Below are 230,686 nucleotides of genomic sequence, written 5' to 3'. Positions count from 1 at the left end.
GCATTCGCTTTTTCAGGGAGACACATGTCGTCCAAGCAGTCGCCCACGAAGAATGCGGAGACCGAGGAGCAGGATCGCGTGGAGGAGTGCATGGCCTCGTTCGCGCTCGCCAGCGACGGGCACGTCTACATCCACGAGGACGAGTTGCCCGCCGACAAGCGGCGCGGGCGGAAGGAGTGGCGGGGCGTGCGCCTCACGCGGGCCGAGACGGAGTTCTTCGCCGAGGAGGTCGAGCTCATCATGCCGAACGTGGCCGTCGCGCTGCGGAGCGCCATCGAGAAGGGCAAGCTCGGCGGGCAGGAGCTGACCGAGGGCGAGCCGATGAGCACCGGCGGGTCGAAGCAGGAGTCCGGAGACTTCTGATCACCAAGGGTCCGGGGGCATCACGCCTCCGGGCCCTCTTCCTTCCGCTTCAATCACCCAAAAAGGAGACCACTATGGGGACCGATCCCCTGCCGGAGAAACCTCTCCGCAGCGAGGTTTTGTCCATCGCGCTCACGGGTCTCGTCGCCACGCTGGTCAGCATCGTGGTCACGATCGAGGCAGGATCGAGCACCGTCGAGCTGATCGGCCTCGCGGAGGCCAGCGTCCGCGATACCAAGGCCCGCGTGCTGTCCGCGCTTGCGAGGCTTGGGAAGTGGCTCGACGGCTACAAGGTCATGGTCGAGTTCTCCCCGGCCGGCACCCGCAACGACGGAATGCTCGACCTCGCCGTGGCGACGGCGCTGCTCATGGCCCTCGAGCAGAAGCCGCTCCCGCGCACGATCATCTTTGGCGAGCTCGCGCTGACCGGCGCCGTGCGCCCCGTGCGTGGCGTGCTGCCCGCATTGCTCGGGGTGAAGGACATGTCGCGCGCCATCGTGCCCTGGTCCAATGGCCCCGAGGCGTCGAGCGTGCAGCACATGGAGGTTCAGGTCGCGGCGCATCTGCAGGACGTGGCCGAATCGCTGCGGGGCACCGGGCAGCTCCAGTTCGCGCGAGACTTCCTGAAAGCGCCTCCGCTCGCGGAAGTCGACCTCGCAGATATCCAAGGTCTCGTTGCCGGCCGTCGTGCACTGGAGCTCTCGGCCGCCGGCCTCCATCCGCTGCTCTTCATCGGCTCGCCTGGGTCAGGGAAGACGATGCTCTGCCGGCGCCTGCCCACGGTGATGCCCCCGCTCACCCGCGAGGAGGCGCTCGAGGTGACGTCGATTCATTCGGTGGCGGGCCTGCTCCACACCTCCCAGGGCCTCATCACGCAGAGGCCCTTGCAGGCGCCGCATTACACGGTGAGCGAGGTGGGCCTCGTCGGCGGCGGCCTCCCGGTGCGGCCTGGGCAGGTGTCGCTCGCACACCTCGGCGTCTTGTTCTTGGACGAGCTGCTGGAGTTCAAGAAGCGGGCGCTCGCAGTGCTCGATGGCGTGCTCAAGGACGGGCAATCGGTCGTCTGCCAGCGCCAGACCCGCGTGGTCTTCCCGGCCCGACCGCTCACCGTCGCGTCGGTTCTTCCGTGCCCGTGCGGCTTCCACGGCACGAAGGACAGGACGTGCAAGTGCCCTCCAGAACGCATTCGAGCGTACCGCGAGCGGCTGCGCGGTGCCGTGCTCGACCGCATGGACATGAAGGCAATCTTGTCCGGGGACGAGCTGAAGGGCAGTCGCAGCGAGTGCTCCGCGGACATGCGCGCCCGCGTCGTCAAGGCGAGGGAGGAGCAGAAGAACCGCTTCGAGAAGCTCGTGGTCACCGAGGCGGTGAACGGCCGGCTCAGCCTCGCGGACCTCGATCGCGTCGCGAAGCCGGACGACAAGGGGCAGCGCATGCTGGGGCAGGCCGTGGAGCGGGTCGGGCTCTCGGCCGAGCTCCACGCGAAGGTGCTGCGCGTCTCCCGCACGATCGCGGACCTCGACGGCAGTGACGCCGTCCGGGCCCATCACATCGCCGAGGCCCTCAACGCCGCCCCGCTCGTCACATGATGTCAATCGTCGAGTGCCTGCGGGGCGGACGACATCTCGCCACCACGGATGCGCACGGCAACTGCGTCTTGTGCGGTCGGGAGAAACCCACCAGCGGCGAGCGCTTCATCGCAGAGTTCGAGATCGACGCCGTGGGGAAGTACGGCTTCAAGCTCCTGGGCCGTCTGCCCGGCGTCGAGATCGAGCACCGCCTCATCGAGCACGAGGACACGCGGGAGGTCTACTTGGCCTCTACCATCTGCGTGACTTTGGGCGATGAGGAGGAGCGCCGTGACGTTCTTGTCGACGACGCGCCTGTCTTCTTCGACCCAACTTGGGACGAGAACACGCTGGTTTTCTGGGTCGCGGAAGATCTGGACCTCACGAGAAGCGAAGCGCGGGCGCGCCTCGTGAGGTGCGGTCTCGTGCAGAGCACACCTGCTCCCGCGCACGAGCCCGGGACCTGCCAGTGCCCAGGCTGCCGCCCGGACATGTACGTCAAGGGCAGCGCGCGGCAGAACAGGCTCGTGGCCATCGAGACTGGCGTGTGGCCGGACCAGGCGTGCCCGGATTGTAATGCCCCGCCGAACACGCCTTGCACCGAGTCGTGTCCTCTCCGCGCGTACGCCGAGGAGCTCAAGAAAAAGACGGTGCGTCCGGGCGATTCGGACGAGGCCGATACGCTGGCGCCGCCCACCAGCAAGCAGAACGACGTGAGGCCCACGGAGCGCCCGCAGGTCCGCTGGCACGTCGCCTACCGCTGCGCCGACAGGCAGGTCATCCTCGACCAGGACAAGCTCTTCGTCGCGGAAGCCGTCGAGGGGGCTGCGGAGCTCGTCGCCGCGGCGCCGGAGCTGCTCGACCTCGTGGACGATCTCCTGGACGACCGTCAGCGGGATCGGCGCATCCCCGATGCCCTTGCGCTCGTCGAGCGGCTACGCGGGGCGACGTGAGCGACGTCAAGGCCGAATAACAACACCTGCTGCAAGGCAGCCCGAGTCCGGTCGTGCCGCTTGTTCGGCTCCCGGATGCATGAGCGTGCGCACCTGCTCGGGAGGGTGCGCGCTTTCTTTTGTGGACCAAAGACCATGCAGCACCTCAGCAACGCGCTCAAGGGGGCGCTCGCCTCCATCGAGAAGCAGTACGGCAAGGGGGCCATCATGACGCTCGGAGGCGCCGACTCGGACCGCAGCGTGCGCGTCCTGCGCACGGGCTCGCTCGCGCTCGACCAGGCCCTCGGCGTCGGCGGCTACCCGCGGGGGAGGATCGTCGAGATCTTCGGGCCCGAGTCCTCGGGCAAGACGACGCTCACCCTGCATGCCCTCCACGAGGCCCAGAAGCAGGGCGGCATCGCGGCCTTCATCGACGCCGAGCACGCCTTCGATCCGGGCTACGCCCGCAACATCGGCGTGGACACCGATCGGCTCCTCATCTCCCAGCCGGACAACGGGGAGCAGGCCCTCGAGATCGCCGAGACCCTCACGCGCTCCGGCGCGGTGGACCTCGTCGTCATCGACTCGGTCGCGGCTCTCGTGCCCAAGGCTGAGCTCGAGGGCGACATGGGGGAGACGCACATGGGCCTGCACGCGCGGCTCATGAGCCAGGCCATGCGCAAGCTCACGGCCACCGCCTACCGCACGGAGACCCTGCTCATCTTCATCAACCAGCTCCGGCACAAGATCGGGGTGACGTTCGGCAACCCCGAGACGACGACGGGAGGCAACGCCCTCAAGTTCTACTCGAGCGTGCGCCTCGATGTCCGTCGCATCGGAGCGTTGAAGGTCGGCGATGACGTGGTCGGGTCGAAGACGCGCGTGAAGGTCGTGAAGAACAAGTGCGCGCCGCCGTTCCGCGAGGCCGAGTTCGACATCCGCTGGGGGACGGGCATCGACATCTCGGGTGATCTCCTCGACTTCGCCGTGGCGTGCGGCATCGTCGAGAAGAGCGGGGCGTACTTGTCCTTCCGCGGGGAGACGCTCGGCCAGGGCCGGGAGAAGGCGCGCGAGGCGATCAAGGGGCCGATGGGCGCGGCGCTTCGGAGCGCGGTCGAGAGCGCGCTCGCGCAGCGGACGGCGGCGCAGTAGTCGGTGCCCAGGAAGAACGAGCTCTCCGACGACCCGATCGCCGTGACGTCCGACGGGGGCGTCTACGCGAACGTGACTCACCTGGGGATCGACGTGGCGAAGCTACTGCCGCATGTCCCTGAGGTTGGGAGGGTGTTCGTCGGTGTCCGCCTCTCGCGTGGTGAGATGAAGAGGTTCCTCGCGATGGCTGACAACGCTCTCGCCGAAGCGGTCGCCAAGATCGCCTGCAAGCGTTCCCAGCGGAGCAAAAAGAAGTAGACCAACGCGTCGTCGGAGTCGCCGAGGCAACTCGCAGGACTTCTGACGCGCGCCGCCCTCGCCGCTTTTTCCCGTCGCCTACACGCCGAGAACACGCAGATCCCACCTGCAGTACCCCCTTGCCTGAACGATCATCGAGTACTGCAGCACGTTTTCAGGGTTGAGTGACCTCAAGACCATGACCTGCCGGGGCGGCCAAGGAGGGGACAACGGCTCCGGCCTTCGTTCGGGACACCTTAAGCATGGAAGAGCAGGCCATGGCGGTCCTGAAAGAACACGAGGCACGTGGCTCGCATAAAGGGTGGGACGTACGTACCACAGGTCCGGACCGCGTGCGTTCATGGCGGGCAACGGCCGCGGTCCGGGGGCTCCAGCGCTGGGCTCAGAGCTGCTTTGTGCCGGTATATCGGTCCGTGCTTAGTCCCAGGCCGCCGTCGATCAGCCCCCAGGCGGAAGTTGATTGGGGCTCAACCTGGAGGATCGTGATCGGCGGCCCGTTTTTCCCCCGGACCGCATATACCTCGAATGCGGGGAAACGACCGGCTACGACTGAGTAAGTTAACACATTGGCTTGAGTGTCGTAGATGAAATCAAATGAGTAGTCGATCCACGGCGCAGGCAGATGCGGGTTCTTGATGCCTACTTGACCGGCGATCTGGATCTTCCCGTCGGCTACCGCCGGCACCCCGAGTGCTCGCACGCCAAAGGTCCCCGGCTTCGGGTCGCCGACAGTTGTTCCAGTGGTACAACTGACTCTCGTGGAAACCCCTGCCTTGTGGACAAGCCCAGCGTCGGACGGTTGAATCGAAACGCGGCCTTGGTCGATCAATACTTGGAATTCGGTTTCGACCTTGGACGCGCTGCTTGCCTGCGAACTAAAGCCACGGCCATCAGTGAGGAAGCAATCACCTGCGGCGCCGGTCGGCAGCCGTTTAGTCGCATCAACTGCGGGCCCTGGGATCATCGTCTGACCAGGATGTCCCGGCACGGACCGAACGTAGCCAGGGTTCGAAGCTATCGCGCTGGGAATGAACGCTCGAAGCCAAATCGTGATCTGGTCAGAAACCGTCGATGGTAAGGAAGTTGGAGCCTTTGACATCTGAAACACTGCGATGTCCACCTCCGCCCCCTTTACAGGACTAGGCAAAACATCCACCACGCGCGCCGGCAAAGCGTCACCCGTGTGCATCGCTTCCACCCAGTACTCTTGGCTGGTGTCAAGCAGTGTTGCTTTTGCGCACGCGCTCGTGAGCAGAGGCGCCCCCGGCTTGTGGACGTACACCCCCACTGGGACGGCGATGCCGCCAGAATTGCGCACGCGGATGTAGAGAGGCCCCCCAGGCCCGACCGTGATTTGAGCCGACTGATCGCCTGTGGCGGCAGCCATGGCTACAAGCGTGGCCCTTGCTGGTGCCTTGACATCTTCGGTGCAATAGGCTCCAGTTGCCCTGCACCAAAGAAGTATCCAAATGGCAAGCAGAGTCGAAAGGAATGCGTGCATATTTCGATCGCCGAGCCCCTGCTCGGGGCATTGGGAGTCCCCCCGGGTAGGCCACGTGCCCCTACAGTGTTAGTACTATGTGGGCGGGCAATTCACTCGCAAACCCAGGCGTTGCCCTTCTGCCACAATGTCGTACCCTGGGGGCACGTGTAGCAGCCGAGACTGGGGTGGTACAGTGTCCCCGCAATACAGCTATGGCAGGCGTTTCCGACCTGAACACAGGGACCACCCCAGCGACACTTAAGCTTCCCTGGTTCCTTTTGGCATTTCTCTCCGGGAGCGATCTCGACGACGTCTGGCGAATACACGTTCGGCGAAAAGGCCGCCCACGCGAAACCGCTGAACGCAAGTACAGAAGCGGCAGCAAGAACCGGACGATAACGGATCATGCGAACCCTCCAAGGTATCGAGTGCTCAGGTGATACCTTTAGGAGTCCATAAGTTCCCCGAATTACCTGTCAAGGGACCTCACGAGATTTCTGCTGCGGCCCAGCCTCTACGTTCACTCGCGGCCTCATGCGGCGACCTCAGCGCCCCTCGCCAGCCAGCCTTCGGAGGCTCAACCCGATCGTTGGGCGGACGGACAGGCTCGCGCCTGTTCTCATGGATGTTGTCCCCGCCCGCAGCCTTTCCGGGTAGGTCTCCACAGCGACTATCGGGCGCAAATTCTACGTCCTGGATGATCGTTGTCCGCCCTCATTCCCGGGTGCGGTCGGGTGGGAAGAGCGCCGTCGAGTTCTGGACCGAGGTGACGCGCGTCATGCCGCTCTGGCACGAGGTCGGCCTCGGCAAGGTCCGGGCGGCCGAGCTGCGGGAGAAGTACGTGCACGGGCACGCAGTCACGCTCGAGGCCCTCGGCCGGGCCGGTAACGCGCTGCTGCGGGAGCGGCGCGAGGATTGGAAGAGCGTCCTGGCGGGCCTCGGTATGCTTAACTGGTCCCGCGCGAGCTTGCGCTGGGAGGGGCGCGCCGTGGTGAACGGCAGGATCGCGAAGAACGCCGCGAGCGTCATCCTCACGGCCAACCTGATCAAGGTGCACCTCGGACTGGAGCTCTTTATCGAGGACCGGCGGCATGAGTCCGTGCTGGTCTCCGAGGAGGCGCAGGTCGACGAGGACAACATGCAGGGCGACGGCGCGGCGACGGCGGCCTGAACCAGAACAACGGCGCGGTGCAGCGTTGGGGGGCTGCACCGCCCTAACACTAGTGTTAACCAGGCAACTGTACGGTGAAGGAAGTGTGGAAGATGTCCCCGGGGTCAATGTATTTTTTTATCTGCTGCAACCGCTCGTACGCGGTCTTGGAGTCGTAGTAGAAATTTTGGACGTTGTTTCGGCTCATGTCGAGTTCCTTGCCGTTTGTGTCCACGTCCTCGAAAGTGCCCCAGAACATGCGCAGGCTCTCGCCGCCGCTGAACTCCGGCAGCAAGGCCTTCATCGCGGTCTGGAATTCCTCGGCCTCGGCCTGGTGCCCGGGCTCGTAAAACACGTCAAAAACGAGCTGTACGAGGGCATCGCGCCGCTGCATGTGTGTCGTCCTCTGCCCGTTGCTACCGAACTCGCCGCCGCCAACGACGGCCTGGAACACCACCTCCACGCCCTTTTGGCCGTTGACCCTATCGACGAGGTCGACGAAGCGGTCACAAAACGCCTTCGAGAACGGCGTCTTCGTGATGTAGAGCGACTTCTTGTACGGTAGGTCGAACTCGCGGCCGCTCGCTGGCAGGCCGAACGGACCGATACGGCGGACGCCGACGTCGGCAATGACAGAGAGCTTCTCCCGGCCGTTGACTGTGTGGGCCAGAATACCGGCAATATCCGCCGCGACGCCGGAGCCGATGGGCAGGGCTTTCTGGACCGCGCTCACGACAGCACGGATCTCCTGCACGCCAGCCTCGTCCCTGCACATGGTCTCCACGACCAATACGGACGGCCGTAGGAGCGCGTCGGGCCGGAACAGGCTGAGCTCGCCCGAAAGGACCGTGAGAAAGAGGTCCATGCCCGCCGGCAGTTCGTCTGCCGCGGCCCGCGCCGCCCACAGCCGGAGCTGCTCCATGGCGGCGCGGAAGCCAGCCTTGTTGTACAGGTACGTGCGAGAATCACCGTGCGAGGCGGGGAACTTGCTGTCGGGCACCAGGTCGAAGGTGATCTCCGTCACGACACCCCAACTGCCCGGGCCGCCGCCGAGCACGGCCTTGAACACGTCGCCGTCCGTCGGCGCGTCGGCGTCCTCGGCTTGCGGCATCGTGAATTCGCGCTCCTCGTACACGTCGGCTCCTGATTGCGGATTGCGAGTCACCATCTTGAACGAGCGAACCCAGTCCAACGTCGCGCCGAGACTGCGGAGTTGGTGACCGATGCCGCCTGTTTGCACGTGGCCGCCGATGTTCACGAGCGGGCACTCGCCATGCGGCAGGACGACGCCCTTTTCCCGCAGCCTAGTCGACAAGTCGCGCAGCCGTACGCCCGGGCCCACGGTGACCTGGGTTGGGGTGTCTGTGTCCGGTGAGAACGCGATCTTCGTAAACAGCTTCATGTCTAGGACCACGGTGTTGTCGCCGCCCGACGAGAGGCCGCAATACTGGTGTCCGCCGGACCTGGCCACGATTTTGAGGCCGTGCTTCGCGGCGAAAGCGACGGCCCTTACCACGTCCATGGCGTGCTTTGGCTCGGCTACGAGCCGCGGCCTCATGCGGGATTCCACTACCTGTGACGGGTACGAGAAGACAGCGTACTGCTTGACCGCGTCGCGGTAGGCCTTCTTGCCGTCTGACTTATCAAGTACGTCGCCCTCAAAATCAGGGATTTTGCCGCTGCCGACTCGGTTACTCGGCGACAGGTTGAAGTCAGGCGTCGGCGTGAATCCAGGCAAGACCTCGACGCCGCGCAGGGCGGCCCTGGCCGGGGCGTGCCGAAGCAGCGCTCGAGGCGCGACTGCGGCTGTTGGCGAGGCGTTGTCGGCGGGAACGGCCCGAGCCATGCGCCGCTGTGCCTCCAGCGCCACTTTCGACTCGGCCGTTGCGTCGGCAATTTGCGCGCGGGCCATTACCTCGACGCCCAGCGCGAGTTGAAGCTCGGCCCAAGCCTCGATACCGGGGGCACGCTCGCGGCCGGTGGCGGCGTCGACGCCGATGGCGAAGTCGACGGCCTCGAGAAACTCCTGCCGGAACCCGGCAAACGGCCGAGGCGCTGCATTGCTGCCAAACCGCGTTTGGACATCGCCCTGCGCGCGCGCACTGCCCGCGCCCGTCGTCACCCAGGCGGCGATGCTGGAGCCGGGGCCGGCCACCCACTCGGAGGCGAGGACAACGCACTTTCCGCGGTCGAGGGCATCCTGGACGGCAGCCTCGGCCGCTTTCCTGTCGGCGTCACCGTGACCCGTGATGCGGAGGATGACCAGCTTCATTGAGAACGCGGCCGACGTCACGCGGACGGTCAGGTCGACGTGCTTGGGAACCGCGCTGCCGCCAGGGCGGAAAAGAGCGTCGCACAGGGTGGCGAAGGCGCTCGGGTCGTAGGGCGTCATCCAAAACTGCATCCAGCGCTCGGACTCGTCCGTTTTCCAGGCGGCGGCGTCGAAGACGAGCCTTGTAATGACCCCGCGGCGGCTGCCGGCCCAGAGGTCGCGAAGCTCGTCATTGCGGAGTATCTTGGCGATGCCCGCGTCGTCGCCGTCGATCGGTACGACCTCTGCCTCCGCGACGGCGCCGCGGAGCGAGTCGAGCCCGGCTCCGCTGCGAGGAAAGGGCGACCCGTCCATGCTGAGCACAGCCGACACAATGCTCTGCGTCGGGTTGTCATCGAGCGGGAGGAAGAGGCTCTTGTTGGCCAGCTTCTTGGCCACTTCGGCCGTCGTCGCCGCCGCCCCGACCGTGACCAGCTGCGCGCCGACGTCGATATCTCGAAACGCCTCCATGCTCACGATCGCGGCGGCCGATTTGCTCACGTCAGTGGACGAGACGCTGTGGCCGCTCCGGACGAACACGTGCCGATCAGCAGCTCGGGCCAAGCGCAGGGCCCGCTCCACGTCGACGGTCGACTCGGGTATGAGGACCGTGGGCTTGCTGCGGAACTCGTCGTTAGCGTCGTGCGAAGACGTGATGCGACCTTCGAAGGACGATTCAAGGGCACGGGCAGTTTCTATGGTCAGCGTCGGCATGGTGTCGCTCATTCTGGTGAGGGTCCGATGGAAGAGTGGGTGATGCTACCACCCCGGCCCACAAATGGCGACCGAAACAAGCGCCCTCGATCGCAGATTGAGGCGGTATATCAACCGCGCCGGGCTCGTCTTGCGGCGCTTGATATCCGACGGCGTTTCTGCGTCCTATCTGCCCCGGCAAAGCTCGTTGAGTTTGCTGCTCGCGGTTCTCGAGGGATGTACACTCCTCGCCGCTGGCGAGCCTGCGACGGCATCAACGCGACGGTTAGCCCCGCGACGGGTACGAAATCGCGACGAGTTCGTGCGCAGGTGTAGAGCGTCAGTAAAACTGACCCCCCGGCGACAGTAAAACTGACCCCCTCCCAGTTCGTCGGAGGAGGCGACGAGGATGGTGGACAAACTCTGGGAGAAGGCATCTCCGGTAGCAGAGGTGCAGGACATGGTGGAGCCGGAGATCATCCGGCAGATCCGCGATCTGGCCGCTCGTGGCTGGGGCGCCAAGCGGATCGCGCGAGAGCTGGAGGTGGCCCGCAACACGGTAAGACGGTACCTGCGGGGTGGTTCCGAGGCTGAGGTGCAGGTCCGTCCGGGCCGTCGCCGCCTCGACGACGATGGCCGCGCCGAGGCCTGGCAGCTCTACACGAGCCTCGCCGGCGCCAATGCCGTCGTCGTCGCGCGTGAGCTACGGCAGCGCGGCGTCGAGGCCAGCGTGCGCACGGTGCAGCGCGCCGTGGCCGACCAGCGACGCGAGCGCTTCGCCGCGGACGCGGCGAGCGTGCGCTTCGAGACGGACCCCGGTCAACAGATGCAGATCGACTTTGGTCAAAAGGTGGTCCGCATCGGAGGCAAGCCGACACGAGTACACCTGCTCGTGTCGGTCCTCTGCCATTCTCGGCGTCTGTTTGTCAAGGCGTTTCTCAGCGAGCGCCAGGATGATTGGCGCGAGGGGATCGCCGCGGCGTTTCGCCACTTCGGCGGGGTGCCGCGCACGCTGCTCGGCGACAATGCCCGCGCTCTGGTCGTCGGTCGAGATCGCGAGACGAGCACGGTGACGTTCCACCCGGCGTACGCAGCCTTCTGCCGCGACTGGGGCGTCCTTCCGCGGGCCTGCGGACCTTACCGAGCGCGCACCAAAGGCAAGACCGAGTCCGCGGTGAAGTACGTCAAGCGCAATGGCCTCGCCGAGCGCGAGTTCGCCTCGTTCGAGGCGCTCGAGGCGCACCTCGCGGCCTGGATGGTCGAGGCCGACCAGCGTATCCACGGCACGACGCACGAGCCGCCGTTCGTGCGCTTCGAGCGCGACGAGCGGCACGCCTTGCGCCCGCTGCCGGCGCGCCCCGTGCCCGTTCGTGAGCAGCGCCTGCGCAGACGCGTCGCCAATGACGCGCTCGTGGACGTCGATACGGTCCGCTACAGCGTCCCGCATCGGCTCGTGCGCGATACCGTCGAGGTCGCGCTCGGCGAGCGCGAAGTGCGCATCTACTGCGGCGCCGTGCTCGTCGCGCGGCACGAGCGGTCCTTCGAGCTGCACGCGCGCGTCATCGACAAGGCCCACTACGAGGGCCTATGGCGCATGCAGCCCGCGCCCTTGACCTCCACGCCGCCTCCGAGTCCGCTGGAGGCCCTGGGGCGCCGCCTGTCCGATTACGCGGCCGTGCTCGAGGAGGTGGCCTCGTGAGCCCCGACCTCGTGCACGCACGCGTGTTCGAGAGCCTGACACGGCTGCGCCTGGGCTACGTCGCAGAGCGGCTGGACGCGCTCCTGGCGGAGGCCGCGCGCACTGAGCCAACGTATCTCGACTTCCTCGACAATCTGCTGCGCGAGGAGGTGGGGTCGAAGCAACGGAAGCGCATAGCCATGGGGATCCAGATCGCCCACTTCCCCACGGTGAAGACGCTGGACGACTTCGACTTCAAGTTCCAGCCGTCGGTGGATCACAAGCTGGTGCGAGAGCTGGCCATGGGACGCTTCATCGCGCAGGCGGAAAACGTATTGATCTTCGGACCGCCAGGGGTCGGCAAAACGCATTTGGCGATCGCCCTCGGGAGGGCCGTCGTGGAGGCGGGGCACTCGGTGCTGTTCACAAGTGCCACGGCGCTGCTGGCCGCGCTCTCGCGGGCAGAAACCGAGGGACAGCTCGCCGAGCGGTTGTTGTTCTACACGAAGCCGAAGCTGCTCATCGTCGACGAGGTCGGATACCTGCCGTTCGAGCGACGAAGCGCGCATCTGTTCTTTCAGCTCGTCGCAAGGCGGTACGAGAGGAGCAGCACGCTGATCACGACGAACCAGGTGGTGACGCAATGGGGAACGGTCTTCGGCGACGAGGTGCTCGCCGCGGCGATCCTCGACCGACTGCTGCATCACAGCCACACGCTGATGCTCTCGGGAGAGAGTTACCGGTTGAAGCAGAAGAAGAAGGCCGGACTGCTCAGCGGGAGCGTCTCTCCCGCGAAGTGAGACCTGGAGCCGATGCGCAGGGAGGGGTCAGTTTTACTGTCGTGAGGGGGTCAGAAGTTACTGTCGCTTGACAGCAGGCATGCGCAGCGCGAAGAGTCGCCTGGCGCGCGGGAGCTCATCATACCCAGGACCCGGGTCGGAACGGCGACCTCTACCCCCCGGGCGAGAACCCTGCCCGCCGAACGTTGGCTACTGCTGCAAGCGCCAGGGGAGCTCGCCTCGCGGGCTTGGGCTACTTCTTCCTGGCAAGAGCTCGATCGCCGGCATGCGGCGAACTCTCGGTTCATCTCGGCGCGCGAGCTGAGGGATCGGCGCAGCTCACGGCCAGAGCGCGCCCCCCATACCTTGGCGTCGGAGCTCGAGTCCTCCCTGGCGCGAGGCGAAGAAAAGTCGTCGCGCGGCGAAGAAGAGTCGTCGCGCGAGCGGCGGTAGACGAGGACAACTCGTCGCGCGCCCCGAGCCGCATCCACGCCCTGAGCGGCGGTGGAGTCCGCAGCAACCGTGGTGATGGTCCCCATGGTTGCCAGACGGGCTCCCGCTAGGCCCCGCCCCAGGCCCGGCTCACCCGCTTCGCCGCCGTCCCCGCGTCACCGCACGCAAGAGGCGGAGAACGGCATCCTGGACGTCCTCGGACGCGCCTTGGAAGAGCCGTGCTGCCTCGATAGCGGCCGGCTCGAGGTCGTGGATGCCTCCCACGAGCTCCCCCGGCGGCACCCCCAGGCCCTTCGCAAGCCCGAGGATGCTCGACAGCGAGGGGTCACGTCGACCTGCCTCGATGCCCCCGATGTAGTTCGGCGTGAGCCCTGCGCGCTCCGCGAGCTGCTCCAGGGTCAGGCCCAGCGCCTCTCGTCGCCGCCGCACTTCCTTGCCGAAGTCCACGGCGCCGAACGTCGCGGGGATGACGCTTCAGGTGAACACACGATGGTGTTGACAACCAACCCGATCGTGTATCGTGGCGTCGCGATGCATCGGTTTTCCACTCCCACGATCGTGCCCTCTGCGGCGTCAACGATCCTGCCCCTCGCGTTCATGCTGGCGAGCAGCGTGCTCCTGGCTGGATGTTCCCGCGGCGCATCGAGCATCGTGCGCGACTACCTGAACCAGGACAGTTGCCTCGACCGCGCCAAGTTCATCCTCGACCCCGAGGCGAACCGCGCCGCGCTCGCCGAGCACTACACGGACCAGAAGGACTGCAAGAAGCCGTTCGAGTCGATCGAGACGTATCCGTTCGGCCCCCCGCATCATGGCGCGCATCGAGGCAGCTGCGTAACCTTCCGCCGCGATGCCGCAGCGTGACGAGTTCGTCGTGGAAGAACCCCTGGGAGACGCAGCTCGCCCGAAGCTCGCGAGAAAGCATGGTCCTGCGCGGGGCCGAAGCGCGGCAGGCAGCCGCGTTGATGCGTCCGAGGGGCTCGATGCTCGCCGGAAAGACGACGAGAGCTCGCCACGACGCCGCAGCTCGACCATCAAACCGTCCAAGCGCGGCGAGGAAGCCACGTCGACGGTCGACGCGCCTTCCAGACCCGCTCGGAATGTTCGTGTCCGCCGAACCACAGCCGCCGAAGGCGCGGCTCCCAAGGTCCCCACGAGCGCGCCGCGCTCGAAGTCAGGACGAGGGGGACGTGCTCGAAACGCGGCTCCAGATGCTCCTGTCGAGCCGCTGACGAGCGTCGGTCTTCTCGAGGGTTTGCTTCCAGTGCTTGGGCGACAGCTCGAGGACCCGGTCGCGGGGCCATTCGGGAAGCAGGATCAAGACGTCGCGCAGGTATGCCCAGGGCTCGATACCGTGCAGCTCGCAGGAGGCGATGAGCGAGACGGCGATGGTATTCCACTCGGCCCCCTCGTCGCTGCCGACGAAGAGCCAGTTTTTCCGGCCGACTGCCTGGCGGCGGAGCTCGAGCTCCGAGCCGTTGTTGTCGAGACGCAGCCGGCCATCGTCGAGGAATCGCGTGAGGGGCGCCCACTGATTGCGAGCGTAGCCGATGGCCTGGCCGACGGGGCTCTTCGGCAAGGCCACGAGACCCTGCACGTCGAGCCAGATGCGAAAGGCTTCGAGCACGGGCGTGGCGAGCCTCCGGCGCTCCTCCGTCCGGCGAGCCGGCGGAAGGTCCTTGGTCTCGGCGTCGATTGCGTAGAGCTTTCCGATGAACCCGAGCGCCGCCAGCGCCCGCTCCTTGTCGGACGAGAGCGCCTTGAAGAAGCCGCGCCTGCAGTGTGCCCAGCAGCCGACCTCCGTCACTTCCTCGGTGCGATAGAGCAGCTCGTAGACATTGTGCGCGTCGGCGAGGACGTACCCCTTGTAACCGCGCAGGAATTCCCGCGGCCCATCCTGCGTGTGCCGCGGCGTGAAGCGAAACAGGACGTGGTCCCGATCGGCGACGAGCACCCAAAAGTAGCCTCTCCGGCACTTCTCCTTCGCCTGCACGAGCACGCCGGTCGCATCCATGGCGATGCAATGCGCGCTTTTCGCGTCGATGGACATCGCGTCGACGATGTACCGGAGCAGGCCGCAGGAGGCGCTCACCCAGTTGCACAGGGTGGAGCGCGCGAGCGGGACACCTTGTCGCTCGTGGATCTTCTCCTGCCTGTGCAGCGGCAAGGAATCGGCGTACTTGCTCACGAGCACGTGCGCGACCAGCCCGGGGCCTGCCATGCAGCGAGGGATTGGCGCCTCGGGCGCGGGCTCGATACGCACGCCTTGCTCGGGTTTGCCTTTCGTCGCGAACTTCGGACGAACGACCCGGACCCGCACGTAGCCCGCGGGCCGCCATTCCAGCGTTTCGCTCACCTCCTCGCCGATCCGCACGAGGGACGCGGCGCCTTCGCCCTTGGCCTCGAGCGGGAGGAGCTCGATTTCGTGGACGGGCAGATGCTCGGGCAGGCTCTGCCGCCCGTGCGGGGTGGCCTTGCGCCCCTTCTGCTTTGATTTGTTGCGCTCGGGTAGCTTCTCTCCGGCGGGCTGCTCGGAAGGCGGCTGTGCATCCGTCGATGGCTCGGAGAGCCGCTCGAGCCCGCCGAGCGCCTCGACGACGGCGTTGAACGCGAGCTGGGTCTGCGCAGGATCGACCTGCTCGGCCTTGCGGCCGAAGATATGGCGACGAAACCGCTCGAGCTCGATGCTGGCGAGCTCGTAGAGCTTGCGATACTCGTCGCGCTCGTGCCGATACTCGTCGCGCTCATGGCGGAGTTTGTCCCGCTCTCGCGAGGCACCCGCGAGGCGGCTCTCCAGGGCAGCGACCTTCACCTCGAGCTCAGGGTTTGTCACGGGAGCGTGCCATACACGCAACGCGGCCCCGTGTAAAGAGGAAGGTTTTACTTGATGGAACCCGCCGCGAGCGCGCGGATGCGCTGCTTCGCCGGCGGGAGCTCTACGCCTTCGAGGATCCTGGCCATCTCGGAGGCTTCGATCGGAATGCGCGTCGCGCCGGGCTCGAGCGCGAGGGGCACGCGAAACGTGCCGCGCTCGAGGCGCTTGTAGAGGAGGCAATAGCCCGTCCGATCCCACCAGAGGATCTTGACCCTGTCGGCCGCCTTGTTGAAGAACATGAACAGCGCGCCCGAGAGCGGATCCTCACGCAGCACCTCGCGCACGACGCCCGAGAGCCCATCGAACGAGCGTCGCAGATCGAGCCGCTCGGTGGCGACGTAAATGGCCATCCGCGCGGGGATCATTCGAGCGCCCCCCGGAGTGCCGCGACAACACGGCCGAGCTGGGAGAGGTCAGCGCCAGGAGGCACGCGAATTACCTCGCCACGCGGAAGAACGACCTCCAGGGCCGTCGGCCCGGCGGCCGCGGCGGGCAGGACGTCGTCGATGATCTCGACGGGCAAGAACGTCGGTGCTTCCGCCGCACATTCGGAATCCTGCGCGGCATCCTGTCTGCTGAGCCGGCTGCTCCACCCGTACATCGTGACCGCGCTGATTCGATGCCGCTTCGCGAACGCGCGCGCCGATAGGCCGCTACGGCGCCACTTCTCCACGATCCGCCGCCAGCGACGCTCGGCCTTGGTCGTCCTCGTAGCCATGACAAGCCTCCCTTCAACGAGGCATACATGCATGGCCGAGGGGGGAGGCGGAAGGATGGGGGTGGCGGGACGGATACATCGAGACCGACGGCTGCGCGAAGGTGAACGAGGGCGACTACTGCAGCGTCGAGGTCGTCTTCGGCAAGAACAAGCGGGACTACTACCACTTCAAGAAGACCGCAGAGGGCCTCAAGCTCGACTGGCGATCCTCGGTCGGATATAACCCCGTCTCGCTGCCGTTCTTCCGGACGCAACGGCTGAAGGGGACCTACCTCTTCCGCGTCTGGGCGAAGCTCACGGACTACTACAACTTCGACTACAACGACACGGAACAGACCCACCAGTCCATCGAGCTACGCGACCCAGACGGCGCGGCGATCACGGGCTACATCCGCCGCGACGCGTCCACGGCAGCGGCGTTGTTGGACGTGCTCAAGGACGGCAAGGAGCACGGGGTGATGGTCGAGCTCCGGTATCCGCAGGAGTCGAAAGACAGCAGCGTCGTAGGCATCGAGCGGTTCATCGCCGAGCGCTGGCGGCAGAGGCCGGAAGAGTTCGAGGCACGCCCCGCACCAGCGCTGCCCTGATCTGCGCTGGAGTCTCGTCCGGCCGAAAGACAGACACACGTTAGGTCAGGTTTTCAAGTCCCCGTCGCCGTCGCCCTTGCAGGTCGCAATGGCAGCGCTGGTCGCCCCCATGGGATCGGCAACGGCGCCGCCGTACGGCACACGAGGTGCAGCTTCATCCCCTCGTGATCGACCGCGGACAGCTGCATGGCTGGGGTCTTCACACCATCCTTCGCCTGCCAGGCGCGTAGCGTGAGCAGGCCCCTGCGATGCGCACCGCGAAGCCGAGCCTTGAACGCTGAGAGGCCGAGCCCCGTCGCCTCACCGCGTTCATCGAGCTCGTGGAACAGCTCCATGATGAGCGCATCGTGCGAGCCTTCATTGGCCACGGCCTGCATGCGCGTGGCGAAAGCATCGAGGCGCAGCGAGATCAGGCGGGGGCGCCCTTCGCGTCGCTGTTCATCCTCGTGGACCTTGCGCGCGAACTCTTTTGCGGCGGCGTAAGCCTTGGGAGAGAGCGCCTCGAGGACGTCCTCGAGCGCGGCGAACATGTTCCGACGCGACCATCGCTGCACGAGATGAAACATGGTTCGTCGGGAACGAAGTGCTGATGCGGCGACCACCAAGGGGTTCTCGTCCTCGGCGCGCTTGCAGGTGGCGAGTTCGAGGAGCCCGCGGTTGTAGGCTTGGAGCAGCCGCGCCTTGAACGCCGACAGCGTCGGGCAGGACGAGACCTCGTCACGCTCGCGGAGCAGGCGGAAGAGCGGTGCGATGAACACGCCATCGTCATGTACCCCTTCGGTCGCGCTGCGAGCCGCTGACTCCACGCGCGAGGCGAAGGCGCGAAGGGAACCGTTCACGAGCCCCGGTGCACGCCGACGCTCAGCTTCGAGCTTGGCACGGGCGAAGAGCAGAACCGCGGCCGCGCCGTCCCGCGAGAGGACATCGAACGCGCCGGGCCCCGTTCTGAGCCGCCTTCGCGAGGGCGGAGGCGGGGGCTCGAACGACGCGGCAGGCGGACGAGCGGAGGACATCGCGCCCCTGGATCGCATGTTCCGCGGCAAACCGCAAGAGAGGACAAACCCTAGTGCTCATCCTAGTGGAGCACGTGGGAAGGAAAGATCACGGGATGAGCAGCTCGCGCTCCGTGCCGTCGGAACTGCGCAGGATGATCCTCTCCCGGCCGTTTCGGATCGCCGAGAACAGCACGTCGTACAGCGCGACGGCTCTCTTCACCACCTCGGTGATCGTGCCGGCCTCGCTCATCGCGCGCAGCTGATCGAGCCTGCCACGGAGGCGCTCGGGAAGCTCCAAGTTGAGCCTGACCTTGGGTTCTTCGCTTGCATGCCGTGGCACTCGTTCATCCCCATCTGCCGTCGAGGCTCATCTGGTTATCTGCCGAGTCCGACCACTTGGTGTTCTACGTGCGACGAGTTCCACGCGAAGGGCGAGGCTTCTCTGCCCGTGGGCTCGAGGCGGACACCTGTTCGCGGAGCTGCGCGAGCTCCTCCGCGCTCATGCTGCCGATCTGCTCGACGACTGCCTCGAGCTCACTCTCCTCGGGGAATAGAACCAGGAACATCGGCGTCAAGCCGAGCGCGCGTGCGATGCGATCGAGGGTGCCGACGTTGATCGCGACATACCCGCGTTCGATGAGCGACAGGTGGCTTGCGACGATGCCGGTCTTCCTTCTGAGGTGCTCGAGCGACATGCCCTGTGCGAGGCGCAGATCCCTGATCCGATGACCTAATTTGAGGGCAAACGGATCCGGCTCGTGTCGGCGGCCCATGTCAGGGCTCCCGCCGTCCGCGTGCCTCCGGAGCGGTACAGAAGTAGAGCAAGCCCCGCTTCGGGTCGTGGATGCCCGCAGCGTGCTCGACGAAGGGAGCGAGCAGCGAAGCAGCGACCAGCCGGATGCGCCCCTCGCGCTCGGCGTGAAGCAGCGCCGACTCGAAGGCCGCGCGTGGAACGTGAGCAAGAGCCCAGTGGAGGATCGGCAGCGGCACGCCCTGCGTGTTCTTGTAGGCCGGATGAAGCCGGCCCATCGCCGCCAGCATCTCGCTCACGACGGCCGGATCTGGACCTGCGTCACGCGCGGCGAGGGTGCGCTGCGCGTACAGCAGGACGTCGGCGAGCTCGGGGATGCGGAGCTGCCGGAGGATATCGTTCACCTCCTCGATCGGCGTGCGATGACGTCGTCGAGGCTCGACGGGTGGGGGCGCAGGCGGGGAAGGTCGGATCATCGACGGCGGGTTCGTCGAGATGGGCGCGGCCTGCGCGTTGGTGCCGCCCGGCGTACCTGTTGTGGCGCGCTCGCCGCTCAAGACGCTCTCCTCGCTCGTGCAACGAGAGCGACGCGCTCGAGCAGCCCTCGTGTCGGATGTTCGATCCCTGCAGCAAGTTGCCGTGTTCCGGAGAGCGGATTCGCAGGACGAAGTACAACTTGGCCTTGCTCTTCGAGATGTAGGAGCGCTTGGTCCACCGCGGATCGAGCGAGCCCGAGGAGCTTGCCCCGCAGAACGGCGAGGCCGACCGCCCCGTCTTCGTCGGAGCGCATGTACAGGAGCGCGTAGATGATCTGCGCCTCGACGCGGCCCTCCGGACCCGCGAGCCTAGCTGCGGCGATGTGCTCGATGAGCTTCGCCGCCGCCTCGAGCTCGTGCGGCTCAAAGCTCCAGAGCAACGTGTGCACCTCGTCGACAACCGCGCGGCGCCCCGGGGAGAGATGCGAGACCAGCGTGGGGGCGGGCCTGCGTGCCGCCTTGGGCGCGGACACGAGCACATGCAATGTCGACGCAGAGGTCGCGGGACGCGCAGGTGCAGGGGCGGGAGCTGTAGCAGCGAGAACCGCTGCTACAGGGCGGCGACGCCAGAAGCACAAGACGTCGATGAGCACGCGCCACCATGAGGGCCTCACCGGGATCGACGTGGCGGGGACAGGAGGCGCGGGCGCCGCCGGCCGCACGAAGAACGCCGTGGGGGCGTTGTCGTCCTCGTCGTGGCTCGCAGCCGGGCGCGTCAACACGCGCGTGGCGGCTTCGTCTTCTTCCTCGTCGGCCATGTACTCCTCCGGGCGCACGAATGCCGTCTGCGGCCTGAAAAAGCCGCGAAGCTGCTTGTCGTCAGCCGTGCGACGTCGACTCGGGACGCCGCGGACGACAGGAATGACGATCAGAGCGATGATCGCCCGGAGGCAGGCGCGGAACCCGGGCTAGCGAATGCGAGCTGTATCCCGCGACCTCCTTCGAGCGAACATCACCATCCCCAGGCGACCGCGGTGGTATGCCTCGACGAACGTCCTCCAACGCGCGCTCGCCACCGCGGCCGTCTGCGGATGATGATGATTCGCGAGGACAAACGTGCCCGCGTGCCGGCGACCATGGCCGGGCGCTGAAGCCGCATGTCCCTTACTCTCTAAACACGAGCCGACGCTGTCGACCCGTCCAAGAAAAGTGCACGCCTGCGTGCACGAGGCTGGTCAGGGCGTGCTGCCGCTCTTCTGCTCGTTCTGCCGCAGGCCCTCGAGCGCCGTGGCGATGTACTTGTTTCGGACCGCCGCGTGATGGCTGTCCCGGTAGTCCCGTTCATGCTGTCGCAGCGTGGAGAGCGCCTCGGCACACTGCCCGCGCGAAAGCATCTCCCGGGCTTGTTCGAGGTTTGTCGTCTCTGGGTCGTTTAGAGGCACGGGACCGGCAGGGGGACGCGCGGGAGCAACGACAACTATGGTGGGGCTCGGTCCGGGGGTGGCCGGGGGCGCGACGGCTGAGAAGCCCTCACCACGCCCGCGCTCGTCGATCACGACGGAGAGCACCATCGGCACTGCATGTCGCGCGGCAGGCAGCTCGTCGTGGGGCCAGAGCGCGACCGCACCACCCCCGCCCAAGGCGCCGACGCCGACCAGGAAGAGCGGGTGCTTGATGATGCGCTCGAGCACCGCCTTCACGGTGGCCCGAGCGACAGGCCCAGAGCCCTTGGGCGCCATCATCTGGATGAGCCGCTTGCCCGAAGCCGGCGGCTCGGAAGGCGGCGACGAGCTCGGAGGCAGGGCGGGAGGAAGCACCTCGTCGAAGCCAAGCTCGCGGGCGACGCCGCGCCAGACTTCATGCCGCGCCTTCTCGATGAAGTCGGGCGTGAGATCCTCGGGGCGGACGACGGTATCGAGGCCGAAGGGCAGCAGCATGAACGGCGTGAAGTCCCGGCCGAACAGCTTCTTCACGCTGCGCCGGAAGACGTCCTTGGCCTCGACGAGCCTGGCCTGCGCCGTGTTGCGTGAGACCCCGAGCGCCGCGGCGATCTTCGGCAGCGATTCCCCGTTGAACTCGGCCCTGACCAGTACATCGACGAGCTGCGCGTCCATGGTCTGGAGCACGCGTTTGACGACCTGATCGAGCTCATGGTGCTCGAAGCGCTCGTGCGGGTTCTCATCGCTGGGCACGTCGACGCCGACGTCCGCTTCGGGGGTTTCGAAGCGGTGACGGTACAGGCGGTAGTGCTCGGCAGCCTGCTGCTCACAGATCATCTCGAGCCAGTCCTTCACCCCCGTGGATGGGACCTTGTCGAAGCTCTTGTAGACCTTCAGGAAGACGAGCTGCGCGAGGTCACCGACATCCGCCTGGCGCACGCCCATCCGCGCCAGGATCCCGAGAACGGTCAGGAGGTGCGTCGCGTAGAAGCGGAGAAAGGCGTCGCTGGCGTGATGCAGGAAAGGGATGAGGACGCGCACAAATACAAACACGCGCCGAGACCGGCGACCCGTCCAATAAATCGTACATCTTCCTGCTCGAAGACGACTTCACCGGATGTCGAAGGGAACAACCAGGCCGACCCGGACAGCGCCGGTGAGACGGGGAGAGCGCCAGAGCTCCTTGCCGTCGACGATGAACAACCGCGGAAGGGCCACGTAGGCGACGTCCCCGTGTAGCTGGAGGCCCAAGAAGCGAGCGAGCCGGAGCTCTCCGCCGAGCCGCATGCCGAGGTCGATCACAAGGTCCTCATCGCTGATAAGCTTGATTCTCTGAGGGTCGAGCGAAAGCAGTGCCACGTCGCCGAACACACACGCGCGGGCGGAGACGCGGGGAGGGAGGACTACATGACGTCCGCATGCCAGGGCGGCCAGGCCCGCACGTTCAGCCTCCACATCGAGCTTCGTCGGCAAGGCCCAGGCGTGATCGTACTGCCCTTCGACCCCGATGGAGAGCCACTTCCACCGCGCCTCGATGCCCGCCGCGAGGCTCAGGGCGGTCTCCGGGGTACTCCACCAGGCAGCCCCCATGTTCGCGTAGATGGCGAGTTGCGGCAGCCGTGCCGGGCGCGCTAGGACCTTGGGTGCCGAGGGGGACGACTCGACGCGCTCATGAGTCGAGGGAGCTGGGGGCGGATCGGCAGATGAAGGCGCGGGCGTCGCAGACGAGCTCGAAGCCGCCGGGGCCGCGGGCGGGATCGTCAGTGGGTCGATGATGTCGCGCAGGTAGAACACAGTGCGATCAGCGAGCTGGTCGCAGCGCCAAAATTCCGCCTGGGTGACGTGGTTGGCGACAACCTCACCGTTCTCGTCGCGCGCCTCGATGTGAGCCTCGATCCGCTGCGGCGTGAGCACCAGCTTCACGGAGATCGAGCGTGGCGCGTCGTCAGTGAAGGGGTCGTGGCCCTTGAGCTTCGTGGAGAGGGCGGCCTTGATGTAGCTCTTGTCCGGGCAGTTCTTCGGAGCGTCGGGACCAGGGGCGTAGTCGAGGCGCCACGGCAGGACCTCGGACGACTGCGCCGTCGCCTCCGAGGTGCCGCAGAGCAGGGCCGCGACCAGCAAAAAGCGCGCCCTGAAAGGGCGTGAAGAGGCGTCCCGCATGACCTGAGAGAGCAGGTTTGTCCCCCCACCGCAGAGCATGCCCGTGGGGCGCGTGAGGCGCAAGCGTTCGTGGAACGCGACAGCGCTCGGCGTTGGTTTGTCCGTCGGGTCCTAACGTTGACGGTGCCCGGATTCGAGGACTAGCCTTAACGGCGTGCGTGCGTTCAAGACCCTGGCCTCGTACCTCGGCACGTTGATCGCCCTCGGGCTCGCGGCATGCGACGCGGAGAGCTGCGTCTCGATCACCGAGGGTTACACGATCTGCTACAACGATGCCGACGAAGAGGTCCCGTGCTGCGGACCGCCAGGAGAGAAGTACGCGTGCCCGCCAGATGCTGGGGATGATGCCGACGTGGATGCCGGCGACGACGCCGAGGCCGAGGCGGGCGACGATGATGGAGGCCCAGAAGCGGGCTCGTCGTCTGGATGCCCCGGGAACGCGGAGTGCATGGCGCCCGGTGGAGGCGGGTTCGACTACTACCCTTCGTACGTGTGGATGGGAAAGGAGACCGACCCGCTGCCGCCGCCGTTGCCTGCAGAGAAGTTCGAGAGCTGGGTGGACGTCGCCTTCGCCGAACCGGCATGCCCGACGTGCTCATGCTTGGCGCCGTCTGTGGGCTGCATACTGCCGGCCTCGTGGGACATAAACTCGACAGCCTGTCAAGATATCTCTCCACCCTACGTAACTCCGTTCGAGCCTCCAATCGCGTGGGATGGGAGTTGCACTTCGTCCACACAGATTCCAATGGGGACGTTGTGCGATGGAGTTCCCTGCGTCCGTTCGTTGGTGGTTGAACCGCCTATCGTTGCGCCATGCCTTGCAGAGCCGAGCATGCCTCCGGAAGGACAGCCCTTGCCGCCCCCCATGCGCACGAGGGTGATCGAATACGTAGCCGCCGGCATTGGAACGTGCGACTTGCTGCATATTTGCGTTTCTGATCCGCCGCCGGGGTACCGGCTATGTCGTGTCGCCCATGGGCTCGAAGCTGCTGCACCGTGTCCGGACGCATGGCCCGATCGGCATTCAGGTTGGCGAAAAGTGGAGGAGCAGCGGCTTTGCTCGGCCTGCACCTGCAGCGGGTCAATGGGAGGCTCTTGCTCGGTGCGCGTCAGGGTATATGCTGATCAATTCTGTACTAACGAGCAGGGCTCCCTTGTGTTGCCCTCGACCGATGGACCAAAGTGCACCGATTTACCCACCAGCACCGCACTCGGTAGCCAAGACGCCGAGATATTGTCCTACCAGCCTGGTACGTGCGATCCTGATGGGGGAGAAGTCATTGGCGAGGCGTTGACCGAGGGGCCTGTAACGTTCTGTTGCATTCCAGACCTCGCGCCGCCGCAATAAACTGGCGCTCGTCCAGTTAGAATTCGCAGATGCCGTTGAGGCAGCTCCAGGAAGCGCACTCGTCATTCTGCGTGCAAGGTTGCCCGTCCTTCAGGGCGCATCGGCCTTTCCCATCACACATGTGGCTGCCGTTGCAGGTAATGGTGGGATCCACTCCATACGTGTCGGTGTACCCGTAAGTGATGAAGAAGCATTCCCCCATAAGGTCGCAATCGTAGCAGAGAGGGCAAGGTTTCGAGCAGCAGAGCCCTTTTTCGCAGGCGCCGCTCGCGCATGCAGCACCCGACTCGCAGAACGCCCCGAAACAGATCGGGCAGCGCCCACCGGAGTTGCCGCAGTCGATGCCGGTCTCGTCTCCGTTCTTGATCCCGTCGTCGCACCGAACGCACAGCCCCTCCCAGCAGTAGCCAGCGGAGCAGTCGGCGTCCACGTTGCACGTCCCCGGGCACAGCGGGCACGAGCCGCCGCAGTCGACGCCGGTCTCATCCCCGTTCTTCACCCCATCATCGCAGCGCGAGCACACGTTCCCGGCCTCGCAGGTATGCCCCGGTTTGCAGTCCGCGTCCTGCAGGCACCCAATGCACGTACCCGCGCCGTCGCACACGCCAGGGCACTTGTCCGGGCCTGGGCATGAATCCATCATGCAGCGGAAGCCCACGCGCTCGTTGAAACTGTGACAGGTGCCGTCGCAGAGCCAACCCGTGCAGGCGGGCGGCCTGCCGCACTCGACGCCTGTCGTACACGGGCAGCCCTCGCCGCCGCCGTCGCAGGAAGCGCTACTGCACGAAGGCAAGATCCCAAGGCCGGCGAGGAGAAGTGTGAGGGTAATCGCCGCGAGGGAGTAACGAAGGCTCATCCGGACCTCCTTGGCCGCCGCGATGGTAACGCGAGGGCGCCAGCACTGATCAGCCCAGCGTGCATGCGACGTCGGACCCCACGGTCGCCACGTGAATACTCAAAGCGACGTTGGACAACTTGTCGGCGGGGCACTCAGTCCCGCCCAAAGTTCACAGGTTTGCACTGCAGTTCTGGCCCCGCCAAACGCTCAGGTAAAGGCTCGTCGCAGTCAGTCAGCTTTTCGGCATCCGGGTCCTTCGCCTGGTATGCTTTATCGAACAGCGTCATTCGTAACCGATCGCATCGGCTGTCGGCAATGATCCTCATGCCGGCGAGTGGGCCATCTTTGACAGTCCCACAGTGCTCAACACCGGGTTCAGGCCGAGCCGTGGCGATCAAGCCGATTGTTCTGCAGGTGAGACGCTTCTTGGTGTCATCGTCATCGTTCAGTATAAAGTGAAAGAATGCGCCCGGTCCGTTTTGGGGAACGGCGACGGACGTGAGCCCGTCCTCGTCGACGCTTGTCCGTCCGCAGATGTCGGCGGTCGACGAGATATCACAGTAAAGTGGCTTCCCACCGAATGCTCGGTTCGGATTATGCCGCCATCGCGCTACGAACCTCAATTCACGTGCAATGAGTTCACACTGATTGGACTGGCGAGTACCCGACACTCCAGCCTCTTCGCTTTCGTCTCCCCCACTTTCGCTGTTCGCATCCAGAGGCTGCGCGTCCGCCACTGAAATAGTGCTGGCGCGATCGGCTGGCGCGGACGAATCGCTGGCGCAACGCGTGCGAGAGGTCGTGCAAGCGATGGACAGGGGGAGGGCGAGCAGGATGCTGCCCGCACGTGGAACAGATATGGTCATGGAATGAGTCCTTGTTGGCGGGCCAGACCCATAAACCGGCGCTGCAGCTCGGCGAGCTTTGGGCCCTTCTCTGCCCTGGATGCCTTATGGACCTCGTTATTGTACGCTTGCGCGAACTCCCTACTGAGGGCGACCACCGCGGGCGTGCGACGTGATGGGTAGCCCGCATCAAAGAATATCTGGACTTCCTCGAATCGACGTTCCGTCAGTCCTTCGATGGCCCCCTTTCCCCGGTGCTGAGGTTCCTGCGATGTCACCGTATCAAGCATTAGGGCAGCCACCTCATCACTGGTCGCCTTGCGCTTTAGCGCATCAAGCGTCTTCGACTTTCCGTTCTTGTAGAGCGCGCCGTTAAAGCCTTGGCTGACGAGCGCGTCGAATTCACCTTGAGTCAGCGCCACTCCCTTCAGGCGCGTACGGATCTCTTTCGCTTGGCCTTCCAGATCCCGGCTCAGGAGGTCCTTTGCCTCGGCGTCATCTAGCTCTGTTCCGTACCTACTCCTGACTTTGCTGAGTTCTTCTTCATCTCCAATGTCATGACCATATCCGATGCTTAGCCCGATCTCGACCTTCCGCTTCATGGGGGCGCCCGGGGCAAGCTCGCGCTCTGCGACGAACTTTTTCAGCGATTCGCTGGGCTTCAGCTCCGAGACCGGCTTGCGCTCGGACGCGGCGCGACTCTTGTCGAGCTCCTGCTCCTTGGGGACCGGCTTAGGTGCAGGTTGCTCATCCTCTTTTTTCGGCTCCGGAGGCGGTAGGCGCTGCATCTGCTGCGCCCGATGCTCCGCCTGCACATCAGCGGGCGTCCGAGGAGGACGTACCATTGTCTGCTTGACAAGCGCCTGGCGCCCATCCGGATCAACAAAGCGGAGGGGGTTATTTCGGCCATACGCATACAGATTCGGCCCATCCACCATCCCCGCCGGGTCCGTGCTCGTCCACCGCCCGAGCCATGGCGCGTAGTACCTCGCCCCGTGGTAGTAGAGGCCCGTCTCCTCGTCCCGCTCCTTGCCCGTGTATCGATACCGCTTCGCGCTCACCTCCACACCGCTCGCCACCGCGTGGAAGGCCGTCGTCCCGAAGGGGTGGTATTCCTCGTAGGAGATGACCAAGCCGGCGTCGTCGAGCTCCAGCGCGGCCGAGCCGAGGTGGTTGCCGAGCTGGTAGCGCACGCGCGACGACACCACGAAGTTCGCCACCGAGGCATCAACAGTCTTCGTCTCGGCCAGGGCGATGCGCTGGGCCCCATCCATCACATGGAGCGTCTCGCGCTCGAGGACCAGCGAGCCCGCCTCGCTCCTCCGGTAGATCTCGAAGCCCCCGAGGTAGATTCGCTCCTCGACGATCCCGTTGTGCTCCCAGACCTTCCGGACGCGCTGCCCTGCGGCGTCGTACGTGAAGTACACCTTGCCGCCGCCGCCCTTGTCGACCGCGCGCTTCTGGTCCTTGAAGTCCCACCCGATGCTCAGCAGATGCGGCATCGAGGTCATGTTCCCGTGAGCGTCGTGGCCGTACTTCGCCGAGAAGTCCCCGTCCGCGTCACCAGGTAGGCTCGTGCGGAGGAGCCGGTTGTTTTCCGGCGCGACGTCGTAGCGGCGCGTCCAGCTCCCCGAGAGGCCCACGACCTCGTGGATCATCTTCTCGATGTTGCCGACCGCGTCGTACTTGTAGCGCTCGGTGTAGTTCCGGAGGGCCTGCGGGTCGTTCGGGTGCGGCACGTTGAGCAGCGGGAAGCCGCCCTCGTCCTGCTGGATGTCGGCGTTCTGCCCTGCGTGTTCGCGGCCTGTCGCCTCGATCAGCCTGGACAAGGCGTCGTACTCGTATTTCCAGACCGGCTCGACCGGGCCATTGTTGAAGACGGTCTTCTGCGCGAGATCGGCGATATCGACGACATTACCGACGGGGTCGTAGGTGTAGCGAAGGTCTTGTAGAAGCGCCCCGTCCGAGGACCTGGTCGTCTTGATCCTTATCGGCCGGAACGTGAGCGGGTCGTAGCTGTACTCGGTGAAGGCGCCGTTCCCGTAGACGATCTTCTCCCGCTGGCCCTTCGCATCGTAGTCGATATCGTCGACGAACGTCGTCCAGTTGACCGCCCCTCGCAGCCGCACTTCTACCTGCTCGAGTAGGCCCGCTTCGTTGTACTTCGGCCGGATCTCGCTCTGGTCCGGCGTGGTGAGGCTCGTCGGCCTGTTCAGCGCGTCGTATTGTGTCTTCTGGACGAACGTCTCCGCCTCGAGCACCGGCGAGGCCGACCAGTCGATGTCGCCCTTATAGTTCTTGGCGAGCCGCCTGTGCACCTCGAGGGGGTTGCCATTGAAGTCGTAGGCCACGTGCGTGACGAGGCCGGCGCCGTCCCTGACCTGGTACACCTTCCCGCGCAGGTTCGCGGCCTGCGCGTTCGGCTGCCCCTCCCCGTAGACCGTCGTCTCCGCCAGGATCTCCGCGCCCGCGTCCTTCTGCACCCAGAGTTCCGTGCGCCGGTGAAGTGCATCGTAGACCGAGCGGATGACATGCCCGCGGCTGTCCCAGCTCCTGATCGGGTTGCCGAGCACGTCGAAGAAGGTCCACCGCTCGCCCGCGTCGATGCTCTTCTGGCTGAGCGGCCGGCTCAGCATGTCGAAGAATTGCGCCATCGCCGTGTTGCCTCGGGCGTCGATGACGGCGACAGGGTTGCCCTCGATGTCGAGCGTCGTCGCGGTCGTGTACTTCCCCGAGGCCCCGTTATCCTCGACCTTCACCACCGGCCGGCCCAGGACATCCAGGAGAAGCGCCGCGGGGGTGCCGGCGTGCTTGGCGGCGAGCAGGGCGGCGCGCTGCTCCTGGGCCGACGGTGAGGGCAAGGCGCCAGCCTGCCGGGCCGCGTACCACGCGCTCTCCAGAACCGTGTCGTTCTCGTCCCAGCTCGTCTGCCTCCAGGGCGTGAACTCTACGCGGGAGAACGTGCCGTTCGGGTGATCGGTCCTGACGAGTCGCCCGAGGGGGTCGTACCGGAGGATGGGCGTCACGCCCCACTCGACGAGCTCCTTCTCGTCCTCGTACTCGTGCGTCGCGCTGAAGAAGGGCTCGTACTTCTTGACCGGATTGCCCTTGTTGTCGAACACGGTTCGTCCCGTCCCCACCCAGCGGACGGTCGTGTTCTCGAGGACGAGCTGCCCCTGCGCGTCCTTGACCAGGATGCCGTTCTGGTCGCGCTTCGGTGCCGGCCCGGCCTCGGCGCGGGCCTTCTTCATGACCTCGCGCCCGAGCCCGTCGGGGTACGTGTAGCTATGCTGCCAGGGCGTGCCGGGATCCCCATGCCGCTCGCGCGCCGCGGCGTGCACGACGTTCGGCTTCTTGTCCTTCCACCAGCGCTCGAGGTCGTACTCGAACGTAGAGGTCGGCTCCGCGAGCGTGTCTCCTTCGCCTGCGCCGACCTTACCCATGACCGCCGTGGCCACGACCAGCCCGAGCTCGTCGAGCTCTACCGCAGTGCGGTTCTTGTTTGGGTCGGTGACCAGGACTGGGGACATCGTGCGGTAGTTGTTCTCCGCCGTGATCTCGTTGCCCAGGGGATCGACGACCGAGACCACGAGCAGGTTGTGGCTGTCGTAGCCGATCTTCGTGGTTTGTCCCAGGGGGTCTCTGACCTCGATGGGCAAGTAGAACCCGGTCGGCTCGAAGATCTCCCGTCCACTCCGGATCCAGAACAAGCCACCTTGCTCGACGTACCCGCCCTCGGCGAGGAGCTGCGGCGTGACGCGCGAGCCGTACGCCTCGGCAAGCAGCCCCGGCGTGAAGGCGAGCGCGTAGGTCTCGTAGGGCAGCGCGAGCCCGTCCATGGCCCCGAGAGGCAGCGGGCCGGCCAGGGTCGAGCTGTCCCAGTAGAGGTGCCTCACGTGCTCGACGAGGCGCTTCTGGAGGCTGCCATCGGGGGTGGCCTCGTAGGGGATGGTTACCGCGTTGTTCACCGAGGCGAGGACGTCGGCGAACGGCAGGCACGCGCTCTGCGTCTTCGGCAGGCCCGTGAGCTCGTACGTCCGGGTCTCGACGGGCACCCCGAGCCGGTAGAAGTCCGGCGAGCTGGGCTCGTTCGCCACCGCGGCCTCGGTGATCGTGGCGAGCAGCCCCTGCTCGGGCAGCTCCATGCTCCGTCGCGCGTAGGCGACCGTCGCCGAGCGCGTCACGTGCCCGAAGGCATCCGCCTCGAGCGCCAGGGTGTGGACGACGCGCGTATCCTTCGGATTCCGCTCGTAGTGGGCTTCGAGCTTCTCCCGGACGTACGGGAAGAAGACCGCGTGCGTCTTGTCCGTGGCAGATTGCAGCTTGCGGATCTCGTGGCTGGCCGAGGTGACGAGGTACGGGTGTTCTTGCTGCGGCGAGCCGTCGAGCCCGTAGATCTCCTGCCGCAACATCTGGCCCTTGAGGGCCCGCGCCGCCTCCCGTGCCTCCTTCGGGCTCATGCCTTGCGGAAGAACGGCGTCAGGGAGCATAGGCTCCTGCGCGTTGAGCGCGTAGTACTCCCTCGCGAACTGCTTCTCGATCTTGTCCTTCTCGAAGAACGCGCCCGTGTGGAACCAGGTCTTCGTCTGGACCGGCGGGAGGTGGAGCTCGTTCTCGGAGAACGACTCAGCATCCCATTGTTCTACAAGGCCGAACCCCCTGAACTCCTTCTCCGCGCTGTCGTAGTAGCCGTGGTGGTAATTGTATGTGCTGACGAACTTCGTGCCGCTCACGGCGTCGTGGGTCTCGACGCGGGCGAGCACATGCACCGGAAAGGGCAGTCGCGTGACCCAGGGCGTCCCGTTCTTCAAGTCCTCCAGGTAGAACTTCGTCGAGGGTGCGTACTCGAGCTTCGTCTCCGCCCCGAGGTTGTTCTTCACCGCGGTGAGCAAGTACGGCTTCTTCGAGCCCAAGAGGTCGATGTACCGCATCGGCGGCTGCGCCACGCCCTTCCAGGGCGAGGACCAGACGATGCAGGCGGTCCCCTTGCCCAAGAAGTCGAGCACCGAGATCGGCGACCCGAGGTCTGCCGTGGGGAACCCCGGCAGCTTCTCGACCTTGCTCCAGCCATTGCCCGCCTGGTTGAAGGCGATCTGGATCCCGTCGGCGCCGATGTAGAGAATGTCCGTGGTCCCCGAGCCGTCGATGTCCGCGAGCCGGATGCGCCGAGGATCGAAGCGGAGCGGGTCATCGAACCGCGGCGCGTTGCTCATCTCCACCTTGGGCCCCAGCCGCCCGAGCCCACGGTTTGGCCAGTAGCAGATGCTGCCGTTCTTGATCCGCACGATGTCGGGCATGCCGTCGCCGGTCATGTCCGCGACGAAGACGATGCCTCGATTGTCCCGGTACACCTCCGTTGGCGCCAGGTCCTCGTCGAAGACCATCGGCAGATTGCGCGGCGGCCCCCAGCCGTTCTTGCCGAGCGAGGGAAACCAGATGTGCACGTGCCCGCTCGTGAAGATGATGTCCTGCTGGCCGTCGCCGGTGATGTCGATGAAGCGCACGCCCGGATCGTTCCAGGGGATATTCGGATGAGACGCGAAGGGCATGAACGGCCCCCATTCGCCATCCGCGGTGCGCTCGTGGATCCCTGAGCCTGTCCTGTTGAAGAACACGAGGCTCGGGCGGCCTTCGTGCTCGAGATCCAGAAGCTCCGTGCGGCCCATTGTGGGTGCAATGGCATTGGGACGGCGCACGAGCTGCCTGGCCGGCGCGAGCTCGCCCTCGCCGAGGTTCTGCTTGTAGAACAAGCCCTCGCCGTGCTGGACAAGAACGCCGGGCAAGCCCTCGCCTTCGAGATCAACCCACCGCGCCCGCTTGCCGTCGACGTTGCCGAGGTCCGCGGTGTACTCCGGGTCGACCGTCTGTACCTCGGTGTTGAGCTCGGGCAGGGAGTAGCCGAGCTCGAGCGGCGGCAGCGACTTCTTCGAGTAGCCGCCGTTCTTCTGGATGTACCCCGACTGCGTGACCGCGACGAGCTGCGAGAGGGTCGCCGCCTCGGCATAGGTGAAGTCCGTCGAGCGCACCAGAACGGGCTCAGCGCCGAGCTCGGGGATGTGGTGGAAGACCAGAACGCGCCGGCAAATGCGGTAGGTGCGGATCTCGAAGGTGGCCCTGTAGCTCGAGAACGGGTCCTTTCGGCAGGGCCACGGCTTCCCCTCATTCGGCGTCGGGGTCTCGGCGTCGTGCTCACCGTAGTCGAAGACGACCTGGAAGTAGAAGTCGTCGGCCTCGCCGGGCTTCTTGTTCCCATACCGAATGCGCTTCAAGTAGCTGTTCGAGAAGAGCTTGGGATCCTCGTGCCGGTGCTTCTCGTGGAGCGACTTCGGCACGCTCGCCAGGTCTTCGACCTTGTATTCGTACTGGACGACGTTTCCCCGCGTGTCCTCGGTTCGCTCGAGGAGCCAGGTGAAGATCCGGTCGGGGTACAACGCATCGGCAACCCGGGCAGTCTTCGACTTGCCATAGATGTGCCGGATGTTGTCTTTGGTCGTCACCTGCCAGTAATGGGCGCCCGCCTCGGTGATGCGCTCGACGCGGGCGAAGGCCCCCTCGACGCGAGGCTGATAGCGCTGGATCCTCCGGCCCTGCTCGGTGGTGATCAGCTTCTTCCCATCCGGACCGAGCACCGGAACAAGGTCCTCGGCGCCGGACAGGATGATCGTGTCCGTGTCCCATTGGTCTGTGTATTCGGGCAGGCCCTTGTCCGTCTTGCGGGTGATCGACGGAACCGAGAGGTGCCAGCCGACGCCGAAGGGGCCGTTTCCGGTCCCCGAGTCGTAGGTGAGCGCGAGCTCGGGTGTGAGGCCCCTGCAAGGCGTCGTCGCGATCGGGACGTTGAACGTGCCCGTGCCCATGGCGACGTTCGCGTTGAACTTCTCCCCGAGCCCGCGCACCGCACCGCCGCCCTTGGGCAGGGAGGGGTTGGGCGCCTTCACCGTCGGCCTGGGGACGACCGAGGACCGCTTCGGCACGCCCTCCATGATCAGGCCCCCTGCCGGGAGAAGTCGCAGAGGACCCAGATGTTGTCGAGGCCCTCGCCCACGGGGCCTGCAGCCGAGAGTGTCCACGAACCGGCAGCCCAGGATGTTCCGGCGGCCGGCGTCAGCGTCGGGCTCACGGCGAGGGTGTCGAGCGCGCCGGGGCCCTTCCCGAGCGTGGTCTCCACGGATGCAGCCGACGGCGGCGCGACGCTCATCGTGAGAGGCGCACCAGCGAAGTAGGCCTTGGCGTCTTTCCAGGCGGCGAACAGCCGCACGGCGTTGATCTGCGGGGTGCCGCCATTGCGAGACCTCGGGAACACGCTCTTCTCGAGCGGCAGTACAAGCGTCTGCACTGCCCCGGCGTCGGGCGTGAAGAAGTGATGCCACTCCGTCGGGAACTCGTCCTTCAACGAGAACAAGCGCAGGCCCGAGAGGAGCAGCGCGGTGTTCTTCTGCGCTTGGGTTTTCAATGAGTCTCCGCCGTCGATTGCCGTGTAGCGGACGTGGAGAACAACGTCGCTCACGGCGTCGAGGTCGGTGTTGTTCGTCGAGAGCTCCAGTTTCCACGTGCCGATGGCACCCGCGCCCTCGAAGGGCAAGTACCGCTCGTCGCGCAGAGACAGCTCGAAGACGCCCGCGTCGTTCTGCGCGCCGCTGATGGCGAGCGAGATCGGGGCGACGTACGGCGTGGTGAATCGGCCGTCGCCCAACTTCTCGGCGTAGCCCCCGGTGAGATCGGCGCTCTTCCGGACGCGGCTCTTCACGAGCGTGAGCGTGGCATTGAGCGTGCCGTAGGCATCCGTCACGCAGGGGACGGAGAGGCTGACGGTCTTGATCCGGCGCAGGTAGTGCCCCGGGAAGTCGAGGTCGAACTCGAGCTCGGGCACGTCGAACTCGCAGACGCCCTTCTGCTTCAGCTCGAGGAGCTTCTGCGGGGCGAGCTGCGCGAGGGAGATGTGCTTCGTGAGCTCGTACTCGCGCTTGTTCTTGTCGAGGTACGCGGCCTCCATCTGCCGGAGCTGCTGCAACAGCTTCTCCCCTGCGAGCAGGCCGTTTCTCGTATTGTCCCAGTGCGTGAGAGAGACGTCCGGGGAATCCTGCGCGAGTTCGTGCTTGAACGCCTTCGCGGCCCGCCTGGCCATGCCGAGCGCGAGCTTGTACGCGTCGAAGTATACCGTCGAAATCTCGTTGATCGTCCAGGAATAGAGCGCCTCGTTGGTGAACTTGTCGCGCAGCGTGGCCTCGACGACCTTGGCGTTCTCCACGATGAGGTCGTGGTTGTCGAGGTCCTTCTCCACGAGCGCGAGCCTGATCTCGGCAGCCAAGATCTGCTTGTCGAGCTGCTCGATCTCCTTGGCAGCGATCTTCTCCTGGAGCCTCCAGTCCTCGGCGCGGCGGGTGTAGTAGCCCATCGTCGCGCTCATCGCTGCACCGTCGCGCATCAACGACGCCACCACGCCGAGGGCGTTGCCAAACGACTCACCGGACTTCGCCGCGTTCTCGCCCCCGTACACGACCAATGCAGCGGGGCTGGCGATGCCAGCGCCGCCCGTGATTGCCGTGGGAAGAAGGTAGGCCCCCGCTGACTCGGTGTGCGTGACCTGGACGAGGGCCTGGGTGATGGCGGCGGCGCCTGACATCACCATCGCTTGCTCCTCGTAGGAGTTCATGAACGGCAGGCCCTTGTAGTGCTGGTATCGGATCGCGGCGGCCTCCCGAGTCTTCTTCAGGCCCGCGAGCGTCTGCTTCGCCTCGTCAATCTGCCGCTTCTTCACCTCGCGGGTTGCCGTGAGTACTGCCGCCTCGTGCGTCGCACGCAGCAGGGTCAGCTTTTCCGCGTCCTTCTTCTCGAGCGCGGAGAGCAGGGCCGCGCCCAGGGCGATCACGCCGCCGCAGAACTCCATCGCCTTGGCGTGCAGAACCCCGAAGCGGTAGTGGGGCATCGGCACGACCTCGCTGACGTCCTTCCAATCAACGCCCATCGCCGCGGCCTTCACGAGCAGCGCCGGATCGATCGGCGGCGCAAAGAGCGGGAGCGGGCGTGCCTGGCCCTCGATGTTGAGCCCATGCCTGACCTTGAAGAGCCGGTCCGCGACGAGATCCCAGTACCCGAGGAGTTTGTCGTTCGGCGGGATCGCGAAGTGGGCCGCGTCGATGAGCGGAACATCCCCGGGGCCGTTGAGCTCGGGTACGAGGTTCTCGAGGTCGGCGAGCGGGGCGGAGGCAAGAAGCTCTGCGTATGTCTTCGGAGCAGCCTCGGGCTGCTTGTTCAGATCGGGCTTCGGGCCGAGGATGTCCGCGGCGAGGATGTAGAGCCCCGTCGCCTCGTTGATGGCCTCGCGCGTGTCCTGGGAGAACAAGTAGTCGCCCCAGGCGATCAGGTTGTCGATGTACTTCATCACGACGGCCCGCTGGTACGCGATCGATCGCATCCGCGCGATGAGGTGCGGGTTGAACGGCTCCTCGCGCCACGCCTCGATCTGCGCAGCGAGCTCACCAATCGCTTCTTCATCCCCTGCCGCGAGCGCCGCGAGCTCGGATGCGAGCGTTTTCGGGTCGGCCTTCTCCCGGAGCGGCTTCACCTTCCAGAACCGCTCGGGCCCGCTTCCGGCTCCGGGGGTGGGATCGAAGATGCGGTGGAACCAGCGCTGGGCCTCCTCGTGCCTGTGGTTCTTCATGAGCATGCAGGCGATCAAGAAGGGCGCGTGGAAGAAGACCTCCCAGTTGTACTGGCTGTAGGCTCCGCCGAACGAGAAGTCGATATCGTCGGCGGGATATGGCGTGGCCACGACGAGAGGCGTAGGTGCATACTTTGCGTCGAAGAAGCTCTCGCTGCGAAGCTGGACGCTCTTGCCGTTCGCGGGCCACCCGAAGAGACCATCGATCCCGTCGCGCTCGAGCGCCTCCAGCAAGGCGCAGGCGTGCGGGTGATAGAACACCTCGAACCGCACCTGCCGCGGCTCGAGCTCAACCGAGACGACCGGGGCGATGTCGATCTGCGGATTGAACGGTCCCGTAGGCATGCCGGGCAGGCACTGGATCCACGGGTTCTGCTGCACCTCTTGTTCGCCGACGTCGCCTTCAGGACGCTGCGTCATCTGAACGAAGAACGTTCTCTCCTGGTCCTTGTAGAAGAATGGCGGAAAGCCAAGGTTCCACTTCAGCGCCAAGGCCAGATGGGTTCCCCGGTGAGGGACGACCATCGCATATGGCCCCGGTGTCTTTCCCAAAACCTGTACATCCTTGTCCGTCAGCGCGAAGCCCCGGAGCCAGAGCCCCACGGTGTCGTCACTTGGGACGAACTCCATTCCTTGAAGGGACGTTCCGAGGACAGCCGAAGTCTTCCAAGTGGCGGATGACTTCACGACCTCGAGCCGTCCGTCGCACCCGAGCACGAGCTGGTAGACGCGGCTTGAGCGGTCGGGAGGCGCCGCCTCCTTGACCGCGCAGGAGATCGCTAGCTTGCCCGCCTCCAAGGAGGGCCAGAGCGAAAGCGCGACGGGATCCCCGTCGGGCATTGCGATGGCGAGCGGCTCCTCGGGGCCCACCTTGCGCGGCGACCAACGTCCGTTCTGCCGTTCGCTCCACGCGACGCGCAGCCGCATTGGCTTCTTCTTGATCGTCGGAGCCTTCGGTCCCGGCGACTTGTGCGGCTCATCGATGTCGACGTCGATGTCCGGCTGAGGTTTGCCGCCATCGTCGAGATCGTACTCCTTCGGCTTCTTGTAGCCCGTGGGCTTGCCGCCCTTCGGCGCGGGGGAAGCCTCAGTCCCCGTGTCTTCGGCCTCCTCGAGCAGCGCCCAGAAGAAGTAAACCCGGCGGTTGTGTACGACGGCGAGAAAACAGTCGCTCTGGATGTCGAGGTCGAGCTTCTCCCACGAAGTCCAGAACCGACCGTGGAGGCGCTGGCGATAGAAGTAGACGCGGGGCGTCGTATGCGTGCGGGCGATGATGTGCAGGGGCGCAGTCGTGGGTCCCCCAGGGACGCCTGCGTCCCGGTCGTTGCAGATTGCAACGACATTCAGATGGGCAACATCGTGAAGCTTCTGCAGGTACTTACGGAATGCCCCCTCGGCGCGGGCGTCGGTGATGTCCCCCTGGAGTAGCTCGCTCTCGAGCTCCTTGAAAAAGGGCGTCTTGTCGTCGCGCAGCTCGGGCTCGATCCAGTTCTCCGGGTGGAAGAAGATCTTTCGGTTGGCCTCCCAGACCCGGGAGTTCTTCGTCCAGGACCATTGCGCGGCGGCCTCGTCGTCGAAGGACGTGACCGCGGGCTCCAGGCCCATGAAGCAGCGCTGCACGAAGCGTTGCACGGAGCTGATCGCCTGCTGGATGCGCGACGTCGTCGGCTTCGGGCTCATCTCCACGTCGACGAGCAACTCGGCGAAGAGTTCGTTCGTGGAGTCGTACTTGCCCAGCGCGAGCGCGGCGGCGACGAGCGCCTTGCGTTGTAGTTCGCGCAGATCGTTGCGAAGGACGCGCCCGATCTCGGGCCAGGCGTCTTCGGTGTACTTCGCCTTCACGGCCAGGCGGACATCATCTGCAAGAGCCGGGGCGGTGAGCACGGCGGGGTCGGCGCTCTCGATCGGAGCCGTTGTGGTGGCCCAAGAGATGGCCCGCGTCGCGGACACGCCGAGTCCCTTCACGACTTGGATCGCGTTCCAGAGACGGCCGACCGCAGCCTCGTTCTCGCAGCTCGAGGGGAAGACGAGGCCGAGCTTGTTGACGAGGACATCCAGGTCCGCAGCGGGCAGCCCAGCGCGCTCGGCGACGGCCGAGAAGAACGCGGAGGCGTCCGCCTTGGTCTCCTCGAGCAGCGCCGAGAACGCATCGAGCAGGCCGGGGGCCGGCGGCGCGGGCGTGGCCGGGGCCTGGGAGAAGACGTCCACGAGCTCGGCGCGCGAGGTGCCGAAGTGCGCGAGCAGGATGTCCGTCTCCTCGGCCCAGACGTTGAACGGCGGCGCCGGGGGGAACTTCCCCTGCGCGAGCGCCTTGTAGGCCGTGAAGCGCGCCGTGCCGTGGATGGGCTGGGGTGAGAGCGCGAGCTCCTCCGCGGTGCCCACGGTCTTGATGTGCGCGTCGAGGACGACGGACGGGTCAACCGCGTGGGCGAGGCGGAACTCGAGAATCTCGTCGGCGAGGTCCACATACGGCACCTCCGTCAGGGTGTTCTCGCAGGAGAGCTCGATGCGTGAGAGGTCCGGGCGCCGGGCGAGAAGAACATCACGGGCCGTCGTAGGATCACCGGGCTTGTTCTGGGTTGCCGGGTAGCGGCCGAGGAAGTCGAGGACGTCGACGAGGTAGGCAGCCGGGCCGTAGATCGACGCGCAGTGCTCGCAGGCGAGATTCTGCGGGCCGAAGATGTCCATGAGCGCGGCGGCGTCACCCGTGCTTGTGAGGTCCGGAGCGGGGAGGACATAGAGCCCAGGCGGCCGAGCGATGGAGGCAAACTTCCCGAAGAGCGCGAGGGCGCCGCTCGTGATCTGCTGAGCCTTCTGAAAGAGGCTCTCGGCCTTGGACTGGCCCCCGAGCACCTGGCTGTACGACTTGATGAACGCCGGCTTGCCGAGCTTCTGGATGTTCTGCGCGGAGTGGATGCCCGCGGAGAAGAGCAGGTTCATCTCGGTGGGGCTGGGCGTCACCTTGAAGAGGCGCTCGAGGGCCTCGAGGTCTGCCGTCGCGGTCTTCGGGGAGGACAGGCCGTCGAGGGCACCCGGCTTCTCCTGCAAGTAGGAGCGCACCTGGGTCTTGCCGATCTCGAAGTCCGGGTTCTTCGAGAAGAACAGTGCGAGGTCTTGATCCGCCTTGCCCTGGAGCTGCCCCGCGAGCGCGGCCGTGGGGAGGGTGTTCGCCAGCGTGTCGGTCAAGAGCAGCGCGTAGTTCGCGATCTTCTCCTTGTCGTCGGCGCCCTGCAAGTCAGGCGGGGCGCCGATGGGTGCGCCGTCGACGCCCTTCTCGAGGAAACCGAGCCAATCGGGGACGGCAAGTCTCGCGAGGTCAGCGAGCGACGACCACTTTCCGCTGCGACGCCATTCGTCGAGGGCACGAACAAGGGGCAGATGGTGGCGACTGAGCGTGGCGAGCTGCACGGCGAGCTGCACGCGGTCGACGAGCCCTTCTTCTTTGAACAACGGGAGCTCGCGAAGTCCCTGCCAGAAGCTGTCGACCGGCCCTTCGTACTGGAGGTAGGCCGAGACCAGCGCTTCCTGCGCATCCCGGGCGGGAAGAACGATGGCGAGGAGATCGCCCAGAGAGATCCCGGTCTCCACCGGCTCGAAGGCGAGCTGCACGGCGGCCTTGTGGAGCGCTGCGAGGATGGCGTCGACCTGCTCCCGGAGCATCGCCGGAATCAGGTTGTGCTCGAGCGCGAGAAGAAGCGCCCGGAGCTGCTCGGATGGCCTCGTCATGAGCAAGCCATGGCGCTCGCGGGGGAGTCCTTCGTGGAACAACCCGTAGAGGGCCGCGGGGTGAATCCCGAGGGCGCGTGCGAGCTGCGTGGCCGTGACGAGGGCGTCGAGGTCATCCAGATCGAGGCGCAGGCTGCACGCGAGGTGGCGAATGTCCTCCCCGGTGAGGTCCGTCAGAGAGGCGCTGCGGATGGCAGGGGCCAGAAGAAGAACAAGGCGCTCGTAGGCCGAGGGGCCGCGGTAGATCTCGCCGCCCATCACCAGGTTCACGGTGGCCGTGGGTGGCGCGTGGCAGAGCTTCTTCTCGGCCGTGACGGCGCGCTCCGCGTCGTACACGCGCACGACAAGATCAGCAGCCGACTTCCGGTGCCCGCGTCCGGGGCCGGGATCGAAGAGCGCCACGTCGAGCAGCGTGCCGGTGTACTCGAAGTCCTGGGCGAGCTTGTCGGCCGCGTAGGCAATACGGTAGCTGCCGGTGTCGCTGGTCGTGGCCTCACCGAGGAGCTGCTCCTCGCGGAGGTTCCGGTTGTAGGCGCGCACGACGAGGCCCGCGCGTGGCGCCCCCGCGGCCGTGACCACCCGACCACGCACGATGAAGGGGCCCGGGGTGAAGCTGCGTGTACTCGTCGAGCGGTTGAGCTCGATGCGCACCGCGCTCTCCGGGCGATCGACCCGCCAGACGACCGAGCGCTCCGTGCTGGCGATACAAGTGACGCCCTCGAAGACGCGGAAGAACAACACCGGGACGCGGTCGAGGAAGAGCTCGCGCAGGTGCCGGGTCTCAAGAACAATGCGGAAGATGCCGAGCGCGTCGGAGAAGGTGCACGCGACCAAGTCGTTGCAGAGCCGCCCCTTGTCCCACGCCTCGACGCGCACATCGGGCAGTCCTTGCCCGGTCTGGATGTCGACGACTCGCCCCGTGAGGATGTACTCGCCGCCCCCGTGCCCCTGCTGCATCGCGACCTCCCGTTCCGGTGGCGATGATAACGCCGGACGGGCACAGGCTGCTCGGACTCCGTGCAGCACATCGGACCGAAAATGTCACTTCCGCCAGCAGCACGAGAACCGTCGAAGGTGGACGAAGCCCGTGCCCAAGACATCTACAACGGTGGAAGGACGCGCGAAGCGCGTGCAGGTAGGAACATGTGGGTAGAAGCTGAGGGAGAGTCGTTGCTCCCGGGGTTCCGAGCTGGTCGTCTTCCGCCTCGGCGGCCGACGCCTACTACATGCTCGGGGAGGACGACGATGAGTGGGTGTTGCGGGCGAATAACCGCGAGGAGATGGCGCTGAGCCGCGAGCGATGGGGGCTCGCGTTCACGCACGGCGAGGCGTGACGCTGGAAGCCAGCAGGGGGTCTACTTGCCGGGCGGCTTCGGGCCCGAGGGCAGGTTCGACGGGACGGGGAGCCCACGGCTCTTGTAGTAGACCGGGCTCGTCGGGTTGAGCTGGTTGGCTCTGTTGTTGCCGGCGGGGGTGCCAGGAGCCGGCTTGCCGCCGCCCCCTTTGGCTCCCGAGTTCCCGCCTGCTTTCCCACCGCCACCCTTCGCCATGATGCACCTCCGGATGATGTAGCAACGGAGAGGATCTTACTTCTCGCTCGGGATGGCGCTACGTGAGATCCAATGGCAGGCGGCCCGGCAACTTCAACACCGTCGGAGGGATAAGAACGATGGAGGGAATCCTCATGAATATCCTTCGTCGTGTTGCCCATGCCGTTCTCGATCTGGAGAAGGTGCGCTGCGAGAAGACGGTGAACGTCTTCCGCAAACTCGGGCTCTACAGGCGCATCCTCGAATCGACCGGCACCGAGCCGAAGATCGCTGCCGAGATTGAAGCGCAGATGCTCTCCATCATGGACGAGGGCATCGTCGAGCAGCACGCGCTCCTCTCCCGCTTCGTGCGTGGCGAGCTCGCGTTCGCCGAGTTTTTGCAGGAGTGGAAGGTCTGGTACGCGGAGTACGCCGCGTGGTGCGAACGCGTCACCCTCGACGCGTTCCGGCACGCCGCGTGAGCCTACGCGGGGACGGGCTACTTGCCCGTTCTTTTAGCTCTATGGGCCGTTCTTTTTTGAGCGGGTTTCGCCACAACGTAGTGACGCTCCACCGATAAGTTCGTCCTCCGCAAACCTTCGTCACGCTGCGGGATAAGAACAATGAGGAGAACTCCTCATCATCGTTGAAACGTCTCCGCGCCTGCGTGGCGCGCGTTCTGCGCGTCACGGGGCAAGAGCCTCCGTGTGCGCGCTCCATGGAGGACCCCGTGACGACCACGATTCCGAAGAACATTCGCCAGGAGTTCGAGAAGAAGATCCGGCGCGGCATCTTCAACCCCGTCGCGCGCTTCCTGCACGAGAACATCCGTGAGGAGCGAATGCAGGAAGCGCTCGGCTTTACCTGGGCGCTCTACAAGAAGCACGCCGAGGTGGGTGACATCCTCGACGATGCCCTGCTCGTGCATGCCTGCCGTCTACGCGCCATTGATCTGAGCCGCCATCTCGCCTCCGGCGATCGGACCCAGCGGCTGAAGGACGTCTTCGACCAGCGCAACTACAACCGCCGCCGCGTCGAGGTCCTGGGCCTCGGCGAGTACGTGGCGGAGTTCGAGGACAACCCGCAGATCGACAACCAGGAGTCGAGCGCGGATATCGGCAGGGCGCGGCCCCGCAGCCTGAACCCGATGGGTCGGATCATCGGCGCCATCAGCCTGAACGAATGGCTCGAGACGCTGGCCCCGCGGGACCGCCAGCTCATCGAGCTGCGTGCCGCCGGGCACGACCTCGACGAGATCGGCGCCGCGCTCGGCATGGACAGGGTCGCCGTCTGCCGCAGGGTCAAGGCGCTCGGCGAGCTCCTGGCCGAGCATGCCGGTATGCCGGATGCTGTCCATCGCAGGCAGCTCAAGCGCGCAAAGGCGAGCGAGGAGCCGGCGCCGGAGAGCGGCATCCGGGCGAAGGTGACGCGGGGCAGGCCCAAGAAGTCAGTCGCCTCCCCGGCGTGGCACAAGCCGTCCCGGCGGGTACGGCGCGCGGCGTGATGCCGTAGGAGAACGGGTTTCGCCCGTTCTCTTTTTTACTTCCGGGTTTGGTGCAGCCCGCGCATGAGGCTCGGTCGCGAGATAGCTACGGACGCGCGCGCCCCCGCGGCCCCGCGCACGTCCGACGCGACGATTCGAGGAACTACCGGGCGGTGGACCGCTGTGGTCGCGGGATGGACCGGAACTACGGGGCGCGCACGCCCCAGCGTTTATGCTTCAATCCCGCGCTTTTATCTAGTGTATTGCACTGGCTCGTTGTAGATTGGTCGAAACTACCGTGCAGCGACCGTGCGGCCGGTGAGCATCCGCGGAACTACGGCTGACGCTCCGCCTCGGAGGCGAGGTGCCCATGTTCATTCACTGGAAGAAGACCCCCATTTCGGATCGGTCCTATGCCGACCCGTACTGCATTCACGCCGGCCCTGGCCGGTCGACCCTGACGCCGATGCTGAAGCAGTCCTACCGCGATGCCGGCAAGCCTAGGAACCGCACCCTGTGGCGCCCTTCGCGAGGCATCCGCACCTGCTGCATCGCGGACGTTCACGACCCGATCGCCCGCGTCGCTTGGTGGCAGGCTTTCGAGCCGGACTTCTTGGAGGTTGTTGCGCTCCTCGACGACGCTGCCGGGCAGCGCCTCCTCAACGAGTATGAATGGATCCAAGACGAGGTGGCCAAGGTGATCCGGCGGCCGTCCCTCGCCGAGGAAATCTTGTGGTGGTGCGTGCAGAGCCTTCCCAAAGATTTGCGCCCGGGAGAAAGCCTCCAGCAGCGACACGCCCGGCTTGTCGATGAGGCCCGACGGAGTGTGGAGGACAGACTCCGGCCCGCGTGGGAGCGTGAACGTCGACACTGGCAAGAAAAGGCTGAAGCGGCACGACGTGAACCGCCCCGGGAGCGCCCGGAAGGTGGTGCTCCAGCTCCGGGCCCGCAGAAAGCAGCCGATCCGACCCCGTGGTTCATCCGGGAGCTCGGGCTGACATGGCCGTGTACCGAGGGGGAGGTGAAAGCTGCCTGGCGCCGAGGGGCAAAGATTCATCACCCGGATCAGGGCGGATCGAGCGAGAGTTTCATCGCCATCAAGAAGGCCTACGAGCATGCCGTCGAGTTCTTGCGAGGGCAGGCGGCTGCATAGCCTGGCCGGCTCACCCGCGGCGACGCCATCGCGTTACCACAGCGCGTTCGGCCGCAAGAACCAGCCCCGGCTCGTCGACTGCTTCGCCTGCAAGTCCCCGAGCAAGATCAGGAATCAGGCGTCGAGGCGGTCAACCGCTCACCTGGATAGCTTGACCAGGATGCGTCGGTCGAGAGGGGCACGGGCGGCGCTTCATATTGCGGATGCCAATTGTTCTGCGGGAAAAAGGCTCCGTCGGCGATGACCGCGGCCCCAGGCTACCCCGTTCTCAAGACGCGCCAGCGAGGTCCGGTCGCAGCCCGGCCGCTGGACGACAAAGTCGCGACGTCGCGACTTTCTAGATGGCAGACCTACCCGAGACCTTCGTAGATCTGTCGCTGGCTCGGAGACGGGCCTTTCGCCCGGCGCACCACAAGGCCCTTGGCCCAGGGCGAGCCTGCACCCCACCACCTCGAGTGCCAGGAGGACGACGGCGGGTGCTGGCGGGGCTCCAGAGCCAACCTTCGCGAGGAGCCACCACCATACGCGGCCCGCGCCGATCCGGGCCCTCCGGAGAACGAAACCTCGGTTTTGCAGCCAGTTGTCGAGTCTGACCGGGGTCGGCGGTCCGGCGTGAAGGAACATTTTGGTGCCTAATCCCGAGGGAGTCATAGGGACGACGCACAGAAGAACGATCGCGCCACGGGCGGCTTTTACACCTGAAAGACCGTACGAATTCGCGAGGTTCAGTGCACTCTGGCGCGCGTTGCAAGTAGGAGGGGGGGTTGAACGACACCCCCAGCTTTCTCCATCGCGGCGGTGAGGTCCCGGTGCCAGCGGCAAGCGACGGCGTGGCCGAGCACAGCCTCGGCCACGTGTCGCATGGCTACTCATCCAGGGGCTCGAGCGGGCTCACCGTGCGAAGGCGCCTTCCGCGCGCATCTGCCTGAAGTGCCACTCCAGCGCCTCGTCCGTGCGCTCTTCGGCTTGGCGCTGCTGGGCATGCCGCTCGTCGTGCGCGTGGCGGCGGGCGTAGACGGGGCCTGGGGCAGTCTGGACCGGGTGCGGGTGAGGTGGCGGTGAGCCCGTGGTCGGATGGTTCACGGGGTCGTTCGCAGGGAGGGGCGCTGCTGGGTCGGGAGCCCGGATGGGACGAAAGGGAGGATTGGGACCGGGATCGGGGGATGAGCCCTTATGAGAGGTTGTAAAAGCGTCGTTACCGTTTCTTCGTCCCTCATCATCCCTATCCTCCCTGGACCCAAATTTCGTGCCCTGCATCACCATCGGCGACACAGGGGCCCCTGCCAGGCCCACACCGACCCACAACTTCACGCCCGACTTCCGGTCCTTGAACCCCCGCTCTCGCAGCGCCATCCCGAACAACCGATGTCCCATCGGCCGCTCGCCGTTGGTCTCGCACCACTTCGTGTACGCGCCGTAAAGGTCCTGCGCCTTCGCCTCGACCTTGGGACCGACGATGCAGCAGTCGGCGAAGAACTCGCCCAGGGTATCCATCTCCTCGCGGTACGCTTCGGTCGCGGCCTTGACCTCTTCTGGCTCCCCGAGGCCGTCCTTCTGCCACGCGAGGCATCCGCGCACGGCCCAGGCCAGAATGCCTGGCAGCTCGGCCTGGAGCTTCTTGACGAGGTTCTTGTCCCGCGCGTGCTCGGGGATGGTCACGCAGAAGGGGACGAGGCGGATGCGCCTCCAGATCCCATGATCCGTCCCTCGTACCTTGGGCTTGTGGTTCGCGGCGACGAAGAGCTTGTGGGTCGGCTGGAACTCGAAGAAGTCCTTGCGCATGAACCGCGCCTTGATTCGATCGCCGCCCGTGAGCTGCTTGATCTGCACCTCCGACCAACTGCGCCCCGCCTCGACCTCGGTGCTCACCGCGACGCGGCGCCCGAAGAGGTCTGCAACCTCGGTCGGATGAGCGTCTCCCTTCTTCGTCAGCAAGAGCTCCGGCGCGGCCTGCGTAGCGTACTCCCCGAGCAGCGCCTGCAAGATGAGCAAGAACGTCGACTTCCCGTTCGCGCCCGTGCCGTAGAGGAAGACGAGCGCCTGCTCGGAGACCTCGCCGGTGAGCGAGTAGCCGAAGAGGCGCTGCACGAAGTCGATCAAGTTCTTGTTCTTGTCGAAGATGCAGGCGAGGAAAGCCTCCCACAGCGGGCACGTTGCCGCGGGGTCGTACGTGATCGGCGTGAGCTTGGTGATCCTATCCTCGCGCCGGTGCGGTCGTAGTTGTCCCGTCCGCAGATCGAGCGTCCCATTGTCGACATTGAGCAGCCACGGATCCGTGTCGAGCATCTCCGGCAAGACGGGCACCATGGACCGGGCCAGCTTCTCGATCGCCATGACCCGCTCCACCTTCTCGCTCCGCTTGGCATGCGCAACGAGCGACTGTCGCTCCTCGAAGTTCTCGCAGTCGCCGGCTTCCTTGTAGATGCTGCGCACCGCCATCTTCGCGTACTCGACGACCTCCCCGGAGTTGCCCGTCGCCCACCGCTTGTCATCCCACGACATCCATGTGCCGCTCGCGAAGCAGTAGCCGATGTCCGTGCCGCGCAGCGCGTACAAGCGCTCGGCGTTGCCCATGTCCGTCAACGGAAACTTTTGAGCCTCAACATTCGCGGACACATCTCGGGCGGGGTTGTTATTGTTGCTACCCAGCGAGGCATTGAACTCCGGCGTCCGGATCATGTGCTGCCAGATCTTCGCCGCCCGAAGCTCGGCCCGCGCCTGCTCCAAAGCCTCGTCAGGCAGAGCGTCCAGCACTTCTTGCTGTTGACGGTCGCAGCAGTGCGAGTGCTTGCAGTGGAACCAGCCCACTTCGTCGCCTGGCCTCGCAGAGAACAAGATGGTCGATGAGTCGAACCGGCTGCCCGTCGTGTGCTGATCCTCCCACGGGCACTGCACCTTCGCCTTGCCTTCTTCCATCTCCGGACCGAGCCAGCCCGCGTGGCGGAACGCGCGCTTGAGCAGCCCCCCCGCGGGCCCGACGTCGCCGACCACCGGGGTATACACGCCCGTTTTCGGGGACCGCTGCTTCCTGGCAGGCGTGGCAGCGAGGGCTTCTTGTTCGGCGAGCGCCGGGTCGAAGCCGGTCGCCTCCAAGAACGCGTGCAGGTCGAGGGCATCGCCGGGCACGCAAATGGTCGCCGGCGCCGGGTCGGTCTCGGTCCTGCGCGCGGCGGGGAACCAGGGCTGCCCCAGCCGATCGGTCGCGTGATCGAAGCCGTACCGGATGGGCTGGGCTTGTAGATCATGGGCGAGCTCGGCCGCCGCGGAGAACCAGCCCACGCAGTGACGGTAGATCGCCCTCCATTCGGTCTTGGTTCCCTGCCACGGCTCGGACAGCGGGATGTGCAGGTGCCACTTCGGCTTCTCGGGCTTGTGGCTGGACGAGCGCTGCACGATGTAGGCGAGGCCGGCGGCATCCAGGACCTCGCGCAGCACAAACCAGTCTCCGGCGCCATCGCAGTCGTGCGCGAGCTGGGTGATCGCCACGATATCGGCGTCACGGCAGCCACCGTTGGACGAGAGGGCCGGCGTAAACCAGAGCCCCTCGCCCTTGTCGACCACCCGCTCGGCATTGTCGGACATCATCCCGGCGAAGTTCTGCCAGGTGCCCCATGCTGCTTTGCCTTCGGTGGTGTCAAACTTGCCATCGCCCCAGAGCGTCGCATTCGTGATCCCATCCCACGGCTCGGCGCACTGCTTGAGGATGAGAGCCCGCTCGGCCCGAGAGAGCCCGGCGGCATGCCCATGCGCCTTGCTACCAATGACCGGCAGCATCTCCGCGGTGGGCGCGGAGGTGTTCTCGTTGCCGGCGGTTGATCCACTCGGCGTCGCGTTCACGGCCTCACTCTGGTCGCACAACAAAGTGCTGGCGTCGTGCGTGGTTGGCTGAACCTTGGTCCCTAGCGTTTCTTCTGCTATCGTGTTCATGTTCGTATCTCATGACGGCTCCCTCCTCTTTGGCGGCGGTGGGGGCCGTTGTCTTTCCTGGGTTGTTGCTCAGACGCGCAATATCCTTTAGGCTCGCGCGCCGCCCTACCGCTGCTTCGATGCAAGCCGCTCGATCCCACGCCGCACGTGCTCCGCGGCCGGACCGAGGTCCACGTAATGGCTCACGCAGCGCTCGCTCGAGCCTGGGGCCGACTTCTTCCTCGTCTTGTCGCACAAGACGACTTCTTGCCCATCGGTCCAGATGGCCACGTTCACGAGCTCGTGGAGTTCGGGGAATCCGTGGCCCCGCTGCACGTAGCGCAAGGCCCCGGCCATCGTCTGCACGCGGATGCCGGCCTTCAAGATCTGCCGCGCGAGCCGCAGCGCGAGCAGATCTCGGGCCGTGAACCGACGCGGCGAGCCGCGCCCCTGACCTCCTCCGGCGCTGGGCTTGAGGAGCCCGCTGCGGAGAATTTCGTCCAGCTTCTTATAACGCAACCCGGAGACCCGGACCGCGTCGCCTGCCGTATAGGTAATATCCATGGTGTGGGTATTCCATCACGGGGCATCGCAGAAAGGGAACCCCACCCCCTTCTGCAGGTCTTCATGGCACAACAAGGACTTGTACCGATCGCGCAAGAGCCTTCGTTTCAAGCCGAAAGAAGAACGCGCGAGACAAGTAGTCAGCAACGAGAACAACTACTTGTTCTTCTGAAAGAAGCACGTTCCCGGACAAACCTTCAACGGCAGATATCGTGCTCTCGGCTCCCGGAATTCCAAACTCCCGGAGAAGGGCGCCTGGTGACCTGGCCAAGGTGACAAGCTTGTAGTATCCTTGCCGCTTCCCGAGGTGACAGTGATGGAAGAGCAAATTCTGCCGCAGGAAGCCCAGCCCGGCGCGCATGGCGAGCTCGAGGAGTTCGTCGACGGGCCCGACGAGGGGGATGCCTGGCGGCTTGTCGACGACGACTACTACCGCGTAGCTGAATCCGAGCCTGATGAGGACCCCGAGGACGTCGACCCGGTCAAGTCGGCGCTCCTCTGGCAGTACAGCATTGCGAAGCTCAGCCGACAGACCGTGGGTGTGACACCCGAGCAGTTCGCGGCGATCCGGCGCCGAACGGCGGCGCGGCGCGCCGAGATGGCTCGCGCGGAGCGGATGAAGGCGCGAAACGACGCTGCCCGCAACGCACGCCCTGAGACCACCACGAGCGCGCGGCCTCGCACGCCCAAGGCGCGCCGCCCTTCGACGCGCGTGAACGCGGCGACCACATCGCCGCAGCCATCACCACCAGAACCAGAACCACACCTCGGTCCGCTAGAACAAGCCACGGACCTCCTGCACAAGACGTCGCCAGCCGCTGAACAAGACCGCTCCCAGGCGGCCGGTGCCACGCGGACGAGGCAACGGAGACATAACGAGTCGACAACGCTGCGCAAGACCGGCGGGGACTGGGACGCCACCCCTGTCGTACGAGGCTCCTTCGCGGTCTCGCTGCACCCGTCGACGCCAGGCGGAGGAGATCAAGAAGTCGTAGCGCGCATCAAGCCCATTGATCAGCCCACCCGTGAACTTACGACTCGGGGGTTCCGGCTGTCAGACGATGTTCTCGACGTCATTAGCGAGCTACTTGTAGAACTGGTGCACGAAGATGATGACTGCAGCTGAGCTTCAGTCCTGGGGTAATGGACCAGCGCCCGCTCGCTGGTGGGCTTTTTATGTTCGAGTTACCAGGGAGGAGAGCGTCAAGACCGATCTTTCGATCCCCAACCAGTGTGCCCGAGCAAGGGAGGTAGCTGGGCTGCGGCGCTGGCACGACTACCGGATCTACGTCGAGGAGAAGCACGTCACCGCCGAACTGTGGACGGAGAAGCGGCCGGCACTCAAACAGCTACTCGACGACATCGCGGCCGGCCGCGTCCTTGGCGTCTGCGCGCGGCACACCGACCGATTGTGGAGGGGCAACGAGATCCAGAGCCGTCTCTTGCACGTTCTCCGGGCGCATGGGGTCCAGCTCTGGGACTTCAGCAACCAGTACGACTACAAGAGCGCACACGGGCGCTTCTCGTTGCAGGTTCTCGGAGCCGCTTCCGAGCTCGAGGTCAACCTCACTGCCGAGCGCATCCGCGAGATGAAGCGCGGCAAGGCCACCAAGGGCAAAACGGGTGGCGGCCCTCCCCCCTTCGGCTACACGTCCCAGTCGCGCCGCATCAAGGAACTCGTGGCGGCCGGGCACTCCCCTGACGAATCGTACCGACAAGCGTGCCTCGAATACCCTGTCGGCAAGTGCTGGTACATCGACGAAAAAGAAGCCGATGTCGTGCGCCTCATCTTCGAACTCTATACCTCGCCCCAGTACAGGTACGGCTGCAAGCGGATATGTAGGCACTTGAACGAGCGCGGCTACAAGACGCGCAACGGCTGCGCCTGGCTCGCGAACTACGTCAACCGCATCATCAATAACCCCGCCTACGCCGGCTTCACGACCTATGACGAAGGGGCCTATGAAGACCGGTTGCCTTCTCGCCTCCCGCGTTACAAGCAGAAGCTCTACCAAGGCGAGCATCCTCCGCTCATCACACCTGAGATCTGGGAAAAAACCCAGTCGGTCAAGACGCGGGAGAACACCACCAAGCGGCAGCGGCCAGGACCGAAGGCGAACGAGACCTTTTCGCTCACCGGCATCCTGCGCTGCCCGAGCTGCGGCAGCCGCGTGATTGGCAAGTGGAGCCACCATTCGACCCGCCGGTACTACATCTGCTCTCGCCGGCACACTGGAGGGCCTGATCTCTGCTCCTTCCCGCTCATCGACGCCACGGGTCTACAAAGCGGCGTGTGGCGCTGGCTCCACGAGATCCTCTCGTCGCCAGAGTTCGTGATGCAGCATGTCGAGCGCCTTCAGAAGAAGCTCGAGCAAGAGCAGCCTGAGGTGCAGCGACAGCTGCCGGCGCTGAGGCGCAGGCGCGACGAGCTCAAGGGGGCGATCGCCAAGTACTTCACCCTCTTCGAGTCGTCGAAAGATCTCGCGCGAGACGCTGCCCTCCTTGACCGCGTGCGCGAGCTCCGCGCCGAGCTGCAGGTCGTCGAGACGGACCTTGCCCAGCTCGAGGCCCAAGCCGCCTCGGTGCCAGGAAAGATCACGGTCGAGCGCGTTCGTCAGTACCTCGATAGGCTCAAGAAAAGGGTCGAGAACCGACCCAACTACCAGCGCGCGATCTTCCAGGAGTTCAAGCGCGACCACGACCTTCAGGTGCGCGCTCTCTCGAACGCCGAGTTCACCGTCTCCCTGGCGCTGCCGACCCGCGAGCTGCTCTCGGCCAACAACGCCGATCCGCCTAGCGAACGGCTTATGACGGTGCTGGCAGGCAAGACGTCCCGCCGTGGGTCAGAGGAACCAGGATCCCCCGCGCCCGGCGGGCCCATCATCAGGAGGTTATGCCCGCCCGCCGCGGCGATCTCGAGCGCGCGCCGCGCCACGTGCTGGCCCCGCACCTCCGCGAGATCGACGGCCGCCTCCGCGGGGTTTGGCGCGAGCGACGGGCGCGGCCCGGCCGACGGCAGCTCGCCTTCCCCCGCGAGGGCCGACACGACGTCGCCGAGGTGGTCGGCCACGAGGACCTCGATGCCCGGCACGCTCGCCGCCTCGGCCCCGTTGTGCCGCGGGACCACCGCGCGCCCGAGCCCACGCGCCGCCGCGCCGCGCAGCGCGGGCAAGACCCCACGCACGGGCCGGATCGCGCCCGTCAGGGAGAGCTCGCCGAGGAACGCGAGCCCGCGCAGCGCCTCGCCCGGCACCTTGCCGAGCGCGCCGAGCACCGCCATGGCGATCGCCAGGTCGAACGCGCCGCCGCTCTTGCGCAGATCGGCGGGCGCCAGGTTCACCGTGATCACGTGCTCGTCGAGGGCAACGCCTATCTGCGAGAGCGCCGAGCGCACGCGGACGCGGCTCTCGCGTACGCTCGCCTCGGCGAGCCCGACGAGCTGGAACGACGCCGGCCCGCGGCCGGAGTCCACCTCGACGCGCACGGGGGACGCGTCGAGGCCGACGAGAATGAAGGTCAGGGCCGTCGCCTGCATGCCCGCCCTTTTTGCGAGCGCCGTGCCGGGCCGAGACATGCTGAAAAACCCGCGTTTTTCAGGGTGCCGGGGGTGGCGGCGCGGATTTCCGCCTGGCGGCCGCCAGGGGTCCCTCCTTCGCGGCGCGCGTGGTAGGGTCGTCGCCGATGGGGCGTCGCCTCGTTCGATCCAGGGTCGTGCTCGGGCTCGGAGCGCTCGTGATCACGGGATGCGACCGGACCTCCCACGTCCACGTCGAGGGGCGAATCCAGCTCCCCCAAGCCACCGACGCCGCGCTCGTGGTCCCGCTCGAGGGCGCGAAGAGCCCATTTCCCGTGGACATGGCGGGCCGGTTCGTCGGGACGTACGGCGCGATGAACGTGCCCCCGGACCACATTCCGCTCTTCGTCCACGTGCCCGGGATTCGCCCGCTCGTGCTCGTGCCCGGCCGTGATTTTCGCATCGAGGAGCAGGACGGGTCATTCCACGCCGAGATCGATCTCGATCCGGCCCGCGCGCCCCTGCCGCGGCCCCTCCCGCTCGCGTGCACGACCGAGTCCTGCACCGCGGATTTGCCTGCGGACGCGAAGGGCTGCGTCTCCACGGTCGTCGTGCTCGACAGCACGAAGACCACGCTCGTCGCGCCTGAAACCAAGCGCCGGGAGGATGGCAGCACGCACCTCGTGGCGTTTTTCCCGCTGCCGCGGCAACGCGCACGTTCGCTCGTCCTCGTGAGCACCTGCGGCGACGAGGCCTACGTCTCCGAGGTCGCGACGTTCGACGGCCCTTGAGACGGCTCGTCCGGGCGGTACACTCCGCGCGATGATTCGAAGGCGTTCGTCAGGTACTCTCCTCGTCGCCGCCGCGCTCGTGGTGTTCCCCGCATGCCGCCGCGACGAGAGCGCCGCGCCGGCAGACGCAGGGACCGACGCTTCTGCCGCGGCAACCGCCTCCGCGGCCGCGAATCCCGCGCCTTCGCCGCCCGCGCCCGACGTGCCCTCCGATCACGCGTTGCCAGCGACCGAACCCCGGCGCTCGGACGTCAAGCGGCTCGAAGACGACCCGCGGCTCTCCCTGCATCGGGACGCCGTCCTCGCGCATTTCGGAGAGCATGTGGGGCTCCCGCTCTCGTTGCAGGTGGAGACGCTCCCGGGCGATCGGCAGGCCCTCTTGATCCAGGATTCGTCCCAGCCCGACAAACCTCTCGTGCTGGTCGTCGCGGCGGACGGCACGCGGGCGTGGACGAAGGAAATGCCGCTCGCGGGGATCGTGCCGGGCGTGCGGGAAATGATGGTGGTGCGGGGCCCGGAGTCGTCGGTCGGCGTGGCCTTTTGCGACGCGGCGGGAAAGCTCGCGGCGCTCCGCGCCTGGACCTCGGAGGGCGGGATCTTCGCCGATTACGAGGTCGTGGAGATCCCCCATTGCGAGGCGATCTCCGCGCTGTACTGGCCCGGTCACGGGCACGTCGTCGTCGCTTCGGGCGAAGGCGAGGCGCGCGCCTCGCGGATCGACGAGCAAGGCATGCGCGCGTGGGGCCGTTCCGGGCTCACGCTGCCCTGGAAGCCGGCTCCGGGCGCGGCCGTCGGGATCCTGGTCGATACCGACGATACGTTCGTCCTCGTCGGCGCGGGCTCGGCCGAACGGCCTCTTTCGCGGCGCGAGGAGGCCGTGTTCGCCATGCGGTACGACGAGCGCGGAAAGGAGCTCTGGCCCGCGCCCATCGCCGTGGGACGGCCCTCCGGAAACGTGCCGAAGCGCCCCACGGCGCGCGTGATCACGACCGGCAAGATGGAAATCGAAATGGCGGAGGGATCCACGCGGCGGAGGCTCGAGCTTTCGTCCGAGGGGACCGTGATCGTCTTGCCCGAGCGGCGCTGAAGGGCCCGGCCGGCCGGGAGCGACGTCGCGACGTTCGAAACGAGGGAACCATCCGCTGCCCTCGTTCGTGGTACGTCCGGACGCATCATTTCGAACGTCGCGACGTCACGACGTTCGAAATGATGGAACCATCCGCCAGCTCCTGCGTGGTACGCCCGGACGCTCCATTTCGAACGTCGCGACGTCGCGACGTTGCGACGTTCGAAATGAGGGAACCATCCGCCGCCCTCGCTCGTGGTAGGCCCGGACGTTTCATGATCAAGCGACAAGCAACACACCGCATCACCGTCGAGCTGCTGGAAGCGGCGGCTCGGGGCGACAGGGTGGCGGGGGGCACGCTCGCGGATTTCATCTACGGGTGGGTCCACAGCGTCCTCCACGCCGGCCCCGACGTCGACGACGCGGCCCAGGAGGCTTTCATGGCGGTCATCGTGGCCATGCGCACGCACCGGTACGACGCGTCCGTCGAGGACAAGCACGCGTGGGTTGTCAAGATCGCGGTGCGCAAGGCGATCGACGTGCGTCGGAGGCGGGAGCGGGAGCGCCAGGTGTTCGAGGGGCCGGGCGCGGACGAGGCCACGGACCCGGTGAGCACGGACCCCATCTCGCGCATCGAGCAAAGGCAGCGCGCCGAGCGCGTGAGCGGCGTGGTGAAGGACCTGAACGAGACCGATCGCGCGCTCCTCTTGCTCCGATACCAGGAGGATCTCAGCTACGAGGACATCGCGCAGGCGCTCTCCATCCCGCTCGGGACCGTGAAATCACGGCTCTCGCGGCTGATCGAAAAACTCAAGCTGTCCGGGAGCGAGTTATGAAGCGCTCGCAAGCGAGGAAACGGCAAGCCCCGGCGCCCGCGCCGAAAAAGGGGTTCGCGAAGCTCATCACGCTCTTCGTCCGGCCGCGCAATGATGTCCGCGAGGCGACCAAGAAACGCGCGGCGCCGCATCCGCCGCGCCCGATGCCCGTGCCGTTCGTCCTGCCCGCGCGCCCGTCGAGCGCCGCGCCGGAGCCGGCGCCGGCCTCCGATCCGATCCTGCGCTCGGTGCTCGCAGCACTCGCGCCCGACCCCGACACGCGAGCGCCGGACGCGCTGCGCGAGCGGCTCGTGACCTGGGCCGAGGAGACGTCGGAACCGTTTCCCGAGGAGCTCGACGGCGTCCTCGAAGCGCTCGCGCCGCGCGCCCCAGCACCCGCGGCCTTGCGGGAAAGCCTCGTCGCCTGGGCCGCGGAGACGGCCGACCCCAAGGCGCCCGCGCCGCTCGACGCCGCCGCAGCGGAATCCCCGTCGCTCTGGAAGAAGCTCCGCCGCCTGGCCCGCGTGCTCCTGGCGAGGCTGCGCAATGCTTCACGCGGCGCGCGGTGACGGGCAACCGTTGGTCCGGGGTGAAACCCCGGCGAAGCGGTTGCCCCAAAAGACCTTACCGATGGAGCTTCGCCAGCGCCGTCCGCGCTCGCCCGCGATACCCCTCCACCTCGGTCCCGAGGCTGGCGATCCGCGTGCGGAGTTCCTTCACCTTGGCTTCCTTCTCCAGGATCTGTGCCGTGAACTTCTCCGCGTCGTTTTTCGATCGGGTCGCGGCGAGGTAGCCTCGCAGCCGACCGAGATCTTGGACGAGCTCGTCGAGATCGGCCCTTCGTTTTGGCAAGAGGCTCTCGCGCGCCTCTGCGTCTGTGAGGTGTTTTGCCGCGTCTTCCAGCGTGGCGCGTTGCGCCGCGGGCAATTTCGGCGCGGCCGCGATGGCCCGGAGCCCCCTCGGATTCAGCGTGCTCATGGCCGTTCCCCGGGACAGACCCTCGTCGGCCTCGACGCGCCGCACCTTCTTCGATCGCGGCTCGCTCGCGAACACAGCGAACGGCTTGTTCGACACGACGTCGAAATCGAGCTCGTCTGCGCCGGTCACCGTCGCGTTGCGCACGACGTCGAGGTTCAAGAAGACGGTCCGCGCCCCGCCGCTCCGGTTCTCGATCGTGTAATCGACGCGCGTGTGCCGGATGAAATGCTCGACGAGCTGATCATCCTGGAGCTCGACGAGCTGCACCTCGTCCGTGACCAGCATGTTGTTCTGCGTGAGCTCGACGTCGATGTCCGTGCCGAACGCGAGGAAGCGGATCTCGCTGGGCTTCAGGCGGTCGATCTGCGCCTCGCCGGCAAAACCGCCGTCCGCGAAGAACGAAATGGGGCCCGCGGGCAAGGTCTGCTTCGTGTCGTTCTTGATGCGCGCCGCGCTCCGGCCGACTTCGTGCACGCTGCCGAACCACACGATCCGGCGCGCGGAGACCGATTGCTGCAGGAAGGGCAGGAGCGCCGATCCGTGCGCCCGGAGGTCGATCGGAAGAGGCATCGAATACCGGAAGAGCGCGCCCGCTTCCATGCCCTCTGCCTCGGCCACCTTCGCTAGATCCCCCACGGAGAGCACCGTGCTCGACCCCTGATCGATGCCCGTCCCCGTGCCGCTCCCGTGCCCGATCGTGCCGATGCGACCGAGCCCGATCCCCTCCCCGCGCCCGCCCCCGCCCTCGCCGAGGCCCGAGAGCCCAAGCCCGCCGGCACCGAAGGTATCGCCGATCATCTCGCTCCACATCGCGTCCGCGGTCTGCAGGACGAGCTGCGGGACCGTGGAGAGCGCCTCGGCCGGCGCGACGAGCTCGCGGCGCGTGTATCGCGGGGCGGCGAGCGGATACAGGAAGGAATCGGGGCGGCCATTGACGAGCTCGACCTTGACCTTTTTCCATTCCTCGTCCGTGTCGTTGTGAACGAGCGCCCAGCCCTGCAAAATGCCGCGTTGCTCCTTGTCGCTGAGCACCATCCGGTATGTCGAGCGCCAGACCGGCGCCTCCGCGACATACCCGAGCGTCACGTCGGACGTGCTCTCCGCGAGCACCCGCAAATCGCGCCGCGCCAAGGTGCCTTGCGTCGAGGACACGGACGCGCTCGCGCCGAGCCGCGCTGCGAGCGAGGAATCGGTGGGTTTGACGCCGACCACGTCGGACAGGAAAAACTTCCGGATCTCGGCCTCCGTGGTGAGCACGAGCAGCGTCGTCTCTTTCCGCGACACGCAGTGGCCCGGCGCGCCCTCGCCCGGCTTTTTCGGGGCCTCGGCCTCGGCGACCGGCACGCACGGGCCCGGCTCTCCGTCGTCCGGGTCGAGCACGTCGACGAGCTTTCCTTTCACGGTCTCGCGCGCGGTGCGCAGCTCGATGCCGCCGCCCTTCAGGCTGCGCAGCAGGCTCGCGTGCGTCACGGGGCCCGATCCCTCGGACAAACCGGCGAGCGCCCGGCCGTTCTCCACGCTGATGCTGCTCGCGAACTCGATGCCCGCGACGCTGGTCTTCCCGTCGGTCCCGAGCACGACGAGCGTCTTCAGCGCGTCGTCGAGGTGCGAGACCGGCACGGGCAGCGCGAGGCCAGCGTCGCGGCCGACCCTGCCCGATCGCTCGAAGTAACCGACCCCCGACTCGTAAAGGCGCACGGTCTTGAGGGGAAGGGGCGGCTTCGGCGTGGTCTGCGCCAAAGCGTGCCCGCTCGTCGCGAGGAGCGTCGTGACAAGAATGGCGGAAAAATAGCGGGGCGTCGAAAGCATCGAAGGGGCCTCGGGTTTTCTGGACGGTCGGGGCAGGGACACGCCACGCCTGGACGAGTTCCCCGAAATCTCCGAGGCTCCTTCCGCCCCGAGGCGTCACGTGCGCCCGGGCGGGAACGTGGTAATGACGCGGCACTCATGCGGCGATACAAGACGGTCCTCTTTGATCTCGACGGCACGCTGATCGACTCGATCCGCCTCATCCTCGACAGTTATCATCACACGTTCGCCATCCACGGCCTGCCGCCGTGCGAGGACGACGTGCTCCTCCGCGGCGTCGGCACGCCGCTCAAGGCGCAGCTCGCCGGCTTCGCGGACGATCCGGAGGCGGTGCTCGCGATGATCGAGACGTACCGGGCTTACAACCTCGCGCACCACGACGCGTGCGTGCGGCCCTACCCCGGCGCGGTCTCCTGCGTCCGCTCGCTCGCCGAGGCGGGCGTGAAGATCGCCGTCGTGACGAGCAAGAACCGGCACAGCACCCTGCGCGGGCTCGACGTCGCGGGGCTCTCGGATGTGTTTTCGATCCTCGTCTGCGCCGATGACGTGACGAACCCGAAGCCGCACAAAGAGCCGGTCGATCTCGCCCTGGCGCAGCTCGGAGCCCGGCCCGAGGAGGCGATCTTCGTGGGCGACAGCCTGCACGACATGCACGCCGGGCGGAGCGCCGGGGTCGCGACGGGCGCCGCGCTTTGGGGACCGATGTCGCGCGCCCACCTCGCCCCGTCCGAGCCCTCGCACTGGCTGGAAAAACCCGAGGACATCGTCCCGCTGGTCCTCGGCTGAATCGTTTTTTTCGTGCCAAACCCGAGCGGGGTTCGTCCGGATGGGCCGGACCCGCGTTCAGGGTTCCCCTGACGGAGGATTCCTGCGACGCATTCTCCGTCTTTCGACGAAACGACGGAGCGACGGGGGACCTGCATTTCCCTTAGCGTTCCTGCGTCCCCAGCCTGTCTCTGCCTCCAGCGAGCGCGGAGGGGCGGGTGTCCTCCCTCGAAAGATCATGCAATCATCGCCCCTCGACGGAGCGTGTTCCAGAATGGCCGATTGTCTCCGCGGGGGCGGGGAGATGGGCGCGCGCATGCGGGCTCACGATTGGGAGGGCACGACCGTGGGCGTGCCAGCGGGCTGGGATCGCAGCCTGAAGACGGCGATCCAGATGATCCTGGGCGCCCGGCACCCGATGTTCGTCTGGTGGGGGCGCGAGCTGCTCGGCTTTTACAACGACGCCTACGTGCCCATTCTCGGCCAGCGGCACCCGGCCGCCCTCGCGCGGCCGGCGTCCGAGGTGTGGTCGGAGGTCTGGCACATCATCGGCCCCTGGGCCGAGGCGGTCCTGCGCGAGGGGCGCTCGCTCTCCGGCGACGAGGTCCTCTTGCCCGTCGATCGGAATGGGTACACCGAAGAGGCGTATTTCACGTATTCGTACAGCCCCATCAACGACGACACCGGCTCCATCGCGGGCGTGTTTTGCGCGTGCTCCGAGGAGACGGGCGAGGTGCTCGGGCGAAGGCGGCTGCAAAACCTCGGCGCGCTCGGCGCCGCGATGCTCGGCGCACGCTCGGCGGAGGAGGTCTGCCAGGCGGCGGCGCGGCACCTCGCCGAGAATCGAAACGACGTCCCCTTCGTTTTGCTGTATCTGCTCGACGAGACCGGCTCCGTCGCGCGCCTCGCTGGTTTTTCCGGGCTCCCTGCGAATCACCGCGCGTGCTGGGCGCCGTCCCCCGAGGACACGGAGGGGCCCTGGCCGATCCACGAGGTGAACATGCGGCGCAGCGGCAGGGTCGTGGACGACGTGCGGAGGCGCGTCGGCGAGCTCGTGTGCGAGCCGTGGGCGGAGCCGATCGAGCAAGCGATCGTGCTGCCCGTCGAGGACCATGGCCTCGGCCGGATCGCCGGCGCGCTCGTCCTGGGCATCAGCCCGCGGCTGCGGCTCGACGCCGCCTATCGCAATTACCTGGAGCTCGCGGCCGCGCAGATCGGGAGCGCGCTGACGAACGCCGGCGCCCACGAATCGGAGCGGCGGCGCGCCGAGGCCCTCGCCGAGATCGACCGGGCCAAGACCACGTTTTTCAGCAACGTGAGCCACGAATTCCGGACGCCGCTGACGATGATGCTGGGCCCGCTCGAAGAGCTCGCCCTCGGCGATCCCCCGCTCACGGACGCGCAACGTACGCACGTGGATCTCGCGCAGCGGAGCGCGGAGCGGCTGCTCAAGCTCGTGAAGAGCCTGCTCGATTTCGCCCGTATCGAGGCGGGGCGCATCGACGCCTCGTATGTCGCGACGGATCTCGCCCGGATGACCAGCGAGCTCGCCGGCACGTTCCGCTCGGCCATCGAGCGCGCCGGGCTGCGGCTCGACGTCGATTGCCTGCCCCTGTCCGAGTCGATGTACGTCGACCACGACATGTGGGAGAAGATCGTGCTCAATCTGCTCTCGAACGCGCTCAAATTCACGTTCGACGGCGAGATCGCGGTGTCGCTGCGCCACGCCGGGGATCGGGTGATCCTCGCGGTCCGGGACACGGGCACCGGCATCCCCGCGTCGGAGCTCCCGAGGATCTTCGAGCGATTTCACCGCGTGCAGGGCGCGCGGGCCCGGACGCACGAGGGCGCCGGGATCGGGCTTGCGCTCGTGCAGGATCTCGTGCGCTTGCACGGCGGCGAGATCGAGGTCGAGAGCGAGGTCGGTCGGGGCAGCACGTTCCGGATCTCGCTGCGCACGGGCGCCGCGCATTTGCCCGCGGATCGCATTGGCGCGCCGCTCGCGCTCGCCTCCACGGCGATCGGCCCCGCGCCATTTCTTGAAGAGGCCTTGCGCTGGCTGCCCGAGCCCGATGAGCACGTGCTGCATTTCTCCGCGAAAGGCGAGCCTCCCACGCGGGAGGCGGCGCCCCGCGCGCGGATTCTCGTGGTGGACGACAATACCGACATGCGCGGGTATCTGCATCGATTGCTCGCCCCACGGTGGGACGTGACGGCGGTGCCCTCCGGAATGGCAGCGCTCACGGAGGCGCGGCGCTCGCCCCCGGATCTCGTGCTCTGCGACGTGATGATGCCCGGCATGGATGGCTTCGCGCTCCTGCGCGCGCTGCGGCAGAGTCCGCGGACGTCCTCGATTCCGATCGTGATGCTCTCCGCGCGCGCGGGCGAGGCGGCGCGCGTCGAGGGTCTCGACGCCGGCGCCGACGATTACGTGATCAAGCCCTTCTCGGCCCGCGAGCTCCTTGCGCGGGTTGCATCCCAGATCTCGCTCTCGCAGGCACGCTCCCAGGCCAAAGCACGCGCCGAAGCCGCGAGCCGAGCGAAAGACGAGTTTCTCGCGATGCTCGGCCACGAGCTCCGGAACCCGCTCTCGCCCATTCTCACGGCGCTCGAGCTCATGCGGCTGCGCAATGGCTCCACGCTCGAACGCGAGCGGGCCGTCATCGAGCGGCAAGTACAGCACCTCGTGCGGCTCGTGGACGATCTGCTCGACGTCTCCCGGATCGCACGCGGCAAAATCGAGCTCCGGCGCCGCCCCCTGGAGCTCACCGAGGTGGTCGCGAAGGCCCTCGAGCAATCGAGCCCCTTGATCGAGCAGCGCGGCCACACCTTGCGCGTCGCCGTGCCGGCCGAGGGGCTCGTGATCGACGGGGACGAGATGCGCCTCGCGCAGGTCGTCGGAAACCTCCTGACGAACGCCGCAAAATATACCGACAAGGGAGGCCACGTGGAGGTCTCCGCCTCCCACGAGGAGGGATGGGCCACGCTGCGCGTGAGGGATTCGGGAATCGGCATCCCTCCCGATCTCTTGCCGCGGATCTTCGACCTCTTCGTGCAAGGCGGCCGGGCGATCGATCGGAGCGAGGGAGGCCTCGGGCTCGGCCTCGCCATCGTGAAAAACCTGACGGAGGCGCACGGCGGACACATCGAGGCGCGGAGCGCGGGGCGTGGCCTCGGCAGCGAATTCATCGTGCGTTTGCCACTCACCACGTCGAAAATGAGCGCACCGCCGCGCACGTGGGAGCGGCGCGTGGACGCGGCGCCCGCATGGCGCTGCCGTGTCCTCGTCGTGGACGATAACCAGGACGCCGCGGTGCTGCTCGCGGAGGCGCTCCGGGCAGCGGGCTACGAGACGCGCGTGGCGTTCGACGGCCCGAGCGGCCTCGATCTCGGACGGCAATGGCAGCCCGAGGTCGCGGTGCTCGACATTGGCCTGCCGGTGATGGATGGCTACGAGCTCGCCGGGCGCCTCCGCGAGCTCTCGCCGGCGCCTCAGCGCCTGCTCGCGCTGAGCGGATATGCGCAGCCGGGCGATCGTGATCGCGCCCGCGCGGCAGGGTTTTCCGCGCACCTCGTCAAGCCCGTCGAGATGGATACGTTGTATGCGGCGCTTTCGGGCGTTCGTCCGCGGAACGAGGGCTAGCAGCCTGTGGAATCATCGTCGCGAGCGCCCCGAAGCTAGGGCGACGGAGCGAGGAATCCTGAAGGATTTCGAGCGATGTCGACCGACGATTCGGGGCGCGCAGCAGATGAGTCCACAGGCTGCTAACGCGTGCCCCAAAACGCCACGAGATCCGGCAGCGCGGTCGTCGAGAATTGAATGAGGTGCAGCATGTGCGTATAGGGCCCGGTGCCGCCGTACCCCCGCACGTGCAGCTCCCCGCGGTGCGCCTCCGTGAGCGGTTCGAGCGGCTTCATGTACGCGTTCGGGACGACGTGCTTCATCGCCGGGACGTTCGGCAAGGGCTGAAAGACGTTCGTCGGCGTCCGCGAGACGCCCACCGATGCGAGCACGAAATCGGTGGTGCGGTGGGCATTGTGATAGCCGTACGTCTCGATCTCCGAGTGCACGATCGAGAGCAGGACCTTCCCGTCCACAGCCTTCTTCGCGAAGCGGCGGGTGGGCTCGATCTGATCTTGCTTGAGCGCCTTCGAGTGCGGGTCGTATCCGCAATGAATGGAATCGATGAGGACGATCGCGTTGATTCGTTCGAAGAACTCCTCATGCAAAAGAATCTTGATGATGCCGCCGTAGCCCGAGCTCCAGGCCGAAAGGCCGATGCGCCGGAGGCGGGCATTTTTCAAACCGCGCGCCACCATGACGTCCTGCGCACGTGACAGGATGAGCCGAAGGCCGGCGGGATCGGCGAACCGGTCCTCGTAAACGCCCGAGCCGACGCCGAGGTTCAGGATGGCCACGACCGCGTTCACGCCCGCGTATCCGTAGTTTTCCTCGACGAGGTCCGTGTTGCCGTTGAGGTGCAGGACGAGGTCGTACTGGCCGTCCTCCGACGACCACGACGGCGGGAACATCAAGAGCCCGCCGGCGAGCGGCGCACGCCAGGAACGATCAAAATGGGCGTCGGCGCGTTCGCCCGGCTTTGCACTCGCGACCGGCGGAGGCGCGGGGAGCGTGTCCGGGGCCAGCACCGCAGGCACTGTCGCGGAGGACACGCTCGCCGGCGGGGGCGCAGGCAGAGGCGCAGGCAGAGGCGCAGGCAGAGGCGCAGGCAGAGGCGCAGGCGGGGAAAGCGGCGCCTCGACCTGCACGGCCGCCGATGCCATGGGCGCCGATCGCGAGCCCAGCGACAGGACCGCGAGCCCCATCACGAGGAGCGCGAGGCCGCCGAGGGCCATGGGGGCGCGGGCACGGCGAAACATGCGGACAGAGTCCAGCAGACCGGATGTTTCGCGCTTGTGTCAAGGGAGAAACGCGCGGCTATGGAGAGCGTGAACCCCGGAGCCGCGCGAAGTCACGGGCGCGAGCGGAGGCGCTCAGGCATGGAGGTCGGCCAGGGCGACCGGCGCGACGGCAGGCGCGAGGAGCGCGTCGGCGCAAGGACGCACGACGTCACGCAAAGCCTGCCGGCGGAGGGCGCCGATTTGCTTGGAGGACAAAAGACCAACGTCCTCGGCCACGACGGCGCGCCGGAGGGAAGGCTCCGCGGACGCGGCCTCGATCGCCCGGTCGAACGTGGCGCGGGCGAAGCGGCGCGTGTCCTCGTCAGCCCCGGCGAGCAGGAATCGCAGGGTGCGCCAGGCGAGCTCGGCGTGGCGCTGCTCGTCCTCGGCGATCCGCGCGTGGACCTCGCGCAGCACGGGATCACGCACGATCCCCGCGAGCGCGAGCGCCTCGGCGGCGCCGATCGTCTCACCCACGCAAGCCTCCTCGATGAGGGAGGCGAGCACCACGCGGGGGTCGGTGTCGAGCGGGACGCCCGTGAGATCGAGCTTCGAGGGGCCGATCGGGCGATCGGCATACCGGCTCGCGAGGGCATACCCGACGCGGGCATGCTCGACCTCGTCGGCGGCGGCCTGTTGCGCGGCGAAGAGCAGCTCGGGCGGCGCGCCGAGGGCCATGAGCTGGAGCGTGAAGCGCGCGAAGCTCGCGACGGACGCGTGTTCGAGCGCGGCAATCTCGGTCCACGCCTCGGCGAGCGCGCTCCGGACGGCCGGATCGAGCGACGCCGTGTCGGGCGTGATTTCGGCGAGGATCCAATCGACGCGGGCCGAAGCAGGCGCGGTGCGGGCAGCGCCGGCAACGAGCAAGGGGCGGCCGATCGCGCAGGAATCCGTCTCGCAGGTGAACGTGCCCGGGGTCGAGTTCCACGGGATCGTCACGCAAGCGGCGCCGCCCATGCAATCGGCGTCGACGCGGCAGGCGTCCGCGTCCGAGCGGCACGCGAGGCCGACCTGCGGGTAACATCCATCAAAGAACGAGGTGATGCCACACTCGCCGCTCGGACAATCGGCGTCGACCTTGCAGGTGGCGGACACGGAGCAGCGAGACCAGGCGACGCCATTGTCGACGACGCCGTCACAGACGCAGACGGAGTCCGCTCCGCACTCGGCGTCGTTCGCGCACGCATACGCGCAGCCGCAGGAGGTATTGGGGTCCTCGCCGGACGCGTCCCGGTGGATGCATTTGCCGTGCGGTTTGTCCGTACAATCGGCGTCGGTCGTGCACGACTTGTTCGTCTCGGTGCCTTCGCAGGCAGGCGCGTTGATCGTGGGGTCGCATGCGACGACTGCCGCGCGGTGGATCGTGTCGTCGTCGCACCGCACGTAGCCGCTGTCGGAGCCGTTTGCGAGCAGAATGGGCGTGCCGCCCGCGCAACCGGGGAAACCGCCGCCGCCGGCGCCGCCCTGGCTCGAACTCGAACTCGAACTCGCGCTCCCGCCCGAGCCGCCGGCCCCACCGGAGCCGCCGTTCTCCACGCTCGATCCGCAGGCGATGGCGGAGAGGCCGAGGGCGGCGAAGAGCGAGAGGCGTAACGAAAGAAAAGCAAGTCGATCGTGCATGGGGGTTCCTCCTCGTGGAGTGAGGGGCCGATCCTAAGGCGCCCGCCGTCGCAAAGGAAGGAAGGATGATGTCGAGATCCGGCGCTCGCTCGTGTCGCATCGAACGACTCGCGCGCGGGCGCGGCGGGCGCTACCCTCGCGCGCCGTATGCTGAAAGCTTCCGACGTGGTGGCGGACCGCTTCGAGATCGAAGCCGTGCTCGGCGAGGGCGGCATGGGCGTCGTGTATCGGGCCCACGATCTGAAGCTCGATCGGAAGGTCGCCCTGAAGACGCTCGCGGCCGGCGACGAGGAGGCCGCGGCGCGGGCGCTCCGTGAAGCGCGGGCCGTCGCAGCACTCGATCATCCGAACGCGATCGCCATCTACGACGCAGGTGCGTGGGAAGGGCAGCCGTTCATCGCGATGGAGCTCGTCGAAGGCGAGACGCTGCGCGCCTACGTCGGTGATCCGAGCGTGCCCGTCGGTCGCAAGATCCGCTGGCTCGTCGACGTGGCCCGCGCGCTCGCGGCCGCGCACCGGGCGGGGATCGTGCACCGCGACATCAAGCCCGAGAACGTGATGGTCCGGCGCGACGGGCGGGTGAAGGTGCTCGACTTCGGCATTGCACGGCGCAGCCAGGCGCCCGTGGATCCCGCAGGGCCCACGGCGAAGCCGAGCGCGGCGTCGCTCGCCACGAAGAGCAGCGTGAGCGGGACGCCGATGTACATGGCGCCCGAGCAGGTGCGCGGGAAGTCCGCGGACGGGCGCACGGATCAGTTCTCGTGGGCGGTGCTCGGGTACGAGCTTTGCGAGGGAACGAGGCCCTGGGACGCGCACGACGCGCTCTCGACCGTGGCGGCGATGATGTCCGAGCCGCCGCGGCCGATGCGGGCCGAGGGTGTGCCCGCGGCGCTGCGAGAGGTCCTCGGCCGCGCGCTCTCGCGTTCGCCGGCGGAGCGGTACGGGTCGATGGACGACCTCGTGGAGCTGCTCGAACCGCTCGCGGAGGAGGCGGATTCGAAGGGGCCGAAAGGCGAGCCGCGCGTGGCCCCGCGGCCTTCGTCGGGCCCGATCACGGCGGGGCGTTACTCCACGCAGGAGCTCGGGCAGGCGATCGCGCTCGCGCTCGAGCGCAAGGCGAAGCTGGAGGCGGAGGGGCGCAAGTACGCGTATGCCGATCTCGCCGCGGCCGCGCGGGAGGTGGGCGTCGAGGAGGAGGAGCTCCGCGCGGCGCTCGTGGCGCTCAAGCCGGCGCTCGAACCGGCGTCCCCCGCGACGCCTCCGGCCGCGCCGGACCCGGACGGGAAGACCGCGCAGCGGGCCCGTCAGAAGCAGAAGCTCGAGCGGCACGCGGCGATGTGGGGCGTCTTCAGCGTATTCTTTTTCTTGTTCGACATGGTGACGGCGGGAGGGAAATGGTGGTTTATCCCGGTGCTTGGCTGGGGCGTCGGGCTCGCCGCGCACGCGGTGAAGTATCTGTTCCCGGTCGATCCGACCCCCGAGGAAGAAGCGGAGCTGCGCCTGCGGCAGGAGATCCGGCGGGAGAAGCTCGCGCGAAAGCATGGGGGCGAACGCATGCGCATCGCAGCCGGGGGAAAACGGATCGAGGAGCTCCCGCGGCCCGGGAAGAACGCGCAGGAGGCCGAAGAGAGCGCAGAGCTCGCGGCGCTCGCCGAGGAAGAGGCAGGCCTCCGAGCGGCGAAGGGCGAGCGGCGACGCAAGGCGCGTTGAATGACGACAACAATAAGGTGCGACAAACCACCACCGAAATATTCTTCTGCCATGGGACACGTGTGCCGTGGATTGGCTGGAGGGTGGGACGACCGGGGGTCGACGCGGACGGAAGCCTGGGGCACGGAATAGGCGTACCTTTTTTCTTGTGAACGGCGCGGGGGTGCGTTCCAATGCCGGCGCATGAAACGACGATGGTTGGCTCAACCGGACGGTGAGGTCCGGCGCACAACGAAACAGGGTCGCGCGGCGTGGGCCGCGCTCGGGCTCGCGGCGGCGCTGGTGAGCGTGGCTTCCCCCGCCGCAGCAGACGCGCCGAAGTCGGGCGGGGCATTGCCTGCGAAGTCTGCGGCACCCGCCGCGCCGCCCCCGGCTGCAAAGGCGCCGGCCGCCCCGGCGACGGCCCCGGCGGCGCCTCCGGCCGCTGCGTCACCGGCAGGCGCGAAGGCCCCGGCAGCTGCACCGGCCGCAGCACCGGCCACGCCTCCGGCAGGCGCAAAAGCTCAGGCTGCGCCCCCCGCCGCTCCGCCGGCCGCGCCTCCGGCAGGCGCCAAAGCCCAGGCCGCGCCCCCCGCCGCTCCGCCTCCGGCCTCGCCGCCGGGGGCAAAGGCTCCCGCCGCGCCGGCGGATGCAAAGGCGCAAGCCGCGACGCCCGATCCGAAAAAGGATGCCGCGACGCCGGACGGGAAGGCGCAGGCTGGCGCCGATGCAAAGGCGCCCGCTGCGCCCGCCGCCGATCCGGAGAAGGAAGCGGCGAAAAAACTCGAAGAAGGCCTGCGCGCGCAGAAGGCCGGCCAGCACGACAAGGCCCGCGAGGCGCTCGACGCCGCGTTCCGGATCAAGCCGAACGCGGAGATTGCGCTCGCCCTCGCGCGCTCCGAGATGCAGCTTGGAAAGCCGCGCGACGCGGCGGAGCACCTCTCGTATTTCCTGCGCGAAGGCCAGGCGGCGAAGCCGGAGGATCGTCAGGCGGCCGAAAAGATGTTCGCCGAGGCGAAATCCAAGGTCGGCACGGTGATCGTGAGCGTCGACGTGGACGGGTCCGAGGTGCAGGTCGATGGCAAGCCTGTGGGGACGTCGCCGCTCAGCGGCGCGGTCTTCGTGGAGCCCGGCCCGCGTATCCTCACGGCGCGCAAGGAAGGGATGCCGGAGGCCAAGAAAGAGCTCACGGTCGCAGCCGGCGCCGAGACCACGGTGCCGCTCGCGGTCACGCCCCCGCCGCAGCCCGTGGCCAAACCCCTGCCTCCGCCGCCGCCCCCGCCGCCGGCGCGGAACAAGACGCTGATCTTCGCGGGCGCGGGCATTGCGGGTGGACTCGCGCTCGTGAGCCTCGGGACGTTCATTGGGTACTCGGTGGTCGATTCGAACAGCTATGACGCCTGGGAGACGAACAGGTGCGTCCGGGCGAATCAGCAATGCGTGAGTGATTTCCGCGATGGGCAGAGCACGAGCGCGGCGCTCGGGACCACGGCGCTCGTGACGCTGATCGGCGCGGGGGTCATCGGCGCCGGTACGGCCGTTTACGCATTCACGGGCAAGAAGTCGCAGCCTTCTGCATCCCTCCACGTGACGCCGGGTGGTGTCGTGGTGAAGGGAAGCTTTTGATCGAGGGCCGATGCCCTGACGAACGAGAGGTTGGAATCTCCAAATGAATCGGTACGGATCATCGATGACCTTGGCTTTGACCCTCGGCGCGCTGATGGCAGCGCTCGCGGGTTGTCCCGACGACGCCCCGCTTCCGCCGGATACGACGGGCGGCGCGGGCAACGGCGGCTCGGGAGGGATGGCGTCGAGCTGCGGCGACGGCATCCTCGACATGGGCGAGACGTGCGACGACGGGAACAACACGGACGGCGACGGCTGCTCCGCCTGCGCGGTGGACGCGTGTTACACGTGTGACGCGAACGCGCCGAGCGCGTGCACGCCGAAAGCTGCGGGCGAGGCGTGTGAGGGGACGAAGCTCTGCAATGAAGCGGGCCAGTGCGTCGAGTGCATCGACAATTCTCAGTGCGGCACTGGGTATTGCTTCCAGGACGCGTGCGCGGCGTGCGACGATACCGTGAAGAACGGCGACGAGACGGACGTCGATTGTGGTGGCACGCATTGCGGGCTCTGCGAGCAGGGCAAGACGTGCGTCGTGGGCGCGGATTGCACGTCGACGTTCTGCGCGGATGGCGTGTGCTGTGACGGCGCATGCGACGACGCATGTTTTTCGTGCAGCCTGGCAGGCACAATCGGCGAGTGCAGCGCCATCCCCAAGTACGCCGAAGACCCGAGCTACGGAATGGGTGAGGCGTGTCTCGCAGCTGAGGGCGAAGAGTGCTCGGGCCTCGGAACATGCGGGAAGGCGGTGGGCCAGAGCTGCACAAATAACCCCGAGTGTGCGACCGTCAACTGCAAAGACCCCGACTTGGACGGAACAAAGACGTGCGTGAAGAACAACGGCGAGCCATGCTCGGCGGCCAGCGAATGCGCGAGCAACAATTGCATGGACGGCGCCTGCGCCATGTGACGTAGCCGCGGGGGCTCGATGAGCCCCCCCGCGCACCATTCCCCACCCGCCCCCCCTACGCATCTTTCGTCTCTCTTCACGCCCGCCTGAAGCTCCGCTAGCGTACGTCCGGAGATCTCGAGGTACCGGTGAACGGAGCTTACGCGCGGATTTGCGGATGGTTTGTGACCCTTGGGTTGCTCGGGGTCGGCTGTGGCCAGATCCTCGGGCTGGACGAGTACGTGCTCGTCGATCCGAGCAACGGAGGAGCCGGCGGCGCGGGGGGCTCCGTGCCGCCAGCGTGCGGCGACGGCATCCTCGACCCGGACGAGACCTGCGACGATGGGAACCAAACGGGCAGCGACGGCTGCACGTCATGCTCGGTGGATGCTTGCTACACGTGCAAGACCGAGGCGGGCTCACCAAGCAATTGCCTGGCGAAGCCGGCGGGCGATATTTGCGCAGCGGGCCTCTGCGATGGCGCAGGGCAATGTGTCGAGTGTCTGGTGAACCAGCATTGCGGCGTGGATGGGTACTGCTTCGATAATACCTGCAAGAGTTGTGACGACGGGCTCGTGAATGGCGACGAGACGGATATGGATTGTGGCGGCGCACATTGCGCGCCATGCTCGCAGGGGAAGACTTGCCTCGCGGGCACGGACTGCAAAACGACCTTCTGCGTAGATGGCGTTTGCTGCGGCGAAGCGTGCGACATAGCGTGCGTCGCATGCAACATCGACGGGCTCGCCGGAGAATGCGCCGCAGTCGAAAAGTATGGCGAAGATTTGCACTACGGTATGAGTGAGGCATGCCTCGCCAGCGAGGGTGAGGCATGCCCAGGCCTCCTTGGACCCTGCCTCAAAGCATTGGGGCGACCGTGCGCCTCCAGCGCTGAGTGTGCGTCCACCCGTTGCGCTGATCCCGACATGGACGGCCAGAAGACATGCATCAGGAATGTTGGCGACACCTGCACCCTGAACGTCGAGTGCTACAGCAACAATTGCATGAACGGCTTCTGCGCCGCGCCTTGACCGCCGTCCCAAACCACATCCCGGTCCTCACACCCCCGTTGCACCACCTCCCCCACCCGTGGTAGTCCCCGCGCCATGACCGGCACGCTCCACGACGATATCCCCATTCTCGATCTCCAGGACGTCGGCTCCGGCGACGTCGAGCGCGAAACACGGGCCGCCGCTGCGATCGCGCGTGGGCTCGGCCGGTACGGGCTCGTGTACGTGAAAAACCACGGCATCGACCCCGCCGCGCTCGATGCGTTCTACACCGAGTTCCTCGCGCTCACCGCGCTCCCGGAGGCCGAGAAGCGCCGCTGGGCCCGCGCCGACCTCTGGTTCCAGCGCGGATACACCCCGCCGAACACCGAGAAGGCCGTCGTCGCCGGGGGTCAGCCGGATTTCAAGGAGTGCTGGTTTGCCGCGCCCATCGACGTCGATCCCGTCGCGGCCGAGCTCTACCCCGAGATCCATCCGCCGAACGTGTGGCCCGAAAACCGGCCGCACTTCCGCACGTTTTACGAGGCAATCGGACTTGCCCTGCACGAGGCCGGCCTCGCGCTCCTCCGCGCGTGCGCCGACGCGCTCTCTTTGCCGCGCGAGACCTTCGTGGACGTGACCCGCGGCGCCCCCCACGTCACGCGCGCGCTCAAGTATCTGCCGCTCGACGCGCAGCAATGCGAGAGCGGCGTCCTCTGGGGCGAGGAGCATACCGATTTCAACTTGCTCACGCTCCTGCCGGGCGGCTGGTTCCTCGACCGGGATCAGAATCGCTGCGCACGGCCCGACGACCGGAGCGGGCTCTTTTTGCGCACGCGGGGCTCGGAGGGTCGTCCCGGCGGTGAGCTCGTGCCGGGCACCGCGCCGCCGGGCTGCATCGTGGCCCAGGTGGGCCAGCAGCTCGAGATCCTGACCGGGGGGCGCCTGCTCGCCACGCCCCACGTGATCACCGCGCCGAAGACCCCAGGGTATGCACGCACCTCGATGGCCCATTTCGTCCATGTGCACACCGATACGCGCCTCTTCCCGTTGCCCCCGTTCCAGACCCGGGAAACGATGACGGCCTATCGGCCGCCGGTCCTGGCGGGCACGTACGATATCAAGACGCTGGTCGATATCGGCCTCGCGCCGCCCGAGGTCCTCTCGAAGCTCGGCTATCGCCATTACGACAGGCTCGCGAGCGTGCGCGCGGGCGAGAGCCGCTGAAGAAGCCCCGCGCGTTGAGTCCCGCGGTCCCGCGTGGTAAGAAACGCGGGCCCATGCGCTTTCCCTCCCCGCGCCCGTCGTTCGTCGCGCTCGCGCTCCTCGCCGCGCCCACGCCCGCGCTCGCCGCTCCTCCCAAAGCCGATCCGCCCCCGGCGCTGCGCCTCGCGATCCAGCGCGCCACGCTCGACAACGGCCTGCGGGTCGTGATGAACGTGGATCACGCCTCGAACGCAGTGGCCATCGCCGTCACCTACGACGTCGGCTCGCGGGACGAGGCACAAGGCGAGGGCGGGTTCGTCCGGCTCTTCGAACACCTCCTGTTCGGCGCAACGAAAAACCTCGCCGCGGGCGAATTCGAATCCCTCGTCGCCGCGCGCGGCGGGTTCGTCACGGCGAAGAGCACGGTCGATCGGACGACGTATTCGATGATCGTCCCCGAAAACGAGCTCGCGGTCGGCCTCTGGCTCGAAGCCGAGCGCATGCGGAGCGTCAACCTCGACCAAGCGGCGATCGACGCCGATGGCAAGGCCCTCGCCATCGTGGATCACGTGCCCTACGGAAAAGCGGATGCCCGGCTCGGCGCGCTCGCGTTCGAGGGATGTCCGGCGTATGCGCACGGGACATCGGGCGCGGATCGCGCGCGTGCGGATCTCGCCGCGGTCCGCGCCTTCCACGCGGCGCATTTCGGCCCGAACACCGCCGTGCTCGGGATCTCGGGGGATTTTGACCCCGACATGGCCATGTCCCTCGTGCACCGTCATTTCGACGGCATTGCGCGTATCCAGGCCAAACCCTTCGCCGAGCCCACCGTGCCCGAGCAGACGGCGGAGCGGCGTGAGGTCGTCGAAGACGCGCTCGCCCGCGCGCCGGCGCTCTCGTATGGATTCGTGATGCCCAAGCTCGGGACACGCGAGCACGACGCGCTCCGCTTCGCGCAGGTGATCCTCGGCGACGGCGAGGGCTCGCGGCTCGTCTCGCGCCTCGTGCGCGCGGACGCGCTCGCGACGGAGGCGCGGGCCGAGGTCGATGCGCGGTTCGGCCGCGGGCCGGGGCTCTTCCACGTCGAGGTGCGGCTCGCGCAGAATGCGACCGTTCCAGAGGTGGAGAAGCGGGTCGACGCGGCGCTGAAGGAGCTCGCCGACGCGCCCCCCACGGAGGCGGAGACGATCCGGGCGCGAAAGAGGCTCGAAGCGGCGTTCGTCCTCGGCCTCGCGTCGAATCGGAATCGCGCCGTGGAGCTCGGCAAGCACGAGCTCTGGAATGGCGACGCGCGGGTGATCGGGCGCGAGCTCGAGCGGCTCGCCAGTGTGACGCCGGCGGACGTGCAAAAAGCCGCGGCACAGTATCTCGTGGCGAAACGTCGAACCGTGATCGAGACGCGGCCGAAGCCGGCCTCTGCGGGCAACGTCGCGAGCGTGGCGGAGGGGTCGCGATGAAGCGGCGCGCGTATGCCCTCGGGCTTTTCGCCTTCCTCGTCGCGGGTTGTCCCGGCCAAACCGTCGCGCCCCCGCCGCTGCATACGCCTCCGCCCGCCAAGACGGCCGATGCGAAGCCGAAGGAGCCACAAGCCGCCTCGGACCCGAAGGAGCCGTCGCCCGATTCCGCGCCGCCGAGGCCGTTTGCCACGCCGAAGACTACCTGGATCGAGCTGAAGAATGGCCTGCGTGTCGTGAGCTTGCTCGATCGCGCGGTGCCCGTGGTGCACCTGCGGATCGCCGTGCTTGCGGGCACCGCGGTGGATGGGGAACGGACGGGCCTCGCGGCGGTCTGCGCGCGGGCCGTGGCTTCGTCGGGGGCGGGGGCGCTCGATGCGATCGAGCTGCGAAAACGCCTGGAGGGGCTCGGGGCGAGTTTGTCGGTGGACCTGAATGCGGATCGGGTGGTGTACGGCATTTCGGTGCCCGGGTCCCGCCTCGCCGAGGCGGCCGAGGAGCTCGCCTCCGTCCTCGGCCGCCCGCGCCTCGATCCGAAGGAGATCGAGCGCGTGCAGGGCGCGCTCGCCGAACGCGCCGCAGAAAAAGCACGCAGCGACGGCGCCTGGGGCGCTTGGATGATGCTGCACCGCGACCTCTTCGCGCTCCCGAGCGAGCACCATCCGTATGCCTCGTTCGACGCGATGGCCGAGGAGATCGGGCAGATCAAGCCCGCCGATTGCAAGGAATACCATCGCCGGTATTTCGTCCCGAAAAACATGATCGCGGCGATCACCGGCGACGTGCCCGCGGACGAGGTCCGCAAGGTCGCGGAAAAACACCTTGGCGGGCTCTCCGGGAGGGCCGCCCCCGCCCTCTCCTTCACGGATCCGATGCCCCCGGAGTCGACGAAGATCACGCTCGTCGACAGGCCCGGCAGCACGCAAAGCGAGATGGTCGTGGGATCGCTCGGGCCCAAGGAGTCAGAGCCGAGCTACGCGGGGTTCGTCGCCGCCGCCGCGGTCCTCGGCGGCGCGGCCACGGGCAGGCTCGCTCTCGATTTGCGCGACAAACGGGGGCTCGCCTCGCACGTCTTCACGGAGACCGTGCCGTTCGCGAACGGGCCGTCTGCGTTTTACGTGTACACGAAGATGAACCACGAGAGCACCGGCGAGGCCCTCACGGCGGTGCTCGCAGCGCTCCGCGCCCTCACCCAGGAGGCGCCGAGCTCGCGCGAAATGGAAAACGCCGCGCGTTTCCTCGGCAGCGTCCGCGCGGTGAGCACGAGCCGACCCGGCGCGCGTGCCGACGAGCTCTGCGACCTCGGATCCCGCGGGTTGCCCGACGAGGCCCTCGACGAGCGCATCGCTGCCATCCGCGCCATGGCCCCCGAGGCCGCGGCGAAGGCCTTCGCCGAGCATGTGCGCTCCGGCCACGCCGTCGTCGTGGTCTCGGGCGACGCTACGAGCGTGGGCCCGATCTTGCAAAGGTTCGGCGAGGTGAAGGTCGTGGACCCGACGCGCCGCTTCGCCCGGACCCGCACGCTGCCCGCCGCCGCGGCCCCCGCCCGGCCCTGAAGATCCAGCGCCCTGGATCGCGAAGACGAAAACCGGAAGGTGGCCCAGGATTTCAAGGGTGAAACGCGTCCGTCCCCATCCTACCCTGGTCAACCGTTCTACCCCCCCGAAATGCCCGGGATCCGCCCCCTCCTACGGCGCAGAGGATCTTGGCCCGGCCTTTGCTAGTACGTCCCTCGTTCCTTTTTCGAGCCCGACGGGAGGGAGGTGAGACATGCCCAGCGTGCTCATCGTGGACAGCGAAAGTACACAGCGCCGTTCTCTTTCGCTGGCATTGCGCCTCGAAGGTTACCGGGTCGCCCTCGCAACGTCTGCCCAGGAGGTCAAAGACCACCTCGACGACAAGCAAGGGTACGACGTGGTGATGGTCGATCTCATGATCCCGGAGCTCAACGGCCTGGATCTGGCCCGGGAGATCCGCCACGGCTTCCCGCGGGCCCGCATCATTCTCACGAGCGCGTATCCGCTCTCGCAACGCCAGCTCGAACGGACGGAGTGCGGCGCGATCGGGTTTGTCCCGAAGCCCTACGAGCTCGACGAGGTCTCCCGCTACCTGCGCTCGAAGCTCACGGCCGCGGCCTGAACGATCACGGAACAAGGGAAACCTCGGTGGAGCGCCCCCATTCGCTCCTCCGAGGCTTCCCTTGATCCTTTCGAATCAGGGCACGCCGAGGTTGATGGGATCGGCGCAGCAGCGAATGCCGAGGTTCTTGTTGAAAACGTCTCGCCTGCGATCGACCGACAGAGACGTGCAAGACAGCCGGTTTTCCTGGTCCCAGAACGAGCCGCCCCGATCCCGGCACTGATCGTCTTTCGGATCCCCCGGGTTTCCGGCGGGCTTGCATGCGTCCTCCCACTCCCATACGTTGCCGGACATATCGAAGAGGCCCGAGAAGCCGTTACCGCCCTTGCAGTTCGTGGCGGCCTTGACCGGCTCGGAATTGCCGTTACCGGCGTTCAGGGTGCCGTCGAAGGGATCGTCGACGCACCTTTTCTCTTCGTAGTCATCGCCGTACGGAAAGTTCCTCTCCCCTTTGTTGGAGCAGGCGTACGTCCACTCGCTCTTCGCGGAATCGTTGAATTCGTCATAACCGAGCGGTTGGTCCCCGAACGCGCCGCAAAGGCGCTTGCCCACGCCCGCGCAGAAGGCGCGCGCGTCGCACCAGTCGACACAAGCCACCGGATGGTTGGGCTTCGTGATGGGATCGTAATGGGTGTTGTTGCAGTTGGCGCCGCTCGAACGCGGGATGTACGAGTTTTTCCAGCCGCACAAGGGATCTTGCGTGTTCGGCGCCGGCAACGTGGCGAGCCACAACGAATATTGCAGGCTCGTGACCTCGGTCGCGTCGATGCAGTAGGGCCCCTCGGGCCCTTCGACGAGCACCATGGGCGTGCTGCCCACGGGGCACGTCGGCCCGCCCCCGCCCACGCCTCCCTGGCCGCCCGCGCCACCCATTCCGCCGGCGCCGCCCACGCCGCCCATTCCGCCAGCGCCACCAACGCCGCCTATCCCGCCAGCGCCGCCCATCCCGCCGACGCCGCCTGCGCCCGCGCTCCCGCTGCTCGAACTCGCGCTCCCGCTGCTCGAACTCGCGCCTCCGCCCGCGCCGCTGCCTGCTTGGCCGCCCCCGCCGGTGATCGGGATTGCGCCATTGGTGTCGAGCGAACAACCGAGGATGGGAAGAAAGAGCACACCGACAAGAACGAGAGAGGTGCGTCGCATGGGAGATGCTTTTACCACGGAGCGACGACGCACAGAAGTGGGCGGAATGGGAGGTTTGGACGTTTGCGTCGCGGTGTAAAAATCGCGGCTCGTTGATGCAATACGAGGCGGAGGACCGAGCGCCACGTCGCCGGGGCGGCGCGGACGCTCGGGCTTGATGCATTCAAGTCACTTGATGCAGTTCGACTTGTACACCGGGCCGCGGCCCGTCGCGAGGTTCACGGGGATGACGCCGATCGCCAGGGGAATCGCGCTCGAACAGGCCTCCGGGAACGGCCCCATGTGGATGTCCTGCTCGGCGAGCAAGCCCGGCTCGACAACCTCCATGGAGTTCGTCGGCAGGCTGTTCTGCGCGGCTTCCTTCACGTCCTTGATGCATTGCTCGACCGTGTCCACCATCTCGGGCAGCGTGTTCGCGTCGCCGACCCCGCAGGCGGTGAAGACGCTCTCGACGATCGTCTGCCAGCCTTCGCCAATGATGATGAAGATGTTGAAGTTCGGGTCCGAATTGAAGCCGTGACCGTGGACCCAGGTGTCGTATCCGACCTTCGAAAAACTCGTGGACGAGCTCGCGTACATCATCTCGATGACCGGCCCCTCCGGGTTCGGCGGGAGGAGGTAATCGATCGCCTGGATGAGGATGAGGTTGTTGAGGCTCTTGTCGATGGCCTCGATGTACTTGCCGTACATCTTGTTGATGAGCTGCATCTGGAGCATGTTCTGGTTGAACATGCCGAGCGTGAGGCTCAAGAAGCCGAAATGGCTCGCGCCACCGCCGGGCTTCTCGCCCACGCCCGGGGCCTTGGCCATGAAGACGGGCGCAGCTTCGGCCTTGGCCGTCGCGCTGACGAGCTGCCCCACGGACCGGCCCGCGGGCGCAATCTGATCCCGGACGAGCGCGGCAAACTTCGCGCGATTCGCGATCACGCCGTGCGCCGTGGGTTCGAGCGCGGCGAGCTTTTGCACGGCGGAATCGACGGCCGCGCTCTTCGTCGCGAGCAGCGCCTCGTCGCCGGCCTTCGGCGCATTCGGAGCGATCGAGGCGATCGTGGTTCGGAGCTCGGCGAGCGCGGCCCCGAGACCATCCATGTCCGCCGCGAGGGCATCGTCGTCCGCGTTCTTCGTGACGCCCACCGCCGTGAGCTCGGCGGTCGTGGGATAATCGCCGGGGATCTTGCGCAGGACGTCGGCGAGCTCGGTGTAATGGAGCGGGTCGAGGTCGACGAGGCTCGCGTCGAGGGCGAGGACCGCGTCCTTCAGCGCTTGATCGGAGCCGCCGTTCGCTGCCATCACGGCGTGCACGCCATTCTGCACACCCGCGAGGCCCGCGCCCGCCTTCGCGAGCAGCGGCGCGATGGCCTCGTTGAGCACGGAGACCTGCGTCTCGGCCGTGACGGTTTGTCCCTCGACGACGACCTCGCATCCCACCGTGAAGATGCCCGCCTCGGCGAACGTGTACTTGCCCGCGCTCTCGACGACGCCCGCCTGCGGCGAGACGGTGACCGTCGAGGTGAACGAGCCGCCGTACGCCATTCCGTCTTTTTGCACGCCGCAGCCGGCCGAGAGCGCGCCGCCATTGTCGGCCTCCAGCACGACGCGGCTCGACGGCATCACGATCGCCGCAAACCCGCTCATGCCGCCGCCGCCCGCGCCGCCGGCGCCGCCCATTCCACCCGCGCCGCCCTCGCCGCCCATCCCGCCGCCACCGCCGCCGCCCTCGCCTCCCATCCCGCCGCCGCCGCCCGCGCCGCCTTCCCCGCCCGCGCCCGCCTGGCCCCCGGATCCGCCGCTCGCGCCCGATCCGCCAGATCCTCCTTCGTCGCCTCCACAGGCCACGAGACCGGTCAGCGCCAGGAACGAGAATGCGGCGAGCTTTGGTCCCCACAAGCGATTCGATTTCATGCGAAGTCCTCCAGTGTGCAAGAGCCCCCAAAAGAGCGCATGCGAAAAGGGAGCGCCGAGGATATCACGGAATGCCCTCCCCTCGCGTCACGCAACATGGGACAGAGGTTCAGGGTTCGTGACGCAGGCCACCACGAAGGACTGAACAAAAAATCATCTCCACAAACTGTGCACACGTTCAGCACAGGGGGTAGGGTGCCCTCATCATGATGACGCCCAAGGACATCGCGCCCTACATCCTCCGTGCCCTCGCCGAGGCCCAGACCGAGGGCCGCACCATGGACCTCGAGACGCTCTCGATCGCCATCAAGGTGCGCCGCGGTGACGTGCGCAAGACCGTGAGCGCGCTCCATCAGGAAGGGCTCGTGGACGCGCTGCGGCTACGCCTCTCGCTGGCAGGGTTCGCGATCGGATCGGCGCTGCTCACGCGGGAGCTGCCCCCGATCCGCCGGCCGAAGCAGGTCGCGCAGAAGGTGGCCGCGGCCTGAGCGCGCTCGCCCACGCTCCACCGAAAATGCGGTAAGGAGGGGGCATGAACATGGTTCGCACGCGCGTGATCGCCGCGATCGCGCTCCTCGCAGGGCTCGGGCTCGGGTGCAGCAAAGGGTCGTCGGGGCCGGATCCGGCCGGATCCGCGGCGCCCACGGAGGCGAAACCGAGCGCCAAGGGGATCGAGGCCGCCGGGAACGACGCCGCCGTGGTCGAGCTCGCGAAGAAGGCGCTCGGGTGCAAGTGGGGCACCTACGGGTTCGACTCGATGTGCCCCGAGATGAAGGCGCTCATCGAGAGCGAGCTCATCCGCGAGGGGAAGGCCGATGCGACGTTCGTGAGCTTCCTGGAGGATCCGAACGAGCAGGTGCGCTGGCTCGGCAGCCGCGCGCTCTCGCAGCGCGGAAAAGCCTTCCGCAACGACAAGGCGCTCGCGGAGCGGATCCTCGTGGTGGCCGAGGGCGAGGCGAGCAAGACCGTGGCGCAGGAGCTCGGCGGGGTCGTCGGCGGGATCAAGCACGCGGACACCGGGCTCGGCGAGCGGATCAAGACGATGGCGAAGGGCCACCCGGTGCAGCAGATGCGCACGAGCCTGCTCGCGCGGATGCTCTTCTCGAACGGCGAGACGCTCTACGACTTCGTGAAGGACATCGCGACGAACGACAAGGACGTGGTCGTGCGCAAGGCCGCGATGTCGGCCTTCTGGACGGGGACGCCACCGAGCCGCGCTGCAGATTCGTGCAAGATGTGGCTCGGGTTCGTCGACGACGCGGCCGACGACGTGTCAGGCGAAGCGGCCTACCTGTGCTCGTTCTACCCGCAAGGCGGCGGGTGCAAGGCGGAGTGGGATCCGCTGCTCGACAAGATCGAGAAGCGCGCAAAGGAGGGGACGATCAAGTCGACGCAGATGGCGTCGGCGCTGTTTTACCTGCACCGGCAACCGGGGGCGTCGGACGCGCAAAAGAAGCGTGCGCTCGCCGTGGCGCGCGCGATCCTCGAGACCCGCACGAACAGCGGAATGGCGCGCGGCAGGGCGCTCGAGCTCGTCGCGGAGAAGGATCCCGACGGCAAGAAGCTGCTCGTGGCGATGCAAGAGGATCCGGACGTGTTCGTGAAGCGGCGCGCGAAGGACCTCGCCGACAAGGCGGGCAAGACGGCCGACGAGAAGGCGAAGGCGCCGGACGCCGACAAGGCCAAGGCGCCCGAGGGTGACAAGGCCAAGGCGGACGGGGCGAAAAAACCCTGAATCAGCGGCCGGAGGGCGCGTTCGTCGCGGCGGCCCCAGGGGGCGCGGCGGCGGGCGCCTGGGGGGCCTCGGCCTGGCTGCGCTGGAGCAAGAAGAGCACGCCGCCGATGAAGAGGCCCACGGCGAGCGCCGCGGCGCCGACGATCAGAATGGGGTTCGTCCTTGCCGGCGGCGGCGGCTCGGGCGCGGGCGCGGCGGCCTCCGGGGCCTGCGCGTAGACGAGCCGGATCCCCGAGGACAACATCTTCTTGCGCATCGGCGGCGCCGGCGGGAGTACCGAGGCCATGACGCCCGCGACCGCCTCGACGAGATCCTCCATCGAGGGGAATCGCTCCTCCGGCGATTTCGAGAGCACACGGCGAACGATCGCGGCGAGCTCCTCCGGCGCGCCTTCAAGCGGGCGCGGTTCGTCGTTCAGCATCGACGTGACGAGCCCGAGGCCTCCGCCGTCCGTGCGGAAGGGCAACCGACCCGCGAGCAACTCGAACGCCATGACGCCCCACGAGAACTGATCCGCCCGCGCGTCGATTTCGTGACCGAGGAGCTGCTCGGGGGCCATGTACGCGGGCGTGCCGACGATGCTGCCGTCGCCGGTGAGCCGCGAGAGGCGCGAGACGCCGCTGTCCTGCGTGTTCGTGAGGCCGCCGGGCAGCCTGCGGGCGATGCCGAAATCGAGCACCTTGGCCACGCCGTCCTCGCGGACCATGACGTTCTCGGGTTTGACGTCGCGGTGCACGACGCCCTCGGCGTGCGCGGCGGCGAGCGCGAGCGCGACCTGGAGGAGGAGCTCGATGCGCTCGCCCTGCGAGATGTCGCGGCCGATCGACGAGCGCAGCGTCTTGCCGGCGACGAGCTCCATCGCGATGAACGGAACGCCCTCGTGCTCGCCGACGTCGTAGACGGCGACGATGTTCGGATGCGTGAGCGCAGCCGCGGCGCGCGCCTCGCGGAGCATACGCGCAACGTTGCGGTCCCAAGCTTCGGACTCCATCTCGGGATCCCGCCGCAGCACCTTGAGCGCAATTTTGCGGCGGAGGCGCGTGTCCATGGCGCGGTACACCTCGCCGACGGCGCCTTCCCCGAGGCGCTCCTCGATGACGTATCGGTCGAAGCTTTCGGCCGGGGACAGGGACATCAACCGGGGATGGTAGCGCGAAGGACCGCCGCGTGGGAGGCCCAACCGTGCGCCAGCCGTTCGTCTCTCGTTTTACTTGGGGATGGGCGCCGTCCCGACGGTCGTGCCGGGCTTGGCGATCCACTGCCAGTTGTCGATGAGGGTCGTCGTGTCGAGGCCGCCGTCGCCCGAGTCGTAGACGGCGAACCGGAGGGTGATCTGGTCGCCAGGCTTGACGGGGGCCTGCGTCTTCAGCCAGCCGGTCGAGGCGTGGTCCATTCCGTCGCCACCGTCAAAGCCGAACCCGGTCCCGATGAGGTCGACGTTGCCGAGGCTGCACTGGAAGATCTTGTCGCCCGCGAGGCAGGGATTGGGCGGGTTGCCCAGACAACCGCAGACCTCGAGGAGCGAGTTGTTGACGCTGACGGGGTTGCCCTGGCTGTCGAAGGAGACGTTGCCGTCGCTCTGCCCGGGCGGGATCGGCGTGAGCAACGCGACGAAGAAATCGTTGAATTGGCTGCAGATGTAGTTCGGCCACTCGTAGGTGTAGAAGTTGAAGTCGAACGAGAAGCCATAGGCGTTCGAGGGCACCCGGATCACGGCTTCGAGCCCGGCGACGTCGTGCGGCTCGCCGGTGCTCGTGCCGGGGCACGCGGGTGACTCCTTGGGGAAGCCCTGCGGGTGGTTGCCCATGTAGAGCTTGTCGAAGCCCTCGACCGATTGATACCCGGGATCCGTGGGCTGGCGGGCGGTGCCGCTGGAGAGCGCGAGCACGCGGGCGCCCTTGCGGGTCGTGATGTTCGGGCCGAACCCGCTGAGCAGGCCGTGGCCGAGGTGGAAGTTCACTTCGTTCCCGAGCGGGGGCGGCGAGCCGTCGGCCATGGTCCATTGCGCCGAGACCACCCCCCAATCGCCGAAGCCCTGGGAGACCTTGCAGAGATCGACGGCGCGGACGCCGTCGAGGGGATCCATGCTGTCGAGGACGAGCGTGTCGTCACAAAGGGAGACGACCACCTCGTCGATGGCGCCGTCGCAGTTCTCGTCGAACGCCTCCTTGCCGGGCTCGGTAGGCACCTCGACGGCGTTCGGGTTGCGGTTCTTGTCGCAATCGTTGCAATCGCCCTCGGCCTCGGTGAAGCCGTCGCCGTCGACGTCGTCCTCCGTGCCCTTGGGATCGCAGTTGATGATCCCTCCTTCGCCGCCCGCGCCGCCCTGGTTTCCGGCGTCGAAGCCGAGATCGTCGCCGCCCATGCCCGTGCCGCCGTGGCCCGCGCCGCCCTGGCCCGGGTTGCCGTTGCCCGCGCCGCCGTCCCCGTCGAACCCCGTGCCGCCGCCGTTCGCCGCGCACGCGGCGGGCGCGAGGGGCGCGAGGAGCGCGACGGCGAGCGCCGCGAGGGCGACGCGCCGAGGGGCCGTGTCGAAGAGACGCATTCGTTCGCGCATGACGAGCTCCTAAGTCAAAAAGCTATGCAGAATTTTTCGCTGAGGCCGCTATCCGCGCAGGTGTACCCCGGGCGGCACTGGGCGTCGGTCTGGCAGGTGCGCATGCAGGTGCCGGCGCCGCTCGGGAAGAAGAACCAGCTCGCGCAGATCGCTCCGGGCCCGCAATCGTCCATGAAGTTGCAGTACTCGGAGCAGTAGCCGCCGGGCGCGCCGAACCAGTCCTGGTGGAGGCAGATGGGATCGTTTTGCCCGGCGTAACACTCGTTCGATTTCGTGCAGGGCTGGCCGGCGGCCTTCGAGCCGGGCTTGCAGGCCGGCGTGGCCTGGCAGCTCGGGTCCTCGCAATCGCTGAGCTGATCGTTGTCGTCGTCCTGGAAGTTCGCGCAGTTCTGCTCGGGCCCCTGCCGGCAGACCTTCGTCGGGTATCCCTCGTCGACGCAGGCATACCCGACGCGGCAATCGGCGTCGATCGTGCAGCCGTCGAGGCAGATGCCGTGCACGCTGCCGAAGCCGAGGTCGGCGCAATGACCGTCGCCCGGGCAGTCCTGCGCGGCGAGATCACACCACTCGGTGCAATATCCGTCGGGAAACCCCAGCCAGTCCTGGAGGCACGCGGGATCCTTCGCGTTCGCCGCGCAATCGGAGGGGACGATGCAGGGCTGGCCGAGCAAGTTGGCGCCCGGCTGGCATTCGAAGGTCTCCTGGCACTGGGTGGCGTCGTCGCAATCGACGTAGCCGTCCTGATCGTCGTCGTAGAAATCGTAGCAGAAGCTCTCGGGCGGAGGCATGTCCACGTTGAGATCGAAGGAACCAGCGCTGCCCGCGGTGCCGTCGACGACGAGGTAGAGCTTCTGGCCCTGGACGACCTCGAGCGTGACCTTGTCGCCCTTGCCGCCATCGGGGTTCGGGTCGTTGCCGCAAGCGATCTCGCTCGCGGGATCGCCGCAGGTGGTGCGGAGCGAGACGCTGAAATCGGCCTCCCAGCTATTCACCGTGGCCACGAACGTGCCGTTCTGCGGGATCAGAATCTCGAAGATGGCCTCGGGGCCGCTCACGGGCGAGCAGGACGCGGATTCGAGGTTCGGGCGGCCCGAGGCGTCGCCGCTGAACCCGCCGGGGACGGGGAGCGATTTCGGCGCGAAGCACGAGTCGAGGCACGCGGCTTCCATGAAGCACGTGTCATCGGCGCAATCGAGCAGGCCATCCAGATCGTTGTCCTTGAAATCGTTGCAAGCTTCCTTGGGGACGCAGCCGCTCGCGACGATGCCGCAGAACGGGTTGCACAGGAGGTCGCCCGAGCCGAGGCCGATGCTCGCGCACGTCTTGCCGCCGAAATCGGCGCTGTCGCATTGCTCGCCCGGATCGATCACGCCATTGCCGCAGTTCGGATTGCCGCCCGTGCCCGAGCTGCTCGCGCTGCCCGCGCCGCCCGCGCCGCCCGCGCCGCCCATGGCGCCCGCGCCGCCGTCTCCGGTCACGCCGCCCTCGCCGCCCTCGCCGCCTGCGCCGCCCGTCGAGGGCACGCCGCCGGTGCCGCCGGTGCCGCCGGTGCCGCTGCTCTCGCTGCCGCCCGAGCTCTCGTCGACCACACCCGTCGCGCAAGCCGACGAGCACACCACCGCCACGAGGGCGACCCCCAACTTGTGCCAGCGTCCACCCATCGTTTTCGCCTCGGCGTCGTAGCGTGTCGGAAAAGAAAGCAAGGGGCGCCGGGGCCGAACGAACGAACCCAACGCTGGTCGCCAGCATGACCATGATGAGCCCCAGACGTCAACAGCCGGGATGTGCTCGGCCTTTCTCCCGAGGGGGACGCCTCGCGTCCCCCTCTCGGCCAGGCAGAGCCCGGCCGATTCACCCCTCTAGTCCCGAGGGGGACGCCTCGCGTCCCCCTCTCGGCCAGGCAGAGCCCGGCCGATTCACCCCTCTAGTCCCGAGGGGGACGCCTCGCGTCCCCCTCTCGGCCAGAGGAAGGCCCTAGCAGGCGACCCCTGGATTTCCGCGGATTTTCAGGGGTCGCCCCTCGCGGCTCCCCCCTTCAAGCGCACCGAAAGGCCCCTTTCGAGGGGGTTCGGAACGATTCCGGAACGATTCCGGAACGGATGAACGAACCCCCGGAACACCCTTCCCGCTCGCCAGGATGGGCATCCGAACGGAGCACCGGCGAGCACGAGGCGCGCGCGCCGCTCGACGGGCCATCAAGGGTCGGGCCTCGCGTCGAGCGCGCGGGCGTGCCGATGAGGGGCGCACGCACCCGCGCCGCTGGACACGAACGACAACGCAGGCGAGCACGAGGCGCGTGCGCCGCTCGACGGGCCATCGAGGGCCGGGCCTCGCGTCGAGCGCACGGCGTGCCGATGAGGGGCGCACGGCGCGCGGCTGGACACGAACGGCGTGCCGATGAGGGGCGCACGGCGCGCGGCTGGTCGCGAAGTACAACGCAGGCGAGCACGAGGCGCGCCGCTCGACGGGCCGTCGAGGGTCGGGCCTCGCGTCGAGCGCACGGGCGTGCCGGCGCGCGCGCCGCTCGACGGGCCATCGAGGGTCGAACCTCGCGCCAAGCGCACGGGCGTGCCGATGAGGGGCGCGAACGGGCGCCGCTGGTCTCGAACGACAACGCAGGCGAGCACAAGGCGCGCGCCGCTCGACGGGAGCATGCACGCTGGCGAGTGCGTGAGGCGCCCGGGGTTTTTCCTGGGTTGACGGACGCGCGCTTCCGTGGATACAAGCGCCGCATGATCGGGATCCGTATCCTGGGAAACCTGGCAGTCGGCGAGCCGAACGAAGACAGGGGGCTCATCACGTGGCTACACTGCATCGTCTACGAATCGACCGGCGACGACGATGACGAATGCGAGGATGACGACGAAACGGACATTGGTAACGCGCTCGTCGCGATCGTTCATGTAGGCGAAGCCGCACATTGTAACGTTTCCCTGCTCGACGCGCTCGACGCGGAGGGGGCCGAATTCGAGGCCCTTTATCCAGTGTACTTTGATGAAGATTGGTTCAAGGACGAGTACGCGCAGGGGCACGGGACTGATCTGTTCTATATCGCAGAGCTATCGATTGATGACGCCCATCGGAAACGAAATGTCGACTTGGCTGTGGTCCGTCGACTCTGCGCGTCCTTTGCCGCCGGATGCGAGCTTGTCGTGATGCCGTACGCCAGCGAGGACGAGGCGAAGCATTGGTCCATGCTCGGTTTCGTCGTCAGCACGGAAGGGCAAGCGAGCGGCCTGATGCATCTACAACAGGCATTGCGCGGGCCTCGCGTGGTAGATTTCGCTGGGAATGGTCGGTTTCGAGTGCTTCCGAACGTCGAGCCGGAAAGGCTGCGAAAGATGAATTGAGCGTCCGAGGGGGCGCGCCGCGGCTCGTCGCCCTCGGGCATCGAGGCGGCGCGGCGCTCGACGTCGGCCTCGGGCATCCAGGCGGACGGTGCGGCGCGCTTGCCAGGCGAGCGGCGAGCGGCGGGGAGCGAGCGGCGGAATCTCCCCCGAGGTCTCGCGGCCGCGACCGCGCTCGACCGCGTAAATTTCGCGGTCCCGACGTGGGGGGCGGGTGCGTCCCGACCGACCCCTCGGGCATCGAGGCGGCGCGGCGCTCGACGCCTGCCTCGTGCTCGCTGGCCCCAGCGCGTCGACCTAACAGCCCGTGGATCTACGCGCCCCCGATCGCGACCCCAACATCTTGCATTTGATGCGGGTACATCCCGCGCCACGTGGCCCGGGAAAATCGTGCCAACCGCCTCGGCGTGCCCCGTACCAGGGCCACCATGGCTGCCCATATCACCAAAACTGCAAGGGCGGAGCCCTTCCGGGCCGCGGCCAGGGCCCGCGGGGTCCCTGCGCCGAGTATTTGACGTAGCACGAGCCCCAAATTGAGCGCGGCGATATGCGCCAGGTAGCGTTTTCTCACGTTCTCCCGGCCTCTCACTCGCACCCTCCTCATTCCGCCCGTCTCGCATGCGTGGGCGAATGTTCGTTCGATGAGCTCTCCACGTTTGCGTTGAAGAGCGCGCCCCTTCGGACGACGCACGCGGTTTCGGTTCCCGTAAAACGTTTGCTGCATATCCCAGCCCTTGTCCACCCATCTGCGGACGGACTGGATCCTCTCCGGGACGTACGTGCGATAGCCGGACACCTTCAACGATAGAAGCAGCTCGGCCTTGTGATACCCCTTGTCCGCCACGACCTCGATCACGGTGCGCTCGGGCTCCGCGTCGCTGCTGCCGCCCTCCGGAGGCGGATCGTCGTCCGAATCGCGCTCCTCGCTGCTCTTGGCCTGCTCGACATTCGTGCGCGCCTGCTCGAGGCTTTGCGCCATCGTCGCTGGGTCGGCCTCGTTCGCTGAATAGACCTCCGCGGCGACCACGACGCCCGTGCTCATGTCGACGACATGCTCGGTCTTGTAGGCCAATCGCGTGCGGCCATCCTTGAGCTTTGCGATGCGGGCATCTTCGTCGGTGGGGCTTTTCCAGTCGGTATTCGACGTCTTCTTTCCCTTGCGCTTGCGGTCGAGTCGCCGAGCATCCTCCATGGTCGGATTCTCGATGCCTTCCTCCTTCGCCAGCCGCTTGATGTAGTCCGCGTACACCTCGCCCGTCTCGCGCCGCACGATCGCCTTCATCGAGGCGTCCGCGCGGAGATACGTCGAGTCCACGCCCATGACTTTGCCATGGAGGAGCCCGGAGCGATTCACGACCCCGAGCACGAAGGCGAACATCCCCTCGAAAACCTCACTGCCGAGGCGCTTGCGCATCTTGGAAAGCGTCGAATGGTCGGGCACCGTTTCGCCGGGCAACAGCCCGAGGTATTCCCGCAGCGACAGCGAGTCCGAGCAGCGCCACTCGAGCCCACGCTCGGACTCGATCCCCTCGAAGTAGCCGACCAGCAGCATCCGGAAGTAAAGCCCAGGCGGGATCGATGGCCTCCCCGCCGTCCCGTCGGCCTCGAAATACTTCGCGCACGCCGCCTCCATGGCCCGGTCAAACCCGTTCTCGCGAAGAAGCTCGTTCAGCTTCTCGTAGAACCGGTGCCCCGGCGACCGCGGCAGCGAAGGCGCCGCCACCCAGAGCGACGCCTGCTTCTCACGTGTTCGCCCCATCGACATGACGCGGACAAACTACCATCGACGCCAGTTCCTGTCGAGCCTCCTTCGGGATAAGTCCACAGGCTGCTAAAGGCATCGAGCGGGGCGCGGCGAGCGGCGAGCGGCGAAGTCTTCCCCCGAGGTATCGCGCCCGTGACTCTCCCCGTCCTGGAATGGGCCACCTGAGCGTCGGGCCTTTTCCACGATGAAACGACTGTACGGTCAGTCTTCCTGTTCGTGTATCGCCGGATCTACGTCGACCGGCGGCATTTCAACACCCACGCCAAATGCGCCTACGCTGCTCCTTATCGCAGACTCCGGAACAAAAACCGTCGCGACGTGCGGCCTAGACGACATGCGCTTCGGTCCAGCGATTGCATGCGCATGTTCAACGAAGTCGAAGCGCCCTGCCGGGCTCATGTTAATCACAAGTTCGTTGAATATTGTCCAGCCAAACGTATGCTTGTCACTGTTCTTTCTTAGCGTTTCGAGAAAATGCAACAATTCATCGCGCCGAGGTCCCAGAGGATTGTCTCGCTCGAAGCACACGTGTAGAACAGTCTCCGCGCTGTCGTGTGGGGCAGCGAGCTGATCTAGGCCTTTGAACAATAGACTGTATCCCAACCGCTTCTGCTGCCAGAGCAGTCGATTGTCGGTCACCTTCCACTTAACCGCAGCTTCCCATTGAACATCATCTAAAAATGAGGGACCAGCGTATTTGGCATACAAGTTAGGAACCAAACCATGCCAATCGCCATCAGTCGAAAATCCGTATCGGTTCGCAAAATACAAGGCAGACGGAAACAGCATGTAGTCTTCAAGTGGTCCACAGACTAGTCGTCGATGATCGATGTGAAACTTGTCTGTCTCGTACGGGGCGCCCGTACGAATGGCCACACCCGCGGCGTATACTATCTCCTCATTGGTGATGTCGGCCGGGTTTACCTTGAACACGACCTCAACCACTGCCGAGATCGCGACGTGTTGTAAACACGCCAAGATGGCTTGTGCTTTCTGGCGTGCGGTGAAGCGAAGGTCAATAGCAGCGTTGGAGCTTCTGTCGAATCTCTTACACTCTACGTAGAGCACGCCATTTGGGGTGGTCACACGAAGGTCTGGCTGCTGTTGATGGGTCTCGGGAATAAAGGCAACCTCCGTGACCTCAGGACATTCAGCGTAGCGCGCGGCCGTTACGATCTCGAACAATGCAGCGTCGAACGCATCCAACTTGGTTTCACGTCCGAGGCGCACCAGACGATCGTCGGCGTGCGCAACTTTTTGCTTAACAATCCTGGATGCTCGGTCCAAAAAAAGTAGCAGCGGAACCATGCGAGCGCAGCGAAATATGTCGTAATAGCATTCGACAGCCGGCTGCCGGCGGTAGGATTCCGCAGCCAATACATATTTTATGACCGCTGGTATCGTAGTGGGCGATTGCTCCAATTTCTCGTAGCTGATCAGGGCCCTGTCCTGACCGCGGAGATAAGCTTCCAGAACTCCCGGCTGTACCTGTACTCCTAATATCCCGCAAATGCGCTGACAAGCGCGACCAAGTTCGTCCTTGTCCGAAAGGTCCATCGTCATCATTCAACAGGGGCATCAATGCCCGGCCGAGGATAGCTAATCAGACTGATGCCGCCCATGCAACTCCTGCTGGATCATGTGTGTTATGATACATAAGTACGGGATTGTCAGTCATGCACACAAGGCCGGCCCCCCATCATCGAGCCTGGAGGGATATTCTGTTAGGGGAGCTCCCAGGCCCTCCCCAACACCCACCCCGTCGCCAGACCCCGGCGAGCAGGGCGCGCCGATCTTGTGCTCGTCAGCCTCTCGTATCGAGGCGGCGCGGCGCTCGATGCCGGCCTCGGGCTCGCCGGCCCCAACTCGTCGGCCTCGGGCATCGAGGCGGACGACGTGGCGAGCGTCGAAATCTCCCCGGAGGTCTCGCGACCGTGACCGCTCGACCGCGTAAATCCGCGGGCTCGACGTGGGGGGCGGGTACGTCGCGACCGACCCCGGCGAGCAGGGCGCGCCGATCTTGTGCTCGTCGGCCTCGGGCATCGAGGCGGACGGCGGGACGAGCGTCGAAATCTCCCCCGAAATCTCGCGGTCGTGACCGCGCTCGACCGCGTACATCTGCGGGCCGACGGCCGACGTGGGGGGCGGAGGAACACCCTAGCAGGCGACCCCTGGATTTCCGCGGATTTTCAGGGGTCGCCCCTCGCCGCTCCTCCCTTCAAGCGCACCGAGACACCCCCTTTCGAGGGGGGTCAGAACGATTCCGGAACGATTCCGGAACGGATGAACGAACCCCCGGAACACCCTCGAACGTTGTCAGGATGGCACCCCGTGCGAGGGTGCGCGGCCTCGACGCGGGCCTCGTGCTCGTCGGCCTCGTGCATCGAGGGGGCGCAGCGCTCGACGTCGGCCTCGTGCTCGCCGGACGCCGGCCCCAGCTCGCCGGCCTCGGGCTCGACGCCGGCCGCGTGCTCGTCGGCCTCGGGAATCGAGGCGGCGCGGCGCTCGACGTGGGCCTCGTGCTCGTCGGCCTCGGGAATCGAGGCGGCGCGGCGCTCGACGTGGGCCTCGTACTCGTCGGCCTTGGGCTCGACATGGGCCTCGTGCTCGTCGGCCTTGTGCATCGAGGGGCGCGGCATTCGACGTGGGCCTCGTGCTCGTCGGCCTCGTGCATCGAGGCGCCGCGGCATTCGACGCGGGCCTCGCGCTCGCCGGACGCCGGCCCCAGCTCGTCGGCCTCGTGCATCGAGGGGCGCGGCGCTCGACGTGGGCCTCGTGCTCGTCGGCTTCGTGCATCGAGGGGCGCGGCGCTCGACGTGGGCCTCGTGCTCGTCGGCCTCGTGCATCGAGGCGGCGCGGCGAGCGGCGAGCGGCGAAATCTCCCCGAGGTCTCTCGCGGCCACGACCGCGCTCGACCGCGTAGATCCGCGGGCTCGACGTGGGCGGGTGCGTCGCAACCGACCCCGAGGCCATCGAGGGGCGCGGCGCTCGACGTGGGCCTCGTGCTCGCCGGCCCCAGCTCGTCGGCCTCGGGCTCGACGTGGGCCTCGTGCTCGTCGGCCTCGTGCATCGAGGCGGCGTAGCGCTCGACGCCGGGCTCGTGCTCGCCGGACGCCGGCCCCAGCTCGTCGGCCTCGTGCATCGAGGGGCGCGGCGCTCGACGTGGGCCTCGTGCTCGTCGGCCTCGTGCATCGAGGCGGCGCGGCATTCGACGCGGGCCTCGCGCTCGCCGGACGCCGGCCCCAGCTCGTCGGCCTCGTGCTCGCCAGCCTCGTGCATCGAGGGGCGCGGCATTCGACATGGGCCTCGTGCTCGTCGGCCTCGGGAATCGAGGAGGCGCGGCGCTCGACGTGGGCCTCGCGCTCGTCGGCCTTGGGCTCGACATGGGCCTCGTGCTCGTCGGCCTCGTGCATCGAGGCGGCGCGGCATTCGACGTGGGCCTCGTGCTCGTCGGCCTCATGCATCGAGGCGGCGCGGCGAGCGGCGCGCGTCGAAATGTTCCCCGAGGTCTCGCGGCCGTGACCGCGCTCGACCTCGAAGATTCGTGGGCTCGACGTGGGGGGCGGGTGCGTCGCGACCGACCCCGAGGCCATCGAGGGGCGCGGCGCTCGACGCCGGCCTCGTGCTCGCCCGCCCCAGCTCGTCGGCCTCGTGCATCGAGAGGCGCGGCGCTCGACGCCCGCCGCGTATTCGTCGCTCGCGTCGCTCTTCTGCGCTCGACTGTGAAATTGGGCCAGCCAGACAAGGGGGCGTGCGTCGCAACGGATCCCGAGGCAGACGGGATCGAGGCGCGCGGCCCTCTGCTCCGGCCCTCTGCTCCGGCCCTCTGCTCCGGCCCGCGGCGTGGGGGGCAGAGGAATCGGATGGAGCTGAGCAGCGAAAACCCGGGGATTTCGGGGGGTGAGTCCATCCCCCTCCCCTTGTCAAGCCTACCCAAAACCCCCCTTTCGAGGGGGTTCGGAACGATTCCGGAACGATTCCGGAACGGATGAACGAACCCCCGGTCCCTCGCCAGGTACCCGACGCGCGCCGAGAAGTGTACGGGCGAGCACGTGGGGACGCGTGCGCCGCTCGACGCGAACGTGGACGCAGGCGAGCACGTAGCGCGTGCGCCGCTCGTCGGGACATCGAGCGCCGGCCTTGCCGTCGAGCGCACGGCGTGCCGTCGATGGGCGAGCGCGTGACGCCCGCTCGACGCGAACGTGGACGCAGGCGAGCACGTAGCGCGTGCGCCGCTCGTCGGGACATCGAGCGCCGGCCTTGCCGTCGAGCGGCGTGCCGTCGATGGGCGAGCACGTGGCGCCACTTGACGCGAACGTGGACGCAGGCGAGCACGTGCCGCGTGCGCCGCTCGTCGGGACATCGAGCGCACGGCATGCCGTCGATGGGCGAGCACGTGACGCCACTCGACGCGAACGTGGACGCAGGCGAGCACGTGGCGCGTGCGCCGCTCGTCGGGACATCGAGCGCCGGCCTTGCCGTCGAGCGGCGTGCCGTCGATGGGCGAGCACGTGGCGCCACTCGACGTGAACGTGGACGCAGGCGAGCACGTGGCGCGTGCGCCGCTCGCCAGGGCATCGAGCGCCGGCCTTGCCGTCGAGCGCACGGCCTGCCGTCGATGGGCGAGCACGGGGCGTCGCTCGACGCACACGCGGACGCAGGCGAGCACGTGGCGCGTGCGCCGCTCGTCAGGGCATCGAGCGCCGGCCTTGCCGTCGAGCGCACGGCCTGCCGTCGATGGGCGAGCACGGGGCGTCGCTCGACGCGCACGCGGACGCAGGCGAGCACGTGGCGCGTGCGCCGCTCGTCGGGGCATCGAGCGCCGGCCTTGCCGTCGAGCGCACGGCGTGCCGTCGATGGGCCAGCACGGGGCGCCGCTCGACGCGCACGTGGACGCGGGCGAGCACGTGGCGCGTGCGCCGCTCGTCGGGCCGGCCATCGAGCGCCGGCCTTGCCATCGAGCGCACGGCGCGCCGTCGATGGGCGAGCACGTGGCGCCGCTCGACGCGAGCGTGGACGCAGGCGAGCACGTGGCGCGTGCGCCGCTCGTCGGGACATCGAGCGCCGGCCTTGCCGTCGAGCGCACGGCGTGCCGTCGATGGGCGAGCACGTGGCGCCGCTCGACGCGAGCGTGGATGCAGGCGAGCACGTGGCGCGTGCGCCGCTCGTCGGGACATCGAGCGCCGGCCTTGCCATCGAGCGCACGGCGTGCCGTCGATGGGCGAGCACGTGGCCGCTCGACGCGAACGTGGACGCAGGCGAGCACGTGGCGCGTGCGCCGCTCGTCGGGCCATCGACGCCGGCCTTGCCGTCGAGCGCACGGCGTGCCGTCGATGGCCGAGCACGGGGCGCCGCTCGACGCGAACGGGGACGCAGGCGAGCACGTGGCGTGTGCGCCGCTCGTCGGGGCATCGAGCGCCGGCCTTGTCGTCGAGCGCACGGCGTGCCGTCGATGGCCGAGCACGGGGCGCCGCTCGACGCAAGCGAACACGTGAGGCGTCCAGGTTTTGCCCGGGTTGACGGGCGCGCGCTTCCGTGGATAAAAGCGCACCATGATCGGGATCCGTATCGTAGGAAACCTGCCTGTCGGCGAACCGAACGAAGACAGGGGACTGATTACGTGGCTTCACTGCGTGGTATACGAATCGAGCGCCGACGAGGACGAATGCGAGGACGACGACGAAACGGACATTGGTAGCGCCCTCGTCGCGATCGTCCACGTGAGCGAAGCGGCGCATCACAACGTGTCTCTGCTCGACGCGCTCGATGCGGAGGGGGCTGAGTTTGAGGCGCTCTATCCAGTCTATTTCGATGAGGATTGGTTTAGGGATGAATACGCGCAGGGGCACGGTAGCGACCTATTTTATATCGCGGAACTGTCAATTGATGAAGCTTATCGAAAACGGAATGTCGACTTGGCCGTGGTCCGCCGACTCTGCGCGTCCTTTGCCGCTGGATGCGAGCTTGTCGTGATGCCGTACGCCAGCGCGGACGAGGCGAAGCATTGGGCCATGCTCGGATTCGTCGTCAGCACGGAAGGGCAAGCGAGCGGCTTGATGCATCTACAGCAGGCATTGCGCGGGCCTCGCGTGGTGGATTTCGCTGGGAATGGTCGGTTTCGAGTGCTTCCGAACGTCGAGCCCGAAAGGCTGCGAAAGATGAATTGAGCGCTTCCGAGGGGGGCGCGCCGCGTGCTCGTCCCCCTTTGGGCATCGAGGCGGAGCAGCGCTGGACGCCGGCCTCGGGCTTGTCGCCCTGGACGCCGGCCCCAGCTCGTCGGCCTCGGGCTCGATGTCTGCCTCGGGCTCGACGTCTGGCCTCGTGCATCGAGGCGGAGCGGCGAGCGGCGAAATCTCCCCCGAGGTCTCGCGGCTGTGATCGCGCTCGACCGCGTAGATCCGCGGGCTCGATATGGGGGGCGGGTGCGTCGCGACCGGCCCCGAGGCCATCGAGGGGCGGTATCCGTCCCGCCACCCCCATCCTTCCGCCTCACCCCTCGGCCATGCATGTATGCCTCGTCGAAGGGAGGCTCGTCATGGCTACGAGGACGACCAAGGCCGAGCGCCGTTGGCGGCGTATTGTGGAGAAGTGGCGCTGCAGCGGCCTGTCGGCGCGCGCATTCGCGAAGCGCCATCGAATCAGCCCGGTCACGATGTACTGGTGGAGCAGCCGGCTCGGCAGACAGGAGGCCGCGCAGGACTCCGAATTCGCGGCGGAAGCACCGATGCTCTTGCCCGTCGAGATCATCGACGACGCACCGCCTGCCGCCCCCGGGTCGACGGCCTTGGAGGTCGTTCTTCCGCGCGGCGAGGTGATTCGCGTACCTCCTGGCGCTGACCTTTCCCAGCTCTGCTGTGTTGTCGCGGCGCTGCGCGGAGCGCTCGAATGATCCCCGCACGGATGGCCATTTACGTTGCCACCGAGCGGCTCGATCTGCGCCGCTCGTTCGACGGGCTTTCGGGGGTCGTGCGCGAAGTGCTGCGCGAGGATCCGCTCTCGGGCGCGCTGTTCATGTTCTTCAACAAGGCGGCCGACAGGGTCAAGATCCTCTGGTGGGATCGGACTGGCTATTGCCTGCTCTACAAGCGCCTCGAGCGCGGGACGTTTCGCGTGCCGCAGGGGCTCGAGCCCGGCGCGACGCGCATCCCGATCGAAGCCTCCGAGATGGCGAGGATCCTCGAAGGCGTGAAGCTCCCGCCGGCGAAGCAGCGCATCCGCGCGCTCGACGCGGGTTCCATCAAGTAAAACTTTCCGCTTTACAAGATAGCCACGGGGCGTGTATGGCACGTCCCGTGACAAACCCTGAGCTCGAGGCGAAGGTCGTCGCTCTGGAGAGCCGCCTCGCGGGAGCCTCCCGCGAGCGGGACAAACTTAGCCACGAGCGGGACAAATTCCGACACGAGCGCGACGAGTATCGCAAGCTCTACGAGCTCGCCAGCATGGAGCTCGAGCGGTTTCGTCGCCATCTCTTTGGTCGCAAGGCCGAGCAGGTCGATCCTGCGCAGACGCAGCTCGCGTTCAACGCCGTCGTCGAGGCGCTCGGCGGGCTCGAGCGGCTCTCCGCGCAATCGACGGATGCGGAGCCGCCCTCCGAGCAGCCCTCCGGAGAGAAGCTGCCCGAGCGCAAGAATTCGAGGCAGAAGGAGCGCAAGGTCACCCCACACGGGCGGCAGCCCCTTCCGGAGCACCTGCCCGTCCACGAAATCGAGCTCCTCCCGCCCGAGGCCAAGGGCGAAGGCGCCGTGTCCCTCGTGCGGATCGGCGAGGAGGTGAGCGAAACGCTGGAATGGCGGCCCGCGGGCTACGTGCGGGTCCGGGTTGTTCGTCCGAAGTTCGCGACGAAAGGCAAGCCCGAAGAAGGCGTGCGTATCGAGCCCGCGCCCGAGGCGCCCATTCCGCGGTGCATGGCAGGCCCCGGGCTGATTGCGCACGTGCTCGTGAGCAAGTATGCAGATTCCTTGCCGCTGCACAGGCAGGAAAGGATCTACGAGCGAGAAGGTGTCCCGCTCGCGCGCTCGACCCTATGCAACTGGGTGGGGGCGTCCACGGGCCTGCTCAGGTACGTCGTCGACGCGATGTTCATCGACGCGAAAAAAGCGCATTGCATCGCCATGGACGCGACCGGCGTACTCGTGCAGGCGAAGGAGAAGTGCCGGAGGGGCTACTTCTGGGTGCTCGTCGCGGACCGGGACCACGTCCTCTTTCGCTTCACGCCGCGGCACACGCAGGACGGGCCGAGGGAATTCCTGCGCGGTTACAAGGGCTATGTCCTCGCCGACGCGCACAACGTCTACGAGCTGCTCTATCGCACCGAGGACGTGACCGAGGTCGGCTGCTGGGCCCACTGCCGCCGCGGTTTCTTCAAGTCGCTCTCGTCCGACAAGGAGCGCGCGCTCGCGGCGCTCGGGTTCATCGGAAAGCTCTACGCAATCGACGCCGAGACCAAGGAGTTGCCGCCGGCTCGCCGGACGGAGGAGCGCCGGAGGCTCGCCACGCCCGTGCTCGAGGCCTTTCGCATCTGGCTCGACGTGGAGGCTCTCGTCGCCTTGCCCAAGAGCCCCATCGGCCAAGCCATCGGCTACGCCCGCAATCAATGGGCGCCACTCACGCGATTCCTCGACGACGGCCGGCTGCGTCTCGATAACAACGGGTCGGAGCTCGAGCTTCGACGTCAGGCGGTCGGCCGGAAAAACTGGCTCTTCGTGGGCAGCGACGAGGGCGCCGAGTGGAATACCATCGCCGTTTCGCTGATCGCCTCCTGCCAGCTCCACGGCATCGAGCCCTGGGCATACCTGCGCGACGTATTGATCCTGCTGCCCGATTGGCCCCGCGACCGGGTCCTCGAGCTGTCCCCCAAGTACTGGAAGCAAACCCTCGAGCAAACCGACGCTCGTGAGCGGCTCGACAGGAGTATCTGGAGCCGCATTTCGAGCACGCCGCCCTCGTCCTGACTTCGGGCGCGACGCGTTCGTGGGGTCCTTCGGATCCGCGCCTTCGTCGGCTCGGGTTCGTCGGACACGAACATTCGGAGCGCGCTGCACAGGCGCGCCGACCGGTGACGTGGCTTCCTCGCCACGCCTGGACGGTGCGGTCGAGCCGCGACGCCGTGACAAGCTCTCTCCGCCTTCCGGGCGAACATCAAGACTCTCGGACGCACCAGCGCGGTTGCCACCTGCGCTCTGACGCTGCGCAGAATCACGCTTTCTTGCGGGCTTCGGGCGAGCTGTCCCTCCCAGGGGTTCATCCACGACGAACTCGTCATGCTGCGGCATCGCGGCAGAAGGTTACGCAGCAGCCTCGATGCGCGCCATGATGCGGGAGGCCGAACGGATACGAGGGGCGCGGCGCTCGACGCCGGCCTCGTGCTCGTCGCTCTGCTCGCCGGCCTCGTGCATCGAGGCGGCGCGGCGCTCGACGCCGGCCTCGTGCTCGTCGCCCTGGACGCCGGCCCCAGCTCGTCGGCCTCGGGCTCGACGTGGGCCTCGTGCTCGCCGGCCCCAGCTCGTCGGCCTCGGGCTCGACGTGGGCCTCGTGCTCGTCGGCCTCGGGCATCGAGGCGGCGCGGCGAGCGGCGAGCGGCGAAATCTCCCCCGAGGTCTCGCGGCCGTGACCGCGCTCGACCGCGTAAATCCGCGGGCTCGACGTGGGGGGCGGGTGCGCCTCGTGCTCGTTGGCCTCGGGCATCGAGGCGGCGCGGTGAGCGTCGAGCGTCGAAATCTCCCCGAGGTCTCGCGGCCATGACCGCGCTCGACCGCGAAGATCCGCGGGCTCGACGTGGGGGGCGGGTGCGTCGCGACCGACCCCGGGGCCATTGAGGGGCGCGGCGCTCGACGTGCGCCTCGTGCTCGCCGGCCCCAGCTCGTCGGCCTCGGGCTCGACGTGGGCCTCGTGCTCGTCGGCCTCGGGCATCGAGGCGGCGCGGCGAGCGGCGAGCGTCGAAATCTTCCCCGAGGTCTCGCGGCCGTGACCGCGCTCGACCGCGTAAATCCGCGGGCCCGACGTGGGGGGCGGGTGGGCCTCGTGCTCGTCGGCCTCGTGCATCGAGGCAGCGCGGCGAGCGGCGAGCGTCGAAATCTTCCCCGAGGTCTCGCGGCCGTGACCGCGCTCGACCGCATAAATCCGCGGGCCGACGTGGGGGGGCGGGTGCGCCTCGTGCTCGTCGGCCTCGTGCATCGAGGCGGCGCGGCGAGCGGCGAGCGTCAAAATCTTCCCCGAGGTCTCGCGGCCGTGACCGCGCTCGGCCGCGTAGATCCACGGGGCGACGTGGGGGGGGCGGGTGCGTCGCGACCGACCCCGAGGCCATCGAGGGGCGCGGCGCTCGACGTGCGCCTCGTGCTCGTCGGCCTCGTGCATCGAGGCGGCGCGGCGAGGGTCGAGCGTCGAAATCTTCCCCGAGGTCTCGCGGCCGTGACCGCGCTCGACCGCGTAAATCCGCGGGCTCGACGTGGGGGGGCGGGTGCATCGAGGTGCACGACGAGCTCGTCGGCCTCGTGCATCGAGGCGGCGCGGCGAGCGGCGAGCGTCGAAATCTTCCCCGAGGTCTCGCGGCCGTGACCGCGCTCGACCGCGTAGATCCGCGGGGCCGACGTGGGGGGGCGGGTGCGTCGCGACCGACCCCGAGGCCATCGAGGGGCGCGGCGCTCGACGTGCGCCTCGTGCTCGTCGGCCTCGTGCATCGAGGCGGCGCGGCGAGGGTCGAGCGTCGAAATCTTCCCCCGAGGTCTCGCGGCCGTGACCGCGCTTGACCGCGTAAGTGCGCCGGCCCTGCATGGGGCGCGGGTGCGTCACGACGGAGCCCGAGGCCATCGAGGTGGCGCGACGCTCGACGTGGGCCTCGTGCTCGCCAGTCTCGTGCTCGCCGGACGCCGGCCCCAACTCGCGGGCCTTGGGCTCGACGTGTGCCTCGTGCTCATCGGCTTCGTGCGCGACGCGGGCCTCGTGCTCGACGCGGGCCTCGTGCATCGAGGCGGACGGCGCGGCGAGCGTAGAAATCTTCCCCGAGGTCTCGCGGCCGTGACCGCGCTCGACCGCGTAAATTCGCGGGCTCGACGCGGGGGCGGGTGCGTCGCGACCGACCCGGCGCTCGACGCCGGCCTCGTGCTCGACGAGGGCGCGGGGCTGTTCGCCCACGCGGTCGAGGGTGCGAACTCAGGAAATTAGGGGGTCACGCGCTGGTTCGAGGTCGGCGCCTCGCTCGGGTTTCAGCGCATGGGCGGCGAGGTCCGGTTCGCCGTGCTCGACGAGGACGCAAAGGCCCCGGCTTCCCTGGCGCTCAGCGCGAGCGGCTATTACATGTCCGTCGGTGATGGTCCCTGGGCGCGCGTCGGCGCAGACCTGAGCATTCGTCTGGGCAGCGTGGCGCCGGCCGCAGATCATGAAGGCTACGGGCAGCGTGAGCGCCAATGATCCTGCGCGTGCGCGCATGCCCCCTCGTGGCCTCATCCACGCCTCAGAACGCGCCCTGTGATCCTACGAGCACTCCACCCGGCCCCACGGAAAGCACCCCAGCGCTGATCCACGCTGCGTTCGAGCCAGCCCTGGTATTTTTCGTTTCTGGCGCAGTGAAGTAAAGCACGGCCGCGGTTCCCAGTCCGACCGCTCCCAATGCAAAAGCAATCGTGCTCCCGAGACCCAGCGACTTGATGCTTTGCGCTGCGTCGAGGCCCGTGTCATCGCACGCCGTTGGATCGCTCGAGCCGATGGCCTTTCCGCAGTGCTGGTCGAGGGCTCCCTTTTTGCTGATCACGAGTCCTCCCAGGAGCCCCCCCACGGCCAGTCCCGCGAGCCCCACGCCTCCGATCGCATAAGCAGCCATCTTTCGCCCGCTGCCCGAGCTTTGCTCGACAGGCGGTGTGCGCGTGTTCTTCGACGGAAAGATCGGAGGCCCGGGTGTGGAGGGCACGACCGGCGGCGGTGGCTTCACCTCCAACACTACGGATTTCTTTTCGCCTTTGGCGGTCGTGATGTGCTGTTCCCACACCGGGCCGCCGGGTGCCTGCGTCGTCAGCACGTGCGCGCCGGGATCCACCGGAAGCGCCATGCCCATCGCGGCAGCCCCGATCACCTGGCCGTCTCGTTTCACCACCGTCCTGGAAGGCGCGCCGGGGGCGAGCGTCATCGTGAGCTCGGGGATGTCCGGCGCAAGCCTGTCACGCTCTTCCTTCGCCAGCGTACGCCGATCTCCCTGTCGAGCTTGTTGATCCGGCGGCAACCTGTCGTAGAGGCGTATGTATTCGTCGAGTCGCGCATCGGCAGTGGCGACGTGGCCCCAACTGGATTCGCAGAAAGCCAGCGTGAACAGTGTGCCGGGTCTAGGATCGAGGCGTTGGCTTTCGGCGAGGGCGGGGCATCCGGTGTCATGCTTGCCCGCTTGCATGTCAGCGAGTCCCTGGTCGAAAAGACGCTTGGCCGCGGCGACGTCCTGTTGTGCAGCGGCGGGCATCGCAATGGCCGTAAGATGCACAACACAAACCATCTCCAGGATTCGGCGACGCGTCATGTTCGTGCTCAACTTCCTCAATCCTGACCAAATGGGGACGATGTTTTTACCGTCGTCGCTTTCGTCGTCGTCGCCGGTTTCGATGTGGTCTTTGCCGTGGCCGTTCCGGGACTGCGAGGTGCAGTCGCCTTGGACACCGGGCTTGGCGCCTGCAGCGGCGCCTGCGTCGCTGAAGGCTCTGCCTGCGCTGCTGATACAGGCTCCAGGGTGATGGGCGGCTCGACGAGCTTGCTGGGTGCGGCGACATCCGTCGTGGGAGCCGCAGGGCTGTTTTGGGCCGGTGCCACCTCGGTCGCTGCATTCGGCAATGCCTTCTGGGCGGTGCTCACGAAAAACCAGAGCGCGCCGCCCGAAAGCCCGAGGAGCACCAATGCGGCGACGACAAGGGCCGGCGCCCGACTCGGCGCCGAGCGAACAGGCGAGACGTCGCCTCCCGTCGACATGGCACTTGGCTGGGGGCCCGTGGACACACCCGTTGCAGGCGTACCCATGAGCGCGGGCGTCGTTCCAGGCGATGTCATTCCGGAAGGTGTCACGCCAGATGGCATCATGGCTCTCGGTGGTCCTGGCAGCGGAACCGTCGTCGCGAAGTCCCCACTGGCCGCGTCATCGAATACCTTCTCGAGAGCCTTCACAGCCTCCGATGCCGTTGCGAACCGCGCAGAGGGCTCGAGCGCCGTGATCCGAAAAAACCACGCATCGAACGCCGGTGGCAACGTCACCCCTGCTGCTGCGGCTCGCTGGACGGCCGATTCTTGGGGCCCTCGTACCGCGACCAGCGCAAAGGCGATGATGTCAGCCGAGTTTCTCGTTTCCTTGTGCCAGTACGTTTGTCCAACGAGCATCCTGTAGGCCATCATGCCCATGGCATAGATGTCCGCAGCTCCCGTCAGCTTCGTATCCGTGTGGAATTGCTCGGGCGCCATGTAAAGCGGCGTTCCCATGCTACGCGTGGCTCCGGCGCCGGTCGCGCTGTCGGCGACCAGTTTGGCCACGCCGAAGTCGAGGATCTTGACGCGCGGCGAGCCGTCCTCGCGCTGTGTCAAAAACAGATTGGCAGGCTTCAGGTCGCGGTGGACGATCGACGCTGCGTGGGTCTTGTCGAGCGCCATGGCTGTCTGGCGCAGGTACGTGCACACCTCGGCAGGCGGAAGCCGGCCCACGCGCTTGAGGCGCTCGCCGAGCTCCTCGCCGCGGAGCAGCTCCATGACCAGGAAGGGCGTCTGGGTCGCTTCATCGACGCCGGCGTCGGAGACATCGACGATATGCTCGCTCTCGACCTCGGCGGCGATGCGCGCCTCGCGCTTGAAGCGTTCGCTCATCTCGTCGCTTTGAAAGAGATGCGCGTGCATGACCTTGAGCGCCTTGCGCCGATTGGTCTCGATGTGCACCGCTTCATACACCGCGCCCATGCCGCCGGCTGCAAGTCGGCGGACGATGCGGTACCGCCCAGCAAATACGGTTCCTTCGGCCAATCCTGCCGACATCGTGTGCACCATCGCCCAGTCGACCGGCGGTGTCAACTAACGTGTTGTCTTGGACACCTTCTGTTGTCTGGCTCCCGTTCCGGCTGCACGTGGGCCCTGTGGGCCCTATTGGAGTCGATGGCTTTGAGCTGGCTGCCTTGACGCGGCAGGCGGTCTGGTCGAGCATCGACGGGAGCGCCTCCCCACGGGGAGACGAGGAGATGGGATTGATGACGCCGATCGTCCAGCGGATGCTGGGACTGTGTGTCGTGTTGCTCCTGGTGACCGCCTGGGGCTGCACGACGGTGCTCGGGCTCGATAACGACTATCATCCTTTCGACGGAGGTGGCGGCAGCAGCGGCGGTGGTTCTTGCACCCCCGTCGATGACGGTGACCCCTGCACGGACGATGTGTGCATCGCGGGGGTACCGAGCCACCCGGCGAAGGCGAACGGCTCCGCCTGCGACGATGGTGACCCTTGCACCCAGACCGACACTTGCCAGGCTGGCATTTGCATCGCTGGGAACCCCCTCTGCAATGGGGGCGCGAGCTGCGTCGCTGGGGCGTGCGTCGCACCCCCGTGCAATGGGTTGCTGGGGCTCCCCGGCCCTCCGACGCCGACCGTAGGCGACGCTCCAGTTTCCGTTGTGGCGGCAGACCTGAACGGCGATGGCAAGCCAGACGTCGCCGTCGCGAACTTCAACAGCCACAACGTGAGCGTGCTGCTGAACCAGGGCAACGATACCTTCGCCGCCGCGGTCCACTACCCTGCGGGCACGGGCCCCGCTTCGGTCGCGGCGGCGGACCTGAACGGCGATGGCAAGCCAGACCTCGCCGTCGCGAACCTCAACAGCCACAACGTGAGCGTGCTGCTGAACCAGGGCAACGGCACCTTCGCCGCCGCGGTCCACTACGCTGCGGGCACGAACCCCTGGTCGGTCGCGACGGCGGACCTGAACGGCGATGGCAAGCCAGACCTCGCCGTCGCGAATCAAGTCAGCGACAACGTGAGCGTGCTGCTGAACCAGGGCAACGGCACGTTCGCCCCCGCGGTCCACTATGCTGCGGGCTCGGGCCCCCGTTCGGTTGCGGCGGCGGACCTGAACGGCGATGGCAAGCCAGACCTCGCCGTCGCGAACTACAACAGCGACAACGTGAGCGTGCTGCTGAACCAGGGCAACGGCACGTTCGCCGCCGCGGTCAACTACGCTGAGGGCTTGAGCCCCTGGTCGGTCGCGGCGGCGGACCTGAACGGCGATGGCAAGCCAGACCTCGCCGTCGCGAACTACAACAGCGACAACGTGAGCGTGCTGCTGAACCAGGGCAACGGCACGTTCGCCACCGCGGTCCACTACGCTGCGGGCTCGAGCCCCCGTTCGGTCGCGGCGGCGGACCTGAACGGCGATGGCAAGCCAGACCTCGCCGTCGCGAACCACTTCGGCAACGTGAGCGTGCTGGTGAACCAGGGCAACGGCACCTTCGCTGCCGCGGTCCACTACGCTGCGGGCTCGAACCCGCAGTCGGTCGCGACGGCGGACCTGAACGGCGATAGCAAGCCTGACCTCGCCGTCGCGAACTACAACAGTGTCAACGTGAGCGTGCTGGTAAATCAGGGCAACGGCACCTTCGTCGCGCAGGTCAACTACGCTGCGGGCTCGACCCCCCGTTCGGTTGCGACTGCGGACCTGAACGGCGATGGCAAGCCAGACCTCGCCGTCGCGAACTACAGCAGCAACGACGTGAGCGTGCTGCTGAACCAGGGCAACGGCACCTTCGCCGCCGCGGTCCACTACGCTGCGGGCTCGACCCCCCGTTCGGTTGCGACTGCGGACCTGAACGGCGATGGCAAGCCAGACCTCGCCGTCGCGAACCTCAACAGCGACAACGTGAGCGTGCTGGTGAACCAGGGCAACGGCACCTTCGCCGCTGCGGTCGACTATGCTGCGGGCTCGGTCCCCTTTTCGGTCGCGACGGCGGACCTGAACGGCGATGGCAAGCCAGACCTCGCTGTCGCGAACCAGAGCAACAACAACGTGAGCGTGCTGGTGAACCAGGGCAACGGCACCTTCGCCGCCGCGGTCCACTACCCTGCGGGCACTGGCCCCGCTTCGGTCGCGGCGGCGGACCTGAACAGCGATGGCAAGCCTGACCTCGCCGTCGCGAACTACTTCGTCAACAACGTGAGCGTTCTGCTGAACCAAGGCGACGGCACCTTCGCCGCCGCGGTCAACTACGCTGCGGGCACGAGCCCCTCTTCGGTCGCGGCGGCGGACCTGAACGGCGATGGCAAGCCTGACCTCGCCGTCGCGAACGAGAGCAGCGGCAACGTGAGCATGCTGCTGAACCAAGGCGACGGCACCTTCGCCGCTGCAGTCCACTATCCTGCGGGCACGAGCCCCTGGTCGGTCGCGATGGCGGACCTGAACGGCGATGGCAAGCCTGACCTCGCCGTCGCGAACGAGAGCAGCGGCAACGTGAGCGTGCTGCTGAACCAAGGCGACGGCATCTTCGCCACCGAGCTCAACTACAGCGCGGGCGCGTATCCTACGTCGGTCGCGGCGGCTGACTTGAACTTCGATGGCAGACCCGATCTCGTGGTCACGGGCGAAAGCACGGTAGGCGTGTTGCTCAATGCCTGCTTGCCATAGCGGCATGTAAAAGCGTTAAAGCGAAAAGTAACCTTCCGCGAACGCTACTCGTACATCCTCATTCACGCTAATCCCTCTAACGGCCACATCCTCGTGCTGGCCGACCCCACCTTCGGGCGCGCCCCCAGCGAGGGAGGTAGCCCCGCGAGGCACAGGCGTCCGCCAGGGCTCGACCGGGAGGCCTTCGATCCGGCTGCCTTGACGCGGCAGGCGGTCTGGTCGAGCATCGACGGGAATGCCTCCCCACGGGGGGCGAGGAGATGGGATTGATGACGCCGATCGTCCAGCGGATGCTGGGACTGTGTGTCGTGTTGCTCCTGGTGACCGCCTGGGGCTGCACGACGGTGCTCGGGCTCGACAACGACTATCATCCCTTCGACGGAGGCAGCGGCGGTGGTTCCTGCACGCCCGTCGATGACGGTGACCCCTGCACGGAGGCTCTCTGCGAGGGTGGCACTCCGGTGAACAAGCCGGCTGCGGCCGGAACCATGTGCACGATGGGCGGCACCCGGTGCGACGGCATGGGCCACTGCGTCGCGTGTCTCGCCCCCGCGGATTGCCCGGGCACGGACGACGCATGCCAGAAGCGCACGTGCACCGACGGACAGTGCGGCGTCAGCTTTACCGCGTTCGGTACCGCTCTGCCTGCACAGACAGTGGGCGATTGCAGGCAGGCCGTGTGCGACGGTCAAGGCGGAATCACGTATCAGCACAACGACAGCGATCTTCCCGACGACAACAACCCCTGCACCAAAGACACATGCAGCGGCGGGGTAGCCTCGAATGCGTTCGAACCGCAGGGCACGACGTGCGGGATGTCGCAGGAGAAGCCGCTCCTCTGTGATGGCGCTGGCAAGTGCGTCGGCTGCATCCAGCCGAGCGATTGCGCTGGCGTCGATGATGAGTGCAAGACGCGCACCTGCGTGGACAACGTGTGTGGTGTCTCGTATACCGCGGCGGGCACGGTCATCGCGGCGCAAGTGGTGGGCGATTGTAATCAGGCGGTATGCGATGGCAACGGCAATGTCTCCAATAGCCCCGAGGACAACGATCCGCCTGCGGACGACGGGGACGACTGCACGGACGATGTGTGCACCTCGGGGGTGCCGAACCACCCGGCGAAGGCGAACGGCTCCGCCTGCGATGATGGTGACGCTTGCACCCCGACCGACACTTGCCAGGCTGGCATTTGCATCGCTGGGAACCCCCTCTGCAATGGGGGCGCGACCTGCGTCGCTGGGGCGTGCGTCGCACCCCCGTGCACGGGGGTGCTTGGGCTCCCCGGCCCTCCAGCGTCGACCGTAGGCGCATCCCCACGTTCCGCTGTGGCGGCGGACCTGAACGGCGATGGCAAGCCTGACCTCGCCGTCGCGAACCAAAACAGCAACGTGAGCGTGCTGCTGAACCAGGGCAACGGCACCTTCGCCGCCGCGGTCCACTACCCTGCGGGCTCGGGCCCCTCTTCGGTCGCGGAGGCGGACCTGAATGGCGATGGCAAGCCTGACCTCGCCGTCGCGAACTTCGGCAGCCACAACGTGAGCGTGCTGCTGAACCAGGGCAACGGCACCTTCGCCGCCGCGGTCCACTACCCTGCGGGCTCGGGCCCCTCTTCGGTCGCGACGGCGGACCTGAACAGCGATGGCAAGCCTGACCTCGCCGTCGCGAACCGAAACAGCAACAACGTGAGCGTGCTGCTGAACCAGGGCAACGGCACCTTCGCCGCCGCGGTCAACTATGCTGCGGGCTCGAACCCCCTGTCGGTCGCGGCGGCGGACCTGAACGGCGATGGCAAGCCTGACCTCGCCGTCGCGAACCAAAACAGCAACAACGTGAGCGTGCTGCTGAACCAGGGCAACGGCACCTTCGCCACCGCGGTCAACTATGCTGCGGGCTCGAACCCCCTGTCGGTCGCGGCGGCGGACCTGAACGGCGATGGCAAGCCTGACCTCGCCGTCGCGAACCAAAACAGCAACAACGTGAGCGTGCTGCTGAACCAGGGCAACGGCACCTTCGCCGCCGCGGTCCACTATGCTGCGGGCTCGAACCCCTTTTCGGTCGCGACGGCGGATCTGAACGGCGATGGCAAGCCTGACCTCGCTGTCGCGAACCAGAGTAATAACAACGTGAGCGTGCTGGTGAACCAGGGCAACGGCACCTTCGCCGCCGCGGTCAACTACGCTGCGGGCACGAGCCCCTGGTCGGTCGCGACGGCGGATCTGAACGGCGATGGCAAGCCCGACCTCGCCGTCGCGAACTCCAGCAGCTACAGCGGCAACGTGAGCGTGCTGCTGAACCAGGGCAACGGCACCTTCGCCGCCGCGGTCAACTACGCTGCGGGCTCGAACCCCTATTCGGTCGCGGTGGCGGACCTAAACGGCGATGGCAAGCCTGACCTCGCCGTCGCGAACGCGGCTAGCAACAACAACGTGAGCGTGCTGCTGGACCAGGGCAACGGCACCTTCGCCGCCGCGGTCCACTACGCTGCGGGCTCGAACCCCCTGTCGGTCGCGACGGCGGACCTGAACGGCGATGGCAAGGCTGACCTCGCCGTCGCGAACGCCAACAGCAACAACGTGAGCGTGCTGCAGAACCAGGGCAACGGCACCTTCGCCGCCGCGGTCAACTACGCTGCGGGCTCGAGCCCCTATTCGGTCGCGACGGCGGACCTGAACGGCGACGGCAAGCCCGACCTCGCCGTCGTGAACGTCGGCAGCGACAACGTGAGCGTGCTGCTGAACCAGGGCAACGGCACCTTCGCCGCCGCGGTCCACTACGCTGCGGGCTCGGGCCCCTATTTGGTCGCGACGGCGGACCTGAACGGCGATGGCAAGCCTGACCTCGCCGTCGTGAACGTCGGCAGCGACAACGTGAGCGTGCTGCTGAACCAGGGCAACGGCACCTTCGCCGCCGCGGTCCACTATGCTGCGGGCTCGAACCCCCAGTCGGTCGCGGCGGCGGATCTGAACGGCGATGGCAAGGCTGACCTCGCCGTCGCGAATGCCAACAGCAACAACGTGCGCGTGCTGCAGAACCAAGGCGACGGGACCTTCGCCGCCGCCTTCAACTACGCTGCGGGCCTCGGTCCCTCTTCGATCACGGCAGCGGACCTCAATAGCGATGGCAAGCTCGACCTCGCCGTTGCAAACTCGGGCGACTCCACCCTGAGCGTGCTGCTGAATCAGGGCAACGGCACCTTCGCCGCCGCGGTCAACTACGTCACGGGCTCGTCTCCTCAGTCGGTCGCAGCGGCAGACTTGAACTTCGATGGCAGACCCGATCTCGTGGTCGCGGGCGGAAGCACGGTAAGCGTGCTGTTCAATGCCTGCTTGCCATAGCGACACGTAAAATCGGAACGCGAAAAGTAACCTTCCGCGATCGATCCTCGTACATCCTCTTCACCGTGATCTCTCATACGGCCACATTCTCGTGCTGGCCGACAACACCTTCGGGCGCGCGCCCATCGAGGGAGGCAGCCCAGCGAGGCGCAGGAGTCCGCCAGGGCTCGAGCGTGAGGCCTTCCGCAGGGGGCTAGGGCGCATGGCCTCCTACATGTAGCAGCTCTCCCGGACGTGCTCCGAGGGCACCCCAACGCACGGGACGTGGACGAAGGTCGCTCACCTCCTGAGCTTCCGCCGGTCCATGGACCTCGCGTTCCTGGACGGCACGAACCCCGGCAACATGGCGCTGGCCCGGAGCATCGCGCGCGCCGTGGGCTTGTCGCTCGACGATGCCCTCGCCGGGAAGGCGCCGCCCCGCAAAGCGCCTGCGCTCTCCCTCGTGACGCCCCCGAAGCGGAAGGGAGGCGCGTCATGCCCGAGCACGACCAGGACTGAGGGCCATGACGAGACCCCGGACAGCCTCCCCGCGGTGCTCTCGACCGAGCAGGCTGCGCGCACGACCTCGCGCGTGTGGTCGGATCGGAGGAGCTGAAAGAGCGGCTCTGGGACATCCTCTCCCGCGCCGTTTGTAACCACGCGGGAATCTTGGTCCCGGGGCTCTCTCAGCCTGCTCCGCTCCCATCTCCCGGGGCGGGAGCTGAGCATTGGTCTCATCTCCGATCGGTACACTTCCGGGTGCGTCGGGACGTACCCCCGAGGACGCCGGCCCCAGCTCGTCGGCCTCGGGCATCGAGGGGGCGCGGCGCTCGACGCCGGCCTCGTGCTCGTCGCCCTGAACGCCGGCCCCAGCTCGTCGGCCTCGTGCTCGACGTCGGCCTCGTGCATCGAGGCGGCGCGGCGAGGGTCGAAATCTCCCCCGAGGTCTCGCAGCCGTGACCGCGCTCGTCGACCGCGTAGATCCGCGGGCTCGACGTGGGGGCGGGTGCGTCGCGACCGACCCCAGGGCCATCGAGGGGCCCGGCGCTCGACGTGCGCCTCGCGCTCGTCGCCCTGCTCGCCGGCCTTGGGCATCGAGGCGGACGGCGCGGCGAGCGTCGAAATCGTCCTCGAGGTCTCGCGGCCGTGACCGCGCTCGACCGCGTAAATCCGCGGGCTCGACGTGGGGGGCGGGTGCATCGAGGCGGCGCGCGGCGAGCGGCGAGCGGCGAAATCTCCCCCGAGGTCTCGCGGCCGTGACCGCGCTCGACCGCGTAAATCCGCGGGCTCGACGTGGGGGCGGGCGGGTCGCGACCGACCCCGAGGCCATCGAGGGGCGCAGCGCTCAACGTGCGCCTCGTGCTCGTCGCCCTGCTCGCCGGCCTCGGACATCGAGGCGGACGGCGTGGCCGTGACCGCGCTCCACCTTGACGGCGACCGTATGTCTATATCAGTGTGTGCGATATGCGTAACTCCCCGCGCAGGACAACACCAAAAGAGGCGACCGGCACAGCGAAGAAGGCCGGCGCGGCAAAGAAGACCGCCACGGCAAAGAAGACCGCCACGGCGAAGAAGACCGCCACGACGAAGAAGACTGCCACGGCGAAGGAAAAGACCGGCGCGGCAAAGAAGACCGCCACGGCAAAGAAGACCGCCACGGCGAAGAAGAAGGGCGGCGCGGCAAAGAAGACCGCCACGGCGAAGAAGACTGCCACGGCGAAGGAAAAGACCGGCGCGGCAAAGAAGACCGCCACGGCAAAGAAGACCGCCACGGCGAAGAAGAAGGGCGGCGCGGCAAAGAAGACCGCCACGGCGAAGAAGAAAGCAGCCGCGTCCAAGAAGACCGGCATAGGGCAGCGGGGCGGCGTGGAAACGAACACTGCCGCGGCGAAATCTGATCGCGGGAGTGAGCCCGATACCAAGCCGACATGCGACAAATGCGGGGGGGCATTGTCTGTCAGGATTGTGCATGAAATGGCAGATCTCGACGACGACGCTACCGAGGGCCAGGAGGCCGACTATGAGGCTGCCTTGTTATCTGGCGACGAGGGAGAATGGGGCCTCGAAACCATCGTGTATTCCTGTTTGCGCTGCAATACATCGATAGAATAATCTCTTTAGCGGCGGCAGGTTTTCGCCCCGGCTCGCCGGCCTCGGGCATAGAGGAGGCGGACGGCGGCGAGCGGCGAAATCTTCCGCGAGGTCTCGCCGCCGTGACCGCGCTCGACCGCGTAAATCCGCGGGCTCGACGTGGGGGGCGGGTGCGTCGCGACCGACCCCGAGGCCATCGAGGGGCGCGGCGCTCGACGTGCGCCTCGTGCTCGTCGGCCTGGACGCCGGCCCCAGCTCGTCGGCCTCGGGCTCGACGTGGGCCTCGTGCTCGTCGGCCTCGGGCATCGAGGCGGCGCGGCGAGCGGCGCAATCTCCCCCGAGGTCTCGCGGCCGTAACCGCGCTCGACCGCGTAGATCCGCGGGCCCGACGTGGGGGGCGGGTGCGTCGAGGGGCGCGACGAGCTCGCCGGCCTCGGGCGGCGCGGCGAGGGTCGAGGGTCGAAATCTCCCCCGAGGTCTCGCGGCCGTGACCGCGCTCGACCGCGTAAATCCGCGGGCTCGACGTGGGGGCGGGTGCATCGAGGCGGCGCGCGGCGAGGGTCGAGGGTCGAAATCTCCCCGAGGTCTCGCGGCCATGACCGCGCTCGACCGCGTAAATCCGCGGGCTCGACGTGGGGGGCGGGTGCGTCGCGACCGACCCCGAGGCCATCGAGGGGCGTGGCGCTCGACGTGCGCCTCGTGCTCGTCGCCTTGGACGCCGGCCCCAGCTCGTCGGCCTTGGGCTCGACGTGCGACTCGTGCTCGTCGGCCTCGGCATCGAGGCGGCGCGGCGAGCGGCGGAATCTCCCCCGAGGTCTCGCGGCCGTGACCGCGCTCGACCGCGTAGATCCGCGGGCCCGACGTGGGGGGCGGGTGCGCGTCGAGGGGCGCGACGAGCTCGCCGGCCTCGGGCATCGAGGCGGCGCGGCGAGCGTCGAAATCTCCCCCGAGGTCTCGCGGCCGTGACCGCGCTCGACCGCGTAAATCCGCGGGCTCGACGTGGGGGGCGGGTGCGTCGCGACCGACCCCGGGGCCATCGAGGGGCGCGGCGCTCGACGTCGGCCTCGGGCTCGTCGGCCTCGGGCATCGAGGCGGCGCGGCGAGCGGCGAGCGGCGAAATCTTCCCCGAGGTCTCGCGACAGTGACCGCGCTTGACCGCGTAAATCCGCGGGCCCGACGTGGGGGGCGGGTTCATCGAGGGGCGGCGCTCGACGCCGGCCTCGGGCTTGTCGCCCTGCTCGCCGGCCCCAACTCGTCGGCCTCGGGCATATCGAGGCGGCGCGGCGAGCTCGCCGCGCGAGCGTCGAGCGGCGGGGTGAGCGCCGAAGCCTTTCCGAGGTCTGGCGGTCGTAACCGCGGTTGACGGCGCGGCGCTCTACTTGGGCCTCGTGTTCGTCGTTCCCACGGCTACAATGCCAGCGATGGCGGACGTGGCCCCCAATACCGTAAGCGACTGGCTCTTACTCCCTGAACTCGTGATCCAGGAGATCCGGGATACGAGCGAAACAACAGAGCCCGTCAGAGTGCTAACCGTCGGACTGCTCCGAGCAACGCTGGCGGCGTGTCGCACCGCGGGCCTGACGGAAGCGCTAAATGAGGACCTGCCAGACAGCACCCATATCGGGCTTCCAACGGTGACAATCCAGGCCGGGGTGGAACAGACTCTATTCCGCCTACCACTCGATCTTGGAGACTGGGTTTTTACCTGCCGTTCATTTGCAAAGCAGGGCATAAACTACTTCCCGGGCGACGTTCGATTCTGTAAAATCAGGGATCGGTACGCAGCGGATATCGATTAGGGTCGAGCCCGCCAGCGCTCGCCAGCGCGCGCCAGCGCTCGTGTTCACCGGCCTCGTGCTCGCCGGCCCCAACTCGTCGGCCTCGGGCATCGAGGCGGCGAGCGTCGGGCGGCGAAATCTTCCCCGAGGTCTCTCGCGGCCATGACCGCGCTCGACGTCGAATTTTGGCCACCCCCGCATGCGGGGGGGTCGAGCGGCCATAATTCGGCCAAAAAGCTTGTCGCGACACACGCCCGCACGCGCGCTCTCGCTCGTGTGCATCGAGCGCGGGCGGGTGCGTCGGGACGTACCCCCGAGGACGCCGGCCCCAGCTCGCCGGCCTCGTGCATCGAGGCGGCGCGGCGCTCGACGCCGGCCTCGTGCTCGTCGCCCTGGACGCCGGCCCCAGGTCGTCGGCCTCGGGCTCAACGTGGGCCTCGTGCTCGTCGCCCTGGACGTCGGCCTCGTGCTCGACGTCGGCCTCGTGCTCGTCGGCCTCGTGCTCGTCGGCCTCGTGCATCGAGGCGGCGCGGCGAGCGGCGAGCGTCGAAATCTCCCCCGAGGTCTCGCGGCCGTGACCGCGCTCGACCGCGTGAACGCGCCTGCCCTGCATGGGGGCGGGTGCGTCGCGACCGACCCCGGCGAGCAGGGCGCGCCCGGTCTCGTGCTCGTCAGCCTCGTGCATCGAGACGGCGCAGCGCTCGACGCCGGCCCCAGCTCGCCGGCCTCGGGCATTGTGGCAGCGCGGCGCTCGACGCCGGCACCGCATGCTGGTGTTTCGTATACCCCATCGATGTGTCCAGGATGTAGCGCCTTGGTGGGGTTGACATATTAAGTGGGCGACATATTATCCCGCCCTAAAGCGGCTCGCCATCACTACGAGCGGGAGCACAGAAAGCATGTTCATATCGATCCACGTCACAAAACAACAAGGGAAGGGAGCCGAGGGTTTTCTCAAGGCTCTACCGGAGCTGCTCAAGAACAGTGCAACGTGGAAGTTCGAGTCCAGTTCGCCTCTTCAAGCAACCATCCAGCATAAGGGACTGGATTCGCTGCCGGCCCCTCCCAAGTATTCCTTCAAGGAGGAATCGGCCGGATCTGTCTCAGCGACTCTTCTGGACGCCAAAGAGTGGACCGAGGAACAGCGTGCGCACGCTCTCGGCATGTTGGTCTACCTGTGCACCACGTCTCTCAGTTCGCACGTCTCCCGCGTATTCATCGAAGTTTGGTGAGCAGAGCATCAGGACAGTTCATACACTTGGTGTGATTGACCGAGCGGTCATGCGCGGTCGACAATCCGGGCACGGACCCGATATGGGGGCAGGTGCGCCGCGACCGATCCCGGCGAGAAGGGCGCCGATCTCGTGCTCGTAGCCCTCGGGCATCGCATCGAGGCGGCGCGGCGCTCGACGCCGGCCTCGTGCTCGTCGGCCTCGTGCATCGAGGCGGCGCGGCATTCGACGTGGGCCTCGTGCATCGAGGGGCGCAGCGCTCGACGTGGGCCTCGTGCGCGTCGGCCTCGTGCATCCAGGCGGCGCGGCGCTCGACGCTCCCGCCAGACGTCGCATTCTGTCCACCCATAGTTTGACGGCGGGAAACTCTTCCCAGGGATTTCGAGCCCTTGACCGCGCTCGACGTCGAATTTTGGCCACCCCCGCATGCGGGGGGGGTCGAGCGGCCATAATTCGGCCAAAAAGCTTGTCGCGACACACGCACGCACGCGCGCTCTCGCTCGTGTGCATCGACCGCGGGCGGGTGCGTCGGGACGTACCCCCGAGGACGCCGGCCCCAGCTCGTCGGCCTCGGGCTCGACGTGGGCCTCGTGCTCGCCGGCCCCAGCTCGTCGGCCTCGGGCTCGACGTGTGCCTCGTGCTCGTCGGCCTCGTGCATCGAGGCGAGCGGCGAGCGGCGAGCGGCGAGCGGCGAAATCTCCCCCGAGGTCTCGCGGCCATGACCGCGCTCGACCGCGTAAATCCGCGGGCTCGACGTGGGGGGCGGGTGCATCGAGGCGGCGCGCGGCGAGCGGCGAGCGTCGAAATCTTCCCCGAGGCCTCGCGGCCGTGACCGCGCTCGACCGCGTAAATCCGCGGGCTCGACGTGGGGGGCGGGTGCATCGAGGCGGCGCGCGGCGAGCGGCGAGCGTCGAAATCTTCCCCGAGGCCTCGCGGCCGTGACCGCGCTCGACCGCGTAGATCCGCGGGCTCGACGTGGGGGGCGGGTGCGTCGCGACCGACCCCGGGGCCATCGAGGGGCACGGCGAGCGTCGAAATCTCCCCCGAGGTCTCGCGGCCATGACCGCGCTCGACCGCGTAGATCCGCGGGCTCGACGTGGGGGGCGGGTGCGTCGCGACCGACCCCGGGGCCATCGAGGGGCGCGGCGCCGACGTGCCCCTCGTGCTCGTCGCCCTGCTCGCCGGCCTCGGGCATCGAGGCGGACGGCGCGGCGAGCGTCGAAATCTTCCCCGAGGTCTCGCGGCCATGACCGCGCTCGACCGCGTAGATCCGCGGGCCCGACGTGGGGGGCGGGTGCGTCGCGACCGACCCCGAGGCCATCGAGGGGCGCGGCGCTCGACGCCGGCCTCGTGCTCGTTGGCCTCGTGCATCGAGGCGGCGCGCGGCGAGCGGCGAGCGTCGAAATCTTCCCCGAGGTCTCGCGGCCGTGACCGCGCTCGACCGCGTAGATCCGCGGGCTCGACGTGGGGGGCGGGTGCGTCGCGACCGACCCCGGGGCCATCGAGGGGCGCGGCGCTCGACGTGCGCCTCGTGCTCGCCGGCCCCAGCTCGTCGGCCTCGGGCTCGACGTGGGCCTCGTGCTCGTCGGCCTCGTGCATCGAGGCGGACGGCGCGCGGCGAGCGTCGAAATCTTCCCCGAGGTCTCGCGGCCGTGACCGCGCTCGACATCGAATTTCCGCCACCCCCGCATGCGGGGGGGTCGAAGTGGCGGAAACTAAGGATGCGCCGCGCGTGTGTTTGACGTACCGGACGCACGTCGAGCGCGGCGAGCACGCTTCGATCGAGGGTACACAGGGCGCGCGTTTACCCGTGAAATAGGCTTCCCCGTGAAGGGAGACGTTTCCGCCGGCCGTCTGTCGGGGCCACGATTCCACCGTCCGGCGCTCGACGCCTGTGCACGCTACGCCCTTGAAATGCCGCTCCAATCGCACCCCGTACCTCGTGCTCGTCGCGTGTACCGTGTCGACCTCGCACCGCGCGAGGCGGACGCGTCCATCGCTGCATGATGCCGGATGCTGCGGTCATTCGGCCGTTTCGCGATAGGCTCCGACTCGCACGCTCGCCGCGCTCGACGGTCACCAGCTCGCGGCGCTCGCCGCGCCCGACACGCTCGACGGTGGGACGTGGGGGAGACCTCGGGACGCGGCGGGGCGGCATTTCCGCCGGCCCCCCTCCGGTCGAAATCTTCGCGTGCTTTCGATGGCTTGGACCGCGCTCGACCGCGTGTTTCTGCGGTCCCTCGCCTTGCGCTCGACGGTCGCGATCATGAAGGGCCGCTCGCGCTCGACGGCGCGGGGCGGCGAGCGGAAAAATCTCCCCCCAGGCAGACGCGGCGGGACCGCGCTCGACATCGAATTTCCGCCACCCCCGCATGCGGGGGGGTCGAAGTGGCGGAAACTAAGGATGCGCCGCGCGTGTGTTTGACGTACCGGACGCACGTCGAGCGCGGCGAGCACGCTTCGATCGAGGGTACACAGGGCGCGCGTTTACCCGTGAAATAGGCTTCCCCGTGAAGGGAGACGTTTCCGCCGGCCGTCTGTCGGGGCCACGATTCCACCGTCCGGCGCTCGACGCCTGTGCACGCTACGCCCTTGAAATGCCGCTCCAATCTCACCCCGTACCTCGTGCTCGTCGCGTGTACCGTGTCGACCTCGCACCGCGCGAGGCGGACGCGTCCATCGCTGCATGATGCCGGATGCTGCGGTCATTCGGCCGTTTCGCGATAGGCTCCGACTCGCACGCTCGCCGCGCTCGACGGTCACCAGCTCGCGGCGCTCGCCGCGCCCGACACGCTCGACGGTGGGACGTGGGGGAGACCTCGGGACGCGGCGGGGCGGCATTTCCGCCGGCCCCCCTCCGGTCGAAATCTTCGCGTGCTTTCGATGGCTTGGACCGCGCTCGACCGCGTGTTTCTGCGGTCCCTCGCCTTGCGCTCGACGGTCGCGATCATGAAGGGCCGCTCGCGCTCGACGGCGCGGGGCGGCGAGCGGAAAAATCTCCCCCCAGGCAGACGCGGCGGGACCGCGCTCGACCGCGTGTTTCTGCGGCCCCTCGCGCCTCGCGCTCGACGGTCACGACGTGGAAGGCCTGCTCGCGCTCGACGGCGCGGAGGGCGACGAGCGGCGAAATCTTCCCCGAGGCTGACGCGGCGGGACCGCGCTCGACCGAATTTTTTTTCCTCATCCTTTTCGCGCCCTCGAGCTCGCCAGCCATCGGCAGAGACCGCGGGCCGCCGCAATGCAGCCACAAACGGACCATTGGCGTCCCATTTCGGCCCATGGGTGGAGCAGTCCGCGCAAAGAGGCCTATGCTGATCGTCACCTGCACCCCCGTCCCTGGTTTCAAGGTGTACCGCTGCGGTTTCCGCGAAGAAACCCGCGACGGTCGCACCGTTCGTGTCGGCCTTTCCTGGCCTGCTGGCGAAACGCGCCTTCCGGATGATGCCCTTACCCCCGAGCAAATCGACGCCCTGAAACGTGATCCGGGTAAGCGGATCTCGTTGACGCATGTCCCCGACGCGCGGCCCGTCGACGGTCCGCCGGTGCCCACGGTCGAGCCGACGCCGCCCGACGCGTCCAGCCCCCCGCCAAGCGCCACGCCGGCCCCTCCGCGCTCCACGGTCGAGCCGATGCCGCCCGACGCGTCCAGCCCCCCGCCAAGCGCCGCGCCGGCCCCTCCGCGCTCCACGGTCGAGCCGATGCCGCCCGACGCGTCCAGCCCCCCGCCAAGCGCCGCGCCGGCCCCTCCGCGCCCCTCGGTCGAGCCGACGCCGCCCGACGCGTCCAGCCCCCCGCCAGGCGCCGCGCTGGCCCCTCCACGCCCCACGGTCGAGCCGACGCCGCTCGACGCGTCCAGCTCCCCGCTAAGCGCCCTGCCAAGCGCCGCGCCGGGCCATTCGCGCCCCACGGTCGAGCCCCCCGCGCGCCGTGATCGGCGAACCACGACCCCGCAAGCCAGGGCCCGTGGCCCGCCCGCCTCGTGAAATCCTGCGCCCCGACCGATTCGACGGCATGCCATCGGCGCGCCGTAACGGGAGAGGTACGTCCTCACGTTCGCGATTGGCTTGATTTCTCAGGTAGGACACTGCCCTACAAATCGACGCGGCCCGCGCTAACAACCACCCCCCGACCGAGCATGTAGCGTGTGGAGACCGCAAACCTCGCCGCTCACCGCGCGCGCATGAAAGCTCGCCGGGAGGGGACGTCTGCCGTCTCTCTCATCCCGGCCGAACGGTGGTCCTCCTGTCGAAAAGCCGCCACCGTTCGGTTCGGGTGGGCTTTGTCACCGGTCCGAGGTGGTTGCGCCGCATAGGGTCACCTCTCTTTGCAGCGAGTGCGACGCAATCACCTCGGGCCGATGACATCACACGACCGATGGAGGGAGCATGGATGCTGCGCCCGATGACGATCAAGAGGGCGTCCCGACGCCGCGTATGGGGCAACAGACGACCCCGGACGACGAAGGGGATCCGGTGAGCGTTCCCGCTGTGCTGACGGACGAGCAGCGCGATCGGACGCTCGCGTACCTGGACGCCTATCTCCGTCAGCACACGCAGGAAGAGGCGGCCGATGCGCTCGGCTTCCCGACGAATTACATCGGGGGCGTCTGCGACCGGAGGATCAAGCCGTCCGTCGACTTCGCCGCTCGCGTGGCCCAATGCAGCGGCGTCGGTCTTGCGGCGATCCTCGTGGGCGGCGCGACGCTCCCGTTGCCCGAGCCTCGAACCGGATAGGCAGATTCGCTACCATGACATGCCGCTACGTGCATTGCAGCGACGGCCGCATGTACCTGCCCGATGTCCCTCGGAAGAGATGGCGGCGATTCTTCAACGGCGTCGAGTTGCGTCGAAAAGAGCTGGCGCGGTTGCCTTCGCCTGTGATCCTGCGGCTATTGGTGTGGGGTCAACTGGCCTTCGGCCACGACGAGCTCATCTACATTTGGGAAACGGAGATCCGCGACACCAAAGGGCGTAAATACTTCCTGGGATACGAGGCGACCCCCGAGGAAGCCTCTGTGCATCGACGGGACGCGGCCGAGGCAGGCTTCTCTTACGAGCTATTCACCTCGAAACGCTGATATCACTGCGGATGGAGGGACCCGAAGATGCCTCGCCCCGCAAGGGTCGAACCTTCCTCACGGCTCAATCTGGAGCTACCCGAGCGGGTGCGGACCCGAATGGACGCCCTCCGTGTGATGAGCGAGGCGGAAAGCATGACCGAAGTCGTGAGGCGAGCGGTTGCTGTCTATCACGTCCTGGTCACCGCCGCTCTGGGGCGTGGAGACCGGTTCATCCTCCGGGGCACGGACGGTACGGAGCGCGAAATCCTCCTCCCATAGCGATACGAAAGCGGACCGCATGCGTCGGTATCTCTCGCGTTGGAAATACTCGGAATCCCGGAGGTCAAGCTACGCGCCTTCCTCTTTCACTACCCGCGGACGCGAACCCGTTGGGCGCTGGTCGTTCGTGTTGCCCGCGCTCTCGACGTCCACCCGCAAGCCCTGCTCCGTCGAAGCGCCGACCCTCGCCGGTGTCCGCTGTGTGGCACGATCATACAGCGCGGGTGATATGCCGCACGGTCCGTGCCCGAAAAACACGTTCGCACAAAATCACACATGACCATATGAACAGGTCTTTGTAGGAAACAAGCATCGGCACAGAAAAATCGACCGGCCCCGTCGGTACATTCGCCCTCCTTGCAGACATGTACGGGTGTGACCAGTCTCGCGCGCGTATACGTCCGTACCCCCTCCGTCTCCCGTTCTCGCCTGGCTGCCCTCGCGGCGCTCCGTCCGGTCATCTTTCGATGGACGGGCCGCTGGGTGAGTTCCCTCGCCGACCGCGACGACATCACCCAAGATGTGCTTTGGGAGGCGGCAACATGCCGCGCGGGCGTGAGCGTCGATGATGCGGACCTTCAACCGTGGCTGTTCGTCCTGACGGAGCGAATGGCCCTTAAGTACGGGCGTCGCGCTCGACGCCAAGCATCACGAGAAGGCGCGTCGCCCGAGGATGTCGCGTCCAACGACGTCTCGCCCGAAGATGCGGCCGAGCGCGCCGAGTTCCTTCGTGCCGTGAAGGACGAGCTTCCCAAACTGACCGCGCGGCAACGCGCCGTTTTCATCGGGTACGAGATCGATGAGAAGCCGCACGAGACGATCGCTCAAACGCTGGGCATTCCTGTAAACTCGTCTCGAAACGCCCTCTTCGAAGCGCGCATGCGCCTTTACGCGGCGCTCTGCGCGCGCGACCGCGGGGCGCGCGGCGTCCTCCCTCTCCTGCTCCTCTTCTTTTCTCGCCAATGGTGGCGGGGCGCGCCGGGCGAGGAATCGTCCGAGGGGTCGTCCGCGCCTCCTGGACGTCGCCGGTCTCGACGATGGGCGGACATGCTCGGGCCCCTATGGCCACCCTTGGTGGGCCTGCTCGTCGGCGGGGCGGCCGTTGCGGCGTGGTTGCTCCCGTCGGACGATGCGTCGCGCGTTCGCCACCTTCACCTCGCGCCCTACGTGCTGGTCATCTTCGACCACGTACAAGAGCCCGTCGCCTCGATCGAGCCCCCTGCGCCGACTCCCGCTCCGGCCGTGGACGCGGCTCCCATCCGTCCTGCTCCTCGGCCCCTCGCCACGTCGTTTACCTTGACTCCCGAGGCGGAACGGGCGGTCGACGAGGTTCTCCGAGGAAGGACCCACGACCCCAAAGACGGGCGATAATCGAGGATTCCGCGCGTTTATTGTGCCGGGGTTCGTCTTTCTCGAACCCCTTGCCCCACTTGCTCGGTTTGTCTAAACTCGCGCCATGCGGATGGGCTGTCTCTCGGTCGTCGGGCTCCTCGGGCTCCTCGGGTTCGCCGCGCCTGCACGAGCAGACGACGCGCCCGAGCCTGGCGAGCTGGATCCAGAGACGATCCAGGCGGCTGCCGATGAAGCGCGCTTCGCAGAGTACGTGCTGCGGGGCGACCGCGCGCGGGCCTCGGGGCAGATTGCCGACGCGGTGCTCGCCTACTCCGAAGCATTGAAGGTCCGGCCGGATCCGTTGATCGCTGGCAGGCTAGGGGTCCTGCTCGTAAAGGCAGGGAGGCCGGCCAAGGGGGCCGATCTTCTGCATGATGCCGTGAACCGTGATTGGCGTGCGAGCCCCGCGGAGCGGGAGCAGTTCAAAGCGGCGTACGACGCGGCCCGCGCCGTGGTCTGCATGCTGGACGTCACGATCTCGCACATACCGGAACGGACAACGCTCGACGGCGAATCGATCAATCCGAAGCATCGAACGGGATTTTTCATTTTCGCCATGCCTGGCGAGCACGAGATCCGGGCGAGCCTGACGGGGTATCGGGACGGGCGCGCGATCTTCACGGCGTGCAGGGCCGGGAGCATGGACGTCGCTGTCGTCCTGACGCCGCTTCCCTTGGATCCATCGATCGAGCCCACCCCAAGGGCCAAGCCTTCCCCCGAGCCATCCGCGATCCCAGCGCCCCCCGGCCTCCCCGAGGTGCGCATGGAGCCGCTTGGGGATCCACGTCTAGGCATTGCCGGCGCGGTGGCGGTCGTGGACGGCAAGCCACTGCCGAAGCAGGAGGATCCGTATGGGTATGACGACCCTCCGGGGAGCGATGGGAAGAAATCAGGCGTGAGGGGTTCGATCGGCGCGGGGCCGATCATGGTGCTGGGGGTGGCGTCGTGGGCTCCCGCCGTTGGGATGGCGATATCTGCGGGCGTGCGACCGAGTCCATTCTTATCGGTCGAGTTGGATGCGCGCACCGCGTGGCTGACCAGTGGAATCAAGGATGGCTCGATACAAGCCATGACGGCAGGCGGCATTTTAAGCATGTGCGGACGATGGCGATGGGCCTTTGGATGCGCTGTTGGCCACGCTGGAATCATGAAGATTGACTTCGCCCGGGATCCCTACGAAGGGACATCCAAGGTCTTATTTCGGCCTGGTATTGGGGGACGGGCGGGAGCGGAGATTCCACTAGCCTCGGCCTTTGCAGTACGTCTAGCGGCTGATGTCCTGGCATTGTCGAGCAGGACGCGAATTGTCGTTAATCAGATAGTCGTCGCCGATCAGCCGGCCGTCATGACGGCAGTGACAGCAATGGGGTTGTGGAATTTTTAGCAGGTGAACTATGATGCACCGAACGTATATCCACGTATTTCTGAGCGCTGTCAGCGCGACGATGGCGATCGTATCCGTCCTCCAAGGCTGTGGCGGCACTGAGAACGTATTCGAGACGTGCATCCCCGATCCGCTGTTTCCGAACGACCTGTGTCCAGGCGATGCGGGGACCGATACCGACGCCGGCTCGGACGCCGAACCACAAGCCGCATGCGAAGCGCAAGGCGGCGAATGCGTCGGGATCCCCGACGATTCCGAGACCCCAGCAGGTTTCTGGAGCCAGGTTCCGTGGCCCATCTGGATCGGTCCTGCCGCGGACATACCGAAGGAGTGCCCCTTCGTTGGGGGCGAGCAATTCAAGCTCTACGCCGGCCTCACGGCTCCCCCCATGCAGTGCGACCCCTGCGAATGCAAGGACGCCACGGGGCAATGCAGCGGCGTCCCGGGGGAGATCACGATCAGAGCTGGCATGTGCGGCGCGGTGGGGGTGCCGTCGCTCCCTTTTGACGGTTCGGGGGGGTGGGATGGGAGTTGCACGAGCGCGAACGCGCTGCCGGCGGGGGCGGAGTGTCCCCCGGGGAGCGGCGTCCCGTGCGCGCAGTCGATCATGTTCTCGGCGCTTCCGCCTCCAGTAAATGAGAAGTGCGACGTCAAGCCGTCGCCTATTATCAAGGTGGGCGGGGACAGAGTCACGATCTGGGAGACGGGCGCGCTCGCCTGTCGGTCGAGCCTCGACACGTCGCTCTGTGGTTCGGGGGATCAGCTCTGCATCCCCAAGGTGCTCTACCCCTACCGTCAATGTATCTGGCGGGAAGGGAAGCATACGAAGTGCCCCAAGCCCTACAATTGGGAGCTTCCCCGGACCATGTACCCGTTTCAGCCCAAGGAATCGCGCGAATGTACGGCATGCACGTGCGGCGCGCCGCAAGGGGGCGCGTGTGTTGCTTCGCTGCGGTTGTTCGATAATGCTGCGTGCACATCGGAATTCTTGCAGCAGCCGATCTCTTCGACCGGGGGAGACTGCAATCCAATCTTTCCTGCGGGCCGTGCAGTCGGCGGGAAGGCGGTCACGGATCACACCTACATCGCGGGGACATGCGAGGCCGGCGGGGGGGAGCCCATCGGTGAGGCGGTCGAGGATGACGAGAACGCCGTTACCATTTGTTGTCGAGAATCGTACATTTTCGCGGAGTGACCGCGCGTAAGCGCTCGACTTCGCTGGGGCCTGCCAACAGACGAGCACGATAGGACAATTGATGTCCTATCGCCACCTCACTGGAATCGTGCAGTGAGCCCAAGATAGGACGTTTAGCGCCCTATCCGGGTCGTGTTTCTGCTCTGTTTTCCCTTGCCCCGATGCCCGGCGGTTCGGGACGATGGGCGCATGGCTCCGCGGTCCCCTCGATCGGAAAGCAAGGACGTCGGGCCGACGGGTCCGTACGAATTGCCCCCCGAGGTGATCGCGGCGCTCGCCACGTTGCTCCGTTATGCGGGGGGCCTCATGCGTGTGGCCATCGAGGCGAGCCCCAGCGGCAACGGCGGGGGCTTCTACGACGCGAAAACCGCACCCATGGGCCGCACGGCATTTCTACGGCTCGCGCGAGAAGGGGCATTCAAGGCAACCAAGGTCGGCCGCAAGGTGCTTGCTCGCAAAGACGAGGTGGACGCGTGGATCGAATCTCGCGCGACCATCGCGCCGCATCGCTCGACGCGCGAGGCGCCGCCATCGGACGGGTATGGAGACGCGCTCGCATTACACGAGGCAAATCGGGCGGCCGGTCACCACCTCCCGCTACGCCGATCGCAGCGCGCGGGAAAGGCGCGCCGATGAGGCGTCCGGCCTCTTCCTTGACGTGGGGGCGTTCCTCTGGTAGGGGCTATGACAAGGCGGGCCCCCATGCATGTTGGAACCATGCACGGGAGCCCTGAGCCAAACCCCGCAGATACGAGGTTTGACCTATGAATAGGGTAGCATCCGTCTATTTTGCGTCCAACTTCTGCGCGCCCCGGGCGCCCTGGATCGGAGGGTGATCCATGGGACGAGCGCGCAAGGGCACGTGGAAGCGATCGGGCGATCACTTCCTGGTTTACGTCACCCTTCCACAGTCAGCCGTGCCGGGCGCCAAAGACCGGCGCTTGCCTGGGATCGTGGTTCGGAAGGGGGTCAACGGTCGAACCCCCACCGAGGCTGACCTTGACAAACTGGCCAAGCTCTACACCGACCGTCCAGACCTCGCGCTGGCTCGCTTGGCAGAGGAAGGGCGCCTGCCCGATTGGGTGCCGATCGAGCTGGTCCCCCGTGACGCTCTGCTTCGCGGAGCGACGGCGAACCCTACCGCGGCGAGCGCGGCGGGATCGTTGATCGAAACGGTGGCGAGCTACGCCGATCGCTGGCTCGCATGGCGCGATCGGCAAGGATACAGCTCGATCGCGAACTACACCTCGGGGCTTAAAGGCCAAGTGCTCCGCGTGAAGGTCGGAGACACGACGATCGGCGAGAAGCCGATCGCGGCCATCACGCGAGACGACGTGAAGCGCGTCGCGGCCCACTTCCGAGACGAAGCGGCGGCCGAGCGGATCGCGAGTCACACCGCGACGCGTTACTTCTCGTACTTCCGCGCGATGCTCGCCGCTGCGGCCGATGAGGACGGGGATCCCGATCTCTACGTTCGGCCGGACAATCCCGCGCTTGGCGTGAAGGGACCGCCGACACCGAAGCAACAAACGCGAGCGTGCTTCTACCCCGACGAGTTCTTGCAGTTCGTGTCATGCGAGGCGATCCCGCTGAATGGGCGCCGGCTCGTCGCGGTCGCGGTGTACCTCATGGTTCGCCTCGGGGAGCTCGCGCGGCTCCGATGCGAGGACATCGATCTGGCTCACGAGCGGATCACGATCGCGCGATCGTACGACTCGGCGCGCAAGCGGGAGAAGGCTCCGAAGAATGGACGAGCCCGATCTTTTGGGCTCGAAATCAACGTGATCCCGTTGCTGCGGGTAATGATCGATGAGGCGGGCGGTAGCGGCATCGTGTGCCCGATCAACGTCTACAAGCTGGCGGACGTGTTCACGGAGTACCTCGACCGCGCCGGGTTGAAGCGGGCCGACCTTCGCCAGCGGAGCCGGACGCATGTCCCCTTGACCATGCACGGCTTGCGAGCGACGGGCGCGACGTGGGCGGCGAGGTCGGGACGGTACGGTGCGATCGAGCTACGGCGCGTGCTCGGGCACCAGAAGCAGGAGACGACGGACGTCTACTTCGATGAGGCCCAGCTCATGGGGCGCAACGTGGGCGAGGTCTTCCCGCCGCTGCCTGCTTGCTTGCTGAATCGTTCCGGGAAACGTTCCGGCCGTCGGTAACACTGCGGATTTGCTAGGGTGGGTTTCCTCGGCCAGGCAGAGCCCGGCCGATTCACCCCCCGAGGCGAGATCGCTGCGCGACCTCGCAGCGCCGACATATTCGGCGCTCCCGAGGGCGACGCGAGGAACCGTACGGGCGGTTTGGCGAGGGGCGCGCAACAATGGGACGGCGATGCCCGAGCCGAATCCCAAGCCGAACCTCCTCGCCCGCCTGCGCGGGAGCTTCGAGCATACGCCGCGCACGCTCTTGCTCCTGTTCCGGTCGGCCAAGCTCGCGACGATCACGCTCTTCGCGCTCACCCTGGCCGCCGCGGTGCTCCCGCTCGGCGTGGCGTACGTGGGCAAGGCGATCGTGGACGCGGTGGCCGCACATTCCCGCGAGGCGACGCTGCGCTGGGTGCTCGTGGAGCTCGCGCTCGTGGCGGCGCTCGCGCTCGTGCAGCGCGCGATGGGGCTCTTGCGCTCGCTCATCGGGGCGCGGCTCGGGCTCGACATCAACGGGGAGATCCTCGAAAAGGCGCTCTCGCTGGAGCTCCGGCACTTCGAGGAGCCGTCCGTCTACGATCAGCTCACGCGGGCGCGGCGCGAGGCTTCGTCGAGGCCACTCGCGATGGTGAGCGAGACGTTCGGGATCGTGCAGAGCCTCGTGACGCTCGCGGGGTATGGAGCGTTGCTCTTCCGCTGGAGCGGGTTCGCGGTGCTCGCGCTCGCGCTGGCGTCGCTGCCCGGGGCGATCGCGGAGGTGAAGCTCGGCAACCTCGCGTTCCGGCTGCGCAACTGGCGCTCGCCCGAGGCGCGGAAGCTCAACTACCTGGAGTACGTCCTCGCGAACGACGCACACGCCAAGGAGGTCAAGCTCTTCGGGATCGGCCCGCTCCTGCTCGATCGGTACCGCGCGCTGGGGGAAACATTCTACCGCGAGGATCGGACGCTCGCGGTACAGCGCGCGAGCCTCGGCTGGGGCCTGTCGTTGCTCGGCACGGGCGCGTTTTACGCCTGCTACGCGTCGATGGCGCTCGGCGCGGCGAGCGGCGATCTCACGCTCGGCGACCTCGTGCTCTACGGCATCTCGTTCCGCCAGGGCCAGCAGGCCTTCCAGTCGATCCTGTCGTCGCTCGGCGGCATGTACGAGCACAACCTGTACATGTCGAACCTGTTCTCGTACCTCGCGATCCCCACGAACGACGGGACGAACGCGTCGAAGGTCGTGCTGCCCTCGCCGGCGAGCCTCGCGGACGAAGCCGCGGGGCCCGAGCAGGGCATCCGCTTCGAGGGCGTGAGCTTCCGGTATCCGGGGCAGGAGAAGCTCGCGCTGTCGAAGCTCGATCTGTTCGTGCCGCGCGGGCAGAGCGTGGCGCTCGTGGGGCACAACGGCGCGGGCAAGACGACGCTGATCAAGCTGCTGACGCGGCTCTACACGCCCACGGAGGGGCGCATCCTGCTCGACGGGAAAGACCTCATCGACTGGGATCTCGACGCGCTCCGGCGCCGCATCGGCGTCGTGTTCCAGGACTACAACCGCTATCAGCTCACGGCGCGGGAAAACGTCGGCTTCGGGAGCACGCCGCACATGGACGACGCGGATCGGCTCTCGCGGGCGATCACGCGCGGCGGCGCCGAGGAGGTGCTCGCGACGCTGCCAGGCGGGCTCGATACGCAGCTCGGCCGGTGGTTCAAGGACGGGACGGAGCTCAGCGGCGGGCAGTGGCAAAAGGTCGCGCTCGCGCGGGCCTTCATGCGGGAGGAGGCCGACGTGCTCGTGCTCGACGAGCCCACGGCCGCGCTCGACGCAGAGGCAGAACACGCGGTCTTCGAGCGGTTCCGCAAGCTCGCCGAGGGCCGCACGACGTTCGTCGTGTCGCATCGGTTCCCCACGGTGCGCATGGCGGATCGGATCCTCGTGATCGACGGCGGCCGCGTGATCGAGGAAGGAACCCACGCCGAGCTCGTCGCGCAGGACGGACGGTACGCGCGGATGTTCACGCTGCAGGCCGAAGGGTACCGTTAGGGAACCTCGCCAAACCGAGGCGATCGAACGACGAACCGTCTATCGCTGCCTGCGCGCGTTCGTTACGATGTGCGAGCACGAGGGGGGAGCGCGCGGTGCGCGTGCGAGGAGGTTTTCCCATGCGAGCGCGAAAGTGGCTTTGGTTGTGCGTGGTTTCGGCGGCAGCCCTGGGCGGCTGCGGCGACGAGGGCGCAGAGCTCGTGGACGGGCATTTCTTGCCGGAGGAGTGGGCGGAGATCGAGAAGCTCTCGCCACTCCCGCCGCTCGAAAAGGACACGACAAACGCCTTCGCCGACAACCCCAAGGCGGCGGAGCTCGGGCAGCGGCTCTTCTACGAGAAGGGGTACGCCGGGCCGATCAAGGTCGCGAACGATCTCGGGAACGTGGGCGAGACGGGCAAGGTCTCCTGCGAGAGTTGCCACATCAAGACGGACTGGTTCGTCGACACGCGCTCGAAGCCGGCGAACACGTCGATCGCGATCGACTGGTTCATCCGCAACGCGCCGACGCTGGTGAACGTCGCGACGTACACGGACTGGTTCGGCTGGGTCGGCTACAACGACAACCTCTGGGGCAAGTGCCTCGTGCCGGCCGAGTTCGTCATGGGCACGGATCGCTCCGGCATCGTGCATTTCCTTTACCAGCAGCCGGACTACCGCGCGGCGTACAACGATCTCTTCGAGCCAGACCTCGATCCAGCGCTCGATCCGATGCACCCTGACGCCGCGCGTTTCCCGATGATCGCGTCGCCGACCGTGGCGCCCGACGTGTGGAAGGGCATGCCCGAGGAAGATCGCGCCGTGATCAACCGCGGCTACGCGAACTTCGGCAAGGCCCTCGCGGCCTACCTGCGGTTGCTCCAGAGCGGCAACGCGCCGTTCGATCAGTACGTGGCCGGAGACGTGTCAGCCATCAGCGAGAGCGCGAAGCGCGGGCTCGGGCTCTTCATGGGGAAGGCGGCCTGCGTCGCCTGTCACGCGGGCCCAACGTTCAGCGACAACGACTTCCACGTGACAGGCGTGCCGCAGATCGGCGAGCACGTGCTGCCGCCGGACATGGGCGGCGATCCAGGGCGCTTCCAGGCGCTCGACGTCTACTTCGGCTGGGACTTCAGCACGAAGGGCATCTACAACGACGACCCGAGCATCGACCGCAGCAAGGGCGTGACGAAGGACGAGAAGCTCACGGGCGCGTTCCGCACGAAAGGCCTGCGCTCGGTCGCAAAGACAGGGCCGTTCATGCACACAGGGCACCTCGCAACGCTGCGCGAGGTGGTCGAGTTCTACAACGTGGGCGGCGCCGACAAGGACTTCGCCGGCACGAAGGACCCGCTGATGGTGCCGCTGAACCTCACGCCCCAGGAGATCGACGACATCGTCGCGTTCCTGGAGACGCTGACGGGAGACCCAATCCCCGAGGCGCTGCTCGTCGATACGTCGTTCGGTTCCACCAAGTAAAACGCTGTCATCGGCCTTCGATCAGGGCCTTCGCCTCGGGATCACCCGGGCGGTAGCGGAGCCACGCGCGTACCGCGGCGACGGCCGCCTCGGGCCTACCCGCAGCGCGCTCGGCGGCAGCGAGGGCCTTCCAGACGATCGGGTGCGGGAGCAGACGCGCGGCCTCGTGGAGGTCGGCGGCGGCGTCGCGCGGGCGGCCCGCTTCGAGGAGGAGGCGGCCTTCGAGGTGAAGGAGCCGGCCACGATCGAACGGGAAGACCAGCGCGGCACGCGTGTGGTGGAGCGCTCCGTGCGTGTGGCCCGAGGTCGTCACCGCGCGGAGCGCCTCGCGGTGGTGGTAGGCCGAGAGGAGCTGTGCGAAGGCCACGAGGGCCCAGGCGAGCGCGCATGCGAGGCCTGCGCGTGCGAGGGGGAAGGACGCGTGTGCGGGGATGCGCGCACGGAAGGTGCAGGCGAGCACGAGCAGCGCCGCGATCCAGGTCGCCGGCGAGGCGGAGAGACCGGCGCCGAGCGCGAGCAGGGCGAAGGCGATCCACGCGACGCGAAGCTCGGCGCAGGGCAAGGCGGGCGCGAGGCGGAGGCGCTTTCGCGCGAGGAGGAGCGCGAGCGCCGCGGGGAGAAGGCCGAAGGCGAGGACGAGCGCCGCGATGTCGTCGTGCGGGTGCTCTGGGAAGGTCCAGAACTGCGCGGCGTCGGGGTGCACGGCGAGGTGCTCGGCTTGCCAGTCGAGGAAACGGGGGGCGATCGCGTCGGGGCCGACGCCGAGGAGCAAGGCTTTCCCCCACAGACCACGGGCGTGGACGGCGAGGAGGTAGAGGCGCCCCTCGAAGGCGCGGACGAATCCGTCGGAGGCGAGCACGATCGGGACGAGCGCGAGGCCCGCGAGGGGCGCGGCGAGCGCGGCGCGTGGGACGAGAAGGAGCACTTCGGCGGCAAGCGCGAGGGTCGCGAGGTGCGAGCGGCAGAGGAGGATGGTTGCGGCACCAAGGATCAGCGCGATCGCCCCTTCGATCCGATCGGCGCGGCGCGTGGCGGCGGCGCGATCGGCGGCGCAGAGCGGGAGCACGAGCAGCAGGAAGGCCGCGAGATGGTTCGGATTGCCGAACGTGCCGACGAGGACGCGGTACGGCAGGCGGAACGCGCCGGTCTCGAACGGGACGAGGCCGATCGCGCCCGCGAGGGCGAGGCCGCTCGCCGCGAGGACAGCGCGGCGCGCGAGGCGCAAGACGAAGGCGCGGTCCTCGGCGAGCAGCTCCGAGAGCGCGCCGAACACGGTCGGGGCGGCAGCGACGGCGAGGATCTCCCAGGGTGCGCCAGGCCAAACGAGCAGCGCGACGAGGCCGAGCGCGAGCGCGAGCGCCGCGACGAGCGAGGGCGCGCCCCACGCGCAGAGCGGGAGCGCGAGCGCGAGCACGAGTGTCTTCTGCGGGCGGAGGTCGACCGTGAACGGCGAGGTCGCGAGCGGCAGGAGGACGAGGAGGACGAACGCGGCCGCTCTTCGGGCGGCGGATCTTCTCAAGGAGCGTCGAGCTGGCGCACGCCGACGAGGCCCGCGCCGCCGCGCTGGGAGAAGTACACGACGAACCTGCCGTCCGGGGACAAACAGGGCTGGATGGCGCCACGGTTCTCGGGCCAGGCGAGGTACCAGGGCGGCGCGTCGATCACGGCGTGGCGGCTCCCGGTCGCGGTGTCGACCACGAACACCTGCTCGCCGCGCTGCTCGACGCGTCGCTCGCCGACCTTGGTTGGGCACTGATCGGCGAGCGGCGCGGCCGGCGCCTGCCACGAGTTCTCGGGGCCGCTGATGCGCTTGGGCTTCGCGCTGCGCAGATCCCAGCTCATCCAGCCCTCGTACTCGGGGAAACCCGAGAAGAAGATCACGCCGCCGTCCTTGCCGGCGCGCGTGTGGTAGGCGCCGTGCTTGAGCGCGAGGCGCGCGCGTTTTCCGAGGTCGAGCAGGTAGATGCCCTGCCCTGCGTCGTTGCACTCGTAGGTCGAGCAGCCGAAGGCCATCTGATCGCCGCCGAGCCACACGGGGTGGTAGCCCGGGCCCTCGTGGACACGCGTGCGTTTGCCGGTCTCCACGTGCACGACGTCGATGCCGGCCTGGCCGGACGCCGCGGGCGCGTTGAGGTAGTTCACCTGGTTCGCGATGGCGAGGCGCACGCCGTCGGGCGCCCAGGCGACGGTGGGCGTATCGCCGAAGATGGCCCATTCGAGATCCCCACGCGCAGAGGGCGACGGCGCCGCGACCTCGACGGACGTCGTGGCCGCGGGCGGCGGGTCGACGACGACGAGCACGGAGCCGGGATCGGCGACCGTCGTGGAGCCGGAAGGCGGGGGCGCGGCGCTGCACGCGGCGGCAAGAAGAGGCACGAGGAGCAGGGCGAGGCGCATCGGCGTCAGCTTGTGCGAAGCGCGCGCGAGGATCAATTGAAGGAATCGAGCAGGCGGTGGTGGTGGTGGTGGGGGGGGGGAGGCGGGAAGCGGGGCATGCGGACGGGCTGCATCCGCGACTCGGAGAGCAGGGCGAGCGTGGGGCGCGCCTCGCCGGGGAGCCGGCTCGCCTCGGCACGAACGACGTGCCCGCGCGTGCCGAACGAGTAACCGAGCACCGTGGCGTCGACGCCGTCCGCGCCGGGATCGAGCTCCATGCGGAAGAACGTGTGCTCACCGGCGGCCACGTTGACGATGCGATCGAGCGGGGCCTCGCCGAAGGTGCGCGCCGCCGCGACAGCGTGCGACTCGACGCGACAGAACACCGAGAAGCCCGCGCCCTTCGCCGCGAACGCCTTGCATGCGTGGCGGCCTTCGGCCTCCTCCGCGACGGCGGCGAGGAGCGTGGTCGGGCGGAGCGTGGCCGCGTCGAAGCGCCCGTCGTCGCGGAGGTCGACGAACGCCTCGCCGCGGATCGTCTCGAGCGTCTGGCGGTCGGTCGTCTCCCACGCGATGGGCTCCTTCGGGTCGACGGCGAGGGCCACCTCGTTCGAGCCGAGGACACGTTTGTCCCCCTGCACGAGCAGGACGACGTGGCGCGGATGCACCACGGTGAGGGTGATCTTCTGGCCCGCGCGTTTGCCGAGGATGGTGCGCATCTCTTCGGGCAACGCGGGCGGCTCGGAGGCGGGCTCGGACGCAGGCGCGGTGGCGGAAGCGGCGGCGGCCTCGGGCGCGGGTGCGGCAGCGGGTGCGGCAGCGGGCGCGGGAGCGACCTCGGGCACGGCGGCGGCCTCGGGCGCGGGCTTCGCGCAGCCGGACGAGAACAGGGACGCGGCGAGCAGGGGCAGGAGGTACGTCTTCACAGGGTCCTCAAGAAGGCGAGCAGGGCGGCGCGGTCTTCGGACGTGAGGTGGCTCGTCTGGCCCATGCGATCGAGGTTGTCGTCGAGCAGGGCTTCGAGCGTCGCGTAACGGCCGTCGTGGAAGTAAGGCGCAGAGCCTTCGAGCAGGGCGAGCGGAGGCGTGCGGAACGCGGCGCGTGACTCGTCCTTCGCGCGCGAGCCGACGTCGTGCACCACGCGATCACTCGTCCCGTGATCGAGCCCGTGGCAGCCGTTGCAGCCGAGTTTTTCCGACGTGTAGAGGTCCCGCCCGCGCGTGACGAGCGCCTCCTCGCCGGGGTCCTTCCCCTCGCGGCGCGGCACGAAGAGCCCCTCGCGGAGGTAGTTCGCGAGAGCCGCGAGGTCGTCGGCCGGCAAGCCCGAGCCGCCGAGGCGCGTGAGGGTCTCGGCGATGTTGTCCTCGAGCTTCGCGTGCATGCCGTGCCAGCCGTAAGGGCCCCGCTCGACGCGGCCCGCGAGCGCCATGGTTTGTCGGGGGCCGTCCCCGAGCCGCCACACGAGGCCGTCCTCGCGCCCCTCGGGGTGGCAGCTCGCGCAGGCGCGGCCGTCGCGCGAGATGCGGCGGTCGCCCTCGGCATGGAAGAGGCTCCGGCCACGCGCAAGGTCTTCGCGGAGCGGGTCCGCAGCGACGGGCAACGTGTCCACGTCGCCGGACGCGAGGCTCACGACGGAGAGGTCGTGCGAGCGCTGGTTCCAGACGACCGCGATGGCCGTGCGCGGATCGACGTCGATGCCGGAAGGGCCCTCGCCGACGGGGAAGACGCGCCGCGGGGCGAGCGCCGGATCCAGCGAGCGCGCGTCGAGCTCGACGAGCTCGCCCGTGCCGTGCGAGACGACGAAGAGCGCGTCGCCGAGCACCGCCGCGGCGCGCGGCTGCCGCGCGGGAGAGCCCACGGGCGCGACGGCGCTCCCCATGAAGGCATTCGCCGAGATGTTGACGAAGTTCTTCTGCGGGGCACCGCCGTCCACGCCGAGCGTGCGCTCGCGCGCGACGTCGAGGACCGCGACGGTGGGGACCGAGGTGTCCTCCTCGATCGCGACGCCGCCATAACCGCCCGCGACGATACGGGTCGTGCTCTCGCCGTTCTGCACGACGAGGTGCGGGACGAAGAGGCGCGTGCCGCTCTCGTTCAGCACGGCGGCGTACGCGAGGGACGAGGTCGGGTGCAGGGTGTTCGCTCCGACCATCGCATCGACGCGGTTCCGGTAGCTGCCGCCGAGCGCACGCACGGCGCGGACGACGGGCGCCTCGCCCGCCTCGCCGCCGTCGAGGTCCACGACGGAGAGCGCATCACCCGCGGCATGCGTGACGAACGCGCGGCGGCCGTCGGGCGTGACGGTGATGCCGCGCGGCTCGCGCGGGAGGCGCAAGGAGAAGCGCTCTGCGAGGGACTCGCCGTCGAGCGCGGTGAGGGCGCGGCCGTACGCGGAGGTGACGAGCAGCGCGCCGCGCGGGCCCTGCGCGAGGCCCCAGGGTTCGGCCGGGACGACCGCGCGCGCGGCGACCGTGCCCTCGCCGGCCGCGTCGAGGTTGAGGACCTGGACCTCGTTGCAGCCGCGCAGGCTCACGGCGACCCGATCCTCGGCGAGCACGAGGACCTCGGCGGGCGCGCAGCCGAGCGGGGTCGTGGCGACCGAGCCGCTCACGAGATCGACGCGGTGGAGCGCCTCGTTGTCGGCGTCGGCGACGTACGCGACGAGGGAGCCTCGATCGAGGGCGACGGCCGAGCTCCGCGCGGGCGCAGCGGCAGCGGCGGCGGGTGCGGCGAGCAAGGCAGCGAAGAGGCCAAAGGCGGCCGAGGAGCGACGGGGCGGGCGCATGGGGTGGCTCCGTAGACGCACAGGCCGCCGGAAAGATCTCTGGCCCCGCAGCGCGCCGCCTTGACACGTCCGGGATGCGCGCCTCGAATGCGCCGGACACGGAGGAGCCGAGGATGCTGGGTCAGGAAGTCGAACCGCTGATGCAGTCCATCGAGGAGGCCGCGGCCGGCCTCCTGTTCCCGAGCGAGTCGGACTTCCCGATCGAGGCCTACCGCTTCGGTGAGGAGGAGCCGACGCCGGGCGCGGTGCTGCACGCGCGCGGCCTGCCCCCGGACACGCCGGTCGAAGAGACGTCGCTCGGGTCGTTCTTCGAGGGCCTGGTCGAGGGCGACGACGACGGGTCCGGCCGCTTCCGCGCGCTCGTCGACCTGCTCCAGCGCGAGCTCACGGACCTGCGCGTCTACCGCGTGGGCAAGGTCGACATCGACGCCGTCGTCCTCGGCCGGCACCCGTCAGGCGTGTGGCTCGGCGTCACCACGAAGCTGGTGGAGACCTAGTCGCCCCTCTTCGCCTCAATCTCTTCCTGGACGTCCTCGTCCACGGCCGGGAGGAAGTCGTACCCGGTGCGCCGCTCGATCTCGTCCACGGTCGTCCGGTACTTCTCCCAGCCCTCGTCCTGGATGCCCTCCTTGTTCGGCATCAGGACCGCGATCACCGGGGTCGACTCCGTCACATCCGCAGGCCCCTCGCGCGGCTCGAGCACAACGACGATCTTGAAGTACGTGTCAGGCACCGCGACGCCCTTGCCGATCGTCTTCGAGGCCTTCTTGCCCCGCTTGAGCACGCCGCCCGCCATGACGAAGAGCTGCTTGCCCTGCTTGCGGCCGAGGTTCTCGCAGTGCTCCTCCAGCCGGAGCCAAGGCCCGGCGTTGAGGTCGTGGTACTGCGGCAGGATGTTCGTCATCAGGAAGGTGACTTTGTTGTCCTCGGGCGAACGGGTCCGCTCCTCCGAGCGCACCATGTGCCCCCGGTCGTACCCCGAGCCCGTGTAGTCGTCGTGCGTGACCCGGTAGAAGCCCGAAGGCAGCTCCGGATCCGTCATGAACTTCCCCTTGTGCCGCGGCGCATCGCCGAACCAGGACGCGTTGATCTGCCAGCTCACCCAGTTCGCAACGTTCTGATCCGCGTTGTACGAGAGCGCGTACTGAGGCTTGCGCATCACGTAATCGTCCGAAGGATCGTCATCCGTCGGGACGCCAAGCGCGAGGTGAACGCTGGCATCCGCAGGCTTTCCCCCGCCCCCATGCGCAGGGCTGCCCTTGGGCCCAGGCGCCGCGGACGGGCCCGGCGTCGCCGTCGGACGCGGGCGGGTCTTCCCTTCCCCCGACCCCTGCGAGGCAAAGTCGTCGAACCAACGGTCCGCCTTGCACGCATGCAAGAGCGCCCCGAGCCCGCCAAAGAGCGCCACGACGAACACGCCGAGGGTACCTGCCTTGCGCCGCTTTCTGGATGCAGTCCGGCTCACGTGATCGCGCCTCGTTTCGCTGGCAACGCTATATCATGCTCCCAGGGAGCGTCCCGGCCGTCGAGAGGAGAAGTCCACGCAAGCTCGCACCCCAGCAGCGCCATGGGGGTAGCAGAGGTGCGACGGAGCGCGCTAAGGTCGCGCGTGGGCATGAATCGAGGGACGACGTCTTGAGGCGGATCCCCGGGTACGCCGTCGGCTCGTACTACAAGCTGGGTTCTCCCCTGGCCGGGCTGAACGCGAACCCGATGCGCGGGCTCGTCTACCTCGTGACGAACCAGCGCAAAGAGCCCATCCCAAGCTCAATCCAGCACCCCCTCCACCCAGGCCGAACCATGATGCGCCTGGAGACCCCCGCAAGCGCCTACGCCTACGTCGCCGACATCGTCGCAGTGCACGAGCGCGACGTGCGCACAGCCCTCAGCATCACGAAGCCAAACATCGCACTCGTGCCCATCCCAGCCGCCAACGTGGTGCGCGGCAACCGCGCGACCGATCGATGGCCAAGCCGCGACCTCGCCCTCGAACTCGAACGTCTCGGCTTCGGCAAGGTGCGTCCCTGCGTGGTGCACAAAGACGCGATGCGCCCGCGCTTCAGCTACGAAGAAGACCCCGCACACGACCTCGCCCAAAACCTCGTCATCATCGGAAGGCCGATGCCCAACGAAGCCGTCATCTACATCGACGACATCGTGACCTCCGGCGATCGCGTGGCCGCCATCGATCAAGCCCTCGGTCAACCCCCCGCCGCAGGCATCGTGACCACCGCCGTCTCCGAAGAAAAAACCCGCTACGACGCCTACAAGCTCCGCACGTTCGCCCTCGGCTACGACCCCGCAACGTCGCCCTGGAAGCTGATGATTCTCTGAAGGCAGCGCAGGCGCCGGGGTTTCACCCCGGACCCCGACCAGGGGTTGTCCACCCCTGGACCCGGACCAGCCAGGGGCTGGACCCAAGTTCGATGAACTGCGCTCCGCGCAGTTCATCGAACAGCCAGGGTCAAGACCACAGATGATCCTGCCAACCAAGACGGCGGCGCTGCAGGTTCAACTTGCAGCGTGCCCGTCGCCAGCTTGAGACCCACCTCCATGGTCTTGCCACCGGCCCGTTGGAAGAACTGCGCGGAGCGCAGTTCTTCCACCCCCGGTCCAGGCCGTGCCTGGTTCGGGTCGAGGGGCGAACAGCCCCCGCGGGGTCCGGGGCAGCGCCCCGGCGCGACGCCTCCACGGAGAGACCCAGCTTCAGGGCAGGAACATTCGCAGGAGCTCGCAGATCTCTGGATCGAGTGTGCCGCGCTCGATGACGTTCTCCAGGGACTCTGCGTTTGCGAGTTCCTCGGCGTACTGACCGAGGAGGGGGAATCCTTGTGCGGCGAGGGGGGCGAGGAGCTCCTTCCGGGCGAGCACGCGCTCCATCAGCTCGATCTTGCTGCGGAGCACGCCGCCCCATAGGTCGCGCGCGCGTGGCACCACGCTGAGACGGCTCGACTCGATGAACGTGAAGAAGCCTCGCTCGCTGCGGAACCACTCCTCGACGTGCTTCACGATGCGCGAGTCCTCCAGGAGCAACACCTCGCGCTGGGCGAGGAGTCCCTCGCGGGAGGGGTCGTCGTCGGAGAGAACGGCGAGGTGTGCTTCGATTGCCCCGAGCTCGCCTGGGATTTGCACCAGCCGACGACGCCAGATCGGCATCTTCTCCACCAGCACCGGCGCGCCCACGTGCGTCAGCCACAGGTGCGGCGGCAGCACGCAGCCCATCACGTCGGCCAGCGTCAGCCTCCGCTCGAACTCCGTCACGGCTTGGATGCGTGGACGGCCGGGACGTACGAAGAACGTCGTCGCGCGGATGCCGGCCATGCTCTCCAGCACGAGTGCGGTTGGCATGCCGAACGCGAGCCCGATCGGCGCGGCGTACTTCTCTGCCGTATCCTCGTGCGTCAGGGGCGCGGGGGCGCCGTCTGGGCGCATGCGATCGGTCCCGCCGGAGTGGCCGTAGTCGTGCCCGAGGGCGGCGAGGAGATCTCGCGCCAGCACCGATGGGGGCGTCCCGGCTTCGAGCATCCGGCCGAGCGCGTCGCAGAGGACGGCCGCGATCGCGTCGAGGGTTGGGTACACGCGCATCGGCGCTTCCTTCACCTCGTCTGGCAGCGGCACGGCCTCGGGCCACTCGAGCAGCAGCAGACGCAGCAGCACCTCGTCGTTGTGCAGCGTCCGGTGGAAGGCGTTGTTGATCCGGAGCAGCCGCTCGACGCGGCATGAGCGCACCTCGAACACCCGGATCAGACGCTCCATGGCGTCGAGGTCCATGGTGAAGCGCTGGGCGGCTTCGAGGTCGATGCCCTCTTCGAGGATGCGGCGGCGGAGCGCGGGCGAATGGATGGGCCACGCGTTGGGGCTGATGCGCGTCTCGATGAAGGAGCGGAGCGTGGCCTCGTCGCGGCACGCGCTCGCGCTCAGGGCTTCACCACGGCCTCCGCTCATGGCCGAGCACTGTACCTGGATTTGCTCTCCGTGGGCGAATCCTCGGCAACGGGCGCCGAAGGCGGCTCGCCGAACACTTCATTCATCGATGGCGTCGCGGATGTTGGCCCCCATCAGCTTCGTGCCGGTCCGCGAGGCGCCGCTCAGCGTGCAACGACGGAGGTCCGCGTCACGCAGATCGGCGCCGTCGAGCTTCGCCTTCGCGAGGTTCGACCCGGCGAGCAGCGCGGCGCGGAAGTTCCCGTTCGTGAGGTCGGCCGAGGTGAAGTGCGAGCGCGAGAGATCGGCGCGGCCGGCGATCACGTTCTGCAGGTTCGCGCCTTCGAACCGGGCCTCGTGCATGCGGGCTTGGCGCAGGTCGGCGCCGTCGAGGATCGCGCCGTCGAGGTTCGAGCGGTCGGCCTGCACGCGGCCGAGGTTCGCGCCTTTGAGGTTCGCCCGCTGGAACTTCGCGCCCTCGCAGGTGGCGCGCGTCAGGACGGCATTGTCGAGGCGGGCCGACGCGAACGACGAGCCTGCGAGCGCCGCGTTCTCCCAGGTGGAGCCCTTGGCGTCGATCTCGTGGAAGTTCGTGTCGGTGAGGGCCACTCCTTCGGCGTGGGCCTGATCGAGGCGGGCGCCCTGGAAGCTTGCGCCTTTGCCGCGGGCGTCGACGAGCTTGACCTCGGGCAGAACGGCGCGTTCGAAGACGGCGGCTTCGAGCGAGGCGCCCGTGAAGTCGGCGCCGAGTGCGTCGAGGGCGCGGAAGCTCGCGCCGTCCCAGGTGCCGCGGGCGAAGACGGGGGCGCGGCCGCGGCAGTTGTCGAAGCTCGCGCTGCTGCCGCGGGCGGAGGCGAAGATGGCTTGCTCGATGGAGGCGCCGTCGAAGCGGGCTTTTTCGAGGTGGGCGCGGGAGAGGTCGGCGCCTTTGAGGTCGGCGCTGCGCAGGTCGGCGCCTTCGAGGTCGGCGTCGACGAGGCGGGTGCCGGAGAGGCGGGCGCCTTCGAGGTTCGCGCCGGAGAGCTTGGCGCCGCCGAGGTCGTGGCCGGAGAGGTTCGCGCCTTTGAGATCGAGGTTCGAGAGGTCGGCGCCGGCGACGGAGAGGCCGTGGAGCGGGTTGCGCTCGCCGGCGCGGAGGCGCGCGAGCACGGTGGCGCGGAGGCCTGTCTCCTCGGGAGTCGCGGATGCGGCCGCGGGCGGTTCAGGCACGGCCCCGGGCGCCGGAGGCACGACTCCAAGCGCCGCAGGCACGGCCCCAAGCGCCGCAGGCACGGCCCCAAGCGCCGCAGGCACGGCCCCAAGCGCCGCAGGCACGGCCCCAAGCGCCGGAGGCACGGCCCCAAGCGCCGGAGGCACGGCCCCAAGCGCCGCAGGCACGGCCCCAAGCGCCGCAGGCACGGCCCCAAGCGCCGCAGGCACGGCCCCAAGGGCCGGAGGCACGGCCCCAAGGGCCGGAGGCACGGCTCCAAGCGCCGCAGGCACGGCTCCAAGCGCCGGAGGCACGACCCCAAGCGCCGGAGGCACGACCGCAGGCGGCGCAGGCACGACCGCGGGCGGCGCAGGCACGACCCCAAGGGGCGCAGGCACGACCGCGGGCGGCGCAGGCACGACCGCGGGCGGCGCAGGCACGAACGCGGGCGGCGCAGGCATGCCTCCCGAAGGCGTCGGCACCCGCAAGGGCGGTGGTTGCACCATCGGCGGTGGCCCTGGCACGGTCGCCGGCAGCGGCGGACGCACGCTCCCCGGCGCTCGATCCCCGGCTCCACCCTTCTCGAACGGCGTCGCCGCCGTCCGCTTCGCTTCAAGCTCCGCCAGATCGATCGCGCGGGTCGCGTCCTCGTCGTCCCGGCGGAACGGCCTCGGCGGCGGCGCCGGCGGCATGCCCAGCGCGGCACGCGCCTGCGCGGCGGCGCCCGGCAGCGCATTCGTGAAGGGCATCGCCGGGCGCGACGGCGGCTCGTCCGGATCGATGGCGCGCGTGCGCATCATCGGATCATCGTCGTCATCGACACGCGGGCGCGGCGGCGGCGGCGGCGTGTTCGGCGGGAGCACCGTCGGCGCACCGGGGGGCCGCGGCTGGAACGGGAGCACCGCCCGCGAGGCCGATTTCTCGTCCCGGACCGGAAGCGTCGTGAAGATGTCCGCCGCCGGAGCCGGTGTCTGCGCAGCGAGCACGACCGGCGCGGGCGCCGGCGCACGCATCACCTCAGCCGCCTCCGGCCAGCGAATCGGGTTGCCCGGGAGCTCCACGTCCGCGAAGGCGCGGAGCTGCGGCACGGTCTCCAGCCGGTCGAACGCAAAATTGCCCCGGAAAACGAGGGACGCGACGAGCCGATCCGCGTCGATGACCAGAAAATCCGCGGCCAGGTCGATCACGCGCCCCTGCCCCGGCCCACCCGGGCCGACGAGGAACGTACACGCCTTGGCGCGGACCTGCGGCAGCCGCGACTGCACACGCGGCAGGGTCGGGTGCATGCCGTCGAGGACGATCCACTCCTCGCCGCGGAAGAACTCGATCTGCTGATCGGGCGGCGCCGGGTTGAACCAGCGGAAGTCGAAGCCGTCGGGGATGTCAGCGACGACGCCGTCGAGCCGCTTCCGGTCGACGTTCCCGAGCAAACGCCGGCGATGCGGCCAGTAACGCCCGTACGGGCCAAAGCCCGCAGCGCGCGTGGGGCCACGCGGATCCACGAGGTTCGGCAGCGTGGGCGCGCTCGGGGGCACGCCGACGGGGTTGTCGTCGGTCAGAGCAGCGCGCTCGTAGATGAGCGGCATGCGGTCGAAGGGCCGAGGCGCCTGGGGCGCATTCGCGGCGCGGTCGCCGAAGACGTGGATGGTCTTGTCGAGCAGGCCACGCTCCCGGAAGATCGCAAGGCGCGCAGAGAGCGCGGGGACGGGCCGGCCACTGGGGGCGCAGGCGTGGCCGGAGAGGACGACCCCCGCCGAAGGCAAATACGGCGCGGTCTCGAGGGCCTCGAGGACACTCGACGCCGGGCTCTTGTCGCGGTTCTTCTCCTCGCGGACGAGGTCGAGGGCCGTCGTCGGCCAGGCCGTGCGCTCGTGCGTGAGCGAGACCGTGAGCTTGAGGAAGATCGTGGCGCGCAGGACGCCGCCGCTGCGCCAGAGCGTCGAGCCACAAGCGACAGGCTTGAGGGCAGAAACGGGGATCGGGAAAGGTGACGTGGAGGGCACTACCCGCGTTCCTGGTGAAGCGCTTTACGTCGCGCGTGGGAAGGACCGTATCCCCGGCAGGGAGGCCAAGGCAAGGGCTTCCGCAGCGGAGCATGGGTCTCTCCTCACAGGCCGTTGCCGCCGGGGCGCCGCCCCGGACCCCGCGGGGGCTATCCGCCCCTCGACCCGGACCAGGCACGGCCTGGACCGAAGGTGGAAGAACTGCGCGCAGCGCAGTTCTTCCAACGGGCCGGTGGCAAGACCACGGAGGTGGGTTTCAAGCGGGCAGCGTGCACGCTGCTGGTTGAACCTGCAGCGCTACCGCGTTGATGGGCAGGGTCGCTCCTGGTCTTACCTGCGGCTGTTCGATGAACTGCGCGGAGCGCAGTTCATCGACCCCGAGTCCAGCGCTTGCGCTGGTCCGGGTCCAGGGGTGGACAACCCCTGGTGGGGCCTGGGGCAAAGCCCCAGCTCCGCGCCGTCAAGGGTGCTCACACCTTCGAGCGCCCGAGCCTGCCCTTCTTCCGCGCGTCCCGACGGAACTCGAGGCATTGCCACGACCCCGCCTGGAACTCCCGACACGTGCTCGCGCGCTCCGCGTAAATCGAGCAAATGCTCCGGCCCTCGGGCCGCGTGAAGTAGATACAGGCCCCTTCGTGCGTCGTGGGGAACGCCATCATGCCGAAATGGCCCTCGTCCACGTGCTCGGCGAGGTCCTGCCTGCCCGTCCGACGCCAGAGGACGAGGTCGTCCTCTGTCAGGGGGATGTTCCCCTGCCCTGCTTCGCAGCAGGCTCCGCAGCGCGTGCAATCGAGCGGCTCGCCCGTCTCGGGATCGACGGGCGCCTCCCGCTCGGTGGCGAGTTCTGGATCGAGCGGGAGGTGCGTCTTGTCGTTCATGCCTTCAGAAAGGGGAGAATCTCGCTCATCACGCCGAGCTCGGCGTTCGTGTACTTGTTGTACCCGCCATACCAGCCCTCGGTCGAGAGCTGCACGAGCCCGTAGCCGCCGTACCCGTCCGACTCATAGTCCGAGGGCGCGAGGCCCATCGACTGTAGCACGGTGCCGAGCCACTGGTTGTAGACCAGCCCGACGTGCGAGTCGACGAGGTTGTTCCCGTCCGCCTTGCTCGCCGGTTTTTGCAGGTTGCGATAATCGCAATAGTTGCCCGTCGAGAAGAACCCGTCGGCGCTGCCGGCCGTGACCACGGCCATCTCGATGGGGTCGTGCGTGACGCAGCCCGATTCCTGGGTCCATTGCACGAGGGAATGGTCCAGCACGGAGCCGCCGCTCGCGTCCTGCAATGCGTCGAGCTTGGAGACGAGGTCGAGGTAGACGTCCTCGAAGAAGCGCCGGTGCCCCGCGAAGTTGAGCTCGTGCCTCTCGGCGTTCACGTTCGCCTGGTGTGCCACGTCCTGGTGCCAATCGCCGACGTAATTCGAGAAATGGTCGCCGATGTTCATCGTCACGATGCGGCAGGTATCGCAGGCGAACGCGGCCACGATGACGTCGTTCATGAGCTGCCAGAACCGCTTCTGCGCCTCGGGGTCGACCGAGAACGAGGAGCCCCACTCGTCGATCGACGAGCTCGCAGGCGCCTGGATGTCGCCGCAGGACGCGCTCACGTTGAGCTTGCGATCGAGCTCGTTCACGCGATCCATGTGGTCGTCGAGCCGCTGCTTGTCCTTCGAGGAGAGGCGGCGCGTCCCGTCCCGCAGGCGCTTGTAATCCGCGAGCACGCGGTCGACGATCGGCGGGCGCGTCTGCGTCGGATCCTGCGGGGGCACGAAGATCTTGTTGAAGAGCGCGAGCGAGTCGTTCTCCGGCGCCACCGACTGGATCGTACCCGTCTGGTTGCCGGGGTTCGACCATCCGTGGGACATCCCGCCGCTGCCGACGACGATCGAGCGCTCGCGGATCGAGCCGAGATCCGGATAGAACTTGCTCGACCAGGCGAGGATCTGATCGAGGGTCTGCTTCTTCTTCTCCCAGATCGCCTGGCCGTCCGCGCCGTTGCCGTCGTTGTCCGCGTAATTGCCGAGGTGGCCGCCGCGGTGGTGGGCCAGGTAAAACGTGACGTCGAGCCCGCGTAGCACGTTCATCTTTTGCACGAGCGCGCTCGTGAGCTTCGAGGAATCGCCCGCGAGGACCGGGGAGAGCGAGGCCACGCCATTCGCAGCTTCGAGCGCAAGCGCGCCGCGCCGGATGTCGTGACCGGCATACGACGTCGATTGCGTGAGCGTCGTGTCGTTCGGGTACATCCGCGGCTGCCAGACGCCGCCATGTTGCGTCGCGAGCGCGACGAAGCGCTTCGGTCCACCGGCGGCGAACGCCTCGTCCTTGCCGAAGAGGGAGGGGAGGAAGGGGATCGCCAGCGTGAACCCCGCCGCGCCTCGGAGCCACATGCGTCGGTTGAGCTTCTTTACCATGTCAATCTCCAGTTTCCGGGCCGTTGTTCACGCAGCATCAATCCACGAACGAGCGCATGCGGAACGCCGTGCTCCGCGCGATGGATCGGAGGACGTCCGCCATGGGCTTGCCCTCGTCGAGGGCGAGCTTGACGTCTTCGAGCGCGCAGGCGTCGCGATCGAGGTCCTCCAGCCGGCCGAAGGTGAACCGGAAGTATTGCCTGGCAAAACATGCATACGGCTTGGGGCTCGCGGCGATGAGGCTCGTCAGATCCGCCGCGTTCTTCGCGACCCGCTCGTCGCCGCTCTCCACGCGCGGCACGACCTCCGTGTCCACCGTGGCCGTACTCACGACGGCGCCCGTATCCGGATCGAAGAGCGCCTGCTCGGTGCGAACGCGCCCGAGGGAATCGAAATTCTCGGTCGCGAAGCCGAGCGGGTTGATGATGACCTTGTGGCAACCGGCGCACGCGCCTTGCCCGGTCAGCTCCTCGACGACCTGCCGCGTGGACAGGCTCTCGCTGAGCTGCGGCGGGTTTGCCGCGGCGTTCGGCGGCGGCGGCGGGATGTCATCGCAGAGCAGCGCCTTGCGGATGAACACGCCCTTCATGATGGGGCGTGTATTCGCCGAGCCCGTCGAAAGGAAGGCCGCGCGGGTCAGGAGCCCGACGCGCTCCGGCTCGGTGAACTCCGGCGGCTCGCCGCTCCCCGACCAGACCGGCACGTGATAGATGCTCGCGAGATCCTCGGTCCGGGCGAACGATTTGCGGCTCGTGAGCAGATCACGGAACGTGCCCGGCTCCTCGAACGTGTAATGAAGCGCCGCGTCCGTGACCTCGGCGAGCATGTGCTCGCGCAGATCGGGCCCCGGGGTATACCCCGCGGTGAATGCGTCGAAGAGCGGCGTGCCCACGCGGGCGTCGAGCTCTTCCAGCGTGGTGTTGTCGAGCCATTGCCCGAAGAGCTCGCCCATGGCCGCGTGCGTGCGCGGGTCGCTCCAGATGCGCTCGACCTCGGCCTCGTAACCGGCCTCGGTGAGCAGCGCGCCGCTCCGCGCCGACGCGAAGAGCGCCTCGTCGGGAAGCGTCTGCCAGAAATGGTACGAGAGGCGCGAGGCGAGCTCGTACGCGTCGAGCGGCGCTGTGGAATCACTCCCGTCCTGTCCGTGCTCGACGAAATACATCAGGTGCGGCGCATTCAGGAGGAGCGCGACGACGTCGGCGTAGTCGGCCGCGTCGAAGGGAGCCGCGCCGGCCGGGCCTCGATAAAAGGCCACGTCCTCGTCCGTCACGGGCCTGCGCAGGGCGCGCTCGCCGAAGCGGCGGATCATGTCGTCGAGGCAGGCGTCGTCATTCGCCGCGTCGGCGTCCGTCGCGCAGGCGCCCGCGAGCTCCGCGAGCCGCGAGGGCGAGGCCGTGAGCGCCTTGCCGATCTCGCCGCCCACGCGGTACGCGCCGTCCACGTGCTGCTGCTGGAGCGCCTGATCGAGGCGCGTGAAGCCGGCATAATGTTTATCCGGGCCGACACGCCGATCGTCCGGGAGCTGCGCGAACAGCGGATCGGCCCCGCCGAGGATCTCCGCGGCCGCGGAGGGCGCCGCGAAGCGCACCAGCTCCGAGACCGTATTGCGGTATTGCAGGTGGCTCAGCCGGCGCAGCGGCAGCGCCTCCGGCACCGCCTCCGTGTCGCATACAAACGACGTGGGCGTCGAGCCCCCCTTCCCGTCCAGAGGCTCACCAATGAGCCCCGTGCAGGCGCCGGTGAGGGCGCCGAGTGCCAAAAGCCATGGCCAGCGTCTTCGCATCATCGAAAAGGACCTCCTGGCAAGAGCGTTCACGAGGCTTTCCCCCGCGCACGAGGGCACCACCGTATCCGCATCGGCAGGCGCACGCCAGAGCATCGAACGGCCGAAAACCGCGCCGCATCGCGCAAAGCTGACATTGTGTCCTGGCACTGGATCCAGGGCTGCGCGTCACAACACGTCGAGAGACAGGCCCCTTGACGCCCCGCCGTCGCGCGGATCTCCTTTGCCGCGGAGGATTCTCAGCATGCTCGATTCGGCGGCGTTCGTGGGCAAATACGGGAAAGCGGCGCTCGCCGCGGCGGCGCTCGTGCTCGTCGCTTGTGGTGGCGAGGCCGCGGGAGGCTCGGGCGAGGGCGGCAGCGCAGGCCAGGGCGGCGCGGGAGGACAAGGCGGCGGCGGACCGGGCGGCGGCGGGCAAGGAGGCCAGGGCGGCGGCGTCGTCGACCCGGATCTCGTGCCCATCTTCGTCGCGCAGGGCATGGTCGGCCGGACGGTCATCTCCTGCGACGACGGAAGGACCTGGGTCGGCAACCGCTCGGACGACGACACGTATCCCTGCTTCTCCAGCAGCGAATTCGATTGTGATCACCGCCCCGGGGCGGGTCGCGGCATCACCTACGGCAATGGCTACTTCGTCGCGACGTTCGGGTGGGGCGAGCCCGGCTCGATCCGCCGCAGCAAAAACGGCGTCGACTGGGAGACCGTGCTCGAAGGCAAGACGTTCGCGGGCATCGTGTACGGCAGCGACCTCTTCCTCGCAGGCGAGCGCCCGCCGCAGGTCGCGGACGCGTTCGGTGGGGCGTGGGCCCCGGGCGGCGACGTGAATTCCGAGGTGTGGAACGTGCGCCGGACCGGCTTCGCGCCGCACGACGGCGGCCGCTTCCTGCTCGCGTTCAACAGCGGCAATGGCAACGACCTCAACGTGAGCAAGGACAAGGGCGCGACCTGGGCGCGCCCGACCACGCTCCCGGCCGAATGCGCGGGCGACATTCAATGGGCCGGCGGCTTCGCCTATGGCAAGGGAACGATCGTCGTCCTCGGCAGCACGGGCGTCGCGTGCCGTTCCCTCGACGGCGGCGACACCTGGACCGCGTCGAACATCGGCGGCGAGGTCGACGCGCGCCTGCTCTGGACCGGCGACACGTTCGTCACGTGGGGCCGCGACGCGAACTACGTCTCCCAGCGGTACACGAGCCCGGACGGCGACACGTGGACGAAGACGCCGATCGAGGTGCGCAAGAAAAACGCGGACGGCACCACGCAGACGAGCCCCGGGCCCCTCGTCGGCGCCGTGGCCCGGAGCGACGGGGGCACGTACGTCGCCGTCAATGGCAACTGGGGGCAATGGTACGACGATCAGCGGTTTTTCCGGAGCACGGACGGCGTTACCTGGGACGAGCTCCCGGTAGGCTCGTTCACCGGCAGCCACCCAATCCAGTTCATCACCCACGGCGTCGGCGAGCGCAGCGCCGTCTGTCCGTGATGTCCTACCGGGTGTGAAATTCCAGGCGCGCGACATCTGCTCAATTCGAGCAACACGCGCCCCGATTGCTCCCCTCCCCTCGGTTTTCCCGCCTGAAACGCGCCCTTCGCGCGCTGGCACGCCGGTTGCCAATACGAAGCCGCACAGAACAACCCCCCTTCCTCGGGAGGAGAACCTCATGCGTGCTTATCCGGTCCTCGGTATCCTGTCCTCCATGGCGATCCTGTCGGCGTGTGGCGCCGATGATACACGGAGCGAAACGCCCGATCCCGGGCCGACCTGCGCGGCGATCCTCGAAACCGAGGGCACGCTCGGCGGCGCCTCGGCGGCGCAGGCGTATTGCGCGGGCGGCATGGCGCGCATGCAATCGGGCGACGGGTGGCGCATTTCGGCCGAATACCAGGTGACGGACGACCCCGCGGACGGCGCGCTCAGCGCGCGATTCTGGGGCACAGGCGACGTGGAGGAGGATCAGCCCGTGACGCCGGTCGTGGGTATCGTGGAGGTATCGTCCCCCGACGCGCCGAGCGAGATCCTGTGTGTCGGGGAAGCCAGCTCGGTGACGCGCGGATCCACGCCGGACAAGGATTCCTTCACGTTGCCCTCGCTCACGCGGCTCGGCGCTTGCCCGGGCGGCGAGGCCACGACGGACATGGTCACGGCCTTCGTCACGGGTGACCTGATGACGGGGCTCACGACGGAGTTCGGAGGGACGCTCGGCGGCGTTGCGCTCGGCGGCGCGGACGGCCTCACGTGCGCGGGTCGCGCGTGCGAGGTCGCGTTCGAGGTCGCGGGGAAGCGGGGCCTGCTCGAGCTGAAGCTGCATGCCCCCATCGGGGAAGGCTCGTTCGAGACCATGATCGACGAGGCGTATCTCGCGTATCCGCTCGACCAGGCGCGCGTCGCGTTTTTCTGCGGCGGGCCGGCGTCGCTCGTGCGGGGCAGGATCGAGGGCACGCGAATCGACATCGAATTCACGCTCGCGGTGCCCTCGGCGCTCGGGAGCTGCCCGGGAACGCCGTTCGAGGGCACGCTCTCCGCGCGCGGCGTCGCGCCCTGAAAAACCCCCGCGCGCAGGCCGCCGCAGGCGGGATTACCCGCCGGTCCCGGTCCGCTTGACGTGGTGGATGCCGAGCAGCTTGTTCCAGAGCTCGTAATCGACCTCCTTCTTCATCACGTACCAGTGCACGTCGTCGGCGAACATGCCCGCGCGGCCGAGGATCTCGCCACGCTCGCGGTGCCGGATATCCATGTACGTCGCATTTTCGAAGAGCGGGGCGCCCGGCGGGAGCACGCGGAGATCACGCAGCTCGTCCGCGGTCAGATCCGGCAGGGCCTCGTGGGCCTCCTTGATGTCGTAGGCGCTGTGTCCCTCCTCCTTCTCCGGATGCGACGCATCCATTCCGATGTTTTGCCCGGCGAGCGCGGTCGGGTTGAGGTCGTGGAGGTATTCCTCGGGATGCTTGTCCGGCGTCATGGCCTGGGGTGCTTTCGGATGCTTCACGTCGTCCTCCTCCGCGCGTTCCTCTCGCGGCAAAAGCGGACGTGGTGCCGAGGCTTTCCCGATACAAGCGGCGCTGCGTGGCTCGGCTCGACCGCCGCGGGCCGTCAATCCAGGCGAACGTGGAACGGCCGCAGGACGTCGCAGACCATTCCGTGATACTTGATCAGGCCGGCGTCGAACGTCACGAGCGCCGCGCTCCGCTGAAACGCGACCCACAGGTACACGAGATCCGTCGCATTCGAGAACGGCGCGCGATCCCGCAGATGACGCTGAAGGCGCTCGAACAACACGTCGATCTCCTCGACGCTCGTGATCGGCACGAGCTCGACGGCAAGCGCGGCGAAGAGCTCGGCCATGCCCGGCCACGCGGAAGGGCCCCCGAAACGCCCGAGCTTCTGCGCTGCGGCGCGCACCTCGAACCAGAGCTCCGGGGGCGCGAAGACCTCGGCCCGGCCGGCCGCGTGGGCGGCGCGCAGGCGCTCGAGGAAATCGACCGCGTCCGCATGGCCGGGGTCGGCTTCTTTCATTGCGGCGACGAGCACCGAGCTATCGAGGACCAGGCGGACGTTCACGCGGACGCGCGCGACGCTAGCACCACCGCGGCCGGCCCGTCGAGCCGGAGCTCGCCCTCGGCGAGGCCTTGCCGCACGGCCTCGCCCCCCGCGCCGCCGAAGCGGTTCTCCTCGGTCGCGAGGACGAGCTGGTAGGCCCCCCCTTTCGCGAGCTTCTCCCGCAGCTTCCCGCGCACGTTCATCCAGACCGAGACCTCCTCCCCGCCACGCCACCGCCGGAGCACGAGCGCGTCCTCGCCCACGGCGCGGGCCTCGAACGTGCCCCGCTCCCGCGCGCGCAAGGCCGGGTGCTTGGCGCGCAAGTGCAGGAGCTCGCGGTAAAGCTCACGCACGCCGGCGTGCGCAGGTGCGTCCCGCTCGTCGTACGAGAGCTTCGAGGCGAGGAACGTCGACGCCGCCTGTGGATCGGGGATCTCGACGCCCTGGAACGACGCGAAGGCGGAAAACTCCTTCCGACGTCCCTCCGTGACGAGGCGGCCGAGCTCCTCCTTGTGATCCGTGAAGTATTGAAACCGCGTCTTCGCGTTCCACTCCTGCCCCATGAAGAGCAGGGGCACGTACGGCGAGAGCAAGAGAAGCGCGCTCATCGCCCGGAAGGCCGCGGGGCTCACGCTCTCCGCCAGGCGGTCGCCGAACGCGCGGTTGCCGATCTGATCGTGATTCTGGATGCAATGGACGAGCCGTGTCGGCGCGATCGATCGCGCGGACGTCCCCCGGGGTTTGCCCGTCCGCGGCGACGTTTGTCCGCTGTAGGACCAGCCCTCGTTCAGGGTCCGGGCGAGGTCCGCAACGCTCCCCGAAAAATCTTGAAAATAACCGTCCTTGTCCCCGGCGAACGCGCGGCGCATCTGGTGGTGGAAATCGTCGGCCCATACGGCATCGAGCCCGAGCCCGCCTTCGTCCACGGACCGGACGAGGCGCTCGTCGTTGCGCTCGTCCTCGGCGATGACCACGATTCGTTTTCCCCCGCCCGCGTGGCGGGCACGCTCGGCGATCTCGCGCAGGATGTGCGGGTCGCTGTCGTCGCGAATCTCGTGGGTCGCGTCCAGCCGGAGCCCGTCGGCGTGATAGTCGCGGATCCACATCTCGGCGTTGCGCGCGAGAAACTCGCGGACGGGCCGCGCGTCCTCGCCGTCGACGTTGAGCCCCTCGCCCCACGGCGTCTCGTGCCGATCCGTGAAATAACGCCGCGTGTAGGCGCGGAGGTAATTGCCGTCGGGCCCGAGGTGGTTGTAAACGGCGTCGATGATCACGGCGAGCCCGTGCGCGTGCGCCGCGTCGACGAGGCGCATGAGCCCGAGCGGCCCTCCGTAGGAGACCTGCGGCGCGTAAAGACACACCCCGTCGTAGCCCCAGTTCCAGCGCCCCGGGAAGCTCGCGAGGGGCATCAGCTCGAGGGCCGTGATCCCGAGGGCACGAAGCTCGGCGAGGTGCGGGATCAGCGCCTCGAACGTGCCTTCGGCCGTCGCCGTGCCCACGTGGATCTCCTGAAGGACGAGGTCCTCGGGGCGCACCCCGCCAAACGCTTGGTCCGTCCACGAGAACGAGAAACGCCTGGCCTCCGAGGGCCCGTGCACCCCGAAGGGCTGCGAGCGCGAATACGGGTCGGGAAATGGCCCCGCGCCGCCCACGCCGAATTTGTAGAGCACGGACGCCTCGGGCCCGGAGGCGGCCACGCGCGCCCGAAAAACCCCGCCGGGCTCGGCCGCCATGGGAAGGCGTACCCGCTCGGTCACGGCATCCGCGTCGAACAGGACGACCTCGGCGTGCGCATGCTCGGGCGCCCAAATGCGGAAAACGACGTCGTTCCCCTCGAACGACGCGCCGAGCGGAGGGTGATTCGTCGGGTTCTTCATGCCACCCCCTCGCCTCCCGGCGGCTGCCGCGCGAGCAACGCCACCGGGAAGCTGCCGAGCACCTGCGAGAGGGGCAATCCGAGCCCAGCGTCCGTGGGCGTCGTTTCCATCGTCTCGCCGGTGAACAGGTTTTCGTACACGCATTTCGTGGCCCCGCCGGCGGGAGGATCAATTCGGAGCGTGGTGTCACCCCATGCGGCGCCGATCGGCGGCTCGCTCCGCCCATTCGCGAGGCGCGCGGTCAGGCGCGGGGTCACGACGAGGATCTCCTGGTCCCGGGTCCGCCGCGCGAACGCCACCACGTGATCCTTGGCGGGCCCCGAGGCCCCGAGCGGCACGTAAGCGCCCTCCGGCCCGAAGAGCGCGCGCGTCGTTCGCCGCGCTTCGAGGGCGACCCGCGTGACGTAGAGCTTGATGCGGCCGTCACTCGCATGCGCGACGAGCGCCCGCGCGAGCGCCGCCCTGGATGCGGGCGCGCGCCGCTGCGCCTCGATGTCCGCGAGGATCTGCCGGCGCACTCCGAAATCGACGGGCTTCGGTTGTCCGGGTCGACCAGGCTGAAGTCCCAAAGTTCATTGCCCTGATAAATGTCCGGCACGCCGGGCGACGTGAGCTTGAGGAGGAGCTGCGCGAGCGAGCCCCACATGCCGTGGTAGGCCACGGTGCGCGCGAGCGGGAGCAGCGCCTCGCGGAACGCGCGCGTCTCGGGCCCGTCCGCCAGCGTCGTGCGGACGAAATGCTCGACGGCCGCGTCGTACGTGGGATCCGCGTTGATCCACGAGGTATTGACCTTCGCCTCCTTCGTGGCCTTGCGCATGTAGTCGACGAGCCGCTCGACGTACACGGGCGAGGCCGATTCGGCGCCGAACGGCCAGGTCCCGAGCAAGGTCTGGTAATACAGGTACTCTTCGTTGCGATCGGGCGCGGAGATCCCTTCGAGTTCCTCGCGGAACGGCGCGGTCGCCTCGGCCAGGCGATACAAGGTGCCGGCCCAGTCCGAAGGCAGCTCGGAGAGCACGTGGATCCGGGCGCGGACGTCCTCGCTCCGCTTCGTGTCGTGTGTCGTGGTGGTGAGCATCGACGAGGGCCAGAGCCGCTGCCGGGCCTCGTTCCCGCGGTGCATCTCGTCCACGCCAATCCCGAACCGCTCCGGCTCGCCGCCGACCTCGTTGAGCGAGACCAGGCGGTTGTACACGTAAAACGCCGTGTCCTCCAGCCCCTTCGCGGTCACGGGGCCCGTGAGCTGCTGGAATCGCATCACGAAGTCGCGGCGGCTCGCGAGCTCCTGCTCGGCGAGGTGCGGCGGGCGTTCGAGGAGGAGGATTCCGCCGAGGAACGTGTACACCGAGGCGTCCGTCGTGGGATTGCGCCGCCGCGCCGCCCGCAAGGCCGCGCGAATGGCCGCGGCGTCGCGCGGCGCCACGCTCGTCGTGCCCTCGTGGAGGTACGTCCGGTACACCGGGAAACACGCGATGACCTCGCGCAGCGCGTCCGTGAGCGTGCCGAGCGTGAAATCGCGGGTATGCCGATCCCGCTCGGAGATGCGGTTGAGCGCGCTCGCGAGGACGTTGAGCTCGCTCGCGAGCGAGCTCTCCAGGATGACCTTCTTTTTCTGGTACGCGAGCGTCCCGAAGTCGAGGTGCAACCCCGTAAATCCCTCGTAGATGGAGGTGATCGTCCGCTCGGCGCTCCGATCCACGAAGAGCGCGGAGGCGAGCGCGGCGAAATCGTAGCCGCTCGTCCCCTGGACCGCCCAATCACGCGGCAGCTCCTCGCTGCGCGAGAGGATCTTCTCCACGGCGATGTAAAGGGGCCGCGGCGGATCCTCCGGGCGTTTCTCCGCGTCGCGATCGAAGCGGCCCAGGAGGAGCGATTGCAACGCCGCCGCCGCGCCCTTGCCGTCCTCGGCCCCCGCGAGCGCGCGGCGCGCGCGGTGAAGAAAAAACGTACGCTGGAGCCGGCAGAAATACGTGGAGGGTGCCCATAGGCCGTCCGGGTGATCGATCCGGAGCCCCGTGACCTTCCCCTCGTCCATGAGCTGGAGCAGGAGCCGGTGCGCCGCCTCGAACACCGCGGGGTTTTCCATGCGGATCGCCCCGAGATCGTTGATGTCGAAGAAACGACGGTAATTGATCTCCTCCGCGGCCACGCGCCAGTAGCTCAGCCGGTAGGCCTGGTTTTCGAGGAGCGTGTCGAGCGCGTCGAAGCTCCGCGGCTCACCCTTTTGCCCGTTCATCACGCGGATCCGCTCCTCGATGGCCTGCGCGACCGCGGGCGACTCGGCGACGAGGGCTGCGAGCCGCCGCTTGAGGATCTCCTTCTCGCGCCGGCGCTCGATCACCTTCGACCGATGCGTCTCGCCCTGCGGCGGCAGGTGCCCAAGGCCCGTGAGGATGCTCATGAGCTCGAGCACCGCATCATCTTCCTCGCCGAGCGCGCGGGTGAGCGATGGCACGATGGGCTCCAGGATGAGCGGGAACGTCCGCGGGGAGAGCGGCAGGGGATTGCCATAACAACGCACGAAGAACGCGCCGTGCTCAAATGAGAGCTGGAGGTCGCCGTTCTCCAGCACCTTGCCGTAATGCTCGCCGAGCACCGGCAGGAGCACCCGCCGTTCGAGCTCGCTCTTCAGCGGGTGCCAGTCGATGTCGAAGAACGGCGCATAAAGCGAGCTCGGCCCATTTTCGAGCACGTCCATCCACCAGGCGTTCTCCGCCGTGTGGACCCCCATGTGGTTCGGCACGAAATCGAGCAGCAACCCCATCCCGCGTTCCACGAGCCGCGCGTGGAGGGCGTCGAAATCGGCGCTCGTGCCGATCTCGGGATTCAGGCTGTTGTGATCGACGAGGTCGTAGCCGTGCATGCTGCCCGGCCGCGCCTTGAAGAAGGGTGACGCATAAAGATCCGTCACCCCGAGCAGGTCGAGGTACTCCACGATGGCCGCGGCGTCCTGGAACGTGAATGCTTGGTTCAACTGGACCCGATAGGTCGCACCGGGCACGCGCGCGCCCGCGAGGATCGTCTCGTAAAGCCCCTCGGCCGGGTCCGCTCCGGCGGCCTTCGGGCCCTCTGGGGGCGCCTTGTCGGTCGCATCCATCTGCATCATGGTCATCCCTCAGATCACGCTCTTCGCGCCGGGCTCTTGCTTGCGGCAAAGGCGGAGCACCGCCATCGAGCGCGACTCGAGGACGTATTGCTCACCCGCCCCGGTCGGCAGGCCGATCTCGGGCGCCGCCGCGGTGCGGGTATCGATGACGACCTCCCAGCGCTCGCCCCACTCGATGGCCGGAAGGACGAAGGGCATGGGCTCGTGGTGCGCATTGCAGAGGATGAGGAGCGTGTCCCCTACGATGGGCTCGCCGTGCATGTCGGTCGAGGGAATGGCGTCGCCGTTGAGGAACATCTGGAGGGCCCGCCCGTGCGGGTTTTGCCAGTCCTCGGCGCGCATCTCCCGGCCGTCCGGGCGGAACCAGACGATGTCCTTCATCTCGCTGCCGCGGATGTAGCCGCCCGAGAAAAACCTCTTTCGGCGCAGCACGGGCTGCTCGTGCCGGAACGCCGAGAGGCGCCGGACGAAATCCAGCATCGACCGCTGCCGGGCAGAGACCTCCCAGTCGTGCCAGGAGATCTCGTTGTCCTGGCAGTAGGCATTGTTGTTCCCGCGCTGGGTCCGGGCGAGCTCGTCGCCGCCGCAGATCATCGGCACGCCCTGCGAAATCATCAGGGTCGTGAAGAAATTCCGCATCTGCCGATCGCGCAAGGCCACGAGGGCCGGATCTTCGCTCTCGCCCTCGACGCCGTGGTTCCAGCTGTCGTTGTTGTCCGCGCCGTCGCGGTTCTCCTCGCCGTTTGCATCGTTGTGCTTGTGGTCGTACGTGACGAGGTCGCGCAGCGTGAAGCCGTCGTGGGCCGTGATGAAATTGATGCTCGCGGTGGGCCTCCGCCCGCCGCCCTCGTAAAGGTCACTCGACCCCGTGAGCCGATACCCGAGCTCGGCGGTGACCATGGCGTCGCCCTTCCAGTAACGGCGCACGACGTCCCGATAACGACCATTCCACTCGGTCCACAGGACGGGGAAATTGCCCACCTGGTAGCCCCCCTCGCCGACGTCCCAGGGCTCGGCAATGAGCTTTACACGCGAGAGGATCGGATCCTGGTGGATGATGTCGAAGAACGCGCTCAGCCGGTCGACGTCGTGGAGTTCGCGCGCGAGCGTCGAGGCGAGATCGAAGCGGAAGCCGTCGACGTGCATCTCCGTCACCCAGTACCGCAAGCTGTCCATGACGAGCTTGAGCGTCTGCGGGTGCCGCATGTTGAGCGAGTTCCCCGTGCCCGTGTAATCCATGTAATACCGCGGGTCCCCGGGGACGAGGCGATAATACGTGGGGTTGTCGATGCCCTCGTAGCAGAGCATCGGCCCGAGGTGGTTGCCCTCGGCGGTGTGGTTGTAGACGACGTCGAGGATGACCTCGATCCCGGCCGCGTGGAGCGTCTTCACCATCCGCTTGAACTCGGCGACCTGCTCGCCCCTCCGGCCCATCGAGGCATACCGGCCCGCCGGCGCGAAGTAGGAGAGGGTATTGTAACCCCAATAATTCTTGAGCCCCCGGTGGACGAGCATCGGGTCGTCGACCATTTCGTGCACGGGAAGAAGCTCGACCGCGGTGACGCCGAGCTTCTTCAGGTAGGTGATCGCCGGCTCGGAGGCGAGCGCCGCGTACGTGCCCCGGAGCGAATCCGGGATGTCGGGGTGCCGAACCGTGAAACCTTTGACGTGGAGCTCGTAAATCACCGTGTCGCGCCAAGGCGTCCGCGGCTGTTTGTCGTTCTCCCAGTCGAAGACGTTGTCGACGACGACGGCCTTCGGCGCGCCCCACGCATTGTCCTCCTCGCACATGGCGAGGTCCTGATCGGGGTGGCCGAGTTTGTAGGGGAACATCGGCGCCCGCCAGTCGACCTCATTGGCGACGGCCTGGGCATACGGGTCGCATAAGAGCTTGTGCGGGTTGCACCGGAGGCCCCGCGTCGGGTCGTAAGGGCCATGGACGCGATATCCATACAGTTGACCCGGGCGGAGCGCAGGGACATAGCCGTGGAAGACGTGCGCGGTCCGTTCTGAAAGGACAATCCTGTCTCGCTCGGACCGGTCGTCGGGGTTCTCGAAGAGGCAAAGCTCTACCCGCTCGGCATTCTCCGAGAAGAGGGCGAAGTTCACGCCGAATCCGTCGTAGAAGGATCCCAAGGGGTACTCGCGACCGGGCCAGAAGCGTGCGGGCATGGAGTCCTGTCCATAGCATCCACGCTGGAATACGGTATCGCAGGCGCGTTCGGGGAATTTCCTCACCCTCGTCCGGGTGAGCCCGCACGAGCGCTCGCTCGCAGAGGCCCGGCACGGCTCGCCTCACGGCTCGACGAAGGACGATGCGTCACGCATCTTTTCGTCCCAAAGGGGACGAATGCGCCGTGCGAGGGAGGCGCCGCCAGCACGCTGTGGAGAGCATATCGGGGAACCGGTTGCGTACCGCCGAGGCAACGGACGAGATGGCCCGGCGGCGCTCGTTCGCGGGGATGGCCGTGGTGCGTCCCGTCGTCCTCGGGATGCTCATGGTCGGGCTCTTCCTCCTGGATATCACGACGCCCCTGGGATTCATGTTTCCCTACGGATACGTCGTGCCCGTCTGCCTCGCCGTATGGCTCCCCCGTCGCAGCGCCACGCTCATCGTCGTCGGGGGATGCACGCTCCTCACGACGCTCGGCTTCTTTCTCACCACGGGGACGCCCGTCGTTCCGCCTTGGGTCGACGCCACGGGCCGCGTGTCGAGCGTGGTGGTCCTCTGGGTCACGACGGCGTTCGGCGTGCAATGGCGGAGCGCGGCCGAGCGGCTGCGCACGGTCGCAGAGCAGAGCGCGCAAGAGGTGGCCAAACGGAGGCGCATGCAGGAGGCCCTGGAAGCCCATAACACGCACCTCGGCCTGCTCGCCAAGGCCGCCGGGCGCCTCGTCCTCAGCGACGAGCCCGCGGAGCTGCTCGGGCCGATGTTCGCCGAACTCGGCGCCGAGCTCGGCGTGGAGCTTTATTTCAATTACATGACGGGACATACGCCCAAGACGCTCGAACTCGAATCGAGCGGGGGGCTCACGGACGAGCTGCGCGAGCGATACCACGTGCTCCACTACGGCGAGTTCCTCTGCGGCTCGGTGGCCGAGACGGGCAAGCCCCTCATCCTCGAAGACCTCCAGCATTCCACGTTCCCCGGATCCGGCCCGCTCAAGGGGGTCGGCGCGCAGGTCTACGCCGGCTATCCCCTCATCGCCCACGGCCGCGTGCTCGGCACGCTGGCCTTCGCGACGAGCCGGCGCCCCCGGTACACGGACGACGAGCTCCGGCTCATGCAGACGCTCAGCGACCAGGTGGCCGCCGTCATCGATCGCGGCGAGCTCCTCCACAGGCTCAAGGAGAGCGAGCGAGCCGCGCAGCGCCACCTCGCCGAGCTCCAGAGCGTGTACAAGACCTCGCCCGCGGGCCTCTGTGTCCTCGACACCGAGCTCCGGTACGTGAACGTCAACGAAACGCTGGCCCAATACAACGGCGCCCCTGTCGCCGCCCACATCGGTCGCACGATAGGGGAGGTCCTGCGCGGCGAGACGGGGCCCATCGAGCTCTTGCTCCGTCGCGTCTTCGAGACCGGCGAAAGCTCGATGGACCACGAGTATCGAATGGAGACCCCCGCGCAGCCTGGGGTCTTGCGGGATTGGATTTCGAGCTACGTGCCAATCAAGGATCCGGCGGGCGTGGTGCAGGCCGTCAACGTCGTGGTGCAAGAGGTCACCCGGCTGAAGCAGACCGAGCGCGCGCTGCGCGAGGCGGGGCTCGCGCTCGAGGAGGCCGATCGCCGCAAAGACGAGTTTCTGGCCATGCTCGGGCACGAACTCCGAAATCCCCTGGCCCCCATTCGCACGGCCGTGAAGGTCCTCGACATGCAGGCCGGCCGCTCGCCGGAGGCGCGCCAGACGCTGGCCATGATCGAGCGGCAAATCGCACACATGGCCCGGATGATCGACGATCTCCTCGACGTCTCGCGGATCTCCCGCGGCAAGCTGGAGCTGCGCAAGGAGCCTTGTGACGTCGTGCAGATCGTCCGCGACGTCGCCAACGATTACGGGTCCATCGTGTCGGGCAATGGCCTCGCGCTCTCGCTCTCCTTGCCGGACGAACCCCGCTGGGTGGAAGGCGATCCCACCCGGCTCTCGCAGATCGTGGGCAATTTGCTGCACAACGCGGTCAAATTCACGGACGCGGGCGGGCAGATCGAAGTGCGGGTGGACGAGGCCCCGCGGACGAACCAGGTCTGCATCACGGTCAGCGATACCGGGATCGGAATGGATGCGGCCATGCTCGGGCGGCTCTTCGAGACATTCAGCCAGGCCGATCGGAGCCTCGACCGATCACGCGGCGGGCTCGGGCTCGGGCTCGCCGTGGTCAAGGGGCTGGTCGAATTGCACGGCGGCGCCGTCGAGGCCGATAGCGCGGGGCCGGGGAAAGGCTCGACGCTCCGCGTGTGGCTCCCGCTCTCGGCGGAGGCCGCGCTCACCGCACCGTCGCCCTCGGCGGCGGCGCCTCGACAAACCGACGGCCCTTTGCGGATCCTCGTCATCGAGGACAACCACGACACGGCCGACATCCTGCAGAACTTGCTCGTGCTCCTCGGATATCGCACCGAGGTGGCGTACACGGGCCCCGAGGGAATCGAGGCGGCGAAGCGGCTGCGCCCCGACGTGGTGCTCTGTGATCTCGGCCTGCCGGACATGGATGGTTTCGCGGTGGCCCGCGCGCTCCGCGCGCTCCCCGCGACGGCGGGCAGTTATCTCATCGCGCAGACCGGATACGGCGGCGCGGAGGATCGCCGCCGCGCGCTCGCCGCGGGATTCGATTCCCACATGACGAAGCCGATCGATCCCGCGGAGCTCGAACGTGTCCTCTCCTCCGTTGCGGACATGCGCCGCGAACGCCCGCGGGCCGTCCCTCGGAGGCCGGTGCGTCGCTCGGCGTGAGCGCGAAAGGGCGGCGGACCGCGATTCTCGCTTGACAAACGCGGCCCGTTCGCATTCCGTCCCGACATGGTTCGTCGGCTCGCGGCAGCGATAACCTTGACGCTCTCCTTCTCGCCGGCCCTCGCCTGGGCGGCCGGCGGTGAGCTCGCCGAACTCGCGGAGCGCACGAAGCCCTCGGTCGTGCTTCTCACGGTGGAGGACGCGACGGGCCACAAGGTCGGGACGGGGACGGGCTTTTTCGTTTCGTCGGACGGGCGGATCGTCACGAACCACCACGTCGTGGACGGCGCCGCGAAGGTGACGGCGACGCTCGCCGATGGCTCGAAGCTCGCGATCCTCGGGCGCCTCGGCGACGACGAGGCGCGGGACATCGCCATTCTGAAAGCGGATGGGGCGGGGCTGCCGGCGCTCGCGCTCGGCGATTCGAGCGGCGTCGCGACGGGCGACGAGGTCGTGGTCATCGGTAGCCCCCTGGGACTCTCGGGCACGCTGACGGTGGGAATCGTCTCGGCGAAACGCGAGCGCGGCGTGGGCAAGGAAATCGATCGGGCCTCGGAGCTCGAATCGTGGGGCATCCAGATCACGGCCGCGATTTCCCCTGGCTCGAGCGGATCCCCCATCATGACGAGGCGCGGCGAGGTCGTCGCCGTCGCGGTGGGCACCTTGAATCAATCGCAGAGCTTGAACTTCGGCATCCCGATCGAGGTGGTGAAGGGAATGCTCGAAAAGCTCGGGCCGGCGGCGCCCGTGATCCCCTTCGAGAGCAATCCGGAGCAGGACGTGCTCCGCAATTTGTTGATATCGGCCGCCGTGATCGGGGGGCTCGTCGTCGTGGTCGCCGTGTGGAACTTCGTGTCCGCGCGCGGGTCACGTCCAAAGGCGCGCCGGGGGAATTAGACCCGGACGAATCCCGATCAAAACGGGAGCCCGCTCGGCTTTTCCGTGTTGTTGCTCACTGCCAGTGGTAACATCGCGCGCCGGGGGGGTCATGAAAGCCGGAGACTGCATCGGGGGTGACTATCGCCTCGTCCGTCCACTCGGCGAGGGGGCGATGGGGTCGGTGTGGGAGGCGCAAAGCGAGCGCACCGCGCGTCGCGTCGCCATCAAGCTGATTCTGCGGCCAAGCGCGGACCTCCGCCTTCGCCTCAGCCGCGAGGCGCGCGCATTCAAGAGTTTGTCCCATCCGAATATCGTCGACGTCTACGACGCCGGCGAGACGTCCGCGGGGGATCCTTTTCTCGTCATGCAGCTCCTCTCGGGGGAGACGCTCGCCGATCTCCTGGAGCGGGAGCGCAGGCTGCCGTCCAAGCAAGCCGCGAGGATCGGACGGGACGTCGCGCTCGCCCTCGCGGCGGCGCACGGGGCCCGCATCATTCACCGCGATCTGAAGCCGGAGAACGTGTTTCTCCACCGAGAATCGAGCACCGACGGCTTTGTCGTGAAGGTCCTCGATTTCGGCGTGGCCAAGCAGCTCGATACAAAGGACTGCGTCCGCACCGTCACGGGCGTCATGGTCGGCACACCGGGGTACATGAGCCCCGAGCAGGTGCTTTGCGTCGAGGATCTCGATTTCCGCACGGATGTGTGGTCGCTGGGCGTCGTCCTGTACGAGATGCTCACCGGCGTGCGGCCCTTCAAGGGCAACGTGGACGTCCTCTTCCAGCAAATCCTGAAGGCCGCGATTCCGCCGGTCGCGAGCCGCGTCCGTCACGTCGACCCGCGGCTCGCCGATCTCGTCGACCGATGCCTGCAGCGCGAGAGGGACAAACGTATCCAATCCGCGGAAGAAGTCGCGGCCCTGCTCGAGCCCATGGCGAGCGCGCGCGAGCTGCTTCCCCTCGTGGATCCGGCGCTGGAGGTTCCCATTCCGTCGACACTCCCGCGCCCCGACATCCTGCCGGAGACGCAGAAGTTCACGCTGGCGATCGACGGCACGACGCCCGAGGAGGCCGATGCGCCGACGCAAATCGGGGAAGTCGCCCTGAAGGGTACGGTCATCCTTCCCCCCGGGGCGAATCCGAACACCGACGGAGACGAGCGGCGCCCTGCGCTCCCGGGGTTCGATGGACCACGGGCGCCCTGGCGAGATGCGTCCCTGAGCGCCATTCTCACCGCGACCACGACGCAGGTCTCCGCCACCGCAGGGAACCACACCGCGCCGAGCACCGTGATGACCGTCGGAGCCATCACCGTGACGGCCGGGAGCGAACCACCGGACGGCACATTGCAGAAACAGCGGCGAAGGCGGCAAGTGATGCGCCGGGGGGCGCTCTTGCTCCTGCTCGTCGCGGCGCCGTTCTTGATTTTCATCGTGGCGTCCCGGGCGACCACGAAAACACCCGCGGACATGGCCGTGCCAAACGGGACGATCGTGCTCCCCTCGCCTCCGCCCGCGCCGGACGACATGGCGCGGATGGCGCCCGCGCCCGCGTCGCTGCCGGAGGCCCAACCCGCGCCGTCCTCCTCGTCGGACGCAGGGCCCGCGCCGCATGTCGACGGCCCGGATCAACGGAGCGCATTGCCCATCCACGGGGGCAAGCCGCCGGCCGATCCGCCGGCACAACGCGCCCCGACGACAGCAAAGGCGAAATCACCCGCCCCGAGCACGAAGGCGCCCGCAGGCGGGAAGGCATGCCCTCGATTTTTCCCGAATTGCAAGCGCTGACCGGGCTCGTTTTCCGCATAGGCGCTCGATTCATTGGCAATTCGTGATATCCTGCCGCATGGGTGGGAGCATCAAAAGGGACAAACGAGCGCGGTATGTCTTGCCGCTCGTCCTGGCGCTCGCCGCGCAGAGCGCCGCGCGGCCCACGGCAGCGGCCGATCCTGCGTCGCCTCCGGGGGTGTCGTCCTCGCCCGCCGACGTGGCCCGGGCGCATTACGTGCGCGGCAAAGACGCGGCGAAGGCAAAGCAATGGAAGGCCGCCCTCGACGAGCTGCGGGCCGCCTGGCGGATCATGCAGCATTTCCAGATCGCGGGCACGCTCGGGTGGGTCGAGCTCGAGCTCGGCCACCACCGCGACGCGGCAGAGCACCTCTCGTATTTTCTGCGGCACGCCGAGGACGTTGCGGCAGACGAGATGAAGGCCACGTCCGCGATGCTGTCCGAGGCGCGCGCCAATGTCACGGAGCTGTCCGTGCAATCGAACGTGGCGGGCGTCCATTTGATCGTGGACGGCGAAGACATGCGGTGGCCCGAGGCGAACGCCGGCGTGTTCGTCGAGCCGGGGAGGCGGACGATCGAGGCGCGGCTCGGCGAGCGCTCGTCGGGCCCGGTCGTGATCGAGGCCAAACCCGGCGCGTCGCAGCTCTTGCGGCTGGATCTGCCGAAGGGCGAGGCGCCGCGCGCGGGGGGGCTCGCGCGTCATGACGAGGAGGACGACATGAACGCGCCGCCGGGGACCCCTGGATCGATGCGCAAGCCGCTGCTCGTCGCGGGCAGCGTGACCGCGGGGATCGGAATCGTGGGGGGCATCGTGTTCACGGCCCTTTCGCAGGCGCGCGCACGCGAGGCGGTGGCGAAGGCGGAGCCCCTCGCCAGCGCAAAGGACGATTACTGCACGTCGAACCCCGGCGCGGGCCCGTGCCCCGATCTCATTCGCCTGAAGACCGCGCAAAACCAGCTCGGCGAGGCCGCGCTCTGGAGCTTCGTCGGGGGAGGCGTGATCGCCGTCGGGACGCTCGTGTACGGCCTTTCGGGGCCGAAACGCGAAACGACGGGCTCGGTGTACGCGCTCCCCGCGGTGTCCTCGCAGGGGGGCTCGCTCGTGGTCCTGGGAACCTTTTGAGGAAAAACGATGATGCGTGGTGTGAATGGGGGAGGTTCGCGGCCCATGCGCCGTCATGGCGCGAGGTCCGCGCTGGCGCTGCTCGCCTGCGCCGCAGGAGCCGTCGCGTTCGGGGGCTGCGGGCTCGACATGTTTGCCGATTGCAGCGTGACGAAGACCTGCGCCGGCGAGGCGAGCTCGCAGGCGGCATGCCCCCTCGGCGAGGATCCGAGCCGGCCTTCGCCGTGCGGGCTTTATGTGGCAGCTTCCGGCAAGGACGACAATCCGGGGACGGCCGAGCGCCCGCTGCGGACGCTGCGCGCGGCCGTCGAGAAGGCGCAGACGCAGGGGGCGAGGCCCATTTATGCGTGCGCCGAGACGTTCATCGAGCCGCTCGTATTGCGCGGCGGAGAGGTGCTCCACGGCGGATACAACTGCACCGGTGGCGCGCCGTGGACCACGCAAGCCGGCGTGACGACGCTGTCCGCGAGCGCGAACGAGGTGCCCTTGCGGGTCGGCGCGGAGGGGCCGACGGTCGTGACGAATTTCAAGGTCGTCGCCGCGGATGCCGTTCCAAGTGGAGCCTCGTCCATCGCGGTGATCGCGGACCGGGCCGATTTGAAGCTCGTCCGATGCCATCTGGAGGCCGGCCTCGGCGCGGATGGGTTTGCCCCGCCGATGGAAGCGACCGGCGCGACCGCCGGCGCGACCGGGAAAATGGGGTTTGCCGCGTGCACGTACGGCACGGTGCAAGAACTCTCCTCGGCGTGTGGCACCGTCGAATCAACGGGCGGCTCGGGGGGATTCGGCACGTCGCCGTGGGGAAAGGCCGGTCGCAATAGCTCGTTCGGCAAGGACGTGAGCGGTGGCCAGGGCGGCGAGCCCGAAGAATTCACGCTGACCGAATGCACGCCAGGCGGGGCCGGCGTGAACGGAAGCATCGGCGCGCACGGCGCGCACGGCGCGGAGATCGGGACGATTTCGACGGATGGATACGTTGGGGCAACGGGGACGAGCGGCGGCGAAGGTGGCGTGGGATTGGCCGGAGGCGGCGGCGGAGCCGCCCTGGGCGGGTCGGGCGCGAACAAATGCCAGACGGGGAGCGCCACGCTCCACGGGGCCGGCGGCGGCAGCGGCGGCACGGGCGGCTGCGGCGGCAAAGGCGGCGCGGGCGGCGGCGCGGGCGGCGGGAGCTTCGGCCTGATGAGCCTCGACGCAAGGCTCTCGTTCGAGGCCGTCACAATCGTCACGGCGAGCGGCGGCAAGGGCGGGAGCGGGGCCGCAGGCCAGGCCGGCGGCAAAGGCGGCGCGGGAGGGATCGGCGGCGCGCCGCCCCTGATTTCCCCCTTGAAGCCCGGGTGCTACGGCGGGAGCGGCGGCAAGGGCGGTGACGGCGGCCACGGCGGCGGCGGTCGCGGTGGGCATTCGATCGGGATTGCCTACGTGGGGAATGCACCACCGGCCACGGGCGTCTCGTTCGAGGTCGGGCTCGAGGGTCCGGGCGGCCAGGGCAGCGATCCCCAGGATCCGGCGCCCGCGGGCGTCCGCGCAACCACGCAAGCCTTCGACTGATTCACGCAAAACGACGTCGCCGCGCTCCCCCGGGGCGCGGCGACGTTCCCTGCCAAACGCGGACGGTCAAAACCTCGGCGGGCCCCCGACGACCGGCGGCGGCTTGCGGGACGCCTTCGGCGACCGCGCTTTCGCTTGCTTGTTCGAGGAGGCGCCCTCCTGCTCGGCGACGCTCGCGCCAGCCTTGTGCTGCGGGGTCGGCGCCGCGAAAGACGGGCTCGGCAAGGGCGGCGCAGCGGGCCGCGCGACGCCGAGCGGCGCGGCATCCGCGCCGGGCGTGAGGAGCGGCGCCGGCGATTCTGCCACGGATTCAGCGCCCGGATTCGTCCCGCGCAGCAGGTACAGGCCAAAGCAACCCAGGGCCACGACCGCGCCGAGCCCGGCCCAGGGCCATCGTTTTGCCGAGGGCAATGGCATTTCGGCACAAGGGTCAACTTTGTCCGGAGGCGCGGGCTCCTCCTCCACGAGCAGGGCCTCCGTGGGCCCACGATATTGATCCCGCCAGCCACGCCCACGCTCGGGCTCGTCGTGCCCACGCACGGGCGTCGCGCCGAACAGCTCCCGCGCGAGCTCGTCCTCGTCGAGCGGCACGCGTTCGAGCGGAAACACCGGCGTCCCCGAAGGCTGCGGGCCTACCTCGCTCGCAGGCAAAAATCGGATCGTGACGCCGTTCGGCAGGTCGGACTCGCGCCCGTTCGAGAGGGCCGTCCATTTGATGTTCGATCGATAAAGGACGGCCGCGATCCGCGCCGCGCACCCCGCGATCTCCTCGAACGGGGAATCGTCGTCGTGCACGATCACGATGCGCCCCGGCAGCTTGACCTCCTCGGCCACCGCCCAGCGGAGCGAGCGTGTCCCCGGGCCCGCTGCCGGCAGCCCCTCGAAGCTCGCTTGGTACGCTTGCAAGAGCGGCAGCGCCGCGGCCGGATCCTCGCCGCGGCGGGCATACGTGTGATACCAGCCGCTTCCCTCGGCCGTCACCGCCGTGCACTCGAAGAGCCGCGCCCGGAATTCGAGCGCGGCGCGTTGCACGAACGCCGCGTCGAGATCCCGCTCGATGGCCACGATGGCGTGCGAGAACGGCGGGTCTTGCCGGCCTGCGTGGTCGCGGGCGCCGCGAATGCGCAGCCCGAAGATGAGCGCCACGCCGCCGCGCCCCGGCTCGTGTTGTGTATCGTCGCGGGAGAGGTTCCCGATGGCGAACGCGCAATCACTCGTCGTGCGCGGCTCGATGTACTTGAGCAGCCGCGCCAGGTGGCCGAAATGCTGCCGGGACAAGGGCCCCTGCGGCACCTCGGGGTGATGGATGAAATCGATCTGGTGCCCTGGGACGTTCCCGTGCAGGAAATGGTACCATGCCACGTCGGAAGGCGCCTTGTACGTCGGCGCCACGTAGCTTCCCCTTCGGTCGCCGCCGCGCGCGCTCATTCAGTTCACCCGCGAAAGCTTGGGAGGTTCGGCGGACGCGTTCACCGCGGGCAGCGGGATCGTCTTCTCCGACATCTCCGCCTTCGGCGCCTCCGAGAAGTCCTTCACCATGCGTTGCAAGAGCTGCGAATCGTACGCGTGCTTCGGGAGGATGCGCTCCACGAAATGTGAGAACAGGAGGTGGGTCGAGTGCCCGAAGTTCGCGGAGCCGACGAAGACGCGAATGTCGAGCTGCATCGAGTACTTCATCAGGTTCTCGATGAGCGGGGCATAGAGCTTCTTCGCTTGCTCCTCCACTTCGAGCGGCGTGCCGGAGAGCAGATCACTCTTGTTGATGAAGAGCACGACCGTCTTGCACGACGCCACGGTCTTCGGGCCGAAGAAGTACTTGAGCGCCTGCGCCTGGAACTCCTGGAGCTGCTCCTGGATGCGCCCTGGCTCGACCTTTTTTGCGTCCTTGCCGCCGAGATCGACCACGATGAGCAGCCCGTGAATCTCGTCCCCGATGAGCTCCTGCTGCGCGTCGACGATGTGCTCGCCGCCCCAATCGCCGACCTCGAAGACGTGCTCGATGACCACGTCTTTCTGCGACACGTGGCTCACCGTCCGCTCGTATCGATCGATCTTGGTGCCCGCGAGGACGCCGAGGTCGATGAGCGGGTTCGCCCATTTGAGCGTGAGCGAGGTTTTGCCCGTGGCCTTGACGCCGAGGGTGAGGATCTTGTACGTCTTGCGCGTGATCTTGGGCCGCTTTTCGAGCTCGGCCCGGAGCCAGAGGATCTCCTGCTCCTGGTGGTCGAGCCAGCCAACCTTTTTCTTGTCCTCTTCCACGGCGACGTGGAGCTTCGCCCCGAGCGCCCTGTTTTCGTTTTCCAGGGACTCGGCGCGCTTCCGCACGTCGATTTCGGCTTGCGTCGTCCGCCGATATCGCGCCGCCACGAAGACGAGCCCAGCCAGGGCGAACGCGAGCAAGATGCACGAGGCGATGAGCATCGACATGAAAGTCCCCCGGGATAGCCCCCCATCGTCGAGGACGGGACGGCCTGCGCGCCACGCAAGACCGTCCGGCTCGTCCGTCGGCGAGCTCCAGTGTAGCCCAGAATTGAATCACGGAACACAGGGTTTCGGCGGTTGTCGGGACTCTGTCACGCTCGGAATGCGATCTCCGTCGTCTACGTTCTCCGGCGCCATGCGCGCGCCTATCCTCCTCTTTGCCTCGTTTGTCCTGCTCGCTTGTGGGCAGGGCCGGAATCCTTCGCACGGGACTACGGTCCGAGGCCCGGAGGTCGTCCTCTCGGCCGAGCGCGACGCGGGCGCGCCTGACGCATCGACCCCCGAAACGAGTTCCCTCGCGGAGGAAAACCCGCCCGAGCCCCGGTGGGCGGACGATTGCCCCGCCGCAGCCGCCGCGCCCGAGCCGTCCTGGAAATCGATCCGGTTCGAGCTCGTGCCCCGACAAGCGGAGGACGACGATACGTCGCCGGTTCCGCGGGAGGTGCAGGTCGCCGGAGAAGACGAGGAAGTTTTTCCGGCCGTGAACCACGAGGGGACGATCATGGTCGAGCGATTCTCGGACACGGAGAGCTTCAGCGGGCATGACCACGATTCGGTGGGGTTCTTTTCAGTGGCGACGGGGAAGTCACTCGGGTTTTACATGCTCTCGTCCGACCTCCGGGAATCGAGCCCCAGTGCCGACGCGATCGCGAAGGAGCGCAAGCGATTGAAGCGGGACATGGACGCCGCCCATCGCATTCTCGACAAGAGCACGTGGAAACGCGTGTCGTCAGGACGAAAGCCCGACGGGCCGTGCCCCGGGACGCCTTTCACGAAGCTCGACCAGGAGCGGGACGCGCGCGACGGCTTTCGGTGGCCACGCGTGACGCGGTTCGATCGGGAGGGGCTCGATTTCGAGGTTCAGCCTTCCCAGGACGAGGACGGGGTCAAGGTCGAGGAAAAGGTCATCGTTCGAGCGCTCCAGGCCGACGGGACGATCCACACGGTGGCGCTACCCCACAACCTCGTTCCGCCCGGAAGAACCACCTGGATGGCCGACAAGAGCGGGACGTGTGGTTGGTCCGAGGGGTTCTATGGGTTCGGCTCCCGGGAGCTCGGCGTCTTTTTCGTGTACGGCGACAAGAATTTCGGCGGGGATAGCTGCGGGGCTGAGCTCGCGGGGAAGCGCACGTCCGTGATTCGGCTTCCGCCGGAGCTCCGGACCGCGCGCTGAAGCGACGAGAGGGGTTGCCTTCGCGCCCGGCGTGTGGCAGGGTCGCGCCGTGGCATTCATTCGGCTGCGCTGAGCTCGGCATCCTCGTCCTCCTTGCATCCCCGGCACAGCTGGGTCGATGCAGCGAGCGCGTGGGTGCTTGTCCGTGCCCGCTTCCCCCCGGGGAAGACGGGGCGCGGTGGCTCACGCCGGCAGCCTGGCAGCCCACGGTGAATGCTCCATCCTGAGCTGCCGGTCGTGAGACGGCGCGTCGCGCGTCTTCCCCTTCCGTATGCGCCTTCGGGCGTACGAAGAGGAGTTTTTCATGACTGAAGGTAGTGCTCTCTCGTCCGCGGCATCTTCGTCCTTCGAGCCACTCGATTCTGCCCCCGCGCTCCTCGCGGCCGCGCGCCGCGCGGGGCTCCGGGTCACGACCGAAATGGCCGATTTCGATCGAAGTGGCCTCGATTTCCTCGTGGTGCACGCCCACGACGAGGAAGGCGTGCCATGGGTCGTGCGGACGCCGCGGCGTTTGTCCGTGGCCTCCGCCGCGCGCGTCGAAGCGCGGGTGCTCGATCTCGTGCGCGCGCACCTGCCCGTCGCCGTGCCGCATTGGCGCGTGTTCACCGATCAGGTGATCGCCTACCCGCGCCTCGGCGGCGTCCCAGCCATCACCGTGGATCCCGCCGCCGGCGTCGTCTGGAATCGTATCGATCCACAAGCCCCCGCGGCCGTGTTCATCACGTCGTTCGCCGAGGCCGTCGCGGCACTCCAGAAGGTGGACGCCCGTGCGATCGAAGCGGCGGGCGTGCCCACGAAATCGATCGAGGACAGCCGCGCCGAGATCGCCCGCGCCATGGACGATACACGCGCCGTGCTCGCGCCGCCCGAGGTGGTCTGGGCGCGCTGGCAGCGCTGGCTCGCGAACGACGCGATCTGGCCGCGTCACCTCGCCATGGTGCACGGCGATCTCCACCCGGGCCACCTGCTGCTCGACGAGGAGGGTCGGTTGACGGGGATCCTCGACTGGACCGAGGCCCACCTCGGGGATCCATCGATCGATTTCTCGATCTTCGCCGGCGCTTTCGGCAAGACCGCGCTCGAATCGTGCATCGAGCGGTTCGAGGCGGCCGGAGGCACGACGTGGAGCGGCCTCGCCGCGCACGCCGCCGAACGCTGGGCCGCAGCCCCCGCGCTCGGGGCGAAGTGGGGGCTCACGACGGGGAATGATGCCGTGATCGAGTTCTCCCGGACGATGCTCGCGACGATCGCCCAGGAAAGCGGGTAACTCAGGAACCCTGCAATCGCCAGGGCGGAAAACGTCGCGCCTCCCCGGCCCGATAGAGACAAACACGGTTGCCCGACGGATCCGTGAGGTACGCCTCACGCCAAAGCCAACGCTGGTCCGTCGGGAGCACCTCGAAGGTGAGGCCCGCCTTCGATAGGCGCTCGACCGTCGCGTCGAGATCGTCCTCCTCGAAATAAACGACCACGCCGTCCTTCCCGGGCGGCGTGTCCTGCAGGTGGAGCGAGAACGTGGCCGGCTCGCCGCCGGCCGCGTCGGGGCATTCGAAGCGCGCGTAGTGGTCGGAGCGCACGATCAGGCGCAAGCCGAGCGCCTGGTAGAAGGCGATCGAGGCGGCGATGTCCGTGGCCGGCACGGTGACCTGGTTCATTCGCATGAATCAAGTGTAGGGCGGCCGGCGCCGCGGGAGCAAGATGGTTCTCCACGGCGGCCCGGTGGGGCGTGGGAAAAACCCACCGGGCTGCAGGCGGCGCGCTCAGTCCTGGATCGCCCGGTACATCTGGATGCGCGAGGCATTGGCGCCGCTGATGGCCGGCACCTGGCACTCGAGATAAAACGAGCTGAACGAGTACGCGTCCGTGATCGACGCGACGTTCAAGGTCTGGTAGCTCGCGCTCGACCCGGTCGAGCACGACCACGCGCCGGTGGTCTTCGTGCCGCCCGGGTTCTTCGAGACCGCCCGGCAGCACACGTTCGTCGAGGCGTTCTGATCGACGACGAAGACGGTGCCGCTGAGGTTCGTGGTCGTGACGCCGGTGCCGATCGGACGCTCCGTCGGGCAGATCGCGGTGATCAGCGAGGCGGACTGATTCTCGGCCTCGCCGTCGGCGCGCGCCGTGAGCGCCTGGCCACTCGTGGCGACACAAGCCGAGCCGGGTGCGTTTTGGGTCGAGGCCGCGAGCGCGACGCCAGCGTAGAGGAGCCCTCCGACGAGGATGAGGAGACCCTTGAGGGGGGAGTGCTTCTTGTTCATGATGGCTTTCGTCCTTCGCTTTCGAATCGTCGTATCAATCTACGTTTTAAATCTTCGGTTTCTTTCGGGCCGCCCGGCGCTCAGCGCATCGAGAGGCGCGACCGGTACCCCTGCACGCCCGAGAGGCCGAGCGCGGCGCTCCCCGGCACGGTGCAATGCAGGCTGAACTGGCTCCACGTGTACGGGTCGTACAGCGACGGGACCTGGAGCGGCTGGTAGTCCGCGCTCGCGCCGCTCGAGCAGACCGTCGTCGTCTCGATGTGCGTCCCCGTCGGGTTCTTCGACTGGAGCTTGCAGCACACGTTCTGGCTCGCGTGGCGATCCAGCACGAAGAGCCTCGGCACGTCGACCACGTCCGGATACCCCTCCTCGCCCCCGGGACGTTGCATGGGGCATACCACCTGCACCGACCCCGCCGTCGCATTGAGGGCCTCCCCGTCACTGCCGTAATCGACCGACGCGCTGCCCACGGGCCGGCAATACGTGCCCGCCTGGTTCACCTGCTTGACCACGGTCGGGTTGACGATGCTGTTCACCCAATCCCGAAACACCTCGGCGCTCGTCTGGCGGTTGTAGTTCGTCGTGTTGCCCGCCTTCATCACGCCCGTCAGGCCGCTGCCGTTCCAGCAGGACGACCCCGAATCCCCGGGCAGCTCCATTTGACCGAGCGCGTTCGGGACCTGGAACCGGTACCACATGACCGGGTCGACCGGGTCCTCGATGATGCTGAACGACGCGGTCCGCAGGTTGCCGTCCGTCGGCGTCAAGCATACGCCCCACTTGTGGCAATATTGCCCGCTGGGGCAAGGCATCTGGTCGGAGCAAGCGGCCCCCGAGTCGATCGCGCCATACCCGGCGCAGAACACGGTGTCGCCGATCAGCGACGCCGTGGTGCCCGTATACAGCGGCAACGACGCGACGCCCGGATCGATCGGCGTCGCGAGCCGGACGAGCGCGACGTCCACGCCGTCGACACTTTGCGGGTGGAAGAGCAGCTCGACGCCGACGGACGACGCCGTGCTGCCGTCGTCGAGGCGCAGGTTCGCCCATATCGTCGACGGATCGGTCCCGGCCCCGTCCGGAAAGCAATGGCCGGCCGTCAGCACCCACTCGCGATTCAACAGCGTGCCCGTGCAGCCGGGCAATCGGACGACGTTGCGCGTCCAGGTCTGCGTGCTCTGCGTCCACGGATCCCATACCGTACCATTCTTGATGGCCTCCTCGGACTCTGCCGTGGCCCCTTCGTCCACGTCGGGCAGCTCGCCCCCGGCACATCCGCTGCCCAGGGCGGCGGTAAGCGCGAGCGCCATGAGCGTCGCTCCGCACATGAAGCGGTAGGGCGCGAACCTCTGGCTTCGTTGGTGTGTCATGACCATTGACTCCTCGTCCGGACGGCGACTCGATTGTCGTCCGGTAGCGCGGGGAGCCATTGCGCGAACCGTGCCAAGCCCGATCGGCGGCGCGGGCGGGGGCTAACGCGCGGAGCTTCGAAGCCCGTACCGGTCCACGAGCTTGTGGAGGAACTGCCGCGACACGCCAATCGCCTCGGCCGTGCGCGAGATGTTGCCCCCGTGCTCGCGGAGCTTTGCCGTGAGGTACGGGCGCTCGAAGCGCTCCAGCACCATCTCCCGCGCCGAGAGCAGCGGCAGGCCGAGCAGCGCGCCGAGATCCCCTTCGTCGGCCTCCCCCGCCGGTGCCTCGTGCATCGCGGGCGCAGGCGCAGCGGGAACGGGCGCAGGCTCGGGCGCAGCCGCGGGCGCGGGCGCGGCGGCCGTCGGCGGTTTGCGCGCCGAGGCGCCGAGCGCCGACACCGCGAAGTCCGGGAAGAGGCAGAGGCGCGCGACCATGTTGCGGAGCTCGCGGACGTTGCCGGGCCAGTCGTGCGCGAGGAGCAGGGACATCGCGTGCGGCGGCAGGTCGGCGAGCGTGCGCTTCGGCGTCTGCGCCGCGAGGAACCGCTCGACGAGCGCAGGGATGTCGTCCTTGCGCTCGCGCAGCGGCGGGATGTTTACCTCGACGACGGCGAGCCGGTAGTAGAGGTCCTCGCGAAACGACTTCTCGGCGACCCGCGCGCGGAGATCCCGGTGCGTCGCCGCCACGACGCGCGCATCGAAGGGGCGCCACTCGACCGCGCCCACGCGCCGCACCTGCCGCGCTTCGAGCGCGCGGAGCAGCTTTGGCTGCAAATCCAGGGGGAGCTCGCCGAGCTCGTCGATGAACAGCGTCCCTCGATCGGCCTGTTCGAGCAGCCCCGCGTGCGCGGCGACGGCGCCCGTGAAGGCCCCGCGCGCGTGTCCGAAGAGCTCAGCCTCGATCAAGCTCGGCGCCACGGCGCTGCAGTCGAAGACCACGAACGGGCCGTCCTTGCGCGGACTCGCCGCGTGGATCGCGCGCGCCAGGACCTCCTTGCCCGTGCCCGATTCGCCGAGCAGGAGCACCGTCTCCGACGACGCCGCGGCGCGCTCGAGCGCGGCGAAGAGCGCGCGCATGGGCAGGCTCTCGCCGATCGCCTCGCCGAACCGCGTGGACGGCGACAAGGGCACGATCGAAGGCGCGCCTGCGAGGTGCGTCGAGAGGCGCGAGCCTGCGAGCGTGACGACGGTGCCGAGCGGGAGGAGGACCTCCATCACCGCGAGATCCCCGAGGAGCGTGCCGTTCTTGCTGCCGAGGTCGCGCAGGACGACACCCTTTCGCGTGAGGCGAAGCTCGCAGTGCCGGCGCGAGACGCGCGGATCTGGCACCACGAGATCACACTCGGGGCTCGTGCCGACGACGAGCGTCTCCATCCCGAGCGGGGCCTCGTGCAACGCGCCGTCGGGCGTGGTCACACGGACCCGGAGCGCCGGCAAGAGCACGGCGTTGTCGGTGACATCGGAGAGCGTGCAACCAGGCTCCTCCGCCCGTGTCATCGCGCGCATCGTTGCAGATCCCAAAAGCTCGTCAAGACAAGCCCGGCGCTGCGTTCGTGCCGCGCTATCATCCGTGCGCCATGCCCTCGCGTACGTCCGCCGCTGCGCGTCTTCCGCCCGGCGTGACGCCGCAGATCGGGCCGTACCTTCTCGTGCAGCAGCTCGGGAAGGGCGGGTTCGCCCCGGTCTTCCTCGCGGAGGAGCGGTACGACGGCAAGCTCCTGCGCCACGTGGCGATCAAGCTCTTCGCGTTCGACGCGGCCGCCGCGCGTGGCCACGACGTGAACCGCTGGCGGGACGAGATCATCGACGAAGCGCGCGCCCTCTGCCGCGTCGAGCACCCGAACGTGGTGCGGTTCTACGCGCTGCTCTGCGACGACGCCTCGGCGCGGATCGGCCTCGTGATGGAGCACGTCGCGGGCGCGAGCCTCGACATGCTCGCCGGCGCGCACGGACGGCTCGACGAGCGCGTCGTGCTGGAGGCCGCGCGGGCCGTGGCCTGGGCGCTCGCCGCGGTGCATGCCGCAGGGCTCGTCCACCGCGACGTGAAGCCCGCGAACATCGTGCGCGGGCCTTCCGGCTTCAAGCTCATCGACTTCGGGATCGCCGTGGCCCCGGAGCTCGTGGCCGTCGCACCTGCGACCGTGGCGGATCTCGCCGCAGCGGAGACGGCCCGCGCGGAGGCGCCTCCGCCCCGCACGCCCGTGGCGGCCCTCCCGCAGGGCCCGGCCACGCACACGCAAACCGTGACCATCACGGCCTCGCCGATCGCGGTCGCGGGGCCGGGCCTCGGCGCCCCCGCGGGCCTTCGCGTCGCGGGCACGCTCGGCTACCTCGCGCCCGAGTGCCTCTCGCAGCTCCCCACACCCGCGAGTGATCTGTACTCGCTCGGCGTGACCATGTTCCAGCTCGTCACGGGCCGCCTCCCGCACGAGACGCCCATGCCCCAAGGGCCCGCGCCTTCGCTCGCGACGTGCGCCCCTTCGCGCAGCGTCGCGACGGCCGAGATCTCGCTGCTCGTCGATCGGCTGCTCGCGCTCGATCCGCTCCTGCGACCTCGCCACGCCGAGTGGGTGGCGCGCGAGCTCGAGCGCCTCCTCGCGCGGCTCGATCCCGCGTCCCTCGCGCCCCCCGCGTCGGTCACGCCGCTCTCCGTCCGCAGGCCCGCGCCGCCCTCCGTGCCCGATCGCAAGGCCGCGCCCGCGCCCGAGACGCGCCCTCCGCTCGTGGGTCGGGACGACGCGCTCGTGGCGCTCGCGCGCGCCGCGGGCGAGGCGAACAAGGGCCGCTGCCAGGTCGTGGTGTTCACGGGGCCGCAGGGCATCGGGCGCAGCCGCCTGCTCGACGCCGCGGCCGAGCGCTGGACCGGCGAGGACGCGCGTCTCCTCCGCGTGTCTTGCCCGCCCGAGCAGCGCAGCCCGCTCTACCCGTTCCGCCGCGCCGTCGAGGATCTCCCGCCCGCGATCGCGCCGGCGTTCGAGCCGCTCGCGCGCGCCCTCGGGCGGGCCTTCTCGCCGGGGCTGCTCCCGGGCCCGGACGAGCTCGCGCAGGCCGTCGAGGCGATCGAGGACGGCCTCGTGCGGGTGAGCGCCTCGGCGCCGCTCCTCGTGCTCGTGGACGACCTCCAGTGGAGCGACACGCCCACGCGCGAGGTCGTGCGCCTGCTCGTGCATCGCGCGGCGGCGGGCGCGCCGGGGCGGCTCTTCGTGGTGCTGGCCGCGCGCCCGGATCCCGTCGCGGGCGCGCCCTTGCGCAAGCTCCTCGGCGAGGCGCGGGCGCGGACGAGCCCCGGGCTCACGTACGTCTCGCTCGGCCCGCTCGAACCTGCGGCCGCGGCGCGCCTCGCGCAGGGCGTGTGTCCCGTCGCGAAGGAGGTCGAGCGGGCCGTGATCGCGGGGGCCGCGGGCGTGCCGTTTTACCTCGTGCACGCCCTCGTCGCGTGGCGCGAGGGCGGCGCGATGGTCTGGCAGGACGGCGCCTACCGCGCGGCGAACGAGCAGATCCTGCGAGGCGACGTGCCGGGCGTGGCCGATCTCCTGGAGGCGCGCCTCGCCGCGTGTCTCCCGCCCGGCAGCGATGCCGAGCGGACCCTCTTGCGTGTGCTCGCGGCGGTGGCGCTCGCGGGCAGCGGGCTCGGCGTGGATCTCGCGCTGCGGGTGGCCGGCGACGCCGATCGCGCGGAGGAAGCGCTGGAGGCGCTCGTCGGGGCGGGCATCCTGACGGCGCGCGGCGAGCGGCAGGAGTACGGCTTCGCGCAGGAGATGGTGCGCCAGGCGGCGCTCAACCTGCTCCGGCCGCGCCCGTGGTTTCACCGGCTCCACCGGGCGCTGCTCGACGGCATGACCGAGGGCGCGCCGGCGCAGATCGACGCAGCGTTCCTGGCGACGGGGTACGAGCGTCTCGGCGCGCTCGCGGAGGCGCGCGTCTGGCTCGGCCGCGCCATGGAGAAGGCGGGCGCGGCCGGGCTCTTCGAGGAGGCCGCTTCGTTCGGCGACAGGCTCGCGGCGATCACCGACGACGCGGAGGCGCAGGCGCGGCTCGCGTTCGAAGGGGTCCGCATGCGGATCCGCGGGCGCAAGTTCGAGGAGGCGAAGCAGCGGCTCGATCGGCTGCCGATCCTCGCGGCGGACGGTCCGGAAGCGCGCCGGTTCGATCTGTGGCGGCGCATCTCGCGGCTCGAAGTGGCGCGAGGGCTTCGGGAGAGCGGCGTGGAAGACGCGGCGCTCGTCGCGGATGCGGACGCGTTCGGGGACCTGCGGATCCGCTGCGAGGCGCGCCTCTCGGTGGCGGGCGTGCTCTTGCCGGAGCGCGCGATGGCGGTCGTGACCGAGGCGGTGGAGCTCGCCACGGACGCGGGGCCGGCGGAGGAGTTCGCGGCGCGGGTGCGGCGGTTCGAGCTGTGTTACGCGCTCGATCCGCGGGATCTGGTCCTCGGCGAGCAGGATCTGCGACGCGCGGAAGCGATCGCCGCGGCGACGGGATCGGCGTGGCACGAGGTGCACATCGGGGGGGATCTGGCGGTGCTCGAAGCCGAGACGGGGCGCATCGACGCCGCGATCGAGCGGCTCCGTCAGCTCTTGGCGCGCGCGAACGAGCGAGGCATGCGGGGACAGGTGCGGCTCTTCCTGCAGAACCTTTCGGTGATGCTGCTGCGCGAGGGCCGGGCCCGGGAGGCGGCCGAGACGGCGGCGCGCACGGCGGATCTCGCACGGGAAGCGGAGGATCCCGTGCTGCGGGCGACGGCGTTGTCCTTGCGCGCGGCGGCGTTGATGGAGGTCGGCGAGCTCGTGGCGGCGCTGGAGGACGCGAACGAGGCGGACGCGCTCCAGCACAAGCGAGGGACCCGCAGCCGTGCGCTGACGCTGCTGCGACGCGCGGAGATCCTGAGGGCGATGGGGCGGATGCCGGAGGCGCTGGGGGACGCGCGGGCGGCGCGCCAGGTGGCCGAGAAGCACCACGATCGGAGCCTGGAGCTCTGCGCGAAGCTCTGGGAGGTGTTGCGGCTCGCGCAGCGGGGTGAGCTTGGGCGAACGGAGCTCGCGCGGGTGGTGGAGGAGGGACGCGCGGCGGAGCTGCCGCTCGGCTCGTTGCCGCGACGGCTCCTGCGGGAGGCCGAGACGTGGCTGTCGCTGGCGGGCGACGGGAGCACGACGCTTCCGTAATCGCTCGGTGTCGCGCTGTCATCAACCGTGGACAGCGCTGCCGATCGATGTCGCCGGTTGATGACAGTGTCCCCGACCGGTGACGTCGGGGGGACGGACGAAGCGTCGAACTCCAGCGGGGGCGGGGGCGGGGTTCGGGGGATCCCGCTCGGGGACGGCGATTGGGTCGTCGGGCGGAGATTCTTTGTGCTGAGGATTTACGAAGTGGTTTTGGCGATGGCCGGGGACGCGGCGGGCATTGCAGAGCAGATAGAACGACGGGATTCGGATCTCGGTCGGCAATTGCGCAGGGCCATGCATAGCGTCGCGCTGAATGTGGCCGAAGCGATGGGAAGCTCTCGCCTAAAGAACGCTAACGTTATGAGAAAGCTCAGGTTCCCGCCTGCGTCGACGTCACGAATGGCCGCATCGTTGACCTTTCGCCAAACGCGCCGGCTTGCTCGCAGCAAGTTCGACGATGCCCAGCTTATGGGCGCGCACGTCGGGGAGGTCTCCCGCCCTTGCCCGCCTCCCTGTTCTCGGATTCTGCGCCAATTCACGGGAGCGGCAGCGGGAGCGCCCGCAGGCAGGCTCACCATCCTGCTTCTCTTCACCCCTCGATGTATGTAAGCTCCGCCCCCGCGTATCGCCGCTGTTCGACATGCGCGCGCAGAGGAGTCGGTCATGGGGAGGAAGGGAACGGAGCCGGGAGCATCGATGCATGCGGGCAGCGTGTTGCTCTTCGTGCTCCTCGGCGTCGGCGGGGCCGGGTGTGGAGGGCGAACGACGGCGGAGGTGACGGGCGGCGAGGACGTCTGCGTCGCGCCGGCCGTGACGTGCGCGGGCACCTGCAAGGACCTCGCGTACGATCCGGCGAACTGCGGCGCTTGCGGCAATGCCTGCGGTGCGGGCGAGGTCTGCGCGGATGGGCAATGCGGCGTCGTCTGCCTCGGCGGCACGACCGCTTGCGGCGCCGCGTGCGTCGATACGGACATCGACCCGGCCAACTGCGGCGCGTGCGGCGCTGCCTGCCCGGCAAGCGCGATCTGCGCGGGCGGAGCCTGCACTTCGCCCTGCGGGGGGACGGAAATCCTCTGCGACGGCAAGTGCATCGATCCCGCGAGCAACCCGGCCCATTGCGGCGCATGCGGCCTGGCGTGCCCGGACGCGCAGGTCTGCTCCGGCGGCACGTGCATCGAGTCCTGCGGCGACGTGCTGACCGCGTGCGACGGCGCCTGCGTGGATCTCACGGCCAGCCCGACGAATTGCGGCGCTTGCGGGGTGAGCTGCGGCTTCGGCGGGCTATGCGCCGGCGGCGCGTGCGTCTGCGAGCCGGGGAAGTCGAAATGCGGCGGCGCATGCGTCGATACGGCGACCGACCCGGCCCATTGCGGCGCGTGCGAGGCGGCCTGCGGCCCGGACCAGCTCTGCCTTGGCGGTGCGTGCGGGGGCACCACGAGCGCCTGGCGCACGCTCGGCTACGACGAGCGGCACACAGGCCACAACCCCGTGGAGACGGGCAAGCCACCGCTCAAGCTCGCGTGGGCCGTCGGGGCCGGCGCGCCGAAGCTCAGCCCGGTCGTGATCGAGAACGGCCGGGTGTTCGTCATCCCGAACGGCACCAGCTTCTCCGCGTCGCCGCTGCGCGCGCTGAGCCTCGCCGACGGCAAGGAGCTGTGGAACCACGATTTCGGCGATGTCTTCAGCGTCGGTCAGCCGAGCGTCGCCTCCGGCAAGGTCTACATCCAGCACTGCAACCACGGGGCCGACACGAAGCTCTGGCAGATCGACGCGGCGACGGGCAAGGTGGATTGGGCGGCGCCGTTCTTCGCGCAATGGGAGCATTACTGGGCGCCGCTCGTCGTCGGCAACAACGTCTACATCAACGGCGGGTCCTACGGCGGACTGTACGCTTTCTCGAAGGCGACCGCGAACCAGGTCTTCTTCAGCGACGTCCTGGAGCAGTATGACGAGTGGAGCCCGGCTTATTTCAACGGGTCGATCTTCACCTTCGTCGCCGGCAAGCTGCGCGCCCACGACGCGCAGACGGGCGCGGTGCAATGGACGACGCAGGTGACCTGGAACTGGGCCGGCTGGTCGATGCGGACCGCGCCCGTATTCGGCGACAAGATGGCCTACGTCATCGCGCCGCCGAGCCTCTATGCCATCGACGCCACGACGAAGGCGATCATGTGGACCGCAAACGGATCCTACGCCGGCATGCCGGCAGTGGCCGACGGCGCGGTCTACGCGCTGAGCGGGGGCAACCTGGCGGTGCGGGACGCCGTGACGGGCGCGCCGCTCTGGAACTTCGCGGGCGATGGGACGCTCGCGTTCCCCCCGGTCATCGCCGCCGGACACGTCTATGTCGCCAGCGAGAACAACGTCTACGCCGTCGATATCGCGACCCAGCAGCAGGTCTGGACCGACACGTTCGGCGGCTGGATCTCCATCGCGTCGGGCAAGGTGCTCATCGCGCGGGCGAACGGGACGCTGGCGGCCTACGACCTGTCCTATTGACACATCGCATCCGCCGCACCACGCCGGCCCCGTGAGGGAGCGTGAAGAAGCGGTCGATGTATTCGCGAGAAGGCAGCTCAGGCGAGGCGCCGGAGGCAGAGCCGCAACCCGTCGCGCAGGTTGGCGCGCGTCTCGATCCCGCGCAGATCGACGCAGGAGGAGACCAGCGTGCGGGCGGCGCTCGCGTGCAGCCCGGTGATGAGCGTCCGCGCGCCGAGCAGCTCCACGGCGCGCCCGATGCGCACCAGCAATTCGGCCGCCTGCCCGTCCAGCGTGTCCACGCCGGTCACGTCGATGATCGCGAAGTGCGTCGCCGAGCTCGCCACGCGCGAAAGCAGCCGCTCGGTGATCTCCGCGGCCCGCGGGCCGTCGAGCGCGCCGATGAGGGGCAATGCCAGGACCCCGTCCCAGACCTGGAGGATGGGCGTCGAGAGTGCCCGGATGAGCTCTTTCTGGCGCTCGATGAGGGCATGGCTGTGCGCGAGCATCTCCGCCTGGCCGCGCTCGCGCTCGCCGCTCAAGGTCACGATCTCCGCATGCGCCTCCTCGAGCGCCCGGGTCCGGTCCTCCACCTTGCGCTCCAGGCTCGCGTAGAGCAGCGCATTCTCGATGGATATCGCCATCTGTGTGGAGAGCATCCGCAAGAGCTCCACGCGATCGGGCGTGAATGCGAAGGCGGCGAGCTCGTTCTCGAGATAGAGCACCCCCACGAGCCGCCCGCGCTTGCCCACCGGCGCCGCCAGGAGCGACCGCGCCTTGCCCTGCGCGAGCCAGCGATCGCCGGAGAACTGCTCCGCGCTCGCCGCGTCCCCGAGGACCACGCTTTCGCCCGTCCGCGCCACGTAATGCACGATTCCCGTGGGCAGATCCTCGCGTGTCTCCAGGGGCACGCCCGCGAGGAGGGTGACCTTTCCGCGCTGGAGCTCCTCCTCGGCCTGGATCAAGAGATCGTCATTCTCTTTGAGGATCAAAATGCCCCGCGTCGCCCCGGCGCTCTCGAGGGCGAGCCGCAAGAGCCTCTCGAGCAGGCGCGAGAGCACCACCTCGCTGGAGATGGCTTGCATGGCCTTGATGGCCGCGTGCACGTCGAGCGCCCGCGCGTTCCCGTCCTCCGCCCCAGCGCTAGCGCCCACGTGCGGCCCGCGGGCGGCGCGCGGCATGAGCGCGAAGAAGCTCTTTTCGAGGCGCTCCGTCACCACGACCGCCCCCCATTGACCGTAGAGCGCGTGCGCCTCGTGTAGGTACGTGCGCGCGACCTTCGGCTTTCCGAGGCGCAGGTGATAACGCGCGCACAGCTCGTTGCCGAGCGCCTCGTCCTGCACGAAACCTCCCGCGGCCGCCGCCGCGATGCCCTCATCGTAGAGATCGACGGCCGAAAGGCGCTCGCCGCGGGCCCGGGCAATCTCGGCGCGCAAGAGGAGCGCGCGGTGCCGGTGGTTGTCCGGGCACAGATCGGCCCAGCAAGAGAGCTTGGCGGCGGAGGCCTCGGCGCGGGCCAGGTTTCTCGCGCGCACCTCGGGTGCGGCCTCTTCCGCGGCCAGCAGCAGCGCCAGGGAGGCATAGAAGTGATAGACGACGCTCACGTGCCAGCTCACGACCGAGGGGATGTCGGGCTCGGCCCCGAGGGCCACCTCCGCCGCCTCGGCGTAACGGCCCTGGAAGACGTCGTGCATGATGGTGAAGTTATCCGCGAAGAACAGCACGGCGCGGTTGCCCATCGCGGTCGCCGTGCTCCGGACGGCGTCGATGTCGAGCCAATCCCCCACCAGCCTGTCGCTGCGCGCGGACGGGGTGGAAAGGTTTTGCGCGATCTGGGCGGCGGCGTTCACGATCCAGGTGAAGCCGCCGGAGACGTCGAGCTTGCACACTGGCGCGAGCGCCGCCGCCTCCTCGAGGACCTCCGCGAGGCGCGCGCCCCGCAGCAGGCTGTTCGTGGGGATGTTCGTCGCATTGTAAAAGGCCCAGACGTACTGGCCCGTCTCGAGGCCCACGTGCACGCCCCGCGGGAAGTTCTCCTTGTACTTCGAATAGGGCTCCTTCCAGTGCTGCACGAACGCGCCCCACATGTTGCAGAGCATCGATTCGGATTTCTTCTCCGGATAACGCTCGCTCACCCGCACCGCGAGCTTTCCGAACTGGTAGCCGAGCTCGATGTCCCCCCGCACGCAGAGGAACATCCCGAAATTCACGAACGCATAGATCGTGTGCTTCGACAGCCCGTGCGCGAGCGCCTGCTGCACCATCTTCGCCACCGTGATCGCGTGGTTGTTCGGCGAGACGAAGTAGCAGGGCGAGAGCATGTCCTCGAGCACGTCCTGGAGGGCCATGATCTCGGGATCCGCGAGGAGCGGCAGCTCGACCAGCGAGTCGATGGGGCGGCCCTCGAGCGCGGCGAGGGTCGCGTCGAGCTCGGCGTTGCTCGCCTCATCGCTCGGAAAGCGCGGCAGATGGATGCCGAAGGGCTCGAGCGCGGCGAGGCCCTCATCGAGGGCGGCGAGGAGATCGTTCGTCAAAATGTGGGCGTTCATCACGAGCCGCCGGACCTGGGTGCGCTCGAGGCGGCTCCGGGCGTGCGTGAAGGCCTGGCCGAGCGTCTCCCGCGCCTGCGCGTGACGCTCGCACAGGGCCTCCATCTCGCCCTTCTTCATGAAATAGCGGAGCGCGAGATCGTAGTGGGCATCCCAGGCGTCCGCGGGGAGCAGGACGATGCCGTGCTCGAGGTAGCGGAGAGCGGCTGGGAATGCGGCTGCCCCCTCGGCGCGCTCGGCGGCGGCGAGGTTCATTTTGCAGAGCGCGAGGAGCTCCTCGGCCTCCAGCACCAGCGCGCGCGCGCTGTTCAGGTGGCCCGTGGCGTCGAACAGGCTCTGCGCGTCGCTCTTCTTCGAGAAGAGGCGCCCGATGTGCAGGTGGAGCGCGGCCCGCTCGTCCTCGGCGAGCATCGCATAGGCGGCCTCCTGGATCTTGTCGTGGGTGAAACGGTAGAACTCGCCGGCGCGCGCCACGAGCCCTGCCTCGAGGGCCGGGGCGAGGCGGCCGTACGCCTCCTCCGGCGCGCATGCGGTGACGATGCTGAGCGTGCGGAGCTCGAACGGGCTGCCAATGGCGGCGCCGATCTCCAGCGCCTCCTGCGTGGCCCGGGGCAGGTGCCGGATCGCGTCGAGCATCAAGTCCACCACGTTGGCCATGTGTGGCATCGCGGCGATCGCCTCGAGCGAGCTCCAGCCGAGCGATCCGTCCGGTCCGGGCTCGAGGGCCCCCTTTTCGTGGAGCGACCGCAAGAGCTGCCGCACGAAAAATGGATTGCCTCCCGTCTTTTGCAGCACGAGCTCGGCCGCGCCCTCGGGGCTCGACGCGCGCAGGCTGTCCGCGAGCAGCTCTTTCACGTGCTCGAGCCGGAGCGGGCCGAGCACGATCTCCCGCAGGCCGAGGCCGCCCTTTCGCAGCTCCGCGAGTGTCGTGCGGAGCGGGTGCGCGACATTCACCTCGTTGTCGCGGTAAGCGCCCGTGAAGAAGAGAGCCTCGATGCTGTCGTCGAGCAGGAGCGTGGTAAGCAGGCGCAGGCTCGCCGCGTCGGCCCATTGCAGGTCGTCGAGGAAGAGCACCAGCGGATGGGCGCGCCGGGCGAATACCGAGACGAACCTCCGCATCGCGAGGGTGAATCGATTCTGGGCCTCGAGGGGCCCGAGGGCCGGCGCGGGCGGCAGATCGCCGAGGACGTGCGCGAGCGAGGGGAGCACCTCGCAGACGACGGGCGCGTTCGGGCCGAGCGCGGCGAGGAGCGCCTCTTTCCACGCGCGCACGCGTCCCTCGCTCTCGCATAGGATTGTCCGGACGAGCCCGTCGAAGGCCTGGAGGATGGCGCTATAGGGCGCCTCGCGGTTCAACTGGTCGTACTTGCCCGTGATGTAATAGCCCCTGGCCCGCGCGAGCGGCTTCAAGATCTCCGCGACCAGCGAGGACTTCCCGACGCCCGAGTAGCCCGAGACGAGCGTGATCTCGCGCGCCCGTCCGAGCACCCGCTCGAAGGACGCGACGAGCTCCGCGACGTCGTTCTCGCGCCCGTAGAGCTTGTTCCGGAGCAGCAGGCGGGCGTTTTCGTGCAGCACTCCGAGGGGGAATTCGTCGATGCCGCCATCGGGGCGGAGCCGCTGCCGGCACGCCTCGAGGTCGGCGAGGAGGCTCTTCGTGCTCTGGTAGCGATCCTCGGGGTTCTTTTCGAGCAGCCTCAGCACGATCGCCTCGAGCGGCGGCGGCACGTCGAAAGCGATCTTGGAAGGCCGCTCGGGCGCGAGGGCGAGGTGCGCGTGGATGAGCTCCAAAGGGTCCCGGGATCGAAATGGCAATTGCCCGGTGAGGAGCGCATAGAAGATGACGCCCAGCGAATAGAGGTCGGAGCGCTCGTCGACGCCGCGGTTCATGCGCCCGGTCTGCTCGGGGGCGAAGAAGGGCAGGGTCTCGGCGACGAAATGCGGTTCGTAAAGTGCGTCATTTTCGCGGCTCAGCGCCGCATCCGTGCCGAAGCTCGCGATGGTGGGGCGGCCGCTCGTGTCGACGACGATGCTCGCCGCCGTCAGCCCCCGGTGCACGACGCCGGCCGCGTGTATCGCGCCGAGCGCCGTGGTGAGCGGGATGACGAGGTCCAGGATCGCGCGCGCGCCAGCGGGCGACTTCAGGCGGGCTGACAGGGGCTCGCCCTCGACCTCGGCGAGGATCATGGCCATGCCCTCGCCGGTCGGCTCGAAGCCGTGCACGCGCACCACGCCAGGGGCGCGCAGGCGCGACAGGCGTTGATAGTCGTGCTTGAAGCTGGCGACGTCAGCGACGCGATTGGACTCGGCGCGGAGCACCTTCACGCGCACCGGAAGGCCGTCGCTCTCCCTGCGACCACGAAACAGCCGTGACATCGCGGTCCTTGCGAGCTCTTCTGTGATCGTTACTTCTTCCAGCCGCGTCATGTTGATGCCTCACATGCCCCCCCCCGTTTGTCACCGAACCCCCAGGCTATACGCCGCGTGGGATCCGCGTCAATCATCGCGGCGGAGCAGCGCGAGCCCTGGACCGGATGGACCACGTCATCGCCCCCCTCGGCCGCCTCGTCCACCGCCGCGCATCGTGAAATAAAGGGCGGACTGTCCCCCCCCAGACAGCCCGCCCCTTCTCACCTCTCCCGGGACGCTGACCATTTCATCACGACGTCAATCAGGAGCGGGACCTACTTGAGCGCCGCAATGCCGTAGGAGAAACATGGGTGGATGTCCTCCGTCGCGTCGTCGGTGGAGAAGTTGCCCTCGCCGCTGGCGAGTTGCTCGAACGCCTGCACGGCCTGGGCGAACTTCTTCGTTCGCACGCCGGCTGCGCGAAGGTGCTCCACGACAGGGCGGAGCGCGCTGGCGGCGGCGTCGAGCTCGCGCTTCGCCTCGGCGCTCGGCCGATAGGGCGCCATCCCCGGCTTCTGCGCACGAAGCTGCGCCACGACAAACGCCCCGTCGGGCTCCGATCCTCCGACGACGAGCCCCTGAAAGTGGCCGTCCGCGTGCCTCACGGGGCTGCGCTCGATCTCGACCTCGGGCCCGCAACCGCTGCACGCGAGGAGCAGCGACCCGGCCAAAGCGCAGAAGGCGCCGAGCGCGCCCCGCCTCCGCTTTGCCCCCGTGCGTTGCCCCGGTAGGGCTGCTCATTCGAGAGCGCAGCATGTTGGTCTCCAACAGCGGGAGCGGCGGCGGGATCTGATTGTGTGCCGCTGTTGAGGAAGGGGCATGGCGGCGACCGGTTCGAGCGGCATCGACCGGAGGACGCGGTACGTTACCGGGTCGTGCGTTCTTGGCCCGAGGAGGCACGAAGTGCCACCGTGCGCGGGGAAGGTGCACCTCATTGCCGAGCCAGAAAGACGCCCCCGCGAGGAGCAAGCCTCACCCCGCCACATCCGCCCGCCCGGACCTGCCGCCGCACCCGGCGACGGTGCTTCAGCGGAGGGTTCCCTTCGGGCGCATCTCGGCGCCCCCGCCGCACGCCGCGAAGGTGATTCAGCCGAAGGCGCAGCCCTCGGCCAGCCGGGTCATCCAGAGGGCGGGCGCGGACAACGACACCGCGCGCAACCGGACCTACAAGCTCGTCCAGCTGTGCACGGCCCTGCTGGACATCGGCAAGGCGAACGACGGCCGGCTCCAGGAGGTGCAGGCCTTGTATTACGGCGCGGACGACGACAACCTGAGCTTGAAGATCTCCGTGAACCCCGGTCAGCTCGATTATCTCACGGGGGGCCTGGGGGCCTTTCCAGCCATGCGGCGTGCATATCGGACGGCGGTGGCGAACGAACAAAACTACATCGCCTCCGAGGCATGGAAGAAGGCCGTCAAGCACACCTTCGATGTCGTCGGCGTGACTTACACCAACACCCGCTATGACACGGTCGACAACGCCAAATTCATCAGCGGGGATTACCACGCCGAGCAGAACCTGGTGGAGTGGATCGGGAGCTCGAGCAGGCTGGAGGGTAAGACGCGGGTCTACATCGCTGGTTCGAAGCTCCCTTGCTCGCAGTGCCGCCCGGTGTTGCAGGCGTTCGACGCGAGGCTCCCGGACGCCCGGCCCAACGTGCGCTTTTACTTCCGCGACGAGACAGGGGACGCCACCAACGTCGACCAGCTCGTCGTCGCCAACCTGACGATGTGAGCCACCTGGCGCATACCCACCTGTCGATTCATCAAACCTGAACATGCCGCGAAATCGCTCCATCTCTCGTGATCCATCGGGCGCGCGGCCGCCGCACCCGGCGACGACCGTCCAGCCCAGGCCGGCGATGGGCCGCTCGCCGGCGCGGCCACCGCACCCGGCGACGGTCGCGCAGCCGCAGGTCTCCCCGGGCGGCCGGGCTGCGCGGCCGCCGCACCCGGCGACGGTGGCCCAGCCAAAGGTGGCGGCGACGAGCCCGAGGCCCCACCCGCCTCACCCCGCGACCGTCGCCCCGCGAAGGGTATCTGGGGGGACGGCGGTGCAAAGAGCCGATGACCCGACGGGGTTCCCTCCCAGTGTGTGGGCGCTCGTCAACGAGTATGCGAGACCCCGCCCCGAAGAAGTGGAAGAGATTGATGGGGATCCGGCCCCGAACGCGCTGGGCCCGGGCGACTGGTATCTCCTGAAGCTCCGTGGATGGGATCCCTCCTCCGTCGGGCTCGGAGAGGGGGTCTTCGACCTTGGGAAGGTGTTCAGCCGGCTGGGGCCGGACGGGCCGCTCAACCCCATCACCTCCGCGACGATCAACGAATTCTTCGACCTTCGCTACCCCGGATTCGACCGGGTAACCTCCCCTGATTGGCGATACAACTGCGGAGACTACGCACTCGGGCTGACCGGGAGTAGCAGCGTCGGCGATGTCCCGCAGGTGAAAGCGTACCTCCAGGGGAACCACTACACGCTGGCGCTCGACCTGGCCGGAAAGTCGTCCTCCGACGTCGCGACGGTGTTCAGGGAGCTATCTCCGGGCGAATACGTGTATCAGCGCGGCGATCATTTCGTGAAAATCATGATCCCCGGCGGCGGTGACGTGGTGGACCTCTCCCAGAAAGACGGCGAGAGCGCGGTGTATCACAAGCGCTCGAGCCGCGCCGAAGCGGCCGCGTACGTAAGCTCGTACGACAACGCAGTCCGCTTGCTCTATCGCAAGCGTTGAGTCGGAGGCGCGGCGATGAATGGGATACCCGTCCTGCGGTGGCGGGAGCGGGAGCGGCGGCGGGCGCATACGCTCGTGCTGGATGGGGTGTACGTGCGGCAGGCGAGTATGGATGGAGAATGCTTGTCGTTTCTGCGGCTGCCAGCAACGTCCGGTACGAGCTCCAAAAAGTGTGGCGTGACGGGACGAGGTGCGTCGTGCTGGATCCCTACGACTTTCTCGCTCGGGCATGCGCGATGGCGCCGCCGCCGCGTTTTCATGGGGTGCGGTTTCACGCCCGCGCGGGGCTCTCGGCGCGTGGACCGCCGATGCGTAAATTTGCTCTATGCGCTTGTGTCCTGCGATCGGGGTCGGTACACCGAGCGCCAGTTCCCTCGACGACAGGAGTCTCCGATGACGATCACGCTCTATCACCACCCCTTCTCCCGCGCGGCCGGCACTGTCTGGGCGCTCGAAGAGGTCGGGGTTGCATACGAGATCCACCAGGTCGACATGCCGAAGGGTGGACACAAGACCCCTGCGATCCTCGCGCTGAACCCGATGGGCAAGCTCCCCATCCTCGAGGACGGTGACACGGTCGTCACCGAGGCGGCGGCGATCGCCCTCTACCTCGCGGATCGCTACGCATACGGGACGCTCGCGCCGAAGGTCGACACCGGAGAACGGGGCACGTACCTGCGATGGGCGGCGTTCGCCCCCGCGGTCATCGAGCCCGGCGCCATGGCCAAGGCGGGTGGTTGGGAAGCCAAGCCCGGATCGGCCGGCTGGGGCACCTACGAGGCCATGCTCGACTCGATGGAGTCGGCGATCGCCAACCGCACATTCATCCTCGGCGAAACGTTCTCCATGGCGGACGTGATCTTCGGCGGCACGATCCGCTACATGCTGCGCTTCGACATGCTCGAGAAGCGCCCCTCCTTCGTCGCCTACGCCGAGCGCCTCGCCCAGCGGCCCGCCCTCCAGCGAGCTGAAGCGCGCAACGCCGCGATCATGAAGGAGCTCGGCCTCGCGGGTTGACCCCGTTCCTGGCTCTCGCTCAGCGCGTTTCATCGATGCGAGCGCCATGACTGTGGCGCCCTGGCGCGACGTTTGCTGACTGGCCCCGACGTCTCGTTTCCTCCGGGCTGATCCTGCGTGATCTACCTCCACTCCATCAGAGGGTGTTCCGCCGGGCCACGCTCGCGAGCAGCCCGACGCCCACGAGGCACGTGAACGCGCTCGAGCCGCCGTACGAGATCAGCGGCAGCGTGACGCCCACCACGGGGAGCAGGCCCATCACCATGCCGGCGTTGATCACCGCCTGCCAGAACACGATCGCCGCGACGCCCACAGCGACGCGGGCCTCGAAGCGGTCGCGCGCGCCCGCGGCGATCCGCAGCGCGGCGAGCCCCAGCGCGAGGTAGAGCGCGAGCACCAGCGCCGTGCCGGCGAAGCCGTGCTCGTACGCCCAGACCGCGAAGGCGAAGTCGCCGTGGGCCTCGGGCAGCGGGTAGGGCTCGCTCCCCGCGAAGCTGCTGGCGCCGAGGAGGCGGCCGGCGCCGACGAGCCGCAACGCGTGGTCGCTGTGGTAGCCGGTGGTCAGCGGATCGGCGCCGTGAACGAACGCAGCGAGGCGCGCGCGCTGGTAGTCGTGCAGGGTGAGCCACACGGTCGCGAGGCTGCCGATCGCGCCGATGGCCAGGGTGACCCAAGCGCCGCGCGAAAAGCGCTCGAGCGCCAGAGCCGACGCGGCGATCAGCGCGAGCACCCCCGCGGTCCCGAGATCCGGCTGGAGCAGTACGGGGATCAACGTGCAGGCGAGGAGCCCCGCCGGGAGCGCGAGATCGCGGAGCCGTCGCGGGCCTTCGGCGGGACGAGAAAAGCAGCTCGCGAGCGCGAGCACGAGGCCGAGCTTGAGGGGCTCGGACGGCTGCACGTGGAGGCGCCCGAGGTGCAGCCAGCGGTGCGTGTCGTGGACCCCCGACGCGGCGAACGTGGCGAGGGTGGCGAGGATCAGCGCGCCGTGAATCAGCAGCGCTCGGCGGTCCTTTAGCCGGCGGAGATCCGCGCGCGCAACGAGGAGCGCCGCGGCCGAACCGACGATGAGCCACGCGAGCTGCCGGGGCCAGAGCGCGCTCCTTCCCGGGAGGGCGAGCCCCGCCGCGTGCACGGTCGCGAGGCCGACGGCGGCGAGCGCGGCGGCGGCGGCGACGACGACGACGATGGGACGGTTTCGCAAGACGCGCGTCATCGGGAGCCTCTTTCCTTGCCGGCGAAGTAGGCGCGGAGCGCGTCGTCCGCGATGGCGGTCGCGGCGCGGTGCGACGAGAAGAACCGGCCCTGGACGAGGACGACGATGGCCACCTCGGGGACGTCCGCAGGCGCGAAGCCCGCGAACCAGCCGTTCGTGCCCGGAATGCGGATGGGGCGCGCGGGCGGCTCGTCGTCCCGTGGACCGTCCTCCGCTTCGATGTCGGTCATGGGCACCAGGAAGAACTCGCGCGAGTCGGACGCGCCTCTCGTGCCGGCCACGCTGGCTTGCAACCCGCTGAGCTCGCTCGCACGGGCGCGCAGCGCGACGCGGATCCGCGCGAGATCCGCGGCTGGAACGTCCACCTGCCGCGCGGGCGCTGGCACGTCGCTCACGACGATCTGCGGCGTGCGCACGGTGCCGCCATTGGCGAGCGCTGCATAGGCCACCGCGAGCTGGATGGGCGTGACCCACACGTTGTCCTGCCCGATGGCGGCGACGAGGCCGTGACCCGCGTGAAAGGGGCCCGGCTCGAAGCGTTTGTACCAGGCGCGGGTCGGTACGAGCCCCGCGAGCTCTCGGCCGATCTCGATGCCGGTGGGCACGCCAAACCCGAACGGCCTGGCCTCGCTGACGATGGCGTCGAGCCCGAGCCGCGCGGCCTGATCGTAGAACCACACCCAGCAGTTCTCGGCGAGGGCGTGATCCAGATCGAGCCGACCGTGGGCGTGCGTGCAGCGGAACAACCGGGACTCGAACGGGTAAACGCCCTTGCACTCGACCGGATGCTCTGTCGCGGCGCGATCGGACGCGAGCGCCGCCAGCGCCGTGAAGGGCATGATGGTCGAGCCCGGCTTCGCCGTCTCCAGAAGCGCGCGGTCGAGCTCGGAGCCCGCCGCGGGGACGGCCACGCCGCGATCGAGCAGGTTGGGATCAAACGCGGGTCGTGATGTCATCGCGAGCACGCGGCCGGTGTGCACGTCGATCAGCACCGCGGCGCCTTTGCGCTGGTCGTGGCGGTCGAAGGCCTCGTCCAGCGCGCGCTCGAGATCCATGTCGAGGGTCAGCGTCACGTCGTGTCCGGCGATGGGCGCCGTGCCCTCGCGCCCCGCGGGCACGACGACCCGGTGCGTCGCGGCCACGAAGGCGTGGCCAGGCGTGCCGCGCAGCGCTCGATCCTGCGCGCGCTCGACGCCGGTGCGGCCGACGCGATCGCCCGGCCGTTTGCCTGGATCGTTCGCGAGATCGGCCGGCGAGACCTCGTTCATGTACCCGATCGCGTGCGCGCCGAGGGAGCCGAACGGGTAGCGCCGCCCCGCTCGTTCGACGAGCTTGATCCAGGAGAGCGCGCGGTCGTCGCGGATCGCCTGAAGTCGCTCGGGATGGACGTCGCGGCGCACGAGGAGCAACTGACCGCGCTTCGCTGCGGGCACAGCGTCGAGCTTCTGGCGGAGGCGGCTGCGCTCGTCATCGCTGAGGCCGAGCGCGGCAGCGAGGCGGGGCACCTTCTCCTCCGGTCGGGCGAGCATCCGATCGGGGACGACGTAGGCGTCGACGGCGACGCGATCCTCGGCGACGACGCGGCCGCGCGCGTCGCGGATCACCCCGCGGCTCGGCGCGAGGCGCACTCGTTTCACGCTGGCAGCTTCGAGGCGGGCCGCGTGCTCTGCGCCGTGCACGATCTGCAGGTGGACGCCGCGCGCCGCGAGGCCGAGGAGCGCCGCGCCGACGAACCACGACATGCCTCGCACGCGGCGTCCGAGGTGGGTGCGCGCGTCGAGGGCGCTCGTCGCCTCGTGGACATCGGGGATCGGGGCGGTGTCGTCGGGCATCACGGTCCTCCGTACATCGAGGGGTCATCACGCGTCGTGAGAGCAAAGAGGAACGCGGCGAGGGCCCGCCGGTCTTCCCCTTCGTAGCGGGCGAGCGACGCGTCAATTCCGCGAATCGGACGGTGTCCGACACGTGGACGACGGGAGCGGCTTTCAGAGGACGTATGCAGGGGATTCCGCTCGGGGACGGGCCCCCGCGCGAAAACGTCCGGGAGCGCGGGCCCTTCACGGGTCGAGCTTCACGACGAACACGTCCGCCCCAGCGTGGGTGGCTTTGAGGTCGCCGGAGCCGAAATCGAGATCTCCGTAGACCGTCCCTGCCATGTAGACGTGCCCCGACGGGGCCACGACGAGCCCATTCGGGGAAAGGAAGAGGGCATTGCCTCCGCCGAACCGCCGGCTCCACAAGGGTTCACCGTCGGGCGAGAACTTGGCGACGAAGATGTCCAACGAGAGCGGCGAGGAGGCCTGGAGCACGCCCGCGCCGAAATCCACAGTCCCTCCGAAGCTCCCTCCGAGGATCACGCTCCCGCTCGGGTCCGTGGTGATGGCGTTGGCGGACTGGTATTGACCATTCCCGAAAAACTTGCCCCAAAGGTACTTCCCGTTCGGATCGAGCTTGACCAAAAATGCGTCACCTGCCCCCTCGGAGGCCTTGGACGTGACCGGTCCGCCGCCGAAATCCCAGGTCTCGCTGAACACGCCCGCCAGATAGACGTTGCCCGCGGCGTCCGGCTCGATCGTGAGATAGGAAGAATAGGAAGAGGAGATGATGCCGCTCCCGCCGAAGCGCTTGCTCCAGAGGTGCTCGCCGGAGGGGCCGAGCTTCACCACGAAATAGTCTTTTTGTCCCACGCTCGTCAGCGTCTCGCCCCCGAAGTTCGCCGAATCGTACATGTACCCCGAGAGGAAGATGTTTCCTTGTGGGTCGAATCGGGTGGAGTTCACCTCCACCGGCGGCAGGGTCTTGCTGAAGATGTGGTTCCCCGCCGCGTCGAAGCGCCCGAGGAACGTGACGCCGTCGGCATCCACCAGAGGTCCGCCGCCGAGGTCCAGGGAGTTCGCGCTCGTTCCGCCCCCGAGGAGCAGATCCCCCGCCGCGTTCGACCCTATCGCGTCGATGAACAGCGAAGCGGTGGAGGCGCTGATCTGCTTCCGGAACACGATATCGCCGGCAGGATCGAGCGAAAAGAGGAGCGCGTCCTGGTCGCTGACCGAGGTGAACGTCTCCCCGGCGAGCGTGACGGGGCCTGAAAAACGCCCGACGCCCGAGGTCCGACCTGCCCCATGGGTGACGAAGAAATCCCAGCCGTCTCCTCCATGGAGGACCTCCGCGCCGAGGGGATCGCCCTCCGCGCCGAGCTCGAGCACGCAGGCCCCCTGCCCGAGGGCCGATTCGACGACGCCCACGGGGCCGCCGACGTCGAGGGCGCCGACAAGGTCGATGCCGAGGACGATCCCGCCGGCGTCCGTGGCCGCCGCGCTTCGCACGAATTCGTCCTCGGGGCTCGCGAAGCGCTTCGCCCACGAGGTCTCTCCGGTGCAGACGGCCGATGTGCCGTCACAATTTTCGTCCCCCGGGATGGAGCACGCCTCGAAGGCCGGCAGGATCTCCCCCGTGCACGGGCCGAAGCCGCTCCCGTCGCCTGCGCACGTTCGGAGGCCCGCGCGGCATGCGCCCACGCCCTCGGTGCCTTCCGGGCCGGTATAACAAAGCTCCTGCGCGTGCGGCTCGCAGACGTCGGCCAGCTCGACATGCGAGCCGCAACCGGGCATCGCGGAGGCGAGCATTGCGAGGAAGAACAGACGGAGCACGCCCGGCACGCGGTTCACCATGACCGCAGGGTAGCCCTGGCCGCGCGCAAAGAAAATCACGTAGGATGGGCGAATGTGGAAACGAATCGGGGGTAGGGTCGTCGGTTGGGGGGCCTCGGTGATGGTCATGGTTTGCGCCGCGGCCGGTTGTGGCGAGGGGCGGAACGTCGCATTCGAGAACGAGCCCGAGGTCGCCTTCGCCGTCCAGCCGCTGCTCACGGCCGTCGAGCAGGCGAAGCTCATCCCGAGCAAGCCCCACTGGAACGGGCAGTTTGGTATCTCCACGGCGATCGACGGGGACACGGCGGCCGTGGGCATGCGTCGGTCCGCCAGTTCGGATGGCAAAGCCGGGGCCGTCTATCTGTTCGAGCGGAGCGGCGCCACCTGGGGCGAGGTGGCCGAACTCAAAGCGCCTGGCACGGTCTTCTCCGACGAATTCGGGGATGCGGTGGCCCTCGAGGGGGATCGGCTCGCCGTGGGCACCCCCTACATCGACGCCGATCTCCCGGGCGCCGTCTTCTCCTACACGCGGCAGGGGGGCGCATGGACCTTGGAGGGGAAAGTCGTGGCTGCGGACGGGCTCGGGTCCCGCGAGTTCGGGTGGAACGTCGTGCTCTCGGGGGATCGGCTCGCCGTCATGGATCCGCGCAGCGGCGACGTCGGCGCGGTCTACGTCTTCGTCTTTCAGGGGGGCACCTGGACGCAGGAGGCCCGGCTCGTCCCGAGCGGGCTCGGCAGCGAGGAGAAGGTGTCTGCCATCGGGTTGTCGGGAGATACGCTCGTCGTCTCGCACGGGTTCGGGGCGCGCGCCTTCACGCGTGCAGGGAGCACGTGGAGCGAGGATGCGGAGATCCCGACGGACATCCACCTCCGGGCGGTGGCGCTGGAAGGGGACACCCTGGCGCTCGGAGGTCAAGACGGGTGCCGGATCTTCTCGCGGGTCGGCGGCGGCTGGATCCAGGTGGCTGAGCCCTGGCCTCCCACGCAGCTCGGATGGGACAATTTCGGCGCGGCGCTGGCGCTCGAGGGCGACCGGCTCCTCGTGGGATCGAGCATCAGCATGCTCTACACGGGGTTTTTCATGTTCCGTGCCCATACCTTCCGCCGCTCGGCGGGAGCGTGGGAGCTCGAATCCGTGGTCCTCCCGAAGGAGCAGCCCAAGGATTGGCAAGGGGCGTTCGGCGCCTCCGTTTCGCTGTCGGGCGACACGCTGCTCATCGGCGCGCCGGATGAAACGACCCCCGAAATCGAGGGCGCGGCTTATATCCTCGCGCTTGCGCCGGGGCTCGAGAATGGCACCCCCTGCGACCAACACGCGGTTTGCGCCAGTGGCTTCTGCACGGATGGCGTCTGCTGCGACACGTTGTGCGAGGGCACGTGTGTGGCGTGCGTCGGGGCCTCGAAGGGCGACGGCATCGACGGCGTCTGCGGGCCCCTCGCGGCGGGGACCGATCCCGATGCGGAGTGCGCGGAGCTGGCGCCCGAGACCTGCGGAACGACGGGCATGTGTAATGGCGCCGGGGCGTGCGAGAGGCATCCGGCTGGCACCACGTGCGACGACGGCGATGCGTGTACCGAGGGCGACGTCTGCGTGGAAGGGGGATGCGCTGGCGAATCGCTCTCGTGCGCCGCGCCGGACGCGTGTCACCTGCCGGGGCAATGCAATACGTCGACGGGTGTGTGCGAATATGCCTTGATCAACCCCGGGGATCCGGAATGCGCGGTCGTCCCGGAGGCGTCCTGCGCGTGTGGGGTTCCAGGGAGCGGTTCGGGGCTGGGCGAGCTCTCTGGATTCGTGGGGCTCGCGCTCGCCGCGACGGCGGCTCGGCGTTCGCGGGGGCGGCGTTGATCGCCGGCCCTGGGCCCGAAAAGGTCATGGGCCGTGTCGGAAACGGTCCTGGGATCGGATTCGCCTAGGAACGACCGCGCCAGCCGGACCACGTCGCGGAGGCGGATGGTCTCCGTACCTGCCCTGCCGGACCGTGTCACCCAGGGTCCCGGTCTGAAGTGTCACCCAAGATTCCGGTTGCACAGGACCTCCTGGAGAAGGTCGAGTGACCTCCTGGAGCCGGTCGACGATCTCCTGGCGCCGGTCGAGGACCTCCGCCACCCGGTCGAGGACCTCCTGGCGCCGGTCGACGACCTCCTGGCGGAGGTCGAGTGACCTCCTGGCGGAGGTCGAGTGACCTCCTGGCGCTGGTCGAGAACCTCCTGGCGCTGGTCGAGAACCTCCTGGCGCTGGTCGAGAACCTCCTGGCGCTGGTCGAGAACCTCCTGGCGCCGGTCGAGCACCTCCTGGCGCCAGTCGAGAACCTCCTGGCGCCGATCGAGCACCTCCTGGCGCCGGTCGAGGACCTCCGCCACCCGGTCGAGGACCTCCTGGAGCTCGTCGAGGACCTCCTCGACCGGGTCGAGCCGGATCGAGTCGAGGCAGCGGGAACGGGCGGGGGGCGCGGCTCAGCTCTCGGGCGGCGGCGGGGGCGGCGGCTTCGGCCTCGCGTCCTCCATGATGACGCCGCGCTTCGGCTGGCACTTCTTGTTCTCGGCGCTCCACTCGCACTGCTCGGGGTTCGGGCACGCGGGCGGCGTGTTCGGATCCGTGACCTCGGGCGTCGTGCACGTGACCTCGGCGGACGCCGCGCCGGCGCCGGGCTCCGCGGGGGGCTGCTGCGCGCCCCCACACGCCACGAGGAGCGCGGCGGCGAGGCCCAGGACAAGCGGACGGATGGCGGCGAATCTAGAACGATGCATCACAATCTCCAATCTCAGCGACCCACCAACGGTGTTCCTCGGGAGCGAGTCGCGATCTGCGCCGAGGTCCTTTCAAGGAACGTTCCAGGCACGCCGCCTCCGCCGCCCCGCGAGGGCCAGGGCGCCCGCCGCGAGCGCGACGAGCCCCGTGCCCCTTTCGGAAGGCGCCCCGGCGGCCTGGCAAGCGCACCCGCGTGGCCCCCGCGCGAGCGCGAAGCGGGGCGGAGCCGAGCGACCGTCGAGCGCGGCGCCATTGCCGGAGACGATGAAGCTCGCCCAGTAATAAGGGTGCGGATGTTTTTCGCGCACGGCGAGCTGCGCCGCGCGTAACGCCTCGCTCCGCCCCCCGCCGGCGGCGAGGCCCGTGTAATAGGCCGTCATCAGCTCACTCGTGGCCTCGTCATCGACCTGCCACAAGCTCATGACCTGGGTCTCGGCGCCCGCCATGGCGAGCGCGCGGCGCAATCCAAAGACGCCCTCGCCCCGCAAGGCCTCACCCACGCCCGTTTCACACGCCGAGAGCACGACCAGGCGCGTGCCGCGGAGGTCGAGGCCCGAGATCTCGAGCGCCGTGAGCACGCCGTCAGCGGCGTCCGTGGTGCTCCGCCGGCCATTCGCGCCAAACAGCGCGAGCCCGGCCCGCAGCAGCGGGTTTTCCGAGGCGAACGCCGCGCGCTCCCCTCCCCGCGGCCCCTCGTCGCGCCCGCCCGCCGCAGGCTGATCCGGGAGGAAAAACCCGTGCGTCGCCACATGCAGCACGAGCGGCCCGCGCGTGGCGAGGAGCGCCTCTTCCGTCGCCGCGGTGCCTTCCAGGAGCCTCGCGCCGGGCAGCATTCGTTTCACCGCGGCGCCCTCGCTCCGCGTCGCCGGCAAAGGCGAAAACCGGATCCGCGTCATGTCCGCGGACCGCGCGCCGCGCCCCGCCCCGCTCGCCGCGCCCTCGCCGCGGGCCCCGAACGCCGGATCCACGACCACGAGCGGCGCCTCGCGGGCCTCGGGCGGCGGTTTTGCGAGGCGCAAAAGCTCGCGACCACTCGTCAGATACGTGAACGACGTATGGCGGACGAGCGACGTCCCCTGCGCGTCGACGAGCGCGGAGAAAGGCACGAGGTTCAGCGCGCCGTCGGGGCTGAGGAGAATCCAGCGGGTATCGCCGAGCAAGCCGCGGAGCGGCTCCGTCACCAGGGAATCGAGGTAGCGCGCGGCGGGGCGTGGATCCCGGCGGGGGGTCGCGAGATCTCGCAAAAGCCCCGCGGCGACCTCCTCGATGCCCTCGGCATTGCCGAGATCCACCGACGTGATCTCGCCCTCGTGGCGGAGGACGTACGCGGCGAGGCGCGGCGCGCCCCAGGTGGGGCGGACGGGCGGGCCGGAAGGATCATACGGGCGATACACGACGAGCTCGACGAGCACCGCGCCCGCGGGAATGGCTCGTTGCACGTCTTCCAGCGAGAGCAACGCGGCCGGGCCGGCGTCGGGGGCGGCGCGCGGGAGGGCCGAGAGACGGGCGTCGAGCGCGCGGCGGCGTCGCTCCAGGGCTTCGAGCTCGGCGAGGTGCTCGGCGGGCGGGACGTCGATGGGCCCCCGGGAAACAGCGGCGGACAGGCGCGCGTCGACCTGGGCGCGCTCGTCGAAGAGCGCGCGCCCTGCGGAATCGAGGGATTGCCGCAATGCAGACAGGCTGCCGGCCACGGCGTCGAGGACGATTCCCTTGCGCCGGAGGATCGCCGTGAGCGCGAGGCGCGCCGCCGCGTGGTTCTTCGGCGCGACCTTGAGATGCAGCGAGACCAGCGCGTCCGTGTCCTCCTGGAGCATCGCTGCATGCGCGCGTTTCTGGTCCTCGGAGCCACGACCGAGGTGCACATGGGCAGCATGGTCCGCGAGGTCGGCCGCGCGCGCCCGCACGCGCACGGCGTCCTCGATGCGGTCCTCGGCCACATACAGATCGCCGAGGTCGCGCAAGGTATGGGCAATCTCGGGGTGGTCCGGGTGAAGGGCCGCTTCTCGCAAGACGAGCGCGCGCGTGAGCTCGGCCTCAGCGGCCGCGAAATCCCCCCGTCGGGCCAGCAAGAGCCCCATTGCGTGGAGGTACGGGGCGCGCTGTACGTGGTGTTCCTCCAGGGACTCCTGCGCCCCCGCGAGCGCCGCTTTCAAGAGCGGCTCGGCGACGTCGAGCTCCCCTCGATCCAGCGCGAGCTCGCCGAGGCGGAGCGCGGGCATGCTCAGCACGTCGCGGGAGATGCTCGACGCGGTGCGGACGCGTGATTCGAGGTCACGCAAGAGCTCCTCGGCGCGCCTTCGCTCGCCCCGACGGCGATGGAGCGCGGCGAGCGCTTCGACGGCGCCGATCGCATACGGCGACTCCCTGCTGAAGCGCTCCTCGGCAATGGCGACGGCGCGCTGGAGGAGCGGCGCGGCGCCTTCCATGTCGCCGAGCGCGAGGCGAATCCGCCCGAGCGATTCGTACACCGCCGGATTCGGCTCGCGTGGATCCTGGGCGCCGAGGAGGCGCACGAAGATCGGCTCGGCCCGCGCATAATCACCGTGAAGCGTGAACGTGCTGCCGAGCAAAAAGGGAAAATGGCCGCCGTCGTCCGGGGCGTCTTCCAGGAGCTTCGCCGCGCGCTCGGCCAGGCGCGCGGCGTCGGGATACCGCCCCGCATCGAGGAGCTGCAGGATCTGCCCGTAGAACGAGGCTCCGCTCTCGTTCGCCTGCGCAGGCTCCTCCGCCTGCGCGGCCGGGCACTTCGGGACGACGAAGGCCCCCGCGAGGGCGACGAGCAACCCCATGCGCACGAGGTGCCGGCGGAGCCTGGGTCGGGGAGCGCGCATCGGGGTCGGCCGAAGAAAATCGAAGCGTTGTATACGAGAACGAGCGGCCTTCTGTCAACTGCGGCCCCGGCGCCCCACGTGGGGCGACGCGCGCGCCGATCCCCGTGGATTCCGGCCGCGCCGCGTGTATCGTTCGCGCATGGCCGCCCCTCCCGAAGCACGCGCCGAGGCCTCCCTCTCGGCCGATCTGCGCGCGCTCGCCTCCTCCCCGCGCGAGCTCTGGACCGTGTACGCGATGAAGCTCCTCGAGTCCGTCGCGTATTTCGCCATTTGGTCGCTCCTCGTGATTTTCTTGTCGGACGACCACGGCTTCTCCGATACCGCCGCCGGCTCGGTCGCGGGCACCTGGCTCACGGTGATCAGCCTCGTCATGTTCCTCGCGGGCTTCATCGCCGACGGCCTCGGGATCCGGCGGGCGCTCGTGATCGCGGCGCTCTCCACCGCCGTCGGCCGGGGTATGCTCGCGTTCGCGGGCGACAAGATGACCATTTATGCGGCGCTCGCCGCGTCGGTCTGGGGCATTGCGTGCATGAAGCCCACGATGAACGCGGCCGTGCGCAGCTACACGACCCCGGCGACGGTGTCGTTCGCGTTCTCGTTTTATTACGTGCTCATGAACATCGGCTCCCTCGCCCAGGGGCCGCTCATCACCGAGTTTCGCAAGTGGTTCAAGGGCGGCGCGTCGATCGCCGGGGTCACGTTCTCGTCGAGCCAGATGGTCTTCCTCGTCGGGTTCGTCGTCTCCTGCGTCAACGTCGTGCTCGCGCTCTCCATGCGCGAGACGAAGCCGGCCGCGTCCTCGGACAAAGCCACGAAAAACCCGCTCACGATCGCCCGCGAGGTGCTGCGCGAGCCGGCCTTCTGGATCTTCCTGGGGTTCATCGCGCTCCTCACGTTCGTCCGCCTCATCCTCCAGCACGCGCATTTGACCTGGCCGAAGTACACGCTCCGCGAGTTCGGGCAGGATTTCCCGTTCGCGTATTACTGGTCGATCAACCCCGCCATGATCATCGTCCTCACGCCGGTGGCGACGGCGCTCACGCGCAAGTACCCGCCCTACCCGGTGATCACGATCGGCGCGACGATCACGGCGTTCTCCGTGCTCGCGATGGCCGTCTCGACGACCGTGGCCGCGAGCGTGGTGTTCATCGTCCTGCTCTCGATCGGCGAGGCGCTCTGGTCGCCGCGGCTCTACGAGTACACGGCGACGATCGCGCCGCCCGGGCGCGAGTCGAGTTACATGGGGCTCTCGGAGATTCCCCTGTTCCTCGCCAAACCTTTCGTGGGTTTCCTCAGCGGGTATCTGCTCAGCGTGTATTGCCCGCCGGCCGGCCCGCGGGACTCGCGCCCCATGTGGCTCGTGATCGGGCTCATGACGATCGCCGCGCCGGTCTGCATGCTCGTCTTCCGCCGGAACATCGAGCGCCGCGCGCCCGCGGAGGCCGGACCGAAGCCCGAAGCTGCCGCCTGAACCCCGACGCGCTCAGGGCCTCGTGCCCCCGGCGCGCGGCGCCGTCATCGCGCTCCGCACGGCGGCGCGGGGGGCGTCCGCGGCGAGCGTCATCTCCCGGCCAGCCCCCTTCACGCCGAGCGCCGCGAGGATCTCCGCCGTCTCGGGGAAATCCGCTCGATCGATGTACCGCTCGAAGAGCGGCCCCATGACGGACGCCCCCGTCTTTTGATCGACGAACGCCGCGAACTGCTCGGCGGACCACGCCTCCGCGGATCGGGCGCAGCAACGCGCGAGCTCGCGCAGCGGCCCGTCGAGGCCGCCTTCGACGCCCCGCTTCCGCAGCTCGACGTCCGCGAGCAACGAAAGGGCCGCGCCTGCCCAGTACACGCGCTGGTAGGCGTGCGTCTCGTGCATGTCGATGCTCTCCTGCCGCAGCGTACGCCCCGTCCCGCGGCGGCTCCCCCGCCGAAAACCGTCCTGTAAATCGTCCCAGGCGCCCTGTTCCTTCGTCATCCCCGCCCGCGCCATCAGGATGTACGTGTAATACGTCGCGAGCCCTTCCGACAGCCAGACGTCCCTCGAATGGAACCGCGGCGCCGACAGATGGAAAAGCTCGTGCACGGCCGTCCAATCCGCGTCGAGCGCCTCGGGCGTGATGGACGATCCCACCAGGATCATCACCGTCGGTCCGCCGCCGCGCAGCGCCATGCCGAATCCGACGTCCGATCCCGGCTGCGGGAGGAGCAGCGCCATCACGCGCGGAACGGGAAACCCGTCGTGGAGCTGGGTCAGCGCGGACGCGCTCCTCTGCATCCATTGCGTGACGAGCGGCGCCCGTTCGCCGAACCCGTCGCCAAGCGAGACGAGATTGAGCTCGGCGCCGCCCACGCGCGCTGTCTCCCGTTCGAGTTTTCCAAAGGCACCCGCGCCGCGCATCGTGAATGCGGTCTCCGGCACACGATACCCTCGTGGGCCGCCGGGCCAGGGAACGGCGACGTGAACGCCCGGCGGGAGCGTGAAGCTCGCCGTCAAGAGCGTCCCGGGGGGCCTGGGCTCGGGCGAGAGCAACCAGACGTCGGGCGCCGCGAGCACGTGGGCATCCCCGTGCGAGATCCAGAACCCCTCCCCCGGCGGCCCCAGATCCACGTCATACCCGATGCAAGCGCCGTCCGGCATCGATGCAATGGGCACGGCGTCCTCCTCGAATTCGAGCGGCACGTCGCCCGTGGCCTGCACGAGGCGCGGCCGGCGCACACGCTCGAGGAGCTCGGGCGTCGTCATGCGCAGGTGGGTGAACCGCAGATCCCGGGGACACACCGTGGCCGAAAGCGTGCGTAGCTCGGGATCGACCCCAAAGGAGTAATGCACCGCCGGGGTATCCCCCGTCACGGCGCTCGCCGGCGTCGTGGGCGCGCCCCCGCACCCGCCGAGGAGGAGCAAGCCTAGACAAACCGGCCGCCGGACGAACCCTTCCCCTCGCGCCATGATCCATGTCTACACCCTTCGTGTTTGGTTTCAAGAGGCCCCGCCGGGCCGCGGGGGAACCATCGGTCCACGACTGTAATGGGCGGCGCCCCCCTGCGTCGGCAGGGTCGTACCCCTGCACCACGAAGGAGCTTGGTCATGCATGCAAAGCGTATCTACGAGGCGCTGGCCGCCCTCGGGGCGGGCGCCCTGCTCGCCGGTTGCACCACGTCCCCGGCGCCGACGGACGGCCCGGACGTGAAACCCATCGCCGAGGCCCCCGCCGCAATGCCTCCGCCGGCCCACGACATGCCCACGGCGGCCGCGACACCTGCATCCACCCCCCCCGCGCCCCCGAGCGCAACGCCCCCGCCCGCCGCGGCGCCCGCGAAGGCCGCGGCAACCCCCGTCACAGCGCCGCGCGGGACGACGGCGCCTCACGCCGAAACACAGGCCGCCACGCCTCCCGCCCCGTCGCCCGTGACCGCGACCCCGGTCGAGCCTGCCGAAAAGCCTACGCCGGCCCCCGCGACGACCCCGACGGCCGCGCAAAAGCATGGCGCGCAGATGAGCTGCGGGGAAGGTTCCTGCGGGTGAACCACGAAGCGCCGGAGCTCACGGGGAGGGCCGAGAGCTCCGGCGCGCTCGCCCGCGAATCAAGCGGCGCGGGGGCGCGACGTATACCCGGCGTCCCGCAGCGCCTCGATGAGCGCGTCCGTCGGCGCGCTCGACGGATCGTGCTTCACGAGGACAGTGCCCTCGCGGAGCTTCACGTCCACCTTCTCGACGCCCTGGATCCCGCGGAGCGCGCTGTCGATGTGGCGAATGCAGGAGGGGCAGCTCATCCCGTCGACGTGGAGCAAAGTTTCGTTCATGGCGTCTTTCCTTGTTCCGGGAGCGGCCCGTTCGCCGCCCACGCCCCGAAGACGCAGCCGCCCACCTTTCATTTCACCCCGTCCGCCGGTGTAATGCGCCGGGCCGGGGCGCGTCTGCGCCGGTCGACAGCGAGGTTTCATGTCGACCGCATCCGCCCCCGCCCTGCTCCCTGAAAACGCCGCCGCCGCGGCACGCCGTATCGACCTGCCCATCGAAGGCATGACCTGCGCCGCCTGCGTGCGGCGCATCGAGCGCGCCTTGCTCGCGACCGAAGGCGTCCGCGAGGCCAAGGTCAACCTCGTCACGCGCGCAGCCACGGTCACGTACGACCCCGCGGCCTCCGGCACCGACGCGCTCGTCGCCGCCATCGAGCGCGCGGGCTACACCGTCCCCCAGGCCGCCGCAGCGCCGGACACCGCCGCCGCAGCGCCGATCGAACGAACCCACGCCGCCGACGCGAGCCTCGACCACGAGCGCCGCGTGCTCCGGCGCGACTTCGCCCTTGCGCTCGGGCTCTCCGTCCCGCTGCTCGTCCTCGGCATGTCGCACGGCCGTATCCCCGGCGCGGACGGGCCCCTCGGACGCTTCGTGCAGCTCGCCCTCGCGACAGCCGTGATCCTCGGCCCCGGCCGCCGCTTCTTCCGCCTCGCCTGGGCCGCGCTCCGGCACCACGCCGCCGACATGAACACGCTCGTGGGCCTCGGAACCGGCGCCGCGTGGGTCTACTCCGCGATCGCCGTCGTCGCGCCCGGCCTCTTCCCGCACGCCGCGCACGGCCAGCGGCCGCACGTCTATTTCGAGGCCGTCGGCGCCATCGTGAGCTTCGTGTTGCTCGGCAAGCTCCTCGAAACCCGCGCGCGAAAGCGCCTCACCGACGCCGTGCGCGGGCTCGTCGCGCTCCAGCCGAAAACCGCGTGGCGCCTGCGCGGCGACGTCGAGGAGGAGATCCCGCTTTCCCAGCTCGCGCCGGGCGACCTCGTGCGGGTTCGTCCCGGCGAGCGCCTGCCGAGCGACGGCGAGGTGGTCTCCGGCGCGTCGGCGGTCGACGAATCAATGCTCACGGGCGAGAGCCTGCCCGTCGACAAAGCCGCAGGATCCGCCGTGTTCGGCGGCACGCTGAACCAGAGCGGACAGCTCACGGTGCGCATCACGAAGACCGGCGCGGAGACCACGCTCGCGCAGATCGCCGTGGCCGTCGAGGAAGCCCAAGGCTCGAAAGCGCCCATTGCGCGCCTCGCGGACACGGTGAGCGGGGTCTTCGTCCCGGTGGTGCTCGGCATCGCGACCGTCGCGTTTGCCGCGTGGCTTTTCGCCGACCCTTCCGCGACGGGCCTCGCCGCCGCCGTCGAGCGGTTCGTCGCGGTCCTGGTCATTGCTTGCCCCTGCGCGCTCGGCCTCGCCACGCCAGCGGCCGTCGCCGTGGGCACGGGCCGCGGCGCCGAGCTCGGCGTGCTCGTGAAGGGCGGCACCGCGCTCGAAGCGGCGAGCCGCGTGGACATGGTGATCCTCGACAAAACGGGCACGGTCACGGCCGGAAGGCCCACGCTCTCGGCGGTGCACACGCTGCCGAGCTTCAGCGACATCGAGCTCCTCCACCTCGTGGGATCCGCGGAGCTCGGGAGCGAGCATCCGGTCGCAAAGGCCCTCGTCGACGGGGCGCGCGCGCGTGGCCTGGCCCTCGTGGCCCCCGAGGAGTTCCGCGCGGACGCAGGGCACGGCGTGATCGCGCGGGTCGCGGGGCGCGAGGTTCGTATCGGCACCACGCGTTACCTCGCCGCGCACGGCATCGATGCATTGCCGCTCGAAGAGGCTGCGGACGCGCTCGCGCAGGGCGGGAACACGCCTTCGTTCGTGGCCGTCGAAGGAGAACTCGCCGGCCTCGTCGCGGTCGCGGATCTGCCGACGGCGGAGGCGAAAGAAGCCGTCGCCACCCTGCACGCGCTCGGCGTGCGTGTCGCCATGGCGACGGGCGACCGCGAGGCCACCGCGCGCGCCGTGGCGCGATCGCTCGGGATCGACGAGGTGCACGCGGACGTGCGGCCCGAGGACAAAGCACGAATCGTCTCCGAGGCGCGCGAAAGCGGGCGCGTCGTCGCGATGGTCGGCGACGGCATCAACGACGCTCCGGCGCTCGCCGGCGCCCACGTCGGCATCGCGGTCGCGAGCGGCACCGACATCGCGGTCGCCGCGGCCGACATCGCCCTGCTCCGCGGCGGAATCGCCTCTCTCCCCACCGCGCTCGGCCTCGCGCGCGCCACGCTGCGCACCATCCGCCAAAACCTCTTCTGGGCCTTCATCTACAACGTGATCGGCATTCCCATCGCCGCGGGCGCGCTCTTTCCGCTGACCGGCTGGCTCCTCTCGCCGGTGCTGGCGAGCGCGGCCATGAGCCTGTCGAGCGTGTCCGTGCTCCTCAGCTCCTTGCGGCTGCGCGCGTACCGAACGAGCAAATGAGCATGCGCTCCGTGTTGACAGAAGCGCTCCCCGAGGGGACAAACGAGCCCATGGCCGATCCTCGCCCGACCGCCGAGACGACCGCCGCCTTGCCCATGGAGGGCGACGTCGCGCGTGTCCTCGTCGACAACCACCGCGAGTTTCTGGCGTTCCTCGAGCGCCGCCTCGGGGACCGCGCCCTCGCCGAGGACATCCTGCAAGAGGCGTTCACGCGTGGGCTCCAGCGCCTCGACACGCTCCAGAAGGACGAATCCGCGATCGCCTGGTTCTACCGCCTCCTGCGCAACGCCGTCGTCGATCACCGCCGCCGCCAGGGCTCCGCGCGCCGCGCGCTCGACGCCTTCGCCTCCGAGGTCGAGGATCACGCCGAGCCGAACCAGGAGGTCCGCGGCGCGATCTGCCAATGCGTCACGCGCCTCGCGAAGACGCTCAAGCCCGAATACCGCGCCGCGCTCGAGCGCATCGAGGTGGAGGGCGTGGCGGTGAAGGACTTCGCCGACGAGCAGGGAATCACGCCGTCGAACGCGGCCGTGCGCGTCTTCCGCGCGCGCGAGGCGCTACGGAAGCAGGTCGCCATCTCGTGCGGGACCTGCGCCGAGCACGGCTGCGTCGATTGCACGTGCGACCCCGAGGCGCACGCGCACGGCGGCTGCGCCCCGAAGGCGTGAGGCTTTCCTGATCACGCGCGCGAAGGCCGCGCCCGCGCGACCGAGACGATCACGACGCCCGCGATCACGATGATCGCCGCAAGCCACGTCATCGCCGAGGCCGCCTCGCCGCCGAGCCAGATCCCGAGCGCGATGGCGACGAGCGGATTCACGTACGCATAACTCGTCGCAATGGCCGGCCGCGTGTTCCGGATGAGGTAGCCGTACGCGGAGAACCCCACGATCGAGCCGAACACCGTCAGATACGCGAGCGCCGCGAGCGAGCGGGCCGAGGGCGCGAGCGGCAGCGACTCACCGAGGACCGGCGCGAGGGAGAGCATGATCACGCCGCCCGCGATCATCTGCGCGGCCGAGGCCATGAGGCCCTTCGGCAGGTCCAAAGACCGGCTGAAGAGCGAGCCGAGCGCCCAGGCGAACGGCGAGAGCATCATCAGCAAGAGCCCGCCCGTCGAGCCGCCCATCACGCCGCCGAGGTGCAAGAGCGCGGCGCCCGTGAAGCCGACCAGAAGGCCCGCCCATTCCCCGGCCGAAGGCGCGGCGGACGAGCCTTCGCGGCCTCTGCGGCGCTGCACGAACGCCGCGGCGCTGCCGAGCACGGCGACCCAGAGCGGCATCGTCGTCACCACGACCGCGGCCACGCCCGAGCTCACCCACCCCCGCTGCTGGCCGATCGCGAGAAACCCATTGCCACACGCGAGCAAGAGCGCGCCCACGAGCGCGGCCCCGGCCCATTGCCTCCGCGTCGGCGCGGCCTCCCCGCGCAGCCGCAGCGCCCCGTACAGAATGCCGCCCGCCAGCACGAACCGCGTGCCGCCCATGAAAAACGGCGGCAGCGTCTCCAGCGCGATGTGCATCCCGAGGTACGTCGAGCCCCAGATGACGTAGAGGGAGAACAACGAGACGAGCACGAGCCATTGCTGCCGCAAGGCCGCGAGGACCCGCCGAAGCTTCCCGGAAAACCCTTCTCTCGACACCGTGATGTGCGCCCGCGAAAGGGCCTCGACCACCACGAGCCCTTGATCGGCGCCACGGTAGCAGCCGCCCGCCGAGAGCACCACGTCGTCCGGATCACCCTCGCGGGTGAGCCAGACCGACCCGCTCGTACACGCGAGGGCGAACGGCCCCCGGAGCTTCTGCGCCCACAACGCACCCTTGGCAAGATCGAGCTCGACAGGGCGCGGCGCGAGAGGCGCCACGCCCGCGCGGAACCTTGGCGCGGTCATCATGCCTGAAGCTTGACCCCGGACCGGCAGCCGGCACAGATGCAGTTGCTCGGCATGTGCGACCGGTACAGTCGAGCGAAACTGGTGCTGTACCGGTCGACGCCCGCGGCAACTGTACCGGTGCGGGGGAGGCCCTCGCGGGGTATCCTTGGCCTTCGTGCAGCAAGAAACCGTCGCCGCCGGGCAGGGCCTTCTTTACGAGCGCGTCGCCGCGCACATCGAGGAGCTGATCGAGCGGGGCACGCTCCGCCCCGGCGATCGGATCCCCTCGGTGCGGCGGCTCGCGCGCCAGCAGAGCGTCAGCATCGCGACGGTGCTGCAGGCCTACCTCGAGCTCGAGAATCGTGGGGTCATCGAGGCGCGTCCGCAGTCGGGACATTACGTGCGGGCCCGCCGCGCGCCGCTCCCGCCCGAGCCCCGCGCGGCGCGCGCATGCACGACCACGAGCCGCCCGAGCATCGGAACCCTCGTCGCGAGGCTCTACGGCGCCGGGCGCGATCCGAGCATCGTGCCGCTCGGCGCGGGGTTCCTCGATCCCGAGCTCCTGCCGACCGAGCGGCTGAACCGCTCCTTGAGCCTCATCGCCCGGAGCGCGGGCGGCGCGGGCGTGGCCTACGACCTGCCGCCCGGCCTCGTCGCGCTGCGCCGGCAGATCGCACGCCGATCCATCGATTGGGGCTGCGCGCTCTCGACGGACGACATCGTCACCACCGTGGGCGCGGCCGAAGCGCTCCACCTCTGCCTGCGCGCCGCCACGCGGCCGGGCGATACCGTGGCCGTCGAATCGCCCGCGTATTACGGCCTCTTGCGGCTCCTCGCCAGCCTCCACATGCGGGTCATCGAGATCCCTGCGCACCCGCGCACGGGCATGGACCTTTCCGCGCTCGCGGAGGCGATGGGGCGCCACCGCATTCGCGCCGTGATGGCGATCCCGAACTTCAACAACCCGCTCGGCTCCTTGATGCCGGACGAGGCGAAGGAGGAGCTCGTGGAGATGCTCGGACGCCGGGAAATCCCGCTCATCGAGGACGACATCTACGGCGACCTCCATTTCGGCGACGAGCGCCCGCGGCCGGCCAAGGCCTTCGACAAGCGCGGCCTCGTGATGCTCTGCTCCTCGTTCTCGAAGACGGTCGCGCCGGGGTATCGCGTCGGCTGGGCCGCGCCCGGCATCTTCCGCGAGGAGGTCGAGCACCTCAAGTTCGCGCAGAGCGTGGCCACCGCGACCTTGCCCCAAATGGCCGTCGCGGATTTCCTCGACAATGGCGGCTACGACCATCACCTGCGCGCGTTGCGGCGCAAGCTCGCGGCGCAGGTCGAGCGGGTGAGCGAGGCCGTGGCCGAGCATTTCCCGGCCGGAACGCGCATTTCACGGCCCGCGGGGGGATTTCTGTTGTGGGTGGAGCTGCCGCCAGGCACGAGCGCGCTCCTGCTCTTCGAGCGCGCGCTCGCGCGTGGCATCGCCATCGCGCCGGGGCCGCTTTTCTCGGCGAAGCAGCGCTTCACGGGGTACATCCGCTTGTCGTGCGGGCACCCGTGGTCGGAGCTGTTCGATCACGCGATCCGTACGCTCGGGAAGCTTTGCGCGGAGTGCGCGGGGTAGAGGCGCCCGCGATTCAGTTGACGGGCATCGGATCGGTGGGACCGGGAATCTCGCCGCCGCCGCCGCCGATCGGGCCGACCGGCGCAAGGAGAATCAACGTTTGGCTCCGGCGGGCGTCGCGCGCCCCGCGCTTCGAGGCGGAGCACGCCTCCCAGCTCCTCGACGTCGAGCAGAATCGTCCCGCCGCCGCCGCCGCCACCGCCGTCATTCGCCGCGCCGCCGCCCGCCGCGCCATTCGCACGAATCGCAGGCTTGGCGCCGCCCGCGAGCAGGGAGCCCTCGATCCTGTGCGCATGAATGATCACGAGCCCGCCGCCCGCGCCGCCCGCGCCGCCCGCATTGTGCGAGTGCCCGCCGCCGCCCGCATTCGCGGGCGCCCCGCGCCCTGCCCCTTTTGACGCGTCGATGCTCGCGATGCCTTCTCCTTTCGCGCCCACGAGCGACGACGGGAAGGCAACGACGTAATCGGCTATCGGCGTCCCCCAGGCGTTGATCGAACGATCCCCGCCACGAAAGCCGCGCTCCCTCACGTCGATGTCGCCCGCGAGGATGTGTTCCCGACCCAAAAAGTTCGTGGGACCACCGGGCTTCCATGCGCGCGCCGAGCCCTCCTGGGGGACATGAGCCCCAGGGATGGATCATGACGGATCCACCGTCGCCCCGGGATCCCCATTTGCAATCGATGTCCTTTCGCGTAGTTGTCGAGGGCGCGCCGTTGGCAACGACCTTGCTTGCGCCGGAGCACTCATGTCGAACGACGACACGCCTTTCGACCTCGGGCCGCCGCCTCCCATCTTCATCCCGCCGCCCGGGCCTGTCGCCGGCGCGCCGCCGCCCGCGCCCGTGGCGTTCGCCGCGCGGGCGATTGTGCCGGAGGCTCCGCTGCCCGCGGCGCCTGCGCTGCCGCAAAGGATCATGGCGATGTCGGCGAAAGCGCCGGGCTCGTACACCGTGAAGTCGGGCGATACACTCGGCGCGATCGCGGGGAAATACGACACCACGGTCAGCGCAATCCTCGAGGCGAACCCGCAGATCTCGAACCCGAATCAGATCTCCGTCGGGCAGCAGATCAAGCTCCCCGGCGCGTCGAGCGGCACCGGCGGCGCCTCGTCGCAGCCGAGCCAGCCCAAACCACCGCCGAAGAAGCCTCCGCCGAAGAAGCCGGCGCCCGCCAAAGACAAGGACGACGACAAGGATTCGAAGGCCGGCCGCAAGCTCATCTTCCCCCTCTGGAAAAAAGCCACGGCGAGCTGGAAAGACGGTCCCCGGTACTTCGGCTGCCCACGCTCGGGGGGACGCAAGCACGGTGGCGTGGATCTGTATGCGCCGTTTGGCTCGAAGATCCGCGCGATCGCCGATGGCGTCATCATCCGCGCGCCCTATTTCTTCTATGACGGGACGAACGCGCTCGAGGTCTTCCACCCGGGCGTCGGCGTCGTCCGGTATGGCGAGATTTCGAGCAGCAAACGCGTCAACGTTCGGGCTGGGCAAAAGGTCAAATGCGGCGAGCACATCGCGTACGTCGGCCTGCTCGACTCGCTCGGCATGTCGATGATCCATTTCGAGCTCTTCGGCGAGCGGGCGCGCGGACAGGCGCTGACGCAGATGAGCGGCCCCTATCGAAGGCACCCCGCGCTGAAGAATCCCACGCAGCTCATCGACAAACTCCATCGATTGACGTTCAAGTGAGCGCTCCTCGGGAAGACCCTTGCAGAGAACGATGAAGCCATGAGCAACGTAAAAATCTCACTGGAGTCCGGGGAACAGCTCGACGTCCGCAGCTTTGCGGTGCACGAGGCGCTGAGCGCGTCGTTCCAGATCGACGTCATCGCGGTCGGCGACGACGACGTCGATCTGAAAAAGATCAGCGGTCGCCCCGCGTCGTTTGGCCTCGTGGGCCACGGCGGCCCGCGTATCTGGACGGGCGTGTGTGCGAGGATCGCGCAGACGGAGGTCGAGTCCGACGGGCTCTCGACGTACGCGCTCCGGATCGTCCCCGTGTTCTGGCTCTTGAGCCATCGCCGCAACCACCGCGTCTACAAGCACGCGTCCGTGCCGCAGATCGTGAAGAAGGTCCTCGACGAGTGGCGTTTGCCCTTCGAGCTCCGGCTCGACGAGGACGACTACACGAAGCGCGAGTTCAAGGTGCAATACGGCGAGACCGACCACGATTTCGTGCGGCGCCTCCTCGTCGACGCGGGCATCTCGTTTTTCTTCACCACCCCCGAGGGCGAGAAGGAGACGAAGATGATCCTCACCGATACGCCGACCACCTCGGAGCCACGCGAGAAGGCGCTGCCGTTCGTGCGTTCGGCGAGCCTGGCGGAGAAGGCGGAGCACATCACGGACGTCAACATCGCCCACGACGTGCGCCCGGGGCGCGCCGTCGTGCGTGATTTCGATTTCCGCCGCCCGACATTCCCGCTCGCCGGCGTGCACAGCGCTGACGACGACGGGCCCGACAGCATGCTCGAGGAGTATTTTTTCCTCCCCGGATCGAGCCACGCCGCCGGCGACGGCGACGGCAGCACGCCCGTCGGCGACGCGGAGGGGAATTACCGGCACAACGAGAAGGAGGCCAAGCGCAAGGCGCAGCGGCACGTCGAGGCCATGCGCGGCGCGGCCTCGCGCATCAGCTTCAATACATCGGCGACCGACGTCGCACCCGGCACCGTCTTTTCGATGAAGGGACATCCGCACCGGGATCTCGACAATGGGAAAAAGCTCCTCGTCCTCTCGTCCTTCGTCTCGGGCGAGGTCGACGACGATTGGCATGCGGGCGGCGAAGCCGTCTCGGCGGACAAGCCTTTCCGGCCCCTGCTCACCTCGATCAGCCATGGCGACGCGCATCGGAGCGGCGAAGACGGCGCGTTCAAACCGCTCTCGAAGACGAGCAAGCCGCGCATCCACGGCGTCCAGAGCGCGGTCGTCGTCGGGCCGCCCGGCGAGGACATCCATTGCGACGAACATGGCCGCGTGCGCGTGCAATTCCCTTGGGATCGCGAGGCGAAAGGCGACGAGAAGGGCTCATGCTGGGTGCGCGTCTCCCAGGCCTGGGCGGGGCCCGGGTTTGGCATGGTCACGCTGCCGCGCGTCGGGCAGGAGGTGCTCGTCGCGTTCCTCGAAGGCGATCCGGACCTCCCGGTCGTCGTGGGCCGCCTGTTCGGCACGATCTCGCCGGTGCCTTATTCGATCCCGGAGAACAAGACCCGCACGACGCTCAAATCGAGCTCCAAGAACGGCGGCAACGAGATCACGTTCGACGACAAGGCGGACGGCGAGCTCTTTTACCTCGAAGCCACGAAGGACCTGCACAAGGTCGTCCAGGAGGACGAGCTCGAAGAGACGAAGGGCAACCGGCACGTCACGGTCGAGGGGGATCTCATCCTCTCGGCGAAAGGGAACGTCATCATCCAGGCCGGCAAAGAGCTCGTCGTCAAGGGCGGCCCGAAGATCCAGCTCAACCCGCCCGTGGAAGTGCCCGCGGCGCGCAAACCGAAAAGGCTCGGCGGACACGGCCCCAAGAAACACGCGAAGCACGAGCAGAACGAGGCGAAACACGAGCCCGCGAAGCATGAGCCCCCCAAGCACGAGAAAGAGAAAGCGCCGCCCAAGCACGACCACGACAAGGAGCCTCACGGCAAATCGAAGGCCGCGAAGCAGAACGAGCTGCTCGGCAAGATGAACCCCGGCCCCGCGGGCAAATACCACCAGATCGCCGCGGCCCGCAAGGCGAAGGCAGAACACTACAAGGAGCTCGCGAAAAAGATCGGCGAGCGGTACGACATCCCGCCCGCCCTCGCGCTCGCCTGGATGAACCGCGAGTCGGCGTTTGGCGAGTTCCTCGACGCGAACGGCTACAGCAAATTCGACGGGATGGGCTTCGGGTTGTTCCAGGTCGACAAACGGTACCACACGCCGAAGGGCGGCCCCTCGGACTGGCACCACATCGATCAGGCGATGGACATCTACAAGGGATACATTCGCCAGGTCAAGGACAAGCACCCCGGCTGGAGCGAGGAGGAGTACCTCGCCGCGGGCCTCGTCGCCTACAACGCGGGCCCGAGCAACGCGCAGACGCGGCCCTCGTCCACAGCGGCATGGGCGCAGCTCGACAACGGCACCGCGCACGACGATTACTCGCGCGACGTATGGGCTGAAGCGCAGTGGTATTCGAAGAACCTGAAATGGTGATGGGGAGGGGTCGATGGCACAGGTAGCTCGCAAGGGCATCGACGAATGCAGCGGCCACGACGGGTGTCCGCCGCGCAAAGCCATCGAGGGCAGCCCGGACGTCTTCCTCGACGGACACGCCATCGTGCGGGTCGGCGACCTCTGGGAGCCCCACGACGGCCCCGACCACCCGCACCACGACAGCGTGGCCGAAGAGGGATCCGACGAGATTTACGTCAACGGCAAGGCCGTCGTCCGCGTCGGGGATTGCCTCGATTGCGGCAGCGTCGTGAAGACCGGCAGCATGGCCCTGTTTGCCGGCGGGAAAAAGATCCCGAAGAAGACGCCGGGGGAGGCCGAAGATCGACCGAACCGCGCCGAGCGACAAAACAAGATCTTGCTCAAGATGAAGCCGGGCAAGATGCCCCGAGCGAGCGTCGAGGCGCCGATGGACCGGGCGCGGGCGCAGAAGCTCGTTCCGCTCGCGAAGAAGCTCGGCGCGAAATACGGCATTCCTCCGGCGCTCCTGCTCGGTCTGGCGAGCCGCGAATCCGGCTTCGGCAGGCACCTCCGCGCGGACGGGTACGGCAAGTACGATCCCGACGGGTATGGCATGTTCCAGGTCGACAAGGAGTTTCACAAGCCAAAGGGCGGGCCTTTCAGCATGGATCACGCCGAGCAGGCCATGCGAATCTGGAGCGACACGTACAAATCCGTGAAAGCCGCGCACCCGAGCTGGACCCGGGAGCAGCTCCTCGCGGGCTCCATCGCCGGCTACAACTTCGGGTCGGGCAACGTCCGGACCCAGCCGAGAGACACGACGAGCTGGGCCAAGCTCGACGACGGCTCGGCAGGGGACGATTACTCGCGCGACGTATGGGCGCGGGCGCGGTATTTTTCCAAGCGCCTCAAGTGGGACTGAGCCGCGGGCAGGAATCGTATTCATGGAGATCATCACCCTCCCGCCCGTTCTCACGGGCTCTGTCACGTGGCAGGAGCAGCCGGGGCAATGGTCGCTCACGGTCGTCTGCAAGCTGACGTACGCGCTCAAGCCCGGCACGTCGATCGTGGCGACCGAGCCCGAGGGCATCAACGAGCGCGACAACCACTGGGACGACGACCCGGGCAAATGCGTTTATGCCCCGAGCGACCTCGCGCCCACCAAGCCCCGGCCGGAGGTCGTGCTCGTCGGCAGCGCGTTCGCGCCGCGGCGGGAGCCCGTGCGTTCGCTCTTCGCGAGGCTCGTCGTCGCGGACGTCGACAAATCGATCGAGGTCCTCGGCGCGCGCACGGTCACGAGGGACGGCGCCGTCTCGGAGGGGCCCAAATGGACGCAGATGCCCCTCCGCTACGAGCGCGCCGCCGGCGGCGAGGATTCGTGGAATCCCGTCGGGATCGACCCGTCCGTCGTCGACGCGTACGGGCGGCGTACCTTGCCAAACCTGAAGCCCCCCGGGCTCATGGATGCGGACGTCTCCCGCCCGATCCCCCCGGTCGGGTTCGGCCCCATTGCTTCGCGGTGGCTCGTCCGCAGCGCCAAGCTCGGCGCGCTCGTGGGGGCGTTCGCGAACAACACCTGGACCGAGACGCCGCTCGGGATGGACTTCGACGGCTCGTATTTCCAGAGCGCGCCGCCGGATCAGCTCGTCTCCGAGCTGCGGCCGGACGAGCCCCTTTTGCTCGAAAACATGCACCCGGAGATCGAGCGATTCTCCACGCGCCTGCCGGGGATCAAGCCGCGCATGCGCGTGGAGATCGAAGGCCTGCCGCCCTGGGAGCCCGATCTCGTCCCCGACACCTTGTGGATAGACACGAACCGCGCCATCGCGAGCCTCACGTTCCGCGCGCAAATCCCCCTCGACGGCCGTGATCAGCCGGGCCGCATCTTCATCGGGGTCGAGTACCCGGGCGAACCCGCGCGTTTCCCCGAACCGCCCCGCGCCACGCCCGAACCGGCGCCTTCGATAGAAGACGATGACGATCTCGATCTCACGCAGACGACGGCCGACAGCCTCCAGGGCCTCGGCATGAATCCCCTGCCCTTCAAGGCCTCGCCGGCCTTGCCCTTCGCTGCCCCGGGCCTGGCCGCTCCGCCGCCGCCCCCCAAAGCGCCGCCCCCCAAAGCGCCGCCTCCCCAAGTGCCGCCTCCCCAAGTGCCGCCCGAAGATCAGCAGGACACCGCGGTGTTCGTCGAGACCATTCCTCGTCATGCAATACCGACGTGGCTCGCCGGGACGAAGACGCCCGCGCCTGCGCCTGCGCCCGCGCCGCCCAGGACCACGCCGCCGCCGGTCGTGGCCCCACCGCCGCCCATGGCAGCGCCGCCGCCTCCTCCCCTGACGACGCCGCCGCAGACGCACCTCGCGCCCGCGCCTTTGCGCCCGCAGGCCCCGTCACTCCCGGGCGTCGTCGTCCCGCATTCGGCGCCGCCCGCGCCCGCCCTCCCGATGCAGCCGCCGCCCGTCGCGCGCCCTGCCGGCACCACGGTGGGGCAAGCGGCGGTGCTCGCCGCGCAAAAGGCGCGCCCCGCGCCCGAGGCCCCGCCGCCCGCCGCGCCGCCGGCCCCGATCGAAAAGGACCGTTCGCGCCCCGCCAAGACCGATCCGCGTGTCCTCGCCACAGCGGCATTCCTCGGCGCGGCCGAGGCCTCCCATGCCGCCGCCGCAACAGCGCCCGCGGAGGACGAACGCGAAAAGGAGCGGCGCGACAAACCCGCTGCCGCGGCGCCGACGACCGCGGGTTTTCTCGTTGATCTCCTGTGGTTCGCGCCCGAGCTTCCCCCGCGGCTCTCCGAACAGGAAACCTGGAAGCCCCTTATCGAACCAGCGGCGCCTGCTCCCGAAGAGCCCGCCAACGAGGCCTCCGAGGACCCGTGGAACGACGAGGATCCGGAGGCTCCGCCGCCCAAGCCTCGCAAGAAGCCCGAGCGCAAGAAAGAAAAGACCCCGGAGGAAAAAGCGAAGGACGACAAATCCCGCGTCTCCAAGGTCCTCACGCGGGCCACGCCCACGCTCGACGTGGAGAATGCGCTCTTCTCGGCGGTCAACGACGACGGCGTGCTCGAACCACCGCTCCTCGTCGTCGCGGGGGATCTCGAATTCCCCTTCGACGAAATCGAGCTCCTCGAAGTCTTGTCGAGCGCGGCCGCGCCGCTCGCGGTGGGCGACAAGAAACTCAAGGAGACGCTCGATCTCGCGAACGAGGCGCGCGGCACACCACTCGGCAGCTCCGCCGAGGTCGCAGCGAGCTTCTCGCTCCGCGTGCGCGAGGCGTGGGCGAAGGCAAACCGCATGCTCCCGCCCGATTACCTCGACGTGCATTCGCGGCGGGTGCTGCTCGAGCGACGCAAGTACCAGAACGCGAGCTCTCCGGCGCCGAATGGATCCGGGCGTTGCTCCACGGACCGATGGCGGACAAAGGCATCCCGACCTACCTGCCGATCGACCTCGCGAAGAAGCTGCCGCTCTTTTCGAGGTTCTCGGCCCGCCTCATCGCCTTAGCCTTGCCGCAGCAAGATCAGAGTGAGTCGCAGATCGTCGCGCTCCGCGTGCTCGCGCTCACGCGCACCGTGGCGGGCCGCCCGAAACGATGAAGGATCGTCCGCTCACGGACGCACGCGCACGCCTTGCCCCGTCGCAATGCCCATGAGCACCGCGGCATGCGTGTCCGAGATCCCGAGCAACGAGAGAATCTCCAGCGCCCCGGTCCAGGCAGGGGCGCCGGGCGCGTCCACAGCGAGCCCTCCTTGCGCGCCCACGAAAAACGTCGTGGTGAACGGCACCGGCTCCCTGTGGCTCGTCGAATGCATATCGGGCCCGAGCCCCAGCGAGACTTTTTGGTCCATGATGTTTTCCCCCTGCCGCAGGGGGACCGACAGAGCCACGACGGGCCCGCCGTACGGGCTCACGAGCCAGGGCGCGCTCCCCGCTTCCCCGCCGACCTCGAATGAATGGCCGAACAGCGGTGCGCCGTCGAGCGTCAGCGCGACCGTCCCCTTGTTCGTGCCCGTGATCCCCACGCCTGCCTTCAGCGCGAACCAATCGAGCTCCCCCGGATTGAACCGCCCCCACGTCCGCGCCGCATAAAGAAAGCGTGGATGATTGTGCCGGGGGATGAAGGCCGACGCGGGATCGGCGTCGTCGTAGTCCAGATTGAGCGCGCCCGAGAGCCCACCGCCCACGGTCGCCCATTCGTTGACCTGGGATTCGACCCGCAGCTCGGCCCCGACCCCGCCGTCGACCCAGATCCCCGCGCCGAGCCCCACGACGAGCATGACCCGCATGTCGCCCGGCTCGTTCGGCGCGATCCTCGCGAGGTTCGGCAGCAAGGGTGGTGGCGAGATGACGTTGCAGCTCAAACTGAATGCGGAGAGCGCGGCGCCGAGAACGAGGCGTTGGTTGCGGAGCATCGTCCGCACTCTATCATGGCGGGCTCACTTCTTGTGAAAATCGAGCCGCCGTGGGGGACGACAGAAGGCCCCGGTCTGGGCCCCCGGTCCCTCGGGGGGATCGTCGGTGAAGGCCGAAGCTTCGAGCTGACGCACAGAGCGCCCCGCGCGATCGACGATCTCGTGAGATTCCGTGGGGCCGGGACTACGCCAGCCCTCGGCGTAGAGATGACCTCGATAGGGCCCGGTGCGAATGGCGACGACGCAATCGGTCCCTCCCGCGACGGCCTTCACCACGGGCGTTTTTTCCCGGAGGTCGACGCCGCAGACGCTCGTGTGGGTATACCGGGGAATCTCGTAGCCCCGCGCGTCGATCAAGACCAGATCGTCGAACGCGAAGACCGGGGACCACAAGCTCAGGCACATGCCGTTTTTCGCGATCTCACGGGTCTGTCCGGATGCGAGGTCGTGGAGCAGAATGCGGTTGTCGGTGACCCGAATGCCGTCCTCATCGGCGGGCGAAATCCCCTCGGCTCGCACGAAGACGACCCGCTTCCCATCCGGAGAGAGCGCGGGCGAGTTGTCTTTCCCCGAATCGGTCAACTTGCGCGCGGATCCATCCTGCGCGCAATAATAGATATGGCCCTCGTGGGCCTCCACGCCGGGGCGCGCCTCGGCCCCCGCGCACGGCGGCGCGGCGGCGGCGACGGAAGCGCTCGGCGCGGCCTCGGCCGAAACTTCGGGGGGCGGCGCGGACGCAGCCACGGGCGCCTCCGGCCCGGCGGAAGGCGCGGGATCCCTGCTCTCCCGACGCGAACAGCCGGACGCGACCAGGGCTGCGGCTATCATGAGCGCGGCCTGGGGTTTGCCTTTCTGCCGGGTCGCGGTAGGGAGCACGGGCATGGCGGCGCCAACGCGCCGGAGCGCGTCGACCTTCCACCTTGGAGTTCCTTCATGACGTTCCGTTACAACGTGCTCTCGCCGGAGTTCCGGACCCATCCCTACCCGGTTTATGCGGAGATGCGCCGCGACGCGCCCGTATGTCAGGTGGACCCGGGTGGCATGTGGGCCGTCACGCGGCACGACGACGTCCTCTTCGTGCTCAAGCATCCCGAGCTCTTTTCCTCGCGCGGCTTTGGCCTGGCGGTGAACCCGCCGTGGCTCGGCGGCAATCCGTTCGCCGATTCGATGATCACCATGGATCCGCCCCAGCACGGGCGGCTCCGCGCGCTCGTCTCGAAGGCCTTTGGCACCTTCGCCATGGCGCGGGTGGAGCCACGCGTGCGGGCATTTGCCGAGCAAGCCGTCGCCGAGCTGCCGCTCGGAGAGCCCGTCGATATCATGCCGCCTTATGCCCTGCGAATTCCGGCCTTCGTCATCGGCGACCTGATGGGGCTCTCCCCCTCGCTTCACGCGCGCCTCAAGCGATGGGCGGACCTCATCACCGGCGGCGTCACCACGGTGCGTCCGGACGAACACGATCGCATGCAGCTCGCCCGCGACGCCGTGGCGGACCTGCGGCGTTATTTCGGCGAGCTCTTGGAAGAACGCCGGGCCGCGCCCGCCGAGGATCTCGTGAGTGACCTGCTCGCGGCCAAGGTCGACGGCGAGGCCCTGACCGAGGACGAGCTGATTGCCTTCATGACCTTGCTCCTCGTGGGCGGCATCGAGACCGCGGTGAACATGCTCGGCACCTCGCTCGTGATCCTCCTCGAACGGCCGGAGCTTTGGGAGAAGCTACGCGCGGATCGGTCGCTCCTCCCTGCCTTCATCGACGAGGTGCTGCGGTACGAGCCGCCGCTCCACGCGGTGCCCCGCACGACGACCGCGGAGGTCGAGCTCGGCGGCGTGACATTGCCCAAAGGCGCGCCGCTGCTCGTGATGGTCGGCTCGGCCAACCGCGACGAATCCCAGTTCCCGGACGCGGGCCACTTCAACCTGGAGCGGCCCGGCGCGAAGAACCTGCCCTTCGGCCACGGCGTGCATTTTTGCCTCGGCGCGCAGCTCGCGCGCATGGAGGGGCGCCTCGCGCTGGAGGCGCTCTTCGATCGCGCGCGCCGCATCTCCCCCGGCCCCGAGCCGATGGCCTGGCACCGCACGCTTTTGGTGCGTGGCCCCGGCTCGTTGCCCATCGTGCTGCATTCCGCCTGAACGTACGGCCTCCTGCCAGGATCTCTCGGGATTTCAGGGCGGGACGGGCGCTCGGAAGGGATGGCAGCCGGGCCTCCTCGACCATAGATATCTCTGGGGGGGACCTATGATCTACGAGGAGCTGTGGGACCTCGATCAGGCGCACGAGGGATGCCACGTCGCGGCCCGAACGGCCGAGAGCACGTGGATTCCGGAGGACGCCGACATCAAGCTCGATCTCCAGGGCTGCGCTTCCGGCAAGCGCCACGTGGACCTCGCGACGCGCCCGCTCTTCGCCTACGTCGATCCGGCCGTCCTGCGCAGGCCGACGTATGCGGCGCTCCTCGCTCTCCTCGACAATTACATCCTCGACCCGTACGCCCCGGAGAGCGAGTCGCCGGAAGAAGAGCGGGAGATCCACGATTTCCTTCGAATCGTCGCCCGGACGCCCGTGATGCAACGAGCGCTCGTGTACATTCGCGAGGAGCTCGGGCACGCGCTCTCCGAGGCGAATCTCCAGGAACACCTGCGGGACCTCTGGTTTCAGACCTACACGAACCATTATAACCGCCGTATTCTGGAGGACGCCTCGGCGTTCGAGCACGTCTTCGTGGGGGAAGGCCGGTACGATCCACGTCGCGGCATCGAGGCGCTGGGCGAGCTCTCCGGGTACCATTCGTGGGTCAAGTTTTACCTGGACGAGTCCCACCGGCGCGTAAACTATCTGGGATACCAGTGCGGCGTGCGCCACCTCGACCATCACTCGGCGCCGAGCTCGGTGACGCTCCAGATGCTCTTGTACTACACCGACCTATCGGGGACGGTGCGAGCCGAGCTGTTCAAGAGGATCGGCGGATTCTTCATCGGCACGAGCCCCGCGTTCGACATCGCCATCGGCGCCGTCGCTTTCCACGAGAGCGTGGCAGGCCTCTTCGAGGACAACCGGCGGCGCATCCGGATCCACGACGAGACCTACGATCTCGTCCTTTACCGCGACGTCCGTGAAGACGGCTCCCTCGGCGACCACATTCGATCCCTTTATCCGGTCTTCGTCGGGGACGGCAGGGCCGATGCGCTGGAGGAAGGGCCTGCCGTGATCCGGCCCGTACGAGCGGCTCTACGCAACGAGGGGCCGGTCGTCATCGAGGAGGCGATGCCGAACCCTGACAGCGGGAAGGAATGGATTCGCCTCCGCAACGTGTCCGCGGAGGCCATTGATCTTTCGGGCTGGACCTTGCGGGATCGCATGGCGCGCCCCGCGCCGCTCGGAGGGACGATCGGTGCGGGCGAGGACATCGAGATCGAGGTGCGCCGCGACGTCGAAGGGGGCATGGCGCTCGGCAATCGCGGCGGGACCATCCTCCTTTATGACCGGAACACGCTCGTCTCCGCGGCGAGCTACGGCCCCACCCGGCGGGGCGAGGCCGTCCGATTCCGCCCTTGATCCCGCTCAGAGCCCGGTCACCGCGATTTGCTGGACGACGGAGACCGGGGTCCCGCTCTGCGTCCTCGCCGTCCCCGACAGCCACACGCTGCGCGTGCCGGCCACGGAAAACCCGGTCTGCTGCGTGATCGCGATCCGCAGGGCATCATTCCGCTGCGCCGTGGCCGCCACGCGCGCCGAGCGAAGGCTGCCCTGGCGATCGACGAGCACGAGCGTGAGGTCGGTCATCGTGACGCCAGGCCTCGCATAAAGGACCACGTCGTTCGGGCCATTCACGGCCAGCACGCAAGCCGGGCACGCAGGCCAGTTCGGCTGCGGGAACGTCCACGGCGAGGCGGCGACCGTCGGGTGGCGTGTGCTCGGAATGGACAACGTGTCCGGGAACGACGCCTGCGCGACGAGCGCCGCATTGAACTCCCCCGCGAGCGTGGTCAAGAGCGTGGACGCCAGGGCCGGATTGGGCAACGGATCATTCTGTGCCCCCACGGGCGCGGCGTCGTCGCAAGGCACGCCGAGGGCACGGCACAAGGAGAGGCGGCGCACGGCGCAGTCGTTCGTCCCGACGCACGTATCCGGATCCGCGCGGATGTTCGAGCCGTTTTGCTGGAGCACGACGCCCGATTGATAGATCGCGTCGAGGATCTCGGGCGCTGTGGCCGCGGGGTTGTACGCCCACCTGCCCGCGGCGATCGCGCTGGCGACCGCCGTCGCGACGGACGTGCCCGTCAAGAGCGGCGGCGCCGTGGGGGGTTGCCCGTTCGTATTGGGCGTGACCGCGGCATTCGACGACATATCCCAGCCGGCCGCGAGCAGGCCGAGGGCCGCGATGCGCGGGCGCGCGAGCGGGCGCGGCGGGACGAGGGGGGCGTCGTTGTAATCGACGCCGCCGACGGCATACACGACGCGATCGTAGGCCTGCGCGGACGCGGGCCTGCGCGGGAAGTTCGGCCATCGCTCGGCCCACGCCGCGATGAACTTGGCGCCGACGAGCGCGTCGCACGTCGCCGCGTCGGGCGTCGAGATCACCTCCCAGCGCGCAGGACACACGAGGCCGCTCGGCGGCGTGGGGCCGCCGGTATCGTTGCCCGCGGCCGCGAGGAGGAGCGCGCCGTGGCACGCGGCATACCGCATCGCATCGAGCACGGCGCGCGCGGGCGGCGCGAGCAAATCGGGATTCTGCGCGAGCTTTTCGGGCGCGCAATTGCTCCGCTCCGGATCGTCCTCCCAGCCGACGCTCAGATTGATGACGAGCCGCGGATCACCCTGCCCCGCGGCGACCTCGGTACGCCAGGAGAGCACGCTCCGCTCGATGGCCTGCGCGAGATCCCCCTCCGTGCCGAAAAACCCGCCCTGCGCCGGCGAGGTGACCAGGGGATTCGCGAGGTCTTCGCGGGGCAAACCGAGCGCCGTCGTGACGTGGGCCGCGCAAGGGGCCGCCTCGCTGTTTGGACACGCGAGATCACGGGCGACGTGCGCCACGGTATCGCCGTGCCGGCTCTGGCCGACGGCAATGCCTCCGGAGAGCGCGTCGGGCGACGTGTCGGCGACAACGACCCGTACCGGGCGCGGGAGCGTGGGATCCATGGCGGACGGCGCCAGCGAATCGACGCCGCCAGCCCGTCGATTGAGCGATTTGCGCGCCCAGCCCGCGGCGTCCTCCTCGAAGCCGAGCGGCGCCGTGTCGATGCAGTCCTCGCCGAGCTCCGCGCCCGCCGCGACGACCGTCTGGAGGTGATTGATCTCGTCATCCCCCGGTCCATTCGGGCCGTACGGCAAGCATTGCGTCGCGCCCGGGCCGTTCACGCGCGCGCCGGTCCACTCGTAGACGCAATACCGCGCGAGCGCGGGCGGAGGGCCGCCCACCGGCCCCTTGAAGAGCTTTTCCTCCGCCCATATGCCGAGGGAATCGGCGGGACAAGGGGCGCTGGGATTCCCGATGGAGATCCAGCGCTGGCCGGTGCAGCCGGCGTCGTCCTCCGCGGGAGGACACGGCGCAGGCGTGGGGACGCAGGCGAATCCGGGGGCGAGCACGGCGCCGAGGACGACCAAGGAAAGCCCGAGGCGGGACGACAGGAAGCGGGACACGAGACCTCCACGGTGAGCGATCGTAAGACTCTACGCCGCTCCCCGTGGAGATTGGACACAGAATCCGCGTGACCTCACGCGCGGCGGCGTCGCGCGAGCCCGCCGAGGGCCACGAGGCCGAGAAGGAGGCCAACGACGGAGCCTCGCTCACCACCCGCCGCGCCGACGGAGCAGCTCTCGGCGGCGGTGAGGTTTTTCGTCGGCGACAGGGGATCGCCGGGGACCTTCTTGTCACAAGGCTCCGGCACCTGGAAACAAACCTCGTCCGTGCAGCACTCGTTCATCTCTTCATCGTGAATCCCCACGGTGAGGCAAAGCTCCTCGCCGGGCGTCGCGCCCGAGAACGAGAGCCCACCCACGTGCGCGAGGCCCCCCGGGGGCGTGGACGGGACGTCGACGTATTGCGGCGAAACGGTCACGCCGCTCGGCGGGAACAGGAAGACGTGCTCGATCGTGTCGAGCGTGCGGTTCTCGAAGTTGAACGAGCCCTCGAACGTCCCGCCCGGCGCGCCCGGGATACACGAGATCTTCTGCCCCGCGACGGCGAAGCAGCAGGCCGGCACGTCGAAGCAGATCTCCTTCGAGCAGCATTCGTTTTGCGAGGGATTCGACATCCCCAGGTTGAGGCAAACCCCGGCGCCGGGATTGACGCCGGAGACCGTCACCGTGACCTTCGTCGACGCCCCGGGCTGGAGCGGCACGGGCAACGTCACGACGTTCGGGGACACGTGCGGATCGGGCAGGAGCACGTAGGTCATCGGCTCGTCGAGCTCGTTCTTGATCTCGAGCGTCAGCGAATATCCACCCCCGCCGCCCTCGCAGGCGAGCGGCTTCACGTCCACGGAGGCGCACGCCTCGCCGGAGGGCGGCGGCGGCTCGCAGGAGCCCTCGCAATCGACGCCGTCGTTCGGATCCTCCCACGTCGTCTGCGTCGTGACCGAGGCGGTTTGTCCGCCCGCGCTCGCGAAGACCTGGATCGTGTTGCCGCAGGCGGCGAGGCTCAGGGCCGCGCTGAATTGCGGATCGGCACCGCAGTTCGAGGCGCAGATGTCGATCTCGGGACCGCCGTTGACCGTATACCAGATGCGATCGACAGGGACGCCGCTGCTCGCTACGGCGCCCACGACATCGGGCGTGGCCGAGGCCGCGCAGAGCGGGAGCTCTGCCGAGACGCTGAGGCCCGGCGACACCGTGACGCGTTGCCCGCAGCCGAGATCGAGCTTGGTCGCGGCGAACGTCGCGGTGCTGATCGCGCCCGAGGCCGACTTCACGCTCGATCCAGGCTGGATCGTATACGTTCCCTGGGGGAGCGCGAGGCGCACCATGCCGTTCGTGGCGGCGTTCGGTTCGGTCTTCGGCCACCCGTAGAACGTGCCCTGCACCGAGTACGACGTGGAACTTCCGATCCAGTCCGTGCCATTGAACCCACCCATCACCTTGGCGTACGGATCGAACAGGAGCCCGCTCGCGATCGAGTAGGGGAGCTCGACCTCGTTGAAGCAATACATGTGGTCGATGGGCGCGACGTCGCCCGGACCGAGGAGGTGGTCCGTGCTGTCACGCTGCATCGTGATGAAGCCCTGGCGCTCGGCGGCCAGATCGTCGAAATCGAGCATCAGGCCCGACTGGATCCACCGCGTGGGGATGTCGTACGTATTGACTACGAGCTGATCGTACACGGACGCGAGCGCGCCGCTCGCCGGGTCGAACGAGCCTTCGAACGACGTGGTGCTCTGGCCCGTGTAGGTATCGATATCCAGCGCCCGCAGGGTGGTCCCCCAGGGATACTGGCTCGAATAGGGAGGATCGGCGGAGAACCGCAGGGCCGAGAGCGAGCTGTAAGCGCCGACGTTCGCCACCACGAAGGGATCGGCGAGGTAGATCTTCCCCACGAATCGGGCGGGCTCCATGACGAAGGGATACCGGAGCTGCCCGCCGATGTTCTGCTGGAGATCGGAGATCACCCCGCTCTGGACCGTCATCGGACCTGCGGGCCTGCTCGGTCCCATGCGCGGCGTGGTGAGGTGCGTCGCAAGGCGTCCCGTGCGGACGAGGCCCTGCGCGTATCCCTCGTAATCGCCGGGGACCATGTTGGGCAGGGTCCACCACGTCGCCGGGGCGGCGACGGGCATCTCGGGCGGCGAGAAATACCCGTAACGCTGGTTGCCGGAGGGGCCATTAAAGGCGTTGATGAACGTCTTGTCCTCCTCGACCTCGCCGAGCACGTCGAACGGGCCCTTGAGCGAGCCGAGCGCGCCGCCGCCGTCGAGGTACGCCGACATGTCGATGCAGATCTCCTGGATGTCGTCGCACTTCGGATGCAGGTCGAGCTGCACCGAGAACGTGATGGTGTTCTGCGTCGGATCGTTGCCCGTGGTGATGGAGAGCGGCTTGCTCTCGCTCGCGTCTCCGCGCTGCAGGATGTAATGCTCGGAGGTGTTCATGAAGTTGCTCGCGCTGAAGCTCGTCAGGATCGAGCCCGAGCCGATGGTGAACGGCGTATTGCACTGCGGGTCGAGCCCCCAGCGGACGTGCACGAGGCCGATGCAGTCCACGATGTCCGCGGTGGTCCCGGCGGGCTGCTGCGCGAGCGGCTGGAGGACGACGCCGGGGACAGGCTGGAACCAGTACTGGCCGGACGCGGGGTACCACGCGGCGGCATAAAGAAAACCCGTCGCGCCCATGGTGTACGTGACGCCGCCGGGCCCTCCGGCGCCCGATTCGGCGGAGAGCTCGAAGCTGCGCGAGAGCGGCGTTCCGACGAGCGCGTTCGTGTTGCTGGTATACCCGGAGGGCGACGAGTTCCCGGCGCTCACCTGGGCCGAGCTCATCCCGAGCTGCTGGAGGAGCGCGACGACGCTGGGGTTCGTGTTGGAGAAACGCGCCTGTCCCTTGATGACGTTGGGCTCGAGCACGACGTCCGCGAAGGCCGTCGCGCAGGGCACGACAATGGATACACCGATGAGCGTGGACAGAACCGTCCTCTTCGACATGCGAGCCATGTCTCACCTCTTGAAAAAAGCCCGAGCGCGCCCCGAGGGCGCGCCACGGCCATGCGGCGCGCACGCGGGGCCTACCTCGCGGCGTGTTCGGCGAGCCTTACGCCGCCCCGTCCGGAGATTGGACAGAGATGACGAAAAAAATCTCGCGGGCGCCTTGGCTCACTCCCCGAGCAGACGCAAGGCGGTCCAGTCGGCCTCGGGCGACGCCTTTTTCAGGGCGAGGGTCACGGCGCGCAGGGCGTGGGCCGGGTCGCGCTCGATGGGTTCTGCGTAGAGGAGGCGCGTCGCCTGCTCGGCGAGCGCGTCACCCATCGGGCGGGGCGTCGCGACGGCGGCACGCGCCCCCTTCAAGAGGAACGCCTGCGCGAGGCCGAGCCCCCCGCCGGCCGCGTCGACCTCGGAGGCGCGCGCGGTGTCACAGCCCGCGAGCACCACGACCGCGGGGACACGGGCCAGCGCCATCACGTCGGCCACCGAAAAACGACCCCGACGGGCGAGGCGGAGCGAGGCTTCGAGCCCGTCCGGCCCCTCGAACGTGGCATGCCCCGCGTAATGCAAGAGCCGCACGGAGGGCAGCTCCAGCGCGTCCCGCACGGCCTCGTGGGTCGCGGCCTCGCCGAGGAGCGAGACGACACGCAAGCCCCGGGCCTCCAGCGCGGCGACGACCGCCCCCGCGCTCCCGCGCGCGCCGGGCAGATCCTCGGTCGGATCGGCGATCACCACGGCCGTCGCGCCTTCGGGCGTCACGGGCCGCGGCGCGAGATCCATCGAATACACGACCTCCGCGCGCTCGATCAGCGGCGCTCCATCCAGCGGGAGCGCGTGCCAATCCGTGGACAAAAGCTCCCCCGGCAACACCAGACGCACACGACGCACGTTGACGAGGGCGCCTCGAAAAGGCGAAAGCCACGCCTCGGCGCGCGCGGCCGGCGCGCTCGAAGGCTCCGGCGATCCGAGCCGCCGGGCCTCCACCTTCCGCCCGCCCTCCGTCAGCACGAACCCCGCGAGGCCCTCGTGCGCCGGATGCACCACGAAAAGCGCCTCCTCCGCGGCCGGAACGGACAAGGGCGGCGCCGCATCTTGCGCCTCGCCCGCGCCGAGCGCCGCGAGCGCCCGATCGAGCGCGCCCCGCAGCGCCGCCCGCTCCGGTTCGAGCCCCCCCGCCCCCGGCCCGCGCGCCGCGGCCTTCTCCTCCAGCACCGCGCGCTCGTGCCGATACGCCGCCACCGCCTCGTCCCAGCGCCTTCGCGCCTCCGCGGGGAGCACGCCCACGCGGTTCACCCAATGAAAGGCCTGAACGAACCCCGCGAGCGACCGCCGCGCCGCCTCCATCGCTTCCCGCGCGGCCCGCGCGTCGCCCCGCTCCGCCTCGCGGAGCAAGAACTCCACCCAGAGCCGCGCGCCGCGCTGCCGCGCCGAGAGGAACGACCCCCGCCCCTCGCCGAGCGGCACGCCCCGCCCCCACGCCGCGAGCGCCGTCTCGGCCTCCACGAACGCCGCGCGCGCTTCCCCGCGTTGTCCGAGCGCCGCGAGCGCCTCCGCCCGGCCGAGCGCCCCCTCGAAGACGAGCTCGGGCAAGAGCAGCCGCTCCCCCTCGGCCCGCAGCGCCTCGTGTACCGCGAGCGCGTCCTTGGCTTTTCCCTCGGACAGGAGCAGCCGCGCCTCGATCATCCGTTGCCACCCGCCGAGCTCGGCCCAGCCGCCCGCGCGCTTCGCTTCCTCCAAACGCGCCCGCGCTTCCTCGCCGCGCCCCCTCTCATGCTCGACGAGCGCCAGATTCACGAGCACGTTCCCGAGCCCCGCCGGGCAGCCCTCGCGCGTGATCACGAGCGCCTCTTCCAGCCCCCGTTTTGCTTCGTCGAGCCCGCGCCCCGATCGCGCGGAGGCCCGGAGCGCGATCCACCCGGCATTGCTCGCGAGCTGCGCGCGCCGGCACGCGTCCGCCGAGGGCCCCGCGAGCGCCCGCGCCTGCCCGAGCCGCGCCGCCGCCTCCTCGTGCCGCCCGAGCACCGCGAGCACCTCGGCCTCCTGCTCCAGCACCGCGCTCCGATACGCGTCGAGCCCGAGCCGCTCCGCGCCCGCCGCCGCGGCCGAAAACGAGGCCAGCGCCGCGCGCAGATCCCCCGTCTCGATCCCGAGGAGGCCCTTGTAATAAGCCGCCTTGGGCGCTCCCTCGGGGCAAGCCGAAAGAAGCGGCCCGAGCCCGTCGAGCAAGGCCCGCGCCTCGCCGAACGCGCGTTTGTCCAGCAGGAGCCCGTACGAAAGCGCGAACGTATCGTCGAGCGCGTCCGCGAGCCGCCCCGCCGCGTGATCCTGCGTGATGGCCTCCCGAAAAAGCGTGGCCGCTTCGTCGAACCGCCCGCGCGTGGCCATGAGGATCCGTGCCTTTTGCCGGATCGCGGCCCGCCTCGCGTCCGGCGCCCCCTGCACGAGCACGCCCTCCACGAGCGACGAAGCCCGATCGAGCTCACCGCGCTTCCGCGCCGCCTCCGCCTGCACCAGGGCGTCCGGGAGAACCTCCGCCGGGACCGCGGCGCACGGGGAAGCTCGATGCTTCGGCGCGCCCTCGTTCTCCCCGCCCCCGCCGAGCGCCCCGCGTGGCCGCGAGAGCGTGATCCGCAGCCGATGGGTCGACAGCCCGGCGAGGTTTTCTCCGGACGCCGCCGCCTTGGCGAGCGTCGCTTCGTCCGGGAGCGCCTCGGGGCGGCCCACGAGCAAAACGACGTCCCACGCGCCCTCGGGCACGTCCCCGAAGAGCGCCGCCGCGGTCCCCTCGATCCGCACGACGCCGCCCGCCCCGACGACCATGGGCGGCTCCCACGCCCTCGCGGCGCCCTCCCGCACGAGAAAACCACGCACCGCGATCGCCCCCGCCACGGGCGATTCAGGCCGCAACGCGAGCGAGAGCCGCGAGGCTGGATCCAGCCGGATCACCACGTCTTCCGGCGGCCTGTCCCCCCGCTCGGCCTGGTTGCCTCCCTCGACGGAGAGCGTGTACGCCGCGATCGGGGCCGGCGCGTCCCGGCGCAAGAGGACGAAAAGCGCGAGCGCCCCGAGCGCCGCGGCGATGAGCGCCCCGACGAACCCGAACCTCCGCCGCACGCCGGCCTTTGTGGGCCTCTCGATCGGGACGACCGGCGCCGGCCGGGCTTCTTCCGGCGCGCGCTTCGCGTCGATCGTGGCGAACACGGCGTCGGCGAGCGCGCTTCGTTCGGCCTTGTCGAGCGGGCGCAAAAGCTCGGCGAGCTCGTTCTCTTCGCGCTCGCGCGCGCGCCGGGCGAGGTCCTCGATCCGCGGATCCTGCTCTTTGCTCACAGCCCCTCCTCCCGGGTCCTCGGCGCCCCGCGCGCGGGGGGGCGCGAGCTCGCGGCCTCGTCGTCGAGGATCCGCCGCACGCGCTCCCGGAGCCGCTGGCGTTGCTTGTAGACCGCCTCCCGGCTCTTGCCTGTGACCACGCACATCTCCTCGATGGATCGCTCGTCCACGAAGAACGCGAAAAACCCCTCCCGCTCCTCGTCGTCGAGCTCGGCTTCGAGCCTCCGCAGCGCCTCGCGCGAGACGAGCGTGGTCTCGTGGCTCTGCTCGCCGCGGGGCAGCGCGAGCTCCAGGGCCTCCTGCTCGGTCGCGATTTCGGTGAAGGGGCTACGGACGCGGCTGCGCAGGATCGAGCGGACGTGGTTCTCCGCGATGGTCCCGACGAACGCGCCGAGCGGGCCCACGGCCGGATCCCAGCGCGCGAGGAGGTCATTGCCGAAGACGTGCACGAAGACCTGCTGGCAGAGATCCATCATCTCGGTGCGCAGATCCCCCTTCGAGCTCAGGCGCCGGACGAGGACACGGGCGACGCGGGCCTGGACGACCGGCGCGAGCACGTCCTCGATGAGCACGCGCTGGGACGCACGGCTCCCGCCGAGCGCGCCCCGTACGAGCGCCTCGATCTCCGACGAACCGTGCGCGCCGCTGCTCTCCGACACGAAACTTCCTGGGGTTTCCCGTTCTGCCGCTCATACCACCCGCTCCGCCCAGGGAGCAAGCGCGGGCGTGGAGCCACTTCCCGCGCCCGCCTGCTTCGTGTAATCGATGTGGGATGATGCCCAAGGATTTCCCACGCCTCCGTTTTCTCGCCGATCGCGTGAGCCTGCTCCTCGCGGCGGCCCTGCTCGCCGCGTGCGCGCGCGGCGAGAGCCCCGCGCCGGTCGAGGGCGGCGCGCGCGGGGGCCGGGCGTCCGGGGCAAAGCTATCGCCCGCGTTGGATCTCGACGCGAGCCTCCGCGCGTCGCGCGCGAGGTTCCGGGCGGAGGACGGCCGGTTCGTCGGCGCGGGGTCCGCCCACCAGATTGCGGCGACGGCGGACGGCTTCGCGATCGTGCCGATCGCGCCGGCCGCGTCGCCACACACGTCGCCGCGGGCCGGCGCGCCGCTGCACGTGAAGACGGCGCGGGTCACGCGGGGCGGGGCCGAGCTCGTGCGCGGGGCGGGCGCGGGGCGCGTCGAGGCGGATGGGCACCTCGTCGTTTCGCGCGGGGAGGTCGACGAGCACCTCGAAAATCGGGACGGCGGCGTCGAGCTCTCGTATTCGTTTGCGCGCGCGCCCGAAGGATCAGGGGATCTCGTGGTCGCGCTCGATATCGCGGGCGAGGCGTTCGTCGGCGAGACCCACGACGGCCACCATTTCATCGACGCGGCCACGGGGATCGGCGTGCGATTCGGCCGGGCGACGTGGATCGACGCGACGGGGAAAAAGACGCGCGCCCCGGTGCACGTCGAGGAGGGGCGCATCGTGATGCGCGTGCCGGAGCGCGTGCTCCTGTCGTCGGCGTATCCCGCGGTGCTCGATCCGCTCCTCACGCCGGAGTTCGGGATCGATACGCCCATCGCGGGCCTGCCGGCGGGGCGGCGGCGGTTCCGGCCGGCGGTCGCGTCGAACGGCAGCCATTACCTCGTCGCCTGGGAGGAGGATCGTTACCTCGATCCGATCCAGGACAAGCGCATCTATGCGGCGCGTATCGCCGCCGATGGCACCGTGCTCGACGCGACGGGGTTTCCCGTCGTGGAAGGCTCGAACCCGATCAAGCCCGCGCTCGCGAGCGACGGGAACGGCTTTCTCCTGACGTACCAGACGGGCAGCCCGTTCATGATCTACAGCGCGGGCGTCTATGGCCAGCGCCTCGACGCGAACGGCAAGCCCGTGGGCGCGCCGGTCACGCTCGCGACATCGACGAAGATCGAGCAAAAGACGCGGGTCGCTTATGACGGCGCGAATTACATCGTGGCGTGGATCGACGATCACACGGGCCGGTACGGGCGCGTCTCGCCGGCCGGGCAGGCCCTCGATCCGGGCGGGATCGTGGTGGGTCCGGGCTACCGGCTCGACGTCGCGTCGAACGGCGCAGGGGCGCTCCTCCTGCGCGAGACGGGCGGGGCCGGGTATGCACACCGCGTCGACGCCCAGGGCGCGCTCGTGGATGCGGCGGGCATCGAGATCATGACGCCTTCGCCGATTCTCGACACGTGGGATCCGGTGCCCGTGTGGACCGGGCAAAATTACTTCATCGCGTACGGCCAATACGACGACGACACGTACGAGACGACAATCAAGGGGACGCGCTTCGACGCGCAGCAGGGCGAGGTGCTGGATCCCGACGGCATTGCCATCGGCGATCCGGTCTACGACTTGACGGAGATCGACGTGACGACGGACGGCACGAACGCCGTCGTGACATGGTGCAATTACTGGACTGATTTCGTCGCGTACCCGCTGCGCCGCGCGCGCGTGTCCCCGCAGGGCGTGGTGCTCGATCCGGGCGGCGTGACGTACACGGACCTGGGCGCGAAGGGGCAAGGCGCCTCGAACGGGTCGCAGGCGCTCGTCGTGTGGCAGAACGCGTATTTCGACGGCTTCTTCCCCGGCGGGTATTCGATCCAGGCGCGGCGCTTCGACCCGACCGGCGCGGCGCTCGACGCGGAGCCGATCCTGGTCTCGGGGGGCGCGAACGACCAGCGGTCGCCGTCGGCGGCCTTCGACGGGCAAAACTTCGTCGTCGCGTGGTCCGACGCGCGTGATTTCCTGCTGCAGCGGGGCACGAACCTTTCTGCCGCGCGTGTCACCCCGGCGGGCCTCTCCCTCGATCCCAACGGCATTTTCGTGGAGGACGGGGTGGGCGACGTGACGCACACGAGCGTCGCGTTCGACGGGACGAGCACGATCCTCGGGTTTTCGAATTGCGACAACGGGTATGACTCTTCCACCTGTTCGAGCTTCGCGAAGCGGATGGATACGCAGGGCGTCGTGCTCGATCCTTCCTCCCCCTCGATCGAGCTGACGAATTTCTCCGACCTGAGCGCGCGCGTGGCGCTCTCCGTCGGCGCGGGCCGGACGCTCGCCGTGGGCGCCGCGTACGACACGGACCTCGGGGACTATGTGCTCGCCTCGTTGACGATGGATGCGGGGGGACAGGTCTCCTCCGGGAGTGTCCTCTCGCTGGAGGCGACGTCGCTCGCCCTGAGCGCGTCGTTCGATGGCACGAACCACCTCGTCGCGTGGGAGCCGTCGAACGGGTCGGCGGTGCGCGTGGCGCGGGTCGATGCGATGGGCGCGCTTTTGGACCCGTCACCGCTCACGCTCGCGGGTCCGGGCAGCTTCGGCGGCGTCTCGACGGTGTTTGACGGGACGAATCATGTCGTGGTCTGGATCGACAAGGCCGCGCAGAAGCTCGTCGGGGCGCGGGTGAGCCCGGCCGGGGCGCTCGTGGACGCGGCGCCGATCGAACTCGCGAGCCACCCCGGCTGCGCCTACCTCGCGCTGGAGGAGCGGGGCGCGGTGATGGATGGGGGCCGGCTCGTCGTCGCGTACCGGGCTTGTGGCCCCACGATGACGGACGAGGCGGCCCTCGTGCTGGACGGCAATCTCGCGGTCGTCACGAGCTTGCCGATCACGACGGACGACAAGCCGAAGGGCCCGCCGTCGCTCGCGTCGACGAACGACGGCAAGGTGCTGGTCACGTATTCGACGTTTTACGTGGAGGCGCCGCTCGGTACGGCGCGGGTCCAGGCGCGGGTGATCGATTTCACGGAGAACACGGGCAGCGGCGGCGCGGGTGGGGCCGGGGGAATGGGCGGCGCAGGCGGCGGCGGGGGCGGCAGCGGCGGCGTAGGCGGCGGCGCGGGCGGCAGCGGCGGCGTAGGCGGCAGCGGCGGCGTAGGCGGCAGCGGCGGCGTAGGCGGCAGCGGCGGCGTAGGCGGCAGCGGCGGCGTAGGCGGCAGCGGCGGCGCAGGCGGCAGCGGCGGCGTAGGCGGCAGCGGCGGCGCAGGCGGCAGCGGCGGCGCGGGCGGCAGCGGGGGAATGGGCGGAGCAGGCGGAATGGGCGGCTCGGGCGGCGCGACCGGCAGCGGTGGAATGGCTGGCTCAGGTGGGATGACTGCTACGACGGGCGCCGGCGGGGACGACGAGCCCCGTGTCGTGGCCGTGGGCGGCGGTTGTACCTGCCAGGCCGCAGGCCAGGGCGCGACGCCGCTCGCGCCGCTGGCCTGCGTGCTCGTCGTGCTCCTCGGCGCGGCGGGGCGGCAGGCCGGGGCGCGGCGGCGACGAACCATGAATTGACGCGGGGACCGGTCAACGATCGCTCCGGGCCCCGAGCCTCCCGTTCACCCCAAAACAGGCCCGCCTGCCGGCGCCTCGCTCGTCGTCGTCTCCGCCGGCGTAACTTCCTCCCCGGCGAGCGCCCGGCTCGTCGGCCGCACGCGCTCGGCAAGGTCTTTTCGGCCCGCCAGCCGGAACAACCCGACCAGCGTATCCGCGATGCCTTG

Annotated in this window: 165 protein-coding genes and 2 pseudogenes (1 of these 167 running past the window's edge); 89 read left to right on the top strand and 78 right to left on the bottom strand. The window is 68.4% G+C overall.

All coding sequences use genetic code 11. The annotated features are described in order from the left end of the window. The first annotated feature begins 24 nt into the window (after positions 1–24). The 5 genes from POL67_RS17755 (at position 25) to POL67_RS17735 (ending at position 4,273) form a co-directional block, all read left to right on the top strand. Entirely contained in the window at positions 25–363 is a 339-nt protein-coding gene (locus tag POL67_RS17755) for a hypothetical protein (RefSeq protein WP_271918560.1), read from the top strand. Between the two features lie 74 nt (positions 364–437). After that, positions 438–1,952, top strand: coding sequence for a YifB family Mg chelatase-like AAA ATPase (locus POL67_RS17750; RefSeq protein WP_271918559.1), 1,515 nt, complete (start codon positions 438–440; stop codon positions 1,950–1,952). Then, a complete protein-coding gene (locus POL67_RS17745) occupies positions 1,949–2,884 on the top strand; it encodes a hypothetical protein (RefSeq protein ID WP_271918558.1) in 936 nt (311 codons plus the stop codon). The genes POL67_RS17750 and POL67_RS17745 overlap by 4 nt, the downstream gene beginning before the upstream one ends. A gap of 135 nt (positions 2,885–3,019) precedes the next feature. Beyond that, entirely contained in the window at positions 3,020–4,015 is a 996-nt protein-coding gene (recA, locus tag POL67_RS17740; protein WP_271918557.1) for a recombinase RecA, read from the top strand. Positions 4,016–4,018: 3 nt separating this feature from the next. Then, the gene (locus POL67_RS17735) at positions 4,019–4,273 is read left to right on the top strand and encodes a hypothetical protein (RefSeq protein WP_271918556.1); all 255 of its coding nucleotides are present in this window, start codon (positions 4,019–4,021) and stop codon (positions 4,271–4,273) included. Positions 4,274–4,655: 382 nt separating this feature from the next. Here the strand turns inward: POL67_RS17735 and POL67_RS17730 are convergent, their stop codons facing one another. Further along, positions 4,656–5,660, bottom strand: coding sequence for a hypothetical protein (locus POL67_RS17730; RefSeq protein WP_271918555.1), 1,005 nt, complete (start codon positions 5,658–5,660; stop codon positions 4,656–4,658). A gap of 721 nt (positions 5,661–6,381) precedes the next feature. Here POL67_RS17730 and POL67_RS17725 point away from each other — a divergent pair. Next, on the top strand, positions 6,382–6,927 hold the full coding sequence (locus POL67_RS17725) for a DNA sulfur modification protein DndB (protein WP_308789538.1): 546 nt from the start codon (positions 6,382–6,384) through the stop codon (positions 6,925–6,927). A 55-nt stretch (positions 6,928–6,982) separates the two neighbouring features. On the opposite strand, the gene POL67_RS17720 is transcribed toward POL67_RS17725, so the two are convergent. Beyond that, positions 6,983–9,943, bottom strand: a complete 2,961-nt coding sequence (locus POL67_RS17720; protein WP_271918553.1) for an FAD-binding oxidoreductase — start codon at positions 9,941–9,943, stop codon at positions 6,983–6,985. Between the two features lie 427 nt (positions 9,944–10,370). On the opposite strand from POL67_RS17720, the gene istA reads away from it, so the two are divergent. Both istA and istB read left to right on the top strand, forming a co-directional pair. Continuing rightward, positions 10,371–11,609 carry an IS21 family transposase gene (gene istA, locus POL67_RS17715; protein ID WP_271930837.1) on the top strand — a complete coding sequence of 413 codons (1,239 nt, stop codon included), beginning with the start codon at positions 10,371–10,373 and terminating at the stop codon, positions 11,607–11,609. Beyond that, positions 11,606–12,388 (top strand): IS21-like element helper ATPase IstB, encoded by a 783-nt coding sequence (gene istB, locus POL67_RS17710; RefSeq protein WP_271918552.1) that lies wholly within the window; start codon positions 11,606–11,608, stop codon positions 12,386–12,388. The genes istA and istB overlap by 4 nt, the downstream gene beginning before the upstream one ends. 561 nt (positions 12,389–12,949) lie before the next feature. On the opposite strand, the gene POL67_RS17705 is transcribed toward istB, so the two are convergent. Next, complete coding sequence (locus tag POL67_RS17705; protein WP_271918551.1) at positions 12,950–13,267, bottom strand: helix-turn-helix domain-containing protein; 318 nt, start codon at positions 13,265–13,267, stop codon at positions 12,950–12,952. A gap of 42 nt (positions 13,268–13,309) precedes the next feature. Here POL67_RS17705 and POL67_RS17700 point away from each other — a divergent pair, with 42 nt between their 5' ends. Next, on the top strand, positions 13,310–13,684 hold the full coding sequence (locus POL67_RS17700) for a hypothetical protein (RefSeq protein WP_271918550.1): 375 nt from the start codon (positions 13,310–13,312) through the stop codon (positions 13,682–13,684). Positions 13,685–13,994: 310 nt separating this feature from the next. On the opposite strand, the gene tnpC (POL67_RS17695) is transcribed toward POL67_RS17700, so the two are convergent. The 3 genes from tnpC (POL67_RS17695) to tnpA (POL67_RS17685) are packed head-to-tail and all read right to left on the bottom strand — an operon-like array spanning position 13,995 to position 16,413. Continuing rightward, positions 13,995–15,653 carry an IS66 family transposase gene (tnpC, locus tag POL67_RS17695; protein ID WP_271918549.1) on the bottom strand — a complete coding sequence of 553 codons (1,659 nt, stop codon included), beginning with the start codon at positions 15,651–15,653 and terminating at the stop codon, positions 13,995–13,997. A gap of 47 nt (positions 15,654–15,700) precedes the next feature. After that, positions 15,701–16,045: an IS66 family insertion sequence element accessory protein TnpB gene (gene tnpB, locus POL67_RS17690; protein WP_271918548.1), complete on the bottom strand. Its 345-nt coding sequence runs from the start codon at positions 16,043–16,045 to the stop codon at positions 15,701–15,703. A gap of 11 nt (positions 16,046–16,056) precedes the next feature. Further along, a complete protein-coding gene (gene tnpA, locus POL67_RS17685) occupies positions 16,057–16,413 on the bottom strand; it encodes an IS66 family insertion sequence element accessory protein TnpA (protein WP_271918547.1) in 357 nt (118 codons plus the stop codon). Between the two features lie 101 nt (positions 16,414–16,514). Between tnpA (POL67_RS17685) and POL67_RS17680 the strand changes: the two genes are divergently transcribed. Next, positions 16,515–17,000 carry a hypothetical protein gene (locus tag POL67_RS17680; RefSeq protein ID WP_271918546.1) on the top strand — a complete coding sequence of 162 codons (486 nt, stop codon included), beginning with the start codon at positions 16,515–16,517 and terminating at the stop codon, positions 16,998–17,000. A 53-nt stretch (positions 17,001–17,053) separates the two neighbouring features. On the opposite strand, the gene POL67_RS17675 is transcribed toward POL67_RS17680, so the two are convergent. The 13 genes from POL67_RS17675 to POL67_RS17615 all read right to left on the bottom strand — a co-directional run bounded on the left by POL67_RS17675 (position 17,054) and on the right by POL67_RS17615 (position 40,789). Further along, positions 17,054–17,566, bottom strand: a complete 513-nt coding sequence (locus tag POL67_RS17675; protein WP_271918545.1) for a hypothetical protein — start codon at positions 17,564–17,566, stop codon at positions 17,054–17,056. 535 nt (positions 17,567–18,101) lie between these two features. Next, positions 18,102–18,245 carry a hypothetical protein gene (locus POL67_RS17670; RefSeq protein ID WP_271918544.1) on the bottom strand — a complete coding sequence of 48 codons (144 nt, stop codon included), beginning with the start codon at positions 18,243–18,245 and terminating at the stop codon, positions 18,102–18,104. Positions 18,246–18,399: 154 nt separating this feature from the next. Beyond that, positions 18,400–18,768, bottom strand: coding sequence for a helix-turn-helix domain-containing protein (locus POL67_RS17665; protein WP_271918543.1), 369 nt, complete (start codon positions 18,766–18,768; stop codon positions 18,400–18,402). A gap of 1 nt (position 18,769) precedes the next feature. Beyond that, positions 18,770–19,303: a hypothetical protein gene (locus tag POL67_RS17660; RefSeq protein ID WP_271918542.1), complete on the bottom strand. Its 534-nt coding sequence runs from the start codon at positions 19,301–19,303 to the stop codon at positions 18,770–18,772. Beyond that, positions 19,300–20,040: a hypothetical protein gene (locus POL67_RS17655; RefSeq protein ID WP_271918541.1), complete on the bottom strand. Its 741-nt coding sequence runs from the start codon at positions 20,038–20,040 to the stop codon at positions 19,300–19,302. The genes POL67_RS17660 and POL67_RS17655 overlap by 4 nt, the downstream gene beginning before the upstream one ends. A 417-nt stretch (positions 20,041–20,457) precedes the next feature. Then, positions 20,458–21,714: a sigma-70 family RNA polymerase sigma factor gene (locus tag POL67_RS17650; RefSeq protein WP_271918540.1), complete on the bottom strand. Its 1,257-nt coding sequence runs from the start codon at positions 21,712–21,714 to the stop codon at positions 20,458–20,460. Between the two features lie 57 nt (positions 21,715–21,771). Beyond that, positions 21,772–22,821 carry a hypothetical protein gene (locus tag POL67_RS17645; RefSeq protein ID WP_271918539.1) on the bottom strand — a complete coding sequence of 350 codons (1,050 nt, stop codon included), beginning with the start codon at positions 22,819–22,821 and terminating at the stop codon, positions 21,772–21,774. A gap of 477 nt (positions 22,822–23,298) precedes the next feature. Then, a complete protein-coding gene (locus POL67_RS17640) occupies positions 23,299–23,445 on the bottom strand; it encodes a hypothetical protein (protein ID WP_271918538.1) in 147 nt (48 codons plus the stop codon). Between the two features lie 740 nt (positions 23,446–24,185). Continuing rightward, complete coding sequence (locus tag POL67_RS17635) at positions 24,186–25,025, bottom strand: hypothetical protein (RefSeq protein ID WP_271918537.1); 840 nt, start codon at positions 25,023–25,025, stop codon at positions 24,186–24,188. Positions 25,026–25,159: 134 nt separating this feature from the next. Then, positions 25,160–25,873: a hypothetical protein gene (locus POL67_RS17630; protein ID WP_271918536.1), complete on the bottom strand. Its 714-nt coding sequence runs from the start codon at positions 25,871–25,873 to the stop codon at positions 25,160–25,162. After that, complete coding sequence (locus POL67_RS17625) at positions 25,870–32,826, bottom strand: SpvB/TcaC N-terminal domain-containing protein (RefSeq protein ID WP_271918535.1); 6,957 nt, start codon at positions 32,824–32,826, stop codon at positions 25,870–25,872. The genes POL67_RS17630 and POL67_RS17625 overlap by 4 nt, the downstream gene beginning before the upstream one ends. Before the next feature lie 11 nt (positions 32,827–32,837). After that, positions 32,838–40,196: a Tc toxin subunit A-related protein gene (locus tag POL67_RS17620; RefSeq protein ID WP_271918534.1), complete on the bottom strand. Its 7,359-nt coding sequence runs from the start codon at positions 40,194–40,196 to the stop codon at positions 32,838–32,840. A gap of 398 nt (positions 40,197–40,594) precedes the next feature. Then, positions 40,595–40,789 carry a hypothetical protein gene (locus POL67_RS17615; RefSeq protein WP_271918533.1) on the bottom strand — a complete coding sequence of 65 codons (195 nt, stop codon included), beginning with the start codon at positions 40,787–40,789 and terminating at the stop codon, positions 40,595–40,597. A gap of 134 nt (positions 40,790–40,923) precedes the next feature. Between POL67_RS17615 and POL67_RS17610 the strand changes: the two genes are divergently transcribed. The 3 genes from POL67_RS17610 to POL67_RS17600 all read left to right on the top strand — a co-directional run bounded on the left by POL67_RS17610 (position 40,924) and on the right by POL67_RS17600 (position 43,404). Then, positions 40,924–41,250: a hypothetical protein gene (locus POL67_RS17610; RefSeq protein WP_271918532.1), complete on the top strand. Its 327-nt coding sequence runs from the start codon at positions 40,924–40,926 to the stop codon at positions 41,248–41,250. Positions 41,251–41,498: 248 nt separating this feature from the next. Continuing rightward, positions 41,499–42,272 (top strand): hypothetical protein, encoded by a 774-nt coding sequence (locus tag POL67_RS17605; protein WP_271918531.1) that lies wholly within the window; start codon positions 41,499–41,501, stop codon positions 42,270–42,272. Positions 42,273–42,621: 349 nt separating this feature from the next. Continuing rightward, positions 42,622–43,404 (top strand): hypothetical protein, encoded by a 783-nt coding sequence (locus tag POL67_RS17600; RefSeq protein ID WP_271918530.1) that lies wholly within the window; start codon positions 42,622–42,624, stop codon positions 43,402–43,404. 891 nt (positions 43,405–44,295) lie between these two features. Here the strand turns inward: POL67_RS17600 and POL67_RS53640 are convergent. Both POL67_RS53640 and POL67_RS17590 read right to left on the bottom strand, forming a co-directional pair. Further along, the gene (locus POL67_RS53640; protein WP_271918529.1) at positions 44,296–47,241 is read right to left on the bottom strand and encodes a DNA primase family protein; all 2,946 of its coding nucleotides are present in this window, start codon (positions 47,239–47,241) and stop codon (positions 44,296–44,298) included. A gap of 195 nt (positions 47,242–47,436) precedes the next feature. Next, complete coding sequence (locus tag POL67_RS17590) at positions 47,437–47,874, bottom strand: MerR family transcriptional regulator (protein WP_271918528.1); 438 nt, start codon at positions 47,872–47,874, stop codon at positions 47,437–47,439. 313 nt (positions 47,875–48,187) lie between these two features. On the opposite strand from POL67_RS17590, the gene POL67_RS17585 reads away from it, so the two are divergent. Both POL67_RS17585 and POL67_RS54235 read left to right on the top strand, forming a co-directional pair. Next, positions 48,188–49,000, top strand: a complete 813-nt coding sequence (locus tag POL67_RS17585; protein ID WP_271918527.1) for a hypothetical protein — start codon at positions 48,188–48,190, stop codon at positions 48,998–49,000. Continuing rightward, positions 48,984–50,114: pseudogene (locus POL67_RS54235) on the top strand (recombinase family protein); the annotation flags it as partial. The gene POL67_RS17585 and the pseudogene POL67_RS54235, both read left to right, overlap by 17 nt. Positions 50,115–50,153: 39 nt before the next feature. On the opposite strand, the gene POL67_RS17575 reads toward POL67_RS54235, so the two are convergent. Both POL67_RS17575 and POL67_RS17570 read right to left on the bottom strand, forming a co-directional pair. Next, positions 50,154–50,573, bottom strand: coding sequence for a hypothetical protein (locus POL67_RS17575; protein ID WP_271918525.1), 420 nt, complete (start codon positions 50,571–50,573; stop codon positions 50,154–50,156). 5 nt (positions 50,574–50,578) lie between these two features. Next, positions 50,579–51,409, bottom strand: coding sequence for a magnesium chelatase domain-containing protein (locus POL67_RS17570; protein WP_271918524.1), 831 nt, complete (start codon positions 51,407–51,409; stop codon positions 50,579–50,581). Positions 51,410–51,555: 146 nt separating this feature from the next. Between POL67_RS17570 and POL67_RS17565 the strand changes: the two genes are divergently transcribed. The 4 genes from POL67_RS17565 to POL67_RS17550 all read left to right on the top strand — a co-directional run bounded on the left by POL67_RS17565 (position 51,556) and on the right by POL67_RS17550 (position 54,629). After that, complete coding sequence (locus tag POL67_RS17565) at positions 51,556–52,179, top strand: hypothetical protein (protein WP_271918523.1); 624 nt, start codon at positions 51,556–51,558, stop codon at positions 52,177–52,179. 31 nt (positions 52,180–52,210) lie between these two features. After that, positions 52,211–53,266: a hypothetical protein gene (locus POL67_RS17560; RefSeq protein WP_271918522.1), complete on the top strand. Its 1,056-nt coding sequence runs from the start codon at positions 52,211–52,213 to the stop codon at positions 53,264–53,266. Positions 53,267–53,520: 254 nt separating this feature from the next. Continuing rightward, complete coding sequence (locus POL67_RS17555) at positions 53,521–54,081, top strand: RNA polymerase sigma factor (RefSeq protein ID WP_271918521.1); 561 nt, start codon at positions 53,521–53,523, stop codon at positions 54,079–54,081. Further along, positions 54,078–54,629 (top strand): hypothetical protein, encoded by a 552-nt coding sequence (locus tag POL67_RS17550; RefSeq protein WP_271918520.1) that lies wholly within the window; start codon positions 54,078–54,080, stop codon positions 54,627–54,629. The genes POL67_RS17555 and POL67_RS17550 overlap by 4 nt, the downstream gene beginning before the upstream one ends. A gap of 55 nt (positions 54,630–54,684) precedes the next feature. Here POL67_RS17550 and POL67_RS17545 read toward each other — a convergent pair whose 3' ends face one another. Then, on the bottom strand, positions 54,685–56,847 hold the full coding sequence (locus tag POL67_RS17545; protein WP_271918519.1) for a hypothetical protein: 2,163 nt from the start codon (positions 56,845–56,847) through the stop codon (positions 54,685–54,687). A gap of 138 nt (positions 56,848–56,985) precedes the next feature. On the opposite strand from POL67_RS17545, the gene POL67_RS17540 reads away from it, so the two are divergent. Both POL67_RS17540 and POL67_RS17535 read left to right on the top strand, forming a co-directional pair. Then, a complete protein-coding gene (locus POL67_RS17540) occupies positions 56,986–57,633 on the top strand; it encodes an HAD-IA family hydrolase (RefSeq protein WP_271918518.1) in 648 nt (215 codons plus the stop codon). 295 nt (positions 57,634–57,928) lie between these two features. Further along, positions 57,929–61,255, top strand: coding sequence for an ATP-binding response regulator (locus tag POL67_RS17535; protein ID WP_271918517.1), 3,327 nt, complete (start codon positions 57,929–57,931; stop codon positions 61,253–61,255). A gap of 122 nt (positions 61,256–61,377) precedes the next feature. Here the strand turns inward: POL67_RS17535 and POL67_RS17530 are convergent, their stop codons facing one another. Then, a complete protein-coding gene (locus POL67_RS17530) occupies positions 61,378–62,493 on the bottom strand; it encodes a hypothetical protein (protein WP_271918516.1) in 1,116 nt (371 codons plus the stop codon). A 114-nt stretch (positions 62,494–62,607) separates the two neighbouring features. Then, a complete protein-coding gene (locus tag POL67_RS17525; RefSeq protein WP_271918515.1) occupies positions 62,608–64,134 on the bottom strand; it encodes a ferritin-like domain-containing protein in 1,527 nt (508 codons plus the stop codon). 147 nt (positions 64,135–64,281) lie between these two features. On the opposite strand from POL67_RS17525, the gene POL67_RS17520 reads away from it, so the two are divergent. From POL67_RS17520 to POL67_RS54230, 4 genes and pseudogenes are all read left to right on the top strand, one after another. Beyond that, entirely contained in the window at positions 64,282–65,844 is a 1,563-nt protein-coding gene (locus tag POL67_RS17520; protein ID WP_271918514.1) for a protein kinase domain-containing protein, read from the top strand. Between the two features lie 183 nt (positions 65,845–66,027). Continuing rightward, positions 66,028–67,449: a PEGA domain-containing protein gene (locus POL67_RS17515; RefSeq protein ID WP_271918513.1), complete on the top strand. Its 1,422-nt coding sequence runs from the start codon at positions 66,028–66,030 to the stop codon at positions 67,447–67,449. A 64-nt stretch (positions 67,450–67,513) separates the two neighbouring features. Beyond that, positions 67,514–68,356 (top strand): DUF4215 domain-containing protein, encoded by an 843-nt coding sequence (locus POL67_RS17510; RefSeq protein ID WP_271918512.1) that lies wholly within the window; start codon positions 67,514–67,516, stop codon positions 68,354–68,356. 128 nt (positions 68,357–68,484) lie between these two features. Beyond that, positions 68,485–68,727: pseudogene (locus POL67_RS54230) on the top strand (DUF4215 domain-containing protein); the annotation flags it as partial. A 27-nt stretch (positions 68,728–68,754) separates the two neighbouring features. Here the strand turns inward: POL67_RS54230 and POL67_RS17500 are convergent. Continuing rightward, positions 68,755–69,126: a hypothetical protein gene (locus tag POL67_RS17500; protein WP_271931068.1), complete on the bottom strand. Its 372-nt coding sequence runs from the start codon at positions 69,124–69,126 to the stop codon at positions 68,755–68,757. A 315-nt stretch (positions 69,127–69,441) separates the two neighbouring features. Between POL67_RS17500 and POL67_RS17495 the strand changes: the two genes are divergently transcribed. The 4 genes from POL67_RS17495 to POL67_RS17480 all read left to right on the top strand — a co-directional run bounded on the left by POL67_RS17495 (position 69,442) and on the right by POL67_RS17480 (position 74,123). Next, on the top strand, positions 69,442–70,551 hold the full coding sequence (locus POL67_RS17495) for an isopenicillin N synthase family dioxygenase (RefSeq protein WP_271918511.1): 1,110 nt from the start codon (positions 69,442–69,444) through the stop codon (positions 70,549–70,551). Between the two features lie 53 nt (positions 70,552–70,604). Further along, the gene (locus tag POL67_RS17490; protein WP_271918510.1) at positions 70,605–71,987 is read left to right on the top strand and encodes a M16 family metallopeptidase; all 1,383 of its coding nucleotides are present in this window, start codon (positions 70,605–70,607) and stop codon (positions 71,985–71,987) included. Beyond that, the gene (locus tag POL67_RS17485; protein ID WP_271918509.1) at positions 71,984–73,540 is read left to right on the top strand and encodes a M16 family metallopeptidase; all 1,557 of its coding nucleotides are present in this window, start codon (positions 71,984–71,986) and stop codon (positions 73,538–73,540) included. The genes POL67_RS17490 and POL67_RS17485 overlap by 4 nt, the downstream gene beginning before the upstream one ends. Before the next feature lie 214 nt (positions 73,541–73,754). Next, positions 73,755–74,123 (top strand): response regulator, encoded by a 369-nt coding sequence (locus POL67_RS17480; RefSeq protein WP_271918508.1) that lies wholly within the window; start codon positions 73,755–73,757, stop codon positions 74,121–74,123. A 75-nt stretch (positions 74,124–74,198) separates the two neighbouring features. On the opposite strand, the gene POL67_RS17475 is transcribed toward POL67_RS17480, so the two are convergent. Both POL67_RS17475 and POL67_RS17470 read right to left on the bottom strand, forming a co-directional pair. Further along, entirely contained in the window at positions 74,199–75,263 is a 1,065-nt protein-coding gene (locus POL67_RS17475; protein ID WP_271918507.1) for a formylglycine-generating enzyme family protein, read from the bottom strand. Positions 75,264–75,431: 168 nt separating this feature from the next. Beyond that, positions 75,432–77,165, bottom strand: coding sequence for a hypothetical protein (locus POL67_RS17470; protein WP_271918506.1), 1,734 nt, complete (start codon positions 77,163–77,165; stop codon positions 75,432–75,434). Between the two features lie 206 nt (positions 77,166–77,371). On the opposite strand from POL67_RS17470, the gene POL67_RS17465 reads away from it, so the two are divergent. Continuing rightward, positions 77,372–77,653 carry a hypothetical protein gene (locus POL67_RS17465; RefSeq protein WP_271918505.1) on the top strand — a complete coding sequence of 94 codons (282 nt, stop codon included), beginning with the start codon at positions 77,372–77,374 and terminating at the stop codon, positions 77,651–77,653. A gap of 44 nt (positions 77,654–77,697) precedes the next feature. Continuing rightward, complete coding sequence (locus POL67_RS17460; RefSeq protein WP_271918504.1) at positions 77,698–78,900, top strand: hypothetical protein; 1,203 nt, start codon at positions 77,698–77,700, stop codon at positions 78,898–78,900. A gap of 1 nt (position 78,901) precedes the next feature. On the opposite strand, the gene POL67_RS17455 is transcribed toward POL67_RS17460, so the two are convergent. From POL67_RS17455 to POL67_RS17445, 3 genes are all read right to left on the bottom strand, one after another. Beyond that, a complete protein-coding gene (locus POL67_RS17455) occupies positions 78,902–80,035 on the bottom strand; it encodes a serine/threonine-protein kinase (protein WP_271918503.1) in 1,134 nt (377 codons plus the stop codon). A 72-nt stretch (positions 80,036–80,107) separates the two neighbouring features. Then, the gene (locus POL67_RS17450) at positions 80,108–81,457 is read right to left on the bottom strand and encodes a choice-of-anchor L domain-containing protein (protein ID WP_271918502.1); all 1,350 of its coding nucleotides are present in this window, start codon (positions 81,455–81,457) and stop codon (positions 80,108–80,110) included. A gap of 14 nt (positions 81,458–81,471) precedes the next feature. Beyond that, positions 81,472–83,118, bottom strand: a complete 1,647-nt coding sequence (locus POL67_RS17445; protein WP_271918501.1) for a hypothetical protein — start codon at positions 83,116–83,118, stop codon at positions 81,472–81,474. Between the two features lie 1,071 nt (positions 83,119–84,189). Between POL67_RS17445 and POL67_RS17440 the strand changes: the two genes are divergently transcribed. Then, complete coding sequence (locus tag POL67_RS17440; protein ID WP_271918500.1) at positions 84,190–84,807, top strand: hypothetical protein; 618 nt, start codon at positions 84,190–84,192, stop codon at positions 84,805–84,807. A gap of 310 nt (positions 84,808–85,117) precedes the next feature. Here the strand turns inward: POL67_RS17440 and POL67_RS17435 are convergent, their stop codons facing one another. Both POL67_RS17435 and POL67_RS17430 read right to left on the bottom strand, forming a co-directional pair. Beyond that, a complete protein-coding gene (locus POL67_RS17435; protein ID WP_271915888.1) occupies positions 85,118–86,563 on the bottom strand; it encodes a transposase in 1,446 nt (481 codons plus the stop codon). A gap of 207 nt (positions 86,564–86,770) precedes the next feature. Beyond that, positions 86,771–88,135, bottom strand: a complete 1,365-nt coding sequence (locus POL67_RS17430) for a hypothetical protein (protein ID WP_271918499.1) — start codon at positions 88,133–88,135, stop codon at positions 86,771–86,773. 231 nt (positions 88,136–88,366) lie between these two features. Between POL67_RS17430 and POL67_RS17425 the strand changes: the two genes are divergently transcribed. The 8 genes from POL67_RS17425 (at position 88,367) to tnpC (POL67_RS17390) (ending at position 95,520) form a co-directional block, all read left to right on the top strand. After that, positions 88,367–88,507, top strand: coding sequence for a hypothetical protein (locus tag POL67_RS17425; RefSeq protein ID WP_271918498.1), 141 nt, complete (start codon positions 88,367–88,369; stop codon positions 88,505–88,507). Positions 88,508–88,890: 383 nt separating this feature from the next. Continuing rightward, positions 88,891–89,652 carry a hypothetical protein gene (locus POL67_RS17420; RefSeq protein ID WP_271918497.1) on the top strand — a complete coding sequence of 254 codons (762 nt, stop codon included), beginning with the start codon at positions 88,891–88,893 and terminating at the stop codon, positions 89,650–89,652. A 79-nt stretch (positions 89,653–89,731) separates the two neighbouring features. Continuing rightward, positions 89,732–90,091, top strand: a complete 360-nt coding sequence (locus POL67_RS17415; protein WP_271918496.1) for a hypothetical protein — start codon at positions 89,732–89,734, stop codon at positions 90,089–90,091. Positions 90,092–91,416: 1,325 nt separating this feature from the next. After that, entirely contained in the window at positions 91,417–92,064 is a 648-nt protein-coding gene (locus POL67_RS17410) for a hypothetical protein (protein WP_271918495.1), read from the top strand. 57 nt (positions 92,065–92,121) lie between these two features. Further along, positions 92,122–92,736, top strand: a complete 615-nt coding sequence (locus POL67_RS17405; protein ID WP_271918494.1) for a hypothetical protein — start codon at positions 92,122–92,124, stop codon at positions 92,734–92,736. Between the two features lie 368 nt (positions 92,737–93,104). Then, positions 93,105–93,458: an IS66 family insertion sequence element accessory protein TnpA gene (gene tnpA / locus POL67_RS17400; RefSeq protein ID WP_271918493.1), complete on the top strand. Its 354-nt coding sequence runs from the start codon at positions 93,105–93,107 to the stop codon at positions 93,456–93,458. Next, a complete protein-coding gene (tnpB, locus tag POL67_RS17395) occupies positions 93,455–93,814 on the top strand; it encodes an IS66 family insertion sequence element accessory protein TnpB (protein ID WP_271918492.1) in 360 nt (119 codons plus the stop codon). Before tnpA (POL67_RS17400) ends, tnpB (POL67_RS17395) begins: the two co-directional genes overlap by 4 nt. Before the next feature lie 47 nt (positions 93,815–93,861). Next, positions 93,862–95,520: an IS66 family transposase gene (gene tnpC, locus POL67_RS17390; protein ID WP_271918491.1), complete on the top strand. Its 1,659-nt coding sequence runs from the start codon at positions 93,862–93,864 to the stop codon at positions 95,518–95,520. A 307-nt stretch (positions 95,521–95,827) separates the two neighbouring features. Here tnpC (POL67_RS17390) and POL67_RS17385 read toward each other — a convergent pair whose 3' ends face one another. Further along, positions 95,828–96,922, bottom strand: coding sequence for a hypothetical protein (locus POL67_RS17385; protein WP_271918490.1), 1,095 nt, complete (start codon positions 96,920–96,922; stop codon positions 95,828–95,830). 378 nt (positions 96,923–97,300) lie between these two features. On the opposite strand from POL67_RS17385, the gene POL67_RS17380 reads away from it, so the two are divergent. After that, positions 97,301–97,729, top strand: a complete 429-nt coding sequence (locus tag POL67_RS17380; RefSeq protein ID WP_271918489.1) for a hypothetical protein — start codon at positions 97,301–97,303, stop codon at positions 97,727–97,729. A 48-nt stretch (positions 97,730–97,777) separates the two neighbouring features. Further along, positions 97,778–97,975 (top strand): hypothetical protein, encoded by a 198-nt coding sequence (locus POL67_RS17375; protein ID WP_271918488.1) that lies wholly within the window; start codon positions 97,778–97,780, stop codon positions 97,973–97,975. Between the two features lie 43 nt (positions 97,976–98,018). Here POL67_RS17375 and POL67_RS17370 read toward each other — a convergent pair whose 3' ends face one another. Beyond that, positions 98,019–99,068 carry a hypothetical protein gene (locus POL67_RS17370; RefSeq protein WP_271918487.1) on the bottom strand — a complete coding sequence of 350 codons (1,050 nt, stop codon included), beginning with the start codon at positions 99,066–99,068 and terminating at the stop codon, positions 98,019–98,021. Between the two features lie 17 nt (positions 99,069–99,085). Continuing rightward, complete coding sequence (locus POL67_RS17365) at positions 99,086–100,567, bottom strand: serine/threonine-protein kinase (RefSeq protein ID WP_271918486.1); 1,482 nt, start codon at positions 100,565–100,567, stop codon at positions 99,086–99,088. Between the two features lie 188 nt (positions 100,568–100,755). On the opposite strand from POL67_RS17365, the gene POL67_RS17360 reads away from it, so the two are divergent. From POL67_RS17360 to POL67_RS17280, 18 genes are all read left to right on the top strand, one after another. Then, complete coding sequence (locus tag POL67_RS17360; protein ID WP_308789591.1) at positions 100,756–103,182, top strand: FG-GAP repeat domain-containing protein; 2,427 nt, start codon at positions 100,756–100,758, stop codon at positions 103,180–103,182. A 1,325-nt stretch (positions 103,183–104,507) separates the two neighbouring features. Further along, positions 104,508–106,517 carry an FG-GAP repeat domain-containing protein gene (locus POL67_RS17355; protein WP_271918485.1) on the top strand — a complete coding sequence of 670 codons (2,010 nt, stop codon included), beginning with the start codon at positions 104,508–104,510 and terminating at the stop codon, positions 106,515–106,517. A 304-nt stretch (positions 106,518–106,821) separates the two neighbouring features. Continuing rightward, positions 106,822–107,112: a hypothetical protein gene (locus tag POL67_RS17350; RefSeq protein ID WP_271918484.1), complete on the top strand. Its 291-nt coding sequence runs from the start codon at positions 106,822–106,824 to the stop codon at positions 107,110–107,112. Positions 107,113–107,960: 848 nt separating this feature from the next. Continuing rightward, positions 107,961–108,608, top strand: a complete 648-nt coding sequence (locus tag POL67_RS17345) for a hypothetical protein (RefSeq protein WP_271918483.1) — start codon at positions 107,961–107,963, stop codon at positions 108,606–108,608. Between the two features lie 804 nt (positions 108,609–109,412). Further along, positions 109,413–109,553 (top strand): hypothetical protein, encoded by a 141-nt coding sequence (locus POL67_RS17340; protein ID WP_271918482.1) that lies wholly within the window; start codon positions 109,413–109,415, stop codon positions 109,551–109,553. Between the two features lie 455 nt (positions 109,554–110,008). After that, positions 110,009–110,386 (top strand): hypothetical protein, encoded by a 378-nt coding sequence (locus tag POL67_RS17335; RefSeq protein ID WP_271918481.1) that lies wholly within the window; start codon positions 110,009–110,011, stop codon positions 110,384–110,386. 418 nt (positions 110,387–110,804) lie between these two features. Continuing rightward, entirely contained in the window at positions 110,805–111,200 is a 396-nt protein-coding gene (locus tag POL67_RS17330; RefSeq protein ID WP_271918480.1) for a hypothetical protein, read from the top strand. Between the two features lie 64 nt (positions 111,201–111,264). Continuing rightward, positions 111,265–111,597, top strand: coding sequence for a hypothetical protein (locus POL67_RS17325; RefSeq protein WP_271918479.1), 333 nt, complete (start codon positions 111,265–111,267; stop codon positions 111,595–111,597). A gap of 1,464 nt (positions 111,598–113,061) precedes the next feature. Beyond that, positions 113,062–113,253 (top strand): hypothetical protein, encoded by a 192-nt coding sequence (locus tag POL67_RS17320; protein WP_271918478.1) that lies wholly within the window; start codon positions 113,062–113,064, stop codon positions 113,251–113,253. 1,040 nt (positions 113,254–114,293) lie between these two features. Next, on the top strand, positions 114,294–115,580 hold the full coding sequence (locus POL67_RS54530) for an HI1506-related protein (RefSeq protein ID WP_506333368.1): 1,287 nt from the start codon (positions 114,294–114,296) through the stop codon (positions 115,578–115,580). 402 nt (positions 115,581–115,982) lie between these two features. Next, positions 115,983–116,330 (top strand): helix-turn-helix domain-containing protein, encoded by a 348-nt coding sequence (locus POL67_RS17315; RefSeq protein ID WP_271918477.1) that lies wholly within the window; start codon positions 115,983–115,985, stop codon positions 116,328–116,330. Between the two features lie 14 nt (positions 116,331–116,344). Continuing rightward, the gene (locus tag POL67_RS17310) at positions 116,345–116,674 is read left to right on the top strand and encodes a hypothetical protein (protein ID WP_271918476.1); all 330 of its coding nucleotides are present in this window, start codon (positions 116,345–116,347) and stop codon (positions 116,672–116,674) included. Positions 116,675–117,310: 636 nt separating this feature from the next. Continuing rightward, positions 117,311–118,306 (top strand): RNA polymerase sigma factor, encoded by a 996-nt coding sequence (locus POL67_RS17305; protein WP_271918475.1) that lies wholly within the window; start codon positions 117,311–117,313, stop codon positions 118,304–118,306. Positions 118,307–118,391: 85 nt separating this feature from the next. Then, positions 118,392–119,711 carry a tetratricopeptide repeat protein gene (locus POL67_RS17300; RefSeq protein WP_271918474.1) on the top strand — a complete coding sequence of 440 codons (1,320 nt, stop codon included), beginning with the start codon at positions 118,392–118,394 and terminating at the stop codon, positions 119,709–119,711. 1,384 nt (positions 119,712–121,095) lie between these two features. After that, a complete protein-coding gene (locus tag POL67_RS17295; protein WP_271918473.1) occupies positions 121,096–121,542 on the top strand; it encodes a hypothetical protein in 447 nt (148 codons plus the stop codon). Positions 121,543–121,745: 203 nt separating this feature from the next. Further along, positions 121,746–123,068: a tyrosine-type recombinase/integrase gene (locus tag POL67_RS17290; RefSeq protein WP_271918472.1), complete on the top strand. Its 1,323-nt coding sequence runs from the start codon at positions 121,746–121,748 to the stop codon at positions 123,066–123,068. A 172-nt stretch (positions 123,069–123,240) separates the two neighbouring features. Further along, positions 123,241–125,076 (top strand): ABC transporter ATP-binding protein, encoded by a 1,836-nt coding sequence (locus POL67_RS17285; RefSeq protein ID WP_271918471.1) that lies wholly within the window; start codon positions 123,241–123,243, stop codon positions 125,074–125,076. 119 nt (positions 125,077–125,195) lie between these two features. Continuing rightward, the gene (locus tag POL67_RS17280; protein ID WP_271918470.1) at positions 125,196–126,533 is read left to right on the top strand and encodes a cytochrome-c peroxidase; all 1,338 of its coding nucleotides are present in this window, start codon (positions 125,196–125,198) and stop codon (positions 126,531–126,533) included. 7 nt (positions 126,534–126,540) lie between these two features. Here the strand turns inward: POL67_RS17280 and POL67_RS17275 are convergent, their stop codons facing one another. The 4 genes from POL67_RS17275 to POL67_RS17260 are packed head-to-tail and all read right to left on the bottom strand — an operon-like array spanning position 126,541 to position 131,694. Continuing rightward, positions 126,541–128,052 (bottom strand): hypothetical protein, encoded by a 1,512-nt coding sequence (locus POL67_RS17275; RefSeq protein WP_271918469.1) that lies wholly within the window; start codon positions 128,050–128,052, stop codon positions 126,541–126,543. Beyond that, positions 128,049–128,966, bottom strand: coding sequence for a TolB-like translocation protein (locus POL67_RS17270; RefSeq protein WP_271918468.1), 918 nt, complete (start codon positions 128,964–128,966; stop codon positions 128,049–128,051). The genes POL67_RS17275 and POL67_RS17270 overlap by 4 nt, the downstream gene beginning before the upstream one ends. Beyond that, the gene (locus POL67_RS17265) at positions 128,963–129,835 is read right to left on the bottom strand and encodes a hypothetical protein (protein WP_271918467.1); all 873 of its coding nucleotides are present in this window, start codon (positions 129,833–129,835) and stop codon (positions 128,963–128,965) included. Before POL67_RS17265 ends, POL67_RS17270 begins: the two co-directional genes overlap by 4 nt. Beyond that, a complete protein-coding gene (locus POL67_RS17260) occupies positions 129,832–131,694 on the bottom strand; it encodes a hypothetical protein (protein WP_271918466.1) in 1,863 nt (620 codons plus the stop codon). Before POL67_RS17260 ends, POL67_RS17265 begins: the two co-directional genes overlap by 4 nt. A 113-nt stretch (positions 131,695–131,807) precedes the next feature. Between POL67_RS17260 and POL67_RS17255 the strand changes: the two genes are divergently transcribed. Beyond that, complete coding sequence (locus POL67_RS17255) at positions 131,808–132,191, top strand: nuclease A inhibitor family protein (protein WP_271918465.1); 384 nt, start codon at positions 131,808–131,810, stop codon at positions 132,189–132,191. Here POL67_RS17255 and POL67_RS17250 read toward each other — a convergent pair. After that, on the bottom strand, positions 132,188–133,159 hold the full coding sequence (locus POL67_RS17250; RefSeq protein WP_271918464.1) for a DNA/RNA non-specific endonuclease: 972 nt from the start codon (positions 133,157–133,159) through the stop codon (positions 132,188–132,190). The genes POL67_RS17255 and POL67_RS17250 overlap by 4 nt on opposite strands. Before the next feature lie 170 nt (positions 133,160–133,329). On the opposite strand from POL67_RS17250, the gene POL67_RS17245 reads away from it, so the two are divergent. Further along, positions 133,330–134,028 (top strand): hypothetical protein, encoded by a 699-nt coding sequence (locus POL67_RS17245; RefSeq protein WP_271918463.1) that lies wholly within the window; start codon positions 133,330–133,332, stop codon positions 134,026–134,028. Between the two features lie 372 nt (positions 134,029–134,400). Here the strand turns inward: POL67_RS17245 and POL67_RS17240 are convergent, their stop codons facing one another. The 5 genes from POL67_RS17240 to POL67_RS17220 form a co-directional block, all read right to left on the bottom strand. Continuing rightward, positions 134,401–135,639 carry a hypothetical protein gene (locus POL67_RS17240; protein WP_271918462.1) on the bottom strand — a complete coding sequence of 413 codons (1,239 nt, stop codon included), beginning with the start codon at positions 135,637–135,639 and terminating at the stop codon, positions 134,401–134,403. Positions 135,640–135,717: 78 nt separating this feature from the next. Continuing rightward, the gene (locus POL67_RS17235; protein WP_271918461.1) at positions 135,718–138,810 is read right to left on the bottom strand and encodes a pentapeptide repeat-containing protein; all 3,093 of its coding nucleotides are present in this window, start codon (positions 138,808–138,810) and stop codon (positions 135,718–135,720) included. A 470-nt stretch (positions 138,811–139,280) separates the two neighbouring features. Continuing rightward, entirely contained in the window at positions 139,281–139,688 is a 408-nt protein-coding gene (locus POL67_RS17230) for a YkgJ family cysteine cluster protein (RefSeq protein WP_271918460.1), read from the bottom strand. Further along, positions 139,685–141,217: a DUF1552 domain-containing protein gene (locus POL67_RS17225; protein WP_271918459.1), complete on the bottom strand. Its 1,533-nt coding sequence runs from the start codon at positions 141,215–141,217 to the stop codon at positions 139,685–139,687. Before POL67_RS17225 ends, POL67_RS17230 begins: the two co-directional genes overlap by 4 nt. A gap of 37 nt (positions 141,218–141,254) precedes the next feature. After that, entirely contained in the window at positions 141,255–143,003 is a 1,749-nt protein-coding gene (locus POL67_RS17220) for a DUF1588 domain-containing protein (protein ID WP_271918458.1), read from the bottom strand. A gap of 241 nt (positions 143,004–143,244) precedes the next feature. Between POL67_RS17220 and POL67_RS17215 the strand changes: the two genes are divergently transcribed. After that, on the top strand, positions 143,245–144,483 hold the full coding sequence (locus tag POL67_RS17215; protein ID WP_271918457.1) for a sialidase family protein: 1,239 nt from the start codon (positions 143,245–143,247) through the stop codon (positions 144,481–144,483). Positions 144,484–144,661: 178 nt separating this feature from the next. Beyond that, complete coding sequence (locus POL67_RS17210) at positions 144,662–145,543, top strand: hypothetical protein (protein WP_271918456.1); 882 nt, start codon at positions 144,662–144,664, stop codon at positions 145,541–145,543. 33 nt (positions 145,544–145,576) lie between these two features. Here the strand turns inward: POL67_RS17210 and POL67_RS17205 are convergent, their stop codons facing one another. From POL67_RS17205 to glgX, 6 genes are all read right to left on the bottom strand, one after another. Then, the gene (locus tag POL67_RS17205) at positions 145,577–145,987 is read right to left on the bottom strand and encodes a hypothetical protein (RefSeq protein WP_271918455.1); all 411 of its coding nucleotides are present in this window, start codon (positions 145,985–145,987) and stop codon (positions 145,577–145,579) included. A 104-nt stretch (positions 145,988–146,091) separates the two neighbouring features. Then, a complete protein-coding gene (locus POL67_RS17200) occupies positions 146,092–146,559 on the bottom strand; it encodes a type II toxin-antitoxin system VapC family toxin (RefSeq protein ID WP_271918454.1) in 468 nt (155 codons plus the stop codon). After that, on the bottom strand, positions 146,556–148,415 hold the full coding sequence (gene treZ / locus POL67_RS17195) for a malto-oligosyltrehalose trehalohydrolase (protein WP_271918453.1): 1,860 nt from the start codon (positions 148,413–148,415) through the stop codon (positions 146,556–146,558). Before treZ ends, POL67_RS17200 begins: the two co-directional genes overlap by 4 nt. Beyond that, a complete protein-coding gene (locus POL67_RS17190) occupies positions 148,412–148,672 on the bottom strand; it encodes a hypothetical protein (RefSeq protein ID WP_271918452.1) in 261 nt (86 codons plus the stop codon). The genes treZ and POL67_RS17190 overlap by 4 nt, the downstream gene beginning before the upstream one ends. Beyond that, positions 148,669–151,521 carry a malto-oligosyltrehalose synthase gene (gene treY, locus POL67_RS17185; RefSeq protein ID WP_271918451.1) on the bottom strand — a complete coding sequence of 951 codons (2,853 nt, stop codon included), beginning with the start codon at positions 151,519–151,521 and terminating at the stop codon, positions 148,669–148,671. Before treY ends, POL67_RS17190 begins: the two co-directional genes overlap by 4 nt. Positions 151,522–151,530: 9 nt before the next feature. Beyond that, positions 151,531–153,693: a glycogen debranching protein GlgX gene (gene glgX / locus POL67_RS17180; protein WP_271918450.1), complete on the bottom strand. Its 2,163-nt coding sequence runs from the start codon at positions 153,691–153,693 to the stop codon at positions 151,531–151,533. A 263-nt stretch (positions 153,694–153,956) separates the two neighbouring features. On the opposite strand from glgX, the gene POL67_RS17175 reads away from it, so the two are divergent. The 5 genes from POL67_RS17175 (at position 153,957) to POL67_RS17155 (ending at position 161,806) form a co-directional block, all read left to right on the top strand. After that, entirely contained in the window at positions 153,957–156,467 is a 2,511-nt protein-coding gene (locus POL67_RS17175) for an ATP-binding protein (protein ID WP_271918449.1), read from the top strand. 66 nt (positions 156,468–156,533) lie between these two features. Then, complete coding sequence (locus tag POL67_RS17170; protein ID WP_271918448.1) at positions 156,534–157,364, top strand: S1C family serine protease; 831 nt, start codon at positions 156,534–156,536, stop codon at positions 157,362–157,364. A gap of 91 nt (positions 157,365–157,455) precedes the next feature. Further along, complete coding sequence (locus tag POL67_RS17165) at positions 157,456–159,132, top strand: serine/threonine-protein kinase (RefSeq protein WP_271918447.1); 1,677 nt, start codon at positions 157,456–157,458, stop codon at positions 159,130–159,132. A 58-nt stretch (positions 159,133–159,190) separates the two neighbouring features. Continuing rightward, positions 159,191–160,255, top strand: coding sequence for a hypothetical protein (locus POL67_RS17160; RefSeq protein WP_271918446.1), 1,065 nt, complete (start codon positions 159,191–159,193; stop codon positions 160,253–160,255). A gap of 45 nt (positions 160,256–160,300) precedes the next feature. After that, positions 160,301–161,806: a PGRS family protein gene (locus POL67_RS17155; protein ID WP_271918445.1), complete on the top strand. Its 1,506-nt coding sequence runs from the start codon at positions 160,301–160,303 to the stop codon at positions 161,804–161,806. Positions 161,807–161,872: 66 nt separating this feature from the next. Here POL67_RS17155 and POL67_RS17150 read toward each other — a convergent pair whose 3' ends face one another. Further along, positions 161,873–163,198, bottom strand: a complete 1,326-nt coding sequence (locus POL67_RS17150; RefSeq protein WP_271918444.1) for a hypothetical protein — start codon at positions 163,196–163,198, stop codon at positions 161,873–161,875. A 36-nt stretch (positions 163,199–163,234) separates the two neighbouring features. After that, positions 163,235–164,233, bottom strand: coding sequence for a Rab family GTPase (locus POL67_RS17145; RefSeq protein ID WP_271918443.1), 999 nt, complete (start codon positions 164,231–164,233; stop codon positions 163,235–163,237). 190 nt (positions 164,234–164,423) lie between these two features. Between POL67_RS17145 and POL67_RS17140 the strand changes: the two genes are divergently transcribed. Both POL67_RS17140 and POL67_RS17135 read left to right on the top strand, forming a co-directional pair. Further along, positions 164,424–165,461, top strand: coding sequence for a hypothetical protein (locus tag POL67_RS17140; protein ID WP_271918442.1), 1,038 nt, complete (start codon positions 164,424–164,426; stop codon positions 165,459–165,461). A gap of 304 nt (positions 165,462–165,765) precedes the next feature. Continuing rightward, positions 165,766–166,728 carry a macrolide 2'-phosphotransferase gene (locus tag POL67_RS17135; RefSeq protein WP_271918441.1) on the top strand — a complete coding sequence of 321 codons (963 nt, stop codon included), beginning with the start codon at positions 165,766–165,768 and terminating at the stop codon, positions 166,726–166,728. Position 166,729: 1 nt separating this feature from the next. Here POL67_RS17135 and POL67_RS17130 read toward each other — a convergent pair whose 3' ends face one another. The 4 genes from POL67_RS17130 to POL67_RS17115 all read right to left on the bottom strand — a co-directional run bounded on the left by POL67_RS17130 (position 166,730) and on the right by POL67_RS17115 (position 170,628). Further along, a complete protein-coding gene (locus tag POL67_RS17130; protein WP_271918440.1) occupies positions 166,730–167,122 on the bottom strand; it encodes a VOC family protein in 393 nt (130 codons plus the stop codon). A 99-nt stretch (positions 167,123–167,221) separates the two neighbouring features. After that, positions 167,222–167,719, bottom strand: a complete 498-nt coding sequence (locus POL67_RS17125) for a hypothetical protein (RefSeq protein WP_271918439.1) — start codon at positions 167,717–167,719, stop codon at positions 167,222–167,224. 80 nt (positions 167,720–167,799) lie between these two features. After that, positions 167,800–169,089 (bottom strand): trypsin-like serine protease, encoded by a 1,290-nt coding sequence (locus POL67_RS17120; RefSeq protein WP_271918438.1) that lies wholly within the window; start codon positions 169,087–169,089, stop codon positions 167,800–167,802. A gap of 102 nt (positions 169,090–169,191) precedes the next feature. Beyond that, positions 169,192–170,628 carry a sigma 54-interacting transcriptional regulator gene (locus POL67_RS17115; RefSeq protein ID WP_271918437.1) on the bottom strand — a complete coding sequence of 479 codons (1,437 nt, stop codon included), beginning with the start codon at positions 170,626–170,628 and terminating at the stop codon, positions 169,192–169,194. An 80-nt stretch (positions 170,629–170,708) separates the two neighbouring features. On the opposite strand from POL67_RS17115, the gene POL67_RS17110 reads away from it, so the two are divergent. Both POL67_RS17110 and POL67_RS17105 read left to right on the top strand, forming a co-directional pair. Further along, the gene (locus POL67_RS17110; protein WP_271918436.1) at positions 170,709–174,290 is read left to right on the top strand and encodes a serine/threonine-protein kinase; all 3,582 of its coding nucleotides are present in this window, start codon (positions 170,709–170,711) and stop codon (positions 174,288–174,290) included. 663 nt (positions 174,291–174,953) lie between these two features. Next, on the top strand, positions 174,954–176,789 hold the full coding sequence (locus POL67_RS17105; protein WP_271918435.1) for an MXAN_6577-like cysteine-rich protein: 1,836 nt from the start codon (positions 174,954–174,956) through the stop codon (positions 176,787–176,789). 77 nt (positions 176,790–176,866) lie between these two features. Here the strand turns inward: POL67_RS17105 and POL67_RS17100 are convergent, their stop codons facing one another. Beyond that, positions 176,867–181,744, bottom strand: a complete 4,878-nt coding sequence (locus POL67_RS17100; RefSeq protein ID WP_271918434.1) for an AAA family ATPase — start codon at positions 181,742–181,744, stop codon at positions 176,867–176,869. Positions 181,745–182,001: 257 nt separating this feature from the next. After that, positions 182,002–182,397 (bottom strand): hypothetical protein, encoded by a 396-nt coding sequence (locus tag POL67_RS17095; protein ID WP_271918433.1) that lies wholly within the window; start codon positions 182,395–182,397, stop codon positions 182,002–182,004. A gap of 410 nt (positions 182,398–182,807) precedes the next feature. Between POL67_RS17095 and POL67_RS17090 the strand changes: the two genes are divergently transcribed. The 3 genes from POL67_RS17090 to POL67_RS17080 all read left to right on the top strand — a co-directional run bounded on the left by POL67_RS17090 (position 182,808) and on the right by POL67_RS17080 (position 185,475). Next, positions 182,808–183,461 carry a cytidine/deoxycytidylate deaminase family protein gene (locus POL67_RS17090; protein WP_271918432.1) on the top strand — a complete coding sequence of 218 codons (654 nt, stop codon included), beginning with the start codon at positions 182,808–182,810 and terminating at the stop codon, positions 183,459–183,461. Positions 183,462–183,819: 358 nt separating this feature from the next. Then, on the top strand, positions 183,820–184,458 hold the full coding sequence (locus POL67_RS17085) for a hypothetical protein (protein ID WP_271918431.1): 639 nt from the start codon (positions 183,820–183,822) through the stop codon (positions 184,456–184,458). A 393-nt stretch (positions 184,459–184,851) separates the two neighbouring features. Beyond that, positions 184,852–185,475: a glutathione S-transferase family protein gene (locus tag POL67_RS17080; RefSeq protein WP_271918430.1), complete on the top strand. Its 624-nt coding sequence runs from the start codon at positions 184,852–184,854 to the stop codon at positions 185,473–185,475. A 136-nt stretch (positions 185,476–185,611) separates the two neighbouring features. Here the strand turns inward: POL67_RS17080 and POL67_RS17075 are convergent, their stop codons facing one another. The 3 genes from POL67_RS17075 to POL67_RS17065 form a co-directional block, all read right to left on the bottom strand. Then, a complete protein-coding gene (locus POL67_RS17075; protein WP_271918429.1) occupies positions 185,612–186,688 on the bottom strand; it encodes an FtsW/RodA/SpoVE family cell cycle protein in 1,077 nt (358 codons plus the stop codon). Continuing rightward, positions 186,685–188,520, bottom strand: a complete 1,836-nt coding sequence (locus POL67_RS17070; protein WP_271918428.1) for a penicillin-binding transpeptidase domain-containing protein — start codon at positions 188,518–188,520, stop codon at positions 186,685–186,687. The genes POL67_RS17075 and POL67_RS17070 overlap by 4 nt, the downstream gene beginning before the upstream one ends. Positions 188,521–188,745: 225 nt before the next feature. Continuing rightward, positions 188,746–190,356, bottom strand: coding sequence for an NHL repeat-containing protein (locus POL67_RS17065; RefSeq protein WP_271918427.1), 1,611 nt, complete (start codon positions 190,354–190,356; stop codon positions 188,746–188,748). A 52-nt stretch (positions 190,357–190,408) separates the two neighbouring features. Here POL67_RS17065 and POL67_RS17060 point away from each other — a divergent pair, with 52 nt between their 5' ends. Next, positions 190,409–192,184: an FG-GAP repeat protein gene (locus POL67_RS17060; protein WP_271918426.1), complete on the top strand. Its 1,776-nt coding sequence runs from the start codon at positions 190,409–190,411 to the stop codon at positions 192,182–192,184. A gap of 161 nt (positions 192,185–192,345) precedes the next feature. Here the strand turns inward: POL67_RS17060 and POL67_RS17055 are convergent, their stop codons facing one another. The 3 genes from POL67_RS17055 to POL67_RS17045 all read right to left on the bottom strand — a co-directional run bounded on the left by POL67_RS17055 (position 192,346) and on the right by POL67_RS17045 (position 195,918). Next, positions 192,346–192,699, bottom strand: coding sequence for a hypothetical protein (locus POL67_RS17055; protein ID WP_271918425.1), 354 nt, complete (start codon positions 192,697–192,699; stop codon positions 192,346–192,348). 93 nt (positions 192,700–192,792) lie between these two features. Further along, a complete protein-coding gene (locus POL67_RS17050; RefSeq protein WP_271918424.1) occupies positions 192,793–193,086 on the bottom strand; it encodes a hypothetical protein in 294 nt (97 codons plus the stop codon). A gap of 72 nt (positions 193,087–193,158) precedes the next feature. After that, positions 193,159–195,918 carry a CHAT domain-containing tetratricopeptide repeat protein gene (locus tag POL67_RS17045; protein WP_271918423.1) on the bottom strand — a complete coding sequence of 920 codons (2,760 nt, stop codon included), beginning with the start codon at positions 195,916–195,918 and terminating at the stop codon, positions 193,159–193,161. Between the two features lie 139 nt (positions 195,919–196,057). Between POL67_RS17045 and POL67_RS17040 the strand changes: the two genes are divergently transcribed. Further along, positions 196,058–197,389: an MFS transporter gene (locus POL67_RS17040; protein WP_271918422.1), complete on the top strand. Its 1,332-nt coding sequence runs from the start codon at positions 196,058–196,060 to the stop codon at positions 197,387–197,389. 12 nt (positions 197,390–197,401) lie between these two features. Here the strand turns inward: POL67_RS17040 and POL67_RS17035 are convergent, their stop codons facing one another. Then, the gene (locus POL67_RS17035; protein WP_271918421.1) at positions 197,402–198,856 is read right to left on the bottom strand and encodes a M61 family metallopeptidase; all 1,455 of its coding nucleotides are present in this window, start codon (positions 198,854–198,856) and stop codon (positions 197,402–197,404) included. 138 nt (positions 198,857–198,994) lie between these two features. Here POL67_RS17035 and POL67_RS17030 point away from each other — a divergent pair, with 138 nt between their 5' ends. Further along, positions 198,995–199,432 carry a hypothetical protein gene (locus POL67_RS17030; protein ID WP_271918420.1) on the top strand — a complete coding sequence of 146 codons (438 nt, stop codon included), beginning with the start codon at positions 198,995–198,997 and terminating at the stop codon, positions 199,430–199,432. A gap of 59 nt (positions 199,433–199,491) precedes the next feature. On the opposite strand, the gene POL67_RS17025 is transcribed toward POL67_RS17030, so the two are convergent. Then, entirely contained in the window at positions 199,492–199,710 is a 219-nt protein-coding gene (locus POL67_RS17025; RefSeq protein ID WP_271918419.1) for a heavy-metal-associated domain-containing protein, read from the bottom strand. Between the two features lie 139 nt (positions 199,711–199,849). Here POL67_RS17025 and POL67_RS17020 point away from each other — a divergent pair, with 139 nt between their 5' ends. Both POL67_RS17020 and POL67_RS17015 read left to right on the top strand, forming a co-directional pair. Continuing rightward, on the top strand, positions 199,850–202,165 hold the full coding sequence (locus POL67_RS17020) for a heavy metal translocating P-type ATPase (protein WP_271918418.1): 2,316 nt from the start codon (positions 199,850–199,852) through the stop codon (positions 202,163–202,165). A gap of 2 nt (positions 202,166–202,167) precedes the next feature. Further along, the gene (locus tag POL67_RS17015; RefSeq protein WP_276075730.1) at positions 202,168–202,833 is read left to right on the top strand and encodes an RNA polymerase sigma factor; all 666 of its coding nucleotides are present in this window, start codon (positions 202,168–202,170) and stop codon (positions 202,831–202,833) included. An 11-nt stretch (positions 202,834–202,844) separates the two neighbouring features. Here POL67_RS17015 and yedA read toward each other — a convergent pair whose 3' ends face one another. Next, a complete protein-coding gene (yedA, locus tag POL67_RS17010) occupies positions 202,845–204,059 on the bottom strand; it encodes a drug/metabolite exporter YedA (RefSeq protein ID WP_271918417.1) in 1,215 nt (404 codons plus the stop codon). Positions 204,060–204,213: 154 nt separating this feature from the next. Between yedA and POL67_RS17005 the strand changes: the two genes are divergently transcribed. Then, positions 204,214–205,659 carry an aminotransferase-like domain-containing protein gene (locus POL67_RS17005; protein ID WP_271918416.1) on the top strand — a complete coding sequence of 482 codons (1,446 nt, stop codon included), beginning with the start codon at positions 204,214–204,216 and terminating at the stop codon, positions 205,657–205,659. Here the strand turns inward: POL67_RS17005 and POL67_RS17000 are convergent. Continuing rightward, the gene (locus tag POL67_RS17000) at positions 205,611–206,225 is read right to left on the bottom strand and encodes a hypothetical protein (protein ID WP_271918415.1); all 615 of its coding nucleotides are present in this window, start codon (positions 206,223–206,225) and stop codon (positions 205,611–205,613) included. The two genes, POL67_RS17005 and POL67_RS17000, sit on opposite strands and share 49 nt — an antisense overlap. A 181-nt stretch (positions 206,226–206,406) precedes the next feature. On the opposite strand from POL67_RS17000, the gene POL67_RS16995 reads away from it, so the two are divergent. From POL67_RS16995 to POL67_RS16980, 4 genes are read left to right on the top strand one after another with little or no spacing between them, the layout of a single operon-like run. Beyond that, positions 206,407–207,348 carry a LysM peptidoglycan-binding domain-containing protein gene (locus tag POL67_RS16995; RefSeq protein ID WP_271918414.1) on the top strand — a complete coding sequence of 314 codons (942 nt, stop codon included), beginning with the start codon at positions 206,407–206,409 and terminating at the stop codon, positions 207,346–207,348. Positions 207,349–207,387: 39 nt separating this feature from the next. Further along, positions 207,388–209,853 (top strand): type VI secretion system tip protein TssI/VgrG, encoded by a 2,466-nt coding sequence (gene tssI, locus POL67_RS16990; RefSeq protein ID WP_271918413.1) that lies wholly within the window; start codon positions 207,388–207,390, stop codon positions 209,851–209,853. Positions 209,854–209,866: 13 nt separating this feature from the next. After that, entirely contained in the window at positions 209,867–210,754 is an 888-nt protein-coding gene (locus POL67_RS16985) for a PAAR domain-containing protein (protein WP_271918412.1), read from the top strand. Positions 210,755–210,776: 22 nt separating this feature from the next. Next, the gene (locus POL67_RS16980; protein WP_271918411.1) at positions 210,777–213,332 is read left to right on the top strand and encodes a DUF2169 family type VI secretion system accessory protein; all 2,556 of its coding nucleotides are present in this window, start codon (positions 210,777–210,779) and stop codon (positions 213,330–213,332) included. Between the two features lie 104 nt (positions 213,333–213,436). Here the strand turns inward: POL67_RS16980 and POL67_RS16975 are convergent, their stop codons facing one another. Both POL67_RS16975 and POL67_RS16970 read right to left on the bottom strand, forming a co-directional pair. Further along, positions 213,437–214,240, bottom strand: coding sequence for a hypothetical protein (locus POL67_RS16975; protein WP_271918410.1), 804 nt, complete (start codon positions 214,238–214,240; stop codon positions 213,437–213,439). 24 nt (positions 214,241–214,264) lie between these two features. Further along, positions 214,265–215,122 (bottom strand): hypothetical protein, encoded by an 858-nt coding sequence (locus POL67_RS16970; RefSeq protein ID WP_271918409.1) that lies wholly within the window; start codon positions 215,120–215,122, stop codon positions 214,265–214,267. Between the two features lie 51 nt (positions 215,123–215,173). Here POL67_RS16970 and POL67_RS16965 point away from each other — a divergent pair, with 51 nt between their 5' ends. Then, on the top strand, positions 215,174–216,370 hold the full coding sequence (locus POL67_RS16965; RefSeq protein WP_271918408.1) for a cytochrome P450: 1,197 nt from the start codon (positions 215,174–215,176) through the stop codon (positions 216,368–216,370). Positions 216,371–216,476: 106 nt separating this feature from the next. Further along, positions 216,477–217,793, top strand: a complete 1,317-nt coding sequence (locus tag POL67_RS16960) for a lamin tail domain-containing protein (RefSeq protein ID WP_271918407.1) — start codon at positions 216,477–216,479, stop codon at positions 217,791–217,793. Positions 217,794–217,799: 6 nt separating this feature from the next. Here POL67_RS16960 and POL67_RS16955 read toward each other — a convergent pair whose 3' ends face one another. From POL67_RS16955 to POL67_RS16940, 4 genes are all read right to left on the bottom strand, one after another. Continuing rightward, positions 217,800–219,878, bottom strand: coding sequence for a S8 family serine peptidase (locus POL67_RS16955; RefSeq protein ID WP_271918406.1), 2,079 nt, complete (start codon positions 219,876–219,878; stop codon positions 217,800–217,802). 74 nt (positions 219,879–219,952) lie between these two features. Beyond that, the gene (locus POL67_RS16950) at positions 219,953–222,871 is read right to left on the bottom strand and encodes a hypothetical protein (protein WP_271918405.1); all 2,919 of its coding nucleotides are present in this window, start codon (positions 222,869–222,871) and stop codon (positions 219,953–219,955) included. A gap of 168 nt (positions 222,872–223,039) precedes the next feature. Continuing rightward, positions 223,040–226,195 carry a CHAT domain-containing protein gene (locus tag POL67_RS53635; protein ID WP_271918404.1) on the bottom strand — a complete coding sequence of 1,052 codons (3,156 nt, stop codon included), beginning with the start codon at positions 226,193–226,195 and terminating at the stop codon, positions 223,040–223,042. Further along, on the bottom strand, positions 226,192–226,854 hold the full coding sequence (locus tag POL67_RS16940; RefSeq protein ID WP_271918403.1) for an RNA polymerase sigma factor: 663 nt from the start codon (positions 226,852–226,854) through the stop codon (positions 226,192–226,194). Before POL67_RS16940 ends, POL67_RS53635 begins: the two co-directional genes overlap by 4 nt. Before the next feature lie 113 nt (positions 226,855–226,967). On the opposite strand from POL67_RS16940, the gene POL67_RS16935 reads away from it, so the two are divergent. After that, positions 226,968–230,480 (top strand): hypothetical protein, encoded by a 3,513-nt coding sequence (locus POL67_RS16935; protein ID WP_271918402.1) that lies wholly within the window; start codon positions 226,968–226,970, stop codon positions 230,478–230,480. Between the two features lie 44 nt (positions 230,481–230,524). Here the strand turns inward: POL67_RS16935 and POL67_RS16930 are convergent, their stop codons facing one another. Next, positions 230,525–230,686, bottom strand: the final stretch of a protein-coding gene (locus POL67_RS16930; RefSeq protein WP_271918401.1) for a hypothetical protein. It continues 636 nt past the right edge of the window; only the last 162 of its 798 coding nucleotides appear in the window; its start codon lies beyond the right edge, outside the window; its stop codon occupies positions 230,525–230,527.

The sequence above is a fragment of the Polyangium mundeleinium genome (genome assembly GCF_028369105.1).
GTDB lineage: Bacteria > Myxococcota_A > Polyangia > Polyangiales > Polyangiaceae > Polyangium > Polyangium mundeleinium.
The sequence above is the reverse complement of the archived record's forward strand: the minus strand, read 5'-3'. Positions and strand labels throughout refer to the sequence as shown.

Bases quoted from the DNA above. Each gene is read 5' to 3' on its own strand.
- POL67_RS17020 (WP_271918418.1), top strand. From the start codon at position 199,850: ATGTCGACCGCATCCGCCCCCGCCCTGCTCCCTGAAAACGCCGCCGCC.
- POL67_RS16970 (WP_271918409.1), bottom strand. From the start codon at position 215,122: ATGCCCGTGCTCCCTACCGCGACCCGGCAGAAAGGCAAACCCCAGGCC.
- POL67_RS17640 (WP_271918538.1), bottom strand. From the start codon at position 23,445: ATGCAGCCCACAGACGGCGCCAAGCATGAGCACGTCGGGCATGCCGGT.
- POL67_RS17105 (WP_271918435.1), top strand. From the start codon at position 174,954: ATGGGGAGGAAGGGAACGGAGCCGGGAGCATCGATGCATGCGGGCAGC.
- POL67_RS17025 (WP_271918419.1), bottom strand. From the start codon at position 199,710: ATGAACGAAACTTTGCTCCACGTCGACGGGATGAGCTGCCCCTCCTGC.
- POL67_RS17325 (WP_271918479.1), top strand. From the start codon at position 111,265: ATGTTCATATCGATCCACGTCACAAAACAACAAGGGAAGGGAGCCGAG.
- POL67_RS17255 (WP_271918465.1), top strand. From the start codon at position 131,808: ATGCTGGGTCAGGAAGTCGAACCGCTGATGCAGTCCATCGAGGAGGCC.
- POL67_RS17620 (WP_271918534.1), bottom strand. From the start codon at position 40,196: ATGCAGCAGGGGCACGGGGGCGGCGAGTACATCCTCACGGGGCGAGTC.
- POL67_RS17755 (WP_271918560.1), top strand. From the start codon at position 25: ATGTCGTCCAAGCAGTCGCCCACGAAGAATGCGGAGACCGAGGAGCAG.
- tnpA (WP_271918547.1), bottom strand. From the start codon at position 16,413: ATGGCTACGAGGACGACCAAGGCCGAGCGTCGCTGGCGGCGGATCGTG.
- POL67_RS17750 (WP_271918559.1), top strand. From the start codon at position 438: ATGGGGACCGATCCCCTGCCGGAGAAACCTCTCCGCAGCGAGGTTTTG.
- POL67_RS17335 (WP_271918481.1), top strand. From the start codon at position 110,009: ATGGCGGACGTGGCCCCCAATACCGTAAGCGACTGGCTCTTACTCCCT.
- POL67_RS17490 (WP_271918510.1), top strand. From the start codon at position 70,605: ATGCGCTTTCCCTCCCCGCGCCCGTCGTTCGTCGCGCTCGCGCTCCTC.
- POL67_RS17665 (WP_271918543.1), bottom strand. From the start codon at position 18,768: ATGGGCCGCCGACACGAGCCGGATCCGTTTGCCCTCAAATTAGGTCAT.
- POL67_RS17550 (WP_271918520.1), top strand. From the start codon at position 54,078: ATGAAGCGCTCGCAAGCGAGGAAACGGCAAGCCCCGGCGCCCGCGCCG.
- POL67_RS17700 (WP_271918550.1), top strand. From the start codon at position 13,310: ATGGTGTTGACAACCAACCCGATCGTGTATCGTGGCGTCGCGATGCAT.
- recA (WP_271918557.1), top strand. From the start codon at position 3,020: ATGCAGCACCTCAGCAACGCGCTCAAGGGGGCGCTCGCCTCCATCGAG.
- POL67_RS17475 (WP_271918507.1), bottom strand. From the start codon at position 75,263: ATGCGACGCACCTCTCTCGTTCTTGTCGGTGTGCTCTTTCTTCCCATC.
- POL67_RS17225 (WP_271918459.1), bottom strand. From the start codon at position 141,217: ATGGTAAAGAAGCTCAACCGACGCATGTGGCTCCGAGGCGCGGCGGGG.
- POL67_RS17535 (WP_271918517.1), top strand. From the start codon at position 57,929: ATGCGGGCTCACGATTGGGAGGGCACGACCGTGGGCGTGCCAGCGGGC.
- POL67_RS17120 (WP_271918438.1), bottom strand. From the start codon at position 169,089: ATGACACACCAACGAAGCCAGAGGTTCGCGCCCTACCGCTTCATGTGC.
- POL67_RS17745 (WP_271918558.1), top strand. From the start codon at position 1,949: ATGATGTCAATCGTCGAGTGCCTGCGGGGCGGACGACATCTCGCCACC.
- POL67_RS17455 (WP_271918503.1), bottom strand. From the start codon at position 80,035: ATGTCCCTGTCCCCGGCCGAAAGCTTCGACCGATACGTCATCGAGGAG.
- POL67_RS17230 (WP_271918460.1), bottom strand. From the start codon at position 139,688: ATGAACGACAAGACGCACCTCCCGCTCGATCCAGAACTCGCCACCGAG.
- POL67_RS17295 (WP_271918473.1), top strand. From the start codon at position 121,096: ATGGCTCCGCGGTCCCCTCGATCGGAAAGCAAGGACGTCGGGCCGACG.
- POL67_RS17470 (WP_271918506.1), bottom strand. From the start codon at position 77,165: ATGAAATCGAATCGCTTGTGGGGACCAAAGCTCGCCGCATTCTCGTTC.
- POL67_RS17365 (WP_271918486.1), bottom strand. From the start codon at position 100,567: ATGGTGCACACGATGTCGGCAGGATTGGCCGAAGGAACCGTATTTGCT.
- POL67_RS17115 (WP_271918437.1), bottom strand. From the start codon at position 170,628: ATGACACGGGCGGAGGAGCCTGGTTGCACGCTCTCCGATGTCACCGAC.
- POL67_RS17145 (WP_271918443.1), bottom strand. From the start codon at position 164,233: ATGTCGATGCTCATCGCCTCGTGCATCTTGCTCGCGTTCGCCCTGGCT.
- tssI (WP_271918413.1), top strand. From the start codon at position 207,388: ATGAGCAACGTAAAAATCTCACTGGAGTCCGGGGAACAGCTCGACGTC.
- POL67_RS17545 (WP_271918519.1), bottom strand. From the start codon at position 56,847: ATGCTTTCGACGCCCCGCTATTTTTCCGCCATTCTTGTCACGACGCTC.
- POL67_RS17510 (WP_271918512.1), top strand. From the start codon at position 67,514: ATGACCTTGGCTTTGACCCTCGGCGCGCTGATGGCAGCGCTCGCGGGT.
- POL67_RS17315 (WP_271918477.1), top strand. From the start codon at position 115,983: ATGGATGCTGCGCCCGATGACGATCAAGAGGGCGTCCCGACGCCGCGT.
- POL67_RS17555 (WP_271918521.1), top strand. From the start codon at position 53,521: ATGATCAAGCGACAAGCAACACACCGCATCACCGTCGAGCTGCTGGAA.
- POL67_RS17515 (WP_271918513.1), top strand. From the start codon at position 66,028: ATGAAACGACGATGGTTGGCTCAACCGGACGGTGAGGTCCGGCGCACA.
- POL67_RS17345 (WP_271918483.1), top strand. From the start codon at position 107,961: ATGCGTAACTCCCCGCGCAGGACAACACCAAAAGAGGCGACCGGCACA.
- POL67_RS17560 (WP_271918522.1), top strand. From the start codon at position 52,211: ATGATTCGAAGGCGTTCGTCAGGTACTCTCCTCGTCGCCGCCGCGCTC.
- tnpB (WP_271918548.1), bottom strand. From the start codon at position 16,045: ATGGCCATTTACGTCGCCACCGAGCGGCTCGATCTGCGACGCTCGTTC.
- POL67_RS17465 (WP_271918505.1), top strand. From the start codon at position 77,372: ATGATGACGCCCAAGGACATCGCGCCCTACATCCTCCGTGCCCTCGCC.
- yedA (WP_271918417.1), bottom strand. From the start codon at position 204,059: ATGATGACCGCGCCAAGGTTCCGCGCGGGCGTGGCGCCTCTCGCGCCG.
- POL67_RS17065 (WP_271918427.1), bottom strand. From the start codon at position 190,356: ATGGTGAACCGCGTGCCGGGCGTGCTCCGTCTGTTCTTCCTCGCAATG.
- POL67_RS17300 (WP_271918474.1), top strand. From the start codon at position 118,392: ATGCGGATGGGCTGTCTCTCGGTCGTCGGGCTCCTCGGGCTCCTCGGG.
- POL67_RS17135 (WP_271918441.1), top strand. From the start codon at position 165,766: ATGACTGAAGGTAGTGCTCTCTCGTCCGCGGCATCTTCGTCCTTCGAG.
- POL67_RS17280 (WP_271918470.1), top strand. From the start codon at position 125,196: ATGCGAGCGCGAAAGTGGCTTTGGTTGTGCGTGGTTTCGGCGGCAGCC.
- POL67_RS17290 (WP_271918472.1), top strand. From the start codon at position 121,746: ATGGGACGAGCGCGCAAGGGCACGTGGAAGCGATCGGGCGATCACTTC.
- istA (WP_271930837.1), top strand. From the start codon at position 10,371: ATGGTGGAGCCGGAGATCATCCGGCAGATCCGCGATCTGGCCGCTCGT.
- POL67_RS17725 (WP_308789538.1), top strand. From the start codon at position 6,382: ATGTTGTCCCCGCCCGCAGCCTTTCCGGGTAGGTCTCCACAGCGACTA.
- POL67_RS16960 (WP_271918407.1), top strand. From the start codon at position 216,477: ATGATCTACGAGGAGCTGTGGGACCTCGATCAGGCGCACGAGGGATGC.
- treY (WP_271918451.1), bottom strand. From the start codon at position 151,521: ATGATGCAGATGGATGCGACCGACAAGGCGCCCCCAGAGGGCCCGAAG.
- POL67_RS16980 (WP_271918411.1), top strand. From the start codon at position 210,777: ATGGAGATCATCACCCTCCCGCCCGTTCTCACGGGCTCTGTCACGTGG.
- POL67_RS17675 (WP_271918545.1), bottom strand. From the start codon at position 17,566: ATGTTTCATCTCGTGCAGCGATGGTCGCGTCGGAACATGTTCGCCGCG.
- POL67_RS17170 (WP_271918448.1), top strand. From the start codon at position 156,534: ATGGTTCGTCGGCTCGCGGCAGCGATAACCTTGACGCTCTCCTTCTCG.
- POL67_RS17670 (WP_271918544.1), bottom strand. From the start codon at position 18,245: ATGAGCGAGGCCGGCACGATCACCGAGGTGGTGAAGAGAGCCGTCGCG.
- POL67_RS17310 (WP_271918476.1), top strand. From the start codon at position 116,345: ATGACATGCCGCTACGTGCATTGCAGCGACGGCCGCATGTACCTGCCC.
- POL67_RS17525 (WP_271918515.1), bottom strand. From the start codon at position 64,134: ATGCACGATCGACTTGCTTTTCTTTCGTTACGCCTCTCGCTCTTCGCC.
- treZ (WP_271918453.1), bottom strand. From the start codon at position 148,415: ATGAAGAACCCGACGAATCACCCTCCGCTCGGCGCGTCGTTCGAGGGG.
- POL67_RS17610 (WP_271918532.1), top strand. From the start codon at position 40,924: ATGAATATCCTTCGTCGTGTTGCCCATGCCGTTCTCGATCTGGAGAAG.
- POL67_RS17215 (WP_271918457.1), top strand. From the start codon at position 143,245: ATGCTCGATTCGGCGGCGTTCGTGGGCAAATACGGGAAAGCGGCGCTC.
- POL67_RS17125 (WP_271918439.1), bottom strand. From the start codon at position 167,719: ATGAACAAGAAGCACTCCCCCCTCAAGGGTCTCCTCATCCTCGTCGGA.
- POL67_RS17430 (WP_271918499.1), bottom strand. From the start codon at position 88,135: ATGATGACGATGGACCTTTCGGACAAGGACGAACTTGGTCGCGCTTGT.
- POL67_RS17260 (WP_271918466.1), bottom strand. From the start codon at position 131,694: ATGCGCCCGCCCCGTCGCTCCTCGGCCGCCTTTGGCCTCTTCGCTGCC.
- tnpB (WP_271918492.1), top strand. From the start codon at position 93,455: ATGATCCCCGCACGGATGGCCATTTACGTTGCCACCGAGCGGCTCGAT.
- POL67_RS17630 (WP_271918536.1), bottom strand. From the start codon at position 25,873: ATGACCATATCTGTTCCACGTGCGGGCAGCATCCTGCTCGCCCTCCCC.
- POL67_RS17450 (WP_271918502.1), bottom strand. From the start codon at position 81,457: ATGCGCGAACGAATGCGTCTCTTCGACACGGCCCCTCGGCGCGTCGCC.
- POL67_RS17420 (WP_271918497.1), top strand. From the start codon at position 88,891: ATGGCACCCCGTGCGAGGGTGCGCGGCCTCGACGCGGGCCTCGTGCTC.
- POL67_RS17160 (WP_271918446.1), top strand. From the start codon at position 159,191: ATGGGTGGGAGCATCAAAAGGGACAAACGAGCGCGGTATGTCTTGCCG.
- POL67_RS17350 (WP_271918484.1), top strand. From the start codon at position 106,822: ATGGACCTCGCGTTCCTGGACGGCACGAACCCCGGCAACATGGCGCTG.
- POL67_RS16995 (WP_271918414.1), top strand. From the start codon at position 206,407: ATGTCGAACGACGACACGCCTTTCGACCTCGGGCCGCCGCCTCCCATC.
- POL67_RS17655 (WP_271918541.1), bottom strand. From the start codon at position 20,040: ATGGCCGACGAGGAAGAAGACGAAGCCGCCACGCGCGTGTTGACGCGC.
- POL67_RS17175 (WP_271918449.1), top strand. From the start codon at position 153,957: ATGGCCCGGCGGCGCTCGTTCGCGGGGATGGCCGTGGTGCGTCCCGTC.
- POL67_RS17080 (WP_271918430.1), top strand. From the start codon at position 184,852: ATGACGATCACGCTCTATCACCACCCCTTCTCCCGCGCGGCCGGCACT.
- POL67_RS17460 (WP_271918504.1), top strand. From the start codon at position 77,698: ATGAACATGGTTCGCACGCGCGTGATCGCCGCGATCGCGCTCCTCGCA.
- POL67_RS17060 (WP_271918426.1), top strand. From the start codon at position 190,409: ATGTGGAAACGAATCGGGGGTAGGGTCGTCGGTTGGGGGGCCTCGGTG.
- POL67_RS17570 (WP_271918524.1), bottom strand. From the start codon at position 51,409: ATGCAGGCGACGGCCCTGACCTTCATTCTCGTCGGCCTCGACGCGTCC.
- POL67_RS17480 (WP_271918508.1), top strand. From the start codon at position 73,755: ATGCCCAGCGTGCTCATCGTGGACAGCGAAAGTACACAGCGCCGTTCT.
- POL67_RS17405 (WP_271918494.1), top strand. From the start codon at position 92,122: ATGATCGGGATCCGTATCGTAGGAAACCTGCCTGTCGGCGAACCGAAC.
- POL67_RS17730 (WP_271918555.1), bottom strand. From the start codon at position 5,660: ATGGCTGCCGCCACAGGCGATCAGTCGGCTCAAATCACGGTCGGGCCT.
- POL67_RS16935 (WP_271918402.1), top strand. From the start codon at position 226,968: ATGATGCCCAAGGATTTCCCACGCCTCCGTTTTCTCGCCGATCGCGTG.
- POL67_RS17075 (WP_271918429.1), bottom strand. From the start codon at position 186,688: ATGACGCGCGTCTTGCGAAACCGTCCCATCGTCGTCGTCGTCGCCGCC.
- POL67_RS17635 (WP_271918537.1), bottom strand. From the start codon at position 25,025: ATGAGCCTTCGTTACTCCCTCGCGGCGATTACCCTCACACTTCTCCTC.
- POL67_RS17100 (WP_271918434.1), bottom strand. From the start codon at position 181,744: ATGACGCGGCTGGAAGAAGTAACGATCACAGAAGAGCTCGCAAGGACC.
- tnpA (WP_271918493.1), top strand. From the start codon at position 93,105: ATGGCTACGAGGACGACCAAGGCCGAGCGCCGTTGGCGGCGTATTGTG.
- POL67_RS17440 (WP_271918500.1), top strand. From the start codon at position 84,190: ATGATCGGGATCCGTATCCTGGGAAACCTGGCAGTCGGCGAGCCGAAC.
- POL67_RS16975 (WP_271918410.1), bottom strand. From the start codon at position 214,240: ATGCTCCGCAACCAACGCCTCGTTCTCGGCGCCGCGCTCTCCGCATTC.
- POL67_RS17615 (WP_271918533.1), bottom strand. From the start codon at position 40,789: ATGGCGAAGGGTGGCGGTGGGAAAGCAGGCGGGAACTCGGGAGCCAAA.
- POL67_RS17220 (WP_271918458.1), bottom strand. From the start codon at position 143,003: ATGATGCGAAGACGCTGGCCATGGCTTTTGGCACTCGGCGCCCTCACC.
- POL67_RS17360 (WP_308789591.1), top strand. From the start codon at position 100,756: ATGGGATTGATGACGCCGATCGTCCAGCGGATGCTGGGACTGTGTGTC.
- POL67_RS17050 (WP_271918424.1), bottom strand. From the start codon at position 193,086: ATGCATCGTTCTAGATTCGCCGCCATCCGTCCGCTTGTCCTGGGCCTC.
- POL67_RS17590 (WP_271918528.1), bottom strand. From the start codon at position 47,874: ATGGATATTACCTATACGGCAGGCGACGCGGTCCGGGTCTCCGGGTTG.
- POL67_RS17110 (WP_271918436.1), top strand. From the start codon at position 170,709: ATGCCCTCGCGTACGTCCGCCGCTGCGCGTCTTCCGCCCGGCGTGACG.
- POL67_RS17520 (WP_271918514.1), top strand. From the start codon at position 64,282: ATGCTGAAAGCTTCCGACGTGGTGGCGGACCGCTTCGAGATCGAAGCC.
- POL67_RS17530 (WP_271918516.1), bottom strand. From the start codon at position 62,493: ATGTTTCGCCGTGCCCGCGCCCCCATGGCCCTCGGCGGCCTCGCGCTC.
- POL67_RS17565 (WP_271918523.1), top strand. From the start codon at position 51,556: ATGGGGCGTCGCCTCGTTCGATCCAGGGTCGTGCTCGGGCTCGGAGCG.
- POL67_RS17035 (WP_271918421.1), bottom strand. From the start codon at position 198,856: ATGGCGCGAGGGGAAGGGTTCGTCCGGCGGCCGGTTTGTCTAGGCTTG.
- POL67_RS54530 (WP_506333368.1), top strand. From the start codon at position 114,294: ATGCTGCGGTCATTCGGCCGTTTCGCGATAGGCTCCGACTCGCACGCT.
- POL67_RS17485 (WP_271918509.1), top strand. From the start codon at position 71,984: ATGAAGCGGCGCGCGTATGCCCTCGGGCTTTTCGCCTTCCTCGTCGCG.
- POL67_RS16950 (WP_271918405.1), bottom strand. From the start codon at position 222,871: ATGTCGAAGAGGACGGTTCTGTCCACGCTCATCGGTGTATCCATTGTC.
- POL67_RS17285 (WP_271918471.1), top strand. From the start codon at position 123,241: ATGCCCGAGCCGAATCCCAAGCCGAACCTCCTCGCCCGCCTGCGCGGG.
- glgX (WP_271918450.1), bottom strand. From the start codon at position 153,693: ATGCCCGCACGCTTCTGGCCCGGTCGCGAGTACCCCTTGGGATCCTTC.
- POL67_RS17240 (WP_271918462.1), bottom strand. From the start codon at position 135,639: ATGAGCGGAGGCCGTGGTGAAGCCCTGAGCGCGAGCGCGTGCCGCGAC.
- POL67_RS17540 (WP_271918518.1), top strand. From the start codon at position 56,986: ATGCGGCGATACAAGACGGTCCTCTTTGATCTCGACGGCACGCTGATC.
- POL67_RS17045 (WP_271918423.1), bottom strand. From the start codon at position 195,918: ATGCGCGCTCCCCGACCCAGGCTCCGCCGGCACCTCGTGCGCATGGGG.
- POL67_RS16985 (WP_271918412.1), top strand. From the start codon at position 209,867: ATGGCACAGGTAGCTCGCAAGGGCATCGACGAATGCAGCGGCCACGAC.
- POL67_RS17645 (WP_271918539.1), bottom strand. From the start codon at position 22,821: ATGCGGGACGCCTCTTCACGCCCTTTCAGGGCGCGCTTTTTGCTGGTC.
- POL67_RS17040 (WP_271918422.1), top strand. From the start codon at position 196,058: ATGGCCGCCCCTCCCGAAGCACGCGCCGAGGCCTCCCTCTCGGCCGAT.
- POL67_RS17445 (WP_271918501.1), bottom strand. From the start codon at position 83,118: ATGGGTGGACGCTGGCACAAGTTGGGGGTCGCCCTCGTGGCGGTGGTG.
- POL67_RS16965 (WP_271918408.1), top strand. From the start codon at position 215,174: ATGACGTTCCGTTACAACGTGCTCTCGCCGGAGTTCCGGACCCATCCC.
- POL67_RS17155 (WP_271918445.1), top strand. From the start codon at position 160,301: ATGCGCCGTCATGGCGCGAGGTCCGCGCTGGCGCTGCTCGCCTGCGCC.
- POL67_RS17015 (WP_276075730.1), top strand. From the start codon at position 202,168: ATGCGCTCCGTGTTGACAGAAGCGCTCCCCGAGGGGACAAACGAGCCC.
- POL67_RS17375 (WP_271918488.1), top strand. From the start codon at position 97,778: ATGGGCGGCGAGGTCCGGTTCGCCGTGCTCGACGAGGACGCAAAGGCC.
- POL67_RS17435 (WP_271915888.1), bottom strand. From the start codon at position 86,563: ATGGGGCGAACACGTGAGAAGCAGGCGTCGCTCTGGGTGGCGGCGCCT.
- POL67_RS17370 (WP_271918487.1), bottom strand. From the start codon at position 99,068: ATGACGCGTCGCCGAATCCTGGAGATGGTTTGTGTTGTGCATCTTACG.
- POL67_RS17495 (WP_271918511.1), top strand. From the start codon at position 69,442: ATGACCGGCACGCTCCACGACGATATCCCCATTCTCGATCTCCAGGAC.
- POL67_RS17140 (WP_271918442.1), top strand. From the start codon at position 164,424: ATGCGCGCGCCTATCCTCCTCTTTGCCTCGTTTGTCCTGCTCGCTTGT.
- POL67_RS17600 (WP_271918530.1), top strand. From the start codon at position 42,622: ATGTTCATTCACTGGAAGAAGACCCCCATTTCGGATCGGTCCTATGCC.
- POL67_RS17130 (WP_271918440.1), bottom strand. From the start codon at position 167,122: ATGCGAATGAACCAGGTCACCGTGCCGGCCACGGACATCGCCGCCTCG.
- POL67_RS17070 (WP_271918428.1), bottom strand. From the start codon at position 188,520: ATGCCCGACGACACCGCCCCGATCCCCGATGTCCACGAGGCGACGAGC.
- POL67_RS17385 (WP_271918490.1), bottom strand. From the start codon at position 96,922: ATGCACGAGGCCGACGAGCACGAGGCGCACGTCGAGCGCCGCGCCCCT.
- POL67_RS17165 (WP_271918447.1), top strand. From the start codon at position 157,456: ATGAAAGCCGGAGACTGCATCGGGGGTGACTATCGCCTCGTCCGTCCA.
- POL67_RS17210 (WP_271918456.1), top strand. From the start codon at position 144,662: ATGCGTGCTTATCCGGTCCTCGGTATCCTGTCCTCCATGGCGATCCTG.
- POL67_RS17720 (WP_271918553.1), bottom strand. From the start codon at position 9,943: ATGAGCGACACCATGCCGACGCTGACCATAGAAACTGCCCGTGCCCTT.
- POL67_RS17030 (WP_271918420.1), top strand. From the start codon at position 198,995: ATGCATGCAAAGCGTATCTACGAGGCGCTGGCCGCCCTCGGGGCGGGC.